This window comes from Flavobacterium sp. B330r (assembly GCF_056824325.1).
This window is the reverse complement of the sequence record NZ_CP124860.1, coordinates 2,941,243-3,171,928: the sequence shown is the minus strand read 5'-3', so window position 1 is coordinate 3,171,928 and position 230,686 is coordinate 2,941,243. Positions and strand designations below refer to the sequence as shown.

General features: G+C 34.5%; 159 protein-coding genes, 6 tRNA genes and 3 rRNA genes (2 of these 168 running past the window's edge). 74 read left to right on the top strand and 94 right to left on the bottom strand.

Translation table 11 applies throughout. The annotated features are described in order from the left end of the window. From QLQ95_RS14060 to QLQ95_RS14040, 5 genes are all read right to left on the bottom strand, one after another. On the bottom strand, nt 1-940 hold the 5' portion of the coding sequence (locus QLQ95_RS14060; protein ID WP_482500308.1) for a RagB/SusD family nutrient uptake outer membrane protein. It extends 596 nt beyond the left edge of the window; 940 of the gene's 1,536 nt are visible here — the first part of the coding sequence; its start codon is at nt 938-940; its stop codon lies off the left edge, out of view. A 19-nt stretch (nt 941-959) separates the two neighbouring features. Then, entirely contained in the window at nt 960-4,340 is a 3,381-nt protein-coding gene (locus tag QLQ95_RS14055) for a TonB-dependent receptor (protein ID WP_320495688.1), read from the bottom strand. 71 nt (nt 4,341-4,411) lie between these two features. Further along, nucleotides 4,412-5,332, bottom strand: a complete 921-nt coding sequence (locus QLQ95_RS14050; protein ID WP_320495690.1) for a FecR family protein — start codon at nt 5,330-5,332, stop codon at nt 4,412-4,414. Nucleotides 5,333-5,445: 113 nt separating this feature from the next. Next, entirely contained in the window at nt 5,446-6,003 is a 558-nt protein-coding gene (locus tag QLQ95_RS14045; protein ID WP_320495692.1) for an RNA polymerase sigma-70 factor, read from the bottom strand. A gap of 640 nt (nt 6,004-6,643) precedes the next feature. Next, on the bottom strand, nt 6,644-7,327 hold the full coding sequence (locus tag QLQ95_RS14040; protein ID WP_428238647.1) for a S24 family peptidase: 684 nt from the start codon (nt 7,325-7,327) through the stop codon (nt 6,644-6,646). Between the two features lie 309 nt (nt 7,328-7,636). Between QLQ95_RS14040 and QLQ95_RS14035 the strand changes: the two genes are divergently transcribed. The 26 genes from QLQ95_RS14035 (at nt 7,637) to QLQ95_RS13910 (ending at nt 49,283) form a co-directional block, all read left to right on the top strand. Continuing rightward, a complete protein-coding gene (locus QLQ95_RS14035) occupies nt 7,637-7,774 on the top strand; it encodes a hypothetical protein (protein ID WP_428238648.1) in 138 nt (45 codons plus the stop codon). Further along, nucleotides 7,767-8,045, top strand: a complete 279-nt coding sequence (locus QLQ95_RS14030) for a hypothetical protein (protein ID WP_428238649.1) — start codon at nt 7,767-7,769, stop codon at nt 8,043-8,045. The genes QLQ95_RS14035 and QLQ95_RS14030 overlap by 8 nt, the downstream gene beginning before the upstream one ends. Nucleotides 8,046-8,066: 21 nt before the next feature. Then, the gene (locus QLQ95_RS14025) at nt 8,067-8,747 is read left to right on the top strand and encodes a DUF3164 family protein (protein WP_482500307.1); all 681 of its coding nucleotides are present in this window, start codon (nt 8,067-8,069) and stop codon (nt 8,745-8,747) included. Between the two features lie 269 nt (nt 8,748-9,016). Further along, nucleotides 9,017-9,256, top strand: a complete 240-nt coding sequence (locus QLQ95_RS14020) for a hypothetical protein (protein ID WP_379797184.1) — start codon at nt 9,017-9,019, stop codon at nt 9,254-9,256. Between the two features lie 658 nt (nt 9,257-9,914). Continuing rightward, the gene (locus QLQ95_RS14015; RefSeq protein WP_428238651.1) at nt 9,915-10,187 is read left to right on the top strand and encodes a hypothetical protein; all 273 of its coding nucleotides are present in this window, start codon (nt 9,915-9,917) and stop codon (nt 10,185-10,187) included. A gap of 692 nt (nt 10,188-10,879) precedes the next feature. Further along, nucleotides 10,880-11,125 carry a hypothetical protein gene (locus QLQ95_RS14010; RefSeq protein ID WP_482500306.1) on the top strand — a complete coding sequence of 82 codons (246 nt, stop codon included), beginning with the start codon at nt 10,880-10,882 and terminating at the stop codon, nt 11,123-11,125. A 305-nt stretch (nt 11,126-11,430) separates the two neighbouring features. Next, the gene (locus QLQ95_RS14005) at nt 11,431-11,718 is read left to right on the top strand and encodes a methyl-accepting chemotaxis protein (protein WP_083219804.1); all 288 of its coding nucleotides are present in this window, start codon (nt 11,431-11,433) and stop codon (nt 11,716-11,718) included. After that, the gene (locus QLQ95_RS14000; RefSeq protein ID WP_428238652.1) at nt 11,715-12,167 is read left to right on the top strand and encodes a CHAP domain-containing protein; all 453 of its coding nucleotides are present in this window, start codon (nt 11,715-11,717) and stop codon (nt 12,165-12,167) included. Before QLQ95_RS14005 ends, QLQ95_RS14000 begins: the two co-directional genes overlap by 4 nt. A 58-nt stretch (nt 12,168-12,225) precedes the next feature. Further along, nucleotides 12,226-12,687, top strand: coding sequence for a hypothetical protein (locus QLQ95_RS13995; RefSeq protein WP_428238653.1), 462 nt, complete (start codon nt 12,226-12,228; stop codon nt 12,685-12,687). A gap of 72 nt (nt 12,688-12,759) precedes the next feature. After that, nucleotides 12,760-14,835: a hypothetical protein gene (locus tag QLQ95_RS13990; protein ID WP_428238654.1), complete on the top strand. Its 2,076-nt coding sequence runs from the start codon at nt 12,760-12,762 to the stop codon at nt 14,833-14,835. Between the two features lie 25 nt (nt 14,836-14,860). Beyond that, nucleotides 14,861-18,583: a hypothetical protein gene (locus tag QLQ95_RS13985; protein ID WP_482500305.1), complete on the top strand. Its 3,723-nt coding sequence runs from the start codon at nt 14,861-14,863 to the stop codon at nt 18,581-18,583. Between the two features lie 5 nt (nt 18,584-18,588). Continuing rightward, nucleotides 18,589-19,731 (top strand): hypothetical protein, encoded by a 1,143-nt coding sequence (locus tag QLQ95_RS13980; RefSeq protein ID WP_482500304.1) that lies wholly within the window; start codon nt 18,589-18,591, stop codon nt 19,729-19,731. 625 nt (nt 19,732-20,356) lie between these two features. Beyond that, nucleotides 20,357-27,355: a hypothetical protein gene (locus QLQ95_RS13975; RefSeq protein WP_482500303.1), complete on the top strand. Its 6,999-nt coding sequence runs from the start codon at nt 20,357-20,359 to the stop codon at nt 27,353-27,355. 12 nt (nt 27,356-27,367) lie between these two features. Further along, nucleotides 27,368-33,142 carry a VWA domain-containing protein gene (locus tag QLQ95_RS13970; RefSeq protein ID WP_482500302.1) on the top strand — a complete coding sequence of 1,925 codons (5,775 nt, stop codon included), beginning with the start codon at nt 27,368-27,370 and terminating at the stop codon, nt 33,140-33,142. Between the two features lie 95 nt (nt 33,143-33,237). Next, on the top strand, nt 33,238-35,286 hold the full coding sequence (locus QLQ95_RS13965; protein WP_482500301.1) for an autotransporter outer membrane beta-barrel domain-containing protein: 2,049 nt from the start codon (nt 33,238-33,240) through the stop codon (nt 35,284-35,286). A 55-nt stretch (nt 35,287-35,341) separates the two neighbouring features. Continuing rightward, complete coding sequence (locus tag QLQ95_RS13960) at nt 35,342-35,614, top strand: hypothetical protein (protein WP_482500300.1); 273 nt, start codon at nt 35,342-35,344, stop codon at nt 35,612-35,614. A gap of 304 nt (nt 35,615-35,918) precedes the next feature. Further along, nucleotides 35,919-36,716: a DUF5977 domain-containing protein gene (locus tag QLQ95_RS13955; RefSeq protein ID WP_482500299.1), complete on the top strand. Its 798-nt coding sequence runs from the start codon at nt 35,919-35,921 to the stop codon at nt 36,714-36,716. A gap of 12 nt (nt 36,717-36,728) precedes the next feature. After that, nucleotides 36,729-37,604, top strand: a complete 876-nt coding sequence (locus tag QLQ95_RS13950; RefSeq protein WP_482500298.1) for a DUF5977 domain-containing protein — start codon at nt 36,729-36,731, stop codon at nt 37,602-37,604. A gap of 201 nt (nt 37,605-37,805) precedes the next feature. Beyond that, nucleotides 37,806-40,907 carry a tail fiber domain-containing protein gene (locus QLQ95_RS13945; protein WP_482500297.1) on the top strand — a complete coding sequence of 1,034 codons (3,102 nt, stop codon included), beginning with the start codon at nt 37,806-37,808 and terminating at the stop codon, nt 40,905-40,907. A 148-nt stretch (nt 40,908-41,055) separates the two neighbouring features. Then, nucleotides 41,056-42,924: a hypothetical protein gene (locus QLQ95_RS13940; protein WP_482500296.1), complete on the top strand. Its 1,869-nt coding sequence runs from the start codon at nt 41,056-41,058 to the stop codon at nt 42,922-42,924. 138 nt (nt 42,925-43,062) lie between these two features. Next, a complete protein-coding gene (locus QLQ95_RS13935) occupies nt 43,063-43,392 on the top strand; it encodes a hypothetical protein (RefSeq protein ID WP_482500295.1) in 330 nt (109 codons plus the stop codon). Next, a complete protein-coding gene (locus QLQ95_RS13930) occupies nt 43,373-44,050 on the top strand; it encodes a hypothetical protein (protein ID WP_482500294.1) in 678 nt (225 codons plus the stop codon). Before QLQ95_RS13935 ends, QLQ95_RS13930 begins: the two co-directional genes overlap by 20 nt. Then, the gene (locus tag QLQ95_RS13925) at nt 44,010-44,675 is read left to right on the top strand and encodes a hypothetical protein (RefSeq protein ID WP_482500293.1); all 666 of its coding nucleotides are present in this window, start codon (nt 44,010-44,012) and stop codon (nt 44,673-44,675) included. Before QLQ95_RS13930 ends, QLQ95_RS13925 begins: the two co-directional genes overlap by 41 nt. Before the next feature lie 140 nt (nt 44,676-44,815). Beyond that, nucleotides 44,816-47,872, top strand: a complete 3,057-nt coding sequence (locus tag QLQ95_RS13920) for a tail fiber domain-containing protein (protein ID WP_482500292.1) — start codon at nt 44,816-44,818, stop codon at nt 47,870-47,872. A 29-nt stretch (nt 47,873-47,901) separates the two neighbouring features. Beyond that, on the top strand, nt 47,902-48,450 hold the full coding sequence (locus QLQ95_RS13915) for a hypothetical protein (protein WP_482500291.1): 549 nt from the start codon (nt 47,902-47,904) through the stop codon (nt 48,448-48,450). Beyond that, nucleotides 48,450-49,283, top strand: coding sequence for a DUF6734 family protein (locus tag QLQ95_RS13910; protein WP_482500290.1), 834 nt, complete (start codon nt 48,450-48,452; stop codon nt 49,281-49,283). Before QLQ95_RS13915 ends, QLQ95_RS13910 begins: the two co-directional genes overlap by 1 nt. 103 nt (nt 49,284-49,386) lie before the next feature. On the opposite strand, the gene QLQ95_RS13905 is transcribed toward QLQ95_RS13910, so the two are convergent. From QLQ95_RS13905 to QLQ95_RS13875, 7 genes are all read right to left on the bottom strand, one after another. Continuing rightward, nucleotides 49,387-51,396, bottom strand: a complete 2,010-nt coding sequence (locus tag QLQ95_RS13905; protein ID WP_482500289.1) for a protein-disulfide reductase DsbD family protein — start codon at nt 51,394-51,396, stop codon at nt 49,387-49,389. Nucleotides 51,397-51,647: 251 nt separating this feature from the next. Next, nucleotides 51,648-54,437 (bottom strand): M16 family metallopeptidase, encoded by a 2,790-nt coding sequence (locus tag QLQ95_RS13900; protein ID WP_482500288.1) that lies wholly within the window; start codon nt 54,435-54,437, stop codon nt 51,648-51,650. Between the two features lie 67 nt (nt 54,438-54,504). Beyond that, on the bottom strand, nt 54,505-55,638 hold the full coding sequence (locus QLQ95_RS13895) for a redoxin domain-containing protein (protein WP_482500287.1): 1,134 nt from the start codon (nt 55,636-55,638) through the stop codon (nt 54,505-54,507). A 117-nt stretch (nt 55,639-55,755) separates the two neighbouring features. Further along, on the bottom strand, nt 55,756-56,961 hold the full coding sequence (locus tag QLQ95_RS13890) for a redoxin domain-containing protein (RefSeq protein ID WP_482500286.1): 1,206 nt from the start codon (nt 56,959-56,961) through the stop codon (nt 55,756-55,758). Between the two features lie 66 nt (nt 56,962-57,027). Next, complete coding sequence (locus QLQ95_RS13885; RefSeq protein WP_482500285.1) at nt 57,028-58,431, bottom strand: RagB/SusD family nutrient uptake outer membrane protein; 1,404 nt, start codon at nt 58,429-58,431, stop codon at nt 57,028-57,030. Nucleotides 58,432-58,448: 17 nt separating this feature from the next. Further along, complete coding sequence (locus QLQ95_RS13880; protein ID WP_482500284.1) at nt 58,449-62,042, bottom strand: SusC/RagA family TonB-linked outer membrane protein; 3,594 nt, start codon at nt 62,040-62,042, stop codon at nt 58,449-58,451. A gap of 251 nt (nt 62,043-62,293) precedes the next feature. Continuing rightward, nucleotides 62,294-63,445, bottom strand: coding sequence for a FecR family protein (locus QLQ95_RS13875; RefSeq protein ID WP_320495621.1), 1,152 nt, complete (start codon nt 63,443-63,445; stop codon nt 62,294-62,296). A gap of 280 nt (nt 63,446-63,725) precedes the next feature. On the opposite strand from QLQ95_RS13875, the gene QLQ95_RS13870 reads away from it, so the two are divergent. Continuing rightward, nucleotides 63,726-64,337: an RNA polymerase sigma factor gene (locus tag QLQ95_RS13870; protein ID WP_320495622.1), complete on the top strand. Its 612-nt coding sequence runs from the start codon at nt 63,726-63,728 to the stop codon at nt 64,335-64,337. Nucleotides 64,338-64,346: 9 nt separating this feature from the next. Here the strand turns inward: QLQ95_RS13870 and QLQ95_RS13865 are convergent, their stop codons facing one another. Both QLQ95_RS13865 and QLQ95_RS13860 read right to left on the bottom strand, forming a co-directional pair. Beyond that, complete coding sequence (locus tag QLQ95_RS13865; RefSeq protein WP_482504061.1) at nt 64,347-64,664, bottom strand: gamma-glutamylcyclotransferase family protein; 318 nt, start codon at nt 64,662-64,664, stop codon at nt 64,347-64,349. A gap of 87 nt (nt 64,665-64,751) precedes the next feature. Continuing rightward, nucleotides 64,752-65,507, bottom strand: a complete 756-nt coding sequence (locus QLQ95_RS13860) for an MBL fold metallo-hydrolase (protein WP_428238730.1) — start codon at nt 65,505-65,507, stop codon at nt 64,752-64,754. A 104-nt stretch (nt 65,508-65,611) separates the two neighbouring features. On the opposite strand from QLQ95_RS13860, the gene QLQ95_RS13855 reads away from it, so the two are divergent. Next, nucleotides 65,612-66,487: a LysR substrate-binding domain-containing protein gene (locus QLQ95_RS13855; protein WP_428238731.1), complete on the top strand. Its 876-nt coding sequence runs from the start codon at nt 65,612-65,614 to the stop codon at nt 66,485-66,487. A 234-nt stretch (nt 66,488-66,721) separates the two neighbouring features. Here QLQ95_RS13855 and QLQ95_RS13850 read toward each other — a convergent pair whose 3' ends face one another. The 18 genes from QLQ95_RS13850 to QLQ95_RS13765 all read right to left on the bottom strand — a co-directional run bounded on the left by QLQ95_RS13850 (nt 66,722) and on the right by QLQ95_RS13765 (nt 95,048). Then, the gene (locus tag QLQ95_RS13850) at nt 66,722-68,629 is read right to left on the bottom strand and encodes a sialate O-acetylesterase (RefSeq protein ID WP_482500283.1); all 1,908 of its coding nucleotides are present in this window, start codon (nt 68,627-68,629) and stop codon (nt 66,722-66,724) included. Nucleotides 68,630-68,815: 186 nt separating this feature from the next. Then, the gene (locus tag QLQ95_RS13845; RefSeq protein ID WP_482500282.1) at nt 68,816-70,465 is read right to left on the bottom strand and encodes a GH35 family beta-galactosidase; all 1,650 of its coding nucleotides are present in this window, start codon (nt 70,463-70,465) and stop codon (nt 68,816-68,818) included. A 117-nt stretch (nt 70,466-70,582) separates the two neighbouring features. Then, nucleotides 70,583-72,790 (bottom strand): endo-1,4-beta-xylanase, encoded by a 2,208-nt coding sequence (locus tag QLQ95_RS13840; protein WP_482500281.1) that lies wholly within the window; start codon nt 72,788-72,790, stop codon nt 70,583-70,585. A gap of 15 nt (nt 72,791-72,805) precedes the next feature. Further along, nucleotides 72,806-74,170, bottom strand: coding sequence for a glycan-binding surface protein (locus QLQ95_RS13835; protein ID WP_482500280.1), 1,365 nt, complete (start codon nt 74,168-74,170; stop codon nt 72,806-72,808). A gap of 31 nt (nt 74,171-74,201) precedes the next feature. After that, nucleotides 74,202-75,833, bottom strand: coding sequence for a RagB/SusD family nutrient uptake outer membrane protein (locus QLQ95_RS13830; protein WP_428238736.1), 1,632 nt, complete (start codon nt 75,831-75,833; stop codon nt 74,202-74,204). 10 nt (nt 75,834-75,843) lie between these two features. Beyond that, nucleotides 75,844-79,011: a SusC/RagA family TonB-linked outer membrane protein gene (locus QLQ95_RS13825; RefSeq protein ID WP_482500279.1), complete on the bottom strand. Its 3,168-nt coding sequence runs from the start codon at nt 79,009-79,011 to the stop codon at nt 75,844-75,846. Nucleotides 79,012-79,589: 578 nt separating this feature from the next. After that, nucleotides 79,590-80,246, bottom strand: a complete 657-nt coding sequence (fsa, locus tag QLQ95_RS13820) for a fructose-6-phosphate aldolase (protein WP_095931313.1) — start codon at nt 80,244-80,246, stop codon at nt 79,590-79,592. A gap of 613 nt (nt 80,247-80,859) precedes the next feature. Continuing rightward, complete coding sequence (gene xylA / locus QLQ95_RS13815; RefSeq protein WP_095931314.1) at nt 80,860-82,185, bottom strand: xylose isomerase; 1,326 nt, start codon at nt 82,183-82,185, stop codon at nt 80,860-80,862. Between the two features lie 9 nt (nt 82,186-82,194). Continuing rightward, nucleotides 82,195-83,676: a xylulokinase gene (locus QLQ95_RS13810; protein WP_320495630.1), complete on the bottom strand. Its 1,482-nt coding sequence runs from the start codon at nt 83,674-83,676 to the stop codon at nt 82,195-82,197. A 2-nt stretch (nt 83,677-83,678) separates the two neighbouring features. After that, complete coding sequence (locus QLQ95_RS13805; protein ID WP_095931316.1) at nt 83,679-84,686, bottom strand: GntR family transcriptional regulator; 1,008 nt, start codon at nt 84,684-84,686, stop codon at nt 83,679-83,681. Between the two features lie 263 nt (nt 84,687-84,949). Continuing rightward, nucleotides 84,950-85,984: a glycoside hydrolase family 43 protein gene (locus tag QLQ95_RS13800; protein WP_095931317.1), complete on the bottom strand. Its 1,035-nt coding sequence runs from the start codon at nt 85,982-85,984 to the stop codon at nt 84,950-84,952. 21 nt (nt 85,985-86,005) lie between these two features. After that, nucleotides 86,006-87,439 carry an MFS transporter gene (locus QLQ95_RS13795; protein WP_320495642.1) on the bottom strand — a complete coding sequence of 478 codons (1,434 nt, stop codon included), beginning with the start codon at nt 87,437-87,439 and terminating at the stop codon, nt 86,006-86,008. Nucleotides 87,440-87,711: 272 nt separating this feature from the next. After that, complete coding sequence (locus QLQ95_RS13790; RefSeq protein WP_320495632.1) at nt 87,712-88,821, bottom strand: endo-1,4-beta-xylanase; 1,110 nt, start codon at nt 88,819-88,821, stop codon at nt 87,712-87,714. Between the two features lie 98 nt (nt 88,822-88,919). After that, nucleotides 88,920-90,083 carry a mannonate dehydratase gene (gene uxuA / locus QLQ95_RS13785; protein WP_428238743.1) on the bottom strand — a complete coding sequence of 388 codons (1,164 nt, stop codon included), beginning with the start codon at nt 90,081-90,083 and terminating at the stop codon, nt 88,920-88,922. A gap of 156 nt (nt 90,084-90,239) precedes the next feature. Further along, a complete protein-coding gene (locus tag QLQ95_RS13780) occupies nt 90,240-90,977 on the bottom strand; it encodes an SDR family NAD(P)-dependent oxidoreductase (RefSeq protein WP_320495633.1) in 738 nt (245 codons plus the stop codon). Nucleotides 90,978-90,995: 18 nt separating this feature from the next. After that, on the bottom strand, nt 90,996-93,149 hold the full coding sequence (locus QLQ95_RS13775; protein WP_320495634.1) for an alpha-glucuronidase family glycosyl hydrolase: 2,154 nt from the start codon (nt 93,147-93,149) through the stop codon (nt 90,996-90,998). Nucleotides 93,150-93,428: 279 nt separating this feature from the next. After that, a complete protein-coding gene (locus QLQ95_RS13770; RefSeq protein ID WP_320495636.1) occupies nt 93,429-94,460 on the bottom strand; it encodes a LacI family DNA-binding transcriptional regulator in 1,032 nt (343 codons plus the stop codon). A gap of 141 nt (nt 94,461-94,601) precedes the next feature. Further along, complete coding sequence (locus QLQ95_RS13765) at nt 94,602-95,048, bottom strand: PepSY-like domain-containing protein (protein WP_428238741.1); 447 nt, start codon at nt 95,046-95,048, stop codon at nt 94,602-94,604. Between the two features lie 299 nt (nt 95,049-95,347). Here QLQ95_RS13765 and QLQ95_RS13760 point away from each other — a divergent pair, with 299 nt between their 5' ends. Both QLQ95_RS13760 and QLQ95_RS13755 read left to right on the top strand, forming a co-directional pair. Next, on the top strand, nt 95,348-97,501 hold the full coding sequence (locus QLQ95_RS13760) for a tetratricopeptide repeat-containing sensor histidine kinase (RefSeq protein ID WP_482500278.1): 2,154 nt from the start codon (nt 95,348-95,350) through the stop codon (nt 97,499-97,501). A 48-nt stretch (nt 97,502-97,549) separates the two neighbouring features. Then, nucleotides 97,550-98,191: a response regulator transcription factor gene (locus QLQ95_RS13755; protein WP_095931324.1), complete on the top strand. Its 642-nt coding sequence runs from the start codon at nt 97,550-97,552 to the stop codon at nt 98,189-98,191. A gap of 324 nt (nt 98,192-98,515) precedes the next feature. Here QLQ95_RS13755 and rrf read toward each other — a convergent pair. From rrf to QLQ95_RS13725, 6 genes are all read right to left on the bottom strand, one after another. Beyond that, nucleotides 98,516-98,625: ribosomal RNA gene (gene rrf / locus QLQ95_RS13750) — 5S ribosomal RNA — on the bottom strand. Between the two features lie 152 nt (nt 98,626-98,777). Next, nucleotides 98,778-101,659 (bottom strand): 23S ribosomal RNA (locus QLQ95_RS13745). A 132-nt stretch (nt 101,660-101,791) separates the two neighbouring features. Then, nucleotides 101,792-101,865: transfer RNA gene (locus QLQ95_RS13740), tRNA-Ala, on the bottom strand. Between the two features lie 87 nt (nt 101,866-101,952). Beyond that, nucleotides 101,953-102,026, bottom strand: a tRNA-Ile gene (locus QLQ95_RS13735). A 126-nt stretch (nt 102,027-102,152) separates the two neighbouring features. After that, nucleotides 102,153-103,666, bottom strand: a 16S ribosomal RNA gene (locus QLQ95_RS13730). Together the 16S, 23S and 5S rRNA genes with 2 tRNA genes alongside form the textbook arrangement of a ribosomal RNA operon. 1,040 nt (nt 103,667-104,706) lie before the next feature. Continuing rightward, nucleotides 104,707-105,723, bottom strand: a complete 1,017-nt coding sequence (locus QLQ95_RS13725; protein WP_320492959.1) for an LLM class flavin-dependent oxidoreductase — start codon at nt 105,721-105,723, stop codon at nt 104,707-104,709. Between the two features lie 174 nt (nt 105,724-105,897). Between QLQ95_RS13725 and QLQ95_RS13720 the strand changes: the two genes are divergently transcribed. From QLQ95_RS13720 to QLQ95_RS13705, 4 genes are all read left to right on the top strand, one after another. Beyond that, complete coding sequence (locus QLQ95_RS13720) at nt 105,898-106,413, top strand: DUF2975 domain-containing protein (protein WP_320492958.1); 516 nt, start codon at nt 105,898-105,900, stop codon at nt 106,411-106,413. 2 nt (nt 106,414-106,415) lie between these two features. Continuing rightward, nucleotides 106,416-106,622, top strand: coding sequence for a helix-turn-helix domain-containing protein (locus QLQ95_RS13715; protein ID WP_012024053.1), 207 nt, complete (start codon nt 106,416-106,418; stop codon nt 106,620-106,622). 115 nt (nt 106,623-106,737) lie between these two features. Then, on the top strand, nt 106,738-107,622 hold the full coding sequence (locus QLQ95_RS13710; protein WP_095928800.1) for an ABC transporter ATP-binding protein: 885 nt from the start codon (nt 106,738-106,740) through the stop codon (nt 107,620-107,622). A gap of 4 nt (nt 107,623-107,626) precedes the next feature. Beyond that, the gene (locus QLQ95_RS13705; RefSeq protein ID WP_482500277.1) at nt 107,627-111,166 is read left to right on the top strand and encodes an ABC transporter permease/M1 family aminopeptidase; all 3,540 of its coding nucleotides are present in this window, start codon (nt 107,627-107,629) and stop codon (nt 111,164-111,166) included. Nucleotides 111,167-111,351: 185 nt separating this feature from the next. Here QLQ95_RS13705 and QLQ95_RS13700 read toward each other — a convergent pair whose 3' ends face one another. After that, entirely contained in the window at nt 111,352-112,563 is a 1,212-nt protein-coding gene (locus tag QLQ95_RS13700; protein ID WP_482500276.1) for a polysaccharide deacetylase family protein, read from the bottom strand. Nucleotides 112,564-112,731: 168 nt separating this feature from the next. Between QLQ95_RS13700 and QLQ95_RS13695 the strand changes: the two genes are divergently transcribed. The 11 genes from QLQ95_RS13695 (at nt 112,732) to QLQ95_RS13645 (ending at nt 125,804) form a co-directional block, all read left to right on the top strand. Next, nucleotides 112,732-114,075: a sigma-54-dependent transcriptional regulator gene (locus QLQ95_RS13695; protein ID WP_482500275.1), complete on the top strand. Its 1,344-nt coding sequence runs from the start codon at nt 112,732-112,734 to the stop codon at nt 114,073-114,075. A 241-nt stretch (nt 114,076-114,316) separates the two neighbouring features. Next, nucleotides 114,317-114,598, top strand: a complete 282-nt coding sequence (locus tag QLQ95_RS13690) for a DUF7674 family protein (protein ID WP_071636641.1) — start codon at nt 114,317-114,319, stop codon at nt 114,596-114,598. Between the two features lie 155 nt (nt 114,599-114,753). Next, nucleotides 114,754-114,831 (top strand): K(+)-transporting ATPase subunit F, encoded by a 78-nt coding sequence (gene kdpF / locus QLQ95_RS13685; protein WP_081909388.1) that lies wholly within the window; start codon nt 114,754-114,756, stop codon nt 114,829-114,831. Between the two features lie 107 nt (nt 114,832-114,938). Beyond that, entirely contained in the window at nt 114,939-116,660 is a 1,722-nt protein-coding gene (gene kdpA, locus QLQ95_RS13680; RefSeq protein WP_482500274.1) for a potassium-transporting ATPase subunit KdpA, read from the top strand. Between the two features lie 8 nt (nt 116,661-116,668). Continuing rightward, nucleotides 116,669-118,726, top strand: a complete 2,058-nt coding sequence (kdpB, locus tag QLQ95_RS13675) for a potassium-transporting ATPase subunit KdpB (protein WP_482500273.1) — start codon at nt 116,669-116,671, stop codon at nt 118,724-118,726. Nucleotides 118,727-118,886: 160 nt separating this feature from the next. Then, the gene (locus QLQ95_RS13670; RefSeq protein WP_482500272.1) at nt 118,887-119,438 is read left to right on the top strand and encodes a K(+)-transporting ATPase subunit C; all 552 of its coding nucleotides are present in this window, start codon (nt 118,887-118,889) and stop codon (nt 119,436-119,438) included. Between the two features lie 437 nt (nt 119,439-119,875). After that, nucleotides 119,876-120,955, top strand: coding sequence for a porin (locus tag QLQ95_RS13665; protein ID WP_320492953.1), 1,080 nt, complete (start codon nt 119,876-119,878; stop codon nt 120,953-120,955). Nucleotides 120,956-121,046: 91 nt separating this feature from the next. Then, nucleotides 121,047-122,171, top strand: coding sequence for a sensor protein KdpD (locus QLQ95_RS13660; protein ID WP_482500271.1), 1,125 nt, complete (start codon nt 121,047-121,049; stop codon nt 122,169-122,171). A 248-nt stretch (nt 122,172-122,419) separates the two neighbouring features. Then, nucleotides 122,420-124,135 (top strand): sensor histidine kinase, encoded by a 1,716-nt coding sequence (locus tag QLQ95_RS13655; RefSeq protein ID WP_482500270.1) that lies wholly within the window; start codon nt 122,420-122,422, stop codon nt 124,133-124,135. 309 nt (nt 124,136-124,444) lie between these two features. After that, nucleotides 124,445-125,206: a phosphatase PAP2 family protein gene (locus QLQ95_RS13650; RefSeq protein WP_095928788.1), complete on the top strand. Its 762-nt coding sequence runs from the start codon at nt 124,445-124,447 to the stop codon at nt 125,204-125,206. Between the two features lie 76 nt (nt 125,207-125,282). Then, nucleotides 125,283-125,804, top strand: coding sequence for an exonuclease (locus QLQ95_RS13645; protein ID WP_320492951.1), 522 nt, complete (start codon nt 125,283-125,285; stop codon nt 125,802-125,804). A 9-nt stretch (nt 125,805-125,813) separates the two neighbouring features. Here QLQ95_RS13645 and QLQ95_RS13640 read toward each other — a convergent pair whose 3' ends face one another. From QLQ95_RS13640 to QLQ95_RS13630, 3 genes are all read right to left on the bottom strand, one after another. Continuing rightward, nucleotides 125,814-126,263 (bottom strand): GNAT family N-acetyltransferase, encoded by a 450-nt coding sequence (locus QLQ95_RS13640; protein ID WP_095928786.1) that lies wholly within the window; start codon nt 126,261-126,263, stop codon nt 125,814-125,816. Between the two features lie 176 nt (nt 126,264-126,439). Then, entirely contained in the window at nt 126,440-126,802 is a 363-nt protein-coding gene (locus QLQ95_RS13635) for a hypothetical protein (RefSeq protein ID WP_482500269.1), read from the bottom strand. Between the two features lie 29 nt (nt 126,803-126,831). Then, complete coding sequence (locus QLQ95_RS13630; protein ID WP_095928784.1) at nt 126,832-127,605, bottom strand: XRE family transcriptional regulator; 774 nt, start codon at nt 127,603-127,605, stop codon at nt 126,832-126,834. A gap of 90 nt (nt 127,606-127,695) precedes the next feature. Between QLQ95_RS13630 and dinB the strand changes: the two genes are divergently transcribed. The 6 genes from dinB (at nt 127,696) to QLQ95_RS13600 (ending at nt 135,266) form a co-directional block, all read left to right on the top strand. Next, a complete protein-coding gene (gene dinB / locus QLQ95_RS13625) occupies nt 127,696-128,877 on the top strand; it encodes a DNA polymerase IV (RefSeq protein WP_320492948.1) in 1,182 nt (393 codons plus the stop codon). Beyond that, on the top strand, nt 128,877-131,930 hold the full coding sequence (locus QLQ95_RS13620; RefSeq protein WP_482500268.1) for a DNA polymerase III subunit alpha: 3,054 nt from the start codon (nt 128,877-128,879) through the stop codon (nt 131,928-131,930). Before dinB ends, QLQ95_RS13620 begins: the two co-directional genes overlap by 1 nt. 103 nt (nt 131,931-132,033) lie before the next feature. Then, the gene (locus QLQ95_RS13615; RefSeq protein ID WP_320492946.1) at nt 132,034-133,416 is read left to right on the top strand and encodes an exonuclease domain-containing protein; all 1,383 of its coding nucleotides are present in this window, start codon (nt 132,034-132,036) and stop codon (nt 133,414-133,416) included. A gap of 39 nt (nt 133,417-133,455) precedes the next feature. Then, on the top strand, nt 133,456-134,082 hold the full coding sequence (locus tag QLQ95_RS13610) for an alpha-ketoglutarate-dependent dioxygenase AlkB family protein (protein ID WP_095928781.1): 627 nt from the start codon (nt 133,456-133,458) through the stop codon (nt 134,080-134,082). Nucleotides 134,083-134,243: 161 nt separating this feature from the next. Beyond that, nucleotides 134,244-134,705 (top strand): DUF1810 domain-containing protein, encoded by a 462-nt coding sequence (locus QLQ95_RS13605; protein WP_427872439.1) that lies wholly within the window; start codon nt 134,244-134,246, stop codon nt 134,703-134,705. 159 nt (nt 134,706-134,864) lie between these two features. After that, nucleotides 134,865-135,266, top strand: a complete 402-nt coding sequence (locus QLQ95_RS13600; protein ID WP_095928779.1) for an MFS transporter — start codon at nt 134,865-134,867, stop codon at nt 135,264-135,266. A 91-nt stretch (nt 135,267-135,357) separates the two neighbouring features. Here QLQ95_RS13600 and QLQ95_RS13595 read toward each other — a convergent pair whose 3' ends face one another. Then, nucleotides 135,358-136,767 carry an APC family permease gene (locus tag QLQ95_RS13595; RefSeq protein ID WP_482500267.1) on the bottom strand — a complete coding sequence of 470 codons (1,410 nt, stop codon included), beginning with the start codon at nt 136,765-136,767 and terminating at the stop codon, nt 135,358-135,360. A gap of 274 nt (nt 136,768-137,041) precedes the next feature. Here QLQ95_RS13595 and QLQ95_RS13590 point away from each other — a divergent pair, with 274 nt between their 5' ends. The 5 genes from QLQ95_RS13590 to QLQ95_RS13570 all read left to right on the top strand — a co-directional run bounded on the left by QLQ95_RS13590 (nt 137,042) and on the right by QLQ95_RS13570 (nt 140,814). Continuing rightward, nucleotides 137,042-137,329 (top strand): hypothetical protein, encoded by a 288-nt coding sequence (locus QLQ95_RS13590; RefSeq protein WP_320492943.1) that lies wholly within the window; start codon nt 137,042-137,044, stop codon nt 137,327-137,329. A gap of 18 nt (nt 137,330-137,347) precedes the next feature. Further along, nucleotides 137,348-137,731: a DUF5958 family protein gene (locus tag QLQ95_RS13585; protein ID WP_482500266.1), complete on the top strand. Its 384-nt coding sequence runs from the start codon at nt 137,348-137,350 to the stop codon at nt 137,729-137,731. A 107-nt stretch (nt 137,732-137,838) separates the two neighbouring features. Beyond that, a complete protein-coding gene (locus QLQ95_RS13580) occupies nt 137,839-138,597 on the top strand; it encodes a methyltransferase domain-containing protein (RefSeq protein WP_095928775.1) in 759 nt (252 codons plus the stop codon). Nucleotides 138,598-139,013: 416 nt separating this feature from the next. Continuing rightward, nucleotides 139,014-140,435: a sensor histidine kinase gene (locus QLQ95_RS13575; RefSeq protein WP_482500265.1), complete on the top strand. Its 1,422-nt coding sequence runs from the start codon at nt 139,014-139,016 to the stop codon at nt 140,433-140,435. Next, entirely contained in the window at nt 140,425-140,814 is a 390-nt protein-coding gene (locus tag QLQ95_RS13570; protein WP_482500264.1) for a response regulator, read from the top strand. The genes QLQ95_RS13575 and QLQ95_RS13570 overlap by 11 nt, the downstream gene beginning before the upstream one ends. Here QLQ95_RS13570 and QLQ95_RS13565 read toward each other — a convergent pair. Further along, on the bottom strand, nt 140,811-141,971 hold the full coding sequence (locus QLQ95_RS13565) for a C40 family peptidase (RefSeq protein WP_482500263.1): 1,161 nt from the start codon (nt 141,969-141,971) through the stop codon (nt 140,811-140,813). The two genes, QLQ95_RS13570 and QLQ95_RS13565, sit on opposite strands and share 4 nt — an antisense overlap. Before the next feature lie 241 nt (nt 141,972-142,212). Here QLQ95_RS13565 and QLQ95_RS13560 point away from each other — a divergent pair, with 241 nt between their 5' ends. Together QLQ95_RS13560 and QLQ95_RS13555 are read left to right on the top strand one after the other, a co-directional pair. Then, complete coding sequence (locus QLQ95_RS13560; protein ID WP_428239069.1) at nt 142,213-143,592, top strand: Kelch repeat-containing protein; 1,380 nt, start codon at nt 142,213-142,215, stop codon at nt 143,590-143,592. Nucleotides 143,593-143,800: 208 nt separating this feature from the next. Then, a complete protein-coding gene (locus QLQ95_RS13555) occupies nt 143,801-145,204 on the top strand; it encodes a Kelch repeat-containing protein (RefSeq protein WP_428239068.1) in 1,404 nt (467 codons plus the stop codon). Between the two features lie 74 nt (nt 145,205-145,278). On the opposite strand, the gene QLQ95_RS13550 is transcribed toward QLQ95_RS13555, so the two are convergent. From QLQ95_RS13550 to QLQ95_RS13535, 4 genes are all read right to left on the bottom strand, one after another. Further along, nucleotides 145,279-147,543: an aconitate hydratase gene (locus QLQ95_RS13550; protein WP_428239067.1), complete on the bottom strand. Its 2,265-nt coding sequence runs from the start codon at nt 147,541-147,543 to the stop codon at nt 145,279-145,281. A 123-nt stretch (nt 147,544-147,666) separates the two neighbouring features. Beyond that, a complete protein-coding gene (locus QLQ95_RS13545) occupies nt 147,667-150,438 on the bottom strand; it encodes a bifunctional aconitate hydratase 2/2-methylisocitrate dehydratase (RefSeq protein ID WP_320492936.1) in 2,772 nt (923 codons plus the stop codon). A gap of 378 nt (nt 150,439-150,816) precedes the next feature. Further along, nucleotides 150,817-151,770, bottom strand: coding sequence for an AAA family ATPase (locus tag QLQ95_RS13540; protein ID WP_095928768.1), 954 nt, complete (start codon nt 151,768-151,770; stop codon nt 150,817-150,819). A 78-nt stretch (nt 151,771-151,848) separates the two neighbouring features. Next, complete coding sequence (locus QLQ95_RS13535) at nt 151,849-153,279, bottom strand: peptidylprolyl isomerase (protein WP_095928767.1); 1,431 nt, start codon at nt 153,277-153,279, stop codon at nt 151,849-151,851. A 488-nt stretch (nt 153,280-153,767) separates the two neighbouring features. Between QLQ95_RS13535 and QLQ95_RS13530 the strand changes: the two genes are divergently transcribed. Both QLQ95_RS13530 and QLQ95_RS13525 read left to right on the top strand, forming a co-directional pair. Continuing rightward, nucleotides 153,768-155,210: an alpha-amylase gene (locus QLQ95_RS13530; RefSeq protein WP_095928766.1), complete on the top strand. Its 1,443-nt coding sequence runs from the start codon at nt 153,768-153,770 to the stop codon at nt 155,208-155,210. Nucleotides 155,211-155,360: 150 nt separating this feature from the next. Continuing rightward, nucleotides 155,361-156,953, top strand: a complete 1,593-nt coding sequence (locus QLQ95_RS13525; RefSeq protein ID WP_320492934.1) for a peptide chain release factor 3 — start codon at nt 155,361-155,363, stop codon at nt 156,951-156,953. 285 nt (nt 156,954-157,238) lie between these two features. Here QLQ95_RS13525 and QLQ95_RS13520 read toward each other — a convergent pair whose 3' ends face one another. The 19 genes from QLQ95_RS13520 to QLQ95_RS13430 form a co-directional block, all read right to left on the bottom strand. Continuing rightward, complete coding sequence (locus tag QLQ95_RS13520) at nt 157,239-157,550, bottom strand: DUF3467 domain-containing protein (protein WP_055094614.1); 312 nt, start codon at nt 157,548-157,550, stop codon at nt 157,239-157,241. Nucleotides 157,551-157,560: 10 nt separating this feature from the next. Continuing rightward, a complete protein-coding gene (gene rpoC, locus QLQ95_RS13515; protein ID WP_095928763.1) occupies nt 157,561-161,868 on the bottom strand; it encodes a DNA-directed RNA polymerase subunit beta' in 4,308 nt (1,435 codons plus the stop codon). 281 nt (nt 161,869-162,149) lie between these two features. Next, nucleotides 162,150-165,962 carry a DNA-directed RNA polymerase subunit beta gene (rpoB, locus tag QLQ95_RS13510; protein WP_095928762.1) on the bottom strand — a complete coding sequence of 1,271 codons (3,813 nt, stop codon included), beginning with the start codon at nt 165,960-165,962 and terminating at the stop codon, nt 162,150-162,152. Between the two features lie 264 nt (nt 165,963-166,226). After that, nucleotides 166,227-166,598, bottom strand: a complete 372-nt coding sequence (gene rplL / locus QLQ95_RS13505; protein WP_025572412.1) for a 50S ribosomal protein L7/L12 — start codon at nt 166,596-166,598, stop codon at nt 166,227-166,229. Between the two features lie 92 nt (nt 166,599-166,690). Then, nucleotides 166,691-167,194, bottom strand: coding sequence for a 50S ribosomal protein L10 (gene rplJ, locus QLQ95_RS13500; protein ID WP_095928761.1), 504 nt, complete (start codon nt 167,192-167,194; stop codon nt 166,691-166,693). Between the two features lie 22 nt (nt 167,195-167,216). Then, complete coding sequence (gene rplA, locus QLQ95_RS13495; protein ID WP_017496725.1) at nt 167,217-167,906, bottom strand: 50S ribosomal protein L1; 690 nt, start codon at nt 167,904-167,906, stop codon at nt 167,217-167,219. Nucleotides 167,907-167,919: 13 nt separating this feature from the next. Beyond that, on the bottom strand, nt 167,920-168,357 hold the full coding sequence (rplK, locus tag QLQ95_RS13490) for a 50S ribosomal protein L11 (protein WP_008466923.1): 438 nt from the start codon (nt 168,355-168,357) through the stop codon (nt 167,920-167,922). Between the two features lie 67 nt (nt 168,358-168,424). Continuing rightward, on the bottom strand, nt 168,425-168,976 hold the full coding sequence (gene nusG / locus QLQ95_RS13485; RefSeq protein ID WP_008466925.1) for a transcription termination/antitermination protein NusG: 552 nt from the start codon (nt 168,974-168,976) through the stop codon (nt 168,425-168,427). 10 nt (nt 168,977-168,986) lie between these two features. After that, nucleotides 168,987-169,184 (bottom strand): preprotein translocase subunit SecE, encoded by a 198-nt coding sequence (gene secE / locus QLQ95_RS13480; protein ID WP_008466927.1) that lies wholly within the window; start codon nt 169,182-169,184, stop codon nt 168,987-168,989. An 18-nt stretch (nt 169,185-169,202) separates the two neighbouring features. Further along, nucleotides 169,203-169,273 (bottom strand) — tRNA-Trp (locus QLQ95_RS13475). Between the two features lie 55 nt (nt 169,274-169,328). Then, a complete protein-coding gene (tuf, locus tag QLQ95_RS13470) occupies nt 169,329-170,516 on the bottom strand; it encodes an elongation factor Tu (protein ID WP_095928760.1) in 1,188 nt (395 codons plus the stop codon). A gap of 55 nt (nt 170,517-170,571) precedes the next feature. Beyond that, nucleotides 170,572-170,643, bottom strand: a tRNA-Thr gene (locus QLQ95_RS13465). 87 nt (nt 170,644-170,730) lie between these two features. Further along, nucleotides 170,731-170,811: transfer RNA gene (locus QLQ95_RS13460), tRNA-Tyr, on the bottom strand. A 60-nt stretch (nt 170,812-170,871) separates the two neighbouring features. After that, nucleotides 170,872-170,945 (bottom strand) — tRNA-Thr (locus QLQ95_RS13455). Between the two features lie 90 nt (nt 170,946-171,035). Beyond that, nucleotides 171,036-171,338, bottom strand: coding sequence for a ribosome hibernation-promoting factor, HPF/YfiA family (gene hpf / locus QLQ95_RS13450; RefSeq protein ID WP_008466930.1), 303 nt, complete (start codon nt 171,336-171,338; stop codon nt 171,036-171,038). Nucleotides 171,339-171,370: 32 nt separating this feature from the next. Beyond that, nucleotides 171,371-172,264: a tyrosine-type recombinase/integrase gene (locus QLQ95_RS13445; protein ID WP_482500262.1), complete on the bottom strand. Its 894-nt coding sequence runs from the start codon at nt 172,262-172,264 to the stop codon at nt 171,371-171,373. Between the two features lie 88 nt (nt 172,265-172,352). Beyond that, a complete protein-coding gene (rpsU, locus tag QLQ95_RS13440; protein WP_026730435.1) occupies nt 172,353-172,547 on the bottom strand; it encodes a 30S ribosomal protein S21 in 195 nt (64 codons plus the stop codon). A 213-nt stretch (nt 172,548-172,760) separates the two neighbouring features. Then, nucleotides 172,761-173,903 (bottom strand): acyl-CoA dehydrogenase family protein, encoded by a 1,143-nt coding sequence (locus QLQ95_RS13435; RefSeq protein WP_482500261.1) that lies wholly within the window; start codon nt 173,901-173,903, stop codon nt 172,761-172,763. Between the two features lie 13 nt (nt 173,904-173,916). Next, nucleotides 173,917-174,804, bottom strand: coding sequence for a ComEA family DNA-binding protein (locus QLQ95_RS13430; RefSeq protein ID WP_482500260.1), 888 nt, complete (start codon nt 174,802-174,804; stop codon nt 173,917-173,919). Nucleotides 174,805-175,067: 263 nt separating this feature from the next. Between QLQ95_RS13430 and QLQ95_RS13425 the strand changes: the two genes are divergently transcribed. After that, entirely contained in the window at nt 175,068-176,534 is a 1,467-nt protein-coding gene (locus tag QLQ95_RS13425; RefSeq protein ID WP_095928756.1) for an APC family permease, read from the top strand. A gap of 51 nt (nt 176,535-176,585) precedes the next feature. On the opposite strand, the gene QLQ95_RS13420 is transcribed toward QLQ95_RS13425, so the two are convergent. From QLQ95_RS13420 to QLQ95_RS13390, 7 genes are all read right to left on the bottom strand, one after another. Then, a complete protein-coding gene (locus QLQ95_RS13420; RefSeq protein ID WP_008466940.1) occupies nt 176,586-176,813 on the bottom strand; it encodes a PspC family transcriptional regulator in 228 nt (75 codons plus the stop codon). Nucleotides 176,814-176,885: 72 nt separating this feature from the next. After that, a complete protein-coding gene (locus tag QLQ95_RS13415) occupies nt 176,886-178,157 on the bottom strand; it encodes a DUF2851 family protein (RefSeq protein WP_482500259.1) in 1,272 nt (423 codons plus the stop codon). Nucleotides 178,158-178,232: 75 nt separating this feature from the next. After that, a complete protein-coding gene (locus tag QLQ95_RS13410; protein WP_482500258.1) occupies nt 178,233-178,715 on the bottom strand; it encodes a 3'-5' exonuclease in 483 nt (160 codons plus the stop codon). 79 nt (nt 178,716-178,794) lie between these two features. Then, nucleotides 178,795-180,156, bottom strand: a complete 1,362-nt coding sequence (locus tag QLQ95_RS13405; protein WP_320492927.1) for a pyridoxal-phosphate dependent enzyme — start codon at nt 180,154-180,156, stop codon at nt 178,795-178,797. A gap of 46 nt (nt 180,157-180,202) precedes the next feature. Continuing rightward, on the bottom strand, nt 180,203-182,188 hold the full coding sequence (locus QLQ95_RS13400) for a putative porin (RefSeq protein ID WP_320492926.1): 1,986 nt from the start codon (nt 182,186-182,188) through the stop codon (nt 180,203-180,205). Nucleotides 182,189-182,418: 230 nt separating this feature from the next. Next, nucleotides 182,419-183,933 carry a SusD/RagB family nutrient-binding outer membrane lipoprotein gene (locus QLQ95_RS13395; RefSeq protein WP_320492925.1) on the bottom strand — a complete coding sequence of 505 codons (1,515 nt, stop codon included), beginning with the start codon at nt 183,931-183,933 and terminating at the stop codon, nt 182,419-182,421. A 3-nt stretch (nt 183,934-183,936) separates the two neighbouring features. After that, nucleotides 183,937-187,224, bottom strand: coding sequence for a SusC/RagA family TonB-linked outer membrane protein (locus QLQ95_RS13390; RefSeq protein WP_482500257.1), 3,288 nt, complete (start codon nt 187,222-187,224; stop codon nt 183,937-183,939). 661 nt (nt 187,225-187,885) lie between these two features. Here QLQ95_RS13390 and QLQ95_RS13385 point away from each other — a divergent pair. Further along, on the top strand, nt 187,886-188,551 hold the full coding sequence (locus tag QLQ95_RS13385) for a ribonuclease HII (protein WP_095928816.1): 666 nt from the start codon (nt 187,886-187,888) through the stop codon (nt 188,549-188,551). A 31-nt stretch (nt 188,552-188,582) separates the two neighbouring features. Here the strand turns inward: QLQ95_RS13385 and QLQ95_RS13380 are convergent, their stop codons facing one another. The 4 genes from QLQ95_RS13380 to QLQ95_RS13365 all read right to left on the bottom strand — a co-directional run bounded on the left by QLQ95_RS13380 (nt 188,583) and on the right by QLQ95_RS13365 (nt 192,029). Continuing rightward, nucleotides 188,583-189,434, bottom strand: a complete 852-nt coding sequence (locus tag QLQ95_RS13380) for a nuclear transport factor 2 family protein (RefSeq protein ID WP_428238602.1) — start codon at nt 189,432-189,434, stop codon at nt 188,583-188,585. Nucleotides 189,435-189,709: 275 nt separating this feature from the next. After that, nucleotides 189,710-190,408: a lipoyl(octanoyl) transferase LipB gene (gene lipB / locus QLQ95_RS13375; RefSeq protein WP_095928748.1), complete on the bottom strand. Its 699-nt coding sequence runs from the start codon at nt 190,406-190,408 to the stop codon at nt 189,710-189,712. A 5-nt stretch (nt 190,409-190,413) separates the two neighbouring features. Next, a complete protein-coding gene (locus QLQ95_RS13370) occupies nt 190,414-191,157 on the bottom strand; it encodes a hypothetical protein (RefSeq protein WP_482500256.1) in 744 nt (247 codons plus the stop codon). Nucleotides 191,158-191,225: 68 nt separating this feature from the next. Next, nucleotides 191,226-192,029 (bottom strand): hypothetical protein, encoded by an 804-nt coding sequence (locus tag QLQ95_RS13365; protein WP_428238599.1) that lies wholly within the window; start codon nt 192,027-192,029, stop codon nt 191,226-191,228. 293 nt (nt 192,030-192,322) lie between these two features. On the opposite strand from QLQ95_RS13365, the gene lysS reads away from it, so the two are divergent. The 3 genes from lysS (at nt 192,323) to QLQ95_RS13350 (ending at nt 198,444) form a co-directional block, all read left to right on the top strand. Next, nucleotides 192,323-194,023 carry a lysine--tRNA ligase gene (gene lysS / locus QLQ95_RS13360; RefSeq protein WP_095928745.1) on the top strand — a complete coding sequence of 567 codons (1,701 nt, stop codon included), beginning with the start codon at nt 192,323-192,325 and terminating at the stop codon, nt 194,021-194,023. Nucleotides 194,024-194,408: 385 nt separating this feature from the next. Next, nucleotides 194,409-195,554, top strand: a complete 1,146-nt coding sequence (locus QLQ95_RS13355) for a S1 family peptidase (RefSeq protein ID WP_482500255.1) — start codon at nt 194,409-194,411, stop codon at nt 195,552-195,554. An 82-nt stretch (nt 195,555-195,636) separates the two neighbouring features. Then, the gene (locus tag QLQ95_RS13350; protein WP_482500254.1) at nt 195,637-198,444 is read left to right on the top strand and encodes a VIT domain-containing protein; all 2,808 of its coding nucleotides are present in this window, start codon (nt 195,637-195,639) and stop codon (nt 198,442-198,444) included. A gap of 85 nt (nt 198,445-198,529) precedes the next feature. Here the strand turns inward: QLQ95_RS13350 and QLQ95_RS13345 are convergent, their stop codons facing one another. The 8 genes from QLQ95_RS13345 to QLQ95_RS13310 form a co-directional block, all read right to left on the bottom strand. After that, nucleotides 198,530-199,126, bottom strand: a complete 597-nt coding sequence (locus QLQ95_RS13345) for a hypothetical protein (RefSeq protein ID WP_320492914.1) — start codon at nt 199,124-199,126, stop codon at nt 198,530-198,532. A 27-nt stretch (nt 199,127-199,153) separates the two neighbouring features. Continuing rightward, nucleotides 199,154-200,173, bottom strand: a complete 1,020-nt coding sequence (locus QLQ95_RS13340; RefSeq protein WP_095928741.1) for a 2-hydroxyacid dehydrogenase — start codon at nt 200,171-200,173, stop codon at nt 199,154-199,156. A 13-nt stretch (nt 200,174-200,186) separates the two neighbouring features. Continuing rightward, the gene (locus tag QLQ95_RS13335) at nt 200,187-200,441 is read right to left on the bottom strand and encodes a DUF6755 family protein (RefSeq protein WP_095928740.1); all 255 of its coding nucleotides are present in this window, start codon (nt 200,439-200,441) and stop codon (nt 200,187-200,189) included. An 18-nt stretch (nt 200,442-200,459) separates the two neighbouring features. Further along, nucleotides 200,460-200,969, bottom strand: a complete 510-nt coding sequence (locus tag QLQ95_RS13330; protein ID WP_095928739.1) for a QcrA and Rieske domain-containing protein — start codon at nt 200,967-200,969, stop codon at nt 200,460-200,462. 11 nt (nt 200,970-200,980) lie between these two features. Further along, nucleotides 200,981-201,550: a 4Fe-4S dicluster domain-containing protein gene (locus tag QLQ95_RS13325; protein WP_482500253.1), complete on the bottom strand. Its 570-nt coding sequence runs from the start codon at nt 201,548-201,550 to the stop codon at nt 200,981-200,983. Nucleotides 201,551-201,569: 19 nt separating this feature from the next. Further along, on the bottom strand, nt 201,570-203,786 hold the full coding sequence (locus tag QLQ95_RS13320; RefSeq protein WP_482500252.1) for a molybdopterin oxidoreductase family protein: 2,217 nt from the start codon (nt 203,784-203,786) through the stop codon (nt 201,570-201,572). A gap of 85 nt (nt 203,787-203,871) precedes the next feature. After that, complete coding sequence (locus QLQ95_RS13315) at nt 203,872-204,921, bottom strand: MFS transporter (protein ID WP_482500251.1); 1,050 nt, start codon at nt 204,919-204,921, stop codon at nt 203,872-203,874. Between the two features lie 6 nt (nt 204,922-204,927). Further along, nucleotides 204,928-206,397, bottom strand: coding sequence for an MFS transporter (locus tag QLQ95_RS13310; protein ID WP_095928736.1), 1,470 nt, complete (start codon nt 206,395-206,397; stop codon nt 204,928-204,930). 284 nt (nt 206,398-206,681) lie between these two features. Here QLQ95_RS13310 and QLQ95_RS13305 point away from each other — a divergent pair, with 284 nt between their 5' ends. Continuing rightward, nucleotides 206,682-207,122 (top strand): hypothetical protein, encoded by a 441-nt coding sequence (locus QLQ95_RS13305; protein WP_320492910.1) that lies wholly within the window; start codon nt 206,682-206,684, stop codon nt 207,120-207,122. Between the two features lie 44 nt (nt 207,123-207,166). Here QLQ95_RS13305 and hemL read toward each other — a convergent pair whose 3' ends face one another. The 4 genes from hemL to QLQ95_RS13285 form a co-directional block, all read right to left on the bottom strand. Beyond that, nucleotides 207,167-208,453 carry a glutamate-1-semialdehyde 2,1-aminomutase gene (gene hemL / locus QLQ95_RS13300; RefSeq protein ID WP_482500250.1) on the bottom strand — a complete coding sequence of 429 codons (1,287 nt, stop codon included), beginning with the start codon at nt 208,451-208,453 and terminating at the stop codon, nt 207,167-207,169. A gap of 110 nt (nt 208,454-208,563) precedes the next feature. Beyond that, nucleotides 208,564-209,463 carry a glucosaminidase domain-containing protein gene (locus tag QLQ95_RS13295; RefSeq protein ID WP_095928733.1) on the bottom strand — a complete coding sequence of 300 codons (900 nt, stop codon included), beginning with the start codon at nt 209,461-209,463 and terminating at the stop codon, nt 208,564-208,566. Then, nucleotides 209,456-210,364 (bottom strand): 1-aminocyclopropane-1-carboxylate deaminase/D-cysteine desulfhydrase, encoded by a 909-nt coding sequence (locus QLQ95_RS13290; RefSeq protein WP_095928732.1) that lies wholly within the window; start codon nt 210,362-210,364, stop codon nt 209,456-209,458. Before QLQ95_RS13290 ends, QLQ95_RS13295 begins: the two co-directional genes overlap by 8 nt. Continuing rightward, nucleotides 210,361-210,696: a hypothetical protein gene (locus QLQ95_RS13285; protein WP_095928731.1), complete on the bottom strand. Its 336-nt coding sequence runs from the start codon at nt 210,694-210,696 to the stop codon at nt 210,361-210,363. The genes QLQ95_RS13290 and QLQ95_RS13285 overlap by 4 nt, the downstream gene beginning before the upstream one ends. Before the next feature lie 115 nt (nt 210,697-210,811). Here QLQ95_RS13285 and QLQ95_RS13280 point away from each other — a divergent pair, with 115 nt between their 5' ends. The 5 genes from QLQ95_RS13280 to ilvA all read left to right on the top strand — a co-directional run bounded on the left by QLQ95_RS13280 (nt 210,812) and on the right by ilvA (nt 216,625). Then, nucleotides 210,812-210,991 (top strand): C1orf53 family protein, encoded by a 180-nt coding sequence (locus tag QLQ95_RS13280; RefSeq protein ID WP_095928730.1) that lies wholly within the window; start codon nt 210,812-210,814, stop codon nt 210,989-210,991. Nucleotides 210,992-211,002: 11 nt separating this feature from the next. Continuing rightward, a complete protein-coding gene (locus tag QLQ95_RS13275) occupies nt 211,003-211,977 on the top strand; it encodes a 2-hydroxyacid dehydrogenase (RefSeq protein ID WP_095928729.1) in 975 nt (324 codons plus the stop codon). 456 nt (nt 211,978-212,433) lie between these two features. Next, complete coding sequence (locus QLQ95_RS13270; protein ID WP_428238593.1) at nt 212,434-214,410, top strand: urocanate hydratase; 1,977 nt, start codon at nt 212,434-212,436, stop codon at nt 214,408-214,410. A 104-nt stretch (nt 214,411-214,514) separates the two neighbouring features. Then, on the top strand, nt 214,515-215,054 hold the full coding sequence (locus QLQ95_RS13265; protein ID WP_095928727.1) for a DUF4136 domain-containing protein: 540 nt from the start codon (nt 214,515-214,517) through the stop codon (nt 215,052-215,054). Between the two features lie 326 nt (nt 215,055-215,380). After that, the gene (gene ilvA, locus QLQ95_RS13260) at nt 215,381-216,625 is read left to right on the top strand and encodes a threonine ammonia-lyase IlvA (RefSeq protein ID WP_095928815.1); all 1,245 of its coding nucleotides are present in this window, start codon (nt 215,381-215,383) and stop codon (nt 216,623-216,625) included. Nucleotides 216,626-216,705: 80 nt separating this feature from the next. On the opposite strand, the gene QLQ95_RS13255 is transcribed toward ilvA, so the two are convergent. Beyond that, on the bottom strand, nt 216,706-219,117 hold the full coding sequence (locus tag QLQ95_RS13255) for an RICIN domain-containing protein (RefSeq protein ID WP_482500249.1): 2,412 nt from the start codon (nt 219,115-219,117) through the stop codon (nt 216,706-216,708). Nucleotides 219,118-219,493: 376 nt separating this feature from the next. Here QLQ95_RS13255 and QLQ95_RS13250 point away from each other — a divergent pair, with 376 nt between their 5' ends. The 3 genes from QLQ95_RS13250 to QLQ95_RS13240 all read left to right on the top strand — a co-directional run bounded on the left by QLQ95_RS13250 (nt 219,494) and on the right by QLQ95_RS13240 (nt 222,316). Next, entirely contained in the window at nt 219,494-219,904 is a 411-nt protein-coding gene (locus QLQ95_RS13250) for a group III truncated hemoglobin (RefSeq protein WP_428238591.1), read from the top strand. A gap of 76 nt (nt 219,905-219,980) precedes the next feature. Then, nucleotides 219,981-220,421, top strand: coding sequence for a hypothetical protein (locus QLQ95_RS13245; RefSeq protein WP_095928724.1), 441 nt, complete (start codon nt 219,981-219,983; stop codon nt 220,419-220,421). 137 nt (nt 220,422-220,558) lie between these two features. Further along, complete coding sequence (locus tag QLQ95_RS13240) at nt 220,559-222,316, top strand: aromatic amino acid hydroxylase (RefSeq protein WP_095928723.1); 1,758 nt, start codon at nt 220,559-220,561, stop codon at nt 222,314-222,316. 279 nt (nt 222,317-222,595) lie between these two features. Here the strand turns inward: QLQ95_RS13240 and QLQ95_RS13235 are convergent, their stop codons facing one another. The 3 genes from QLQ95_RS13235 to QLQ95_RS13225 form a co-directional block, all read right to left on the bottom strand. Next, nucleotides 222,596-223,225 carry a DUF4230 domain-containing protein gene (locus QLQ95_RS13235; protein ID WP_320492904.1) on the bottom strand — a complete coding sequence of 210 codons (630 nt, stop codon included), beginning with the start codon at nt 223,223-223,225 and terminating at the stop codon, nt 222,596-222,598. 209 nt (nt 223,226-223,434) lie between these two features. Further along, the gene (tamL, locus tag QLQ95_RS13230; protein WP_482500248.1) at nt 223,435-225,747 is read right to left on the bottom strand and encodes a translocation and assembly module lipoprotein TamL; all 2,313 of its coding nucleotides are present in this window, start codon (nt 225,745-225,747) and stop codon (nt 223,435-223,437) included. Beyond that, nucleotides 225,731-230,686, bottom strand: partial view of a translocation/assembly module TamB domain-containing protein gene (locus QLQ95_RS13225; protein ID WP_482500247.1) — the 3' portion only. 156 nt of this gene lie beyond the right edge of the window; the window shows 4,956 of its 5,112 coding nt (coding positions 157-5,112); its start codon lies beyond the right edge, outside the window; the stop codon is at nt 225,731-225,733. The genes tamL and QLQ95_RS13225 overlap by 17 nt, the downstream gene beginning before the upstream one ends.

Below are 230,686 nucleotides of genomic sequence, written 5' to 3'. Positions count from 1 at the left end.
CATTAGCTACGTAAGTATCGAATAATTCTTTTGTTGGATAAAAATTTCCCCATCCGTTGTAAACTCCCCAACCTTTATCTTCTAAACAAACTCCAGGAAAAATAGAACCCAAAGATGTATTCTCTGCACTTGAAGTTACAGACCAAATATATTCTGAAGACCAGTTGTTACTGATTTTAAATACATCTTCAAAATTGTCTAATAATTTGTGTTTTCCGCTAGCCACGATCATGTTTGCATATTTGATGGCGTTGTCCCAATCTTTTGCATACAAATACGTACGAACCAAATAAGCCCAAGCTGCAGTTTTGTGCGCGCGTCCGTAATTGTCTGGCGTAAGCTGATCAAAATAAGGCAACAAATCTGCCGCTTTGATTAAATCTGCTTCAATATAAGCGTAATTTTCGGCTACATTTTTAGCACGAGGCACAAAAACATTTGTCGGATCTTCTCTATCTTGAATCGGAATTCCTGCACGATCGTCTCCATAGTGGTACGCTAATTCTAAATGCATTACAGCATGGTTAAAATAAGCTTCTCCCAACATTCCGTTTCTTGTACTTTCGTCCAATGCAATCTTTGGAATATTGCGAATCACGTCGTTGCAACGTTTCATAATTTCGTAGTGAATTCTCCAAATATCCTTAGTATCCGATTCTGATCCGTCTACAATAAAATTTTTGATTCTTTCTGCATTTTGTCTTGGTTTTGTTCCAATATCATCGCTGGCATTATTCAACCAGAAGAAACCACGACCGTACATATTATCATCAGAATATAAAGCATAAATTGCATTTACTCCCGCTTTTGCATCTGCTGGCGTTTTCCAGAAATTTCCGCTTGACGGAGCTCCTTGTGGCACAACATCAAGTTCGCTTTCGCAAGCCGAAGTGCTTACCAAAAGCACGAAACTCAATAATAAAAGACTTATTTTTTTCATTTTAATTGTTTTTTATTTTTTAAAAAGTTGCGTTAACACCTGTCATGTAAATACGAGAAAGCGGATAACGTCCTAAATCCATTCCGAAGTTTTTAAGACCAACTTCAGGATCCATTCCAGAATATTTCGTAATTGTAAATAAGTTTTGTCCAGAAATAAAGAATCTCAATTTTGCTTTTCCGTTCAGCCAGCTTTCTTTAATTGTATACCCAATCGAAACGTTTTTCAGTCTTAAGAAAGAAGCATCTTCAATGTATAAATCAGAAATACGTCCGAAGTTGTTATTGTTATCCGTTGAGGAAAGAACCGGAACATTGGTATTGGTGTTTGTTGGAGACCAAGCTTCTTTAGATTCAGACAATAAATTGTACCCTGGGAAAGAAGCATTTAAACCGGTATGTTTTACCGCATTGAAAACACTATTTCCTGCAGCTCCGCTGAAAAAGACATTCATATCGAATCCTTTGTATCTGAAATTGGCATTCAAACTATACGTTGTTTTTGGGAAAGGGCTTCCTAAAACTACTCTATCACTATTGTTGATTACACCATCTCCATTTTCATCTTTAAATTTAATATCTCCAGCAACGGCATTTGGCTGATACATTACGCCATCTTTATTTACAAAAGCTTTGACCTCATCATTGCTTTGGAATAATCCATCGGTAGCATATCCGTAGAAGGCTCCAACTGGGCTTCCAACTTGGTAAATATTGGCTAACGGCAAACTACGAACTCTGCTTAAACCAAGTGGTTCTAATGAATTTAAATCGTCTTTAATAGAAACAATTCTATTGCTTAAGAATCCAGCGTTTGCCGTAACATCAAATTTAAATTCTCCGCGAGTTTTTTGGTAGGTTAAACTCACCTCGATTCCTTTGTTTTCAACATCTCCCGAGTTAACGATTCTTCCTTGTGGCGTTCCCGAAACTCCTGGCAATTGGTCACGAACCAACATGTCTTTGTTTTTCTTTACATAAGCATCAACAGATCCTACTAAACTGTTATTTAGCATGGTAAAATCTAAACCAATATTAGTCTGCTCAGAGCTTTCCCATTTTAAATTCGGATTTGATAATTCGCTTTCAGCATAACCATAATTAATTGATGGTACAGCTCCAATTAAAGCCTGAGTTTGTACCAATGGCACGCTAAATTGGTATGGTCCAAGGTTTCCTAAGTTTCCAATTTGTCCCCAACTTGCACGAAGTTTTAAATTACTGATGATTGGCTCGATACCTTTCATGAAATTTTCTTCAGAAATTAACCAACCTGCAGAAACAGAAGGATATACTTTCCAACGGTTATTTTCTAATAATTTTGAAGTTCCGTCACGACGAACAATTCCAGAGATTAAATATTTCTGATTGAAATCGTAATTGATTCTTCCCACATAAGAAGAAATAATTTCATCTGATCTTCCTGCTGCCGTCTGCTGAATCAATTTTGCATTCAATAAATAACGCTGCGATGGATCTTCGTTATCAAAACCAGTTCCTTCAACAGTATAAAAATCTCTTTTCGTTTCTTGATACGTATATCCAGCCAAAGCTTTCAAATTGTGTTTTCCAAATGATTTCTCATAAGAAATAGTCTGCTCGCTCAATAAATCTGTAGTTGTTATATTTTTCAACGTCAATCTGTTGAAATCGAAGATTTTTCCAGGCTCCGTAACTTTTACTGTAAAGTCTGATGCATTATCTTGAATTCTAGTATAACCCCAGTTCGATTTTACTTTTAACCCTGGAACAATTTCCCATTCTGCATACGGATTGATCAAAATGGTAGAAATTGGATTTTTATTGTCTAATCTTTTCAAATACGCCACCGGATTGATAACATCTCCGTAAGAACCAATATATTTTTCTGGAACACCACCAAATTGCCCTGAACCATCTTCTCTGTAAATCGTTGCGTTTGGCGGATACAAAATCGCTGCTTGAATTGCTCCTGTATACGAACTTGACGTATTAGCAGTCTGACCATCAGTTAAGGAGTACGAAATATTTTCTCCAATTGTGAAATTATCAGCCAATTTAAAAGAAGAATTTGCTCTTACTGTATAACGTTCTCCATATGTATTCAACAAAATACCTTCGTTTTTTCTATAACTTCCAGAAAGAAAGAAATTAGATTTTTCTGTTTTTCCGTTTACCGAAAGAGATAGATCTTGAATTTCTCCCGTACGGAAAATTTCATCCATCCAGTTTGTTTTTGTTGTTCTTGCAGTTGGTTCAAATGCAGGATCGAAAGCAGGAATTCTAGGCAAACCTGCGTTATCTCTTGCAAGATTCATAGCATCAGCATATTCTGCAGCGTTTAAAACCTCTAGTTTTTTGGCTACATTCTGAAAACCTCCTTGGTAGTTTACATTTACATTAATTTTATCCGAAATTCCTTTTTTAGAAGTAATTAAAATTACCCCACCAGAAGCTCTCGCACCGTAAATTGCTGCAGAAGCCGCATCTTTTAAAACGTTTATCGATGCAATATCATTTGGATTTATGGTATTTAAAGAACCACTATAAATAATTCCGTCCAAAACAATTAAAGGCGTTTCAGCATTCAAAGATCCGATACCACGAATGTTAATTGTTGGCGACGCAGTAGGATCTCCACCATCATTGATTACGGTAACTCCGGCAACTGTTCCTTGCAATAATTCGGCAGCATTGTTGTACGTTCTGCTTGAAGTTTCCTTCATAGAAACACTACCAACAGCTCCTAAAACTTCATTTTTTTTCACGCTTCCATACCCCATTACCACAACTTCCTGAAGCTGTTTTACATCGGCAGCCAATTTTACATTAATGGTTTGCGTACCCGTAACTTTTACTTCTTGCGTTACATACCCAACGTAAGAAAAAATAAGCGTTGCTTCAGAAGCGTTTACTTCCAATTTAAAAGTTCCGTCAAAATCTGTTGCTGTTGCGGCATCCGAACCTTTGTCTTTAATCCCGACACCTGGCAAAGGCATATTATCGTCTCCTGCTATAACAGTTCCTGAAACAATAATTTTATTTTGGTCTGCAGAAGCAACTTTCTGATTTTTCTTAATCACGACATTGTTACTAACGATCTCATATCTAAGTACATTACCGCAGATTTTATCTAATGCTTGCTCTAGCGTTACATTATTCAGTTTTAAACTTAATTTCTGATTGGCATTTACTTGGCTGCTTTCGTACATAAAATGCACATCAACCTGATTTTCAATTTTTTGAAATATATTTTTTATACTTTCATTGTCAACTTTTAAAGTCACTCTTTTGTTAATGTCAACATTCCCGGCTTTTACTGTTAGTGCAGCAAAAAACAAAGTCATAAATAGGAATAATTTTGTTCCTATTGTCCTTATGCTCTGCCATTTTGCGGCATACCGCATTTGTTTTTCATTCATAGTTTTTAGATTTAGTGTAATTGTTTTGTTTATTAGTTTGCTACGTAGTTTTATTTTTATTGTTTAAAGAATTACTCGATTTTGTAAACCCCTGAGTCCATTTTGTATTGGGCATTGATGATATTGCACACCAACCCAATTACCTGATCGGCAGGCAGTTCTTTAAAATAGGCGCTAATCTTTAAATCGTTTAAATTCTTGTTTTTGACTTCAATTGAAACATTGTAATTGCGATTAATTGTGGCCACAACTTCTGGCAAAGGCGTTTCTTCAAAAACCATAATATTTTTTCGCCATAACGAAATGGCATTTACCGGAATATCTTTAAAAGCCTGAAGCTTATTGTTTTGAGATTTAAAAACCACTTTCTGTCCTGGAGTTACATACACATTTTCTTCTGTCACAGTCGATTTCACATTTACTCTTCCTGTAGCAACCGAAACTTCTTGTGTGGTCTGATCTGGATACGCTTGAACATTAAAACTGGTTCCGATAACTTTGGTATCCATTTTATTGGTATGAATGATAAACGGATGTTTTTTGTCTTTGGCTACATCAAAAAAAGCTTCGCCACTTAAATACACTTCTCTGGTATCTCCTTTAAATTCTTTTGGATATTTAAGTACACTTCCTGCATTTAACCAGATTTGTGTTCCGTCACTTAATTCTATTTTAGCATGCTCTCCTAGTTTTACGGCAAATTGTTTGCTTTCGACTGCATTTGATGTTTGATAAAAAAACACCGATAATCCGATTAAGAAAACCAAAGAAGCCGCAATAGCCCAGTTTTTGTATGAAAGAGAAATAACTTTATTAGTGTTCTTTATTTGTCTTAATTCTTTTTTAAGTTTAGAACGGTCTGATTGAACCATTTCCATATTATCAAAAAAATCATCTGTACGATCGTACCATTTATTCCACATTTCTTGTCCTTTCGGAGAATACTTTCCTTCTAAAAAATTTTTGATTTCGTTATTTGAATTTTCAGGCATTATAATTTCTTTATGTCTTTAATAGTATGTCTTGGGAATTGTAATTTTAGGTAGGCGCAAAAGGTTACGCTTCTGTTAAGAAAAAAGCTGAGTTCGTAATCTGAAGTTTACTTTTAATTGAATTCGCCCAAATAAGTGCGCATAAATTTCAGCGCATACGTAATATGGTATTTTACGGTTTCGATTGAAACATTCAATTCTTCGGCGATTTCTTTATTGGTGTAATGTTTTACGCGGCTAAGAATAAAAACCTCTTTTGATTTTTTAGGAAGTAACGATGCCGCTTCATCAACCGCTTTTTTCAACTCGTCATAATAAATAGAATCCTCGATCGCATTATAACTGGTTTGCGAAACGGTATTTTTATCTAAAACTTCCTGAATGTATTGATCGGTAACCTCATGCGATTTGATGTAATCTAAAGTCATGTAACGAACCGAAGTATAGATGTATGCCGCAAAACTTTTCTGGATCACAATTGTTTTGCGTCTTTCCCAAATAGTGGTAAAAACTTCCTGCACAATTTCTTCTGAAATGGCAATCGATTTCATTCGGAGATATACGAATCGAACTAACAGATCTCGATATCTAAAATAAAGTTCATCAAAAGCTTTATCCTTGCCCGATTTTAATAATTCGACAAGTTCTTCGTCTGTAAACTTCTTATACATGATTCATTATTTTATGATTAATCAAATGAAAAGCGTGAGCCAAAACACTTTTTCTGATTTTGTTTTGATAATGATCCTGCTGTTTAAAAATTGGCATATACAAAGTATTGGGTTCTTCTTATATGTCTCCAAAATTAAACCTAGGGGTAGGTTGATTAGGTTACGTTTACATTAATAAAACCCCTCTGAAACGAAACATATTATTAACATTTGAAGTCGAAAATTAGCCACGAAATAAAGCTTTACAGCATTTGGAGCAAAAACTCAGAAACTTTATCCGAGATAACAGTCTTTCTCTTATAAAAAGCAGAATTGGAGCGAAAAAGTGCTTAACAAATAATTAATAGGGATGCTATAAAAGCATATTTCAAACTCTAAAAAAATTTCATTTTGAAGCAATAAAAAGAAAAAATAAAGAATTCCAGAAATGAGAAAAAACACTTTTATAAGAAATATTATAATTTAAACCTTTCCATATAAAACTGAATTCTGCAAAAAAAAAGAACTATTTCCGATTTCAGCTTAAAATAGATTTGTTTGCAAAAAACGCGAAAAGGCTTTAGCCAAACTTTTAAGTTTTAGCTAAAGCCTTTTCGCGTTTTTTCTCTCCCGTTTAAATGAAAGAGAATTTCTAAAAAATTTACATCATCGTATTAATACGTATGCTTGCTTTTATTAATGCCAAAGCTGATATTTTTGAAATATGAATGTCTTTTGGCTGATGATGCGAATTCTGACTTACCAATTTTACATACTCCTGTCCTTGTTCAGACTTTTGAACATATTTTACGGTAATGTATTCTTCCCAATCATTTAGTTTTACACTTAAAAGGTACATTTCGCCAAAAAAGATATTTTCAAATTCTGTTTCCTTATACAATATAATATCTCCCGATTTCAATAAAGGATACATACTATCTCCTGTTACAGAAATTGCTCCATCACATTTTGGAAGATTCGGAATTTTTATTGTATCCAGAATTCTTTGCGGTTCTCCGCTGCTAAAAAGTTCTCTTAAACCTGCAACGGCCTCTAAATCATACAACGGTATCTCTTGATTTGCATGAAGCGTATCAACTGTTTTTCTATCACTATTCATAACCACAATGCTAGTATTTTCTTCTTTAATCATAGGCCCGTTTCCTGTCAAAAGCCACTCTGAATTGAGGTCTGGATAGTAGTGTAATATTTTACACGCCTTATCTGTTCCCATATTACTGCTATTATCTAAAAACTTATTAGAAAATCCTAAATCATTACAAAACTTATACTTAGTAATCCCTTTATAATCAAGATATTCCCGCACTCTTTCCGTTGACCCCATAAAAAGATGTATTATTTTACGTTAAAAATTTGTTTTAATGTATTATTTTACATTATATTTGCAAAGTAAAGAAAAATAAAATTGAAAAACAATAGGTTAAACCACATTTTATTGGTAAAACATAAATTACAACTATTCAAAACACACCACAAACAACTGATTTACAATGATAAAAATAATTTTATCCTAAAACAGAAAAATACTACCCTAAAACATAAAAAGAATGGAAAATACTACGAGTTCAAAAATAATTATTCATAAAAATTCTAAAAACAATAAATACCATCAAAACTTTAATCCGAATTAAAAATGGGAACAATTCAAATCAAAGAGAAAATTCAGGAACTGGAAAATTGGCTTATTGAAAATCCAAATAGCCCAGAAAGAAATTTAATCGAATCTGACATTAAAAAATTAAAAAATCAATTAAAAGAAAATCATGAGTAACACACAAATTCAACAACGCATTGCACTACTTTATTTAGCCCTACAGTTTTGTTCTGAAAAAATTAAAACTTTTACAGCTGGAGAAAGAATCTGCATTAACCAGGAACGTTTTCAGTGGATGCACATTTTAGAAAATGAAAACGCGACCCCAAGACCTGTTTCATCGGTTATCGAAAACAAAATTACAGAAATTTCGAAACTGGCTCTGAAATACAATTTTAAGCCTTATTATGAAGATCCGCTTAAAGAAGAGATTATTACCACATTCTAAAAACTTAAAAACCAATTAACTATGAACACTTCAATGATCAGCAACCAAACAATCGACTTGTCTCAATTTTCAGCTAAACAGCTAAAAGAAGCTTTAATTAGAGTCGAAAGCAAAAAAAACCAAGAAAGAGACACTTATAAAAAATTAGTCGCAGAAACGATTCCTAAAGCACTTTTAAAACTAAAAAAAACCTCAGAAATGATTCAGAATGTAAAGACAGAAACATTTCAGCTTTTTGAAACAATTTTAGATTTAAAAAACCAAGTTTATGGCTTTAAAGAAAAACAAATGTCTCATACATTTTCTAATGAAAAAGAAGAAATTACAATAGGATATCGAATTAATGAAGGCTGGGACGACACTGTAACGATCGGAATTGAAAAAGTGCAAAATTACATCGCATCACTTTCTACAAGTAAAGAGACTGCCTCGCTAGTGAAAATTGTTTTCAATCTTTTAAAAAAAGACGCTAAAGGAAACTTAAAAGGCTCAAGAGTTCTTGAATTACAAAAACTTACTAAAGAATTTAATGATGAAGAATTTACAGATGGCGTCGGAATTATTGCTTCAGCATTTAAGCCCATTCGTTCAAGCTGGTTTATTGAAGCAAGCACAATAAACGAAAACGGAACAAGAACAAATATTCCGCTATCTATGTCTTCAGTTGATTTTATTCACGGATATGTTTTCAATTTTTTTTAACCAACAAACCGAACACATAAATGCAGCCTAATAACGACATCTACGCATCAGTACTTTTAGCAATTTTATTAATTGCAACCAATCTGAAATCTATTCTTATGTTTCATGAATGGTTAAATTTTAAAATAAGCACGATGTACAAACAATATAAAAATGAACTCAAAAACAAAGTTAAAAACAGATCGCAAAATTCTTTTTTAAGCAATTAATTTCAACCAAACACCACAAATTACTACACTTCATTATTTCATCATTTTAATCATTTTAACATGTCAGTATCAAGTCAAAGAAGTCTCGGAATTCAAAAAAACAAATTACTTAGATATAAACTTATAAAAGATTTATATCAGAAACACAAAACGGAAGATATCCCAACTACAGTTGTTTGGCGTAAATATATCTATCCCGTTTATCCTATCTCAAGAACTACATTGTACGAAGTTCTGTGTACTCCTATTACAATCGAATTGAAAAAAATCGAAGAATTGAGCCAAAAAATGGCTTCCTAATTACATCTCATAAATTGGCTATTAAAATTGCTTTCTGTACAAGTCTGTAAAAACTTCGAACATTGGTGTTCACACACCTTGCATTGACTTTTTTTAAGCATATAAAGCTCGCATCTTTGCTCTCTCAACTAGATTCATTTATAAAAAATGGAATCAAAAAATCATCTAAATTGATTTAAAAATTATTGTATTAAAAATACGTTCTTTTGACATTTTAATCAAAGAAAAAGCCTGTAACAATTTATTTTTACAGGCTTTTTCTTCTAATCAAAACTCGATTTCGATCTTAAAACGTTTTTCTTAACGTACTGCTTCATTTTATCTTTATTTATAAAAAAAGCTTCTAATTAACTTCTTCCAACGTGAATCAAGAAAGTTTCATTTTTTCTGATTTCACGATTTGAAACGACCTTCTCCATCTGCAAAAATTTAAGACAATTCATTTACAAAAAACAACATTCAAATATCCTAAATCTTAAACTCATTTATGCAAAAAAGTCTCTCCATCTTAAATCCTAAATAAAAATGACTATTTCTCAAATTATAGAAAAAATACAGGAACTAGAATCTTGGCTGGTTAAAAATCCTAACAGCGCTGAAAGGTGCCTAATTGAATACGATCTAAAAAAATTACGAACTATTTTACAATTGCGAAAACATGAATAAACAACAAATTAAGGCACGTATTGCACGACTTTATGTTGCACTTCAGTTTTGCTCGGAGAAAATTAAAACGTTTAATGCTGGAGAACGAATCTGCATTAATCAAGAGCGTTTTCAATGGATGCACATTTTAGACAATCCAGAAGCAGAACCTCGCCCTATTTCATCAGATCTTGAAAATAAAGTAAAAAACGTTACAAATCTTGTAATGAAATTTCATTTCACGCCCTATTATGAAGATCCTTTTATGGAAGAAGAGAAATCATAACCAAAGAAAAAGACCAATTAAAAACTTCCCAAAAACAACCTAAAAAACACTATAAATCAATGCTACCAAACCATGAAATTTACGCTTCCCTGCTTTTAGGAGCCCTTTTAATTGCAACGAATTTAAAACCGATATTGGATTTTCGCGAATGGATCAATTTCAAAATAAATTCAACTTTTAAGCAATACAAAAATGAGCGTAAAAACAAGACCAATCACAGATCATAAAAGTTGTAAGATTGTGAATCAAACTTCCTAAAAAACATCAAACTTATAGATTTGACGTTACTCTTATTTCTCTAGAAAACCCGGCAGTTTTTTAAACTGCAGCCAATAAAAAAGGTTCCTGTTTTCTTAACTTATTTTAAGAAAATCAGGAACCGAAAAACGGGCGCTTTCTGCCCTAATCAAATAACTCAAAACCATTCTTTTTCCCAGGATGTTCCAAGTTTATAACGAAGGAACAAAATTGTCGTGCGGACTCTGCTGACTTAAATTATTAAGTGCTTATGCAAGAATGACTTCAGGACGAAGTTCCAGACGATTTTCGGCATTAGGAGAGAGTCGCCATTGATATATTAGGATCAAATGGTTTTGGTTATCTGTAATGCATTTATAATTATTCTTAAGCCTCAAATGGCTGTATTTCTTTAATCTAAAACAGTTCTTTCAAATCATTTTATTTCTTTCATTATGGCAATATCTACTAACAGAAGTCTGGGCATCCAAAAAAATAAACTTTTACGCTATAAGCTTATCAAAGAATTGTATAAAAAACACAAAACAGAAGATATTCCTACTACTGTCGTTTGGCGTAAATATATTTATCCAGTCTACCCTATTTCTCGTACCACTTTGTATGAGATTCTTTGCACTCCGATAACATCTGAACTCAAAAAAATAGAAGAACTGATCTCGAATCAGACAAAGAATTTATAAAGTAGCAAAACCAAATTGGCTACTGTTATTTTATCTGAATCGCTCTGCAAAGATGCGGTGTTTTCCTCAGTAAAAACACCTCTTGTTCGTTGACTAAACAACTCTGTAAAGCACCATAATACAAGTGTTTAAGTGCCTTTCATTCGTTTTTTTTACTGCTTTTTTAAGGCAATCTTTGTACCCACAAAAGGAAACAGCTACAGCAATTACTACAGAAAATTAAGGCCAGATTTCTTCCGCAAAACAATACTTCAAGCTGTTTCTCAAAACAAATTTTAATCCTAACACCTATTTTCAAAACACTAATGGAACAGTTTCTATACCCCACTCTTACCGCATTTTTTGCAGCATTTATTACTTGGTTTTTCTCGATGAGGAAATCATTAGCCGAAGACCGAGCTGCCGAACTTGACAATGCTGTGAGCGCCGTAAAATATTATCGTGACTTACTTGATGATCTTACCGCTCGATTGACCTCCGCAACCGAAACCATCAAAAAAATGGAAATACAACACAAAGAGCTCATGCTCATAAACCAGCAATTGGTAGATGAGCTTCAAAAATTTAAACAACTAAACGGAAAGCAACAATGACATTAGCCCAAAAAACCTTAGAAACTGCAATTGCTCAGGTTGGCGTTGAAGAAATGCCACGAAACAGCAATGCTGGCCCAGAAGTCGAAATTTACTTGAGAAGTGTCGGGCTCGGAAAAGGATATCCTTGGTGCATGGCTTTTGTTTATTGGTGTACTCAAAAAGCGGCATTGCAATTGGGAGTCAAAAATCCTTTAAAGAAAACTGGCGGCGTATTAGACCAATACAATTCAAGCAAAGCTCTAGCTAAAAAAGATCCTCAGCCTGGAGATGTTTTTATCATAGACTTTAAAAACGGAACAGGTCATGCCGGAATTGTCGATAAAGTTGCAGGAAGTCTTATCTACACCATTGAAGGCAATACAAACGACATGGGAGGTCGCGAAGGCTATAAAGTAGCCAGAAGAAAAAGAGAAATTAAAAGCATTAAAGGCTTTTTAAGACTCTAAAATATACTTAATAAACAAATTACAATTTATGCTAAATAATTTAAAACGTCTTGTTTTTTTGTTTTTTTCAGTCTTAGTTCTGGTTTCGTGCAAAAGTCCGAAGCCGGTTCTAAGCGAAGAAAAAACCAAAACGATCACAATCAAAGAAACGGTACATGATACTGTTTTTAAAATTCAGAAAGACAGTAGTTCTTTCAAAGCATTACTGGAATGCCAAAACGGAAAAGTAGTTGTTAAGAATGTTACTCAAGCCGAACCAGGGCGTACATTAAAAAGCCCAAAGGTTCGTCTTGATAACAATAAACTTAATGTAGACTGCGAACTCAAGGAGCAGGAACTCTATGCCCGATGGAAATCGCAACAGGTAAAAGAAACGGAAGTAAAAACCATCAACAGCATAAAATTTGTCAATTATTTGACTTTTTGGCAAAAAGTGCAGATTTGGTTGGGGAGGATTTTTCTGTTGGTGCTGATTTATTATGCAGTAAGGCCGATCGCACGATTCTACAGATTGTTTTAGAATCAAGTAAATAATTTAAAAAATAATTCATTCTAAAATTTCAATTGAATTTTAGATTAAAAAACTAAACGCATGTCGAAAATATATTTTTTTACAAAAGAAAGCTCAATAGAAACTGATCAATTAGCAGAATTAGCTTTTGGACAGCAGCCAGATGTAGGCAATGTTGAAAAATACAATTTGGATAATAATTTTTCTGTTTCTGAGGACGCTCCAGTTTATGCCATTACAAAATCATTAGTGTTTGCAATTCCAAGTAATACGAATTCGTCATTATTGAACATCGCATTGCTTCCTATGAATACTTATGTGAGTGGCTTCCCTGTAAAAATGTTTATTTACAGAGGAATTAAAAAATCCTCATTGGTTGATAATGTTGGAAATATCCTCGAATCAGATGGTTCATGGGCTTCCAGCAATATCCTTAAAGTCATAAAAGAGGTGCAAGATAAACTGAATTCAAAAAATGGCACCAATTTAATTGCTAAATCAGATTGTTTAGGTTTAAACTTTTCAGAACTTCCTGACACAACTTTTATCGAAAAAATATTCTTCGATGATACCGATACTTTCCACCCTTTAATTGTTGAAGGAGGATGCCAAATCGGAAAATTTGCCGGTGGATCTACCCTTGCAGGAGTTGAAGTTATCCTTGATATGATTGGCTACGAACCAACATTTAAACTCTTAAAGGCTTCAAACCATACTTTAGAAATCGATAAACTAGTTATTGACAGCAACGCAACTGAAGCTGATAAACTAAAATCAAAATTCAATAACAGATTTAAAAAAGAAGAAGTCTTAAGTTATCTGGATATTACAGCGTTTTATGGTGCTGCAAAAAATCAAGGATTAAGAATTAAAGGAGCCGATAACGGTGACAATTTCTTACAGAAGTTTCACAACAAAAATACTGTCTATATCGACATCAGAGACGATTGGGGCTTTTCATACAATCACTTCTTTAAATTCAAAGATGAGTTAAATGTTGGTTTTTATTCTGCAGATAGCGCTATTAAAGATCCCGTATATTCTGGCATGAATTATTATACTAATTGGCCGATTCTTAAAATTACCGATCAGGTTTATAACAATAGTAAGAAGTGGTTTTATATCACGATTCCCGTAAATATCGGGAGTCCTGAGAATGCAAATTTCTTATCATCTTATGTCGGTAAAATTTCAACAGTGGTAGATACGACTCAAAAAAAACACTTTATAATTGCTGATGGCAACGGCAGTAATTCGATTCAGCTTGAAGAATCTGAAGCTATTAAATTAAAGAACTGGAAATATGATGATCAAAAATTAGGTGCAAATTACTTCCTTCTGAAAAAATCGACTAAAGGCAACAGTAATAATAATGAGTATCAAAATTTATCATCCATATGGGATAATCTTTTCTCGTTAAAGATGAATAATATTTTTGGATTCAATGATTTAATTGATGGCGACTTTAGAGTATACACTTACTCCTCTATTAATTCTCCAATAGTTATCGATTCTAAAAGAGGAGAAGCTTATTTACCTACTTCGGGAATCGCTATCGACAAAAATCATGTAACATTTTTTTCTTATAAAGATGAAGTTGTATATAAAGAAACAACTAGTAAAGCAGATAATCCTGTTGCGTTGATTGGCAAAGGTAAATTTAATTTAAAATTTGAGACTGCCGATTATGATTATGAAAATACAACAAATCCACACATTGGCTTTTTGAATCAAATTGTAAAAACTTCTAAAATTGGAAACTTTGAGTTGAATAAATTCTCAGTTACTGATTCAGAAAGCAACAATACTATTAGATTTCTTTCATACTCAAGATCTGGAGATTACAGGGAGAATGATATCGTTTTTGAAACTTTTGAAACCATTACTTTCACACATGAAGAATACAATGCATTAAAAGAATATCAACAAAATCTAAACAATGAATATCCTAATCATCCTGCGTATATAAAATGCAAGGAGTATAACTTCACCGAACATTCAAAATTTATAGTAGAAGAATATACTCTAACATTAGGATTGCCATTACTAATTGAAAACGAAGACACTTCCCTACTTTATGTTGATATCAGTGATTCAATTGATGATATCACATATAATAATTTACCCATTAGCTTCACTAGTGTAGCTGTAGACTAAAATTAAATAATAAAGATTATTAATTATGCCAATATACACATCAAAAAACGCTATAAACAATGTTCCTCTAGCTGAACAAGAGCAAACTAACAATAATGACGGAGGTAAACTTCACTGTTTACTTTTTCGAGACAATTCCCGTTTAGTAGATATAGCTAGAAGCGGCGGTATAAAAACATCTCCATTAAAAATTGGAGATGAAAATGAAGCTGTTAGATTAATCAAGGTTGCATTAAATTTCATTAATGAAAGGAATGATCTATACCCTGAATATAATATTTCTCAACTAGATGAGAACTCATATAAATTTGATTCAAATCTAGAAAATGCAATTGCTCTCTTTCAAAAAAAATTCAATCTACCAATAACAAATGTGGTAGATTGCAAAACCATATTGGAAATTGATAGTAAATTTCTAGGAGATGAATTTTTTGATGCTGACAAGAAAAGATACATAGGAAAGTCTAGTAATAAGGAATTTAGTTTCGTACAACAATCTCTTGCAAACAATAAATATGAATATTCGATCTCATTCCGTGAAAATGATCGTCCTATCAAAATTGAATTAGATACAGTTCTTAAAGGTGCAATAGTTCGAAAAGATATCACTGTTAATGATAAAAATTTAAACATTGATCTTTCAAATAAGGCCAAAAGTGAAATTCTAAATAAACCCGAAGTTCAGCAAATATTTTCAAGGTACGGCATTGATGGTCAGAATTTCACTGCAATTCTTAATCCCGATGAAACTAAAGTTCAATACAGTACCGCAAAAATTTATACCGAAACTTATATTTTAGATTACAAAGAAGAAGAAGAAAATACCCCTCCATTATTATTTGACGATGAAGATGCGAAATTGCATAAAATAGAAGAAGGTGATTCTCCTGAAAAAATCATTCTTGACAATTATTATGGGGGCGGTGGCTTCCCGATTATGGATCCGTATAACAACACCGTAATCTTTAATCTTCCCGAAAGAAAACCATTTCCTGCCGCAAAAAGAAAATATGATTCTCGCTTTCAATTTTATCTTAATCTTTTATACTACTATAATTCAGAAGAAAAAGGTTCTAGCATAAAAGAATGGGGACTAGTAAAAGCTAATGGCTATCAACGATATCCAGTTAACCATCTTAATGATATAAATATTTTTGAAAATGAATTTTATCAAGATGAGCCAAAAACTGCTTTACCTAATTATTACCGTTTTTTAAAAGAAATGGAAAGGCTGAATCCTAATAGTAAAATTGAGTTCGATAGTGATGGAAATACAACTTCATTTTCAACGATTAAAGGGAAAAACATTAGAATTCCTTCCAGAAAATTTGCTGATTCGATGTATTATTTTCTAAACTTCAGGCCAAATGAAATGTTAACACCTGTAAGTGTTCCTCCTACTACTCCTAATAGTGAACCTACATCGGTCATGGACTATGTAATTGATGAAGTTTTAGATCTTTTTGTTAACAGAGCGGGTACAGCTCTTGAGAATCTTGTTGAGACTGGTCTAGATTATGTTGATGAAATGGTAGATGATGCAATTGCATTGTATCAGGAAGCTGCCGAGTTTTTTAAAAAAGCATATAATTTTGCTATTGACGTTTTAACTAAATATTGGCCAAGAGGTCTTGGTGGTACTATTGCAATTGGAGGAAGCATTACTTGGGGTATTCCAATTCAAACGAAAGGGAATGTAGAAAGAAGCCTTTCTAGAAAAATGTCCAAAGAAAAAGAATTAATAATTGTCTACAGTACTCAATCAACATTTGGAGTTGGTGCCGATGTCGCAGTTGGAACCAGTCTGGGGTTACACACAGGAGGGCATGGTACATCTCAGAAAAAATTCGGGTTAAATGTTGGTCTTGGCGCAGGTAAAACGTATGATATTAAGATTGCAAATGAATATGAATTTCCAGTCAGAAAAGAGGAAACAGCATTATTAACTATGATTATTAATGTTTTTGGAGGAGCAATGGTAAATGCTACTGCTGACGTTTTAGAATATTTTGATGTCATAAACTTAAATCCAAGACAATACTTAACAAAGTTTGAAGTTTCTTTCGAAGGAAGCCTTACTGGCTGGGCTGGCGCACAAATAGGGGTTGATACAGGAAATGGTATTAGTACACCAACTGAAAACCAAGACACTCCAGCCCAACAAGATAATAATAGGGGTTATGGTTTTGTAGATAATATTTTCAATAAATTAACCGGTATGGGCGCTACAGGGGAAGCAGCTTTTAAAAGTGGTATTGCTTTTAGTTATCAGGTAGACTATGGGGAAAACCCTCTAACTAAAAATCATTCAGGCAGAGTTTTTCAGTCTATCGAGATTGATACAAACTATTATTCCCAGAATACTTTAAATTTTGGACTATTAGGAGGTTTTTTAAAAAAAATATTTGTGAATTTACTTCCTGGAGCACAATTGGTAGGAGCGTTTTTTAATCAAATCTCATTTGATAAGGGAACCATGTTTGGCGTCAAATATAAATTAGATAGAATTGACTCTGCTGATTCTATCGGTCCTGGTGATTTCGATTTTACTGGTCAAAATGTTATTGTCGACACTCTTAGTGGTCATTCTATAAAATATTCTAGCCCAGAAAAAAAAGTAATACAACAAATTTCATTGTATTACAGTACTTTCACAGGAGATGTTAATTCTCTTTGTCAGCCCGGTACCGAAATAAAATACAACTTTAATGTTGGTACTCTTTATCAAATGATTAAAGATAGAGAAACCTACGATTATAACTTTGAAAACATTTTATCATTATTTAGAAGTATAGAATTTCACAAAAAAGTTGGTGCTTTAAATATTAACACGGGACAAACCAAACTTGTCCGAGTAAAAATGCCAGACAAAAGCCTTACTGGTTTAATCGTTGGAGCCCACAGAGGTAGTTCAAAACCTGAAGCCGAATTAATTTCTAAAATGTTAGAACAATCTTTAAAATTAAGCAAATCAAATACATTTTTTCAAGGAGGATTAGCAATTGATGTAAAAATGGAATTGGAAATAAAACTAGTAGCTAAAGCAATAGAATTTTATCTAAAAAAACTCAATTACAAGTATGCCACTTTAAACACTCCCGCTGAAAGAAAAACATTCGAAGGTAAATTAGAAGAAAAAAGACGTCAAATTCATAATATAATTAAAGAAAAAGAGAAAGTTAATCCAAATGCCACCGAAGATCAAACAGTAGCTGCATTAGGAGCTGATTATTATGAAAAACTTTTTGATGATAATAAATCAGGAATCTATCCAGGCACTAGTATTGTAGGTTTAAATGCTGAAATGGATAAATATATAAAATTGGCACCTCCAGTAAATTATGTTACTGGCTTACTAAGATTTTTAAAGGGCCTTAATCATTTTGATCTCTATCTTAATAATAAAAAACCATCACGTGGGACAGATCTTGATTATGGGATAACTAAAATTATAGATTATTTTAATTTTATTGCTACTTTAGCACAACTTGATGTAACATTAGAAGCAAAAGCTGGTGCCAGCTTTGGAGGAACCGTAAAAGCAGGGGAAGGAGCAACTATTGGTGCAACACTTGAAGCACTGGCTGAAATAAACTATCAAGCTCAATTATATAAGAATGGAAATTTAACATTTTTAGACCCGGAAGATCCTTTACGAATTACTTACGACAAAATACGTGGTTTGTTAGGTTATCAAAAAGAAAGCAAACGTATCGCAGCAAAAACAGTATTACAGACCTTAAAATAATAATTATGAAGAAAACATTTTATTTTACTTTCATTTATTTATCACTGTTCTCTACAACATTTTTAAACGGACAGAATTCAAATAGATATAATCTATTTTATTCTGAAAAAAATGAAATAAATTTAAAAGGCTCTGTAAAATCGTCTCATACATTCTACTCCAAAATCAATGAAAATCTTCCAAAGAATATTAAAAATGCTATCCAAGTAAATAATGGAGCTCCTTGGGTTTACCCATATTTAGAGCTTTATAAAAATGGTTCTCAAAAAATCGCTGTAAATGGGATTCCAAATTTTGGCTTAACAAATCTTTCTTTGAGGGAGGTTAATGTTAATTATTCTAATTATGATAGCAAAGACCTTGAAAAAAAAGAAAACAAAAAAACAGCTTATAAAAAGTATCCTCAAAATAGTGACTATTATTTACTACTAAAGCCAAATGTTGATAAGTATACCTTTTCCAAGTATTTAGATTCTAAAGGAACAAATGAAGTATATCAGAAAGATTTAATCCAAAGTCTATATGTTTATCAATATGATAATAAAGGAAGAATAAAAGAAGAATTGGAATATGTTTTAGACCCTGTAGATTCTGTACCCCTAAAAAAATATAATGCTCAATACTTTGATATTAAAATATTATTCTTTTACAACGAAAAAGACCAGGTTATAAGCCAAAAAATTGTTTCCGGCCCAGAGAATGAGGAACAAATAAAATCTTATTCTTTTAATGCATTAAATACCGAATATGAATTTTGTAATGATTTACAATTGAAGTATAAATATGACAATCAAGGGCGTATGACACAAGCTTTGCTTTATGGAGAGGGACAAAATATATCTAAAGAAGATTATATCTATCATCCTATAAAAGACTATGTAGAAAAAGTAAAATATTATGTCACTGGACCTGGAGAAATATCTAATCCCACCAAAAATTTTGTGAAGACTTATAATGAGCAAGGTGATATGATTGAAAAAGAATTTATCCTTGATTTTCCTGAACAAACTCTTGATGTTAAAAAACTCTACTACACCTACGAATACGACAGCCATAACAACTGGATAAAATGCAACATGTTTCTTGAAGGAACACCAGATGGAGAGCCGACTTTGGTTGCCGAAAGAAAAATCGAATACTACAATTAGTTTTTTACAAAACACTATCTCAATACTGCGCTTAAGTTTTAGGCGCAGTAAATGGTAGTTTTATGCTGCTTTTAAAGTAGACTTCTTCTCTACACACTTCATTTCATAGAAGTAATACATTAAAATTCTCTTTGCTTTTAACAGCAAACATTCATTTGATCTTCCAAAAAAAAACATATTTGTTCACCTTCTGAACAACTGTGTTAAGTCTTAAAATACAATTGTTCAGTGACCTTGCATCCGTTTTTTTAGGCCTGTTTTTTTTCAAATATTTGCAATGTGAAAAAGAAATAACTATCAAAATTAAAAGCAAAAACTCACATTTAAAACACAATTTTCTGATTTAGACAAAAAGACTTAACAACAATGTTTTTTAACTAACTATTGAAACAATCAAAATTCATGGTCATAACACCATTAAAAAAAACAACTACCTAAGGAACAGGTAAAACACAACACAAAAATACATTTCAAAATTATTTTGTCCTCTCTTGCACGATAGGAATACACTCTACCTATGCCTTGTTCTAACAGAAACATTTGGAGAGAATTACAGCAAGGTCTTAAACAAAAAAATTGAATGAGTTTGTGTAAACCACTAACAACAGAAAATAAATTTTAGAATATGTCAAATCAAATAATGCACCCCTCGTTAAGCCAATTATTACCATTAGACAAAATCCCTAATGAATTAGAGGCAATCAGAGATGCCCTCGCAAGTCTTTTTGATTCTGTTTTTGTCAAAGATTTAATTGCCAGCCAGAGTTATGATAACTCTTCTGGTTTTTACAGCATGACATTAACCACGTACAATTCACTTGGACTTGATATTCCGCTAGCACAAGATTTAAAGCTGGTTTTGAATCCAACTGTCGATGGTAACACTGAAATTCCAATCAGTTTTGATTACTCTTGGATTATTCTAAAGTACATCAATGATTTCAACTTTGAATCATTCGACAATACTATCGAATCCGTATTACGTATTCTTTTTGAATTAGCAGAAATCAACGAAAAAACATTTTTAAATGAACTTATTAATACTTTTTATCCTGGTGCAAATGCATTAGTAGATTTTGTTAATCAGTTTAATAGCGTACACACAGACGCTTTAGCAACTTTAAATGACCCGAATGCCTCTTTTGATAATCAGGTAGAGCATTTGTCACAACAGATAGGAAGTTTAGACATCGACTTGCTAAAATTTGCTTACGATACTCTTCTGAATGTTGGAAATGAAGGATTAGATCGTTTGAAGAAATTGTTTGCTCACTATTTCGATAATATCGAAAAAAACATCAAAGAAGCTTTAACACTTCAGTTTAGAATGGCTATTAATGAAATTAGCGTAGGGCTTCAATTTCCTCATAAATGGCTACAACCAGTTTATACTGGTAACGAAAATGTTACCGGAATAGCTTTGGATGATCCTTTGCCTGAAAATTATTTTAGCTACTTAAAATTTGATGTTGGAAGCTTGGAATATTCTTCTAATCGCGGATTCATCTTTAATAATATCTCTAGTTTTAGTTTAAACAGATCTATGATTGGGAACACTGGATTAATCGCAGAGTTTTCAGGATTAAAAGTAGATTTAAGTAGAGATAAAAATATTCCTGAAGCAGATGCAGACGGAAGAGGTGCGGCATTTAGAGGAGTTTACGCAGAAAAAGCGGCTATTAAATTACCCGAAAAATGGTTTAAAAAAGAAAACGATGCTACATTACAAATCACTGGAAAACAATTATTAATTGGTACTGAAGGTGGAATTTCTGGAACAATTGGATTAGAATCTCTAATTGTTGGAAATCCTGTCAGTGAGACTGATTACATGTGGTTTAATTTAGCTAAAAGCTTCAGGGTTGGTTTCAACAAATTTGATATTTCCTTCAAACAAAATAGAGTTATCTCTTCTAACATAAAAGGAGCTTTAGAAATTCCAAAATTTAAGAAAGGAAACACTCCATTTATTGTTGACATTGAAGGTCATTTATATGACGATGGAGACTTTAATCTTACCGCTTCTTTTGATAAAGAAAATGAACCCAAAGCCAATTTACTTGGTCAAGTAGATTTCGATTTTCACAGTTTTGAACTTGGAAAACAAGATGATGATTATTACGTAGGAACTTCTTGTTATGTGTCTTTCCCTCAAGGAACATTAATGAACAAATTGGCAAAAGGCCAAGGTTTTGATGTTGAAAAACTTCGCATTTACAGCGATGGAAACATTGAAGTCGAAGGAGGTTCTATTCCAATTCCGATTAATTTATCTGTGAACCTTGGACCAGTTCAGATGGCGGTGAGCAACATCAACTTTGGTTCAACGCAACTTAATGGACATAAATATAATTTCTGGGGATTTGATGGTGCTATCAGTGTCAATCCATTAGGATTAGATGCTCGTGGTGAGGGTATTAAATACTATTACAGCACAGAAGAAGGATTCAAAGATTCTTTCATCAGAATCCAGACTATTGAAGTCGATTTGATGATTCCTGGAACAGCTTCAGAAGAGTCTGCGATGGCTATTATTCATGGTATGATTTCGTTACCTCAGCCAGGAGAATCACAAGAATTCATGGGAGAGGTTTCCCTAAAACTACCTAAAGCTAAAATTACAGGAAGCGTAGGAATGCGTTTTGCACCTAAATACCCTGCGTTTTTAGTTGATGCAGGTATTGAATTGCCTACAGGTATTCCGCTTGGATTTCTTTCAATCACAGGCTTCAGAGGTTTATTAGGATTTAGATATGTGGCTACCAAAAAAGCAGCTGGATTAACAACCGAAAATTCTTGGTACGAATTCTATAAGCATCCAAAAGCCGGAATCAACATTAGAAAATTCAGTGGACCGCCAGATTCTATGCAATACAAATCACCTTTTTCTATTGGAGCTGGTGCAACATTTGAATCAACAGGCGGAACTATTTTAAATATGCGAGCCATGCTGTTGCTATCTCTGCCTACTCTATTCTATATTGAGGCAGGATTAAATATTCTTGGCGATAGATTAGGTCCTATTGAAAAAGATCAGAGCACTCCTCCATTCTTTGCAATGGTTGCCTTTGGAGATAATTCGTTGGAACTTGCTGCCGGAGCAGATTTTCAAATGCCAAAAGATGGCGGACAGATTATTCAATTGCACGCTTTACTAGAAGCTGGATTTTTCTTTAAAAACCAAAAGCCTTGGTACATCAATCTTGGTTCTAAAAAAGATCCGATTACGGCTAGAATCTTAACCTTATTTACCGCTAAAGCATTTCTTATGCTTTCGGCACAAGGAATTGAAGCTGGAGCAAGATTAGACTTTAAACTCGAGAAAAGCTTCGGTCCTGCAAAGGTCAAATTATGGGCTTATTTGGAAATGGGCGGAAAAATCTCATTCAAACGTCCTCAAATGGGTGGTTATATTGCCGCTGGTGGAGGAATTCAGATTAAAATCTGGATTATCAATGTTGAAATTGTCTTAGACACCATATTCTCTGTAGAATCTTTTAAACCGTTCTTGATTTATGCAAAATTAGAATTAAGTGTACGTGTTAAGCTTGGCTTCGTTAGAGTGCGTAAAAATTTCAAAATAGAACTGCAATGGGATATCAATAGAATTGTAGATAGAACACCATACAGTCCGCTTCCTAAGGGGACATATGGAGACGCTAATGACAATAGAACTGCCGATTCTGTAAAAGGAGTACATATGCTTACAAATGAAGCTTTCTTGCTTGATTATTTTAATCAGATGCCTAGTCCTAGTGCCATTTCTAAAGTGATTCCGTTAGATACTTTCATCGATATTAAAATGACGAAAGGAGTATTACCTAACACTAGTCTTTCTAAAATAATTGGTGGATACACTGCTGATGCGAAAAATTACACTGATTTAATGCCTCCTGAAGCAACATCAAAAGCAGGAAGAAAGCTTCGTCAGGTAAAACACCAATATTCAATTGAATCGATTGAATTACTTTCTGCAAATGGAAATTCTTGGGAGGCTTATCATCCTTTTAAAGCGGTTGTGGATTCAACATCCAGAGATCTTGTAAAAGATTTGCCTTGGGCGCAATGGCAAAAAGTAATCGATCAATACGATAGTATTCGTGTTTTGGCAACTAATCCATTTTCATACTTAAGTGCAGGAGAACCTGGCTGGCATGTTCCCGAACAATTCGGAATTACACCTTCTAAATTATTCTGTGTCTCTGATAGCATTGAAGCAGAATATGTCAACTTTAAAAATAAAAAAATAGGAAAACGTTATTATGTACCTACTCAATATGAAGCAGATAGAATCAATGGTCTGTTCTTTAAACTCGTTGGTGAAACTCCTGAAATTGTGGATGGCAAGCTTTCTGAAGGTGATTTTATGAACATTTCTGCAGAAAGCAATCCTTTTGGTTTTAGAAGATCGCTTTCATTCAAAAATTATAATAAACTGGAAATTATTTTCCCTGAATCTGCCATTGAACCAACTTTAAAACTTACAACTCAGGCAAAAACAGTTAATATTCGCGCTTATACTTCAGTTTTTGAAGAAGGAGATAAGTTGTCTAAATATAAAGAAGTTAAAATATGTAAGGCTAAAAATTCGCCAGCTTTATATGAGATTGCTTACACTAAAGCCGAACTGAGATCACCAATAACCTTATTTGATGAAAACGGCGATGTTTTATTGAAAAAGAAAATTGATAAAATTGTCATCAGTCCAGTAGCTGCAAATGCTGACGCTATTTTAGATGTTAGAAATAAAATTGCGGCGTTATTTAATGATACGTACGCTTCAGCTGATGGAGAATTTATTGTATCAGAACCAAGCGATATAACCGAATACAATCGTTTAATGACCTTATTGGCTCAATTAAAAGCTGAAGCAGGTAACGATAATCCAACTGGAACTTCTGAACCATTGACATTTACTCGTTTTTATGGATATAACGGAAGAGCTCTTTTTGCCTTTGATAAAGTTTTCAAATACAATGACACTTACTTAATTTCATTTCATCCAACACCAAAAACTACTGTTGTCGCACAAATTGATGCAAAAGGAAATCTGTTGAGAGAGCGTTTATTGAATGGTTTGGTAACATCAATGCAAGTTGTAAATAATAATTTATTAATTACTCAAGCTTTAGATGCAACTCAGTGCAAAGGAATTGGAGAAGCTATTGTTGATGACACTTTTATAGTAGGCTGCGTAGCTCCTGCTGCGACAACTGCCATTGTCGAACTTGATTCTGAATTAAACAGAAACTCTGGAATGCAGTATATGAATACGTATTCTGAAGGTTTCAACAAGCTTATTTCATTGCCAAATAATGAATTGCTTTGGATTAATACTTTAGAAGACGGAACTCAAATTAACTGGGTTAATGGTACAGATCGCTCTCTTTTACGTCGCGTAAAAGTAAACGAAGTTGCAATTAAAGTTCTTCAGCATAGTAGCACCGATTTTAGTTTGATTACTAAAAACAAAAAAGTCATTCGCTTCAGCATCAATGCAAGTACTAAGACAATTCTAGCTGGTGATTCAAAATTAGTTGCAGAATCCTCAATCTCTGAAATTATAGATGCAGTAATTGCCAATGATAAAGTCTTGCTTACGGTTAAATTGACAAACGGAAAATTCGGATTAGCTCAAATTAACGGAACTTCTATTACAGTTGTCAAAAACGATACAATTTTTGATTCTGCAATTTATTTGTCAAACAAGACTTTGGCAGACAATTCTCTTATCGCCTATAATGAAAAATACCTGTTTGTGTTTAATACTTCATTAAACCTTGTAAGATTAATCGAAAGAGGAAGTTCATCAGATAAAGCATCTATTATTAACATTCAAAATGAGCCTTCGACAAATGAAATTCTAATGCTTTCCACAAAGCAAAATGAAAAAGGAATTTATTTCTCTTTATTTAATGACCAATTTGACAACTGTTCTTTATATCCAAAAGAAACTGTTTCGGTTGTTACGTCTACATCTGCTTTAACAGATTCGAATGCAACTCATACAGACTTAGGCAGCACTGATAAAGCGGTTTATACGAGAGGAACAAAATCTTCCAGTTTATTGACAATTAACGCTCTTATTTGTTCTGCTGGAGGAGATTCTGATGATGATAATGAAGTAAACTACTCTACTTCTGTTCAAGAAATTGGATGGTTAACTAGGGAAAGTTCAGTGCACAATCTAACTATTCCAAGTTCAATCGCTGTTGCTGAAGATAATCAAGCAATGCAAGCTGCGATTCAGAATACAGTTCAACCAATTTGGAGACCGAATTCAACTTATTGCTTAAAATTTACTCTTGCAGATAGAGTGGATGATAAAGACACAACTAAATTCGATTACTATTATGGTTTCAAAACATTAGGTCCTGTAGGGCACTACCCTGTTCCAGATCCTGTGGTTCCTCCTGGACAAACACTTGTTAAAAATGAATTGACCGATTTATCAAAATCGCCATTAACGTCATTAAGACAGTATTTAGATTACAACCGTTCTTATCCAAATGCCGATGGAAGTTTATTATTATCTAAACCTTCATTCTACGGAAATGAGCAATGTAAGATAACAATGTTCTTCAAGAATCCTTATGTGTATCATATGCTTAAAGAATGGAATGCTTATGACAGCAGGGCAAAAATTGATGGCGCTTTAAATCTTATCATTAAAGATCCTTTGAATGATGTTCTTATTGAATATCCGTTACCAGTACAAACAGTAGAAAATCCTACAATGTATCCGCGTGCAGAAAAAGATAATACAAAATGGGTTAATGATAACGATCCTAGGATTCCTTTGAATATCCAGATGCTACAAAACATGATTAAAGGAAGTACTGGCAAAATAAAATGTGACATTACAATTGGAGATGCTTTAAAACCGAAATCGTATGGATATGAGGTCAAATTAACCGATTTAAAACCTTCGAAATTGTATACCGTATTAGCTAAAAACTATTTCAATAAAAATCAAAACAATCAAATCGAAGATTCAGAAAATGTATTGGTGCATCAATTTGGTTTCCAAACCTCTCGATACAGAGATTTTGCAGAACAAGTAAACAGTTATGAGCTTAACCAAGCCGAATCAAGGAAAGCTTTATTTGATGTTCCACTACGTTTAAGCGAAGATCAGATTACATCTTTAAACAATGTTGTTTTGGGACTTGATGATACTTTAAGCAATTCATTAGCATTAAAATATCAGCATTTATTTGATCGTGCTATTGAAGGAATTTTAAAAATGTCTCCTCTAGATCCTGCTCAATCTACAGAAGTTAATCGAATTATCAATACCAATACTGGTGAAGTGGTAGCACTTTTAGTTCGTAATCCGGAGCCATTCAATATTCCTAAAATTCCATTAGAAGAAATTCAAAATACAATTTCAGTAGTTGACGATGCTGGTGTAGCCAAAGCAAACTATAAAGCACTGCATTCTAAAGATTATGCTCAGGTATTAATTATGAATGACAGCAAAAAAATTACTGATCAAAATTTAAATATCAAGTTCGAATACAGAATGTGGAATAATAACGGGTCTGTTGCCCAGTATTCAACGCCATTAACAGTTCGTGCTGCTGATCCAGTAACTTTAACTATTGAAAATATAAATCTTTAAAAAACAATAAAAATGAGTTCTATAAATCTTCAAGAAAGCCAATCCTCAGGTTGCGAAACGTACATCGCTATCGTTGTCGATGAGTCGGGTTCGATAAATGGCAATGAAGCGCAGCAAATACGAGATGGGCTGACTTCATTTATCAATTCTCAAGCTCAAAGCAAAATTACACTTTCGTTAATCGGAATGTCTGGAAGCGACAGCAACTCAAGATCAGAACATGTTATTCAAAAAAGAATTTCGGGAAATACTTCGAGTTTTTTAAGCTGGATTAATGGTTTTGGTTCAAGATCGGCCAATCCTCAATCTGATCATTGGGCTTCTGGTTTAGAAGTTGTAAACAATTTGACTGTAATTCCAGACGTTGTCGTGGTTGTTACAGACGGTTTGCAGGTCAATGATACCGATTTGCTGAAAAATTTATATCAAAATCTAGATGATAAATCACATATTTTTGTTTACGGTGTCACAAGCACCGTAAACAATGCTACCGAGTTAGTTACGCCAATTACTAACTTCTTAGGAAAAACACCTGTACTAAAAAACAGCGGTCTTTCCATGCTAAATACAGACTATATCAGAGTTCCTGATTTTAGCACTTTAGGAGCAGAATTAAATCAGTTAAGCAGTGATCTGTCAGGTGCACAAATTGGGTGTTTGCCTAATGTGAATATAGTTCAAAATAAATTGGTTTATCCTGTTTTAAAGAAAGGTCTAGCTGTACACGAAAGCGCCGGAACTCTGGCTCTAAGAAATAAAAGCCGTGTTCCTCTTACTCTTCCTGCAGGAATACGAATCCACAATGCAAGTAATCTTGGCGGATTGGTTTTCAGACTTGAAGAAACTATTGTCATTCCTGGTTTGGCGAGTGTAGAAGCAAAAATCCGAATTGACGGAACGCCTTCTGCAATGGAAAGCCACAATGCCTTAATTGTTCTACCGGGCGTTTACAATCCAAGCAATTTTAAAATCAGTTTTACCGTAACCAAAGAGGTTTATATTGTTGATATTAATTCAGGCAAAACTGCTTTGCAATCTACAAGTTTGCAGATCGCAGCAGCAGGTTCTAAGGGACTTGATAGTACAAAAGGAATTCATCTTCGTTGGCTTTTGGCTGGAGAATTGGGAGCAAACCACCTTCCGAAAGGGAATTTATATATAGGCGGTACTACTAATTTTAATAAACCTGATGATTTCGTAAAATTATATCGAGCGCCTTATACTAAAGTTGCCCATAAGTTAGATTTAACAAAAAAACCTCAAACTGTTGATCGTAATAAAGCATTATGGGTTTATAAAACTCCTGCTCTGCAAAGATCAATCTATGTTTATTTCAAAAACAAAGCAAAGTATCTTTTAACATATGCTAGCATTAATCCAATGACAGACCCATCTGGTTTTATTGCAGCTTATGGAAATGAGATTATTGAGATTGAAAATAAAAGCGAATTATTTTTCGCTGCCGAACTTAAATTTAATGCCGTAGAAAGCGCTAGCATTGTTAAATTAGAAACATTATCTGTTGCTGAAAATAGTATTGCTGCATCAAAAAGAGTTACAAATCGTAAATCCTATTCTTCGGCACAAGTCAATCCAATTCGTGTTATAGCTGAAAATGGAAGGAGCATTCGTTTTAAAGCAAATAAATGTTTGTTAAGCGAAATCAATTTTGAATTTTATGGTGACTTTATCCAAAAAGCAAATACAAGCGGCAATTGGGATTTAAAAGGAAAATATGCTTTAACGACCACTGATTCTAAAGCTTTTGAACAATTAGAGCCAAAACTGAATGCTGTTCACGGAAAGTGGTTAAAATTTAATGATGGAGAATATGTAAACGTAAATAACTACAAGGATAAATGGAAACGTACAACAGATGACGATGATAAAAACATCAAAGAAGTTATTGAAAGTTACATCGAACTAAGTCGTGATGGTACAAATCCGACTGCAAAAGAAACGGTCAAATTTCAAGAGAATATTCCTGCCAACGAACCTGAGCCAGGAGAAGAAGCAAAATTTGAAGAAAATTCAACTGAAATTTCTAATCTTGACTTATTGAACATTGCTGCAAATGATTATCATATTGCGAGAATGTTAGGTTTAGGATGCATCGATATTGATGAAGCAGTTCTTTCAGGCGAATTTATTTATCTAACAGAGTACGTTACATTTAAGAATTTAGAAGGCGGTGCGACTCCAAAAGAAGTGCAGCATCTTTCTATGAGTATTCCAACTTCTGTAAACACAGAGCGTTTGCCTCTTCCTGTACAATTGAGTAAATTTTTACCAGGCCTTAATGCTGGTTCTGATGAAGACGATCAATCGGCAAAAATTACAGATCCAAATGGATATAGTTTTGATGGAAAGAAAAGATATGTGAGTTTGTTTATGAATGACATCGCAGATTATAGTGTAAACACTTCTTTTTTTGATTCTACAGACGAATTTGACGGAAGCACTTTTACATTCCCTATCTATGCCGGAGTTGATTATAAATTTAAAGGTGAATTAAGTTGGCAAAAACCAGAATTAGCTTCTGACACCGCTTATTCTAACGTTACCAAAGACTTAGCCACTGCTTCTTTCGAGCCTGCTCCGATCATTATTCCTGAGTCTGGAAAATCATTTCTGAATGTTCGTCAAGAAAAAACAGGTTTACAAACGTATGTATATCAAGGGTATGGGATTAATATTTTCTCGAGAGCAACATCTGGAAGACAATTAGAAATTACTTCTCACATTAAACCGAATAATACGTTAATGCCTCCTACTGGAATTAATTCTTTACTAATTACAGAAGAAAATCCGTTAATGTTTACGTCAATGAGTGAGCAAGTTAAAATGAAAGCTCTTTTAGACAATGAGTCAATAATTGATAAAACTTACATCCGACTTCTTTTTGAATATTATTCTGCTCAGGAATTATTAAGTTATAGCATTCCAGATGGAATGACTAAAGAAGATGCTTTACTTTCTGATAAAATTTATCCGGATAATGAAGAGCTCTTTGCCGATTATTTTAAACTTTATTTCAGAGATAGTCTTCCTCAAATTGAACATGGAAAAATTACAAACATTGCAGATAGTTTATCAAATGAACTTACCTCAATTATTACAATTAACGAATACAAAATTCTAAGCAGTGGCGAAGACATTAAAATTAACTTAACCGATGCCAATAAAAATAGATTTATCGGAGGTATTTTAACCGTTGGCGAAGAAAACTATATCATTCAGAATATTAATGTTGCTTTAAAAGATGGAAAATTTGACTCTGCTGATGTCGAAGTCCTTAAAAAAGAAGTAGGTCAAAGCCTTTCTGACGGCAATGCAACAATCGATTCTGAACAGATTAAGCCAATCAAAAAACCAGTTAACGACTTATGTTCTTTAGTTGAAAATATGCTAACGCCTGCAAACTGGAGACAGCCGAGTCCAATTGGTTTTCAGGTTCAAGTGCCGCAAGCTTTAAAATCTGTACATCGAGAAATTGTTTCACAAAAAGACAGTCAAGGAAATAACACTTTGCAGGTAGAAAAAACTCGAGGAATTTGGAATGATAAAGTAGAAATTAAAAAAGTTTTGGAGCAAGCTTTTCAGGTAGATCAAAAAGGAGAATATGTATTAGATAAAGATGAGAATCCAATTCCGCTTCCTGAAGAAGAGAAAAAGCATTTTGGTTTATATGAACTTACTTTCAAAGGATTAAAATTAGCTCAGCACCCACAATACAATGCAAACAATGGACATTCAGTTGAATGGACGAACGGAACTGTTCGTTTGTTTACTGCAAGCTGTTTTGAAGGCTCTAATCCTATTCCGGTAAAATCTAGAAAAGAATTTAAAGTTGTACGTGTAGACAATATTGGCACAGACAAAGATTTAGTATTAACTATTAATGATCCTAATTTTAAAATTAAAACAGACGGAACCCAAGAAATGGATCCGACTTATGATCATATTATTCTTGAAGAGGATGCGAACCACAACCCAAAAGAGCAAAAAGTAAATTATTATCCAAGTTACAAAGTATATCTTTTTGCTGATTCTTCAAACGGAATTACAAAAGAAAGCATTCAGCCAAGAGAAGGAGAAAATACGCATTATTCAATTTTCGGAATTAGCAGCCATTCGAATGGTTACAACTATGATTCTAAAATTAGTGCGCCAAATCCAATGTATGCCGTTAGAATTGAAAAACCTGTAAAACCTGAGGATGTAAAAGGAGCTTTATATGCCACAAGACCTGACTTTTTCAACAGATCAACATACACCTTTACAACCAGATATACGCACAAACCTTACGGAATGTTGCATTACAGGGCAAATGATCAAGCGTTATTAAGTGCTTTATATGAAACAGCAACAATTGTTAGAATTCGTGAAGAACTAAGTAAACTTGGTGGAAATAATGAAAAGTATTTCGCTAACAGATGGCAAAATTTCTTAGACTTTAACGGATTGCAGAATAAGGCTAATTATGAAACTTATCCTCCAGAAAGTGTTTCTGAAGAAAACTATCATTTCCCAGTTCCTGATAGTGAATTATTAAGAGACGAAATTAACGAATTCATCAAATGGCATAATACTTCCCAAAAACAAAATGTTCCTGAGATAGTTGCTTTAAGCGCTCTTAACCAAGTCATTATTCCTAAGACCGCAGGAATTGAAGCAGATTTATTAGCAATACATTTTATAGAACAAGTCATTCATGCCGCTTTTGTACCGCTTACTGAAGTTCCTGTTATTTACGAATATATTAAGGACAACGATTATGTGCCAGTTAATAAAAAGCAAACCATTAAAGATAAGAACGGAAATATTCTAAAATATCCACATCCTGATCTAGACATTGCACCAATGATGAAAATCACAGATGCAGCACTATTTAAAACACAGTTTACAGATTTTAATCTAGACGGTAATTCGCAAAACATCTATTTCTACGGTGTTCGTGAAATGGATATTAAAATGAATTTCAGTGAGTTTAGCACTTTCTTAGGACCTGTGAAACTAGTTCCTTCAAGTCCGCCGCAAACACCAGAGATTAAGCGAATTATGCCTGTTCTAGAAAATCAGGTTTTAGGAATTAAACCTTCTGTTCAGATAGAATTAAATGCTTACAAACCAGAGTACAACATTAGAAAAATTAATATCTATCGTGCAAAAAATATGTTGGATGCACAATCGATTAGAACGATGACTCCTGTCAAAGAAATTTTGATTAATGAGGACACTTTGTCTACTGATTTTAATAGTGTTTGGACGGTTTATGATGAATTTGAAGATTTAGAAAGTGTTCCTTTTGGTGACGGACTTTTTTATAGAATTACGGTTTCAAGAGAAATTGAATACGCTGATCCGAGTTCGACTGATCTTAATCCAATTATCAATATTGATTATACGCCTTCTCAGCCATCAAAAATTACAGCTACTGTGATTGCGGATACTGCTGCTCCAGAATCTCCAGAATTAACAGCTACTGGCGTTCCAACTGGACAAAATGAATCTGTATTAAAACCAGTTGTATTCAGTTGGGAGAAAACGGTTCATAATGGTAAATATCATTTGTATAAAATGAATACTCAAGGAAACTGGGATAAAATTCAAGAGAAAATTTCTAATGAAAACACCGTGACGTTGGCTTTACTGGATACCAAATTACAAACTGACGAATTAGCTATTAAAAATGCTGATGATGAAAGAATCTACCATCATTTCAAAGTGCTTGCTGAAAACTCTTCAGGCATGTTTAGTAGTGAAGAAAAAATTCTAACCCTATAAATTCTAAAATGAATCCCAACGACATTTTTTGTTGGGATTCAAAATCAAGCTAATCAAAAATAATATTTACAGAAAGAAAATAAATTTCAAACAACATGGCAACAGACAGAACTCAAATTGGCTACAAATTCGAAAACGGCGATATTCCGTCGCAGGGAGACTTTCAGGAAGTTTTTAACAGTTTTATCCATAAAGACGAAGACAAGGCCGACTTTCAGATGGTCGAAGAAGGAAGGGATAACCTGCATTATGTAACTCCTGCCCTTTTATATACAGGTTTAAAGAATATTGGCATCATTACTGGAAATAGCTACATGCCACGTAAAGAGCATTTTGACTCTTTTGTTGGCGATACCATTACTTTGCAATATGCACCAGTTAATTACAGCGTCAAAGTATTTAAAAACGGACAATTATTACTAGAGAAAGAAGGTCAAGGAAATGATGGAGATTACATCATCAATTATGAAATGGCCAAAATCACTTTTTCGGGAAATATTGACAATAGAAACATTGAAGTCGATTATTGGTATAAAAATTTAGCTCCAAATACAAATCCAGGAGGTGGATCTAGTGAACCAATCGACTTTACAAGTTTTTTACATACTTCAGGAAATGAAACCAAAAACGGAATCTTAACTTTCAACAACACTACTCCAACCTCAACTAGCGGAATTGTATTGACAAACAGCGGTGCAGATGCTGGTGCAAAAGTACTAGACGTAACAGTTACTGGTGCTGGAAGCGGTATTGCGGTTCAAAATACGGCAACAGGAACTGGTATTAAAGTATCTAACACTGGAGCTGGAGCGAGTTTACAAGTAAATTCTTCTTCAACAGCAACAGGAGATCCTTTGCAAGTATCGAAAGATAATGTTGTAATAGCTAAAATTGATGCTGAGGGAATTGTAACAGCTAAAAAATTTGTTAGCGAAGGCGGAACAGCTGAAAAATTTGTAAAAGGAGATGGTTCTCTTGATCCTAAAACATATGCTGAAGACAATAACGTAATTCATACCACAGGAAATGAATCTAAAGATGGAGCATTAAATTTAACGCACAATACCTCTGTAGATGATGTTTTAACCATTACTAAAAACAATAGTGCAAACTGTTTAAAATTAATTCAAAACTCTAGTTCCAGCGCTACTACTTCTACTTTTGACACTAATAATGATTATGTTAACAGAAAAGCTATCAGCGTTCAAAAAATACAGGTAGAAAAAGCCTTCATCACACATGATGGAAACGTATCGGGAACTTCATTTACAACCTTAAACGAAAAAGCAGATATTACAGATGGCTTTTTAACTTTAGCAGCTTCAACTTCTGCAACTGCAATGGCTGGTCACGCAAAATTATACGCCAAAACTGATGGCACTACTGATTTGTATGTAATGGGTAGTGATGGGGTTGAAAAGAAGATTGGTGATTCTGAACTTAGTAATTATGTTGATAAAACAACTAATCAAACTATAACAGGAATAAAGACTTTCAATAGTAGCAGTACAGATCTCGGCATGATATCTATGACCTCTACAAGAGGGTCTATACCTCTACTAAAACTTGCAAATTCTGGGCTTGGCAGCACATGTATTAATTCAATTCAAAATGATACTATAGGGCGAAACCTAGTATTAAATGCCGGTCCAGCCTCAACAGGATTTGCTATTGAATCAACAAATAATGGAACTTCAACATTTAAACTTAACAAGGAAGGGGATATCACTGCCAATTCCTACAAAAAAGCAGGTGGTAAAAGTTCAGAATATTTAATGGCAGATGGATCCGTGACTTCTGTAAGCCCCCAAGCATCTACTACCAAAGAATATGTTGCTAAAATTAGACCTGAAGATGATTCAGTAATAATTTATAAAGATGAGATAGGTTCATTAACTGTTACAAGAGTTTCATCATACGCATATCGTCTTCAATCACCAGACATAACAGGTTTAACAAAAGTTTTTCTTACTTGTGGAATAGATTCAAATAGTAATGTTACAGAAAATAGAAGAATCGATTATAAAACTCGTAATAGTCAAAATGGTGAAATTATCATATTAATGCTAAAAAATAATGTTTTAGCTCCTTTTGTCGCTAGTGACAACACATATATAGATGTAAAAATAACTATCTATAATTAAACGAAGACATCAACACATTATAAAAAACTAAGAATAAAAATAAAACAAATAAAAAATGGAAAATACAAAAATCAACAAAGAAGAAGTAAAAACAATCAACGCGGAACAATTAAAGAAATTACAAGATTTTAATGTCTTTATGGATAAGGCAAGATTATCGTTGGGAGAATTGTCTATTCAATACGAGTTTCAAAAAGCAGATATTTTAAGCCAGATTGCCATTCAACAGCAAAACTTTAATGAATTGGAAAAAGCGATTAAAGAAGAATACGGAGATATTCGTGTAAACATTGAAACTGGCGAAATTGTAAAGCAAGAGCAAGAATAATCCTTGATCATAATTTTTAAATAGTTATTTAGGAACCACAAATTTACCAGTCTCTGGCGTGGTTCCTATTGGCTTTAATACTCCTCTATAGCATTCTTCGTCTACTTACTTCTAGACAATCTGCTTTTAATCTATTGCTTTTTTACCAAACTCAATTTTACAGCGATAAAATAAATTAATAGCACTTCAAAAAAATGAAATCAAAAAGCGTGAAAATTAACTTTTTCACCTTATCAAACTTAGTTGTTGCTTGATGCAATTCTTCTCTAAGTTGAGACAAATCATAATCAATTATAAACAAAGTATGGAATATTACAATATAGCCAAGTCATTGACTGCGGCAAAAAATGATTGCGCTGCCGGAGTCATGGGAACTTCCGTTACTCTAACTGCAAATGCAAACCAATTCGTATCTACAGTAAGTATTGAAGATGCCAATGCAAAAGCTGATGCATGGTTGGCAGCAAATGTTCAGGCCTATGCCAATAATGTAGGTTCGTGCAGAGTTACGGCCTGGAGAGGTATAAATCCGTCTTGTGTTATTGAACCTGATGTAAACTTATCTCCTTTTAACTACATGGTTATTAGATATAAATGGGCATTAGGAGCAGGACAAGATTTCGACACTTATACCGGAATTATTAATTCAGGAACCTCCTTAGATAATAAATGGATGGGATGGGGTCACGGATTTAATAACGAAATTCCAGAAAATGCCGCAGCTGCCAATGCTTACATTATGTGGGCGGGAGATAACAGACAAAAAAATGGTGTTGAAGCCTGTCTTGTTAATTTCAATAAAATTACTTCTGATTATCCGAACCTTAGTACAGTACAGGTAAGAATGGCTGGCTCATGGTTTACTGCTGTTGGAACAGGAAATATAGATGTCGAAATTGTTACTTATCTAGGTGGTACAATGCAGAAATCAGGATACGACATAATCAACGTTGGCGGAACTCTGGTCGATCAAAAGAACTTTTCTAAAAAAGTACCCATTCAAGGAGATAATTTGCACAAAAACATTGAGGCTGTTACAAACCTCGGATACGTTACCTACATCAAAGACTCGTCTACAGGAAAAATCGTAATTAAATATTAAAAAAACAAACGTATGGGAAATACAGGATACAAATCTTTTGGGGCGCTCGAATTATATTATGTTGATGACGGAAGCCCAACAGGACAACCAACGAAACCAAATGTAGTTACAGATCCTGATTATATTGCACCCGTTTTAGACACTACAACTTGTGCTCCTAGCATCAGATATTATAGTGTAGAAAAAAGATTAAGCGCAAAAAAAAATAACTGCGGAACAGGATATAGCGGAAGCACCGTTACACTTACTGCTCTTCCAAATCAATTTGTTTCAACTTTAAGTCTTACAGATGCCAATGCACAAGCAGATGCGTGGTTAGCAGCAAACGTACAGAATCATGCAAATATCGCAGGAACATGTGAAGTCACTCCAACGCCTGGCGGAGGAGGTGGCAGTGGCGGATGTTTTGTCGAAGGCACACTAATCACATTACCTGACGGAACAAGAAAAGCAATTGAAAAACTTACTCTTGACAAATTTTTGCTTTCTGCTGAAATTGAAACCCTTAAGGATACCAATATCGCTAACGAATTGTATAAATGGTCGTGCAAGTCTTTATCTGAAAACAGAATTATATCGCCTATTACTAAAATTACAAAACAAGTTGCCGACAAAACCATTATCGTGAATGAAGGATTATTAGAGGCCACTCCTACCCATCTACAATTAATTCAGCGTAATGGCTTTTGGAAATTTATTCCTTTAGGAGATATCATAGTTGGAGATAATTTATACTCGATAGACAAAGAAATTATTCCTGTTACTACTGTAACTGTGAATTTAGAAAAACGAAACATCTATCCAATGACCTTAAATCCATTTCACACCTATTTTGCAAATGGAATTTTAACTCACAACTATAAAGAAGCAAATCATAATGATAATTAAAGCAGAACGTCATCTTAATCAATAAAAATAATTTCTTCTTTTAAAAACTCTACAAGTATTTAATCCAAATTCTACAGAAAATTCTTTTTGAAATTGACCTTGAAATAATCTTTAGTCAAAAAAAGAATGTAGAATTTGGATTTACGTGTATATCATTTCCAAAGAAAGGCTTTAAATACATGCAATTATCAATAAACAAAAATGGATACAAATCATAACAGAATAAAAGTCTCCGACTTAGAAAAAAATGAACAAAACAAAATTTTAAAGACCAATAGCAATGGTGAATTAGAATTTAGCGACATAGACGACATCAGTCACAACTCCCTTGATTATATTGTTTCGGGCAAGGCTTTGGATGCAAGACAAGGAAAAGTTTTAAAAGATTTAATTGATGAATTAAACGATTTACTTGCTTCTGATAATGTCGATTTAAATACACTTCAAAAATTAGGAGACGCGATTGAAGTGGTTCGTAATTCTTTAAGTACAATAGTAGTAAACGATTTAAGTTCTGGCGGTACAACAAAAGCTTTGTCGGCTGAAATGGGAAAAACTTTGCAAACCAACAAGGTTGATAAAGTTACAGGCAAAAGTCTTCTTGCCGATTCCGAAATTGCACGTCTTTCAACACTTTCAAATTATACTCATCCAACTACTCACGCTCCAAATATTATTGCACAAGATTCAGAAAATCGATTTGTTTCTGATGCTGAAAAAGCAAATTGGAATGCAAAGCAAACCTCTTTAGGATTTACTCCTGAAAATTCTTCAAATAAAAATACGGCTAATGGTTATGCTGGTTTAGGAGCAGATGGAAAATTAATCTCTTCTCAACTTCCTGCCATTACAGTAAATGATACTTTCGTTGTAGCTTCAGAAGCTGCAATGTTAGCATTAATTGCAGAAACAGGAGATATTGCAGTAAGAACCGATTTAAGTAAATCATTTATTTTAAAAGGTTCAAATTCAGCTATTTTAAATGATTGGCAGGAATTACTAACGCCAACAAGCGAAGTAACAAAAGTTTTTGGAAGGAATGGTGCGGTTACGGCTCAAGCTGGTGATTACAATGCAGACCAAATTACTGAAACAGCATCAAGAAAATTTCAGTCTGCAACTCAACAAGCATTTAATGATGCTACAAGCTCAATTCAGACACAACTAAATTCCAAAGCTTCTACAACCGGTTTAGGAGCTTCAGGCACTTGGAGTATTAATGTAACAGGAAATGCAAATACTGCAGGCGGATTAGCCGTTCATTCGTCAACAAACAATGAGCCGAATAAAATTGTGAGAACAGATGGCAATGGTTATATCCAGGCAGGATGGATTAATACTGTTTCAGGAGATAGCGGGGTTACTCCAATCAATAGAATTTATGCATCTGATGATCAATACTTGAGATATTATACACCTGCAAATTTCATAAATTCCTTAGGATTAGCTACTACTGCAACAAATAGATGGTATGATGGTTGGATTAATGCTCCTGGGTATGATGCTAACACTATTGGAGAGAATAAATCTGGATTCTCATATTCAAACAACTGTCCTTTAAGTGGCCAATTAATACACTTTGGTTCTGGTGGATATAGCTTACAGTTAAATTCAAACTACGGATCAGGAATAGCAGACGTTAGATTTAGAACACATAACGGAGATGCAAATACTTGGGGAGATTGGGGAAGATTTTTATCCGATGCCAATTATGCCACATATTCAGCATTTTCTGGTATAGTATCTTCTGGTCTTGGTTTTCAAACTGCCAGTTATGCAACCAATACCAGAAATAGAATTTGGTCTTTTGGCAATGCTGACGGATATGGTTTAAGTTACTTTCAGGGATCAGCTGGACAAAATGGAGCAGATTCAATTGGAATCCATTTTGGAAATGCAACAAATGCGGGTTCAAAATTTATTTTTGCCACTAATGGTGATCTCTTAACATCTGGTATAACTACAAGTTCTGCTTTAGGTGTAGCTCAAACAACAGGAAATGGACAAGGTCTTTCTTTATACGCTGGCGCTGTAAATGGAAAACCATCTTATGGTTTAATGTTTGCCACAACATCAAATTATGGTGGCCATGGATCTGTAAGCGGAGATTGGGCAACCTATTTTACCATGGAGGGTGCTTCAAATCGAGGATGGGTATTTCGTTTAGCAAATACAAATATTGCTAGTATTAGCGCAAATGGTGTCTTTACTGGATCAAACTTTGTAGGACCATTATCAGGAAATGCCAGTACTGCTACAATAGCCAACCAGATGAATTGGAATAATTATGGTGCAGGTCATACTATTTTTGACGCTTCAGCATCAGTATCTCCTTCAGGCACTTCTGTAAATAATGCCAATGCTCAAATTCCTTGGTCTTCTACTTACCCTTCTCTAATGGGATGGAATGGCGCTAATACTTATGGGCTTAGAGTTGACTCTGCAAGAATTTCAGATCGATCCTCTCGTTCAAATGGTAATTTTTACATTGATGATGATTATGGATGCGGGATTGTTGGACGCTATTCTGATGTTAGATATCAAGGTATTTTTTCGATGGGAGATGCTTACAAATTAGCATCAGATGGTACAACATCTGGTAACTGTTACGGATTAGCTTGGACACATTCTAATATTGGAGGTCAGTCAATAGCCGGGCTTAGCCATCAATTATTGGTAATGGAAGCAGGAACTACTAAAACAGCTATTGGTACCGGAATTTGGACTTCTGGAGCTGTTACCGCATCTAGATTTGCTGCCGGATATGACGCTGGAGTTGCAAATTCATTTTCTTGCGATGGATGGTTTAGATCTGGTGGACCATCAGGTTGGTACAATTCTACTTATGGCGGAGGAATTTGGATGCAAAACTCTACTAACGTAGAAATTTATGGCAGCAAACAACTTTTGGTTAATAATAATATTGTTGCAACTGGAGATATAACAGCCTACTATTCTGATGAAAGATTAAAAACAAAAAAAGGCAATATTACCAATGCTATTGATAAAATTAAAACCTTAAACGGATTTTATTATAAGAATAATAGTCTGGCAAAAAGTTTTGGTTATAAATCTACCGATTTGCAAATTGGTCTTTCTGCTCAAGAAGTAAAAGCCATTTTACCAGAAGTGGTAACTACTGCTCCATTTGATAGAGAAATTACAGAAGATGGAAATGAAATTTCTAAATCTGGTGAAAACTACTTAACTGTCAATTATGCTAAACTAGTACCTCTATTAGTTGAAGCAATAAAAGAACAGCAAATTCAGATCGATTATTTATTAGCTCAAATTAGCAAATAGAACTTAAAACCTCTACTTATTCTTAAATATTTGCTCCTATAATCTATAGAAAAAACTATCTAGCCTATTTATATCTCGATAAAAAAGCATCAACCTACTTTTACTTTTTCTAAAACCAGTAAAAATCAAATAATTAAATCAACTCACTATGGACACTAATCATAACAGAATAAAGGTTGCCGACTTAGAAAAAAATGAACGTAACAAAATTTTAACAACTGATAATAATGGTGAATTAAAATTTACTGACATAAACGATATCAAAATAGACAGTTATAACTCCCTTGATTACACTACTCCTGGTAAAGCTTTGGATGCAAGACAAGGAAAAGTCTTAAAAGATTTAATCGATAACGATAATGCAAACGTACTGCACAAAACAGGTGACGAAAGTTGGTCTGGTATTAAAAGTACTAGCAATTCGGGTGGTTTTACAAATGCCTTACAGCTTGAAAATAATAGCACATTTTCAACAGTTTTGGCAATTACCAATAATTCTACTGGTTTTGGAACTAGTATCACCAATTACAACACTGGTTATGGTGCCTATATCAATAATATTGGCGGTGGATTGGGATTGTATGTTAATAACGCAAATTCAACTACAGCTTATGGTGTTAGAATTGATAATCAAGGAACTGGTAGCGGTATTGGTCTTTTTAATTCATTTACAGGTAGAGCTATTGATATTTTAAATTCAAACACGGGAACAGCAATACGATTAGATTCTAGCTCATCTTCAACTGGAGATCTTTTAAGCATTACTAAAAACTCAGTACCAATTACTAGAATTGACAGCAACGGAATTATAACAACCTCAACACCAACAAGTACTGATAACAGTTCAAAAGTTGCTACAACTGCTTTTGTAAAAGCAATTACTTTACAAGGAAGTGGAAACGCAAATTTTTTACCAAAATGGACATCATCAAACGCATTTGCTAACTCAGTAGCACAAGAAATCAATGGTAATATTGCATTGCCTGCTGGTAGTGGGTTAGCTTATAGCTACGATACAAACAGAATGATTACACCTGAAGATGGCACATTTGGAGCATTGATAAAATCATCACCAGGAGGAGGCTTTAGAGTGTTTCAAGGAACAACCGAACGAATGCAAATTGATACTTCTGGCAGACTTGGTCTTGGAACTGCAGCCCCAAACGCAAAACTAACAGTTAGGGTTGCTACTTCATCGGGTTTCAATGCAACTGATGGTATTACAATAAATGATTTAGATACGAATCCAAACAGTTTGAATTTAGGTGTAAATACAGCTTCCAACTATGGTTGGATTCAATCAATACATCAAGGTTTTGGTTATGAAAAACTATTACTTAATCCAAATGGCGGAAATGTTGGCATTGGTACAACTCCATCAAATAAGTTAGATGTTAAAGGTGGTTTATTAACCGTAAACAATGAAAATACTTACGCAGCTAAGTTTTCGAACTACTCAACAAAAGGTGTCGTTATTGGATTTGACACAAATTCTAATATTGGTCATATTGGGGCAGTAGTACCATCGATTAACTGGGCGACTTTATGCTTAAACTATAACGGTGGTACTGTTTACATTGGTAACATTGCTTCGGATTCAGGGCAAAAATTACAAGTAAATGGAACTGTAAAAGCTAATCAAGCTGTAACCGATAATGATTTAACAACTTTAGGTCAAGTTAAAGCACTTGGTAGGCCTTATAAAATATATACAGTACAATTATTTCAAACAGGGACATTAGCTCCAAGAGAAACTTTTGTTTTCGAAAACACATTAGGGAGTAGTATTGCTTGGACCAGAACAGGCATAGGTACTTACAGAGGTGCATGTACAGGTAGATTTACACTTGCAAAAACCGTAATATTTGTAGGTAGTGACCTAATATCGGATGTAATTGTTAGAACATCTACTTCCCCAAGCGATTCAAATTATATTGATGTTTATACCAACAGAGGGATTACTCCAACTGATGGATTACTTATCAATACAACACTAGAGATAAGGGTTTACAATTAAAATAATTTTTAACAGAGGCAGGTGTTTACGTTTGCCTCTGTTAAAAACTATAATATACATAAACGAAAAATTAAAGGTTAATATGCTAAAACTAACAGCTTTTTATCATTTAAATAATCAAATTAAAAGCAATACAAAATGACAAAACTAATTAAACATAGTAAAGAAAATATAAATGTAAAACGCAATACTACTAATTATACTCCAACAAGTGATGATTTAAAAGGCCATCTTCAGGGTATTGATAATGCATTAGGAAATAACTCCGGAAATGGATCGGGAGATGGACAAAATAATTTCGCTAGGAACTTATACATAAATCTATTTGATTTATATGATTTTGGAGTCCAAGATGATATGCTCAATGCAATTAATAGCTATATAGCGACATTACCCGATTCTCAAAAAACAATATTGGATACTGATAGTAAGGTTAATATTGTCTTGTATGAAGGAAGATATAGCTAATAGCAAAGTACTCTATATCTGTTCGTTTTTTAATGGAAACCCAATTCGTAAAAGTTATTTTGAAAAAAACATATCCCTATATACCAAATTAGGATATCATATTGTGGTTTGTTGGATGAATAAAAAAGAAGATCAAATAAATCAAGAGAACATCACATATATAGATTCAAAAATAGTAAACGCCTCTACGGCGAGAAATAAGTTATTGCAAATGTTTTATAAATCAGAATATACGGAAGCATTATTTAGTGATGATGATACCATAATTCTTAATAAAACAATATTAGAAAAATCGATTGGCTCTTTCGACATCTTAAGCTACGTAATCAATTTGAACAATAGGCTACTTGACAAACCAATATTCTTATCTGGAATATTTAAAATAAAAAACTTACGTCTTATTAATAAGAAAATGATCCTCTTTGATGAAACATTAGAATCTAATCAAGATGTAGATTTTGGATATAATGCAAATCATAATGAAATAAGAATCAAAAATGTATTTACAAAAGACATTTTTAACGATCAGCAGAATTCTGTCATGTTTAGCAGTAAAGAAGATCGAGAGAGGAAAAAGGAACAAAGTATAAAAATTATAATCAAAAAATGGAATAATTATGGAAAACACCTATCCCCAATATCCAATAATGGAAATTAAATTTATTTATGAATTAACTGATATAGGTAAAGGAATAATACCACCCCTTGAAGCTCAAAACTTAACCCTAATCTATACTTACATCGAGATACCAGGAACACCTTCATGGCAGCAAACATTAGGTACAGATCCAAGACTCTATGGTTCTGTAGTAATAGAAAGTTCTCAAAGCAACTTCAAACATTATGCAACGGTAAATGAATCATACAATTCAAATTATAATCGAGGGTTTTATATGATTGATGGCTCGGATGAAACTGTTTTTAATAATAAGGATTTGGTTGGAATTGGCACAGAAACATACAATGAGGTTTTACATAAAGGAATATTTTTCTCTAAAGTAAAATCAAGAATTGTAGACAACTACACTCAGAAAGGTCTTGAAAATGAGGGTGATTATGAAGCCAACTTCACTTCAAGAAGTTTAGTTACAAAGCAATATGTTGATAATAGAACTATAAACAACACTACTGTGGCAGCGCTAAGTAAAAATCAACTAAATCTGCTTTATCCATTGGCAACTATAGGTTTCAAAGTTCAGTGTTTAAGTATCTCTAGTGGTGCTTTAATGTACGAAAAAACATATAATGGTTGGGCACAGTATGCTTTACAAATTGTTTTATAAATAAATTTTACCATCATCAAATTCTACTCTTTCTCTAAACTTCATTTTTTCAATCTAAAATTAGTAATGAAACTTCTAGGTAGAAAAAATCATAATATACAATTTCCAAAGAGTACAATTAGTAATTTCAATTAATTCAAATGAATACAAATCATAACAGAATAAAAGTATCCGACTTAGAAACAAACGGATCTAACAAAATCTTAATCACTAATGAAAATGGAGAATTAACCTTCAGTGATGCTAGTAATTTAGGATTAGGAGCAAGTAAATTTAGAAAAGAAAATTTCGAATTTACAGGTTCAAAATTATTTACTTTATCCGAGCCTTCATTAAACGTCTTAGCAGTAATTGTAGATGGCATCACTTTAAATGGCACTCCTGGCGCACCGTTGCAATATCGTATGAACACCCCTACTACATTAGAAATTCTTGACGAAATGATTGTCGGAGAAGACTTTTGGGTAAGCATTACTTATAATTATGAGGGATCTATAAATGGCGAAGAACCAGACTCCGGAAATTATACAGCCGATCAGATCGCAGAAACAGCAACAAGAAAATTCCAATCTGCCAATCAGCAAGCCTTCAATGATGCAACATCAAGTATTCAAACTCAATTAAATGGAAAAGAACAATCAATTCCATCAGGCACAAACTCTCAATACTTTAGAGGTGACAAAACATGGCAAACTCTAGATAAAGCCACTATCGGTTTAAGCAATGTCAATAATACATCTGATTCTGCTAAAAATGTTTTATCGGCAACTAAACTGACAACTCCTAGAACAATCAATGGCGTTTCTTTTGATGGTTCTGCAAATATCACAATTGCTGATGCCACAAAAGAAAATAATATTACTGCAGGTACACCTTCTCAATACTGGAGAGGAGATAAAACTTGGCAAGCTCTAACGACAGCGAATGTTCTAGAATCTGTAAACTTGTATTTTTCTAATGCACGAGCTATCGCCTCAACACTCACAGGCTACAGTTCTGCTGCCGGAACAATTTCAGCTTCTGATACAGTATTATCTGCTATAAATAAATTAAATGGTAATGTTGATTCAAAAGCTCCTTCTGCTTCACCTTCTTTCACAGGATCTGTAACTGCCCCAACATTTGTAGGCACATTAACCGGCAATTCTTCATCTGCAACAAAATTAGCAACTCCCAGAACTATTAATGGGGTTTCTTTTGACGGTTCAGCAAATATCACAATCAATGCCGTAGATTCGACCGCAAGAATCGCTTCCAGCGAGAAGGGTGTCGCTAATGGAGTCGCAACACTTGATGCCAGTGGAATTATCTTAACATCACAACTGCCAAGCTATGTAGATGACGTTTTGGAGTTTACAAATCTAGCAGGTTTTCCAACGACTGGAGAAACTGGGAAAATTTATATTGCTAAAGACACGAACAAAACCTATCGTTGGGGAGGATCAGCATATGTCTATATTACAAGTGGTGCAGTAGACAGTGTTGCAGGTAAAACTGGCGTTGTTACATTAGCCAAAACCGATGTGGGTCTCGGAAGTGTTGATAATACTTCTGATGCTGTTAAAAATGTTTTATCGGCTACTAAATTAACAACAGCTAGAACAATTAATGGGATTTCTTTTGATGGCTCTACAAATATTACGATTACTGATTCAACAAAAGAAAATAATATTACTGCAGGTACACCTTCTCAATACTGGAGAGGAGATAAAACTTGGCAACCTCTAACAACAGCGATTGTTCCTGAATCTGGCAACTTATATTTTTCAAATGCAAGATCAATTGCTTCAGTATTGACAGGATATACCTCAACAGCGGGTACTATTACTGCAACCGATTCAATTTTATCAGCTATTAATAAATTAAATGGAAATGATGCTTTAAAGGCTCCACTAGCCTCTCCTGCATTTACAGGAACAGTTACTGCACCCGCTTTTTCTGGAGCTTTAACAGGCAATGCTTCAACAGCAACTATTTTACAGACCGCTAGAACAATTAATGGAGTATCCTTTAATGGTTCTGCAAACATCACTATTGCGGATTCAACAAAATTGCCACTAGCTGGTGGAACAATGAGCGGAGATATTATATTTCCTGGAACTGACCGCTCTGAAGGTATTTTTGGAACTTACGATTCTACAAAAACACAATCAATTTGGTCTATTGGAACGGCTTATAGAAGCTCTGTCGATGGTTCAAATTTCGGTACGTTATATGGTCTTGCATATAAACACACCAATAATCCATCAGAAGGAAATATGGCTGGCGGACATCAAATGGTCTGGTGTAATAATGGAGTAGCTAAATCTGCAATTGGTGACGGAATCTGGACATCAGGAATAATTACCGGAAATGGTTCAGGTCTAACGGGTATCTCCCAAACATTCAGTATTGGAGGAAATGCTGCAACAGCTACTAGATTACAAACAGCGAGAACAATTAATGGCGTTTCTTTTGATGGTTCTGCAAATATTACTATCGTTGACTCTTCAAAAGCACCACTGATTTCTCCAATATTTACAGGAACTGTAACTGCTCCTACTTTTATTGGAAATTTAAATGGTAATTCTACTGGATTTCCATTCCAATCTGGCGTACAATTAGATAATTTATCTGGCAGTATTTCAACTATTGCAAGAGAAGAAGCTCCTTCTTCAGGTTATTACTATACTTCAACATTGCATATGGCTTCAGGTGATGGCAGACAGCAACTGACTATTGCAAGAGATGGTAGTGGCATGAAATTTAGAGGAAATAATACTGGAAGCGGAACTGCTGGCTGGACTTCTTGGAAAACCGTTTTAACAGATAGTAACTACTCTGCTTATTCAGCATTTTCAGGAGCAATCACTGGAGCTTCTTTAACTGTATCTGGAGATGTTACCGCTTTTTCTGATGCAAGAGTCAAAGAAAATATCAGACCAATTTCAAATGTAATTGAAAGAATTCAAGCTTCAAGAGGAGTTGTTTATGATCGAATTGATAACGATCAAAAGGACAATATCGGATTTATAGCTCAAGAACTTGAAGAAAATTTCCCTGAATTAGTACTTACACGAGAAGATGGGACAAAAGCTGTTAAATATCAAAATGCTGTTGCTGTATTATTTGAAGCTGTTAAAAAACAACAGACTCAGATTGAGGAACAGGATAAAAAATTAAAACTTATTCTTGAACATTTAAACTTAAATTTATAATGGCATTACCTACAAGTGGATCAATATCAATGGATCAGATAACCAATGAACTTGGAAAACCGAGAATAAATGGTGCATCAATTTCCTTATATAAAGCATCAATAGGTGAAATTAGTACGATTAACAACAATTCACCAAGCAAACCTAATGGTATAGCACCTCATTCAATGTCTGAATTCAGAGGTTACAATCATACAGCAGCTTCTTCGGGAGGAGGATCTAGTGGAGGAGGAACTGTCAATACTGGTTACATATTAAACAATACTGGCCGTACAATTGACGCAGCCTTCATGTCTATTAAAGCAAATGGTACAATAGTCGCATACAATGATTTCCCTTCATTAGCAAATGGGCAGATCTATCAATTCAGTACAACCTATACTAACTTATTATTCTCTAATGGATCATTTACTCTAGATCTAACAACACCAACAATAGGTTTAACTACGTCAAATTACATTTATATGACCGGCGGATCTAATAGTTCAAATGGTTACTTCTATAACAATGGAACCGTATTTTCTGCTTACGTTACTTCTCCAGGCCCACAATATGCAATCAATATAACAATTAAATAATGAAAATAGTTTATAGTTATTGGGATACAGGCAATGGATTAAAAAAACCTAGCAATTGGTTTAATGCTCAATTCATGTTGTCATCAATGGTGCTATCTGTGATTAATAGTTACAAACATTATGGCAGAGTAGAAATGGTAACTGATAGCGCAAGTAAGGTATGGATTGAGAAATTAGGTTTGCCCTTCGAATCGATTAAAACAGATCTTGACCAATTGGAAAAGTATGATAAAGGTTCATGGGCTTTGGGTAAAATAAAAGCTTATAGTATTCAAGAAGAGCCTTTTTTGCATGTTGATTTAGATGTAATTCTATTTGAGCCTCTTTCTCAAAAACTACTCAACAATGATTTATATGTCCAAAATTTTGAACCCTTCAACTTGGATGCTTATCATAAAACTTACATTCCATATATTGAAATGTTAGAAAATCATGGAACAGATTTACCAATTGGATTCTCTGACAAAAAGCATGCAGTAAATCTTGGAATTTACGGTTGCAACAATCTTGAATTTAACAAGTTATTCTGTGATTCTGTATTTGCTTTCATAGATAAAAACGAAAAAAAAATCAAATCTTTTGTTCCACTCCACAAATTATGCGTTGTTTGGGAGCAATATTTTTGGGCTGTTATTGCTGATAAACTAAAAATGTCTATCGGCACAGTTATAGATCCAAATTACAAACTAGCATCTGAAACAGGATATTTTCATTTGTTAATTGATAAATACAAAGAAGAAATAGCAATTAATTTTAATGAACATATAAAAACTATTTACCCCGATTATTACAAATCAATAGATGAATTACTGAATTTCGAAAATAAATCATAAGATTAATTCAAATCAGAAAACATAACTTATTTCCGTAATTTTTCTCTATAAAAAATTAAAACCTCAATAAAATATTATTGAGGTTTTTTTATATCAAAAAAACTTACTTCCTAAACTTCCCAACCCCACTCTGCAGCCAGCCATAATACTCCGCAATATTCGGATTATAAGCTGACGGCTCTGTCAAATTCGTGCTTTTATGATCCACAATTACATAAAATGGCTGTGCATTTGCTTTGTAAGTTTTAATCTGTAAATCGCTCCATTTATTGCCGATGGTTTTAATCTTTTTTCCTGTTGTTTCAGAAACATATTGTTCGTTTTCTGGAAGTTCTTTTTTATCGTCTACATAAAGCGAAATCAAAACCACATCATTGTTCAGAACTCCAAGAACTTTAGGATCTGACCAAACTAGTTCTTCCATTTTTCGGCAGTTTACGCAGGCATATCCTGTAAAGTCTAATAAAACTGGTTTTCCGACTTTTTTAGCATATTCCATTCCTTTATCATAATCATGAAAAGTGATGATATTTTGCGGACCATGCTCTGCTCCTTCTGGTAACGAACCTGTAATTTTTAATTCTGAATTACCCGAAACTCCAAGTCCGTTTGGAGATTCACTGTATTGCATTGGAGGCGGGAATCCGCTAATTAATTTCAAGGGCGCTCCCCAAAGTCCAGGAATGAGATAAATAGTGAAACTTAAAACGATTAATCCGAAACCTAATCTTCCAACAGAAATATGGTTCAAAGGAGAATCATGCGGCAAAGTAATTTTTCCAAACAAATAAAAAGCCAACATCCCGAAAACGGCAATCCAAATCGCTAGGAAAACTTCTCTTTCCAGCCAATGCAATTGCAGAACCAAATCGGCATTTGATAAAAATTTAAAAGCCAAAGCCAATTCCAGAAATCCTAAAACCACTTTTACCGTATTCAGCCATCCGCCCGATTTTGGCAATGCATTTAACCAGCCTGGAAAAGCAGCAAATAATGAAAACGGTAATGCGATTGCAATCGAAAATCCTAACATTCCAACAATTGGAGCGATGCCGCCTTTTGAAGCCGCTTCAACCAATAAAGTTCCTACGATTGGTCCCGTACACGAAAATGAAACAATGGCCAAAGCCAAAGCCATGAAGAAAATCCCAATCAGTCCTCCTCTGTCGGCTTGCGAATCTACTTTGTTGGCTAATGAGCTTGGTAATACAATTTCGAAAGCGCCTAAAAATGAACAGGCAAAAACGACCAATAAAATAAAAAATATCAAATTAAACCAAACGTTTGTCGAAAGTGCATTTAGCGAATCGGCACCAAAAACTGCGGTTACAATTGATCCCAATAAAACATAAATAATTACGATTGAAATTCCGTAAATCATGGCATTCCTAATTCCCGCAGCTTTAGTTTTACTTTGTTTCGTAAAATAACTCACTGTCATCGGAATCATTGGAAAAACACAAGGCGTCAATAAAGCTGCAAATCCAGATAAAAAAGCTAAAATAAAAATAGTCAGCAATCCTCTCGATTCCGTTTTCTTTGGTGAACCGGTAATTTCTTGTTTTAATTTTTTTTCTTCTGTCTGAGAAACCGATTTTTCTTCTTTAGTTACAGAATCATTTTTTACGATTGAAGTTTCTTCGGCTGAAGCCAATTTCTTTTCACTCGGAATTTTAAAAGTTAATTCTTCTGTAGACGGCGGCAAACAGTTACTGTCGTCACAAACCATAAAATCGACTTCGGCAGCGATATTCGAAACATCATCTGAAATGAATTTGATTTTTTGAGTAAAAAGCGCTTTATCTTCAAAATATTTAATTTTCATATCGAAGATTTTATCGACTGTTTCATGTCCTTTATCCTCAGTTGTTTTTCCGATTAATTCGATTTTTTTCGGCTGATTTTTAAAGGTAAAAGCCGTTGGCGAAGGTCCGCCTTCTTCAATATATTGTCCATATAAATGCCAGCCTGATTGTATTTTCGCCTGTGCTTTTAAAAGGAACTCTTTATCTGAAATTTTTTCTACAGTTGTCGTCCATTTTACCGGATTGTACATTTGTCCGAACATGGAAACTGAGAGCAATAACAGGAATGTAATTATGGTATTTCTCATTGTTTTTTGATTAGATTTTTGAAAAAAAAGAGCTGTTGGCAAACAGCTCTTTTGGTCTTTCACAGAAAATGGCTTACTAATTCAGATTCTAAAATGAAATAATGAAAGACGAACTATTAAAATTTTAGATTGCAGGTTTTAGATTTTAGATTTTGTCGCAGTATAACTTTGTCAAAGTTTAAAACTTTGACAAAGTTGAACTATCTACACCGTAAACTCAGACTGAATACTGAGACTGAATACTAAAAAAACTACTTCACCGGATTCCCATCTTTATCCAGAGAACCCGATTTAATGATAATCATTTTGTCTAACTGAACATATTTTTTAATCGCATCGTTTACTTGTTGTAAAGTTGCTTTATCAATATCTTTTGGATACTGATCGATGTAATTTGGCTCTAAACCTCTTTCGATGAAGCTTAAAATAGTTCTCGCCATTCCACTTGTGGTTGACATTCCTACTTTAAAACTTCCGATTAAGTTGGTTTTCTTGTTTTCTAATTCTTCTGCTGTGATTCCGTTTTTTACCCATTTATCAACCTGAACCATTGTCGCATCAAGACCTTTTTGGAATAAATTTGGATTGAAAGAAGCGTTTACAAACCAGTAACCTCCTGTTTCGATATTTCCGCCTAAACCAGAAGAAATGTTATAGGTTAAACCGTCATTATCACGAACAGTCTGCATTAAACGTCCAGCAAAACCAGCGCCTAAAGTATAATTTCCAATAAAAAACGGAATATAATCTGCGTCGGCTCTTTTTAAACCTGTAAACTGTCCGACGAATAATTCTGCACTTGGTTTTTCAGGAATTGTAACCACTTCTGTTTTTGATGGAGATTTTGCAGCTTCTTCAAATTTTAATTTTTCAGTAACTCCCCCATTCCAATTTTTAAATGATTTTTTTAGAGAAGCATTTAGATTCGCTCCATCGGTGTCACCCACAATTACCAAACGCATAGACGCCGTTCCAAAATATTTTTTGTGAAAAGCTTTCACTTCATCCAAAGTTGCATTTTTGATATTTGCAATATTGTCTTCTACGCTCAAACTGTAATTTGGATTTCCTTTTGGATAAATCGCCTGAGATAAAGCAATACTTCCTCTTTCGCCTGGATCATTCAAATCCTGTTGTGTATTTCCAATAAATTGCTGTTTTAAATTTTCAAATTCTTTTGCATCAAACAACGGATTTCTTAATTCTTCTGCCAATAAAGCAATTACCTGATCTAAGTCTTTTTTCAAACATTTAAATCCGATATTAATTTTGAAACTTGAAGCATTTACATTTAATGAAACTCCTAGTTTTTGAAGTTTTTCAGAAAACTTAAACTTGTCATTCAAAGTTGTTCCTTTTGATAACATTGATGCTGTTAAGGCTGGAATTACATCATTTTTAGTTTCACTCGCATAATTCCCTAACGAAATGCTAGCTGCAACCGTAACAAAACCTTTTGCTGATGTTTTTACCGAAACCACATCAATTCCAGATACTTTTTCTCTTTTAAAAGCTGAAGCCGATTTTTCGATTAAAGTTTCTGCAGAGATTAATTCTTCTGTTGTGTTTTTTGTTGAGGTTGGTACAGATGAAGCTTCTTCGTGAATATGTCCTTCTTCTGAATGTCTGTAATAAAACGGACCATTTTCTGCCATATAATTACTGGCTTTTGCCGTATCATTATTTTGATTACCAGCTTGTTTCGGAATAAAATATCCTGTTGTACTTTGGTCATCAACTAAATATTTTTGAGCCACACGCAAAACATCTGCTGGAGTTACTTTTTTCAATCGGTCAACTCCTGTAATATAATCTGTCCAGTCGCCAGAAGCGATTGCTTCGTTTAATGCTGATGCAATTACTCCAGAACCATCGCGTGCTAAAATAGTTTGTGCGCTGATTTTTGCTACAACTCTATTTACTTCGTCCTGAGTTACGCCTTCCTTCTGAATTTTAGCCACAACTTCACCGATTTTAGCATCGATATCTTCGTGTTTTGAAGTTGTCGGAAAACCAACGCCAATTGTAAAAAGTCCGACTTCTTTAAAGTTTGTTGCACTTGCGTAAGAATAAATTCCTAAACGAGTATCAACAAATGTTTTGTTTAAAATAGCAGTCGGCCCAACGCCAATAATCTGAGCTAAAATATTGAGGGCTGGAAGATCTTCGTGTAAAGCTCCCGGAATTTTATACGCTTTGTTCACAACGCCTAATTCTCCAGGTTTTTTAACTGTAATTTTGCGTGCCCCATATTGCTGAGGTTCTTGTGTATATGGCTGCGGCATTGCGTTTGGTGCTTTTGTAATTTTACCGAAATACTTTTCGATCAATTCAAAAACATTCTCTTTTTTGAAATCTCCTATAATAGTTAAAGTTGCATTATCTGGCCAATAATACGTATTATAGAAATTTCTCAATACTTCAATTGGAGCGTTTTCAATATCCGATTTCCATCCAATTGTCGAATGATGATACGGATGCGCAATATAAGCTGCGGCCCAAATTTCTTTATCTAATAAACTATTCGGATTGTTTTCTCCACGCTCAAATTCGTTGCGCACAACCGTCATTTCTGCTTCTTTATCTTCTTTCAACAATAAAGAATTACGCATTCTGTCGGCTTCGATTTGAAGCGCCAATTCGATTTTATCACTTGGCAGCGTTTCAAAATAATTCGTACGATCATACCAAGTTGTCGCATTTAACTGTGCTCCTGTATTTTGCAGAACATCAGTAATTGTGTTTCCGTTTTTCTTGTTGAAAGTTGGAGTTCCTTTAAACATTAAATGTTCTAAAAGGTGAGTCGATCCTGTGTTTCCTAAAACCTCATGTTTAGATCCTACTCGATATACAATTTGTACAGTTGCAACTGGAGAAGCATTGTCCTGCAAAAGCAAAACATTCATTCCGTTTGGCTGGTATAAATATTCTTCGATTCCACCTAATTCTTTTATTTTCTTGAAGTTAACCGATTTTCCCTGTGCTGACATAAGAGCACAGAAAGCTAATGAGCAATAGCCCAAAAAGATATATTTTTTCATTTTTTGTTGATATTTTTCTTAGTTTTCAGTTTTCACTGAGACTGTAAAATGCGACTGAAAACTAACTTTATGATTTACTGAAGATTTCTTTCAATTTAGATTGAAGTTCAGCTTCTCTAAGATTTTTAGCCACGATTTTTCCGTCAGGTCCAATTAAGTAGTTGGTTGGAACCATTTTTACTCCATACAAAACAGCAGCTTCATTTTGCCATCCTTTTAAATCAGAAACATGCGTCCAAGTTAGGCCGTCTTTCTCAATTGCTTTTTCCCAAAGTTTCTTTTTATCGTCCAGTGAAACTCCCAAAACATCAAATCCTTTATCGTGATACGTTTTGTAGGCCACAACTACGTTTGGATTTTCTTTTCGACATGGACCGCACCAGCTTGCCCAGAAATCTACTAAAACATATTTTCCTTTGTAATCTGATAATTTTACCATTTTTCCGTTGATATCGGTTTGAGAAAATTCTGGTGCCGCAACACCAATAGCTGTTTTTTCGTTAAGATCAATTGAAGCTTTTAATTTTTTTCCGTAGAATGATTTCTGAACTTCTGGAGATAAAACAGCATAATATTCTTTTACTTTTTCTGGAGTTCCATAAGACACAATTCGGTCTTCAATCACTAATGCTCCTCCTAAATTGTCTTTATTTTTTCTGATAAATTTATCTGTCAAATCATCCGCGAAAGCGCCAAGATCTTTCCATTTTTTATCCATCATGGTTTGCTGTTCTGGAGTCAATTTTACTTTTCCTCCTTGTGTTAGCGAATCAGATAATTTGTAAATAGGCCCTGCGATTGCTTGTATTTTTTTGAATTCGTTATCGTAGTACGATTTGTAGAATCCGTTTTGTGTAGCTCCAGTTACTTTAGCCTTAAAAACCGAATCTTTTTTTGCTTCAATCGTAATATCTTCATTATCTAAAAGAAAATACGCTCCGTACTCTTGCCCTTTAATTTTAATGGTATGAAACAACGGTTCTACCGTTTTTCCAGTAAAAGTAAATGCACCTTCTTTTACCTCAGCAGAATCAATTATTTTTTTATCTCCTTTTTCGTCTGCATATTCTAGATAAACCATTCCTTTATCTAATCCTGCAATTTTTCCGTTAATTTTATATTCTTCTTTCTTTTCGCAAGAAGTAAATGCAGTCGCAATTGCTAATGCAAATAGGCTAGATTTTAATACTGTACTTTTCATGTTATATTTTTTGTTTGTTAGATTGCGATGTTTTTTGAGTTTTCAGTCGCAGTCGCAGTTTACTGTTTTCGCTGAGACTGAATACTGAGACTGAGACTGAATACTGCGACTAAAAAATTAAGATTTCAAAAGCTCTTTTAATTTCGCTTCCAATTCTGCACCTCTTAAATTGTCACCGATAATTACACCTTTACTATCTACTAAATAAGTTGCCGGAATTGCTTTTACGTTAAATGCTTTACTCACTTTATCATCGTCTAGAAGATTGTGCCATTGCATGTTTTCTTGTCCTAGAGCTTTCTGCCAAGCTTTTTCATCTTTATCAATTGAAACACTTAAAATTTCAAATCCTTTAGGTCCATATTCAGCGTAAGCTGTTTTTAAATTCGGAATTTCTTTTCTGCACGGTCCACACCATGAAGCCCAAAAATCTACTAAAATGTATTTTTTGCCGGCTACAATGTCTTTTGCGCTATATGGTTTTCCATCTTTATCTTTTAAACTGAAATTTGCAATACTTGTTCCGATTAAAGATTTCGGATTCAAATCTTTATCCAAAACTTGTCCGTAGTAGCTTTTCTTTGCTGCTTCAGAAAACTGATCGTACAAAGGTTTTTGTTCTGGTGTGAAATAACTAAAGTTGGTCATCATGAAAAATGGTCCCCACCAAGTGTTTTTATGTTTTGAGATAACCTCTAATGTTGTTTTTTCTACTTTCGTAAAAAATGCTTTTTCATCAGCCTCAAATTTTTTCCAAACTGGAAGATTTTGAAGTGAGTCTGCGGCTTTTGCGTTTTTATCACGTCTTGCGGCACCGATTAATTTACTTAATTCGTCTGAATCTTTGGTATGATAAGCTGCATAGTCTTTTTCAAGTTCCTCTCTAAACGCAGTTTCTTTTTTATAATAATCATGTGATTTTGAACCTGTAACTATGACATCTTTAAAAGAAATTCTCTCTCCTTCTTTATCTGAAACCAAACCAGCTGCTGTAATTTTTATTTTTGAATTTTCGACCATTACAGAAATATTTCCTTTGCTTTTACCAAAGACAACATAGAAAAAACGAGGTTCATTTAATTTTCCTGCGAAAGTAAATTTTCCGTCTTTTAAAGTTGTTTCAGCAACTGGAAGTTCAGAAGAATGTGTAGCGCCGGGAATCAATTTTACCTCAGTTCCGTCTGCTAAACCTGTTATTGTTCCTTCAATTGTATAAGAAGAAACTGGTGTTGAGATTGCTTTTTTCTTTTGTGCCTGAATGTTGATGGAAACCATAAACAGGCACAGACAGAATCCTATTATTTTATTTTGAATTGCTTTCATTTTTGATTGATATTTTTATAAAAAGCTTCCCTTTCGGGGAAATCTAATCGGGAAGCTTTTAGATTATTATTTGTCTACATTTTGTGTAATGGTTCCGTTTCCTGGATTTTGCGTTGCTCCTTGTGGGAAAGGCGCTGTCCATAAATGAGAATCAGACGATAATGTGTACGTAATTCCATTTGCAACTTTGCTAAAACTAACTTTATAAAGACCTTCTGCATTTAAACGGCGTGCATCTGCGTAAGGAGTAAGCGTTTGCAGCAATTCATTACTTTTTGTTTTGTAAATAGCGTTCAAAGCAGTTGCTTTATCTGTAGTTGAAATATCCTGATAAGATGCTGGAAGAATACGAGTTTTACGAACTGCATTTAAAATAGCCAATGCTTCAGTAATTTTATTATCACGTGCTAAACACTCCGCTTTTATTAAATAAACCTCAACACTTGTAATTCCGCCAAAATTGTACATTCCTGATAATATCGAATAGTAATACGTATCTGCTCCAACGGTTCTTACTTTCCAACGAGATTTTAATCGTACATCTCCAGTTTCAAAACGCGCAGCTCTTTCTACTGGTATACTTGGCTCTCTCCCTAATGAACGGCTTGAACCGTGTCTAAAAACATAGTTTTCAACATTGTTATAGCCCATTGGCGAAACTGCTGTTGTATAAGAATTTGGTACATCTATAATGGCTTTATTTGCTTCATAAAAAGCTACCCAGTCAAAGAGTTTATTATTTTCTGCTAATGCCAAATCAGCATATTTTAAAGCCTCTGTATAATTATTCATCTGCAGATAAACTCTTGAATAAAAAGCGTAACCTGCTCCTAAATTAGGATGCAAAGCGGTTTGAGAAACCTTAGGCAAATAAGGCAATGCTTCTTTAATATCATTTAGAATAAAATCATACATTTCCTGAATGGTTACTTGTTTACTTGGCGCATTGATATTGGCACTTGTAATTAACGGAACTGACAATTTTGTTGCTGCCGTAGAAGCTACATAAGTATCTGCATAAAAATTAGTCACATAAAAAAAGTTCATCGCACGCATTATTTTTGCTTGTGCCCAAACCGCTCTCTGTTCTTGCTCAGTCGCTTTTGTTGTCGAAAGTGCATTTTCAATAATTAAATTAAAAGCCGAAATTCCGCTATAAGTGGTATAATATGTAGATTCGTCTGATACTTTCAATGCAATACGATCTGCATTTTCGTCCCACATATAATTGGCATTATACAACCTATTACTTGTAAGTGTAGCAGCTGTTACAAATTGATCATTTAGCAAATGTGTAGCTCCCAAGATATCTATTCTTGTATTGTATTCGTCACGCAAAAAAGCTTCATAATCTGCTAATGTTTCAGGCGATTTTGCTCCTTTTGGCACATCGCTCAAGTAATCATCGCAAGATGCCAAAGTCAATCCTAAAGCCAATAAGCACGCTACTTTTATATATATATTTTTCATCGTCTAGTCTTTATAAATTAGAAATTAACATTTACACCCATAACAAAGCTTGGAGATATAAAACCACCTAGCATGTATTTGGCATCTCTGCTTTTGGCAAAAGTGTATACGTTTTCTGCATTCAAATTGAATCGTACTCCGTCTAGTTTTACTCTTTTAATAAGGTCTTTTGGCATTTGATACGCTAACGAAATGTTGCTTAATCTTAAATTTGATGCATCCAAAATATTAATATCTGCATAAGAATAAATCGTACGAGATTCTGAATTAAAATCTGCTTCATATTCGTAAACCGCTCTCGGAACATTGGTAAAAGCCTCATCTCCTGGTTGCATCCAACGATTTGCAATATTGTTGTTTACCACTGTAATATCGGTTACATAACCTCCAAGTCCGCCATTGTAATTGTTAGCCAACATTGGCAGGAATGTGTTTTTTACTTTATGTCCTAACTCATAAATGAAAAGAGCCGAAAGTGAGAAGTTTTTATAATTTGCTGAGGTATGGAAAGAACCACTGTGCAAAGGAACTGTTGAACCATAATCTTTAATTGCGTCTAACTGACCTGGATTGTATTTCACCGCTGTACCTGAGGCATCATAAACCTGAGGCAGTCCGGTATTGCTTAGACCAGCCCATTGGTAACCATAAATGCTGTTAAAACTTGTTCCGATTCTAGGATAAGCCTGCGGATAATCTAATTGTAAATAGTAAACAGGAGCTTTTACATTTACATAATCTACAGTGTTTTTATTATAGGCATACAAAATAGCTGCATCCCAAGAGAAAGAAGGCGTTTTTACCATTGTTCCTCTTAAGGTAACTTCGATACCTTTGTTAGTCATTTCTCCATTATTAAGATAGTAGGTTGAATACCCAAATCCTTCTGTTGGAATTCCCTGACTACTTGCTAATAAGTCTTGTCCTTTTTTATTATAAAAATCTAAAGTTCCGTTTAATCTGCTTTTAAAGAATGAGAAATCTAAACCAATATTTGTTGTTGTAGTTTTTTCCCAAGATAATTCAGGATTTGGTCGTTTACCTACACTTCCGTAAGTTCCTCCAACATTTGAATTGGCATAGTAAAAGGCCGTTAAATAAGGTGCCGCATCTTTGGCAATATTTCCTGCAATACCATAAGAACCACGTAGTTTAAGAGCATCAACCCAAGCAACATCAAAAAATGATTCATTGTTAATATTCCAGCCCGCACCTACAGACCAGATTGGTTTGTTTTGGTATTTACTGTCTGTTCCCCAAAGATTAGAACGATCCCAACGAATACTACCAGAAAGAGAATATTTTTTATCGTACGTATAACCCCCTGTTGAGTAAACAGAAACGTAACGGTTTTGCAATTCTTTTTCTAATGCAAAGTCATTTATCGACATATAACCGCCAAAAACAGATCCGTATACTTTTAATAAATCGGCTTGATTTATTGCGGTAAAAGATAAAGCTTGCGAATCGTAACCATAGCGAGTGTTATCATTATATTCTTGTTTAGAATGACGGATTTCCATACCTGCAATCGCAGAGAAATCATGCTTTTCTGCAAAAGTCTGATTGAAATTTAACTGCTGACGGAAATTATAAGCATTAGAAAACTGATTCGTTTCTTTAACAATATCTCCGTAAGGCAAATTATAAACCGCCTTATTATTCACAACTGTTACCAAACTATTTACTTTATTTCGCACATAGTACGACTCTCTATCAAACAGTTGGCTTGCACGATCTGAAGCAAATTCATATTGGAACATGGCATTGTAAGTAAATGCTTTGCTGAATTTTACATTAAACTTAGCAAACGTTCTGTTTAAGAAATTTTTGTTCTCGATTAAGTTTCTTCCCAACTCGTCCATTGGTGTAATATCCATGTTATAAAGACCATAAGTCTGCATAGAATTAAGCGTGAAATTATTGTAACGAGAAGCAGCAGTAGAAACAAAATTAGTTCCGTCGTTATTTACCAATTGATTGTATGGCTGCCATTTATAACCCGGATTATCTGAAATAGAAACTGAATTGATTGGTTTATAATACTGTGTATCTCCTATTCCGTAATTTAAATATGTTCCTAAATCTAAAGATAGCCAGCTGTTAATTTGTGTTGAGTTTTTCAAATTAATTCCAACCGTTTGGTTTTCAGAATACATATCTTCTAACTGATTGTCTTTGTAAGTTATAGACGCATTAAAAGTATTGTTTTGGCTAGCTTTACCCAAACTAAGGTTGTGCTGCATAAAATATTGATCGCGTTTGGCATATTTTGCTACATCATCGTAGTATTTATAACCTTGAGAACCCAGCTGATTCAAACGATTATTCATATCTGTTTGAGAAATATTTCCTGCATACCCATTTAAGATAGTCTGCATTCCTAAACTCGTAAATACTGCATTATTCAATAATGATTGTGCATAAGTAGCTGAATTAGCGGTTTTCAAGTTAGGATTTCCTTCTGCCCATCCTCTTTCTAAACCAATAATATCAGCAGAACTAGTAAGATTGCCCGTATAATTTCGGTAAGGCGTAACAGTTAAATTACTAGAAAACGAAATATTTGTTTTTCCTTCTTTTGCTTTTTTCGTTGTAATAACGACAACTCCATTTGCAGCACGAGCACCATAAATAGAAGAAGCTGCAGCATCTTTTAAAACCGTAATTGTTTCAATATCTTCTAAGTTTAAATTTGGAAGATTCTCTTCTATAGTATTGTATGGCGTTAATCTAGTATTCTCAACAGGAAAACCATCAATAACATATAAAGGAGCCATAGCGTTAGTATTCATAGAAGTAGTTCCACGAATTTTTCCATCTTGATATCCAACAATACGCCCTTCTAAAATTTTATCTAAACTGTTTAAACGCTGTTCTTGAAAATCCTTTGCTTTTAAACTTGAGAAAGATCCCGTTGCTTTTTCTGCCGATATATCCTGATAACCAGTCTTTAAAACCAGCCCTTCAAGTTCAAGAACATCTTCTTTTAAAACAACATTGATCACACTTCTTCCCTCTACTTTTATTTCTTGTCTTACATACCCTAAATAAGAATAAGCCAAAGTAGTTTCGCTGCTTACCGCAATAATCTGATATTCTCCATTAAAATCGGTATTTACACCTCTTCCAGAACCATTATCAGCAACTGCTGCTCCTACCAAAGGCATTCCTTTTTCGTCTGTAACCCTACCTTTTACGATAAAATCTGCTACAGGTTTTTTCTCTTCCGGTTTTTCTGCAGAGACTTTTCTAGGCGTCAGAATAATGTGGTTTCCCGACACTTTAAAATCGGTACTCGTATTATTAAAGATTTTATTTAAAATAACTTCTATTGAAGCTTCATATGCATTTACATCTATTACTCTGTTCAAATCTACAGATCTTACATTATAAACAAATCTGTAATCTGTAGTGTATTCAAGTCTTTCAATCACTTTTGCAACAGTCATATTGCTGGCATTAAAAGAAATCTTGTTTTTTTGAGAATAAGTGGTTCCGGCGTGCATTACTGTTAAGGCAGTTAGCAGAAATAATGTGGTCAATTTCATTTTCAAATCAAATTTCAAAAAAGGCTTATCAAACCTGATTCTGTTCAAGAGTTTTTTCATACTTTTAAATGTTTTTTTTAATGTTGGTTGGTTAATTAACTGACCGCATATACTCTACCGGGAAATGTTGGCGCATTTTCCGGTTTTTTTATAACGATCCTTTTCTTTTTGGATTTCTGTTACATAGGCCTGGTGATTTTAGATTTTAGATTTCTGATTGTTGATTTTAGATTTCTCAATCTTATTTCTTCCTCTTTCTTCTTTCTTTCTTCTTTACTCTTTATTCTATATTCTATACTCTTTCTTCGTCTTTACTTAATCGTTATTCTATCTCTGTCAATATTGTAATCAATTGCATAACTATCGCTGAAATATTTCAAGACCACTTCAATGGGTTCATTATCAAAACGGGCGTTGAAAATTTCTTTTCCGAGTGTTTTATTTCTGTTAATGAAAGTTACATTGTATTGGCGTTCTAACTTTTTAATAATATCATCAAAAGAAGCATTTTTAAAAACCAGACTTCCTTTTACCCAATCGGTATAATAATCGGTATTGACCTGTTCGATTTTAATTTCGCTTTGTCCTTGTTGAGCCGAACCTTTAAAACCTGGTGTTAAATAAACTTGATTTTGGGTTGTTTTCTGATCTTTATAAAGCGAAACTTTACCTTCGACCAATACAACATCTGTACTGCTATTAGTACTATACGAATCGACATTGAACTTAGTTCCTAAAACCTCAACATTAACTTGCTGCGCATTTACCGTAAACGGATGGCTTTTATCTTTGGTAACTTCAAAATAAGCTTCACCTGTTAAATACACTTCTCTATTTTGTTTTTTGACAAACTGAACTGGATATTTAAATGACGTTCCAGAATTCAAATGCACTAAAGTTCCGTCTGATAGCTGCACCTCAAATTTTTTGCCGTACGGAATTTTCAATGTATTGTAAACCAATTCTCCTTCAGCAAAAGCTTTATTATAAACCAATCTGTTTTTCTCTTGTTTTCCAATAATATTTCCGTCTTTGTCCGTAACATTTTTTTCTCCAGAAATATCAATAGTTTCAGATGAACCGTTACCCAATTGTAAAACAATCTCGTCGACTCTCGGCACAATAACATTTTGTTTAACTTGTTCTGCACTAGAATTTTTATAGAAATAAAAACCTCCCAAAGCCACAATTAAAATCGCAGCATATTTATAATAAGATGAAAATCTTCGTTTATAAAAAACATTATTTTCCTTATTGATTCGTTCCGAAAGCTGTTTACTAACTTCGGTCGAATCAAAAGTGTTCAAAGCAGTATCAATTGCATAATTGGTTTGCACAAAATCCTTAAATACAATTTGATTCTCTTCTTCTCTTAACCACTCCGTAAGCTGCTCAATCTCTTCTTGAGAAGCCTGATTTGTGATAAATTTAACAATTAGTCTCTCTGACTTTTTTACTGTCATTTTAGTCGTTTTTAACATTATTACGAAGCCAAAAAACAAAACCCTAACAATTTGATAAAGTTTTTTTCATTTTACTGATTTTTTTATTTTTCGCAAGTGTTTTCTCTCAATAAAACCCGACTAATTTGGTAGATATTATAAACTAAAAGATTTATATTTGCATTTTTCCTCCTTTTTTATTTGTAATAATTTTCAAATAGAAAGCCGAAAAAAAGGTCGATTTGAGCAAATTCAGTTTACTTTTTAACCTCAAAACCTATTAATTTATATATTTGTTTTTATGAAGATTGATGATTACAGCGATAATACCATTCTAATTGAGTCTCTACAGAATGGAGATGAAAGTGCATACACGTACCTTATCGACACCTATCATCATAAACTTTGTGTGTATGCCAACAGCTTGGTAAAGAATGTTTATAGTGCCGAAGATATCGTGCAAAATGTTTTTATTAAAGTTTGGGAACAACGTACGAGACTAAAAGTAGATCATTCTCTAAAAAGCTTTCTTTACAAACTGGTTTACAATGAATTTATCGATTTGTATCGAAAAAACCAGTCTTTATTTTCTCTAGAAAAATCGTATTATGATGCCTTAAACGGAATTGTTCAAGAAGAAGATTCTGAATCTTTTCAGAGGGTTTTGAATGCGGTAAACAAAGAGATTCAGAATTTACCCCCAAAATGCAAAGAGGTTTTTATTTTAAGTAAAAAAGAAGGTTTAACCAATATTGAAATAGCAGAACATTTGGATGTTTCTATCAAAACCGTTGAAGCGCAGATTACCAAAGCGTTCTCGATTTTACGAACTTCTTTGGAAGAAAAAGTAAAGAGTGTTTTGTTTCTTTTGTTTTCTGCTAAAAAAAAATTCAAACTAAATAATTTAATCTGAATTTTCCTTTTATTGTTTCAAAGCATAAATATATCCGCTTCCTTTTTCTCCATTTTCCAGCTCATATTCGGTTTGAATTCGTGTATAGCCATCACCTTCAAATTCATCGAGATAATCCCAATGCGAAGCCAAATCTTCCGAGAATAAAACATGCGCCTTAATCGTTTCAGCTTCTTCATTATTAACGGGAATAAATCCATTATACCCTAAAGAAGAGCCCCAACCACCTTCTTCAAGTTTTCCTTTTATAATTGCTTTTTTCCATTCTCCCTTAATCGGATCCATAACCGAATGATTGGATTCTCCCGGAGCCAATGATCCGTAAATAATTAAAACCGGAATTGTTTCTATGTTTTTGATCTATAATCTCTATTCTTGCTTCTAACCTCTTTATTCTATATTCTTGTTTATTGTTTACACAGCATCTTTCATCTCACTTCTTTCTTCAGCAAAATCTAAAACAGGTGTCTTCATATCATGATACAAAAGCACTTTCCAGTTTTCATCTTTTGCCTGCTGTTCCCATTTTTTTCTTGATTCCATAGCACGTTTTCCGTCGAAGTCGGTTTTGTAGGCAACAGGAAATTTTAAATATCTTTTTTGAGGAAGATCATCGGCTCCGTAAAAAACAATTTCGTTATCGGCTTTAATCCAAAATACCTGTTGAAATTTGGTATGTCCTGCTGTAACTTCAAAATAAATTTCGTCTGAAATTTGTCCGCTGTCTTCATTTAATAATTCAACATTTGGCAATTCTTTCAGCTCATTTAATAGTTCAGGAACGTACGACGGATTTTGCAATTGTTCTAAAGCAAAATCTATTTCTCGTTCTTGAATGTAAATCGTCGCATTTGGAAAATTTTGAACAAACTGATTATTTTCAAAATAACCGATTCCTTCTATATGATCTTTATGTAGATGCGAAACCAGAATTTTAGTAATCTGTTGAGGTTCGATATCATTTTTTCTCAGCATTTCGTAAATAAACGGAACACCATTATTGACAAATCCTAAACCAAAATCTATTAAAATAACATCATGATCTGTAATAACAACAAAAGGCTGAATCGCCATTTTTAAACCAGAATCGATTGTATGCTCTGTTAAAAGCTGAAATTCTTTTTGAGAATTGACAATATAATTTCCTTCTTGTAATGCTATAATTTTCATGTTGCTTTTGTTTGTAATGGTATAACAAAGCAAAGTTCTTAAGAATTTCTATATTTGTAAAACCTTATTTTTCGATATGATCAATCGATAAAACCGATTTAGAAATGGAACTTCGTCAGCTCAAATATTTTCTCAAAGCAAAAGAATTACTGAATTTTACCGAAGCAGCTTTGGCGCTTTATATCAGTCAGAGTACTTTATCGCAACAAATTAAACAATTGGAAGACGAGCTTCAAGTTCCGCTTTTTAACCGAATTGGAAAACGAATTACATTGACAGAAGCTGGAGAATTATTTTCGGTTTACGCGCAGCAATCGGTCAACAAAGCTTCTGACGGATTGCAATTATTAAAAGATTTAAATAAACTCGAAACTGGAAAAATTGCCATTGGCGTTACCTACGCTTTACGACATGTAGTGACAAAAGCTTTGATTTTGTTTAGTTCCGAATATCCTAAAATTCAATTCGAAATTATCTTTGGAACTTCGCAGGAACTCATTCAAAAACTAAATCATTTTCAACTTGATGTTATTCTAACTTTTGAGGAAATTGCTTCTGAAGCGCATTTTAAATATTTAGAATTGTTTACTTCCCCAATGGCTTTGGTTACGTCTTCTGAAACTTCTTTAAAAAATAAAAAGACCATTTCTCTAGAAGAAATTAGTACGTTGCCTCTTGCCATGCCTGCTGGTGGTTTTAGCACCACTCAATTTATCAGCAAGGCCTTTGAAAAAAACAATTTACATCCGAATGTTACGATCGAAATAAATGATATTCCAACTTTGCTTGAATTAATTAAAACGGGAAAATGGCACACGATCTTAACGAAAACTACAATTGAAGACGAAAAAGATTTGTACGCCATACCAATAAAAGGAGAAAATATGACCCGAACTGCAATGCTGATTTCTTTGAAGGAAGTGTATGAGAAAAAGGCCGTTAAGGCGTTTTTGAAAATGCTCGTAGAAAATTTGAAATAGTTTTTAAATATCGGATTTTTAAAACAAGTCCCAGCGGGACGGCATATTTATAGAAACAATTATTCCCATTTCAAAAGAGCCTCAGCGGGGTGAAATATTAATTTTAGAATTATGTCGCTCCTCTGGAGCTTTTGCTAACCATGTATCAAATGATCTATAAATATTTCATTCCTCCGGAATTTTGTCTAAAAATTGTTTGTAGCAAACTTTGTCAAAGTTGTCATTATTAAAAATTTATTTCAACTCTGCTTCAAAAGGCGAAGCAGGCAAATTTTCTTTATTGTATAAATTGGCTTCAACTGGATTATCTGCCCAAGCATAACGCACTTTTACGGGATTTAAAACGGCATCATTCCAAACTATAATTTTATCGCCTTCTATAATTGCTTTTGCCCAAACAAATTTTCCATCGGTTCCTGCAATGGCAAATTCTTTTAACTCATTTCCGTTTTTGCTATGCAATCCTGTACCCATATCTGAAAAACTTAAAATCAGTTTATTGCCATTTTGTTTCATCGATTGAAAAATCGGACCAGAAGCCGTTAAATTTTTCTCTCCGTAAACCAATTTTCTTGCTTGTAGCGATAATCTTTTTCCAACATCATATTTGTTTAATGGGTGAATATCATTCCATTCGCCTAAATCTATTGTGATCGCCAAGCCTGTATTTGGAACTTTCAACGTATTTAATTGCTGCTGTCTTAAAGCCGCCCAATTGCTTTCTGTTGGTTCTGTTTTGGGTTCCATAAAATTAGGCAGCTGCACCAATAAAAATGGCAATTTTTCCTGTTTCCATTGCGCACGCCAATTAGAAATTAAAGCTTCCATTAAAGGTCCATATTCCAATGGCTTTCTAGTATTGGCTTCGCCCTGATACCATAAAACCCCTTTTATTGGATACTCTTTTAGTGGTGCAATCATGGCATTGTAAAGTCCGACAGGTTTCCAACGCACAAAAGTTTGCCCTGGTAACGGTTCCGTTTTTGAGCCTAATTTGTATTTCCAAGTTCCTTTTAAATCAATAGTTTTATCGCCTACAATTAACTCGTAAGGTTTATCGATTACAAAACCTCCTATACCTGAATTGTTGATAACGCGAACCGTGATTTCATTTTTTCCTTCTTTTAAAACATTAGCATTAAAAGAATAAATTCTTGGCGGATATTGGTACGAAGTTGTTCCAACGAAATGTCCATTTACAAAAACGGAGTCAGCATCAATAATTCGTCCTAAAATTAATTTTGCTTGATTTTCGTTTACTTTTTCCAGAACAAAATCCTTTTTAAACCAAACCGAACCATTTATTTTCCCGAGTTCACCATCGGCCCAATAACCTGGAATATTCATTTCCTTCCAATCTGAAGTTTCGATCGAATTTCTCCATTTATCTTTCAGTCCAAGATCGGTTTCATTGAGTAATTTATACCAATTTGAACTAACTTTTCGGTCATTTTCATCGATTTGTTTTTCGAGTTTTCCGTCTTTGAATTTTAGATATTCCTGCTCATATTCGGGGAATTTTTTAATGCTTTCTTCGCTAATCCATGATTCTGCAGGAGAACCGCCCAAAGCACTGTTGATTAATCCAATTGGAATTTTATACTTCTCGTATATTTCTAAAGCGAAGAAATATCCAACTCCTGTAAACTGCAAAACATTTAGAGGATTTGCTTCAACCCAAGAACCAGCTGAAAAATCGTTTCTTTCTTTCGCAAAATAATATTCATCGGGAACTAAAAATTGTCGAATATTCGGATTGGCAGATTTTGCAATTTCTTCTTTGTATTTGTCTTTCAGTCGATCCATTGGAAGTTCCATGTTGGATTGTCCTGAACACAACCACACATCTCCAAATAGAATGTTTTTTAATACAATTGTATTGGATGCTTTTAAAGTCATTTCATAAGGCCCGCCGGCTTTTTGAGACGGAAGCTGGATCGACCATTTTCCGTCTTGAGCTGTTATCGTTTTGTATGTTCTATGATTAAAATCGAGTTCGATTTTCTCGTTTGGCGATGCCCAACCCCAAATATTGACTTTTGTATCACGCTGTAAAATCATTCCGTTGCTTATAAGTCTTGGAAGTTTTATTTGCGAATTAATGCTAAAGGTTATTAGAAATGCAAGTATTATTTTTTTCATTATAATCTGTTTTATTTTTTTTTAGCCACGACCCGAGCGATAGCGAATAGGCGAAGCAATTCACGAATTAAACTAATTCCTTTTTTGTGTTTTAATTATCTTCAATTACACAAATTAATTTGTGTAATTGAATTACTCTACAGACAAAGATTTTAAAAAAAATTCGTGAATTCCTGGCTAAAAAACCTATTCATAAGTATATAATTTTATTTTTTGGATTTCGTAATCACCAACTGAAATTCTCAAATGCCTTCCTTGATGGGTTTGATCTCCGTTGAAATGTCTGATGGTATTCCATTTTTCATTTTCAAATCGGCCTTGATCGGTTTTTAGAATTCCTGCGTTTACATTTTCCTTTAATGGTTTAAAAGTAACCACAATTCCTGATCCAGAAATATAAAATTCGTCTTTGGCAATTTCAATAATAATGGCGCTTGACATTGGCCAAGTTTCTGCTTTTGCTCCGTCAGACCAATTTAAGGTATAATCGTGTTTGAAAGTGAATTCGTAATCGCCCATTTTTATGATTTGCGTATTATTTTCTTTGTCTAATAAAACACCGTCAATTTTTCCTTGCCCTTTATTGGCTTCAATTGTCGGTGTTAACTGTTGCACTAAATCATATATTTTCCCTAATGGTTCTTTTTTGCCATCGGCAACAGATTCTATAGAAAATGGTGAAAAACCAATTGCTTCGTAATGCCCTATAGCGTATAAACCTTTAAAAGGCGCCGTTTCATCAAAACGGTGTTCTGGAATAAATAGCGGATCGCCCTGACGGGTAAACAAATCGTTCCATTGTTTGAATGACGGATTGTAAAAATCGGGAGCTAAAAAGTCAATCGAATTTCCTGCGGCTTTCCAAACGTCCATAATATGAGGCAACGGTCCTGCACTTGGATATTGTCCTGGCTTTTTTTCTGGAGCATTCAACGCTGCATTTACAAACATCGGAATTGGATAAGCGTCTTTTCCTGCCTTAGCAACAATATTAGTGAATTTAGAAAAATACCAAGCCATAAAAATTTCGTCGGTATGTAATCCTTTTCCAAAAATTTCTTCCCAGTTTCCTTTTGTTTTGAATCCGTTTTTCTTCCAGATTTCTAAAAATTCAGGAACTAATTTTTGTTTGTTTCTTTCTAAATATTTGATCAATTCCTCTGGCACCGGCTTCTGAAATGCAGCATTCGCTAAAGCATGATAATCGCGAGCAGTTGGCAACATTCCGATTTCGTTTTCAACCTGAACCATAATTACGGTTTGGTCTTTTTGGTCGAAATCTTTGATATGTGTCATCAGTTTTTTGAAAGCATTCAGATCGGCCTGAAGATTGTTTTCGCTGAAAGGCGTTAAAATCTCATGACTTTTGTTTGTATCATCTTTAACTCTCGGGTATTTTTTCTGGTTGAGTTTTACCCATTCTGGCGCGTGGCTCGACATGCTGTTTTTCCATGATCCAAACCAAAGAAAAACCAGTTTTAAGTTTTCTTTTCGCGCACGAAGAATCAAATCATCTACTAACTGAAAATCAAATTTGCCTTCTTGCGGTTCTATCAATTCCCAATAAATCGGGGTTAAAACCGTGTTGAGGTTCATATCGGTCAATTTAGACCAGATAGGCTCCATACTTTCCATACTGGTTGCAGAGGAATTTCCTAATTCTCCGCCTCGTATTAAGAATGGTTTTTGGTTGACAATTAACTGTGTTTTGTTTCCTGTCTTCTGAAGATGAGGTATGTTTTGACTAAACCCAAATTGTATCGTCAAGAATGAAATGAGAAACAATTTGCCTTTTGTAAAAATGCTTATTTGGTTTGTTTTAAGATTCAAAGCCATTTGATTTGTTTTTTGCTCTGATAAAATCTTGAGCGATAAAAGTTAGGAAAAATAAACAATCCATAGTGCAGACTTTTTTACAGACTTGCACTATGGATATTATTACTAATTAAATACTTAAGGTTTCTGTAATTCTCCTGAGAAACCTAAACTCACATCTTTTCCTGCAAGACCATCTGCAGCACCTTTATAAGCGTGTTTACGAACGTAATTTGCATCCCAAAGATTTGGAGATTCATTTGGAAGCCAGTATTCATGTTCTTTAGAATTATCTGATACTCCCCAAATTGTAATTCCGTATTGCTGAGCCGCAGGAATATATTTTTTGTATGAATCAATAACAAATTGATACATTTCTGCCTGAGAAGCTTGCTGTGCAACTGTTGGTGTTGCGGTTCCTAATCTGATGTCTAATTCAGAAATTTTAATCAATTTTCCAGTGGCTGCCAGTTTTTGAAACATCTGAACAATTTTATCTTTCTCTGTAGTTAAACCAATGTGCATCTGTGTTCCGATTCCGTCAACTTTAGCACCTTTCTCTTCAATATATTTTACGTACTCGATTAATCCGTCACATTTATCCAGTCTCGATTCTAAGTTATAATCGTTGATGAAAAGTTTATCTGTTTCATTTCCGTATTGGCGTGCTAGTTTGAAAGCTGTTACAGCATAATCTTTTCCTAGATATTTTATCCATGAGAAATAATCTGAAGCCGTATCGCCTTCTGTCCCGTTTCTTAGAGTTCCATCTTCTTTCATTGGTTCGTTTACCACATCCCAAGAGAAAACGCTTGTTTTATAATGTGTCATCATTTTAGAAATCCAATCTGTCATAGCATCGCTAATAATTTTAGTTTTCTCTGCATCTGTTTTCTCAATTGTAACTGGAGCTGTCGCGCCTCCACCAGTTGCTGCACCATCGGTTACCAAAACATTATCAATATAATAGGTTCCTGCCGCTCCTCCTAAATCGAAACCAAAACCTGTTTCACCGCCTTTTGCTGCGATTTTCCACTCGATTTGCTTCCAAGTTGTAGTAGTGGCCTGATCGCCTTGGTAACTTGCTACACCCGATGGAGTTGTTGAACATCTTACAGATCCAGCAGCTTCAGAACGAATCATATACGAAATGGTATAGTTTTTTCCTGCTACTAATGGAGAAGTAAAAGTGGTTTGAATCTGAGTTTTCCATTGGTTTCCAGCGTCAGATGTAGCATTGACTACTTTCATAGCTCCACTTCCTTCATAAGAATTTGAAGCTCCTGCTGCGCTTAATGCATCAGCTGCTCCATTGGCTTTGCTCCATCCTGTTATTCCAGAATTAAATGTTCCGTTAGAAACTAAATTAACTGGCCCTGTCGCAGCATCCAAATCGACAACTGCTAGCGTATTAGCATCAATCAGATAAGTTACATTTGGAAGATATCCTAAATCTAAATTAAACTGAAAAGTTGTGCTTCCTGCTTTAAAATCGCCTGGCGCTAATTTAATTTTAACTTGTTCCCAAGAAGAAGTGGTTGCAAAAGCTTCTGTCCAAGTTCCGCCTGTGCTAAACCAGTCCTTGTATGGATATTGATTTGCTAATGAAGCATTGAATGAAATACGTCCTTTTCCTGTTACATCAGATTTGATATAAAATGAGATTTCGTAATTATGCCCGTCAACAATTGGAACATTCGGAGAGGTAAGCTGAAGATTATAAGCCGCCGAAGAACTTGCACTCGATGCTAATTGAATTGCCGCAGATGTACTTGTTAATCCCGCATTGGCAACTGTAGTTATACCTTTTCCTGGGTTATTTCTAGCCCATCCTGTAAAAGTTCCGTTTTTAATAGGAGTTAGATCCAAGACATTTGTTCCGCTTGAACCTGGAATTACTGTAGGGGCAATAATACTGTTTAGGTAACTTGCATTCTGGTTGGAATGCCAAATTAAAGTGTGTCCGAAAACTTTTAATCCTGCGCTTTTCGTTGCAGCAATAAAAGCATCTACATTGGCAAAATCAATTTCTCCTTTGGAGTTTACCATTGCCCCATGCTTCATTTCGTAACCTGGCGTAACTTCATCAAAATTTTCGTTTACGATTTTTCTATAATTAGCATCGCTCATGTACAAACTTATTCCTATTCCGTTTCCTAAAGGAAAATCAGAATAGTTTTTTAAGGGTTCGTAACGGCTTATTTTTTCTACTAAAGCCAACGGAAGTTCGGCTCCTGTTACTTCTCCGTGCTCTGGGTCTTTTCCCCACTCCATCAAATTATCATCGCATGATGACAAAATCATTAGTGATGAAGCAATTATTGGTATGATATATTTAGATTTCATTTTGTGGCTGTTGGGTTAGTTAAAATCATTGTATACTGGCGTATCTAATGGTACAATTCTCCAATTGTCTGTGTAGACTTTTACAGAAGTTGCTTTTGAAGGAAATTCTACTTCGCTTGCGCTTCCTGTTACATTAGATAGTTTTACATCAGAATTTTCGAAGTAAATTCCAAAGTTTTGATACGTTGCCGCTTCGCGAAAAGCTAGAACTGTTTCGAAAGTAAATGCTTCTTTAGACCAAGCGTAGAATTTGTTTAATGGAATGGTAACGGTAATCCATCCCGTTGTATTTACTCCAATTGATTTACCATCTTTAATCCAAGGAACATAGTTGTAGCAAGCTCCTGTCCATTCTCCACCATTAAAATTATTGATCATACAAATTTTTAAGAAACCAGAATCTCTCCAAACATCTGGCACATAGATATCAAATTGAAATCCGACTTTATCCAATGGCGTACTTGCTGGAATATACGGCGTTAATTGTGCTCTCCAATTGTCTACTCCATTTCCTGCTGTCCAAACTTCAGTACAACGGTTTTTTGCTGCATCAAAAGAAGCAATACGAGCTGGACGATGAGGTACATATTTTCCTTGAGATGTATTTCCGGTTCCTAAAACTGCCGACTCTAAATCTGCTGGCTGGATCATGCTTGTTGAACTTCCCCAATATCCGTGCGATCCTTGTCCGTCAAAATTAAGCAGTAAACCTTTTTTGAAATTGAAATACGCTGGAGAGTAAGCGCCTCCGTTTGATGTTTCGGCATAAATTGAACCTCCTAAATCTGAAATTCCGCTTGGAACTACAACTGTAAATGATTCGCCTTCTTCATCTGAAGTGATTCCTGTTGTAACTTCAACATTTCCTGGGAAAACTACTTTGCTCACTTCTGTCAAACCTGTTCCTGAAACAATAATTGTCTCTCCGGGATTTGGCATTGTATTCGACATGCTTAAAATAGCTGGTTTTCCTGAACGGATTTGAAAAGGAAATGTCACTTCGTTTGAATCATTTACAAAACGAATTGTATTTCTTACCGATGGATCTGCATCTGTAATGGGTGTATCTGCAGAAATGCTTACCAACATTGAATTGTTGGAAACAAAAACCACATTAAAGTAGGTCGAATATCCGTTAATATAAACTTTTTTTAGTCCTTCAAATCCAGAACCTTCGATACGCAATAGCTGTCCTAAACGGGCAAAACTAACTTCTCTATCTGGTACGGTCGAATTTACATCTTCTAAAAACACTTTTGTAATGGTCATTGCGCGTCCTTCAGAATCGTTGCTGTCGCAAGAAGTAAATAGCATACCGAAAACCATCATGCTTAATAGTGCAATAGGTGCCCAATACTTTTTATTTAAAATATATTTCATATTTATGTCTTTTAGTTTTTTGTTTCTGAAACTAGAATAAGTCTTTTATTTTCTCTTCTGTAAACTGATACGGAACAGGATTTTCTCTCAATAACGGATTCTGAACTAATTCAGATTCTGGATAAGGAAGTGTGAAAATTGTCGCATCAATTACCCCAATTGCTCTCGGACTTGTCGCTTTTGTAGCGTCAACCGTAACGGTATTGGTTGCTGAGTCGTACAAAATTGGAGTTATTGTCCCTCTATTCTGCGCAGTCACATAGTTAATTACTTCCTGCTGTTTGTAGTAAGCTCTTCGAACTAGATCGTACCAATATTGTCCTTCCATACATAATTCAACTCTTCTTTCGTGTGCAAGATCTGCATAAGTCAGAGTTGTTTTAGGGTCTAAACCTGCACGTGAGCGAAGTCTGTTTACAACCGAAATGGCAGTTGCATCTGCAGTTGTAGCATTGTTTCCTAAAGCTGCTTCTGCATAATTTAAATACACTTCTGCCAGACGTAACATGTATGTATTTAAAGCAGAATTCATACGTGTAATTTTAGAATTGTCTTTGGTAGAACCTACAACTCCTTTTTTAATGGTAAGGAAATCTGCTGTATGATCTACTGTATAACCTCCGTTTGCTTTATTGATTTCTGCATAATGATCACCATCTCCCATAAAAGTCGCTCTACGACGAAGATCTTTTGATTCATATTCTTGTAAAACATTATAAGAAGCTCTTGTCCAATATCCCCAAGCGGCATCGTCTCCTGTAATATCAGAGCCTAATGCAAAATAAGCCTGCTGTGTATTGTTTACTCCATAATCTCCGTTTGGAACCCATTGCAATGCAAACATAGATTCGGTATTGTTGTTATTGTCGATCATGAACAAATCTTCATAATTTGTCATTAAGCTGTAAGGCCCAGAACTCATTACTTTTTCTGCTGCTTTTTTGGCCAAATCAAGGTATTCTTGATTGCGTGTTCCGCTGTTTGGGTTGTCGCTAACTCCTGAAAATGATAAGTAAACACGAGACAGCATTCCGTATGCGCTGTATTTTGTTAAACGTCCAGCCTGCCCTGCAGTTTCCGGAAGGTATTTTGCAGCAAATTCTAAATCACGCATCGAGAATTCGTAAACATCTTTCATTGGATTTTTGTTTACGATTGGATTTTTTACCAATTCTCTCGGATCTGTAGAAATAATCACATCTCCCCATAATGAAGCTAAATACCAATAAGCTGTTCCTCTCATAAAACGAGCTTCAGCAATATATTTGTTTTTAATAGCCTCGCTCATTGAGCTTCCAGAAATTCCAATAATCACATTATTAGACTGCTGTATTACATTATACAAAGATGCCCAAGCCGAAACCAAAGGCCCTGTTAGTCCCGTTTCTGTTAAATCTGTAAACGGATAAACATAATCTGAGAAAGGCGCATACATGTTTGCGGCACGTCCATCTCCTAATCCGTAGTAGAATTTATCATTAAAATCAAACCATACTTTATTGTATAATGGTCCCGTTGCGGCCTGAAAATCAGATTCTGTTTTATAAAAGTTCTCTTTTGTAATTACATCATTCGGTTCAACGTCCAAAATGTCGCTGCAACTCGTCCAAACAAATGGCAATGCAATAATTAAAGCCGTGTAAAATATTTTCTTTGTTTTCATTGTGCGTTTTTTAGAAATTAACAGTTAATCCAAGCGTAGTTACCATAGGTGAAGGATAACGTCCGTTATCGATACCATTTAGAAGTTGGTTTTGGTACATTGCACCTACTTCAGGATCATATCCTTTATATTTGGTAAAGGTTAAAACATTCTGCATGTTTGAGTACACTTTGATGTTTGAAATTCCGTATTTCGAATACAAATCTTTAGGAAGATTATACCCAATCGAAATATTCTTAAGTCTTACATAAGACCCGTCTTCAACAAATCTGTTGCTTAAACGATAATTTGAAGCCGAAGCTGCAGATGACGCTGCAATTCTAGGCATGTAAGGATCTCCGCCCACAATCTGCACATTACGATAATCATTTGGCCCATTTGGGTCGATTAATTCTAATTGCGCGTATCCTAAAGCTGATTTCAATAAATTGGTATTCTCTCGTGGGTTTTCAAGCCATCTTCTTTGGTAATTTAAAACATCATTTCCGTAAGAACCTGTAAACAAAATGCTCACATCAAATCCTTTGAATGAAAAACTGTTATTGAAACCGAAAGTGAAATCGGGATTAGGATCTCCAATATAACCTGCATCTTTTTCGTTGATTACTCCATCTTTATTAACGTCTTCAAACATATAATCTCCAATCCAAACGCCATTTTCACCAATTACCATTCCTTCCGGCAATGCTGTTGGTTTTACTGTTCCTGTGGCATCTTTATAATAAAAATCTGTTGCTTTTTCAAAACGTCCGATTACTTTATAACCATAAAATTGTCCTAATGGCTGTCCAACTGCAGTACGAGTAACCACTGTTACGTCTGAACCTTGTTGTAAAGTCTGATCGTAAACTCCAGATTCTGAATTCAATTTCAATACTTTAAATCTGTTCATCGAGATATTGAAATTTGATTTCCAAAGAAAATCTTTTCTCTGCATGTTTATGGTGTTTATCGTAAACTCGAAACCTTTGTTTTCAAGAGATCCGATATTAGCAAAAGGCGGTGTTGTAGCTCCTTGACCCGTTGTTCCTACGTAAGCTGGAAGTGATAATCTTAGTAATAAATCATCTGTTTTTTTATAATAAACATCTGTTGTAATTTCAATTCTATTGTCTAGAAGTCCGATATCTAAACCAATATTAGTCTGGTTTGATTTTTCCCATTTAAGGTCTGGATTTGCAGTATTAGTTGCAATTTGCCCGCTTCCCCAATTGGTTGCCGAAGTGCCATAAACAGAAGTATAAGCATTATTTGGTACGCTTGAATTACCTGTAACTCCCCATCCTGCACGTAATTTTAAATTGCTAATGGTCTGATTTTCTTTTAAAAATGATTCGTTTGAAACTTTCCACGCTAATGAAGCAGATGGAAACCAATCCCATTTATTGCCTTCAGCAAATTGCGAAGATCCGTCTCTTCTGATTGTTCCTGTTAGAATATATCGATCATCAAATGTATACGTTGCTCTTGCAAAATAAGAACTAAGCGATTTTGTAGAACTTGCATTTGAGTTTCTAGCCGTTGTTGGGTCTCCAGCGTTTAAATCTGTTGCTCCATTGGTTAAATAACCTGAACGGTAGCCATACAGATTTTCCCAGTTTTGCTCTTGAAACTCTTGAGCTACCAATGCATTAATATTATGTTTTCCGAATGCTTTATTATAAGTCAAAGTATTAGTCCACATCCAGTTTTCGCTCGTAGATTTTGTTCTTGATCCTTCTCTAACTTCATTTGATAATGCTCCAAAAGTATAAGATGGATTAAAAGTATATCGGTTTCCAAAACCATAATCTATAGAATATTGGGTTCTCAATTTTAAATCTTTTGTAAAACCAATTTCGGCATACACATTTCCTCTAATTCCGTAGTCTTTTCCATGATTATCTTTCAGCATTGCAATTCCTAACGGATTAGTTTGAACGAATTCAGTAGTATCTGGTCCGTCAAAAGTACCGTCAGCATTTCTAGCGGCTACGTTTGGAGTTTGTTTTAAAGCGGTTAAGATTACCGAATCATCATTTACTGTAGTGACCTGATTGGTTTTGTAAGCATTTAAATTTACTCCAACTTTCATCCATTTCTTTACTTGCGAGTCCACAACTGCACGAATGGTCATACGATCAAAAGAAGAACCGATGATCGTTCCTTCCTGATCAAAATAAGACATTCCTAATGCATAAGTAGTAGTATCAGATCCGCCTGACGCAGATAAATTGTAGCTCTGAATTAAACCTGTTTGAAACAATTCATCTTGCCAGTTTGTTCCTTCTCCTAATAAATCAGGACGAATAAAATAAGGATCTCTTTGAACGATTCCTAAATCTGATCTCGTGTTTTTCAGCGTTCCATATTCTCTTAAATTAAGCACCTGCAATTCTTTAGGCATTTGCTGCCACCCTACATAACTGTCAAAATTTAAAGTCAAATCTCCTTTTCTACCTGTTTTAGTAGTCACCATAATTACCCCGTTTGCCGCTCTAGAACCGTAAATAGCAGTTGCAGAAGCATCTTTCAAAATATCTATAGAAGCAATATCATTAGGGTTAATTCCTGAAAGCGGATTTGTATTTAAAGAGCCTGAATTACCATCTATAATAACACCATCAATTACATAAATCGGTTCATTAGAACCTGTAATAGAGCTTATACCACGAATACGTACCGAAGAACTTCCTCCAGGCGTACCGCTATTTTGCTGTATCTGCACCCCAGCCGCTCGGCCTTGCAATACCTGATCGATAGTTGTAGAAACAGATTGTGTTACCGCCGAACTAGATATCGAAGAAATTGCTCCTGTTAAATCTGCTCTTTTTGCTGTTCCGTATCCAATAACAACAACTTCTTTTAAGTCGTTTAAATTCTCTTCTAGTACAGCATCAATTTTGGTTTTATTATTCACTGCAACTTCATACGGTTTGTATCCAATAAAGCTAAAGACCAAAATACTATTATTGGGAATAGTTTGAAGGGTGTAAGTCCCGTCAAAATTAGATACGGTACTTGTTTTGGCTCCTTTTACAATAATGTTGACACCTGGTATTGGTCCTACACCATCAGATACAGTACCTGTAACAGTAATTTGTGCATTTACTGCAGCAGAAAATACCAGCATCAGGATTAAGAACCCCCAATTCTTAAAGTATTTAGATCTGCTTTTAGTAATTAAAAAGTTAGTCATAAATAATTGGTTTAATGAGTTAATAGTATGGTTTAGTTAGTTTTCTTTTTAGGTGACTTTTTACTCGTTTTTATTTTAACATTTTAAACAAATAACTAGCTTATAGTCAAAACAAATATATGCAAAAAACAACAACACGCAATCGGTTGTGTTAATTTTTATTCCTAATTTCAAAAAAATAAAGCTAAAAAAAAGAATTATCTGTATTAATAATTGTAAAATATTAAACAATCATTAAAAACAGTATTTAATATCACGAAAACGTTAGAGATAATAAATCATTTGATTCAAAATCTTAAAAAAAATATAAAATGTTAAAAAATGAGATTTTTCCAAAAAAAACTAAAACGTTGTAGTAACTGTCTAAAAATTCATCATAAATTAAATCTTTCGCTATCCCTTATAAAAGCTGACTTAATAAAAGTTATAAACTGAAAACCAAGAGTATATCGTTAAAATATTATAATTCTTACAAAACATAAAAAAGAAACAATCGGTTGCTTTTATTTCATAAAAAAACTCCCTTCCAAATAACTGGAAGAGAGTTTTTAAAACTATAAAAACGGAAATGAAAAAGGTTATAAATTCATCTTTTTCGCGTCTTCTACAAATTGCTTTAATCCGATATCGGTTAAAGGATGTTTCAGAAGACCTTTTATAGCAGAAAGCGGTCCAGTCATTACATCTGATCCAATTTTGGCACAATTGATAATATGCATGGTATGTCGCACAGAAGCCGACAAAATTTGAGTTTGATAATTATAGTTATCATAGATTTCTCTGATTTCAGCAATTAAATGCATTCCATCTGTAGAAACATCATCTAATCTCCCTAAAAATGGAGAAACATAAGTCGCTCCTGCTTTAGCGGCAAGCAAAGCCTGACCCGCCGAAAATACTAAAGTTACATTGGTGCGAATTCCTTTTGAAGAAAAGTATTTACACGCTTTTATACCATCGCCAATCATAGGCAGTTTCACTACAATCTGAGGATGTAAAGCGGCTAATTCTTCTCCTTCTTTTACCATTCCTTCAAATTCAGTCGAGATTACCTCAGCCGAAACATCGCCATCAACGATATTACAAATATCAAGATAATGTTTCAGGATATTTTCTTTTCCTGTAATGCCTTCTTTTGCCATTAAAGACGGATTGGTGGTTACACCATCTAAAACGCCTAAAGCCTGCGCCTCTTCAATGTCTTGAAGATTGGCGGTGTCAATAAAAAATTTCATAAGTTTTTTGGTTTGTGGTTAATTGTAATCTAGTTTCAATAGTGTTTAACATGAAGTAAATCGCATAGTTGTCATTTCGACGAAGGAGACCCGAGCGATAGCGAACAGGCGAAGCAAATCTTCGCGAGAAACTCGATAAAGATTAGTTATTTACTTTGTGGAGCTACTTACGGAGATTTCTCCTTCGTCGAAATGACAAAACTGTACGTTTTTTTCTTTATGTAGATAAATTTAGTAGAGACGCACTGCAGTGTGTCCAAATTCTAGCGAGTGAAAAATGTGCATTTCGATAGATTTTGCTCTTCAAAAAACCTTCAATAAAAAATACTCACTACTATTTTATCAAACTGACCTTTTATTCGTTTCGATTTTCAAAAAATAGTAACTAAACCTTCAATCTATTTTTCTTAAATCTTATTGTAAAAAAAGCCATAATCTTAATGCACATTTTCGAAGTTTCGATCTAAAAAACATTTTTAAATATTTTTAACGCTTTATGGCTATCACATTTAAAAATTTAAATTTTCTTAGATTTTTGTCTCACTAAGTTTTATAAGAAACCTAACAGTCCCGATGCATCGGGGCTGTTAGGTTTGCTGTAGAAGTTTACCAATTAAATGTATTGGTTAATGATATTTTCAAACAATTCTTGTTTACCGCTTTGAAGATTTAATTCTCCATTTTCGTGAGCGATAGTATAAAGATCTTTAAGGTTTAATTTTCCGTCAGCAAAATCTTTTCCTTTTCCAGAATCGAAAGAGCTGTATCTTTCAGTTCTTAATTTTTCGTAAGGAGAAGACGTGATGATTTTATCTGCAGTCAATAAAGCTCTTGCAAAAGTATCAGCTCCACCAATGTGTGCTAAGAAAACATCTTCTAAGTCTGTAGAGTTTCTTCTAATTTTAGCATCAAAGTTAACTCCACCACCTTGTAATCCACCAGCTTTTAAGAAAACCAACATCGCTTCTGTTGTCTCTTGAATGTTGTTTGGGAACTGGTCTGTATCCCATCCGTTTTGGTAATCACCTCTGTTCGCATCAATGCTTCCTAACATTCCCGCTTTTGCCGCAACTTCCAATTCGTGTTGGAAAGTGTGCTGTGCCAAAGTAGCGTGGTTTACTTCGATATTGATTTTAAAATCTTTATCTAAACCATAATTTTTCAAGAATCCGATTGCTGTAGCCGAGTCAAAATCGTATTGGTGTTTAGATGGCTCCATTGGTTTTGGCTCGATGAAGAAAGTTCCTTTAAAACCTTGAGATCTTGCGTAGTCTCTAGACATTGCTAAGAATTGCGCCATGTGGTCTAATTCTCTTCCCATATCTGTATTTAGTAAAGACATATAACCTTCTCTACCACCCCAGAATACATAGTTTTCTCCTCCTAAAGCAATTGTTGCATCCAAAGCCAATTTTACTTGACCACCAGCTCTTGCCACAACATTAAAGTCAGGATTTGTAGCGGCTCCGTTCATGAATCTTGGGTTTGAGAAACAGTTTGAAGTTCCCCAAAGCAATTTAATTCCAGAGTCTGCTTTTTTCTGTTTTAAGTAATCTGTAATAAAAGCCAAACGTTTTTCTGATTCTGCGAAAGTTGCTCCTTCAGCAATCAAATCGTAATCGTGAAAACAGAAATAATCGAATCCCATTTTGCTGATGAATTCAAAAGCAGCATCTGCCTTATCTTTTGCAGCCTGATATGGATCTGATGAAGCATCCCAAGCAAATTGTTGTGTTCCTGGCCCGAATGGATCACTACCTTGTCCACAGAAAGTATGCCAGTAAGCGATAGCAAATTTAAAGTGCTCACGCATTGTTTTTCCAGCTACAACTTGGTCTGGATTGTAATATTTAAATGCCAACGGATTATCAGATTCTTTTCCTTCAAATTTAATTTGGCCAATACCTTTGTAGTATTCTTTATCTCCTAAAACTATCATTTGATTTTTTTATTTATTTGTTAATATTAATTCTAATTCTTGTTTCCATTTTTTATAAGCCGCTTCGTAAGGTGCTGCGTTATGAAGCGGTAAAAACGTCATTACGTGATCGTTGTCACTTACATTAGCTCCAAACTTGCTGTAATCACCATCTTTTAAGCCAACCGCTCTCGCCGCACCAACTGCTCCAGTTGTATTGTAAATTTCGATTTCGTGACCAATTAAAGTTGCCACGGTATTAGAGAAAATCTCCGAACGGAAAAGGTTATCATTTCCTGCTCTAATTACATTAATTGTCGCATTATCATCTTTTAAACATTCCATTCCGTACACAAACGAAAACGCAATTCCTTCAAGAGAAGCTCTAAACAAATGCGCACTATTATGAATATTTAAGTTGAGGTTTAAAAAGTGAGTTCCAATAGTTTTATTGTTGAACATACGCTCAGCGCCATTTCCAAACGGAATTACGACAACACCTTCAGATCCAACCTCAATATTAGAAGCTTTTTCATTCATTGCTTCATAACTTTCGTTGCCCATATTATTACGAAGCCATCTGTACTGAATTCCTGCTCCGTTAATATTCAACAATTTACCAACTCTCGGCGTTTCTAGTTCGTAGTTTACGTGAACGAAATTGTTTACTCTTGTGCTCTTTCCAGACGACATTTCGCTAACGGCATAAAAAACTCCTGAAGTTCCTCCCGTAGCCGCCACTTCTCCCGGATTTAAAACATTTAATGAAAGAGCATTATTAGGCTGATCTCCTGCTCTGTACACAATCGGAATTCCAGCTGGAAGACCTGATTCAGCAGAAGCTTTTTCAGTAACAATACCTTGATTCGTAAAGTTTTCTACGATTTTTGGAGTTAATGATTGGTCGATTCCGTAGTAATCCAAAAGCCAATCGGCTACTTTATTTTCTTTATAATCCCAAAGCATTCCTTCAGACAAACCGTTTTTAGTTGTTGTTACTTCGCCTGTCAGTTTCAAAGCGATGTAATCTCCCGGAAGCATGTACTTAGAGATTTTATTGTAAACTTCAGGTTCATTTTCTTTAACCCATTTCAGTTTTGAAGCCGTAAAATTTCCTGGCGAATTCAATAAATGCGACATGCATTTTTCTTCTCCAATTTCGGCGAAAGCCTTATTACCAATCTCAACCGCACGGCTGTCGCACCAAATAATTGAATTTCTAAGGGCATTTCCTTCCTTATCCACAATCACCAATCCGTGCATTTGGTACGAAATACCAATTCCCTGAATTTTAGATGCATCAATATTTGCCTCTTTAATAGCTCTTTTCGTTGCTGTACAAATGTGCTGCCACCAGATTTCAGGATCCTGCTCTGCCCAGTCTGGGTGAATCGAAAGGATTTCCATTTCGTTCTGTGGTTCATTCAGAACGATTACTTTTTTACCCGTTTCTGCTTCTACCAAGGCTGCCTTGACAGAAGAACTTCCAATATCATATCCGATATAATACATACTTACAATGATTCTCTTATTATTAATTTTGTCGGCACATAACACTGAGTATCTTCGTCATGCGTAATAAATGCCGCTGCTTTGGTTCCCATTTCTTTAAAATCAGTTGAGACAACCGAAATTCCTTTGTATATAAATTTTTTCATCGGGGTTTCGTTGTACGACAAAAATCCAACATCTTTCCCTGGCTCAAAATCCTTCTCTTTGCACTGCTCTAAAAAGTGTCCCAAAATCCTATCGCTTACACTGATATAAGCAATCCCTTTTTCGATGCTGAATTTCTTTGGATCTGTAATTACCTCATATTCAAAACCAAAATCGGCACAGAATTTCTTAAAAAACTCCACCGTTTCCCACGGATGATTGGTAAAATCTGGATACACAAATTGTATCTTTTTGTACTTTTTAAACAAATCACTTGCCTCTGTCAATGACTCATAAAATGCTTTTCCAAAATCCTGAAAAACATAATTACTCGTTTTATCAGCTCTGATGTTCCAGTCAATCAAAAGCAGTTTATCTTTTGAAATCGCTGATAATGCCGGAGCAATAGCCGCGTGATCAAAATTCATCACCACATATTTGTAATACTTCCCTATTCCGTTATTAATGATCGTTTTAAAAACATCAATATTATAATGATGAAACTGTACATCAATAATCACATTATCGGCCAGATTATTCACAACCGAATGATATAAAACCTCCTTATAAGCCTTAAACGTATCTAAAACCAAAAGCACTTTTCTCGTTTCGCCCGCTACGTAATAACCTTTATTAGGCACAGAATCAATCACTTTTTGGTCTTTCAAAATCGAATAAGCCTTAAAAACAGTATCCCTTGAAAGCTGATAGGTCTTGCAGATCACATTTACCGACGGAAGTAAATCTCCCTTCTGTAAAATATTCTCCGCAATAGCATTCGTAATTCCATCTACCAACTGCTGATACTTCGGAATATCACTTTCGTGATTCATTATAAACTCAAATTTTTCTTCTTCTTTTAGCATACCGTTCTGTTCCGTTCTGTTATGCTAAAGTAGCTAAAAAACTTTTATAAAAAATTATTTTTCGTATTAAATATGTTATTTTTTTTAAGCTCTTTTATTCTAAAAATTTGGGCGTCTTTACGCCGCGACTAACTGGTCTTTCCGTTTCATTTTCTACCCAATTTGCCATTTCTGCCTTCGTTGAAATGACAAATTGAATGAAAAGAAGTAAAATCACAACACAACCGATTGTATTTTTTGCTAAATTTTTTATACAAAAAATCTTAATCAATTAATCTTCTTATTCCATAAGGATCAATCGTAATAATCGAACCGTCTTCTAAATAATCGATTTTGGTTACTTTCATGCTTCGCAAATGCGTCACCCCTTTTGACAAACTCGAATCGTGATAAAACAAATACCACTCGTCTTCTACCTCGCAAATCGAATGATGCGATGTCCAACCCACAACAGGATTCAAAATTCTTCCCTGATACGTAAACGGCCCATAAGGATTATCGCCAATAGCATAACAGATAAAATGAGTATCGCCTGTAGAATACGAGAAATAATATTTTCCGTTGTATTTATGCACCCAAGAAGCTTCAAAAAAACGACGGTCATGATCGCCTGCCAAAATCTCATTGCCGTTTTCATCCAAAATTTTAATCTCTTTTGGTTCTTCAGCAAATTCAAGCATATCGTCTCGCAGCAGAGCTACTATTGGCCCAAGGGCTTTTTCACTTGACGAAGGTTCTTCGTGGTTTTCATCGTATTTATTGCTACGATATTTTTGAAGCTGTCCGCCCCAAATTCCTCCAAAATAGATATAATGTCTACCATCTTCATCTTCAAAAACGGCTGGATCAATACTGTAACTTCCTTTTATGGCATCTTTTTCGGGAACAAAAGGCCCAACTGGCGAATCTGAAATGGCAACACCAATCTGGAAAATTCCGTTGGCACGTTTGGCAGGGAAATACAAATAATACTTCCCGTTTTTATGCGCTGCGTCAGGTGCCCACATTTGCTTTTCGGCCCAAGCCACATCATCTACATGCAATGCAACACCATTATCAACTACTTCTGATGAAATGTCTTCCATAGAAAAAACATGATAATCCTCCATCCCGAAATGATCGCCGTTATCGTTAAACGGAATTCCAGCATCAATATCATGAGATGGGTAAATGTAAATTTTTCCGTTGAATACATGTGCCGAAGGATCGGCTGTGTACATATGGGATACTAAAGGCTTTGAAATCGCCAGGTCATTAATTTCTTCAAAATTAATGTGTTCAATGCTATCTTCAGGCATACTTCTATTTTGTTTAAATAATTAAGCTCTTCTTTCTTTTAATTCTGTTTCAATCTGCACTTCCATTTCTTTATTGATTTTATAGAAAAACAACAATCCAGCTCCAATTAAAAAAGGGATTGCAGGGAAAATACTCACTAGTAATTTTATTCCATTTATGGCTGTTTGAGACTGTTGTGGTGCATTGGGAACGTAGTGAAAATAACCTAAAAATAAAGTGGTTAAAGCACCTCCCACGCTCAGTCCTGTTTTTAGTCCAACCATCATTGCAGAGAATATAATCGCAGTTGCACGACGGTTATTTAACCATTCTGAATAATCGGCCACATCGGCAATCATTGCCCAAAGAATTGGGATCGTTATTCCATAGAAAAATCCGTGTAGAATCTGAGAGAAAAACATCAGACTAATTGATGTTGGAGGATAAAAATAGAATGCAATAATGAACAAAGTCGAGATGAATAAAAATGTACCAAAAACATTTCGTTTTCCGTATTTGTCTGCGAGATTTTTGGACAAAGTAATTCCAACAATCATAAAAATAATTCCACCCGCATTAAATAAACCGAAACCCGCTGAAACAGGATCATTTCCAAAATGATTCAATCCGATATTCGATAAAGTATCTAAAATAGGCTGAATGAAAATGGCTAATTGTTCTTTATCGACATAATTCTCAAAATAATACACATATGAACCGCCTTTCATTGCCAAAGTCACAAAAACCAAAGTCGTCAGCGAAAGCATAATAACCCAAGGCCTGTTTTTGATTAAATCGCTTAAATCTTCTTTTACGCTTGATTTTTGTTCTGGTTTCGGAATAATTCTTTCCTTGGTGGTTAAAAACGTAATTAAAAGCATAATCGTCCCAATAATCGCTAATGCGGTCATGACTTTTTCAATTCCGACTGCTTTATCGCCATTTCCAGCACTTTTTATAATGCCAAGCATGAAAACCTGAACAAAAAACTGAGCAAACATAACCGCCACAAAACGGTATGATGACATACTGTTTCGTTCTTTCATATCGCCCGTAATAACACCGCTTAAAGCAGAATAAGGCAAATTGTTTCCAGCATAAAAAAGCAATAATAAAGTATAGGTTATAACGGCATAAATTACTTTTCCTTTATAAGAGAAATCAGGAGTTGAAAAGGCTAATAGCGCTACTATTCCAAGGGGAATTGCTGTTATTAAAATCCAAGGTCTAAATTTTCCCCATTTGGTACTGGTTCTGTCCGCCAAAACCCCAATAATCGGATTAAAAATAAAGGCTGCAATTAATCCAACAATCAACATGATGATCGAAGAATCTGTTGGTGATAATCCGTAAATGTCGGTGTAGAAATACGCCAAATACGTCATCAAAGTTTGAAAAACGAGATTAGCAGCAAGATCTCCTAAGCTGTATCCAATTTTTTCTTTGATGGATAGTTTTTGTGAAATGTTAGTCATTCGTGGGTTTGTGGTCATTTTTGATTAGTTAGTTTTATTCCTGCAAGGTTTTTCAAACCTTTTAGGTTTCAATTGTTTTTTACAGCTCCTAAAATCAGCTACCTACAAGGTTTTGGAAACCTTGCAGGAAAACGAATTACAATTCAAACAATCGGTTGTGTAAAATTAGTTAAAAAAACATATTTTGCAAATTTAGTTTACTTTATTTAAGATATTTTTCAAACCACAACCGATTGTTGGTTATTTTCTCAAAACTTACGCTTTTTTAGTATTTATTCTTTAGTTTCTTTCAGCTTTAAAATACTATCGTAAGCTGGTTTATGTTGTAAGTTCTTGTCAAACGGTAACGGATAATTGGTTCTTCCTTTAATCGGCCAATCGTTTAGCCACGATTGCCCGTCATGAACGCCCCAAAATGTAACTCTGTTAATTTTATCTTTATGCTTTAAAAATAGTTTAAAAATCGATGCGTAACGCTCTGCTAATTGTGTTTGAACGGAATCTGGCAATGCTTTAGGATAGGGATTCATTTTGGCGCTTCCTTCGAAATTCTGATTTACATCAGCTCCTTTTAAATCCCACGGATTTGGTAAAACGGTAATATCCAATTCTGTAAAAGCAACTTTAATTCCTAAAGCCGAATACTCTAAAATACTTTTTTCAATTTCTTCAATGGATGGACTTTGCAATCTCCAGTGCCCTTGAATACCTACTCCATCAACTTTTCCGCCTTCCGCTTTTATTTTTTTGATTAAAGCGATTGCTCCAGCCCTTTTTGCGGGTTCTTCAATATTATAATCGTTGTAATACAACTCCGCTTTTGGATCTGCTTTTTCTGCGAGTTTGAAAGCATCTACTAAATATTTTTCGCCAAGCGTATTCAAAAAAACAGATTTTCGTAAAGTTCCGTCCTCGTTCAACGCTTCGTTTACAACGTCCCACGAATTGATTCTTCCCTTGTATTTTGAAACTATTGTCGTGATATGGTCTTTCATAAACGCTTTCATTTCTGTACTGTCGGCAATCTTTTCCATCCAAGGCGCCAATTGGCTGTGCCAAATCAAAGTATGACCATGAATAAACATTTTGTTTTTCTCGCCATATGCCACAAATTTATCAGACAAAGTAAAATCGTATTTATCTTTCTGCGGATGCGTAAACATAGATTTCATGATGTTTTCTGCCGTAATTGCATTAAATTCTTTTCGAATCAAAGAATCTTCCTTTTTGTCTTTTTCTTCGATTTGGTTAGCACTTAAAGCAGTTCCAATATAGAAATCATCTTTGTAAGCATCTTTTAATGAAGCTGTTTCTTTTTGCGATATACAGCTAACAGCCAGCAAAGCCGTGATGGCAAATAAATAAGGTTTAATAAATTTCATATCTTTTGGTTTCAATAGTTAATCGTTTTTTATTCGTTTAGTTTTGTCATTCCGAGGAACGAGGAATGACAAATTCCACGTATTATTTCAAAGAATAATTACAAATCCAATTTATAACCAATTCCCATTTCCAGACCTCTCAACTCAGCCAAACCTTTTAGTCTCCCTGTCAAGGAATAACCAGGATAAGTTTCTGTTGCTTCATCAACTTGATGAAGAAAACCATGATCTGGGCGCATTGGCAGACTCATTTTGGTTTTGTTCATTAATAAAAGTAATTTCTCAACAATCAGTTCCATTTTAACATCGCCGTCTAAATGTGCCGATTCCCTAAAAATAGTTTCGCTTTCGCGGATGGTATTTCGAAGATGTAAAAAGTAAATTCTATCCCCAAAATCGTCTATAATTTTCTCTAAATTATTTTTTGGATCAGCGCTTAATGATCCTGTGCAATAACATAATCCGTTTGCTATTGACGGAACGGCGCTGAAAATAGCTTTCAAATCGGCTTCTGTTGAGACAATTCTTGGAAGACCTAAAACCGAAAATGGCGGATCATCTGGATGAATCGCTAACTTTTGTTCATTTTTCTCTGCAATCGGAGTTACTTCTGATAGAAAATAAATCAGGTTTTCTCTTAATTTATGATTATCGATTTCAGCATAATTCTCTAAAAGGGACAAAATCTGCTCTGCCGTAAAATGGATTTTACTTCCTGGCAATCCTAATAAGACATTTTTAAACAACAGTGCTTTTTCATCTTCAGACAGTTGATTTCCGAACTGCAAAGCTTTTTCTTTTTCAGTCTCTGAATAATCGTTTTCTGAATTTGGTCTTTTCAAAAGAAACACATCAAAATAGGTAAATGCCTCCTGATTATACAGCAAAGCTCTGCTTCCGTCTTCGTTTATAAAATTATGATTGGTTCTTACCCAATCCAGAATCGGCATAAAATTGTACGTTATAATTTTGATACCACACTTCGCCAGATTTTGTAAACTGATTTTATAATTTTCAATGTATTGCAGATAATTTCCAGAAGCTCGTTTGATTTCTTCATGAACAGGAAGACTTTCAACCACAGTCCATTCCAACCCATAATTCCGAATAATTTCTTGTCTTTCTTTTATTGCTTCAGTCGTCCAGACATCGCCAACCGGAATTTGATGCAATGCGGTAACAATTCCCGTTGCGCCAGCTTGTCGGATGTCGATCAACTTGACATTGTCGTTTGGACCGAACCATCGCATAGTTTGCTGCATTTTTATCATACTTCTTTTTTTTATGCCACGAAGGCGCTAAGTCGCAAAGTTTTTGTTTCCCGCAGATTTTGCAGATTAAGCTGATTTTAATCTTTTTAATCCTTTAATCTGTGGCTTCAAAAAACCTTTGAGCCTCTGCCCTTCAAAAACTTTAAATTAAAACCCAATACTATTTCCTCCATCAACAGGCAATACTGTACCGGTAGTATATTTTGATTCGCTTAAAGCGAAATAATAAACCGCATCTGCAATGTCTGATGGTTCTCCTAAATATCCCATTGGTGTTCTTCCTAACACTTTATTTTTTCTTTCTGGATCATTATCAAGTGCTGTTGACGACATTTTGGTTTTAATAAATCCTGGAGCAATACAATTTACGCGAATTCCTGCAGGTGCCAATTCTGTTGCCATCGCACGTGTCATTGACTCAATTGCGCCTTTACTAGCCGAATATGCAATTACTTTTGGAATTCCGTACTGCGATGCCATAGAACTGATATTGATAATGCTTCCGCCTCCGTTTACTTTCATATTTTTTACGACCTCTCGGCTCACACTAAAAACGCTTAAAAGATTGGTATGGATAATCGATAGAAAGTCTTCGTCCGTCACATCAGCAATTTCTTTTTTCATATTAATCCCAGCGTTGTTAACTAAAATATCAACTGAGCTATTTCTTGTAATACTTTCAATCATCGCAGGAATACCTTTCAAATCGTTCAAATCGAAAATCACTGGAATAGCATTTTCTCCAATTTCTTTGCAGGCATCTTCTGTTTTTTCTTTTGATCTTCCAATGATGTAGGTTGTGATACCGTTATCACATAATTTCTTTGCTGTCGCAAATCCTAAACCTGAATTTCCTCCAGTTACAATTGCTGTTTTCTTAATCATAATTTTTATAAAATATATTTATCCATTTCCGGGTGCAAATGGGAATTTTAATGATTTAAAATAATCTAAGGTTTGTCTTGGTTTTTCAACTCCTTCAGGAAGTTCTTTTCCCGAAAACTGCTGAAAATATAGCAAACATGCATCATGCCACCATTGTGCTTCTTTATGCTGAATTTCTAATAACATTTTCACTTCGTTAAAACGTTCGTTGTCAACATACTTTTCTGCCTGATTCCAAACATTCTGCATTGTTGCCACCTGATTTACACCTTCCTGATATTTTAATGCCAAACCATTCCAAAGTGTTTGTCCATTTTTCAGTTTATAATCCCAAGAAACATGATGAAACCACAAAAGATCTTTTTCTGGACAAGTTTCTAAATTATCAAAAAGTTTTTCTATTTCTGGCGCATATTGTGAAGTGGCATTGGTTCCCGCCTTTGATCTATCGAAACCAATTCCGTTTTTGTCTGCTTTATGATAGTAAGTCGGATTCCATTCTGGTCTTGACAAATTCGAAACCCAAGGTCCTGGACCGTAATGATGTCCAGTATCCATAATATGATGCAAACCAAGCGGTGTCATATAACTGACAACAGCTTCACGCGATTCCATCATGATATTTTTTACAGGTTTAATGAAATTTTCATCGTTTGAAAAAGTACATCTTAACCATTCATCAGCAATGGTTTCAGAATCTAAATACGGATTCCAAGCCAGTCTTCCGAAACCATACCAATTTGCCTGTAAAAAAGGGTGTCCTGTCCAGTTTAAATCATTCCCAATATTAGCAACGCCTGCAATTCCGGTTAATTTGTTTTGATATAAATTGCCATCAATAACTTTAGCAACAGTTGAACCTTTTCCTTTTTGATAGGTATCTGACTCTAAAACTTCTTGAAATAATTTTGGCAAGAAAACCAAATGCGTGCTGAAGCCTAAATATTCCTGCGTGATTTGAAACTCTATCATTAAAGGAGTTTTCGGCATTGCTCCAAATAACGGATGAAAAGGTTCTCTGGGCTGAAAATCGATTGCTCCGTTTTTAACCTGAACAATTACATTCTCTTTGAATTTTCCATCATACGGCTGAAATTCGGCGTAAGCTTGTTTCGCACGATCATTTGCATCATGTTCTGAATATACAAAAGCTCTCCACATAATTACTCCGCCAAAAGGAGCAACAGCATCAGCCAGCATATTTGCACCATCAACATGGTTTCGTCCGTAATTTTGCGGCCCAGGCTGACCTTCTGAATTGGCTTTTACCAAAAATCCTCCAAAATCTGGAATTCGTTTATAGATTTCAGCTGACTTATTTTTCCACCAATTAATAACTTCAGGATCTTTTGGATCGGCAGTTTTTAAGTTTCCAATTTCGATTGGTGCTGAAAATCTTGCAGTTAAATAGACTTTTATTCCGTAAGGTCTAAAAACATTGGCTAAAGCTTCTACTTTTTCTAAATACTGCGGAGTTAAGATCAAAGCGTTTGCATTTACATTGGTCAAAACTGTTCCGTTAATTCCGATTGAGGCATTCGCTCTAGCGTAATCAATATAGCGCTGATCGATAAAATCTGGAAGTTTCTGCCAGTTCCAAAGCGAAAATCCAGCGTAACCTCTTTCAACTGTTCGGTCTAAATTATCCCAATGGTTTAGGATTCTGATATTGGTTTTAGGAGAATCAACAATATTTAAATTTTTAACCGATGTATTCGTTTGCAAAATTCTTAAGAAATTAAAAACTCCGTATAAAACCGCAACTTCATTTTTTCCTGTAATAATGATTTGCTTTTTGTTTTTTAAAGAAATGGATTTGATGATAAAACCTTCTTCATTTATTTTATCAAAATCAGATTTCAATTCATTTTTTAGTTCAATACTCAAATTCGATGCTGAACCAACGATAAGATTATTTTCTCCTTTTACATCTGATTTTATTTCGGGAATATTTCCTAGCATATCTGAAAATCCTGTTTTGATTTCTTTCTCAGCAATTTTAATAGTTTCGGAGTTTCCTAAAATAATAATTCCTTTAAGATTGTTTTTGTATTCTGAAGCTATTGTAGAATTAGCAACTGTATTGTACTGAAGCCACAATTTATAATCCTTTTGTGCTGAAGCTTGAAAGGAAATCAGAAGAAACAGGAAAAGAAATCGTAGTAAAGCCATGGTTTTAATTTATTCTTTATAATGTCATTTTTACAACATCAATATTTTACATCCAATTAAAAGTATTTGATAAAATTTTAATTTAAAAAATACATTATCTTAAACAAAACAATAAATGCAATCGGTTGCGTAAAAATATAGGATTGTTATTTAAGAAAAAAATTTTGAGTTGCTTTTTTTCAAAAAATATATTTCTACAACAAATAAAAGCAGGATAATTATAAAAACTATCCTGCTTTAACTGGTGGATTTACTATTTTAAATCCTTTATTTTTGATTCTATTTCTGCGAAGATTCTCTTGCCAGTACTTCCGTATTTAAGAATGTAATTTCTTTGGCATCATCATCATTTTTAGATGATTTCAAATTTTTTATAATAATATCAGCCGCTGCTTTTCCCATTTTTTCGGCAGGATGCGTAATAGTAGATAAATTCGGATCTATAATCTGCGAGATCGGGTCGTTGTTAAAACCAATTACTTTGAATTCTTCTGGAACTTTAATTCCGCGTTTTTTAGCAGTTTGAACAGCACTTACTGCTAAAATATCTCCAGGTGCAAATAAACCGTCTGGAATTGGGTTTAAATCGAATAAAGCGTTACTGGCTTTTACTCCATCTTCATAAGTAACAGAATTTAGATTGATAATCAATTCTTCTTCAACCTCGATATTATGGTCTTTTAAAGCTTCGATGTAGCCTCTTTTTCGTTCGTTATATAAGTTTCCTAATTCTGAACCAGCCGTTAAATGTGCAATACGAATACACCCTTGTTCAATAAGATGTTTGGTAGCTTTGTAACCTGCTGTATAATTGTCAATTACAACTCTAAAAGTATTATAATCTTTCGGAACCCTATCAACAAAAACTAACGGAATATTATTGTTTGAGAACTGATGAAAATGCGCTGTATCTCTGGTTTCCATTGCCAGCGAACAAATTACACCGCTCACACGATTGGAATACAAAGATTTAGCCATATTTACTTCTTCTTCATACGAGTCATGCGACTGCATAATGATTACAGTATAATCTGATTTCTGAGCTGTAATTTCGATTCCGCTGATTAGAGAAGACAGAAAGGGCTGTGTAACAGTGGGAATCAAAACACCAATTGTTCTGGTTTTATTTCCACGCAAACCTGCTGCTAAAGTATTGGGAACGAATCCCATTTCTTCAGCGGTTTTTTTCACTTTCTTTATCGTCTTGTCACTTATGGTATGATGATCTTTTAAAGCTCGTGAAATAGTAGATGTAGCCAGATTAAGTCTCTCGGCTATATCGTAGATCGTTACATGTTTATTTTCTTCCATGAAATAAAAAATAAAGATGTAAATATAAACTATTTTCGTTCAAGATGTTCTATTGTAAGATTTCGCACAAAATAAAAATTTCCTGACTATCTCCATTAAAATTGGAGACCGATCAGGAAAATTCATCCGTGTTATGATTTGTTATTTTTTAACATCGTTCTTTTTGTCTTTTAAAATTTTACCATCTTTGGTAAATTCTAGATCAATTTTGTTTGTTAAATCGACATCAAGATCTTTGTGCCCATAGTCGATGTGCGTTATTTTTTCATTCGGATGATTCTTAGCTACATAAGCTTTAATATTATCTGGAATAAAATCAGTAGGAATTGGGTTGTCTCCACCGTCAACTTCACGATACGAACCGTCTTTCCAAAACTCTACTTCTGTTCCATCTTTGAGTTTTACTTCATATCCTTTTTCTCCATGTTCAGGATCTTTCTGTGCTTTTTCTACCAAAGTATGACTAAAATGTTTCTTTAAAAATTCCTGCGCTGGTTTTGGTAATTCGGTTACTTCAATTTTCTTCTGTGCACTGGCCGAGATTGTTGCAATTAACAATGTTATAGCCAAAAATAGCTTCATTTTCATAATTCATTTATTTAAGTATAGTATTACTAATTTACAACTTCAAAAAACGCATTCAAATGATTTTAAGAAACTTTTAGTTTTTTAAACAATCATAACATATTCACTTACAATAACTTTTAATTGTAATTTTTAGAAAAAATATATCACAACTTTGCCTAAAAAATTTATTTTAAGAAATAGGTGTTTGATCCTTTTGTAGTATTTTTACCTTTCGGATCCCACAAAGTCCGATATAATTAACCTTAAGAATACAACACTTTAAAATTTATTCATACCAATTAGAGTTCAAACCAAAACGTATGGCAATCTGGTTAGAAAGGCTTTTTTTATTCCTCCTTGTCTTTTTATCTTTCAGTCTCCATGCACAGATTGAAAATAAAAAGCAGGTCTTTGCCTCCAAAAAAAACTCCTCACTTAAACCAGACCATAAAATATTGGCTCTTTATGACTTGTATAATAAAGGAAACGAGAAAAAAGCATACAAAAACGCACATTTGCTATTAAAATCAAAAGCAGACAACCGATCTCTTGCAAGCACAAATCTTCTTCTTTCGTATTATTTTAACAAGAGAGCCATAATTGATTCTTCGATTTACTACACAAATCAGGCTTTTAAATATAATACCACAACCAATGATTCTTTAAAAAACCGTCTTTTCGCTTTGGGTTATAATTTGCTAGCGATTAATTACAATAAGCGAGGTTTGTTTAATGAAAGTAAAAAATGGCATCTTAAAGGAATAGAAGCTTCTCAAAAATACGATGAAAAAAATCTTTTTTACACTCATATACACGGTCTAGCACAAACTTATACAGAACTAGGAAATTATCAAAATGCTTTAAAATTATTTAAAGAATGCTTGGAATATAAAGAAGATACCGAAATAATTCTGGGAAGCTACATCAATATTGCGGATATTTATTCGAGACTGAAAGATTATGATAATGCCAATATTTATTACAAAAAAGGAAAAGCGCTCTGTGATAAAAACAATAATTTTCAAGGAAAAGCTATCGTTTTACTTGGTTTAGGTGAAAATTATCAGCATGAAAACAAATATCAAGAAGCATTAAAAACGTTTCAAGAAGCACTTGTTATTGCTGACGAAAACGAACTAAACCAATTGTCTGTTATTTCAAGAAGTACCATTGGAAACTGTTATATCTCTCAGAAAAAATACATTGATGCAAAATTGTGTTTTACCGAGGCACTCCAAAAATCTATACATTTTGGACTGCTTCAAACTCAAATAGAGATCTATGATGAATTGAGAAAAATTTCCATCAAACAAGAAGATTTTAAAAATGCTTATTTGTTTTATGAAAAATCAATTCATCTAAAAGATTCTATATCAAAACTGGAAAGAATAAAGGAAATTAATGAACTTGAAATTAAATACCAAACTACCCAAAAACAAAAAGAAATTGAATCTTTGAGATTTGAAAATGAAGTTAAAAAACTAGCCTTGGCTAGTCAAGAAGATGCAATCAAAAATATAATTCTTAAAGAAGAAATCTTTAAGAAAAATAATGAAAATACGCTTCTTGCTTACCAAAATTCATCTAACAAAAAAAGAAACGAAATAGCGCTCCTAAAAAAAAATCAACAATTAAAAAACCTAGAAATCAATCAACAAAAGAATTTAAAACTACTTATAATTAGTGCTTTTCTTATTTTATTGATTCCGATTATTGCACTGCTATTTCAGTTTCACAAACGATTCAAAGTGCAACATTTACTAAATATTAAGCAATCAGAAATTAGTTCTCAGAAAATAAACAGCATTTTAAAAGAACAAGAATTGGATCTAATCAAAGCATCAATCAGGGGGCAGGATAAAGAAAGACAACGTATCTCTCAAGAACTTCATGATAGTATTGGAGGTAATTTAGCGGCAATTAAACTGCAAATAAACAATTTAAATTCTTCTAATTTTTCGAATATCCAACAAATAAGCCAACAATTGGACGACACTTATCAGCAGGTTCGAAATTTATCGCACACTTTACTGCCTAAGAAATTTAGTCAAAATAAATTTCTAGAAGTTTTAGAATCATATTTGAATAATATTGGTGAGGCAAGCAAAATCAAGATTTCTTTTATTTCATATCCGAAGGAAGAAATTAATAAATTGGATGAAAATATTCAAGTTGAAATTTTTAAAATCATACAGGAGCTCTTAACTAATACAATTAAACATGCCCAAGCTACTGAAATTGAAGTTCAACTGAATTGTGTCGAAGATATCTTCAATCTTTTATTTGAAGATAATGGAATAGGTTTTGAAACCAAAAATACTCCAAAAGGAATTGGCCTAATTAATCTTGAAAATCGAATTAATAAACTAAATAGTTCATTTATAATCGATTCAAAATTAAAACGAGGTACTATCATTAACATAGAAATCCCAATTTTCCGATCAAAACCAAAAGCTTTAATAAAAAAATATTGATTTGAAGAACCAATTTCACGAATTAAAAAGCAACTAATATATTATTATATGACTAAAATTAAGCTACTTATTGCTGATGATCACACCATGTTCTTGCAAGGAATTATATCCTTATTAGAACAGGAAACAAATATCAATATTGTTGATAAAGCCGTAAATGGGATTGAGGCTTTGGAGATCATTAAAAAAAGTGCAATTGATTTAATTATTCTCGATATAAGTATGCCTGAAATGGACGGAATCGAATTGAGTAAAATTCTTAAAAAACAGCATCCACAGATTAAAATTCTAATTTTAAGCACACACAGCAATGCAATGATTATCTCTAGATTAATTAGAATTGGTGTAAATGGTTATTTATTGAAAAATGCTGAAAAAGAAGAACTACTTAAAGCTATTAACACAATTGCTTCAGGCGAAAATTACTTTGCAGAAGAATTAGAGGAAAAACATTTTACCAATAGTTCAAGAATTGAAAAACAGTCTTCTCATATAACAGAATTAAGTTCTAGAGAAAAAGAAATTTTAGTCTTAATAGCTCAAGAATACAATACAGCCGAAATTGCAGAAAAAACTTTTATTAGTTTAAATACTGTAAATACGCATCGCCGTAATTTATTATCAAAATTAAATGCGAAAAACACAGCTGGTTTGGTAAAATATGCTGTAGAGAATGGTTTAGTAGATTAATTGTATTACAATTCGCAAATTATATTACTTAAGCCCGAATAATATAGTAAAGCTCCCCAATGCTATACTAGCTATTCGAGCAAGTAATAAAAATCTGATTTTAATCAAATTAAAATTGCATGCTTATATCAATTTAATTCTCCAAAAATAATTTGATATACCTCGTTTACATTGCAACTTTAACACAAATCTACTACTCAACTTCATTTTTTACATCATTATAAATAATGATTTTACATTCTTTTTTTTCATGTTCAAACATTCCAAAAACCAAAACATATAAAAAACAGAAAACCCCATCCAATTTGGATAGGGTTTTCAAAAGAAAGGCGACGACATACTCTCCCACAAAACTGCAGTACCATCTGCGCAGGCGGGCTTAACTTCTCTGTTCGGGATGGGAAGAGGTGAGCCCCGCCGCAATAACCACCTTAAGGCTATTCGCTGCAAGCAGCTTTTAATCATTAATTACCAATTATAAATTGTTAATTATCAATTAAACAATATTTTAACATACTGAGATAAAGAAACAAACAAGCATTATTTAGAAAGTTTCCTCCCCCCGATTGCTCGGGGGGAAAAGTTTGTGCATAAGCTTACGGATTATTAGTACTACTCGACTATGACATTACTGCCTTTACATCTGTAGCCTATCAACGTGGTCATCTTCCACGATCCTTAAAAGAAATCTCATCTTGTGGTGGGTTTCGCGCTTATATGCTTTCAGCGCTTATCCCTTCCAAACGTAGCTACTCTGCGGTGCCCCTGGCGGGACAACAGATACACTAGAGGTTTGTCCAATTCGGTCCTCTCGTACTAGAATCAGATCCACTCAAATTTCTAACGCCCGCAGTAGATAGAGACCGAACTGTCTCACGACGTTCTGAACCCAGCTCGCGTGCCACTTTAATGGGCGAACAGCCCAACCCTTGGGACCTTCTCCAGCCCCAGGATGTGACGAGCCGACATCGAGGTGCCAAACCCCCCCGTCGATATGAGCTCTTGGGGGAGATCAGCCTGTTATCCCCGGCGTACCTTTTATCCTTTGAGCGATGGCCCTTCCATGCGGAACCACCGGATCACTATGCTCTACTTTCGTACCTGATCGACCTGTATGTCTCTCAGTCAAGCTCCCTTATGCCATTGCACTCTACGCACGGTTACCAAGCGTACTGAGGGAACCTTTAGAAGCCTCCGTTACTCTTTTGGAGGCGACCACCCCAGTCAAACTACCCACCAAGCACTGTCCCCCACATTGCGGGGTTAGGCCTCAGATAAACAAAGGGTTGTATTTCAACAATGACTCCACAACGCCTGGCGACGCCGCTTCATAGTCTCCAACCTATCCTACACATCATTTATCCAAGGTCAATACTAAGCTATAGTAAAGGTGCACAGGGTCTTTTCGTCCCACTGCGGGTAAACGGCATCTTCACCGTTACTACAATTTCACCGAGCTCATGGCTGAGACAGTGTCCAGATCGTTACACCATTCGTGCAGGTCGGAACTTACCCGACAAGGAATTTCGCTACCTTAGGACCGTTATAGTTACGGCCGCCGTTTACTGGGGCTTCAATTCAATGCTTCTCCGAAGATAACATCTCCTCTTAACCTTCCAGCACCGGGCAGGTGTCAGGCCCTATACTTCATCTTACGATTTTGCAGAGCCCTGTGTTTTTGATAAACAGTCGCCTGGACCTCTTCACTGCGGCCAGCATTGCTGCTGGCGACCTTTCTCCCGAAGTTACAGGTCTATTTTGCCTAATTCCTTAGCCATGAATCTCTCGAGCACCTTAGGATTCTCTCCTCAACTACCTGTGTCGGTTTACGGTACTGGTTCTTACTGCCTGAAGTTTAGAGGTTTTTCTTGGAAGCCCTTAGGCGCACTATCTCTTTGTCCGAAGACTCCGAGTACTATCGCATTTCACCAAGATCTCCGGATTTGCCTAGAGACCCTATAGCTAGGTGCTTTAACGAACTATTCCGTCAGTTCGCGGCGCTTTCATCACTCCGTCACCCCATCACAGCAATAAGAAGTACGGGAATATTAACCCGTTGGCCATCGACTGTCCCTTTCGGGTTCGCCTTAGGTCCAGACTAACCCACAGCTGATTAGCATAGCTGTGGAAACCTTAGTTTTTCGGTGTGCGGGTTTCTCGCCCGCATTATCGTTACTTATGCCTACATTTTCTTTTCTGACCGGTCCAGCATACCTTACGATACACCTTCAGCCCTGTCAGAATGCTCCCCTACCACTTGCACATACATGCAAATCCATAGCTTCGGTAATATGCTTATGCCCGATTATTATCCATGCTCGTCCGCTCGACTAGTGAGCTGTTACGCACTCTTTAAATGAATGGCTGCTTCCAAGCCAACATCCTAGCTGTCTGGGCAGACAAACCTCGTTCTTTCAACTTAGCATATATTTGGGGACCTTAGCTGATGGTCTGGGTTCTTTCCCTCTCGGACTTGGACCTTAGCACCCAAGCCCTCACTGTTATCAATCATTATATAGCATTCGGAGTTTGTCAGGAATTGGTAGGCGGTGAAGCCCCCGCATCCAATCAGTAGCTCTACCTCTATATAACTAAAATAACGCTGCACCTAAATGCATTTCGGGGAGTACGAGCTATTTCCGAGTTTGATTGGCCTTTCACCCCTACCCACAGGTCATCCGAAGACTTTTCAACGTCAACCGGTTCGGTCCTCCACTGTGTGTTACCACAGCTTCAACCTGCCCATGGGTAGATCACACGGTTTCGCGTCTAACACTACTGACTAAAGCGCCCTATTCAGACTCGCTTTCGCTGCGGATCCATGGCTTAACCACTTATCCTTGCCAGCAGCGTTAACTCGTAGGCTCATTATGCAAAAGGCACGCCGTCACCCCACGAAAGGGCTCCGACCGCTTGTAAGCGCATGGTTTCAGGATCTATTTCACTCCGTTATTCACGGTTCTTTTCACCTTTCCCTCACGGTACTGGTTCACTATCGGTCTCTCAGGAGTATTTAGCCTTAGCGGATGGTCCCGCCAAATTCAGACAGGGTTTCACGTGCCCCGCCCTACTCAGGATACCGCTATCCATTACATTTGTTGCCCATACGGGGCTGTCACCCTCTGTGGCGCTCCTTTCCAGAAGCTTCCGGTTCCTCATGCATGAAATGTCGCGGTCCTACAACCCCAGCTATGCCGTAACATAACTGGTTTGGGCTAATCCGCGTTCGCTCGCCACTACTTACGGAATCACTTTTGTTTTCTTCTCCTCCGCCTACTTAGATGTTTCAGTTCAGCGGGTTTGCCCACCTATCGGTGTGCTATGTCTTCAACATAGCGGGTTGCCCCATTCGGATATCTGCGGATCAATCTGTGTGTGCCAGTCCCCGCAGCTTTTCGCAGCTTATCACGTCCTTCATCGCCTCTGAGAGCCTAGGCATTCCCCATGCGCCCTTATTTTGCTTATTGCACCAATCTTGTTAATTAAAACAAGACCGTTTTGTTTTGTCTTTTGCAATAAATTGCAAAAAACGCTTTCTACTTTCTTATTATTTTCTTATCTCAATATGTCAATGAACTTTTTCCCGATTTATCGGGACAGTGGAGAATAACGGAGTCGAACCGTTGACCTCCTGCGTGCAAGGCAGGCGCTCTAGCCAGCTGAGCTAATCCCCCAATCTAATTATGAATTGTGAATTATGAATTATGAATGATTATTCATAAGAACTCAACTCTAGAATTTCCTTTTTTTAAGTTAAATAGTAGTCCCGGGCAGACTCGAACTGCCGACCCCTACATTATCAGTGTAGTACTCTAACCAGCTGAGCTACGAGACTCTGTTTTACTTAATTTTATCATTTTTTTTAAATTAACAGCAAGAGCAATACAATCTCAGATTCCAAAACCATAGTCCGGCATCTTATTTCCCCAGCGTGCATTGCTGCTAACACATAGGGCTCTAGAAAGGAGGTGTTCCAGCCGCACCTTCCGGTACGGCTACCTTGTTACGACTTAGCCCTAGTTACCAGTTTTACCCTAGGCAGCTCCTTGCGGTCACCGACTTCAGGCACCCCCAGCTTCCATGGCTTGACGGGCGGTGTGTACAAGGCCCGGGAACGTATTCACCGGATCATGGCTGATATCCGATTACTAGCGATTCCAGCTTCACGGAGTCGAGTTGCAGACTCCGATCCGAACTGTGACCGGCTTTATAGATTCGCTCCTGGTCACCCAGTGGCTGCTCTCTGTACCGGCCATTGTAGCACGTGTGTAGCCCAAGGCGTAAGGGCCGTGATGATTTGACGTCATCCCCACCTTCCTCACAGTTTGCACTGGCAGTCTTGTTAGAGTTCCCGACTTGACTCGCTGGCAACTAACAACAGGGGTTGCGCTCGTTATAGGACTTAACCTGACACCTCACGGCACGAGCTGACGACAACCATGCAGCACCTTGTAAACTGTCTTGCGAAAGATCTGTTTCCAAATCGGTCAGTCTGCATTTAAGCCTTGGTAAGGTTCCTCGCGTATCATCGAATTAAACCACATGCTCCACCGCTTGTGCGGGCCCCCGTCAATTCCTTTGAGTTTCAAACTTGCGTTCGTACTCCCCAGGTGGGATACTTATCACTTTCGCTTAGCCACTGAGATTGCTCCCAACAGCTAGTATCCATCGTTTACGGCGTGGACTACCAGGGTATCTAATCCTGTTCGCTACCCACGCTTTCGTCCATCAGCGTCAATAAATTGGTAGTAACCTGCCTTCGCAATTGGTATTCCATGTAATCTCTAAGCATTTCACCGCTACACTACATATTCTAGTTACTTCCCAATAATTCAAGTCCTGCAGTATCAATGGCCGTTCCACCGTTGAGCGATGGGCTTTCACCACTGACTTACAAGACCGCCTACGGACCCTTTAAACCCAATGATTCCGGATAACGCTTGGATCCTCCGTATTACCGCGGCTGCTGGCACGGAGTTAGCCGATCCTTATTCTCACAGTACCGTCAAGCTCCGACACGTCGGAGTGTTTCTTCCTGTGCAAAAGCAGTTTACAATCCATAGGACCGTCATCCTGCACGCGGCATGGCTGGTTCAGACTTGCGTCCATTGACCAATATTCCTCACTGCTGCCTCCCGTAGGAGTCTGGTCCGTGTCTCAGTACCAGTGTGGGGGATCTCCCTCTCAGGACCCCTACCCATCGTCGCCTTGGTAAGCCGTTACCTTACCAACTAGCTAATGGGACGCATGCTCATCTTTCACCGTTGTGACTTTAATTGCAGGATGATGCCATCCTGTAATGCTATGAGGTATTAATCCAAATTTCTCTGGGCTATCCCTCTGTGAAAGGCAGATTGCATACGCGTTACGCACCCGTGCGCCGGTCTCAAGGCCCGAAAGCCTCTACCCCTCGACTTGCATGTGTTAAGCCTGCCGCTAGCGTTCATCCTGAGCCAGGATCAAACTCTTCATCGTATATTTTAATATTATATAATCGATGCTCTTTCTATCGGTTCTTTTCGAATCTTACGATTCTACTGCTCTTATTCTTTTTGTTCTAACATCTCTGTTAGAACGGCTGTCAATTCAATATGTCTACGAACGTAATTTTCTGTCTTTCGCTTATCTCTCAAAGCGGGTGCAAAACTAAAACTTCTTTTTGTTTCCTGCAAGAAAAATTTAAAGTTTTTTTAAGATTTTTTTCAATCCCGTTTTCTCTAATTTCCCTCCCAATCTCTCAATGAACTTTCCGTGTTTTGCGGGGTGCAAATGTAGAAAGCATTTTCAAATCTCGCAAGCTTTTTCGAATCTTTTTTTTTGAAAATTTCTTTCCGTCTGATTCTCCTTTCCTGCCAGTATTTCGATGAACGCCTTCGCTGTTGCGGGTGCAAAAGTAGAACCTTTTTCCAGTTAAACAAGGCTTTTTGCAAACTATTTTCAATATTTTTTATAAGTCACTGGTTATGCGTTTTTTACAAACCAAAGTTTTTTGGGCTGTTTTATAGATATGTCTGTTTTCGGGCGATTTTGTCCTACTCTGCTTTATTTTGCCGTAAAGGCACTAAGATATAAAGTTTGGTTTTCTGTGGGTATTTTTCGAATCTCGCCAAGGCGCAGAGGCACAAAGTTTCTTTTTGGCACTGGTTTTTCTTCGGGGACCATCCATCTTCTCTGTTTTTTTCTTCTGGAAACCGGTGCCCTAGCCCCGATAGAAGTGGAAATCCTTTTGTGCCGGGGTTCGGCACAAAAGATTGGAGCGGATAGCGGGATAAGCTCCTTAATAAATTCCAAAGTTCAATTTTTTAAAATCTCAAATTCCAAATACTGCCGCTAAAAGGGCTTCGACTTCGCTCAGCCTGACAATAGATCTTAAAAGCTGATTTTAGATTTACTCCGTTTTACTCTTATATATTATAGTAGAACTTTCTGCTTATATATATAACAAAAACAAACCCGACAGGTTTTAGAAACCTGTCGGGTTATGAGAATGAAATCTACTCTTATGTATAGTATACTTATATATGTATACTATCGTTTAGGCTGTCGATTGCTTCTTTGGTGATTTGAATGCTTTTTAATTTTGCCTGATGATCGAAGATTGGGCTGGTTACCATTAGTTCGTCTATTCTGGCGTAGTCAATGAACTTTTTCAAATCGGTTATTAATTGTTCTTTGTTTCCTGTGAAGGTTCCGGCTGTCATTTGATTGACATGGAAACGTTCCTGCTCGTTCATGATGTCGTCTAATGACGGAACTGGCGGTTGTAGGCCTTTGCGGTCGTTTCTAATTAGGTTCAGGAACATTTGATACAAACTTGTAGACAATAATTCTGCTTCTTCGTTTGTGTCTGCTGCAATGATATTCACACAAGCCATTGTTTTTGGTTTATCTAAATATTCTGAAGGCTGGAAATTTTCTCTATAAAATTCAAATGCCTGAATCATCAGTTTTGGCGCAAAGTGTCCAGCAAAAGCATAAGGCAATCCGTAAGCTGCTGCCAAAGCCGCGCTGTCCATGCTTGATCCTAAAATCCAGATTGGCACTTTTAGACCTTCGGCTGGAAATGCACGCACTTTTCCTGTTGCATTTTCACTTGAAAAGTACTCTTGAAGTTTGCTTACGTTTTGCGGAAAACGCTGTGCCTGCTCAAAAAAGTCTTTTCGAATTGCTTCGGCGGTTGGCTGATCTGTTCCCGGCGCTCTTCCTAAACCTAAATCGATTCGGTTTGGATAAAGAGTTTCTAGGGTTCCAAATTGTTCTGCAACTACCAAAGGAGAATGATTTGGAAGCATGATGCCGCCAGAACCTACTCGGATATTTTTGGTCTGACTTGCTACATACCCAATTAAAACCACTGTTGCCGTACTTGCAACGTGGGCCATATTGTGATGTTCTGCAAGCCAAAATCGCTTGTATCCTAAAGTATCTGCTAATTGCGCTATGTCTTTTGTTTTTTGAAATGTTTCTGTGGCATTACTATCCTGAGTGATGATAGCGAGCTCTAATAATGAGACTGAAATTGGGTTTTTCATATAAAAAAATGCTAATATGCAAAATTAAGCCTTTTATATGGATGCCTTTTGTTTTCTAATGTTAATAGATTTATAATATTTCTAAAAATACCTAAAAGTTTCTTTTCCAATAATTAATTATTGTTTTACGATAATTAATTATACATTTGCAATATCAATCTAACTTTTCATTATATGAAGACAACTCATATTGTATCTAGAATATTATTTTACTTTACCCGATTTTTGTCTGTGATTTATTTCTTTTTGGCCGGATATTCTGTTTTTACTTTGGTAACGGGATTGTTTTTGACTTTTAAGGACAACGGAAAGTATTTTCAGGTTTGTTATCCTTTTACTTCTCATCCTTTAATGTTAGGTGATTACAACTTGCCGTATATTCTTTTTGATTTTTTGGCTCCGCTGAGTTTATATGGACTTTTCTTTTTATTGAGCAGCAATGTTTTTAAAGTATTTTTTCAGCCTAAATTATTTACGCAAAACGGAATTTCTCATTTAAGGCGTTTCTATTTATCCAATTTATTAATTCCGGGTATTGTAATATTTGTAGCTTTCTTTTTTGTGCCACTGGATAATGAAGTTTCGCTTTTTATATTATTACACGGAATGCTGGGTGTTTTCGCTTACTTTTTAGCCGCCATTTTTAAACAAGGTTTAAACCTTCAGAACGAACAAGACTTATTTATATAACTATGCCAATAATTGTAAATGTTGATGTAATGCTTGCCAAACGCAAGATGCAGAGTAAAGAGTTGGCAGAAAAACTAGATATTACGCCTGCTAATTTATCGATTCTAAAAACTGGAAAAGCAAAAGGAATTCGGTTTGATACTCTCGAAGCTATTTGTAAAATATTGGATTGCCAGCCCGGAGATATTTTAGAATACGTGGCAGAATAGCTTTCTTTTAAATCTTATTTCACTCTTAATAAATCAGTTTTTAAAGCCGACAGGTATTCTATTGCCTAAATTTTTCAAATCATAGTTTAATTCAATCATCTAAATCAATCAAAAAATGAACAGTTTATCAATCCAAAATCTCAGCAAAACGTATGAGAACGGCACAAAAGCGATTGACCAATTATCGCTTGAAATTACAAACGGAATGTTTGGTTTGCTCGGGCCAAACGGCGCCGGAAAATCGACTTTAATGCGGACTATTACCGCTTTGCAGGAACCCACTTCGGGAAGTATTGAGTTTAACGGAATTAATATTCTGGAAAATCCAATGTTTATCAGGCAAAATCTGGGTTATCTGCCTCAGGAATTTGGCGTTTATCCTAAAATTTCTGCTTATCGCCTGCTCGATCATTTGGCGGTTTTAAAAGGAATCGTCGAAAAAAAAGAACGTCACGATCAAATTTTGTATTTATTACAGCAGACGAATTTATTACAACACAAAGACAAAGCGGTTCATTCTTTTTCTGGCGGAATGCGTCAGCGATTTGGAATTGCTCAGGCTTTATTAGGAAATCCGAAGATTATTATTGTAGATGAACCTACTGCGGGACTTGATCCGGAGGAAAGAAACCGATTTAATAATTTGCTAAGCGAAATTGGCGAAAACATTATTGTAGTTCTATCGACTCATATTGTGGAAGATGTTCGTGATTTATGTCCAAAAATGGCCATTATCTCTAACGGAAAATTGATTTTGGAAGGAAAACCAAACGAAGCAATCGATTCTTTAAAAGATAAAATCTGGATGAAAGCCATTCCGAAAACAGAACTTAAGGACTATCAATCTAATTTTAATATCATTTCGTCCAACTTAAATTCAGGGAAAATCAATATTCATGTTTTCTCCCATCAACGTCCAGATTCTGGGTTCGAATTGATATCGCCAGATTTAAGCGATGTTTATTTTAGTGTTTTAGCTCAAAATCAACTTAAAAATTAGTGTTATGCTTTCTAAATTAATTCAATTTGAATGGCATAACAACACCAGAAGCTGGACTTTTTATGCCACGTTTATTATTTATTTGGTTTTAGGATTTTTTGTGAGTGCTTTTGCGAACTTTTCTTTTTCGGGCGCTTACAAAAATAGTCCGTATGTATTGACTTATGCGATTGGTCTGATTTCGCTAATGACGATATTTTCGATTACACTTCAGGTCGCGCAGAGTTTTTTAAAAGAATATGAAACGAAATTCGATTCGATTATTTTCTCCTCTCCTATTTCTAAGTTTCATTATTTAGCTCCAAAATTTATTACAGCATTTATAATCGCCGTAGTTTCTTTTGGAATGTTTATCGTTGGAATAATCGTTGGACATCAAATGTCATGGCTTTCAAAAAACGAGATTGGTCCTTTTGAAATTATAAATTATCTCTGGCCGTATTTTGTAATTGTGATTCCGAATATTTTCCTGTGTCTTTCTATATTGACGGCTTTGGCCTGGCTTACGCGAAGTAAACTTTTCATTTATGTTGGGGGACTATTAATTTACATTTTATATATAGCGGGTTCTATTTTTTCTAATTCGCCCATCTTTGCAAATGCTTCTCCATCTTCGGCGAAAGCCATGTCTTTGGCAGCAAAAATAGATCCGTTTGGTTTGGCGGCTTTTTTAGAACAAACGAGATATTGGACTTCGATTGAAAAAAATACCGAACTGGTTTCGCTTTCGGGGAACTTTTTATTTAATCGATTGTTGTGGATTTCGGTTTCACTGCTTTTACTTTTTGTTTCGTATCGATTATTTTCCTTCCGAAAAACAAAAACTAAAAAGATAAAAACACCTAAAGTCATTTCAAAAGAAGAAAAAATCTTTTCTTCGAAAATTCCAAAAAACATCGAGTTCAAAACTTTCAGACATAATTTTGCTGTTTTTAAAAGCAATATCAAGCTTGATATCTTTTTAGTTTTAAAAGGAATTCCGTTTTTATTGATTGTTCTTTTATTTTCGGGATTGTTGGCAATCGAAATTTCGGATGAAATTGACGGGGGAATTCGATTAGCGGAAAAAATTACGGATACGGCTTTAATGATTTCCACCATAATGGATCGTCTGCCTTTTATTCTGATCTTGATTCTGCTTTTTTACAGCAGTGAATTATTAAACCGAAGTGAAAATTCGAGATTTGAAATGCTCGAAAATACCGCACCATATTCTCAGTTTGTGGTTTTATTGGCCAAACTGACGGCACTTTTTATCATTCCGTTACTCATTATCAGCATTAGTATTTTGATTGGATGCGCTTTTCAGATTGCGAATGCCAATGCTCCAATCGAAATGGGTCTTTATCTTTCCTTGTTTTATTATCTCGGATTTCCGTTGCTGCTGATTTCGATTTTGATAATCTCAATTCAGACTTTTATTAAAAATAAATACATCGGACTTTCGGTTGCTGCTTTTGTCTGCATTTTGTTTTGTACAGGAATTGGAGAACAATTGGGAATTTCGCATCCTTTACTGCGGTTTGGAAATGCTTTTAAAAGAGAATATTTTGATTTAAATGGTTTCGGAAAATACACTTTTCCGTTTCATATTTCGATGCTGTACAATTTCGGATTGGCTTTACTGCTTCTTACTTTGACTGGAATTTTATGGAAAAGAAATGCTTCAGTTGCAAAAACCTTTCGAAGAAATTCATTTAATGGCATTCAGAAAGTAACTTTCTCTTTAGGAATTATTCTTTTTATTGGTTTTGGGAGTTATCTTTTTTACAAAACCAATATCGAATATCCGTATTTGACCGAAGAAGATCAAAACAACTGGAGCGAAAAATATGAAACTCAATTTAAAAAATATACCAATCTTGCTCAGCCTACGATTGTTTCTGTAAAAAGTAAAGTTGATTTATTTCCTGAGGAAAATCGCTATGAAGTAGAAGGCACTTATGAATTGATCAATAATACTGAAAAACCTATTGATAGTTTACTCCTATATATAGATCGAAATTCAAAGTTGACTTCTGTTGAAATTCCGAATTCGAAAAACCTAAATGATATTTCGGCATTTCATCATTATTGGTATCGATTGGAAAAACCTTTGCAACCAAAGCAGAAAATGAAAATGAATTTTTCTTTTGAGTCTTCGTGGTCACCATTTAAAGGACATACTGCCTTTAATTCTATAATCGAAAATGGGTCATTTATGCGGATAAGCCGTTACTTTCCACTTTTCGGTTATCAGGAATCGAATGAAATCAGCAGTAAAAAAGAACGGGTAAAAAGACATTTGAAACCGCAGACGCCTCTTAAAAAGCTGGAAGACAAGTCGGAAATTAAATATGATTTTATTGATTATGATGCTGTAGTTTCAACTTCTAAAAATCAGACGGCGATTGGCGTTGGAGATTTAATTGGGAATTGGAGAAAAGACAACCGTAATTATTTTCATTATAAATCTAACGGTAAGATTCCGTTTCGATTTGCTTTTTCTTCTGCTGAATATGAAATTAAAAAAACGAATTATAAAGGCATTTCGATTGAAGTTTATTATGATAAAAGACATTCGAGAAATATCAAAAAACTAATTCAGGATGTAAAAAATACTTTAGATTACTGCCAGAATAATTTTGGTAAATATCCATACAAAACAATTCGTTATGCCGAAGTTTCAGCTTTCGCCGATGGATTTGCTGCGACTTCTTATCCGTCGACGGTTTTTATGAAAGAGAATTTCGGATTTTACAGTAACCTCAACAATAAGGATAAAGAAGATGTAATTAATCAATTAACGGCTCATGAATTATCGCATGAGTGGTGGGGAAATTCACAAATAAGCCCGGAACAAAAAGAAGGAAGCTGGATTTTGACTGAAACTCTGGCGCAATACACCGAACTCATGTTGTATGAAAAAGAACATGGCTTGGAAAAAGCGCTCGAAACTTTAAAAATTCATCTGGATTTATATTTGAGTAGTCGAAGTTATGATCCTGAAACGCCTTTGTATAAAACGAATTACGATACACCACATTTACCTTATGATAAAGGAATGTTGGTAATGCATCAGCTTCGGGTTTTAATTGGTGAAGAAAAAGTAAATCTGGCTTTGAAAAATTTCCTGAATCATTATAAATATCCAAATCCGTTTCCTGATTCTGAGGCTTTATTAAAAGAAATTTATGAGGTAACGAATCAAAAACTGCATCCTAAATTAGATGAAATGTTTAAGCAGATTATTACCTATTCGTCAAAAATAGAATCTGTTTCAAGTATTCAAAAAAATGGCTTTTATGAAGTTTCTTTTAAAGCTGATTCTGAAAAATTCAGAGAAAATGCAACCGGAGAACGAAAACAAATTCCAAACGATGCTTCAATAGATATTGGGATTTATGATGAAAACGGAAAATTATTTCTTTATCCTTTTGCCATCAAAAACAATAAAATTGAAGGGAAATTAAAACTCAAAACAAAACCTCAGCGAATTGTGATTGATCCGTATTTAATGAATATTGATACTTTTATAAAGGACAACGAGAAAGAGATTGATTAGAAGTTTTTCGTTGAGAATAATTTTTAAACACATAGAAACATAGTTTTTTTCTTTTACTCATAAAGAAAATCGAAAGAAACTAGTTTCTAACACATAGCTAGCTATGTGAATTTATGCAAGTGAAACGCCTTTTCTACATTCCAAAAAACTATGTTTCTATGTGTTTAAATTTTTATGAAACATTTTTATTTCAATTGAATGAAAATCTGTTTATGAGTTGATTTTCCGTCATCTTTAATTTTCAAATCTTTTTTGGATTCGATTTCAAATTTTGAAGAAGTATCTATTACTAAAGAAATATCACGATTCCTAAAAGTTCCTGGAATTTCCGGAAGTTTAATTGTAACTATTACTTCTTTATTTTTCTGCTGAAAATCGACTTTAATTCTGTCTCTTAACCAAATGTATTCGTAAACTTCCTGCCACGGCGCCATCCAGATTGAATCGTTTCCTTTTGTACCATATTTATTCGCAAGCGCTGTCATATAATATTTAAAATCGGGAAAACGCATGCTTAGGTTCCACAGATTTGTATTTCCTGTTCCGTGTGTGAAATCGTTAAACCAAACAGGTTCTGGATGTTTTACAATTGAATCTATGTTTTTTAAATAACGATTCATTGTTTTGAAACTAGTCGTGTCTTTTGAACTCAATACAAAAGTTCTTGCAGAAATCATTTTATCTAAATCAACTTTAGAATTTACTTTATAAACTGGACCTGTACCTTTATAAGAAGCAACAGAAAGAAATCCGTTTGCTAGTGCTTCTTTTTCGTATTCCAAATGATAATCGGGGTCACCTTCTCCGCCCGGAACCACAAAATGCGACATCGTAAAATCAAGATTTTGCTTTATTGAAGTGGTATTTTCGGTTACTTCTGTCAAATAATTTGTGCCGTGTTTTGTTGCGTGATGGAAACCGTGATTCAAAATATCCCAGCCTGCATTGTACATTTCTTTTATTTCAGACCAAGAAAGATGTCCGCGATTTTCAGGTAAATAACGAATTGAACCTCCATTGATCGCTAAAGCCAATTTAAACGGAATTTTATTTCCCATTCCGTCCGAATAGAAAAGCCCTTCCGAAGTTGTTCCGTCTCCACCTTGATCAATTTTCCATTCGTTAATTGATGAATTGCTGACTTTTCCTCCATTCAATAAAGGAAAAGCCGTTAAATAAGCCGATCTGTAACCATCGTCAAGCGTAAAACTATATGCGAAATGTTTGTTATATTTTAATGGAGAAACGGCAATTTTTATTTTATCTGTCGATTTTAATTTTATTTTGAATGAAATTGTTTTCGGTTTTGAAGAATCTTTTTCGATAATTCCTTTTGAAAAACTATTAAAGCTTCCGAAGATTACAATAACTATTATAATGAGAATTCGTTTTGACATAAATTTTAGGGATTCATTTTCGACTTAAAAGTACATTTCTTTTTCAAAAAAAATATTTTAAAACTGATTCTACTGCTTAAAATAATTTCTGTCGATTCAAAAAAGTGAACAGATTTTAAACCTAACTTTGTAGATCAAATATCAAAATTTGATTTAGCATCTCTGCAAATGACACACAAAATTTTAATTATAGACGACGAAGAAAAACTGAGAAGTCTGCTGGTTCGTATTATAAAATCGGAAGGATTTGAAGTTTTTGAAGCCAAAGATTTAAAATCAGGTTTTAAGAAACTAGAACAAACCGAAATTGATGTCGTTTTATGTGATGTAAAACTGCCTGACGGAAATGGCGTTGACTTTCTTCAAAACATAAAAGGAAGTTTTCCTTTAACAGAAGTTATTCTTTTAACTGCTTTTGGGAATATTCCAGATGGCGTTCAGGCAATGAAAAATGGTGCTTTTGATTATATCGTAAAAGGCGACGATAACGACAAAATTATTCCGCTTCTTTATAAAGCGGTTGAAAAGGTTCATTTGCAAAAAAAGGTTCAGCAACTCGAAAAACGCATCAATGATAAATATTCTTTTAATACCATTATTGGAAAATCAAAAGGAATTGAACAGGTTATTGATCTGGCTCAAAAAGTAGCCAAAACAGATTCAACTGTTTTACTTACCGGTGAAACCGGAACCGGAAAAGAAGTTTTTGCACAGGCCATTCACGAAAATAGTAATCGTGTTGGGAAATCTTTTGTGGCATTAAACTGCAGTACTTTCACCAAAGAAATTTTAGAAAGCGAACTTTTTGGTCATAAACAAGGCGCTTTTACGGGAGCTGTAAAAGATAAAAAAGGTTTTATTGAAGAAGCAAACGGCGGTACTTTATTTCTGGATGAAATTGGTGAAATGCCAATTGATCTTCAAGCCAAATTGTTGCGTGTTTTAGAAACTTCCGAATATATTCCAGTTGGCGATACCACTCCAAAAAAATCAAACTTTAGATTAATTGCAGCTACAAATAGAGATTTAAAAACAGAAAGTGATGAGCATCGCTTCCGTTCTGATTTGTATTTCCGTTTAAATATCTTCGAAATAAAACTACCTTCTTTACGAGAAAGAATTAAAGATATATCAGTATTGACTCATTATTTCGTTAAACAGTTTTCTGAAAAAACGAATAAAAAAACATTACAAGTTTCAGATGATTTTCTGCAGAAATTAGAAAACTATTCCTGGCCAGGAAATATCCGCGAACTTAAAAACATTATCGAAAGATCGGTTATTTTGAGTAATGGCGATACTTTAACTTCTGATGTTCTTCCATACGAGATGCAGCATCAAGCGGAGAAAAGCACAAAATCAATGTCGGCTTTCTCTATGCAGAGTGTTGAAAAACTGCATATCCAAAAGGTTTTAAATTATACTAAAGGGAATAAAGCAGAAACGGCTCGATTATTAGAAATTGGGATTGCGACTTTGTATAGAAAACTGGAAGAATATCAAATTCAATAACAATTGCAGAATTCAATTACAATATCAAATTCGGAGATTACATTTTCCAATTCACAATTCACAATTAATAATTAATTAAACCTTATCATTTCAATAAAAGCTTATCATTTTGATAGGCTTTTTTTATGCCTGATTTTTGGCATAAAACTACATTCCTTTTATTGACAGCACTTTAGCTGTACCTCAACTTTTTCGGAACATATTTTGGCATAAGGAGGGAGAACATTAAAATTCATTCCAAATGAAAACTCAAGTTACCTCAATCTACAAACAAGCTGAACGCTTTGCCGAAATCACCAAAAAATCGATTATTTCCGGCAATATCGTGAGAGCAAAGAAATGTCTGGCTCTTGCCGAACGTTTGTTTATAACCGGAAGCATCGAAACTAAAAATGCCATTTCTAATGTGTATGTTTTTTCGGTTTCTTCTTTTATGGAAGTGCGTCACTGCAATATTTCGCACCTGTTTCCGCAAACACTTAAAGCGGAATATATCAAGCAGGTTAATGCCTCTGGTGTTTAATCGTTTAAACGGTTAACTGTTTAATCTAAAGTCTACAATCTTAAATCTAAAATCCAAAATAATCTCCTATGATCACATTTCTTTTACTCGCATTGGCCGTGGTGCTATTTGCAATTTGTTTTATGTCAGTCGAATTTTTTGAAAAAATCTAAATCATGACCGCACTATTTATTATTTCAATCGCTGTTTTCGTGTATTTGGTATATGTATTAATCAAACCCGAAAAATTTTAAATCATGTAAAAAAGTGAAATCCTGAATGTGACATGTAAACGTAAATTTTATTCATCAACCCTTTTTACAAAATCATCTCTCATTTTTCACTAAAAAATATAAAAATTATGAACACAGAATTATTAGGCGTCATTGGTATTTTTCTCCTCACCATTGTTTTAGCTATTCCTTTAGGAAAATATATTGCTAAAGTTTATTTAGGAGATAAAACACTTCTTGATCCGATTTTCAATCCAATTGAAAAATTTATTTTTAAAATCAGCGGTATTAATTCGGCTGAAGAAATGAACTGGAAACAACACTTAAAAGCACTTTTAAGTATCAATATGGTTTGGTTCTTTCTTTGCTTTTTTATCTTATTATTTCAGGGTTCTTTGCCCCTTAATCCGGATAACAACCCTTCTATGACGCCTGATTTGGCATTTAACACTGCTATTTCATTTTTAGTCAATTGTAACTTACAGCATTATTCAGGCGAAAGCGGGGTTTCTTACCTTTCACAAATCGTCTTAATGTTTCTTCAATTTGTTTCTGCCGGTATCGGAATGGCTGCTGCCGCTATGATTTTTACAGCAATGAAAGAAAGAACGACAGAACAATTGGGTAATTTTTATAATTATTTCATTAAAAGCTGTACTCGTATTTTATTACCCCTTTCTGCAATTGTAGCTATCGCATTAGTTTTCAGCGGTACTCCTATGACATTTGAAGGTAAAGATGCTATTACAACGCTTCAAGGCGATCATGTAGAAGTTTCTCGCGGACCCGCTGCAGCTTTTATTGCTATTAAACATATTGGTACAAACGGTGGTGGTTTTTTTGGAGCCAATTCAGCTCATCCATTAGAAAATCCAACTTATTTTACTAACCAAGTTGAACTTTGGGCGCAGATGATTATTCCGTTTGCGATGATTTTTGCTCTTGGATTTTTCCTAAACAAAAGAAAATTAGCGAATATTATTTTTGGTGTAATGACGGTTGGTTTCTTACTCTTGGTTGTTCCAACAGTTATGAGTGAAATCAACGGAAATCCTGCTATCGAAAAAATGGGAATTGCACAGGCAACCGGAGCGATGGAAGGAAAAGAAGTTCGGTTTGGTCCGGCAATTTCAGGTTTCTGGAGTATTGCTACAACGGTAATTTCTACAGGTTCTGTAAACAGTATGCACGATAGTTCTATGCCTATTTCTGGTGCGATGCAACTATTATCTATGATGGTAAATGCTTTTTACGGCGGATGCGGTGTTGGTATTCTAAACTACTATGTTTTCATTATTCTGGCTGTATTTATCTCCGGATTAATGGTTGGCCGAACTCCCGAATTTTTAGGAAAGAAAATCGAAGCGCGGGAGGTTAAAATTGCTGCTTTTATCGCTATTCTTCACCCTTTATTAATATTAGCCGGAACTGCTTTAGCCTCTTATTTTGCTGCGCATGATACTGCAATGGGTTATTGGTTTAGCGGCAATGCAACAGGCTGGTTAAACAATTCTGGCAATCACGGATTCTCAGAAATGTTATACGAATATACTTCAAGTGCTGCCAATAATGGTTCTGGTTTTGAAGGATTGGGAGATAATAATCCGTTCTGGAATATCACTACAGGAATTGTATTACTGTTAAGCCGTTTTATTCCAATAATTGGTCCATTGGCAATTGCAGGTTTACTGGCAGGTAAAAAATACATTCCAGAGAGTGCAGGAACTTTAAAAACCGACACCTCAATTTTCGGAATCATGACTTTTGCCGTAATCGCAATTATCGCTGCTTTATCATTCTTCCCAGCATTGGCTTTAGGTCCATTGGCAGAATTCTTTACTTTAAAATAATATAAAAAATGACAACTAATAAATCCACATCATTGTTTGAAAGTAAACAGGTAAAAGAAGCCTTAGCGCAGTCTTTTGTGAAGCTTAATCCAAAAATGATGATCAAAAATCCGGTAATGTTTACCGTAGAAATTGGAACAGCCATTATGTTTGCTGTCTGCATTTCAATATTAATGGGTGCAAATGATCAGGGAAGTTTTACTTATAACCTAATTGTATTTTTAATTTTACTGGCAACGCTTTTATTTGCCAATTTCGCCGAGGCAATTGCCGAAGCAAGAGGAAAAGCACAAGCCGACAGTTTAAGAAAAACAAGAGAAGAAACTCCTGCAAAACAAATTTTACCTAACGGAGAAATTAGAAACATTAGTTCTTCGGCATTAAAAAAAGACGATATTTTCGTTTGTGAAGCTGGCGATTTAATTGCTGCCGATGGAGAAATTATCGAAGGTTTGGCTACAATCGACGAAAGTGCCATTACTGGAGAAAGTGCTCCTGTTATTCGGGAAGCTGGCGGAGATAAATCTTCGGTTACTGGAGGGACAAAAGTTTTATCTGATAAAATTAAAGTAAAAGTTACTTCTGAACCCGGCGAAAGCTTTTTAGATAAAATGATTGCTTTGGTTGAAGGTGCAAGCCGTCAGAAAACACCAAACGAAATCGCCTTAACCATTTTATTAGCCGCATTTACTTTAATCTTCGTGATTGTGTGCGTTACGCTAAAACCGTTTGCCGACTATGCCAACGCACCCATCACGATTGCGGCTTTCATTGCTTTGTTTGTTTGTTTAATTCCAACTACAATTGGAGGTTTACTTTCTGCGATTGGTATTGCGGGAATGGACAGAGCGTTGCGCGCTAACGTAATTACAAAATCTGGTAAAGCGGTTGAAACTGCGGGAGATATTGATGTATTGCTTTTGGATAAAACCGGAACCATTACCATTGGAAACAGAAAAGCAACCAATTTTTATCCCACAAAAGGAATTTCTTTTGATGATTTCGTTAAATCGGCGGTTTTGAGTTCGCTTGCAGATGATACTCCAGAAGGGAAAAGTATTCTCGAGCTCGGTAAAATGTTAGATGTGAATAGTAAAATGCAGTCAGACATTTCACTTCTTACAGAAAACATCTCACACAGTATAAAATTTACTGCTGAAACCAGAACTTCTGGAGTCGTATTAAAAGACGGGACTAATATTCGAAAAGGCGCACAAGACGCTGCAAAAAACATTGCGCAGCAAGCCGGAAATTCTTTTCCTGAAGATACTGCACAACAAGTTATCACGATTTCATCGAACGGAGGAACTCCATTAGTAGTAATCAAAAACAATGAAGTTCAAGGTGTAATCGAACTTCAGGATATTATCAAAACCGGAATGAAAGAACGTTTTGAGCGCTTACGCAGAATGGGAATCAAAACGGTTATGGTTACGGGTGATAATCCGCTTACGGCTAAATTTATTGCCGAAGCTGCTGGTGTTGATGATTTTATTGCCGAAGCTAAACCTGAGGATAAAATGAATTACATTAGAAAAGAACAAGCCGAAGGACGACTAGTAGCCATGATGGGGGACGGAACAAATGATGCTCCTGCCCTTGCTCAAGCCAATGTTGGTGTTGCTATGAACAGCGGAACTCAAGCTGCAAAAGAAGCCGGAAACATGGTCGATCTTGACAGTGACCCAACGAAACTAATTGAGATCGTTGAAATTGGAAAACAGCTTTTAATGACTCGAGGTACTTTAACTACTTTTTCTATTGCAAATGACGTTGCGAAATATTTTGCTATTGTTCCTGCTCTTTTTATTACTGCGATTCCTGCGTTACAAGGTTTAAATATCATGCATTTGCACAGTCCGGAAACCGCGATTTTATCGGCTGTAATTTTCAACGCGGTTATTATTCCAATTTTGATTCCGCTTGCGCTGAAAGGTGTTGATTATCGACCAATTGGAGCTAGTGCCATCTTAAAAAGAAACCTTTTGATTTATGGTCTTGGCGGATTGATTGTTCCTTTTATCGGAATTAAAGTTATTGATTTACTAGTAGCTCTATTCATGTAAGGTTCTAAGATGCTAAGATTCTAAGGGACTAAGGTTTTCTCTTAGAATTGCAAATACAGGAATCTTTAAAAACTTAAATTAAAAACATGACTTCGATTTGCTAAGCTTCTGAAAAAAAACTTAGAACCTTAGCAACTTAGTCCCTTAGAATCTCAAAAAAATGAAAAATCTATTTTCTATAATAAAACTTACCGTATTTACTTTGATTTTATTTGCGGTTATTTATCCTCTTGCGATTTACGGAATCGCACAAATTGCTCCAAATCAAGGAAAAGGAGAAACGATTTCGGTTAACGGAAAAGTGGTTGGTTACCAAAAAATTGGTCAGAAATTCGATAAGTCGAATTATTTCTGGGGAAGACCTTCGGCTGTTGATTATAATGCTGCCGGAAGTGCCGGAAGCAACAAAGGCCCAAGCAACGCTGAATATCTGGCTTTGGTTCAAAAAAGAATTGACACGCTTTTACTGGTTCATCCTTACTTGAAAAAGTCTGAAATTCCGGCTGATATGGTTACGGCTTCAGGAAGCGGTTTAGATCCAAATATTTCTCCACAAGGCGCTTTGATTCAGGTAAAACGAATTGCTAAAGAAAGAAAACTGGATGAAACTAAAGTGAAATCTGTGGTGGAATCTAAAATTAATTCAGCTGTTGTTGGTCCTGAAACGGTTAATGTTTTGGAATTGAATGTTGCGCTGGATCAGCTTCGCTAAAACAAGGTTCTGAGGTTCTGAGTCGCTAAGGTTCTAAGGTTTTTATCCTAACAGGTTTCCAAAACCTATTAGATATTATAAACAGAGTAACCACACAGTTTGTCATCCTGAGGAACGAAGGATCACACTCGAAACTCCGTCCCTATAATCGCCAATCTTTGTCGAGCTCCTTGTGTGATCCTTCGTTCCTCAGGATAACAAAAAATGGCGAGAATTGGAATCTAAAAAACTAAACTTACAATAATACCTAACAGGTTTTGGAAACCTGTTAGGATATGAAAATATTATAATACAAAAATGCCTTTTTTACCCCAAATGCCCTAGCCCCGATAGTAGTGGAAATCCTTTTTCTGGCTTCTTTAGCCAGGAAAAGATTGAAACGGATAGCGGGATTAGCTCCTAAAAAATCTACTAATAAATAATAGAATACCACAAAAATGAAAAAAATAATACTTACTGCTCTAATCGCTTTTGGTTATAGCAATTTACATGCACAAGAAGAATCAAAAAGTCCGCTGACGTTTTCGGGATATGTAGAAACCTATTACAGCTATGATTTTGGAAAACCTGAAAATCATACTCGGCCAAGCTTTTTTTATAACTTTAATAAAAGTAATGAAGTAAACATCAATTTAGGTCTTGCAAAAGTAAATTATACCAAAGAAAATGTTCGGGGAAATTTTGCCTTAATGGCGGGAACTTATGCCGAATATAATATGTCTGCTGAACAAGGTTTGTTGAAAAATGTTTACGAGGTAAATGTGGGTGTGAAAATTTCGAAAAGCCATAATTTATGGATTGATGCAGGGATTATGCCAGCTCACATTGGTTTTGAAAGTGCCATTGGAAAAGACTGTCAAACTTTATCAAGAAGTATTCTGGCTGAGAATTCGCCTTATTATGAAGCAGGAGTCAAAATTGGTTATACCTCTGAATCAGGAGAATGGTATTTGGCGGGTATGTACTTGAATGGCTGGCAAAGAATTGAAAAAGTAGAAGGCAATCAAACACCTGCTTTTGGAACTCAAATTACTTACAAACCATCTGATAAAGTTGTTTTAAACTGGAGTACTTATGTTGGAAATGAGCAACCAGATATTGATAAAAAATGGCGTTATTTCAACAACTTTTACGGACAATTTAAAGTAACGGAAAAGACAAATATTACAGCTGGTTTTGATATTGGATCACAGCAATCGGCTAAAAATAGTAACAAATATGATACTTGGTTTTCGCCCGTTTTGATTCTGCAATACAAACCAATTGATAAGATTCAGCTTGCCGTGCGAGGTGAATATTATAGTGATGAAAAAGGTGTAATTATCGCAACTGAAACACCAAACGGGTTTAAAACTTACGGATTTTCAGCTAACTTTGATTACTTAGTTACTGATAATGTTATGTTTAGAATTGAAGCCAGAAATCTTTCAAGTAAAGACGAAATCTTCACAAATAAAGACAATCTCTCAACGGATACGAATACGTTTGTAACGACTTCGCTGGCGATTTCATTTTAGTCTAGTGAAATGTTTTTTGTAAAATGTAAGATGTACTAAACATTACGCAGGACATTTTACATTTTACAGATAACATCTTATCTCATAAAATATGGAAAACGAAAATAATAACGCACAGCACTTTCTCGATTTAATTCAGAAATCACGAAAAGGAAAGTTTAAAATCTACATTGGAATGAGCGCCGGTGTGGGCAAAACTTTTCGTATGCTTCAGGAAGCGCATTCGTTATTGAAAAACGGAATCGATGTAAAAATTGGCTACATTGAAACACACATGCGGAAGGAAACGCATGAATTACTTGCCGGTCTTCCGATTATTCCGAGGCGGACTATTTTTTATAAAGGAAAAGAACTCGAAGAACTCGACGTTCAGGCTATCATCAACCTTAGACCAGAAGTAGTTATTGTTGATGAATTGGCACATACAAACGTTGAAGGAAGCAAAAACGAAAAACGCTGGCAGGATGTTTTAGAAATTCTGGAAGCTGGAATAAATGTAATTTCAGCTGTTAATATTCAGCATATTGAGAGTTTAAACGAAGACGTAAAACGAATTACGAATATTGATGTTCAGGAACGAATTCCTGATAATGTTTTGCGTCTGGCCGATGAGGTCGTGAATATCGATTTGACTTCGGAAGATTTGATTGCACGTTTAAAGGAAGGTAAAATTTATACGGCAGATAAAATTCCGACTGCTTTAGCGAACTTTTTTAAATCGGAACAAATTCTGCAATTACGCGAATTGGCATTGAAAGAAGTAGCAAGTCAAGTGGTTCGAAAAGTAGAAAGCGAAGTACCGAATCTGCATGCTTTACGACATGAAAAATTGTTGGCCTGCATTAGCAGTAATGATAAAACGGCTAAAATTGTGATCAGAAAAGCAGCTCGATTGGCAAGCTATTATAACGGAAGCTGGTATGTTTTGTATGTCGAAACTCCGCAGGAAAGCAGTACAAGAATTGCACTTGATAAACAAAGACATTTAATTAATAACTTTAAACTTGCCGTGCAACTAGGAGCCGAAGTTATTAAACTCGAAAATTCGAATATTGCCAATGCAATTTTGACAACCGTAGAAGAAAAACAAATTACAACTGTGTGCATCGGAAAACCGCATTTGAATTTATTTAAAGTAATTTTGTCTACAACAATTTTCAGACGTTTGCTAAACAAGCTGTCTTTATCAAATGTTGATCTTGTTATTCTGTCTTAAAAGTTTTTAAACCATATAAGTTATATAAGTTCATTTAAATTCGGGGCGTTGAAGTTTAACCGCAAAGTTCGCAAGGTTTTTACGCAAAGTTCGCTAGAATTATTTTGCTCGCAAAGACGCAAAGCTTTTAATCTAACCTTTGCGTGCTTTGCGAAACCTTAGCGCTCTTTGCGGTTAAATTTTAAGCACAGTTTTTAAATGAACTTATATAACTTATATGGTTCAAAAAAAATTAAATGTTTTATAAAATGAGAATTAAAACCAAATTGAATCTGGGTGTTGGATTGTTATTTTTAATGATTATCATTCTCTCGTTAGTGAGTGCTTATTCTGTTTTTTTGATTAAGCAAGACACCGAGAATATTCTGAAATCCAATTATAATACTTTGGAATATTCCCGAAATATGATTTTTGCCTTGGACGGAATAAAGTCGGATTCAAAAGAAACAATTCAGAGTTTTGAGGAAAATCTTGAAAAGCAGACTCAAAATATTACAGAACCAGGCGAAAAACAAGCTACTGAAAAGCTGAAAGCTAGTTTTGCCCTTTTAGACAAAAACAATGCAGATGAAGCTGTAAAAGTGCAGATCCGCCAAGACATTTTTACGATTATGAAACTGAATCTGGACGCCATAAAACAGAAAAGCGATATCGCCAAACACTCGGCTGAAACGGCTAATTTGTCGATTGCCATTGTGGGAACTTTATGCTTTCTGATTGCTTTTAATCTATTGGTTAATCTGCCTAATAATATTGCCAATCCGATTAGAGAATTAACGCAGAGTATTAAGGAAATTGCCAATAAAAACTATTCAGAACGTGTTCATTTTACAAGTCACAGCGAATTTGGAGATCTAGCCAAATCGTTTAATACGATGGCGCAAAAGCTGGAAGAATATCATGACAGCAATGTTTACAAACTTCTTTTTGAAAAGAAACGGCTGGAAACGCTTATCAATAATATGAATGATCCAATTATTGGTTTGGATAACGAAGGAATTGTTTTGTTTGTGAATGATGAAGCACTGAAAATTATTGGTCTAAAATCGGAAGATATAATTGGAAAACCCGCATCTGAATTAGCTGTTTCTAATGATTTAATTCGTTCTTTGATTCTAAAAGAAAGTGAAACTCCGAAAAAACAGCCTCTCAAAATTTTTGCTCACGGAAAAGAAAGTTATTTCGAAAAAGAAATTCACAATATAACAATAACGCCAACTGGCGAAGAAAAAGAAATTAATATTGGCGATGTCATTATTCTTCGAAATATTACGCTTTTTAAAGAATTGGATTTTGCTAAAACGAATTTTATTGCGACCGTTTCGCACGAATTAAAAACACCAATTGCTTCTATAAAATTAAGTCTTCAATTGCTTGAAAATGCTAAAACGGGCAATATGAACGACGACCAAAAACAATTGGTTGAAAGTATAAAAGATGATAGTCAGCGTTTATTGAAAATTACAGGGGAATTACTGAATTTATCGCAATTGGAAACTGGAAATATTCAGCTAAATATTGGAAAAAGCAATCCACAGGAAATTGTGAAATATGCCGTAGAAGCTGTAAAAGTTCAGGCAGATCAAAAACAGATTCTGTTAGTTGTTGATGCCAATGAAAATCTCAAAAACGTAAAAGCAGATGCTGAAAAAACAGGCTGGGTTTTAATTAATTATTTATCGAATGCCATTAGATATTCGTCTGAAAAAAGCACGATTCTTATTAAATTAAAAGAAGAAAATAATCAAATGTTTTTTCAGGTTATTGATACCGGAAAAGGAATTGATGCAAGATATAAAGACAAAGTTTTCGATAAATATTTTCAAGTTCCTGGAAGTCAAAAATCTGGAACAGGATTGGGTTTAGCGATAAGCAAAGAATTTATTGAAGCCCAAAACGGAAGTGTTGGGGTCGAGAGTAATTTAGGATTGGGAAGCACATTTTGGTTTTCGTTGAAAGTTTAGATTTTTTTGCCACAAAGACACTAAGTCGCAAAGTTTTTTTAAGCCACAAATTGCACAGATTAAAAGGATTTTTAATGGCTTTGTATCAATTTTATTACGTCTGTCAGTCTGAGCGAAGTCGAAGACCTTTTGTACTGTAAAGCCCTTCGACTTCGCTCAGGGTGACACTCAGAATAATAAAAAATAAGCCAATCTTAATTCAATTACCTCATTTAAAACCAACAAATTAAAGTTCGCTTAAGGTTCAATTAAGCCCAAAATACCTGCGTCGAACATTCGTTAATTTTGTACAATATAACGACTAAGAAAATGTTCCACAAAACGATTTCCCTACTATTTCTATTCGGATTATTTTCTGTAAATGCGCAGCAAAACGATTCGATTACAAAAATTGACAGTACTTCACATCAGCTAAAATTCAATTATAAACAATTGATTATTCCTAGTGTATTAATTGGGTATGGTGTTATTGGACTTGAAAGCGATCAGCTGTTAAGCTTCAATTCGCAAATAAAAAAAGAAGTTACTGAAGACATTGACGAGAAAGTTACAATTGATGATTTTTCTCAGTATGCGCCTGCTGCATCGGTGTATGCGTTGAATGCTTTTGGCGTAAAAGGCAAAAACAATATGCGTGACCGCTCTGTGATATTGGTGACTTCGTATGCAATTATGGCTACAACGGTTTTAGGTTTAAAATCAATTTCACATGTAGAAAGGCCCGACGGAAGTTCAAACAACTCCTTCCCTTCCGGACATACTGCAACTGCGTTTATGGGTGCCGAATTTTTATATCAAGAATACAAAGACAAATCAATTTGGTACGGAATTGCAGGTTACGCCGTTGCAACTGGAACTGGCCTTTTCAGAATTTACAACAACCGCCATTGGCTAACAGACGTGGCTGCTGGAGCTGGAATCGGGATTTTGAGTACCAAAATTGCCTATTGGATTAATCCGTATATCACTAAAAAATTGTTCAAATCATCAGCCGAAAATAAATCTACTTCTATGATATTGCCCTTTTATAATGGACAGCAATATGGTTTGGGATTTGCGAAGGTTTTTTAATTTATAATTTGTCATAAAATGCTATTATTCTTTATTTAATATTTTAAGTTTGTTAGAAAAACAAATCAAAAATTAAATGAGTTATATAGTTGTAGACATAGAATCAGACGGACCAATTCCTGGAGATTATTCCATGATATGCTTTGGTGCTGTGCTTGTAAATGAAAAGTTAGATAAAACTTTTTATGGAAAATTAAAACCTATTTCCGATAAGTTTGATCCGCAAGCTTTAGCAATTTCAGGTTTCAACAGAGAAACAACTTTAGAATTTGATGATCCAAAAGAGGTAATGCTAAATTTTGAAGAATGGATAAAAGAAAATTCAAAAGGAAGGCCAATATTTATTAGCGATAATAATGGTTTTGACTGGATGTTCATTTGCTGGTATTTTCATCATTTTTTGAATAGAAATCCTTTTGGATATTCATCAAGAAGAATAGGTGATTTATACTGTGGTTTAGTAAATGATACTTTCGCTCAATGGAAACATCTTCGAAAAACGGAACATACGCATAATCCCGTTGATGATGCCATGGGAAATGCTGAAGCATTATTGCATATGAAAAATGAAATGCAACTGAAAATTGATTTAAAATAAACTCCAGAATTAAAGATTCATTTCCATAATCGGCATGAATCTATTTTTTATGGAAGTTTCAAATTCACCGATTTTTGTAAATCCGATTTTCTGGTAAAATTGTTCGGCATTTGGTTCTGAATCTAAAATGATTTTTTGACATTTTTCATTTCGCATTCTTTCCAAAAAATCATTCATTAGAAAAGAACCAAATCCTTTTCCTATATATTCAGGTAAAATAAATAAGTTATCCAATTTTACCTGATTGTTTTCTAATCTTAAATAAGAATAATAACCAACAATCTGATTCTCATCAACCAAATTAAAAACAGGATTTGTTTTGATATAATCTATGGTGATGGTTAGATTATTACTCCATTTCTTCATTTGCTCATCCGAATATCCCCAATACGCCTTTGACTTTTTGGTGATTTCCGTTAAACAGATATGATCTTCGATTTTGGCTTTTTGGATATTCATAAAGTAGTCGGTTTAAAGTAATTTCCTATTTTCGGCAATTGCTTTTTCATATTCGATTGAATTCATTTTCTGCAAATTATCAATCAAATAATCTATTTGTGCTAAACCAATTTCTTTATATTTTTTGATATCCTCTTCGCTTAATTTAATTTCTCTTTGGACATCTGCTATTCCGCCTAAAAAGCACCAAAGAAAATATTCTTCATAAACACTCGAAATATAAAATTCCAATCTTCAAAATACAAAATCTGTCCTTCTATAGTTGTAAAATCTAAATAATTCTCAGCATATCGAAAGCCTTCAAAAACTTTGTTTGTAATTCTAATACTGACAAAACTCTTTTTACTGATTATTTCATTAATCTCTTCAACAGTCTTATCATCAACACGATATGAAAATCGAAGTTCGTCCAGAAATTCTTCATCACTAATAAAACCAATAACTCTTAGAAACTTGTGAAATCGTTTATCCCATTCTGCAAGTGTTAATTCTGTTCTTGTTATAAAACTCACTGTGCCTGTATAAACAATAAATATCATTACTCTTAATTTCTATAGTTAATGAACCTCTAGGTATTCGAAGTATTATTCTTAATCTCTCGAACTTCACGTTTCAATTCTAAAAGCAAATCTTTCATTGCTCCGGTTTCTGTCATTTCTTGTTTTTTATCCGAACGGCCAATATTACATTCATATTCCCAAATCTCCAAAATATCAGAAGCTTTCACTTCATAATTCGGATAAAAACTGTTATCGGATTCTAAAACCAAAGAGTTCTTTTTGTTTTTATTGAGACGTTTGTACACCATTCCTTCATTTTTAGTAATCAGAATATAGGTTTTACCGTCCATCACCTCTCCTAGTTTTTCTACATAACGACCAATAATGATAGAACCGTCTTCGTGTGGAGGCATTGAATCGCCTTCAACGGGAAATCCGCGATGTTTTCCAGGTCCTAAAAACGGAAGTGTAATTTGCTGTAAACTTTCAATATATTCAGGATCAGCATATCCGTTCAAATATCCTGCTTTTGCTTTTTGAGATACAATTTCAATAAAATTTTCTCCAAAACTATCCACTTGAATGGGCAAAATAAGTCGGTTACCTTCCAATTTTATCAAATTTTGCACATCAATTTTACGTATATCGACAGATAATATCAAGTCAATACTCATATGAAAATATAACGCAATCTTCTTTAGAATATCATACGGTGCTTCCGAAGTTCCGTCTTCGTATTTCACGTATCTTCCTCTTGTAATACTAAGGTTTTCAGCTAATTTCTCCTGTGATATTTTATGCTTAACCCTTAACGCTCTGATGTTGTCTGAAAATAAGGACATAATAAATTTGTTATAATTTGGAACAGCAAATATACAAAAAAATGTTACCACCTGTACTAATTTTGTTTCATACAAAAACAATAAGGAAAAATGGCACGGGCAATTGTACATATGGATTTGGATACCTTTTTTGTATCCTGCGAACGACTCACCAATTCTGAACTTAATGATATTCCGCTTATTATTGGCGGAGGCGATCGTGGCGTTGTAGCTTCTTGTTCGTATGAAGCCCGCAAATTTGGTGTGCGTTCTGCAATGCCTATCGCAATGGCAATGAAACTTTGCCCGCAGGCGAAAGTCATGAAAGGAGATATGGAATTGTATTCGCGACTATCTCACGATGTTACTGAGATTCTCCAAGAAAAAGCACCTGTTTTAGAAAAAGCAAGTGTCGACGAATTTTATCTGGATATTACAGGAATGGATAAATTTCATGGAAGTTATAAATGGACAGATGAATTGGCACAAAAAGTAATTAAAGAAACTGGACTTCCGATTAGTTTTTCGTTATCGATCAACAAAACCGTTTCTAAAATCGCTACAGGCGAAGGCAAACCAGTAGGAAATCTTGAAATTCCAGAACATAAGGTACAGACTTTTTTGAATCCGCTTTCGATTCAGAAAATACCAATGGTCGGAACCGTAACTTTTCAACTCTTGTCTCGAATTGGTGTTCGTAAAATTCAAACTTTAGCCGAAATGCCTGCTGAGGTTTTACAGCAAATGATTGGAAAAAACGGCCTTGATATTTGGAAAAAAGCGAACGGAATCGATCATACACCTGTAGAACCATATAGCGAAAGAAAATCTATTTCTACAGAACATACTTTTTCTCAAGATACCATTGATATTGCGAAACTCAAAAGAGTGCTTTTGGGAATGGTCGAAAAACTAGCTTTTCAATTGCGTTCAGAACAATGGCTGACTTCAACCGTTACGGTTAAAATTCGTTACGCCAATTTTGATACCGAAACCAAACAATGTCGAGTTGTTTATACTTCTGCCGATCATGTTTTGACTAAAAATGTAATGGAACTTTTTGAAAAAGTGTATCAGCGTCGTATGCGTCTGCGCTTGATTGGTGTTCGCTTTAGCGGATTGGTGCGCGGAACCTATCAAATTGATCTTTTTGAAGATACTCAGGAAATGCTTTCACTTTATGAAGCGATGGATAAAATGAAAAGCCGTTACGGTTTTGATGCCGTAATGCGCTGTGCCGGAGCTCATTTTAAACCGAATACTAAAGACGAAATTTTAAAACGCAAGAAATAATGTATCTTAATTGTCATTCCTATCATTCCTTACGTTACGGCACGATTCCGCTAAAAGATCTTGTTGGTCTGGCTGTTTCTTGTGGCGTAAAAGCAATGGCCTTGACAGATATTAATACTGTAACTGGAATTTATGATTTTATAAGAGATTGCGAGAAAAACGAAATCAAGCCTTTGGTTGGAATGGAATTTCGCTGTCATCATCAATTCCGATATATTGGTTTAGCTAAAAATGCCAAAGGATTAGCTGAAATGAATCGTTTTTTAACTGAGTATAATTTCAGCGGAGAAACTTTACCTTTACGAGCTCCTGAATTTAAGGAGGCTTTTGTAATTTATACTTTAGAAAATGCTCCCGAAACGCTTCATAAAAATGAATTTATTGGAGTGCGTACCGAAGAAGTTTCTGGTCTTTTAACCTCTAAACATAAAAATAAAATTGCCAAAATGGTGATTTTACAGCCCGTAACTTTTAGCAGTAAAAAAGAATATAATCTGCATAAAGTACTACGTGCAGTTGATACGAATATTATTCTGTCAAAACTTACTGAAGCGGATTATTGCAAAACTTCTGATTTTATAAAACCATTGGAAGCACTTTTGCCTTTCTATGAAAAATATCCTGAAATCATTTCAAACACACAACGCATCATTGACGAATGTAATTTTCAATATGAATTTGGTGTTTCACAAAACAAAAAATTCTTTACCAAAAGCCGTGAAGAAGATATAAAAATGCTTACTGGCTTGGCGTTGGAGGGTTTTGAACGTCGTTATGGAAAAGAAAATACAATAGCAAAAGCACGTGTCGAAAAAGAACTGAAAGTTATTGACGAATTAAAATTTAGTGCCTATTTCTTAATTACTTGGGATATAATTCAATACAGCAATAGTCAAGGATTTATGCATATTGGTCGCGGAAGCGGTGCCAACAGCATAATAGCTTATTGCCTCGGAATTACTGATATCTGTCCTATAGAACTCGATTTGTATTTTGAACGTTTTTTAAATCTTAACCGGAAAACTCCACCCGATTTTGACATTGACTGGAGCTGGCAGGAACGCAATGAAATTTTAGAATATATATTCGGAAAATACGGCCGAGATCATGTTGCTTTCTGCGGAACCAATGTGGAGTTTAAATACCGTTCTATCTTCAGAGAAGTTGGAAAAGTTTTTGGTCTTCCGAAAGAAGAATTAGATGTATTGGCAAAAAATCCAGAAGAACTTCATCCTACAAATAAGATTGTGAAATTGGTTCAAGAATATGGTTTTATGATGCAGAAATATCCCAACCAGCGCAGTATGCATGCCTGTGGAATTATTATTTCTGAAGAACCAATTACCAATTACACACCTTTGGAAATGCCTCCAAAAGGTTTTCCAATTGTGCTTTTTGATATGCATATTGCCGAAGAAATTGGTTTTGACAAATTCGATATTCTAAGCCAGCGTGGTATCGGACATATTGATGATAGTGTAAAATTGATTGAAAAAAATAGAGGTATAAAAGTAGACATTCGCAATACTTCTATTTCTAAAGATGAAGCGGTTTGCAATTCTTATTTAGCAAAAGGAGACACAATTGGCTGTTTTTATATCGAAAGTCCCGCGATGCGCGGGTTATTACGCCGATTGAATTGTGATAATTATAAAATTCTGGTGGCGGCTTCGTCTATTATTCGTCCTGGAGTTGCACAATCTGGAATGATGAAAGAGTATATTTTTCGTCATAATAATCCAAATCAGTTTGAATATTTTCATGAGGTTTTTAGAGAACATCTTGGCGAAACATATGGCATTATGGTGTATCAGGAAGATGTGATAAAAATTGCCCAACATTATGGCGGACTTCCCGCTCCTGATGGCGATATTCTTCGTCGTGCCATGTCAGGAAAAGGAAGATCGTTGGAAGCTTTACAAAAAGTAAAAGATAATTTCTTTGCAAGCTGCGCGCAAAAAGGGCATCCAGAAGCTTTGAGTCAGGAAATTTACCGCCAGATTGAATCTTTTGCGGGTTATTCTTTCTGCAAGGCGCACTCGGCTTCTTATGCCGTTGAGAGTTATCAGAGTTTGTATTTGAAAGTTAATTATCCTGTAGAATTTATGACAGCGGTAATTAATAACCAAGGCGGATTTTATAGAACCGAAGTTTATGTGCACGAAGCTAGAATGTCGGGAGGGACAGTTCATAATCCGTGTGTGAATAAAAGTGAATATCAAACGACTTTATACGGAACCGATATTTATCTAGGGTTCATGCATGTACAGAGTTTAGAATCTAAAATTGCAAATTTAATAGCATCAGAAAGAGATAAAAACGGCGATTATATTTCTCTGGAAAATTTCATCAATCGTATTCCAATTGGAATTGAAGGTGTTAAAGTTCTCATTTTTATTGGTGCTTTTCGCTTTACAGGAAAAACAAAAAATCAGCTTTTGATTAGTGCGAGTTTGCTTTTAAACAATTTTAAACCCGAAAATCGAAATTTGATGCTTTTGCAAGAACCGGTAAAAGAATTCAAATTACCTGTTTTGGAACGTTCTGTTTTTGAAGATGCTTTTGATGAAATCGAATTATTGAGTTTTCCTGTTTCTTGTACGGTTTTCGATCTTTTACAAACCAAACATAGAGGTGATATTATGGCAAAAGATTTAGTAAAACACCATAAAAGACAAGTTAGAATGCTGGCCTATCTCATTTCTAGAAAACACGTCCCGACCAAAAAGGGTTCGATGTATTTTGGAACTTGGATCGATCATGAAGGCACTTATTTTGATACGGCACATTTTCCAGATAGTCTTGCAAAACATCCTTTTCAGGGTGGAGGCTGTTATCTTTTGTTAGGGAATGTTGAGGTCGACTATCATTTTCCGACCATTACGATTCTCAAAATGGCCAAAATGCCTTTTATCCCAGATCCACGATATATGGATTCTAAAGATCAATACAGAACACAAAATCAGATAAAGGAAGATGTTAGTTTGACGCATCGAGCGCCTTATCCGCAAGGACATGAAATTAATCTTCCGAGACACCGAATGAAGTTTTAGTGTTCAGTGTTCAGTAGAAGTATTCAGAGTATTGACCATTGAGACTGAAAACTGAGACCGAAAACTCAAAAAATAACTAAAGAACAACTTACGTTATACACAAATGAAGAAGCAAGAATATGCCATAGTCGATATTGAAACCACAGGCGGAAATGCCAGTGGAAGCCGTATTACAGAAATTGCCATTATTATTCATGACGGTACAAATGTATTGGATCGTTATGAAACACTTGTAAATCCTGAACAGGACATACCTCCTTCTATTTTTGGATTGACAGGAATTAACAACGAAATGGTAGCCAATGCGCCCATTTTTGATGATATTTCAGAGAAAGTTTTGGAAATGCTTACCGATCGTATTTTTGTTGCCCACAACGTGAACTTTGATTATTCATTCGTTCATCATCAACTGGAGCAAGCGGGTTTTAAATGGTCGGCAAAAAAGCTTTGTACAGTTCGTGCAGCTCGAAAAATCAAACCTGGATTGGGTTCTTATAGTTTAGGAAATCTGTGCAATTCTTTAAATATATCTTTAGAAAATAGACACCGTGCCGGCGGAGATGCCGATGCTACTGCTCTTTTATTTTCGCTTTTATTGGAATGGGACGATGCTGGAGAAATAGATAAAATGATCAAGAAAACAGCGCAAGATCAGCGCTTGCCACCCAATTTACCACAAGAAGATTTTAATAATTTACCTGACAAACCAGGAGTCTATTATTTTTATAATCAGGCAAAAAAAGTGATTTATGTTGGAAAAGCAATCAACTTAAAAAAGCGTGTCACTTCTCATTTTACAGGAAACAATATCAAACCGCAAAGACAGCATTTTTTAAGAGATATTCATGGAATATCTTTTGAAGTCTGCGCGACCGAACTCATGGCGCTTCTTTTAGAATGTACGGAAATCAAAAAACTTTGGCCCACTTATAATAGAGCCTTAAAACGTTTTGAAGCCAAATTTGGCATTTATCAATACGAAGCTCGAAACGGCTATAAATATTTGGCAGTTGGTAAATTGAGTAAATTTCAGACTTGTATTCATGAGTTTAATAGCCAATACGATGGCATCAATTTATTGCGAACTCTAGCCGAGCATTTTGAAATCGATCATCGTTTTTGCAAATATACAAGACCCGAAGAAGGCGAATTTTTCCAAAATAATGATACAAGAGATTTGCCAGACGTTTCATTTCATAACGAACAAGTTGACAATGCTATTGAATTTTTATTGAATAACAGACCAAGTTTTGCCATTATAGACAAAGGACGTTCTAGAGACGAAAGAAGCTGTATTTGGATCGAAAATGGTCATTTTCATGGAATGGGATACATTCCGAGAGATGTTGCCATCAACGATTCTGATGAAGTAAAAAATTATGTTACGCCTTATAAAAGCAATCAATATATTGAACAGTTAATTTTTGCTTACGCAGAAAAACATCCGAGAAAAATATTCTTTAACAAACAACTTTTCATTTCCTAAACCAATAAAAAATAGAGCTGTAAAACTAAAATCTGAATTATGACACTATTTAGCGATACCGAATTATTTACCACAGGTTTGGAAGGAAAAAAAATATTTGACATTCCAGATTCTGAGTTAATTTTAATCGATAATTTTTTTACCAAAGAAGAATCTGATGCTTTTTACGAGAGAATACTTCGCAAAACCAAATGGAGAGAGTATGAAATGGAAATTTACGATAAAACTTATACCGTTCCGCGAATGATTTCTTGGTATGAAGATAAAGATAATCCTGGCGCAGATCCAAACGGACCAGATTGGACTTATGAATTGTTAAAAATTAGAGGCCGTGTAGAAAAAGAAACACAGCTTGATTTTAATACCGTATTATTGAATTTATACCGAGACGGAAATGATGGCGTAGGTTGGCATAGCGATAAAGAACATAATACAGGGCCAAATCCTATTATTGCTTCCGTCACTTTTGGAGAAACGAGAATGTTTAAACTTCGCCATAAATTCAGAAAAGAAATCCCGCCAATTGAGATTCCGCTACATCATGGGTCCTTTTTGTTGATGGCTGGAACTACTAATAGTTTTTGGCAACATCAAGTTCCAAAAACGGCTCGTGATGTTTTGCCAAGGATCAATCTTACCTTTAGAAGAACCAATCGAAATCTTTGATTTTTATAGCATTGAATCTTTAAAAAGAAGTAATTTTTACTTAAAACAACGTAAGATATTCCTTCTTTAAAAAGTTAAAACATGCACTATATGAACCTTTTACTAGGCAAAACCTATCTTTTTTACTATTTTTGCAACCTTTTTTAAAATACAATACCGTAATGGCTTATTCGAACAATGATTTAGCGCGTTTCTTAGACGCACAGAACAAACTTTATCTTACCGCTCTTTCTGAAATCAGTAAAGGGAAAAAAGAAACACACTGGATGTGGTTCATTTTCCCGCAAATAAAAGGCTTAGGAAAAAGCGATACTGCAAATCTTTATGCCATTAATGATTTAAAAGAAGCTACAGATTATTTGGAGCATCCAATTTTGGGAAAACATTTAATTGAAATTTCAGAGTTGTTTTTGACTTTTAAAATGAAATCGGCTGACGGAATTTTAGGAGATTTAGATGCTCGAAAACTACGTTCATGTATGACTTTGTTTTCTTTGGTTGAAAATGCAAATCCGATATTTCAGGAAATTTTGGACGCTTTCTTCTCTGGAGAAACCGATCCGCTTACTTTGTCTATTATTAATTCAACTATAAAATCTGTTGATGAACCAGTTACCATATAACTAGAGTTTTTCAACGATTATTTACATTTAAAAGACACTAATTACAGTGTCTTTTTTTTGTTTGCAAACTTCGCAGTTTAGTAAAACTCAAACATAAATAATTGATTTAAAAAGAATTAATCTTAAATTGCATGATCAACCTCAAATCTAAACCAAATTATGACCGAAAAAATCAAAGCTTTACAAATTATCCATCTTGGCATTTGCGCAGGAACCATTATCGCTTATTTTATTGTGGGCGATATTTCGCTAGAAACACTACAAGTTCCTAATGTTGATTCTGCTTCCATAATATATCTTGCAATTCCTGTTCTAGCCTTTGTTTTGAGTAGTATATTATTTAAAGCGCAATTAAAACAGATTGACCCAAAGCTAAAACTTGAAGATAAATTGCCTATCTACCAAACAGCTTCAATTATGCGATGGGCAGTTTTGGAAGGTGCTGCTTTTATTATTTTATTTCTTAAACCCGATTTTATACTATTCGGAATTCTTCTCATTATTTATCTTCTTTTTCTAAGACCAACAGAAGAAAAAATTAATAACGATTTATCCAATTAGTAAACCGCGCATACCTTAAATAAAAAAGCATCTTGAAATAGATCAAGATGCTTTTTTATTTAGATAGTTTTTCAACTTCAAATAGAAAATATTATTCGCTTGGCTTTGTTAAATAGTAAACTGGAATTCCGGTTAACATAATTAATACTCCCCAGCCACAGGTTGAAAATTTTGTAATTAATAACGAAACGCAAATTGCTGATGCTACAATAATATATACCATTGGCAAAAACGGATATCCAAAAGCTTTATAAGGTCTTTCTACATCTGGCATTTTTTTTCTTAGAATAAAAATTCCGTAAATAGTCAAAATGTAAAAAATCAGTACAATGATAATTACGAAATCTAATAAATCGCCATATTTCCCTGTTAGACATAAAGCCGAAGCCCAAACACATTGCGCCCAAAGTGCCCAAGCAGGAACACTCGAACTATTTAAAACAGCTGCTTTTTTGAAAAACAAACCATCTTTTGCCATTGTATAATATACTCTTGCGCCAGCCATAATTAATCCGTTGTTGCAGGCAAAAGTCGAAATCATGATCATAATTGCGATAATCAAAGCTCCGATATTTCCAAAAATATAGTCTGAAGCCACAACTGCAACACGATCAAACTTTGCTGTTGCAATTTCGTCAAACGGAATTACAGCCAAATACATCAGATTTGTCACAACATAAAGAGAAGTAACAATAAAAGTTCCTAGAAACAAGCTAAGCCCAACATTTCGTTTCGGATTTTTAATTTCACCAGCGATAAAAGTCACACCGTTCCACGCATCGCTAGAAAACAATGATCCAACCATTGCTGCAGATATTCCAGAAATTAAAGCCGTTCCGCTAATTGGAAGCCATGAACCGTTTTCTTTGTCAAATGTTCTTGTGCTCCATCCGTCTGCCCAATTTGCATCCCAAACAGAAGCTTTCGCAGCAAGCGTTAATCCAAAAATGACTAAACCAAGAAGCGATAAAATTTTAATTATGGTTAAAACGGTTTGTAGAATTTTTCCGTTTTTCACTCCACGACTATTAATAAAAGTCAGAATGATAATGGTTAAAATCGAAACTAGCTGCGCTGCATTTAGTTTAAAAGCGCCTAATTCGTAAAGAATATTTTCATCACTTAACGGCTCATACAAATAAGCTGCAAATTTTGAAAAAGCCACTCCTACTGCCGCGATAGTTCCAGTCTGAATAACCGCAAAAAAACTCCAGCCGTATAAAAAGGCAATCAGCTTGTTATAAGCTTCTTTTAGGTAAACATATTGTCCTCCTGCTTTTGGGAACATCGCACTCAATTCGCCGTAACTAACTGCTGCGACAACAGTAATAAATCCAGACAAAAGCCAGATCAATGTAAGCCATCCCGCCGAACCCACTTGTCGGGCTATATCGGCGCTTACAATAAATATCCCGGATCCGATCATAGAGCCAACCACAAGCATGGTTCCGTCTAAGAGGCCGAGTTCTCTTTTAAAATGTTCTTGGTCGTTTTCTTGCATTTTTATTGGTTTAGGTTGGCTAAAGATATACTTTTTTTGGAAATCATAATCTTTAATTTATAAAATCTATAAATTCTTAAAAAAGATCATATTTAGCAAGATTTACCCCTAATCTTTATCAAAAATAATTTGGACGTATCCCTTCGGGTCGGGCTATTCACTGTATCTTTTATGGTGAACCCCACCATAAAAGGATGCCGTTCCTATCCCTTACGCAAACAACGACTACAAGACAAAAATCTTTTTTTATATTTGGCAGTTAAAACCAATTAATATGAACCAAAAAATAGTTTTCAGATTATTAATTTTTATTACTCTTTTCTTCATCATTTATCTATTACAGAATAACTTCAAGCAACATAAAATTCAAAAAACTAACAAAGCTATTGAGGAATTTTATACTCAATTAGACGAACGTTATATTGGTGATTATATGCAAATCCAAAGAGATTTACAGCAAATATTTTTAAATAATGAATTAACTGAGAGCCAAAAGAAAAGACTCTTATTTACTCAAGACAGCTTGAGAATAGAATTTGGAAAGTCAATTCAAAAGAAATAAGAATTGAAAGATATAGAAATGCTTATTAACAAAATTGCTCAAGATAAAATAGATTTTCATCTTGGGTTGCGTATTTTGCTAGAAGAAGATTATAGTTTTAAAGAGCTTTTTAATACTCTACATAACTATATTATCAATTCCATTCCAAACAAAACAGATTATAATTCAGAAGCGTATCAAAGAGCAATAAATAGTATTCCACTAAAACCAACTTTCACGCCAATTATAATCTTAAAAAGTTTCTCCACTAAAATTGCTTTAAATAAATTGGCTTCACTGCCAGAAAATGAACATAAAAAAGTAATAACCTCTTTACTTTGGATTTTTAAAATTACAGATACAGAAAGAAGAAATACAGAATGCAAAAACGGCTGTGATCATTTTTGGCATGAATTAGAATAACTTTTAAATGAGTTTTTCAATTTTAAATTGAAAAACAAGAGAGCAATCTTTTTTCCTTGGTTTTGAAGCATTAGAAATTTTCATTAATTTTAAATAAAAACAGCATCATGACTTGGGATCCAAAAAAATACAACGAATTTAAAGAAGAACGTTCTAAACCTTTTCATGATCTTACAAGTCATATTATTGACAAACCCAATCTGAAAGTTATAGACCTCGGGTGCGGAACGGGTGAACTTACCCAAAAATTATATCAAAAACTTACCAATCCATTTGTTTTGGGTATTGATAATTCTGCTGAAATGTTGGCAAAAGCTCCAACACAAGAAAATCTTGAGTTTAAAGACAAAACCATTTTAGAACAGATTGCTGACGAAACCAAATGGGATTTGATTTTTTCAAACGCCGCATTACAATGGATTGATAATCATTACGAGCTTTTCCCAAAAATTATATCGCGCATTAATTCAGGCGGACAGCTGGCTGTTCAGATGCCGCAGCAAAATGAAAATATCCTCAATAAAATACTTTTTCAATTGGTGCAGGAAGAGCCCTTTGCATCGTATCTTAAAAATTGGACACGTCCTTCACCAGTATTGACTTTAGATGAATATGCTAAAATCGTTTTCGAAAATGGCGGTACCGATTTGGTTCTGTATGAGAAAGTTTATCCAATTATTTCTACTAAAAAAGATGACTTTTTTGAGTTCATTTCGGGTTCTGCCTTAACTGTATATCAAGAAAGATTGAATGATCAGGAATTTACTGCTTTAACAACAGAGTTTAAGAAAAGAATAGATGCTTATTTTCCTTCAGTTCCTTCAATCTATGCATTTAGACGATTGATTATTTACGCTAAATTTTAAAGAGACGATTCACTGAATCCAGCCTTTAATCTTTAAACAAAAACAATTCTTGTTTTTGTTTATTTTAATGCCTCATAAATTCCTTTTTCACTTCAAAATTGAAATCAAAAGTTGCTTTTTTTCAACAATATTCCAATAAAAAAGCCCTCAAAAAAGCACAACAAATTAACTACCAAATACTTAAACAAAATTATTTAGAATGGAAATATTTTTGCTCCGTATCTATTTTTTTTCTTAAAACCATAAGATAAATTTTACTATATTTGAGATAATCATTATAAAAGCATTTACAAAGAGCGAAATACCTTAACAAGTGTTTAATGTTTAATATAGATTAATTTCCCCAAATAATTATTTATTCATACTGACAAAAAACGCAAAAGGCACTTTTTCATTAACCTACTAATTTTAAAATTATGTCTAAACTGCAAGCTTTAAAAAACTTTCGTTTCCCAAATGTTTTCATCCTTATTTTAATCATTTTTATTTCGTGTGCATTGCTAATCTGCATCAATTTTTTTACAATTAAAATCTTATCTGCCAATAGAGCTTATGTAAACGGGGAATCTCATTATTCGAAAGGACAAAAAGATGCATCAAGACATTTAATTACCTATTTATTCACCAAAAACCATACACAATGGAAATTGTTTCTTGAAGAATTAAAGGTGCCACAAGGAGATGGTATTGCAAGAATCACACTTTTGAAAGCTGGAGACAATAAAGTTGCTAGAAAGGGATTTTTAATTGGTCGAAATCACGAAGATGATCTAGATGATCTTATCTGGCTATTCGAAAATTTTAAAAATGTCAGCTTTTTATCTAAAGCCATAAAAGAATGGGGAGAAGGAGATAAATTAATCTTTGATTTATTTGTTATTGGCCAGCAGATTAATGCAAAAATCGAACATAATATTTTAACCTCAACAGATCAGAAAAAACACTTAAAGCAAATTAGCTCAATAAGTGACCAATTAACCATTAACCAACGCAATTTTTCTAATACCCTTGGTGAAGGAACCCGAAAAATAAAGGACTTATTGATTATTACAAACATCTTTTTCATTCTGGTTATAATCTGCAGCGTTTGCCTTTATTACTCGATAATGGTCAAAAGACTACTGATTTCGAAGAAAGAAACGGAAGTGAAAAATGAAAATCTGATTATTGTAAATCGCGAATTGGACCGATTTGTTTACAGCGCCTCTCACGACTTGAGATCTCCAATTACTTCTTTAAAAGGTCTTATCGAAATAACAGCATTGGAGGACGATGCACAACAGGTTCGAAATTATTTAGAAATGATGCACCAAAGTCTTGAAAGGCAGGATCAATTTATTAGTGACATTATTGATTATTCTAAAAACAAAAGAAAAGAAATAATACTGGAACCAGTAAGCCTAAAAGAGTTGTGCAATGAAGCCATCCTTCAATTAATGCATATTGAAAATGCAAACAGAATTAAATTCACGCAAGAACTTTTAGTAGATCAGATTGAAAGTGACGGTCTTCGTTTAAAAATAATCATCAATAACCTACTCTCTAATGCTATAAAGTATGCAGATTGCAGCAAACAAGAAATGTTTATTACAATAAGAACCTATTTTAGCGAAGGCTTAAATAAAATTGAAGTAACAGATAACGGAATTGGAATTCATGACGATCATAAAGCCAATATTTTTGACATGTATTTTGGAACAAACAAAAATAAAGGTTCAGGATTAGGCCTCTATATTGTAAAAGAAGCTGTTGAAAATATTAAAGGAGATATTTCTGTATTTTCAGAAAGCAGTGTTGGAAGTAAATTTATAGTAACAATACCATCATATGCCGTATAGATCTCAATTTATAATTATAGAAGACAATTTGATTGATCAATTTGTCACTAAAAAATTACTTAAAAAAGGGCTCGACATTAATCCTATCTACATAGCTAATAACGGACGAGAAGGAATTAATTGGATACTAAAGCATCAGCCACAAAGCCCTTTGATTATTCTTTTAGACATTCAGATGCCTATTATGAATGGTTTTGAATTTTTGGAAGAATTTGACAGATTACCAGAAGATTTAAAAGAAAGAACTGAAATTTTCGTGCTTTCTTCGACTTTAGATATTGATGAAATTAAAAAAGTAAAAGAGAACAAATATGTGTCCGACTTTTGGACTAAACCTTTTAGATTAGAAATATTGAAAAATGCTTTTCTAGAAGTTTAATTCAGAACGCGATTTACTTGAGAGAAAGCTCTTGTGTAATATGGTTCTTTTGTAGAAGAAATCATAACACCGCCATGAGTTGATGAATGTACAAATTTAATCTCACCATCAACATTTTCAACAACCATACCTACATGATTTATATGACGTCTGCCATTGGTTCTAAAGAAAATTAAATCGCCTTTTTGAGCCTCCTCCGACGCTACTTTTGTTCCTATTCGAGATTGTTCTATTGAACTTCTCGGCAGTTTAATATCAAAATTGCCAAAAGTACAGAACATTAATCCTGAACAGTCGAAACCTGCTTTTGTTGTTCCACCCGATCTATATCTAGTACCTATATTCCCAGTTGCGCTTGCTATAAGCTGATCAACTAATGCAGAATAATCTCCTGTCCTTACAACAGTTGAATCCCTTTTTATTTCTGGAGCAGTTTCAGCTACTTGATTAGAAGGAGTATCTATTTGTGAATTATTGTCTTGCAACGCTTTTGCAGACTGAATAGCATCTGCTTTTTCTTTTGGAACGCGAATCTTCAATAGATACCCAACAGGAACTTTTCCTTTAATTGACGGATTCTGACGTTCTAATTCTGCAACTGTAATACCATATTCCTTAGAAATGCCGTATTTTGTTTCTTTAGCTTTAACTTCTCTTATAAGTTCCACATCTGTTGAAACCACTTCTGAAGTAATTGGAGTTTCACTTGGCGAACTAATATTCGACGCTACGTTATTTGAAGGAATATTTATTTGTTGTCCTATTTTTAAGCCTTCGGTTTCCAGAGATGGATTTGCTTTCTTAAGATCATCAACAGAAACATTATATTTTTTAGAAATTCCCCACAGTGTTTCTTTTGAGGCTACTTCGTGAGTTCCAGAAGTATTAAGAGGAGTATCGTTTACTGCAATTTCTTCATTTTTTGACTTTGTCTTTGCAGTACTTTTGTTTTTATTCGGAATTAAAAGTGTTGAGTTTAGTTTTAATACCTTGGGAGCATTCGGGTTTGCATCTGCAATATCTTTTACTTTTACTCCGTATTTTTTAGCAATAACAGAAAGATTTTCTCCTTTTGAGATCTTGTGCTTAATAAAATTATCCTGCGCAAAAGCTCCAACACTGAAAAAAAACAATACTATTATTAACCGATAAACCATACTCTTTTGATAAAGTTTTTACACTTTTTTAAATTACACATTATTTTCAACTCAAAAAAAGCAAATATATTGCCTAAAAAGCGAATTTAACTTTTTAAAGTAGAAAATTTGGTATTTTTAACAATTATTTTACCTCAAATTAACAGCCTCGGCATAAAAATTGAGCCAACTTTTTGAAACGCAGTTTTTTATAAAAAGTTGCATTTTAAAAAATTTTCGAACCAAACTAAAACCTAATATTGTGAAAAAACTACTCTACATTGTCATTTTACTGCCTTTTATTACAAATGCGCAAACAATAAGCGGAATTGTTAAATCTGAAACTACCAATTTACCAATTGAAGATGCAAACATATATGCACTACGAGCTCAAATAGGAACCATAACCAATAACATTGGAGAGTTTTCTTTAAGCAAAGCAAAAGCAAACGACACACTTCAGGTATCACATATTGGCTACATCTCGACAAAAATTGCAATTGCCGATTTTAAAAAGTCAAACTTTATCATTTCACTTAAAGAAGATATCGAAACTCTTAATAATGTAGAGATCACCAATCGTCAGGCGAAATTAAAATCTAAACTTGACTTTACTAAGCTTGAATCTTTAAATAATGTTCTGTATTCTTTTGGTTCGACAGTTGTAAATGGCAAGATTTATATTGTAGGCGGTGATATCAGCGAAGAAGAGAATGTACTAAAGATTTTAAAGGAAAGAAGCATAAGCTATGACAACGATCCTAACTTCCAAAAAAAATATCTACAATTACTTCAAATGCAAGTAGCCAAAAAATTTTACAGGGAAGACTTGCTTATTTACGATCCTAAAACAGATGTATGGGAGAAATCAAATACAAAATTCAAGAGAAGAGCTTATCATAACGTAAATTGCTACAACAATACACTTTATGTTTTAGGAGGTAAAAGAATGTCTACAAACCAAAGATTTGAATATTTAGAAAACGAAATTGAAGTTTTTGACATTAATAAAAACTCGATTACCATTGACAAAACCAATCCTCATATGGCTGCAGACTTTGCTTCTTTTGTCTATAAAGACAATATTATTGTTATGGGCGGCTCTACAAAAAAGACCGAAAAAGGAGAAAAAACTTTTACAGACAAAGTGCACATGTACAACATCACTTCTGGATTATGGTATGAGCTAGAAAAAATGCCGGTTGCCAAAGAAGTAAAAGGAGTTTTGATTGGAGATAAAATTTTTACCGTTGGAAATAATGACAACAAAAGCTTATCTGAGATTCAGAGTTTTGATTTAACAAATGAAACTTGGAAAAATGAAGCAACTTTAATTTCTCATTTAGAAAATCCAGCAATTGCTTACAATGTTGATGATATTTACCTTTTTGAAGATGGGAAGCTTTCAATCTACAATACAAAATCAAAACAGATTAAAGAATACTTTGTCGATCTTCAATTAAGAGATGCCACGATGCATTTTATAAATAACAAATTGTATATTCTTGGAGGCTATTCATTTGGTTCGTTCATGAAGATTCCTTCATCAAAAGTGTACAGTATTTCTATTGACGAATTTGACACTACCGCACCAAACCGCATTAGAATTTTGTCTCAAAATAATGTTGCTCAAAGAAACTAACTCATGATAAAAATGCTCTGCAAAAAACAGGGCATTTTTTTATGTCTTATTTTAAAAATAGAATAAACTTTGATTTTTAACTGAAAGTCTATTTTATTTCATTGGAACTCAAAAAAATTAATACTAAATTTACTTCAAATAAGCCACTATAATCCTCAGTTTTAAGAGACTTTTTAAAGAATTTAATCCAAGACAAAACTTATTTACCGTGAAAAAACTACTGTATATTATCGTTTTACTGCCTTTTATTACAAATGCGCAAACAGTAAGCGGAATTGTTAAATCTCAAGCGACAAACTTACCAGTAGAAGATACCAATATCTATTTATTGCGCACTCAAATTGGAACTTTAACCAATGGAAAAGGAGAATTTTCATTGAATAATAAAATAAATCCAAATGACACTCTTCAGGTTTCTCATATCGGATATATCACAACAAAAATTGCAATTAAAGATTTAAAAAAGTCAAATTATATTATCTCTCTTGAAGAAGATGTTGAAACTTTAAAAAATGTAACTGTAAATGATAATAGGTGGTCTAAATTAAAATCGAAACTTAACTTCACCAAACTGTCACCTTTAGAGTACGGCATTTATTCTTTTGGCTCTGTGGTAGCAAATGGCAAAATTTATGTTGTTGGAGGTGATAATAGTGAACAATGGAATGTTTTAACTACTATAAAATCAAAAGACATTGGCGGCGGTGATCCCACTAGATTTAACGATCCTCTTTTTTTGAACAAATACCTTCAAGAGATTGGAGGCGATCAAGGTAAAGTTTTTTACAAGGGAGATCTACTTACTTATGATCCAAAAACAGATGTATGGGAGAAATCAAATCAAAAATTAAAAAAACGAGCCTACCATAGTATAAATTTTTACAATAACACACTTTATGTTTTGGGAGGAAAAAGAGGACCTCTAGGCAATAAAAAACATGAATTTCTAGATAATGAAATTGAAGTTTTTGACCTTAACACAAATCAAATTGCAATTGACAAAACAAATCCACATAAAGCCGTAAACTTTGCTTCTTTTACCTACAAGGATAACATTATTGTTATGGGCGGATCAATAAAATCAACTGTAAGAGGTGCAAAAATTTTTACAGATAAAGTACATCTGTACAATTTAACTTCTGGCCTATGGTATGAATTAGCAAAAATGCCTGTAGCCCAAGAAGTAAGCGGAGTTTTAATTGAGGACAAAATTTTTACAATTGGCAATTCCGACAATAGAAGTTTTTCTGATATTCAGAGTTTCGATTTAACAAATGAAAGCTGGAAAAAGGAAGCAACTTTACTTTGCCGACTCGAAAATCCTGCAGTTACATACAATGAAGACACTATTTATATATTTGAAGACGGAAAACTGTTTGTTTACAATACAAAATCAAAACTAATTAAAGAATTTTATATTAATCTTGAGCTAAAATGTACTGCAATGCACTTTATTAATGATAAATTATATATCATTGGAGGATACGATTTTAGCAATTACTACACATCTCCTTCGTCTAAAACATATAGCATTTCTATAGACGAATTTGAGACCACAAGACCTTACCGAATTAGAGTTCTATCACAAGATAGTTTAGCAAACAAAAACTAATCACATCAACATATTGCTGATAAAAATAAAAGCCCTCTTTTCACAGGGCTTTTATTTTATATAAAATTTAAATATTAAGCTTTTCCGGCTGCAATTAAATTTAATGCAGAACCTGCAACAAACCATCCAATTTGACCTGCGTTGTAAGTATGGTTTGCCAAGATAATATCTTTTGTACCATCTGCATGAACAAATTCTAATGTTAATGGTTTGCCCGGAGCAAATTCTGTTAAATCTAAGAAGTTAATGGTGTCATCTTCTTGGATTTTATCGTAATCTGCTTCGTTTGCAAATGTCAATCCTAAAAGACCTTGTTTTTTAAGGTTTGTTTCGTGAATACGAGCGAAAGATTTCACCAACACCGCTTTAACTCCTAAGAAACGTGGTTCCATAGCCGCATGCTCACGAGAAGAACCTTCTCCGTAGTTATGATCTCCCACTACGATAGATGGAACTCCAGCCGCTTTGTATGAACGAGCTACAGCAGGAACAGCATCATATTCGCCAGTCAATTGGTTTTTAACCGAATTTGTTTTTTGATTGTAAGCATTTACCGCTCCAATCAACATATTGTTTGAAATATTATCTAAGTGTCCACGGAAACGCAACCAAGGTCCAGCCATAGAAATGTGGTCTGTAGTACATTTTCCGAATGCTTTAATTAACAATTTAGCACCAGTAATATTTTTACCATCCCAAGCATCAAATGGAGCTAATAATTGTAAACGCTCTGAAGCTGGATTAACCACTACTTGAACACTTGAACCATCTTCCGCTGGAGCTTGAAAACCTGGATCTTCAGCATAGAAGCCTTTAGCAGGAAGTTCGTCTCCTGTTGGCTCGTCAAGCATTACCTCTTCTCCATCTTCGTTGATTAATTTATCTGTCAATGGATTGAAACTTAAATCACCTGCAATAGCCAAAGCTGTTACCAATTCTGGCGATCCTACAAAGGCCAAAGTATTTGGGTTACCATCTGCACGTTTTGAAAAGTTACGATTGAAAGAGTGCACAATGGTGTTTCTTTCTTCTTTTTCTGCTCCTTCTCTATCCCACATACCAATACATGGTCCGCAGGCATTTGCAAAAACTGTTGCCCCTATTTTATGGAAAGTATCAATAAACCCATCTCTTTCGATTGTAGAACGAACTACTTCAGAACCTGGAGTGATTGTAAACTGTGATTTTGTTTTTAAATTTTTATCAGCAACCTGTCTCGCCAATGAAGCTGCACGAGAAATATCTTCGTAAGAAGAGTTTGTGCAAGAACCTATTAGACCAACTTGAATTTGTAATGGCCAATTATTTTTAACCGCTTCTTCTTTCATTTTAGAAATTGGAGTAGCTAAATCCGGAGTAAAAGGACCATTTAAATGCGGTTCTAATGTAGATAAGTTTATTTCGATAACTTGATCAAAATATTTTTCTGGATCTGCATATACCTCTGGATCTCCAGTTAAGTAAGAAGCAATTTTATCTGCAGCATCAGCCACTTCTGCTCTATTTGTCGAACGTAAGTAACGGCTCATTGAATCATCGTAACCAAAAGTTGAAGTTGTAGCTCCAATCTCAGCTCCCATATTACAAATTGTTCCTTTACCTGTACAAGACATAGCTGTTGCACCTTCACCAAAATACTCTACAATAGCTCCAGTACCACCTTTTACAGTAAGAATCCCTGCCACTTTAAGAATAACATCTTTTGGAGCCGTCCATCCCGATAATTTACCAGTTAATTTAACTCCGATTAATTTAGGAAATTTAAGTTCCCAAGCCATTCCAGACATAACATCTACAGCATCTGCTCCACCAACACCAATTGCGACCATTCCTAAACCACCTGCATTTACAGTATGAGAATCGGTACCAATCATCATTCCGCCTGGAAATGCATAATTTTCAAGTACAACTTGGTGAATAATTCCAGCTCCTGGCTTCCAGAAACCAATTCCGTATTTATTAGAAACAGAAGATAAGAAGTCGAAAACTTCATTACTCTGTGTTTTTGCTCTTGCCAAATCGGTTACAGCATCTACTTTTGCCTGAATTAAGTGATCACAATGAACCGTTGTTGGAACTGCCACTTTAGATTTACCAGCATGCATAAATTGTAATAATGCCATTTGTGCAGTTGCATCTTGACAAGCTACGCGATCGGGTGCAAAATCAACGTAATCAATTCCTCTTCCAAACGCCTTAGTAGGATTTCCATCCCAAAGGTGATTGTATAAAATTTTCTCTGTTAAAGTAAGCGGACGACCAACAATCTCGCGCGCTTTATCAACGCGACCTGGCATGTTTTCGTACACTTTTTTAATCATTTCGATATCAAAAGCCATAGATTTTTTGTTTTTATTATTCTTTTTTGAACATGACAAGTTACAAAAAATAGAACAATTATTACTAAAAAAGCCCGAGTTTTACGACTCGGGCTTTCAATATATTATTAAATAATCTTTCGATTACATAACTAATTGTTTGTTAGAAGGTGCGAACTTAGTTAAGTTAATACCATCTACCGCTGCAGTATATTCTTCCATTGTTGGAGTTCTACCTAAGATTGTAGAAAGAACCACAACTGGAGTAGAAGAAAGCAACGATTCTCCTTTTTTACCTTCTTTATCTTCTACAACTCTTCCTTGGAATAAACGAGTAGATGTCGCCATTACTGTATCTCCTTTAGCTGCTTTTTCTTGGTTACCCATACAAAGGTTACATCCTGGACGCTCTAAGTATAACATGTTTTCGTATTCTGTACGAGCTGCACCTTTAGGAGCGTTATCGTCAAATTCGAAACCAGAGTATTTTTGTAAAACTTCCCAGTCACCTTCAGCTTTTAACTCATCAACGATGTTGTAAGTAGGAGGAGCAACTACAAGAGGAGCGTTAAATTCAACTTTTCCTGTTTGTGCTTCAACGTTTTTCAACATCTGAGCAAGGATTTTCATATCTCCTTTGTGAACCATACAAGAACCAATAAATCCAAGATCTACTTTTTTCTCTCCACCATAGAAAGATAATGGTCTGATAGTATCGTGAGTATAACGTTTAGAAACGTCTTTATTATTAACATCTGGGTCAGCAATCATTGGCTCTGCAATTAGATCCAAATCAACTACAACTTCAGCATAATATTTAGCATTGGCATCTGGAGTTAAAGCTGGTTTTTCGCCAGATTTAATTTCAGTGATTCTCTTATCTGCTTTGTTGATTAAACCTTGAAGAACTTGTCTATCGTTATCCATTCCTTTATCAATCATGATCTGGATTCTGCCTTTAGCAATATCCAATGATTCGATCAAAGTATCGTCTTCTGAAATACAGATAGAAGCTTTTGCTTTCATCTCTGCAGTCCAGTCTGTAAATGTAAACGCTTGGTCGGCAGTAAGAGTTCCGATGTGAACCTCAATGATTCTTCCTTGGAATACGTTCTCACCGTTGAATTGCTTAAGCATTTGAGCTTGTGTAGCGTGAACCACATCACGGAAATCCATATAACCTTTCATGTCTCCTTTGAAAGTTACTTTTACAGATTCTGGAATTGGCATAGAAGCCTCTCCCGTAGCCAATGCAAGAGCAACAGTTCCTGAGTCAGCACCAAAAGCAACACCTTTAGACATTCTCGTGTGAGAGTCACCACCGATAATGATTGCCCATTCGTCGATAGTAATATCATTAAGCACTTTGTGGATTACGTCTGTCATTGAATGATAAACACCTTTTGGGTCACGAGCCGTGATCAAACCAAAATTGTTCATAAACTTCATTAATTTAGGAATGTTAGCCTGAGCTTTTTTATCCCAAACTGATGCAGTATGACAACCAGATTGGTAAGCACCGTCAACAATTGGAGAAATAACTGTAGCAGCCATAGACTCTAATTCTTGAGCCGTCATAAGACCTGTAGTATCTTGAGAACCTACGATGTTTACTTCTACACGAACATCAGATCCGGCGTGTAAAACTTTTCCTGGAGCAATACCTACAGCATTTTTGTTGAAGATTTTTTCAACTGCAGTTAAACCTTGTCCTTCGTTAGAAATTTCTTTAGATGGAGCAAATACTGCAGGAGCTTCGATATCCAATAATTTAGCAGCAAAAGTTTGAAGTTTTTTACCAAATACAATTGCGTACGATCCTCCAGCTCTAATGAACTCTTTTTTCTGAGGAGTAAATGATCTAGAAATATCAATTAATTCTTGATCTCCGTTGTATAATTTTTTAGTTTGAGTATTAATAGTAAGAACAGTTCCTGTAGCAACAGAATATGTTTGCTCAAGAATTGGTTCATTATTTTCGTTCAATACTGGTTTTCCGTCTGCATCTAATTTTTTAACCCAGTTTTTAAGGTCAATTCCAATACCACCAGTTACGTCAACTGTAGTAAGGAAAATTGGAGAAATACCGTTTGTACCCCCAACAATTGGAGCAATATTTACAAATGGAACATATTCACTTGCTTGTTTTCCTGTCCAAAGTGCCACGTTGTTTACACCTGACATTCTAGAAGAACCAACTCCCATTGTACCTTTTTCAGCAATTAGCATTACGCTTGCATCTGGGTGTTTTGCTTGTAATGCCTGAATTTCCTTTTGTGCTTCAGGCGTAATCATACATTTACCATGAAGTTCACGGTCTGAACGAGAGTGAGCTTGGTTTCCTGGAGAAAGTAAATCTGTAGAGATATCCCCTTCACCAGCAATATATGTAACAACTTTGATTTCTTCAGCTATTTCTGGAAGTTTAGTGAAGAATTCAGCTTTTGCATAACTTTCGATAATTTCTTTAGCGAATGCATTATCATTTTTGAACGCTTCTCTTAAACGGTCAGTATCTGCATCATAAAGGAAAACTTGAGTTTTAAGAACGTCTGCTGCTTGTTGAGCAATTGCAGTATCATTTCCTAAAGCTAGATCTAATAACACTTCAATTGAAGGTCCACCCTTCATGTGTGATAATAATTCAAAAGCAAAAGCAGGTGTAATCTCTTTTACTAAAGATTCACCTAAAATAATTTCTTTTAAAAACTTTGCTTTTTCACCTGCGGCACTTGTAGTACCAGGTAAAGTATTGTAAATAAAAAACTTAAGAGAGTCTTCGCGATTTGCGTTATCAACATCTTTAATTTGAGCAATGATTTCGCTTAATAAGTCAGCTCCATCGATTGGTTTAGGGTGTAACCCTTGATTTTTTCTTTCTTCAATTTCTTGAATGTAATCCTGATAAATATTCATAATAAAAGCGGATTTATTTTTTTGAGGCAAATTTAAGCATTAAAGACGATAATTAAAAAAAATTTAATAGAACAAGCCTTTTCAAAAATTATTATTGCTAAAAAACGATTTTCACTGCTTGTTTTTGACAAAAACTCAATTTTACATCAAAATAATGAATTATTAACATTTAAAGATCTTTTCTTTAACAAAGTCGAAATTTGATGTTAGAAAACAAGTAAGTTTTTACCCCTATTTTCAAGAAGAATCTTTCTAAATAAGCAATTATAACGTTATAGTTGAGATTTTAAACGTCTTTTGAGAAGAGTTTTTGACTTGCTAAAAACAAAAAATCCTGATAATAAATTATCAGGATTCTATTAATGTAAATTTTAAATTTTACATTAATTTTTTAATAATAACTTCTTCTGTTATACCTTCAGCATCAGCTTTATAGTTTTTAATAATTCTGTGTCTCAAGATACCGGTCGCAACAGCTTGAACATCCTCAATATCTGGTGAGAATTTCCCATTAAAAGCCGCATGGGCTTTTGCTGCTAGAATTAAGTTTTGCGAAGCTCTTGGCCCTGCTCCCCAATCTAAATAGTTTTTCACAAAATCGTTAGTTAAACTATTATCTGGACGAGTTTTGCTTACTAGAGTTACCGCATATTCTATAACATTATCTGCAACAGGAATTCTACGAATTAGGTGCTGAAAATCGATAATTTCCTGAGCTGTAAATAACGGATTAATTTCTGTTTTAACATCAGAAGTTGTTCTTTTTACAACTTGAACTTCTTCTTCAAAAGTTGGATATTCCAATTTAATAGCAAACATAAAACGGTCTAATTGCGCTTCTGGCAAAGGATAAGTTCCTTCTTGTTCAATAGGGTTTTGAGTCGCTAAAACAAAATATGGCAAATCTAATTTATGATGTTGTCCTGCAATTGTCACCGATCTTTCTTGCATTGCTTCCAGCAAAGCTGCTTGTGTTTTTGGCGGCGTTCTGTTTATCTCATCGGCCAAAATAATATTAGAAAAAATGGGCCCTTTAATGAATTTGAAATTCCTATTTTCATCTAAAATTTCGCTTCCTAAAATATCAGAAGGCATCAAATCTGGCGTAAACTGAATTCTTTTAAAATCCAGACCTAAAGCCTGAGACAAAGTATTAATCATTAAGGTTTTTGCTAAACCAGGAACTCCAATTAAAAGTGCGTGTCCTCCAGAAAATATACACAGTAAAATTTGATCTACAACGGCGTCTTGCCCTACAATGATTTTCGCTATTTCTTTTTTTAATTCATTTCTTTTTTGAACTAAATTGTGAATTGCTGTTACGTCAGACATTTATGAATGTATTTAAAATTAAAAAGAGTTAATTCTATGAATTCATAAAACTAACTCTTTTTATTTATTTATTAAAACTTATTTTTTCAACCAATTGTTTGCAAAAGAACAGTCTTTATACTCGCCGATAATTTTGATGTAAGTGTCTTTAATTTTAGCATCAAACCATTTTGCAATGGCATTAATCTGCTTTTCTTTTAATGCTAATTCTTTGATCTTAGTATAATCTTTAGCATAATCTGCAGTATGATCTTCAATTCTGTTGGTAACTGTAATTAACTTATATGTTTTTTTACCTTTATCATCAGTATTTAAAAGTGGTTGAGAAATTTCATCTCCTTTCAAATTTGAAACCTGACTGTATAAAGTCGGATCCATTTTTGTCAACTCAAATCGAGTATCTTGTGTGGTTGGATTTACCAATGTTCCTCCGTTTGCTCTAGTTTCCTTTTCATCAGATTCTGTTCTTGCCGCGTCAGCAAAAGTCAGCTCTTTATTGATGATTTTATTTCTAATATTTGTAATTCTTTCTTTTGCTTCTTTTAAAGCCGCTTCAGAAACAGTTGGAGCAATCAAAATATGGCGAAGCTCTACTTCTTGCCCTTTAATTTTTTCTACCATAATAATATGGTATCCAAAAGTAGTTTCAAATGGCTGAGAGATCTCACCTGCTTGTAAACTAAATGCAACATCTTTAAATTCTTTGACAAAAGGAGTTTTTCTTGTCATTTTATAATATCCACCGTTTGGTGCCGATCCTGGATCTTGAGAATATAAAACTGCTTTTGTTGCAAAACTAGAACCTTCTAGAACGTCTTGTCGAATTGCATTTAACCTATCGATAACTTTTTGCTTGTCTTCTTTAGAAATTTTAGGCTCCACAACAATCTGCGCTACTTCCATTTCAGCTCCAAAAGTTGGCAATTCATCTTTTGGGATTTTTTTAAAGAAATTACGAACTTCTTCTGGAGTGATTTCAACATCTTTAACGATTTTATCTCTCATTTCTGATGCTAATTTTTGCTCCTTTAAGATATCAGCAAAATATGTCTTAAACTCTTCTACCGAACTTTTTTTATAGTATTCAACAACTTTATTGATATCTCCTACCTGTTGCGTCATGTAATTAAGACGATCTTCCATCATTCCTCTTACCTCCGCATCACTTACGATAATACTATCCTGAATTGCTTGGTGAGCATACAATTTATCTTCTAAAAGTTTACCAAGCATCTGGCATCTTGTAATATCTTTTACAGATCCGCCTTGCGCAGTAATTTCTAAAAATCCTTTATCGATATCAGAATCTAAAACGATATAATCTCCTACTGTCGCAATAATTCCGTCGATTTTCAATTTCCCACCAGAAGGAACTTCAATTGGTTTTTGGGCCACAACATCAGGAATAATTTCTTGCGCTGAGATAATTGGAGTAAAAAAAAGAAAAAAACAAATTGTTAGTGCAAACTTGTAATCAATTGTTTTTAGCTGTAATTTTTTTAATAGCATTATTTTAATTTTTATTTGAATGTAAGCCTGTTTTAGATAATCCCTCTGAAACTATGTATGTTCATCAAACATAAATAATTAAAGTATAGTTCTTTCGTAACTTATAACGAACAAAAATAACAATTCAATTACATAATCCAACTATCCGATATAGTATTAACAAAAAATTATAGGATAGTTCTCTTTCAACGTACGAAATCATTTCTTCCAATTTTTCTAATTCAATGAAAGACAGTTTCTAATTGCTTCTTAAATTTAGTTTTAAACATCAAATAAATACCTAATTATAAGCACCATAAAAAAAAGTTCTCAACACTACAACGTTTTCGTTAACCTCTATTTTATTGCAAATTAAAATTAAATCAAAAAAACTTTACTTTAGATGCGTAATTAATAATTTACAAGGTAAAAAAATAGCAATATCTGCGTTTTTAAACCTTATAATTAAACAATTATAAAGCTCACTATTTAACTTAACCACATCTATTATGAAAAAACCTATTTTAAAATTATGCCTTATTACGGCATTTAGCGCACTTCTGTATTCGTGTTCTGAAAATGAAATCAACGCATCGGACGCAAAAGCTGAAAGTCAAAAATTTAAAATCATTGATGTTACGCATCACGATGGTAAACCTTTCAGCACAGGGGTTTCAAGCAATTCTACAACAGGAAAATATGTTGATAATCCTGGCGGAGGTGTTATGATGCAAGCTTTCTACTGGGATGTTCCCGCTGGAGGAAATTGGTGGAATACAGTAAGCAGTAAAGTAACGGCTTGGGGAAATGCTGGAATTGGCTCAATTTGGCTTCCGCCTGCTTCAAAAGCGCAAAATGGAGCTTTTTCTATGGGATATGACCCAACGGATTATTTTGATTTTGGAGATTATAACCAGAATGGAACAACGGAAACAAGATTCGGATCAAAAACCGAATTAGTCAATTTAATTACAGCAGCTCACACAGAAAACATCAAGGTTTATGCGGATATTGTAATTAACCATAACAGTGGCGGACAATCTGAAGCGAATCCTTTTACTGGAACAAATACTTGGACTAATTTTAATGGAATAGCGTCTGGAAAATTCAAACGTACTTATGCTAATTTCTACAAAAACAGCTATGGCAATAATGATGAAGGCTCGTTTGGAGGATTTCCTGACTTATGCCATGCCGATCCTTATGTAAAAGACTGGTTGTGGATTAGAGCTGATGGAGTTGGTAAATACTATAAAAATACCATGAAATTTGATGGCTGGAGATTCGACTACGTAAAAGGTTTTGGTGCTTGGGTTGTAAATGCTTGGAATGCCAATGTAGGCGGATTTTCTGTTGGAGAATTATGGGATTCAAATGTAAATGTTTTAAATGATTGGGCAAACGCAGCTAATAGTTCTGTTTTTGACTTTGCTTGCTATTACAAAATGAATGATGCTTTTGATGGAAATAATCTTGCATTGCTGAATGATGATATGATGTGGAAACGTAATCCATACAAAGCGGTAACTTTTGTAACTAATCATGATACTGATGAAATTTGGAGCAAAATGCTTGCGTACTCCTATATATTAACTCATGAAGGTTATCCAACTATTTTTTATAGAGATTATGAAGAATGGTTAGACAAAAATAAATTAAACAATCTAATCTGGATCCACAACAACAAAGCAACTGGAACAACTTCTATTTTATATTCTGATAATGACGAATATGTTGCACGAAGAAATGGATACAACGGAAATCCAGGATTGGTAGTTTACATTAATAACTCTGACGTTTGGCAAGAAAGATGGATTCAGACCAATTGGGCTAATACTCAAATTAAAGATTTTACAGGAAACTCAACTTGGTACCCAACTACTCAGGCAGACAAATGGGTAAAAATACAATGTCCTCCAAAAGGATATTCAATTTGGTCAATTAATCAGTAATTTTAAAAATGACTATTTAAGGCTGTTGCAAAACAGCCTTATTTTTTTGTTTAAAAATCCCGTTAGAAGTAAAGACTACCAAATTTAGGAACTGAATATTTTTAAAAAGCCGTAATTTAATAGTACTTTTGCAACCTATTTATACGAAATATGAGCTTTTTAAAAGAAATACAACGCAGAAGAACATTTGGAATTATATCGCATCCCGATGCCGGTAAAACGACATTAACAGAGAAATTACTTTTATTTGGAGGTGCAATTCAAGAAGCAGGAGCTGTAAAGAATAACAAAATTAAAAAAGGAGCAACGAGTGACTTTATGGAAATCGAACGCCAAAGAGGTATCTCGGTTTCGACTTCTGTGCTTGCTTTTAATTATAAAGATAAAAAAATCAATATCCTTGATACTCCTGGACACAAGGATTTTGCTGAAGATACATTTAGAACTTTAACTGCCGTAGACAGCGTAATTGTTGTAATTGACGTTGCTAAAGGGGTTGAGGAACAAACAGAAAAATTAGTGGCTGTTTGTAGAATGCGTAATATTCCTATGATTGTTTTCATCAACAAATTAGATCGTGAAGGTAAAGATGCTTTCGATTTGATGGATGAAGTAGAACAAAAATTAGGTTTAAAAGTTACACCGTTAAGTTTCCCAATCGGAATGGGTTACGATTTCCAAGGAATTTATAATTTATGGGAACAAAACATTAACCTTTTCAGCGGAGACAGTCGTAAAAATATCGAGGAAACAATCGCTTTTTCTGATGTACAGAATAATCCAGAATTAGATAAAATTGTAGGTGAAAAAGCAGCGAACAAACTTCGTGAAGAATTAGAGTTAATCGATGAGGTTTATCCTAAATTTGAGCGTCAAGATTATTTAGATGGAAAAATTCAGCCCGTATTCTTCGGTTCAGCCTTAAATAATTTTGGAGTTCGTGAATTATTAGATTGTTTCATTACAATTGCTCCATCTCCAAGACCAAAAGATTCTGAGACCCGTACAGTTGAGCCTACAGAGGAGAAAATGACAGGATTTGTTTTTAAAATCCACGCCAATATGGATCCAAAACACCGTGACCGTTTAGCCTTTATCAAAATTGTTTCTGGAACTTTCGAAAGAAATAAGCCTTATTACCACGTTCGTCAGAAGAAAAATTTAAAATTCTCAAGTCCAAATGCCTTTTTCGCCGAGAAAAAAGAAATTGTAGACATTTCTTATCCTGGTGATATTGTTGGTTTGCATGACACAGGAAACTTTAAAATTGGAGATACTTTAACAGAAGGTGAAATTATGAGCTTTAAAGGAATTCCAAGTTTCTCTCCAGAGCACTTTAGATATATCAACAACGCCGACCCGATGAAAGCTAAGCAATTAGAAAAAGGAGTTGATCAGTTAATGGATGAAGGTGTAGCGCAGTTGTTTACTTTAGAGATGAATAATCGTAAAGTTATCGGAACTGTTGGAGCGTTACAATATGAGGTAATTCAATATCGTTTAGAGCACGAATATGGTGCTAAATGTACTTACGAGAACTTCCCTGTTCATAAAGCGTGCTGGGTAAAACCTGATGATGCTAAAAACGAAGAATTCAAAGAATTTAAACGTATCAAACAAAAATTCCTTGCTCACGATAAATACGGGCAATTGGTATTTTTAGCCGATTCTGATTTTACAATTCAAATGACGCAGAGTAAATATCCTAGTGTAAAATTATTTTTCACATCGGAGTTTGATTAAATCTAAACTTTAAATAAATTATAAAAGGCTGTTTAAAATTTTAAACAGCCTTTTATAATTTGCATAAAAAAAGCGCTAATTCTAAAATCAGCGCTTTTTTTTAATTTGAATTAAATTAACCTTACTAAGTCATTATATTTCAAAATTCAATCTTTTTTAGGTTATACCAAATTAAGACATAACACGATTAAAAAGAAATTTAGTCGACTAAAGTAAATTAAATCAGACCAACTGCATCTTTGCTTTATTACAAAAAAAAGCCCCTTAAAAAAGGGGCTTTATAATTTATGCTTGTCCAGTTGGACCAAAATTAAGCGGAATTGGCGCTTGTTCCGTTTCTTTGATTTCGCCATGAGCTGCCTCAAATCTATGGATATTTTCACCTATTGCTTTTAATAATCTTTTAGCATGTTGTGGTGTCAAGACAATTCTTGATTTTACCTTGGCTTTAGGAATACCTGGCATAATACTCACAAAATCTAAAACAAACTCAGATGATGAGTGATTGATAATTGCAAGATTAGAATAAATTCCTTCTGCAATAGTTTCGTCCAACTCAATATTAATTTGCTCTTGTTGTTGTTTCGGATTACTCATAGTTTCCTAATTAATAAATGTATTCTTCTTTATTTGCCATCATTTCGTTGTAATCGTCTTTAGATCCTACGATAGTGTTATCGTACTCTCTCATACCAGTTCCCGCAGGAATTCTGTGTCCAACAATTACATTTTCTTTTAATCCTTCTAGATCATCTACTTTACCAGCTACTGCAGCTTCGTTAAGTACTTTCGTTGTCTCCTGGAATGAAGCCGCAGAAATGAATGATTTAGTTTGTAACGAAGCTCTTGTAATACCTTGAAGAACTGGCGTTGCAGTTGCAGTGATTACATCTCTTGCTACAACAAGATTTTTATCTGTACGTTTCAATAATGAATTTTCATCACGTAATTCACGAGGTGTAATGATCTGACCTGGTTTCAATACTGAAGAATCTCCAGCATCTTCAACCACTTTCATACCGTACAATTTATCGTTTTGAACGATGAAATCTTTAGTATGGATTAATTGGTCTTCTAAGAATAAAGTATCACCTGGATCCTGAACTCTTACTTTACGCATCATTTGACGAATAACTACCTCAAAGTGCTTATCATTAATTTTTACCCCTTGTAAACGGTAAACCTCTTGAATTTCATTTACCAAGTACTGTTGAACAGCAGCCGGACCTTGAATTCTTAAGATATCATCTGGTGTAATCGCACCATCAGACAATGGAACTCCCGCTCTTACGAAGTCATTCTCTTGTACTAAGATTTGGCTTGAAAGTTTAACTAAATACTTTTTAATCTCACCAAATTTAGATTCGATAACGATCTCACGGTTACCTCTTTTGATTTTTCCAAAAGAAACAACACCATCAATTTCAGATACAACTGCTGGGTTAGAAGGGTTACGAGCCTCAAGAAGCTCAGTAATTCTTGGTAAACCTCCCGTGATATCGCCCGCTTTAGAAGAACGACGTGGGATTTTTACTAATACTTTACCTGCTTTAATTTTCTCACCGTTTTCAACCATTAAGTGTGCACCTACTGGTAAGTTGTAAGAACGAATCAATTCACCTTCTTTACCATAAACTAATAAAGTTGGGATTAATTTTTTGTTTCTAGCTTCAGAAATTACTTTTTCTTGGAAACCAGTCTGCTCATCGATCTCAACCATGAACGATTGTCCTTGCTCTAAATCTTCGTAAGCAATCTTACCAGTAAACTCAGAAACAATTACACCGTTATATGGATCCCATTTACAGATTACAGTTCCTTTAGCTACAGTTTCTCCATCTCCAACAAAGATACTAGAACCGTAAGGAATGTTATGTGTATTTAAAACAATTCCAGTTTTCTCGTCAACTAATTTTAATTCAGTTGAACGTGAAACTACGATATCAACAGAGTTACCTTCTCCGTCTTCTCCTTTAACTGTTTTTAAATCTTCAATTTCAAGTCTACCTGCGAATCTTGTAACAATACTAGACTCTTCAGAGATACCTCCAGCAACCCCTCCAACGTGGAACGTACGAAGTGTCAACTGTGTACCTGGCTCTCCAATAGACTGAGCTGCAATAACTCCGACAGCTTCACCTCTTTGTGTCATTTTACCAGTAGCTAAGTTTCTACCGTAACATTTAGCACAAATACCTTTTAAAGCTTCACAAGTTAATGGAGATCTAACCTCTACTTTTTCAATTGGAGAAGCTTCGATAGTTCTCATAATTGCTTCAGTAATTTGCTCTCCAGATTTAACCATTACTTCATTAGTAAGAGGATTAATAACGTCTTGCAATGCAACACGTCCTAAAATTCTCTCTCCTAAAGATTCAACGATTTCCTCATTTTTCTTCAATGCAGCAACTTCAACACCTCTTAAAGTTCCACAATCTTCGATGTTTACAATAACATCTTGAGAAACGTCATGAAGCCTTCTTGTTAAGTAACCAGCATCGGCCGTTTTAAGAGCCGTATCCGCAAGACCTTTACGAGCACCGTGAGTAGAAATAAAGTACTCAAGGATCGAAAGACCTTCCTTAAAGTTAGAAAGAATCGGGTTTTCAATAATCTCACCACCACCAGCAGTAGATTTTTTAGGCTTAGCCATCAAACCACGCATACCAGTTAACTGACGAATCTGCTCCTTAGAACCCCTCGCTCCAGAGTCAAGCATCATATATACAGAGTTGAAACCTTGTTGGTCTTCTCTAATATTTTTCATTGCTAACTCTGTTAACTGAGCATTTGCTGAAGTCCATACGTCAATAACTTGGTTGTAACGCTCGTTATTTGTAATAAGCCCCATGTTATAGTTAGTTGAGATACCTTCAACTTGCTCTCTAGCATCTGCAATTAACTTCGTTTTTTGTTCTGGAATTCTAATATCACCTAAAGAGAATGATAAACCTCCTCTAAATGCGAATTTATAACCCATATCTTTCATATTATCCAAGAAAGCTGCCGTTGTAGGTACATCAGTCACACTTAAAATGTGTCCGATAATATCTCTAAGGTTTTTCTTAGTCAATACGTCGTTGATATATCCAGCTGCTTCAGGTACTACTTCGTTAAATAATACACGTCCTGCAGTTGTTTGAATAATTTGATACACTAATTCTCCAGCATCATTAAAATCTTTTGCTCTAATTTTCACACGAGCATTCAATTCTAATCTTCCTTCGTTTAATGCAATGTTTACTTCTTCAGCAGAATAGAAAGTTAAATCCTGACCAATAATTTTGTGGTCTTCTGTAGAAATACGCTCTTTGGTCATATAGTATAGACCCAAGACCATGTCCTGAGAAGGTACAGTAATTGGAGCACCATTTGCAGGGTTCAAGATATTGTGAGAAGCCAACATTAATAATTGTGCCTCTAAAATAGCTTCTGGTCCTAATGGTAAGTGAACCGCCATCTGATCACCATCGAAATCGGCGTTGAATGCCGTACATACTAATGGGTGTAATTGAATCGCTTTTCCTTCAATTAATTTTGGCTGGAAAGCTTGAATACCAAGTCTGTGCAAAGTAGGAGCACGGTTAAGTAATACTGGGTGTCCTTTAATTACGTTTTCAAGGATATCCCAAACTACAGGCTCTTTCTTATCAATGATTTTCTTAGCAGATTTTACTGTTTTTACAATACCTCTTTCGATCAATTTACGGATAACGAATGGTTTGTATAATTCAGAAGCCATATCTTTTGGCAATCCACACTCATATAATTTTAACTCTGGACCAACGACAATTACCGAACGAGCAGAATAATCCACACGTTTTCCTAAAAGGTTTTGACGGAAACGTCCTTGCTTACCTTTTAATGAGTCAGATAATGATTTTAATGGTCTGTTAGATTCTGTTTTAACAGCAGAAGCTTTACGTGTGTTATCGAATAATGAATCTACAGATTCTTGCAACATACGTTTTTCGTTTCTTAAGATAACTTCTGGAGCTTTAATCTCCATTAATCTTTTCAAACGATTGTTACGGATGATTACACGACGATATAAATCGTTCAAATCTGAAGTTGCAAAACGACCTCCATCAAGTGGCACAAGCGGACGTAATTCTGGCGGGATAACTGGAACCACTTTCATAATCATCCATTCTGGACGGTTTTCGCGGTTTTCGTTAGACTCACGGAAAGATTCAACAACTTGTAATCTTTTTAAAGCTTCAGTTTTTCTTTGTTTAGATGTTTCGTTGTTAGCGCTGTGTCTTAATTCATAAGATAAAGCATCTAAGTCAATACGAGCTAATAAATCCATAATACACTCTGCTCCCATTTTGGCAACAAATTTATTAGGATCTAAATCATCTAAATATTGATTTTCTTGTGGAAGAGTATCTAAAATATTTAAATATTCTTCTTCAGTTAAGAAATCTAATCTTTGTAAAGATTCTCCATCTGCATTTTTAGCAATACCAGCTTGGATTACTACGTATCTTTCGTAGTAGATGATCATATCTAATTTCTTAGATGGAAGACCAAGGATATAACCAATTTTGTTTGGAAGAGAACGGAAGTACCAGATGTGAGCAATTGGCACAACAAGGTTGATGTGTCCTACTCTATCACGACGTACTTTTTTCTCAGTAACTTCAACACCACAACGGTCACAGATGATACCTTTGTAACGAATTCTTTTATACTTACCACAAGCACATTCAAAATCTTTTACTGGTCCGAAGATTCTTTCGCAGAAAAGTCCGTCACGCTCTGGTTTGTGAGTTCTATAGTTAATTGTTTCTGGCTTTAAAACCTCTCCTCTTGATTCTTTCAAGATAGATTCTGGTGAAGCCAATCCAATAGAAATTTTGTTAAATCTTTTTACTGGATTTTTTTCTTTATTGTTTCTGTTATTCATCATAGTTTTTACTATTGATTTATTTTGCAATTAAAAAATTGAATTTAGATTTATAATTTACTCTTAATAAATAAGAGTTAATCATTCAGCTACTACCTCGGGTTACTTCTCTAAACCTCAAATTCTTATTTGAAGCGCTAGTTATAAAATGCCTTGCATTGTTATAAAAAATCGGAACGGTTTACGGGTATAAATCTTTAAAAACTTCTAACATTTAGTAAACAGTCTCAGTCCCAGTTTTCAGTGCTAAACTGAATACTGAGACTGTGACTAGAAACTTTTATTTATTCTTCCAAACGAAGATCTAATCCTAGACCTTTCAATTCGTGCATTAATACATTGAATGATTCTGGTAAACCTGGTTCTGGCATAGTTTCACCCTTAACGATAGCTTCGTAAGTTTTAGCTCTACCAATAACGTCATCAGACTTAACAGTTAAGATTTCACGTAAAGTACTAGAAGCTCCATAAGCCTCAAGTGCCCAAACCTCCATCTCTCCAAAACGCTGACCTCCAAATTGAGCCTTACCTCCAAGTGGCTGTTGCGTAATCAATGAGTATGGTCCGATAGAACGTGCGTGCATCTTATCATCAACCATGTGTCCTAATTTAAGCATGTAAATTACACCCACAGTTGCTTTTTGTGCAAAACGCTCTCCAGTTCCACCATCATAAAGATATGTATGTCCAAAACGTGGTACGTTAGCCTCATCAGTCAAAGCATTGATTTCGTCAAGAGAAGCACCGTCAAAAATTGGAGTAGCAAATTTTCTACCCAAGTTCATACCAGCCCATCCAAGAACAGTCTCATAAATCTGACCAATGTTCATACGTGAAGGTACCCCAAGTGGATTCAATACGATATCTACTGGTGTTCCGTCTTCTAAGAAAGGCATATCTTCATGACGAACGATTCTAGCAACAATACCTTTGTTACCGTGACGTCCTGCCATTTTATCACCAACTTTTAACTTACGTTTTTTAGCGATATAGATTTTAGCCAATTTCAAGATTCCAGATGGTAATTCATCTCCAACTGTAATAGTGAATTTCTCTCTTCTTAAAGCTCCTTGTAAGTCGTTCAGCTTAATTTTATAGTTATGAATTAAATCATTAACCATTTTATTTGTAGCGTCATCAGCAACCCACTGACCTTTGCTTAAGTGAGCAAAATCTTCTACTGCGTAAAGCATTTTTTGAGTATATTTTTTACCTTTTGGTAAAACTTCTTCACCCAAATCATTCATTACACCTTGAGATGTTTTTCCGTTAACGATCAAGAATAATTTCTCAACTAATCTGTCTTTTAATTCAACAAATTTAGTTTCGAATTCCATTTCTAAAGCGCCTAAAGCATCTTTATCTTGAGTACGTTTACGTTTATCTTTTACGGCTCTTGCAAATAATTTTTTGTCAAGAACTACACCATGTAAAGATGGAGAAGCTTTTAATGAAGCATCTTTCACATCACCTGCTTTATCTCCGAAGATCGCACGAAGCAATTTCTCCTCTGGAGTAGGATCTGATTCTCCTTTTGGTGTAATTTTACCAATCAAAATGTCGCCAGGCTTAACCTCTGCTCCAATTCTGATCATACCGTTTTCATCTAAATCTTTAGTAGCTTCTTCAGAAACGTTAGGAATATCGTTTGTTAACTCTTCATTTCCTAACTTAGTATCTCTAACCTCTAATGAATAATCATCAACGTGGATAGATGTAAAAATATCATCACGAACTACTTTCTCAGAAATTACAATCGCATCCTCGAAGTTGTACCCTTTCCATGGCATGAACGCAACTTTTAAGTTTCTACCTAAAGCTAATTCTCCATTTTGAGTAGCATAACCTTCAGACAATACTTGTCCAGGAACAACTCTATCACCTCTTCTTACGATAGGCTTCAAGTTGATACTTGTACCTTGATTGGTTTTTCTAAATTTAATTAAGTTGTACGTTTTCTCATCAGCATCAAAACTTACCATTCTCTCGTCTTCTGTACGATCGTATTTAATAGTAATGATGTTAGCATCTACGTATTCAACAGTACCATGCCCTTCAGCATTGATTAATACTCTTGAATCTGAAGCTACCTGACGCTCTAAACCTGTACCAACAATCGGTGCTTCAGGACGGATCAAAGGAACAGCCTGACGCATCATGTTTGATCCCATCAACGCACGGTTCGCATCATCATGCTCCAAGAAAGGAATCAAAGATGCAGAAATCGAAGCGATCTGGTTAGGAGCAACGTCTGTATAATGTACTACAGATGGTTCAACAACTGGGAAGTCACCTTCCTCACGAGCAATAACATTGCTAGCTGTAATTTTACCTGTAGCGTCCATTTCAATGTTCGCCTGAGCAATCATTTTACCTTCTTCTTCTTCAGCACTTAAGTAAACTGGAGTACTTTCTAAATCAACTACACCATTAGTTACTTTACGGTATGGAGTTTCGATGAATCCCATTCCGTTTACTTTTGCATAAACACCAAGAGATGAAATCAAACCAATGTTTGGTCCCTCAGGAGTTTCAATCGGACATAAACGACCATAGTGAGTATAGTGAACGTCACGAACCTCGAAACCAGCTCTCTCTCTCGAAAGTCCACCTGGTCCAAGTGCAGAAAGTCTTCTTTTGTGTGTAATCTCAGCTAACGGATTCGTTTGGTCCATAAATTGAGATAACTGGTTAGTACCAAAGAAAGAGTTGATAACTGATGATAATGTTTTAGCATTAATCAAATCAATTGGTGTAAACACCTCGTTATCTCTAACGTTCATTCTCTCACGAATAGTTCTAGCCATACGTGCTAAACCAACACCGAATTGTTGAGACAATTGTTCTCCAACTGTTCTAACACGACGGTTTGATAAGTGATCAATATCATCAATCTCCGCTTTAGAGTTGATCAATTCAATCAAATATTTTACAATGGTAATGATATCTTCTTTGGTAAGCACTTGCTTATCCATAGGGATATCTAAAGCCAATTTTTTGTTCATTCTATAACGACCAACTTCACCTAAGTTGTAACGTTGATCAGAGAAGAATAATTTATCTATAATACCACGAGCAGTTTCCTCATCAGGCGGTTCAGCGTTACGCAACTGACGGTAAATGTGCTCTACAGCTTCTTTTTCAGAGTTTGTTGGATCTTTTTGTAACGTGTTGTGGATAATAGCATAATCTGCTTGGTTGTTATCCTCTTTGTGCAACAAAATAGATTTTACGTTAGAATCGATGATCTCTTCAACATTATCTTTGTCGATAATAGTATCACGATCAAGGATGATTTCGTTACGCTCGATAGAAACTACCTCTCCGGTATCCTCATCTACGAAATCCTCGTGCCATGTGTTCAAAACACGCGCAGCAAGTCTTCTTCCAATATATTTCTTAATTCCTGTTTTAGAAACTTTAATTTCTTCTGCTAAGTCGAAAATTTCAAGGATATCCTTATCCCTTTCGAAACCGATAGCACGGAATAAAGTTGTTACAGGTAATTTTTTCTTTCTATCGATATACGCGTACATTACGCTGTTAATATCAGTAGAGAATTCTATCCAAGAACCTTTAAAAGGAATTACTCTTGCAGAATAAAGTTTAGTTCCATTTGCGTGGAATGACTGTCCAAAGAAAACCCCTGGAGAACGGTGTAATTGAGATACTACAACACGCTCGGCACCATTAATAACAAAAGTACCACTAGGAGTCATGTAAGGAATTGTTCCAAGATAAACATCTTGTACAATAGTTTCAAAATCTTCGTGTTCTGGATCTGTACAATATAGTTTTAACCTAGCTTTTAAAGGCACACTATACGTAAGACCTCTCTCTATACATTCTTGAATTGTATAACGTGGAGGATCAACAAAATAATCTAGGAATTCCAATACAAAGTTATTTCTTGTATCTGTAATTGGGAAGTTTTCCATGAAGGTATTGTATAACCCTTCGTTGCCTCTTTCGTCAGATTTCGTTTCTAATTGAAAGAAATCTTTAAAAGATTTAACCTGAACATCTAGAAAATCTGGATAGTCAGGGATATTTTTTGTAGAGGCAAAATTCAATCTTTCAGTCTGATTTGTTATCATCAATGGACAAAATTTTGATTAAAAAAAAGTAATTTTTTTTGTGTAAGACACACTGTTTAATCTATACTTTCTTATTATAATCAATACATCTTTAAAAATAAACCGTAAAGGAAGTTCAATTTTTTTTCTTCGTATTGATCAAAAACTTTTTCGTATTTTAAACTATTTGATAATAAAACTTGATATATTTTATTATACGAAAAATGGTTTAGACCCTTGGATGGTTACATCCAAGGTCTAAACCTAGTTCTAAACTGTGTTTTGTTATTTTAACTCAACAACAGCTCCAGCTTCTTCTAATGATTTTTTAAGACCTTCAGCCTCTTCTTTAGAAACACCTTCTTTAACAGTACTTGGAGCACCATCAACTACATCTTTAGCTTCTTTAAGACCTAAACCTGTAAGTTCTTTAACTAATTTTACAACTGCTAATTTAGAAGCACCAGCTTCTTTTAATACAACTGTAAATTCAGTTTGTGCTTCTTCAGCAGCACCTTCTCCACCACCAGCAGCAACTACTACAGCTGCAGCAGCAGGCTCGATACCATACTCGTCTTTTAATATTGTTGCTAATTCGTTAACTTCTTTAACTGTTAAGTTAACTAATTGTTCTGCGAATTGTTTCAAATCTGCCATTTTTTCTATCGTTTAAAATGATTTGTAAAAATATAATTTAATTATTGTGCGCTAATTAAGCAACAAGGAAGCAAGCTTCCCTGCTTTGATTATTATGCTTCAGTTTCTTCTTCGCTACCTGCGAATTTGTTTTGTAAAGCAGAAATAATTCTTTGAGCTGGAGATTGTAATAATCCAATAAGTTCTCCAAGTAACTCTTCTTTAGATTTAATAGTTGCTAATGCATCTAATTGGTTGTCTCCAATATATACTTCAGAATTGATGTAAGCTCCTTTTAAAACTGGTTTATCAGATTTCTTACGGAAATCTTTGATAATTTTCCCAGGTGCGTTAGCAACATCAGAAATAAAGATAGCACTGTTACCTGACAAAACTGTAGGTAAATCACCATAATCATTAGCAGAAGCTTCCATTGCTTTTGCAAGCAAAGTGTTCTTTACAACTTCTAATTTAATACCTGCTTTAAAACAAGCTCTACGTAAGTTTGAAGTTGTCTCTGCGTTTAAACCAGAAATATCAGATATGTAAATGATATTTGTACCAGCTAACTGCGCAGTTAAATTTTCAATCGCGATTGATTTTTCTTCTCTAGTCATACTAAAAATTTTTAACTACCAATTATACTGCCTTTGGGTCTAATGCGATAGCAGGACTCATAGTGCTTGTAAGGTGAATACCTTTAATGTATGTACCTTTAGCAGCAGTTGGTTTAAGTTTTATTAATGTTTGAATAATTTCGTGTGCGTTGTCAACAATCTGCTCAGCTCCAAAAGAAACTTTACCGATTCCTGCGTGTACGATACCAGTTTTATCAACTTTAAAGTCAATTTTACCAGCTTTAACCTCTGCAACAGCTTTTGCAACATCCATAGTTACAGTACCTGTTTTAGGGTTTGGCATTAAACCTCTAGGTCCTAAAATACGACCTAATGGACCTAATTTACCCATAACAGCTGGCATAGTGATGATAACATCAACATCTGTCCAACCGTCTTTAATTTTTTGTAAATAGTCGTCAAGACCTACATAGTCTGCACCAGCTTCTTTAGCTTCCGCTTCTTTATCTGGAGTAACTAATGCTAATACTTTAACATCTTTACCAGTTCCATGAGGTAATGTAACTACACCTCTTACCATTTGATTCGCTTTTCTTGGATCAACACCCAAACGAACTGCGATATCAACAGACTCATCAAATTTTGCAGAAGCAACAACTTTCAATAATGCCGCAGCATCTTTTAGAGAGTATAATTTGTTCTTTTCAATTTTTGAAGCAGCCTCTTTTTGCTTTTTTGTTAATTTTGCCATTTCTTTTTCTTAATTAAAAAGGAGCATCTCCTGATACAGTTATACCCATAGATCTAGCTGTTCCAGCAACCATACTCATAGCTTTCTCAATTGTGAAAGCGTTTAAGTCTGGCATTTTGTCTTCAGCAATAGTTCTAATTTGTTCCCAAGTAACGCTAGCTACTTTTTTACGATTAGGCTCACCAGAACCAGATTTTAGCTTTGCAGCTTCCATTAACTGAACTGCTGCTGGAGGAGTCTTAACAACAAAATCGAATGATTTGTCTTTGTACACAGTGATTTGCACTGGACAAATTTTGCCAGGTTTATCCTGAGTTCTAGCATTAAATTGCTTACAAAACTCCATGATATTAACCCCAGCAGCTCCTAAAGCAGGTCCAACCGGTGGCGACGGGTTCGCAGCACCTCCCTTAACTTGTAGTTTAACTACCTTACTAATTTCTTTAGCCATTTTTAAAAAATTTATCACTGTAATCAATGGAAGCGATTACAATGGTTTATTATAGTGTAACAAAAAATTATACTTTTTCAACTTGCATAAAGCTCAATTCCAATGGAGTCTTTCTTCCGAAAATCTTAACCATTACCTCAAGTTTACGCTTTTCTTCATTGATTTTCTCAACAGATCCATTAAATCCATTGAAAGGTCCATCAATAACCTTAACTGTTTCACCAACACTAAATGGAATAGAACGAGTATCTGTATTTACAGCCAACTCATCTACTTTACCTAACATACGGTTCACTTCAGAAAGTCTTAAAGGAACAGGTTCTCCACCTTTAGTTTCTCCTAAAAACCCAATAACACTAGTAATTGACTTAATAATATGAGGGATTTCACCAACTAAGTTAGCTTCAATCATAACATATCCAGGAAAGTAAACTTTATCCTTAGATGATTTTTTCCCATCTTTTACAGTAACTACTTTTTCAGTAGGAACCAAAACCTGAGAAACATAATCCTCCATACCTAATCTCGCAATCTCAGTCTCGATATAAGCTTTCACTTTATTCTCTTGACCACTAACTGCTCTAACTACGTACCATTTTTTCACATTATTATCTGCCATCACAAAAAAATTATCCTTTTAACCAGTTAAAAAATCCAGCCAAAGCTTTTGCAAAAAATTCGTCTACTCCCCAAGTTGCCAAAGCGAATAAGATCGAAAATACAGCCACAACAATTGTCAATTTCTGTACTTCAGCCCAAGCTGGCCAAGTAACATTTGACTTTAACTCTTCGAAAGCCTCTGATAAATAATTAGTAACTTTTGTCATTTGATATATTTTTTATTGCACGGGCGGAGGGATTCGAACCCCCATCAACGGTTTTGGAGACCGCTATTCTACCCTTGAACTACGTCCGTAATTAAAGCCAGTGATTAAAAAATAATCACTGGCTTTTTTATTTATTTTATAGAATTACTCTACAATTTCAGTAACCTGACCAGCTCCAACTGTTCTACCACCTTCACGGATAGCAAAACGCAAACCTACGTTCATAGCGATTGGGCTTAATAAAGCAACATTGATTGTTAAGTTATCTCCTGGCATTACCATCTCTACTCCTTCTGGTAAAGTAATAACTCCTGTTACGTCAGTTGTACGTACGTAGAACTGTGGACGGTAGTTATTGTGGAATGGAGTATGACGTCCACCTTCTTCTTTTTTCAAGATATAAACCTCAGCTTTGAATTTAGCGTGTGGTTTTACTGAACCTGGCTTAATAATAACCATACCTCTTTTGATATCAGCTTTATCAATACCTCTTAACAATAAACCTACGTTATCTCCAGCTTCACCTCTGTCAAGGATTTTACGGAACATCTCAACTCCTGTAATAGTAGAAGTTAATTTTTCAGCTCCCATACCAATGATTTCAACAGGATCTCCAGTGTTAGCAACTCCAGTTTCGATACGACCTGTAGCAACAGTTCCACGACCTGTAATTGTAAATACGTCCTCAACTGGCATCAAGAATGGTTTAGCAACGTCACGTACTGGCTCTTCGATCCAAGCATCAACAGCTTCCATTAATTCGATAATTTTAGGAACCCAGTTAGGATCATTGTTCAATCCACCTAAAGCAGAACCTTGAACAACAGGACCATTATCTCCATCATATTCGTAGAAAGATAATAAATCTCTAATTTCCATTTCAACAAGCTCTAATAACTCAGCATCATCAACCATATCCACTTTGTTCATGAAAACAACGATTCTTGGAATACCAACCTGACGACCTAAAAGGATGTGCTCACGAGTTTGTGGCATTGGACCATCTGTAGCAGCAACTACTAAGATAGCTCCGTCCATTTGAGCAGCACCAGTAACCATGTTCTTTACGTAATCCGCGTGACCTGGACAGTCAACGTGAGCGTAGTGACGGTTAGCAGTTTCGTACTCTACGTGTGATGTATTAATAGTAATACCTCTTTCTTTCTCCTCTGGAGCGTTATCGATTTGATCAAACGATTTTGCTTGACAGTAACCAGCATCTGACAATACTTTTGTAATTGCAGCAGTTAATGTAGTTTTTCCGTGATCTACGTGTCCAATTGTACCTATGTTTAAGTGCGGTTTGGAACGATTAAAATTCTCCTTTGCCATTTTACTTAATTTTTAATCTTAGTTATATATTAATTTTCAATTTCCTACTTACTTGAGCCAATGTCGGGATTTGAACCCGAGACCTCTTCCTTACCAAGGAAGCACTCTACCCCTGAGCTACACCGGCAGAGAGTTCTGAGTTTAGAATTCAAATTTTAAATTTCAGACTTTATTAATCTAAAACTTACAATATAAAACTCCAACTTCTTTTTAGTGGGGAGAGCAGGATTCGAACCTGCGAAGTTCACACAGCAGATTTACAGTCTGCCCTCGTTGGCCGCTTGAGTATCTCCCCATAGTTTTAAAATTCCATCATTTTAAAGAACCAATTTCAAATCGCATTTGAAATTTATTGAGCCGATAGAGGGACTCGAACCCACGACCTGCTGATTACAAATCAGCTGCTCTAGCCAGCTGAGCTACATCGGCGAATACATTAAAAAAGTCCGCTATTTCTAACGGACTGCAAATGTAGGTATTTTATCTTTTAATCAAAACATTTTTTGAAAAAAATTTCAATTAAATGTGTGCTCTAATTTTTTCCTTCCTTTTTACAAGTAAACGTTCTAGCGATTCTGCCGAAAGCTCAACAGCTTCTTCAAATGTTTTACACTGTTTTTTCACCAAAAAATCATCACCAGGAACATTAATCTTTATTTCCACCACTTTATTCTCTTTATCACTCGTTCTTTCAACTTTTAAAAAAACATCTGATGAAACCACTCGATCGTAGTATTTCTCTAGCTTACCCATTCTTTCTTGGATAAAATCGACTAATTTTCTGTCGACAGTAAAATTAACTGCATGAACATCTACCTTCATAATAAAAATTTTAGGGTTAACATTTAGAACCACTATTTATTTCTAGGATGCGCATCTTTATACACTTTTTTAAGTTCCGCCAAACTATTATGAGTATAAATCTGTGTAGACGCCAAACTAGAATGCCCTAGCAATTCTTTAACTGAATTCAAATCTGCCCCATTGTTCAATAAGTGAGTTGCAAAAGTATGACGAAGCACATGCGGACTTTTTTTCACCTTTTCTGAGACCCTACTAAAGTATGAATTTATTAAACGATAAACAAAAGATTCGCTCAATTTTAACCCTTTTTTTGAAACGAAAAAATAGTCACAATCCATCAAACTTTCCAAACTATCTCTTTCCTTCACATACGAATCGATTTGATCCGCAATAATCGGCAAAATTGGAATAATGCGCTCTTTATTTCTTTTCCCTAAAACCTTAATCGTGTTATTTGAGCGATCGACATTTTTAATCATCAAATGAATTAACTCCGCCCGACGCATTCCTGTCACATAAAACATTTCCACAATAAGCTTATCCCGAATTCCTTCAAAATCAACCGGAACCTCTATTGTAGCAAGTAAATCTTTCAACTCTTTTTCCGAAAAAGGAACCTGAACCACTTTCGGAGTCTTTAAAGACTTATGCTTCAGCATCGGATTAACTTCGATCTGCTTTGTCTTTAAAAGAAATCTATAAAAAGCTTTTAAAGAAGCCATCTTTCTATTAACCGAAACATTAGAAATATTATGATCAACCAGAAAGACAATCCAACTTCTGACCTGACTATAATTTACCAAATCAATACTTTCTTGATCAAAAGATTCTTTTACAAAAACTTCAAAAGAAACCACATCATTCAAGTAAGCCTCAACTGTATGTGGAGAGTATTTTTTCTCCAGCAAAAGATAATCCGCAAAAGCCTCTTTATTCGTTTTCATAAATCTAAAAATTAAGCATAAAAAAACCGTTAGCATCAAAATTAAAACATTTTGACCACTAACGGTAATTATTTTCTAAAAGCTGATATTAACTTTCTAAACTATCTTTCAAGCCTTGAATGTAAGCCGCTTTTTGGATTTGAGCTCTTTTGATAACAGAAGGCTTAATAAAAGCAGTACGTGCTCTTAATTGACGAACAGTTCCTGTTTTATCAAATTTTCTTTTATAGCGCTTTAATGCTCTATCGATATTTTCTCCGTCTTTAATTGGTATAATTAACATAATATAGACACCTCCTCTCGTTAAGGCTGCAAATGTATATATTAATTATGAATTATGAATTATAAATTGTGAATTATTTTTAAAAAAGAGAAAAGAGTATAGAGAAAAGAATATAGAGAAGAGAGATATATAGATATAATTCTTAATTCTTAATTCTTAATTCTTAATTCTTAATTCTTAATTCTTAATTCTTAATTCTATACTCTTTATTCTTTATTCTCTTAACAAATTCCTCGAAATAACAACCTTTTGAATCTCGGTTGTTCCCTCTCCTATAGTACACAATTTAGAGTCTCTGTAAAATTTTTCTACTGGAAAGTCTTTAGTGTAGCCATAACCGCCATGAATTTGAACTGCATCATTTGCGATTTTAACACACGCCTCTGAAGCATACATCTTTGCCATAGCTCCTGATGTTGTTACTGGTTTATGCTTTTGTTTCAAGAAAGCAGCTTTATGCAATAGTAATTCTGAAGCTTCAATTTCTGTTGCCATATCTGCCAATTTAAAAGAGATTCCTTGAAAACTACTGATTGGTTGCCCAAACTGATGTCTTTCTTTCGAATATTTCAATGCAGCTTCGTAAGCTCCTTTTGCAATTCCTAGAGACAAAGCTCCGATAGAGATTCTCCCGCCATCCAGAATTTTCATTGCCTGAACAAAACCTTCTCCAATTTCTCCTAATCTATTTTCATCTGGAACGCGACAATTATCAAAAACCAGCTCAGCGGTCTCACTGGCTCTCATTCCTAATTTATTTTCTTTTTTACCTGATGAAAAACCTTTCATTCCTTTTTCAAAAACAAAAGCTGTCATTCCTTTAGAATCTCCTTTTTCACCAGTTCGCACTACCACTACTGCAACATCTCCTGAAATAGCATGTGTAATAAAGTTTTTTGCACCGTTTACGATCCAATGATTTCCATCTTTAACAGCCGTCGTATTCATTCCTCCAGCATCAGAGCCTGTGTTATGCTCTGTTAGACCCCAGGCGCCTATAAATTCGGCCGTAGCCAATTTTGGAAGCCATTTTTTCTTTTGTTCTTCGTTTCCAAAAGTCAAAATATGATTAGTGCATAAAGAATTGTGTGCCGCGACAGATAATCCGATTGAAGGATCTATTTTTGAAATCTCTTCTATTACGGTAATATACTCGTGATAACCTAAACCAGAACCTCCATATTCTTCTGGAACCAAAACGCCCATGAAGCCCATTTCGCCAAGTTGCTTAAACAACGGAATTGGAAAAATTTGCGCTTCATCCCATTCCATTATATAAGGTCTAATATTTTTTTCTGCAAAGTCTTTTATAGACTGTGCGATCATTAGTTGTGTTTCGTTGTAATCAAAGTTCATGAGTTAGTTTCTTTTAGAACTCCAAATATAAACTAATTATTTTTGCTTTTTCAACAGGAAAATCTTTAATTTTTGCCAAATCCTCAATATTATTAAAATTTCCATTCATACTTCTATAAGTTACAATTTGTTTTGCTAGTCCATATTTGAAGTATGAAAATTGAGCCAATTCTTTTAATGAAGCGTCATTTACATTTATTTTCTTCAAGCTTGAGGGAATTACAACTTTAAAATGAGCATTTAGTTCATTTATAACTTCAGGCGAAAGTCCCCAAATCTCTTTCATCTGCTCCATCGATACAAATGATCCAACGATTTCTTTCTGCTTCAAGATTCTCGAGGACAACCCTTCTCCTATCCCGTAGATTTTCATCAAATCTTCTTGCGTTGCCTCATTTATATTTATTATTTCTAACTTTTCTTTTTTCGGAAAGTTTTTTACAATGAATTCTTTTTTCTCGACACTATAGTTCTTTTTATTCTGTTTCCAATCTGGAAATTTAAACAAAGGAGAAATTTCCTTTAATAGAGAATCCGAGACTCCAGTGACAGCCTGAAACTCTTCTGCCGAGTTTACATATTTATTCTCTTTGCGAAATGCCATTAAACGATCAATCTCTTCGACAGACATTCCGAGTTTGTATCCTTTATAATCTGAAATAAAATTAGGATTAAAAAGATAGACAGTTGGTTTTACATCTTTTTCAGTTAATTTCTGTTGATCAATTTCTGACTGAAGCGCAAGCCACTCCTCTCTTTCAGAGTTTTTCGCCTCTGAAATATTGAAATCAGATAAAAAATAAAATAATTGCAGTCCTATCATAATAAGAAAAAGAATGAAAACACCTATCCGCTGCTGTTTTGTAAAATGAAAATATTGGTTTAACGACTTAAAATTCATGATTAAAATTACTTTTGAAGAACAACTTAAGAAAAATCCTTCAAATTTATCAAGAAAATTAGTAAGAAAAGTAACTTTTAAAAAATTATCGAATCTCTTATAAAAGTCCAATTAATTTAATGAATATCAATACTTACAGAATCTTTCTTACGAGTACCGTAAAAAAAACAAAGATTTTATAACTTAAAACATGATAATTGTTTTTATTTTTTCCAAAAAACAATACATTTGGCACTTAATAACAAATAAACCAATAAAATAATATGTCAATTTGGAGAGTTAAACCTATATCTGCCTTTGAGGCCGATATGAAAAAAAGTGATTTAAAGAGAGTCCTAGGAAAATGGAGCCTTACCGCCATTGGCGTTGGTGCCATTATCGGTGGGGGAATTTTTGTACTTACAGGTACTGGGGCTTATTATCATGCAGGACCAGCATTAGCTATTTCGTTTATAATCGCAGGTATTGCTTGTGTTTTTGCAGCACTTTGCTATTCTGAATTTGCTTCCATTTTACCTGTTGAGGGATCTGCTTATGCCTATGCCTACGGTACAATTGGAGAAGTTTTTGCTTGGATAATTGGATGGGGACTAATTCTCGAGTATGCAATGGGATCAATGACTGTAGCGGTTTCCTGGTCCGGATACTTTAATAAATTGCTCAAAATATTTCACATTCACCTTCCTGATTGGTTAACTACAGATCCTGCAAGCTACACAGGAGAAGGTTTTTCTATGAATCTTCCAGCTTTCTTGATCGTTCTTTTAGTTATTTCATTGCTTATTAAAGGAACAAAAAGCGCTGCTAAAGCAAATAACGCAATTGTTATTCTTAAAGTATCTGCTGTAATCTTTGTAATTATTGCTGGTCTTTTCTTTATTAATACAGCAAACTGGAGCCCGTTTATTCCTGAAGCAACTCAGATTATTGAAAAAGAAACTACGCACAATGCTTACGGAATTGGAGGTATTATCTCTGGAGCTGCAGCTATTTTCTTTGCTTATGTTGGTTTCGATGCTGTTTCTACACAAGCTGGAGAAGCTATTAATCCTAAAAAAGATGTTCCTTTTGCAATTATTGCTTCTTTATTAATTTGTACTACTTTATATATTCTTGTTTCTTTAGTATTAACAGGAATGATGAATTACCAAGACTTTAATCCACTAGGAAAATATCCTGAAGCTATCAAAGCTCCTGTTGCTTATGCATTTGATATTGCAGGACAAGGCTGGGCTGGTTCTATTATTACTGTTGCCGCAACTATTGGTTTGGTTTCAGTATTAATGGTAATGATCATGGGACAATCTAGAATTTTCCTTGGAATGTCTAAAGACGGTTTAATTCCATCTGTATTCTCTAAAGTAAACCCTATTTCTGGAACTCCAAAAACAAACTTAATGATTCTTGGAATTATTATCGCAACAGTTGCTGCCTTTACACCGATCAACAAATTGGCTGACATGACCAGTTTTGGTACTTTGTTTGCCTTTACAATGGTTTGTATTGCTGTTTGGATTTTAAGAGTAAAACAACCAGGATTAACTAGAACATTTAAAGTTCCCGCTTTACCAATTATTGCGGTATTAGGAATTGCAATCAATTCTTATTTAATTTTTAATTTAAGTAAAGATGCACAGTTATTATCTTTTGGATGGCTTATTATTGGTATAATTGTATACTTTGGATATAGCAAGAAAAGATCTAAACTTAACAATCCTACTGAAGAATAATAAATACAACTTCATAAAAAAAGCTCCAAATCTAAATTTGGAGCTTTTTTTTTATAAATCAAATACCGATGTTCTTTTTGATCGAATTAAATCTTTTAGGCGAATCCAGAAAGCGAGAGTCAAGTAGACTCCAAACCCTAAACCCGCTGTAACAAAAGAAATGTAGATAAAAAACAATCGCACGCTTGTTACACGCATTCCGAGTTTATCTGCTAGTCTTGAAGAAACATGGAAACCATATTTTTCAAAAAAGAATTTAAGTTTTAAAATTGCTGACATTTCTATATTTTAGATTTAATACTTTAGATTTTTAGATTCCTGACTGCTCAGGATTACAAAAGTACAAATTATCTAATTATTTTTAAGCAACTCTAATCCGATAGCACATTTTAGACAAGCTTTGCGCTCGCAATATTCATTTTTAAGTTCTAATAGCGTCTGACTTTCAAATGCAGTTTTTGATTGTATACCAAAAGAATTAAACTTGTCCATAATGACGTTTTTCTCTGAAGTAACTTCATTCATAAAGTCAATTAAATCTTCTGAAATGGATTCACCCATAATATTCGAATAAGTAAACTGAAGCGGAATAATGGTATTCATAATAAGGAGATCTATAAATGACTTAGAAAGCGTTTTAGACTTCTTCGGACTCTCTTTGTCAAATTGGTAATGATTTTGCCAATACGAGCTTGCAGACACGCTTAGTAAACGATATACAGCATCTACTGATTTTAATTCGATAATCTTAGAAAACAAATTTTGATGTTTATGGTATAAAGCCGCCAATTGAGAAAGTCTAATTGTTGGAAAATTATCCGGACGGAGTTTAAAAAACTGGAGCGGTTCTGTATATGTCTTTTCTATTTGATATTTATGCAACAAATAAAAATAGCGAAACTTTAAATCTTTATAATACACATCTTCTTTCTCAACCTCAAATAAACCAGCAGTTCCAAAAAGGAGCGCTTCTAAATTTTCAATTTCAAAACTTTCTTTTCTGATTACCGAAAACGGGATTGCCATCGAGATTTGCAGAAACGAATTTCCGTTCGTATTTAGCCCGAAATTCTTCGCTAGAAGGCAAAATAAGACCGCTTCCCAATCTTGATTGGTTTCTTCCAATAAATGAGCAATAAATTTAGATTTACGCTCTAAACGCTCAAAAAACAATCTTTCCTGCCAGTTTTTAAAAACAAATCTGTCTAGGTCTTTTAATTGCCTTTCGCAGTAAATCCAAGTCTTTGGAGAAACCAATGCCTTATAATTTTCGATTATTTCTTTTGAAACATAATCTTTAAGGACTAAAACAGGAATTTCGGTATTGTTTTCTCTAAAAATAGCCGTGTCGTTTTCCCAAACAACATGGAGAATAACATTTTTATAAGCAGGATCTTTCTCGTGATTATGCAAATACCAATCTGAAGATTTCAAATGAATCTCTACATTGCCTGCCCATTTTTGGTTTCCTATTTCTATGTGAGCATTAAAAAAATCTGGCCCAGCAAGTTCTAGATAATCGCCAGTTTTAAGAATTGTTATCAATTCGCCTTGAACCGATTTTAAATTCAAAGAATCAAACTTCTTGAATTTCCAGATATAATGAAGAAAGTCTTCTTTCATTTTTAGATTTTATAGTAGAATTACAAAATCTAAAAGTAATTAATTTTTAATATTATTCTTACAAAAATATTTTTTTTAACGAAGCATATACAATTTAGCACAAGCTCTAGCATCTGACAAAGCTTCATGGTGATTCAACTGGATATTCATTTCTCGACAGCAATCACTTAATTTTGTTGGTTTTATGCCTTTTGCTTTGTAGATTTTAACCGTGCATTCCCACTTTGTGGCAATATTTAAATCGTCATAATTTAAGCCATGCAGAAGCATTGTTTTCATTAAGACATTTCGATCAAAACTTTCGTTATGTGCTACTACAACTTTATTTTTTAGCCTCATTTCAATCTCTGGATAGATCTGAAAGAACGATTTTGCATTTATAGTATCTTTAGGATAAATTCCATGAACACGAATCGTAAAAGGATTATATTCGTTATTTGGTGGTTTAATTAAAGTCACATATTCGTCCACAATAATTCCGTTTTCGACGGTCACAATACCTACAGAGCACGGATGATATCCCGTCGCAGTTTCAAAATCTATAGCTGTAAAATTCATTTTCTAATTTTAAAAGACAAATCCATAAATCTAATTGTTTAACAACAAGATTTATGGATTATTTATATTTATAAGAGACTTATTTTATTGCGCCAATAATATCATATTTAGTTATAATGTGATGGTGTCCGTTTCCTAAGTCTACCAAAACAGCATCATTTTCTTTGCTAAAAAGCTTTGAAACCTCTTCAATCGGTGTTCCTAGTTTCACAATTGGAAAAGGCTTGCCCATTACTTCTTTAATTGGTTTTTCGGCAACGTTTTTATCTGCAACATAGCTTCTAAATAAATCTGTTTCGTCAACAGAACCCACAAATCCATTGATATCAACAACCGGAATTTGTGAAATTTTATATTTACGCATACGCTCGATTGCATGCGAAACTAATTCTTCAGTACGAACAACGATTAATTCTTTATCAATATGATCTTTAATAACGTCTTCTGCCTTAGTTACGTTTTCTTCTAAGAATCCGCGCTCGCGCATCCAGTCATCGTTAAACATTTTACCTACATAACGGCTTCCAGAATCGTGAAATAACACCACAACAACATCTTCTGGTTTAAAATGTTCTTTTAGCTGCAACAGACCTTTTATACAAGCTCCTGCAGAATTTCCAACAAAAATCCCCTCTTCAAGCGCAATCTTTCTAGTGTAGACTGCAGCATCTTTATCGGTTACTTTTGTAAAACCATCAATTAGAGAAAAGTCAACATTCTTAGGCAAAATATCTTCTCCAATACCTTCTGTTATATACGAGTAGATTTCGTTCTCGTCGAAAATTCCAGTTTCGTGGTATTTCTTGAACACAGAACCATAGGTGTCAATTCCCCAGATTTTAATATTTGGATTTTGTTCTTTCAAATATTTTCCAACTCCAGAAATAGTTCCTCCTGTTCCAACTCCCACAACAAAATGTGTAATTTTTCCTTCCGTCTGTTTCCAAATTTCAGGTCCAGTTTGCTCATAATGCGCCAACGAATTTGACATGTTATCGTACTGATTGACATACCAAGAATTTGGTGTTTCTTCTGCTAAACGCTTTGAAACCGAATAATAGGAACGTGGATCTGTAGGCTCAACATCTGTAGGACAAACAACAACTTTTGCTCCAACAGCACGAAGAATATCCATTTTTTCTTTAGACTGTTTGTCTGAGATCACACAAATTAGTTTGTAGCCTTTTACAATTGCCACAAGTGCAAGTCCCATTCCCGTATTTCCTGAAGTTCCTTCAATAATAGTTCCTCCAGGTTTAAGTCGGCCATCTGCCTCTGCATCTCCAATCATTTTTACAGCCATTCTGTCTTTTACAGAATTACCCGGATTAAAGGTTTCGACTTTTGCCAATACTAACGCATCAATTTCAGCAACAATTTTGTTGAGTTTTACCAATGGTGTATTACCAATTGTTTCTAAAATATTATTTGAAAAGTCCATTTTTATTTAAGTTTATTTAGTGGTTCGAAATAAAAAAAGCCAGTTTTTATTGGAAGAAATTCCAAACCAGACCAAAACGCAGTACAAAATCACGATACGGATTATGAGGCGCTGAATAATAATTACTTTGCGAAAACAAAGCATTAAAATGTTCCGCTTTTAAATAAAAACGTGTCTGGCGTATTCTGGCATTCACAAAGAAATCGAATGTTGCAAAACCACCGATTTTCTTGTCTTGCTGTACAAAAAATTCTGCAATAACAGGATTATAATCATCTCCATAATATTTCGTTAGATAATTAAAGACAAGACCTGTTTGCATGAATAATGCTTTTTTAAAGAAATGATTCGAATAATAGAATGTATTTCTAGTTACAAAATCTGGTACATTTAAAACTAAATCTGACTGATCTACTTTTTGATACAAAAGTGTATTATCTAATGCAAAAGGTCCAAATTTGAATTCTCTACTAGCCTTTATCTCTAAATAATTAATCACATTTCCGTACTGCATTGGATTAACGATCTGTATATTAGCCGCTTTTTGTGCATCGGTCGCTACATCTGTAAAGTACAAATGATCTTTTAATACCGTATATTGAACTTGTCCTGTTAGCCACGGAGTTGTAATTTCTGCACTTAACGAATTAATTTTTTCGTTTTTAAAATCATTTGACCAATTGTACGAAATCCAACTACTTTGGTATAAGTTATAATTGTTATTAGGCAGTTTATTGATGTTGCGATATCTAAAATCAAACTTAATTTCATCGCTCATATCATAACGTAATTTAGCATCTAAATCGGAAAGCGATTCATTAGTGATTGATCTTGAATATAAAAATCGACCATTCCATTTGTTTTTCTGATATTCGTACTGAGCACCAAAATTGTTAAACTGTAAATACAAATTGTCTGGAACGGCGTTTCCAGCTGCATCAACAATAATTCTGTTATACCTATAATTAGATCTATAATCGTCAACAAAAAATATAAATTTACCTAACAGCGAATTTTCGTAAGCTGCTCCAACTTTATTATAAAGTCTTTCATATTTAGTTTGATCGTTAATATTGCTTGCCGCATACGACTCACCAAATCTTTGCACTCGACTAGTTGTTCCATCATTTGCAGTTACTGTAGAAATTACAGTTGGCTGCTTGTATTCGTAATCTTTATACTCATAATTAAATTGATGTGTAAGGTATAAATTATTACTTCCATCAGTTGGATTCACTCTAAAAGCATGATCAAAAAACAATCTTCTTCCTTTTAAGAACGATTCTGCATCGGTTAAATAAACCTGTAATCTTTGCCTGTTTTTATAGTCATCATTATCGCTTTCAAAATCAGCATCGTTTGTTATACCGCCATTTTCCTCATTCAAAATATCCTGATTTGTAAAATGTGCATTTATCGCATATCGTTTGCTAGTTGTGGCATAACTGGTTGTAATTCTTAAATTACCGGCACTAACCAATTGATTATTATAATCTCCTTCAGATCTTAAACCTTTATATGCAATCGAGAAATTAAGATTTTTAGAGACATTTAATGTGATAAAAGAATCTACATTCTGTCCTTTTTTTATTGTAGTATTAAAAAACAATTCTGTAAAAGGCGTTGCAACAGAATAATATCTAATTTGATCTGCTTGCATATAGTTAGAATGCTTTCCGCTAAAACCAATTTCAGGATACGGAGAAAAACTTGTCAAACTGTATTGAAGTGTATTTAAAGGCTGTCCGATATTAGAAAACTCCATAAGACCAAAAAGATCTTTTCTTAAATGATTTTGTCTATAAGCACTTTTAAGAGTTAGCGACGTATCTGCATAAATAGTATCATGTTCTAAAGTGACAATTTTATACTGATCTATGGTTGCAATCTTTTGTTTTTTCTTTTTTACGGTATCAGTGACACTTGAATATTCTGTATTCATATCTAAATTATTTTTAGAAGCAGTTTTTTTTTCTTGCGAAAACAATAAAGTTGGAACAACTAATAGATATAAAAAAATGAATATTCTCATTTGATGGCTTTGTATAAATTTATTTTGACAAAATTTGCTAAGCAAAGGTAATATAAAAAGGTATAAACGAAAAAACATAATATATAATATGAAGCTAGGATCGTTTTGGAATTTTGAAAACGAAAACCCCGTATACAAAAGTATACGGGGCTCTCAAAAAAAATCAAAATATTTATTATTCTTATTCCCAAACTGGGTATAATTTATTGATATAGATTATATTCTAAAGATTAGAATTTATCCCAGAACAATTTAGTATTTAATAAATCTCCTCCAATATCAGCAGATGCTTTAATATAATTTGTTTTATTAATACTTGCTTCTACACCTGGATAAGTATATCTAACAGGAACAGTAAAAATAAGTTTGTTAATAGCTGCTTGAGGCGCTTTTAACACAGGGAAATCCAATCTTCTGTACGATGTCCATGCTTCGTATCCTCTGTTATAAAGAGCAAACCATGCTTGAGTACCAATTTTTTCTTTATATGTTGCTCCACTCAAAGCATTGTTGTAATCTACTTTTGGGCTTGCAATATAAGCGTCAATAGCTGTAGCACTAGTTACTCCCCAGTCTGCCATAGAAGCTTTAATACCTGCATCATAGTATACTTTTGCCTGAGCAGAACCACCTGGAATTAAGCTTTTCTCAGCAGCTTCTGCTAATAAGAAATTCAACTCAGCAAAATCAAAGATAGTTCCTGGAAAAACTGGATTGTTTAATGTAGACGTAATTTGCGAATAAGCTGTGTAAACATTTGCCGAACCATAAGTACCACCAGTAAATGTTCTTCCTGCAGGAATAACTGGAGCTGGAGCAGTTAAATTAGTAAAATATTTAGGCATCCTTGGGTCACCACCAGGAACAATAGCATCCATAGCAGAAACAAAAGGCTCAGCAGGAATAAAATCAAATCTCTGACTAGTTACCAAATCAGCATACAATGGATTTTGATTTCCTGATGTAGTTAAATAAGTCAATTTTGTATTATCAGCATTACTAGCTAAAGCACCAGAAGCAAGAGCTGCCTGAACTTGAGTAGTTGCATAAGCTGGATCAATATCAGACATATTAACTGCCATTCTAATGATTAATGAGTTAGCAAATTTTGCCCATTTTGCATTACTTGCCGCATTACCAGAATAGATAATATCTGCAGCACCAAAGTTAGCCACTGTACTATTTGCTTTTAAAACTGCAGCAGATGCACTTAATCTTTTAATAAGATCTTGGTAAATCGTTTTTGCGTCATCATAAGCCGGTAAAGGATATTTTTGAATATCAATTGCTTGTGAATAAGGAACGTTTCCAAAAGTATCTACCAATACACTATAAGCGTAAGCTTCTAAAATATCGATAAGCGCTAATTTATTTTGCTTAATCGCTTCATCAGCAGGAGTTGCAGGAGTTGTTGCTGCAATCATAACTCTTGAATCATGAAAATCGGCTAAAACATCTCTATACAAAACCAAAAAGTGCGTATCTGGAATTTTTCTGTTTGTAATGTTATACTGGCTCTCATCTGGATAAGTAGTCTCTGTCCATTGCTGTGCAAATAATCTAAAAACGTTATTATTCACACTAGTACTAACCATTTGATCGACTAATTTCTTCTCAGCATTGGTAAACAAAAATTCCGCTTTGGTTGTTGTTGGTCTTTTCGGATCAACATTCATATCTGTAATGTCCTGGCTGCACGAAACCATCATACCTACCACAGACATTAATAAAAGTACTTTTTTCATGATTTAAAATTTTAATGTTAGGTTACAACCAATATTTCTTGTTGTCGGAAGTGAACCTCCTGAATAACCTGATGATAAGTTACCTGAACTTATACCACTTTCTGGATCTGCATCTGGAAGATTTTTACTGATGATCCATAAGTTAGAACCTACTAAAGAAAGACGTAAATCATTCAAACCTGCTTTAGCTATAAATTGTTTAGGGAAACTATAAGTAATGCTTACCTCTCTTAATTTCACATAACTTGCATCGTAAACAAATGCTTTTTGTGGATTATTATTGTAACCATAGATACTTCCAGCTACTTCAGGACTTGGTGTTCTTGTAGCATTAGGAGTTCCATCTTCATTTACTCCAGGCAAGATAACACCTCCACCATTAGCAAGTGTATTTCTTACAGGGTTTCCAAGTTCGTTGTTTCCTGCTGTAGAAGTAAATAAACCAGAGCTTTGTCCATAATATTGATCAAGAGAGAAAATATCTCCACCTTTTTGAACATCAATTAAGAAACCTAAAGAGATTTGTTTGTAAGTAAATTTGTTACGAACACCGCCAATCCAATCTGGAGTAACGTTACCAATTACATTATTAGTAGTTGCTGTTTGTAAATACACTCCGTTTTTAGTTACTTTTTGTCCGTCTGCACTGTAGATGAAATCTTTTCCAAGAATATCTCCGTAAGCATGTCCTTTAGTACCAACGATACTAACTCCTCCTTGTAATGTACCAATTGTTAAAACATCAACACCTGGTGTTAAATCTACAACTGTATTCTCATTTTTAGACCAGTTTACGTTAATATCCCATTGGAAATCATTTGTTTTTACAGGAGTTACATTGAAGATTACCTCAACACCTTTATTTTCTACAGATCCCGCGTTTACGTATCTAGAAGAGTTACCAGTTGCAGTAGAATAATCTACTGGAAAGATTTGGTCTTCACTTAAACTTTTGTAAACACTCACGTCAAAACCTACTCTTCTGTCAAGGAATTGCATCTCTAAACCAAGTTCTTGAGATTTAGTTTTAACAGGGTGCAATTCTGGATTATTAGCAATGTTTGGTCTTGAATAAAGTTGGTTTGATCCAAATGGGTTGAATTTAGTAAATACATCTTGCAATGCATAAGAATCGATACTTCCTTGTGGGTTTTCAGCATAACTCGCTCTTAATTTACCGAAACTTAACCATGGAGCATTAATATGTTTTGTGAAAACATAACTTCCAGAAACAGAGAATGTATTAACATCATTGTCGTCTTGTGGCAACTGAGAGAATGCATCATTACGTACAGTTCCTTCTAAGTAAAGGAAATCTCTAAATCCTACCGAAGCAGATGCGTAAACACTATTTACAGCTGTATTGTCTTCAACCTCGATTGGGAATGGAGAAGCATTTACTGAATTTGATAATGCATAGATTCCAGGGATAATAAGTCCTCCATCTGTAGAAGCTAATGTAGATGTACGTCTAGTTCTTAAAGCATTATAACCAACTAAACCTGTTAATGAAAAATCATCATTAAGTTTTTTATTGAAGTTTAATGTAAACTGATAGTTTTGCTCAGAGAACATACCTGTATATTTTTGGTATCCTGAACCAACAGCCAAACGGTTAATTCCAAATGTTCCAGCCAAAGATCCTACAGCTTTTCTCTCTTCACGTAATTCTGAATAAGAATCTGTACTAATTTTTCCTGTAGCATTTAACCAATCTGTAAATTTATAATCTAACTGACCATAACCGATGAAACGATTTCTTTCATCTGTTTGGTAGTTTTTATATCTTGTAAAATATGGGTTATCCCAATATTTAGGGCTTGTATTTCCATTAGCAGGATCTGCCATGTTCCAAGAAATATTTTGTCCTCCTGAATTTTGGAAAACTTCTTTTTGAGATTGAATATCTACGTTAGTTCCCCACCATTGACGGAATAAACCAGCAACGTTATCACCACCATAACCAGTAGTATTTCTACCTTGCGTAGTTTGTGCTAAATAATTAGCAAAAACACTTGCAGATAATTTATCTGTTAATTTGTGGTTGAATTTAATACTTGCGTTATTTTTTCTCAATTCACTATTTGGCAAAATACCATTCTCTTTATAGTTGTTGTAGTTGATAACAAAATTGCTTTTATCTGAACCACCTTCAAAAGAGATTGAGTTATTGAATGTTTGAGCTGTTTGAAAAAATGTAATAGGACCATTTTTAGCAGCAACCCATGGAGATTTTTGTCCGTATTTTGAAGAATATGGAGTATAAGATTCCCAAGTAAGAACAGAAAGATTTGGATCAAACGCAACACCGTAAGAAGCATCATCTGTAGTACTTACTACTTGGTTGCCATTTTTATCCATAACAAAAAACGCTCCTGTTGGTCCAACTGGAATTCCATTAGGAGTTCCATCAGTCTTATAAGTTGGCCCATAACCTTGTCCATATTTGTTTTGGTAAACAGGGAAAGTATTTTTATCAACTGAACCAACACCAAACTCACTTGATATAGTAACTCCCATACCTTTTTGAGCTTTTCCTTTTTTAGTAGTAATCATGATTACACCATTACCAGCTTGAAACCCGTATAAAGCAGATGCTGCAGCACCTTTAAGAATATTTAATGTTTCAATATCATCTGGATTAATATCCATACCAGCATTACCGTAATCATAAGTATTACGTGCTCCAGCTGTTTGTGATCCATTGCTTGAATTTACATTCGAGTTATTAATAGGCATACCATCAATAACAATAAGCATTTGGTTATTTCCAGTAAGGTTTTTAACACCTCTTGAAACTACGTTTGTAGATCCTCCAAAGTTTGTATTTTTTCTAATATATACCCCAGCAGATTTACCAGAAAGATCGTTAAGGAAGTTTGCGCCAGTAGTACCACCAACTAAATCTTCTCCTTTTAATTCCTGAGTCGAATATCCAAGAGCTTTTTTCTCTCTCTTAATACCTAATGCAGTAACAACAACACTTTCTAATTCTGTAGTATTGCTAGTTAATTTTACACTTAATGTTGTAGAACTAGCTGCAACTTCTTGCGTTTTCATTCCGATGTACGTAAAAACCAAGACTTCGCTTGATGTTGCTTTGATAGAGAATTTTCCATCAAAATCTGTTTGCGTTCCGCTTTTAGTTCCCTTAACTAATACACTCACACCTGGAAGAGGCATTCCTGCATTATCGGAAACTATACCCGAAACAGTTCTTTCTTGCGCAAAGGTTAGTTGCGTAATCAGCGCCACCAAAAGCACTAAGAATCCATTTAACTTTAGTTTCATTTTTAAAAATTTTGAATTAGTATGTCGCAAACATCTTAATATTTTCTTAAAAGAACAATGCAACTCACGGTCTTTCTCTAACATTTTTTTAATATTTCTTTAACATATACTTGTTAATGAATAGTTAATTAACGCAAAAACAACTCAATACATAATTTTAAGCATAAAATACTGCAATTTTTTCAATCAATAAATTAACATTTATTTAACATTTAAGATGGCGCTTTTCTTAAAAAAACAGACGAAAAAACAAAATAAAACAAAGTATAATCTTACAAGAAAGTCGATTAAATAAAACATTCTTGACTGAAAATGTTGTATTTGACAAATTTTTAATTTGCTTTTCGTTCCCAAATCGTAATAAATTGTAAATCAATTCTTCCAAGTTGCAAAAAACCGTGATTTTATCTTTTTCGAAGCCATTTTTAGAAAATCACCAATTATCCATTTCATAAAAAAAATCATAAAAATCAAGTGTTTTCACGGGTTTTTAACCAATATCGCAGACTTATAGTCAATTTGAAAAATAGCGTAATTTCTAACCGTATTACTCCTTGATAGGATCACTCTAAAAAAGCAACTATAGATTGTATTCCTTTGGATCTATTTAATGCTTTTTAGAAAAAAAAGTACAATATTTGCCTTTTTAAAACCTAAAAAAATGCTCGAAAAAAATTTCTCAGGATTTGTTTTAGAAACTGGAACTGATGAAGCCGGAAGAGGATGTCTAGCTGGCCCAGTTACTGCCGCTGCCATAATTTTACCCGAAAATTTTGAAAATAAAATTCTGAATGACAGTAAGCAGCTTTCTGAAAAAACAAGAGCGCTTTTAAGACCTATTATAGAAAAAGAAGCCCTATGTTTTGCCGTTACGCATTTGTTTCCAGACGAAATTGATGAAATAAACATTTTAAATGCTTCGATGAAGGGAATGCAGGAATGTATTTTAAAACTAAAACACGTTCCCGAATTTATTATTGTTGACGGAAACCGTTCTTTGAATGCTAAACTCGGTCTTAAAAATAATTTTGGAAAACAGTTTTCTAACGATGAAATTGCTCTTTTAAAATCGATTCCGAATCAAAGCATTATAAAAGGTGATGGGAAATACTTAAGCATTGCCGCTGCGTCTGTTTTGGCAAAAACGTATCGTGACGAATACATGGATCAAATTCACGAAGAATTTCCAATGTACAACTGGAAACAGAACAAAGGATATCCAACCAAAGAACATCGTGAAGCCATCAAAGAATTTGGAACCACAAAATATCACAGAATGAGTTTTAGGCTTTTACCCGAGCAATTAGAACTCGATTTATTTCCATAAAAAAACGACCTATTAAATAGGTCGTTTTCTTTTATTTTTTACTTTTTAAGAATTCTGCAAATGTTTTTGTATCGTAATAAAAAGGCCTAACGGCAGTAATTTTACCATCCTTCAGGTCAAAATGTTCTGAAATCGGAACCGACATTGTTTTGCCTGATTTCTTAGATCTACAGTTTATCGTAAAATAAATGATTACTTCATTTTTAGAAGCGTCACTAAAATAAACGGGTTCTTTTTCTATTTGCAAATCAAAAAACTCAGTCGATTTTGTAAACATTTTAGTCCATTCACTAAAACCAATATACGTTCCTCCATAAGGCAAACCTACAGCTTGATTATAAACGGCTCCGTCTGCAATTAAAGTTCCTAGTGCATCAAAGTCTCTTGTTTTAAAAAGACTTTCGTAATATTTTGCTATTACTTTCAAATTATCAGCTTCCAGATTTTTCAAAACATCCGCTTCAGACGGAGCTGCTCCTTTATCCCAAAAACCAATAATTTTACTTACTTGACCTTTTCCATTCAAACGCGCAAAGTCGCGGCCAGCCATGATAAGGTTATTTTTAGAATCGAAAATTTTCCATTCCCAGGTTACATAATTATCTTTTACAATTTTGGCTCCCGAAGTTAAAACGGCATCTGGGTTTTTCTTGTAAAATTCGTTGATAACATTATTAAACGCTACAGTTCCTTTTATAGAAGCCGAAGGGTCTTCAAATGTACTATCTTCCAACCAGATTGATTTAATCATCTTTAATCTGGTATCGCTGTTTTTTTCCTGCCACACTTTTTCATAAACTGCGACTGGATATAATTTATCTTTCTTTTGGGCAAAAAGACCATTAAGCACAAAAAGGAAACAGAATAAGTAGATTTTTCTCATAAGCAATCAGTTAGAATGAAATTTAAATTTAATAGTACAAAACCAAATTTAGCATAAATAGCTAAGAGAACTACAAGAAGTATAGAATTTGCCATCCCTTCAAAATCTTAACTTTTGCGAAATGGTTTTTCCGTTTTTTGAATATAAATTTAAGAAAAAAACTGCTTTCTATTAAAAAAACAAGCCTGATTTACTATTCAATTCATCACTCAAAATAAAAAACCCGTTTCAAAATCGACGTTTGAAACGGGTTCCTTTTTATTAGCAATTCTTTTTTAAACAAATTCGGCTTCGAACAGCTCAGTTAAATGTTTGATGATTTTAGCTTTTACTTCTTCTTCATCTACTTTTTCTACGCCAAGTTCAACGTTTAAAGAAGTAACGCCTTTTCCTCGAATTCCACACGGAATAATATTGTCAAAATATCCTAAGTCGACATTTGCATTTAAGGCAAATCCATGCATGGTTACCCAGCGTGAAGCGCGAACGCCCATTGCACAAATCTTACGCGCAAACGGAGTTCCTGCACCAAGCCAGACTCCTGTTTCGCCTTCACTCCTGCCCGATTCTAATCCGTATTCTGCCAGAGTCAGAATTATGGATTCTTCTAATAAGCGTAAGTATTTATGAATATCGGTAAAGAAGTTTTCTAAATCTAAAATCGGATAACCTACAATTTGTCCAGGTCCGTGATAGGTAATATCTCCACCTCGGTTGATTTTATAAAAAGTCGCCCCTTTGGCTTCGAGCTGTTTTTCGTTTAATAGTAAATTTTCAAGATCACCGCTTTTTCCTAAAGTATAAACATGCGGATGCTCAACAAAAAGTAAATAATTTGGCGTTGGCAAATCTAGTTCTTCTCTTCTGTTCTTGATTTTTAAATCTACTATATCCTTAAAGATTTCTTCTTGATATTCCCAAGTCGATTTATAATCTTTATTGCCCAGATCCTGAAGTTGGATTTTTTTGTTCATTTTAATTATTTTTCAAACTCAACATCAAAGTTCAGTTTGTCGGGATTCTCCATATAATCCGTAAAAGAGTATTGAATTGTAATCGATTTTCGATCGTCGCTAAACAAAGCTGTTGGGTTAGAGACTTTCTTAATTTTTTTTGGAAAGTGATACTTTACAATATAGCTAGACGAAGCAAACATCATTTTAGACATATCTCCCGCCGAATCTTTTGCCTTTGCTGCTTTTTTCTGCTCATCGACTACTGCTTTTCTTGTAAATTTCTTTCCGTCATAAGCATAACTTAATTTACTGCCATTATCTCCGAAACCGCTTCCCATAGGATTTGCGCCTCCTTCTAATTTTTGCAGTGTCCCTAATGTTTGCAAAATATCCTGAAGTTCGTTTACATTTTTAAAATCAGTCGACATGTTCATTAAAAACTGTTTTTTCTCCGAACTTATTTTCGTTGATACAATATAACTCTCCAGTTTTTTAAGTTCTTTTTGTGTTTCTGGCGACAACTTGGCAATACTGTCTTTTTTCTCTTCAAACACTTTTTTGAAAGTAAAAGTAGTATCAATATCTTTTTTGTTATCTCCCATTTGCCCAGCAATCTGATCACCAGCCATTTCCATTAAAGCAGAACCATCCATATCTACAGAGAATTTCCCAGTTCCGTTATCGTTTATGTAAATATTCTCAGTGAAAGTACAGCTAGTTAAAGTCGCTAGTAAAAAAGAAAAACTAAGTAGTTTATATAGTTTCATTAATGTTCTATTTTTTATCAAAGATACAAAGACTATTTTTAAAAATACATTTTATCGAAAACCTCGAATTATTGCTCAAATTCTACTTTAAAACCAAAATCCACACTACTCTCCTGCATATTATCCAGAGGAACTTCTACAGTAAAACCTTTTCTGTCTTTTGTTAGTACTGCATTTTTAAGCGAAACTGTTTTAATCTTTTTCGGAAATTGATACTCAGCGGTATATTTACATTCTTTCATCATTTCTTCCATTTTTTTAGAGAACGGATCGTCGCTTTTATCTTTCTTGTTTTCTTTTTTCTTTTTAACTTTTTTATCGTCTTTAGAAGGAGTAACCGTTTTAATGAAAACCTTACCGTCATAAAAAATGGTGGTATTAGACTTTTCTTCTGGCTTTGGCGCGGCACTTAAAGCTCCTAATCGTTTTTTGTCTGTCGCAGCCAGCGCTTCTAAACTTTCGGCAGGTGTTGCAATAGTTTTAAAATCTGTTCCACTAGGAAAATCAATTGACATTGTATATTCAAATTGCTTTTTCTCTTCGTTTACTTTCATGCTAACTTTAAAATTCTCCAAAATTTTAAGTTTCTCTTTTTCTTTCTCCAGCATCTCGATTTTCTCTTTATCTGCATCTGGTAATTTAGAAATACTGTCGCTTAACTTGTTAAGCATATCTTTGAAGGTAAAAGTAGTGTCAACGACTTTATTGACTTTAGTCGAATCACTTTTTTTTACTCCCATTTTATACATCGGAGACATATCAAAACCATAAGAAAAAGTTCCAGAACCATCTTCGTTCATAGTCATCTTTTCTTTAAGGATACAGCTAGTAAAACAAAATGCAATAAAAAAGCAAAGTAGAATTTTTTTCATAATTGAGGTTTAAGTTATGCAAGCGAAGATACTTTCTTTTAAGAATTATTTTAGTTTCATTTTAAAACAACTTCAAATTTGTCATTTAAGGCTTTATCCAAACCCTGTAAATGAATAACTTGGTATTAGAGCATATTTTACATTTGTTAGAAACTAGTCTATTCCAACAGCTATCGGTGCCGACTAAAGATGATTGAAACCCAATAATTTGATGCTGCAAAAAATCTAAAAACTGCATTAAAAAATCTACATTCTTTTCTTTATCTTTGCACACTTAAAAAAATAAAGCAAAAATGGCATTATCAGAACAAGAAATCATCAGAAGAGAAAAACTTCAAAACTTACGCAACTTAGGAATCAATCCTTATCCGGCTAATCTTTTTCCTGTAAATCATACATCTAAGCAGATAAAGGAGTCATTTGAAGAGGGTAAGAAGGTTATCGTTGCGGGTCGTTTGATGAGTGTTCGTGATCAAGGTAAAGCTTGTTTTGCTGAGTTGCAAGATAGCGAAGGACGTATTCAATTGTACGTAAATCGTGATGTTTTGTGTGAAGGTGACGATAAAACTTTATACAACCAAGTATTCAAAAAATTAACCGATTTAGGTGATTTTATTGGTATTGAAGGTGAATTGTTTACTACACAAGTTGGTGCAAAATGTATTCGTGTTTCTGGTTTTACTTTCTTGAGTAAAACTTTGCGCCCGCTTCCGTTACCAAAAGTTGACGAAGAAGGAAATGTTCACGACGCGTTTAATGATGCTGAGTTACGTTACAGAATGCGTTATGTAGATTTAACAGTAAACCCACAAGTTAAAGAAACGTTCATCAAACGTACTAAATTATTCAGTGCGATGCGTGGTTATTTTAACGATGCAGGATATTTGGAAGTTGACACTCCTGTTTTACAATCAATTCCTGGTGGTGCTTCGGCGAGACCATTTATTACGCACCATAACTCGCTTGATATTCCGCTTTACATGCGTATCGCGAATGAGTTATACTTAAAAAGATTAATTGTTGGTGGATTTGAAGGTGTTTATGAGTTCTCTAGAAACTTCCGTAACGAAGGTATGGACAGAACGCATAACCCTGAGTTTACTGCAATGGAAATATATGTAGCTTACAAAGACTACAACTGGATGATGGAGTTTGCTGAAGGTTTATTAGAGCATTGTGCGATTGCTGTAAATGGCACAAGTGAAGTTACTTTTGGCGAGCATAAAATCAACTTTAAAGCGCCTTATGCACGTGTTACCATGACAGATTCTATCAAACATTTTACAGGTTTTGATATCTCTGGAAAAACAGAACAGGAATTGTTTGAAGCAGCACGTGGAATGGGAATCGAGGTTGACGAAACAATGGGTAAAGGAAAATTAATTGATGAGATTTTTGGAGCTAAATGTGAAGGAAATTATATTCAGCCAACCTTCATTACTGATTATCCAAAAGAAATGTCTCCGCTTTGTAAAGAGCACCGCGATAATCCAGATTTGACGGAGCGTTTTGAATTAATGGTTTGCGGAAAAGAAATCGCAAATGCGTATTCTGAATTAAATGACCCAATTGATCAAAGAGAGCGTTTTGAAGATCAAATGCGTTTGGCAGCAAAAGGTGATGATGAAGCAAACGGAATTATCGACGAAGATTTCTTAAGAGCTCTTGAGTACGGTATGCCTCCTACTTCTGGAATGGGAATTGGAATGGATCGTTTGATTATGTATTTAACAAATAATGCTTCTATTCAGGAAGTTTTATTATTCCCTCAAATGCGTCCTGAGAAAAAACAACTAATTGAACTTTCTGATGAAGAAAAATTCATTGTAGATTTATTGAAAGGAAATGATAATAAAATGGATCTTCAGCAATTAAAAATTACTGCAAATTTAAGTGGTAAAAAATGGGATGCATCTATGAAAAACTTATCTAAACACGGTTTGACTAAAGTTGCTGTTGAAGGTGAATTTAAATTTGTGGAACTGGTTGGATAAATTCCAAAATTAAAATTCCAAATTCCAAGTTGGATTTTATAATATTCAAACCCGACAGGTTTTTAAAACCTGTCGGGTTTCTTTTTTAAAACGAATACTTCTTCCTATCACCATTTAAAACAAAAATCAAAACTTATTTTTAAAAAACTGAAAAACAACACTTTACTTTTTCTAAATTGTTTTACAAGAAAATACTTTCACAAGCCTAGATATAACATTAAAAAACAAAACAAAATTTGGCTGGCATTGAATGCGCAATTGATTTTGTTTTTGCTTTTTTTTAGCAAACAAATTACTACATTTGAAGAAAAAATAGACTTTATGTAAAGTCTATTTTTTTTTAACCCAAACCCATTCAATTAACATTTTTCAACCAATCCTTTAAATGAAAATTAGAAAAATCGCCCCAAACGAAGACTTAGAAACAACAGTCAACAAAAAAAGAAATCGTTACAAAATTGCTATCATCGCTGTTATCTTTATTTCGGCTGCTGGCTTTTTAGGATTTAAATATTTTACTCCTAAAAAAGAAGCTGTTTGTTTAGGCACAGATACCAAAATCTATGATACCTACAAAAACGCCGTTGTACTTGTAAAGCATAAATATGGCTATTTTGCTAAAATTAATGGAAAAGAAATTCCGCTTAATGTTGAGGATGCTAAGGAAGAAACCATTTACGGAACAGGATTTTTTGTAGATACAGAAGGAGACATGATTACCAATAGACATGTTTTACAGCCTTGGAATTCAACTGAAGAAGAAAGCGAAAAAGTAAATACTACTATTCGAAATCTGCGAATGAAGATTGCTTCTATCCTTACTACCGATATTTCTGAAGAGGATTATGAAAGTTTTATTAGCAACAATTGGTCACATGCTTCTGTCTCGTATGATGAAGGTGAAGGAGAGGGAGAATATGAAGAATCGAGCGAAGAAACTAGTGAGTCAGCGGGTGAAGAATTTGTTAGTTCTAATGAAACAGAAACAGATACATCGCAAGTATCAACTGATATCGCAGCATCTATTCCAGTAAAAGAATATGTTTCTGCAGAAAATATTGAAGTATATGTAAAAACGGTAGACATTCAAGTTGCACTTCATAATTCTGATAGCGAATGGATTAATTGCGAAATGAAAAAAGTTTCAGATGACAGCAATATTGATTTAGGCATTTTGCAAGTAGCTGATCATAAAACTCCTAAAACCGTTACCAATATTATAAGTCTTGATAATATTGTTGACAATGATACTTCTCTAGCTCCAGGGCAAAAAGCGATAATGGTGGGCTATCCGATGGGAATAGATTTGGCACAAACCAATTCTGGTATAAAAGTACAGCTTTACAATGGCCAAATAAGTAAAGAATCTGATGGCAACAAAATTCAATACAGTATCACTTCCACACATGGTGCTAGTGGTTCACCTGTTTTTAATGAATGTGGCCAACTGATTGCAGTTAATTTCAGTGGATTCGATCAGGTTCAGGGTTTCAACTTTGGAATTGTTGCTAAGCATATTCAAGCACTCTAATTTGAAAAAATCAAAAAAAAGACGCTTAAATCTAATCGGGTTTTCACATTTCCAATCAAATAAAAAATCGACTTAATCAATTATGAATAAATTTTTTAGTATCTGTGCACTACTGTTCTGTGGTGCCGCTTTTTCACAGATTCCAACTCTGGATGTCGAAAATCAGAAAAAAAATTCGGTAATCTTACAGGAGGTAAAAATTGAAACCAAAATTCTAGGAAATCTTGCCTCAACTACAGCTACTTATACATTTTACAATCCTGGCGACAGAATTTTAGAAGGAAATTTTACCCTTCCGTTACCAGAAGGAGTAAGCGTAAGTGGTTATGCTTTGGACATTAATGGAAGTTTAAGAGATGCCGTACCTGTTCCAAAAGAACGAGCTAAAGAAGTGTTTGAAAGTATTGAAAAAAGAAATGTAGATCCAGGTATTATTGAAAAAGTAGCTGGAAACAATTTTAGAACTAGAATCTATCCCATTACAGCTAGAGGCAGCAGATTTATTAGAATTACGTACAATCAGGAATTGAAAAATTCGGCTACTGATTATCAGTATTTTTTAAGTTTTGCCAATGCAGTAAATATCCCAAAATTTAATCTGAAAGTATTAGTTAATGAAAGTCTAACCACTCCTAAAATTACGGAAAATCCAGATGGAAGTTTTACTTTTCAGAAAAAAGGAAATCAATGGATTGCTGAAATTAATAAAGTGAATTTTACGCCAAATGAAAGCCTTAAAATAGCTATTCCTAAAGTAAACGAGTCGTCTAATGTGATGCTTCAAAAAGCTTCTGACGACAAATCTTATTTTGCGGCAAGTGTTGCGATGAATTTCCCTGTAAAGGAAAAAGCAAAATCTCAAAAAATTGCGATTATTTGGGATAATTCATTTAGCGGATCAAAGAGAGATCGTCAAAAAGAACTGGACTTTCTTAATGCGTATTTTTCAGACAACAAGAATGTTGCAGTCTCTTTTGTCCTTTTAAATAATATCCTTGAAAAAACAGAAGAATTTACTGTTTCTGGAGGAAACTGGAATGCCTTAAAAGACAGAATTCTTAATCTGAAATATGATGGCGGAACCGACTTTAGTGCTTTAAAAGAAATTTCGCCAATAGACGAATATCTTTTATTTTCTGACGGAATTTCAAATTTTGGAGATTTAACTTTAAAATTCAAAAAACCGGTCAACACTGTAACGAGCACACCAACTTCTGATTTTAATTTGCTGAAACTTTTAGCATCACAATCTGGAGGAAATTTTATCAATCTTAACGAATTAGATACGCAATCTGCTCTAAAAACATATAAAAGGCTTCCTATTGTATTTTTAGGCTTTAAAGAAACAAATACACTTCAGGAATTGTTTCCAAATGTTGGAACCGCAGTAAACGAACCAGTGAATATATTTGGAATTTCATCTTCCAACTTGAGTAAACTTACTGCTGTTTTTTCAGTAGGAGATAAAAAATTTGAAGTGCCTGTAGATTTTAATAACGCTGTACAAGTAGATAATTGGCCTCTTGCACAATTTTGGTCGCAACGAAAAATTAATGATCTTGAACTTAATTCAACTCAAAACAGCGATGAAATTAGAAATCTGAGCGAACAGTTTGGGGTTGTAAGCAAGAACACTAGTCTTATCGTATTGGAAGATGTTAATGATTATGTGCGTTTTGGCATCACACCTCCACAGGAATTATTGCCAGAATACAACAAAATCGTTTCGCAAAACAAAAAACAAATATTAGAAAAAAGAAGAAATCTTCTATCTAAAGCTTTTGATAAAACACGAGAATTGACAACTTGGTGGAATAGCGAATTTAAACCTACAGAAAAAAAACAGTATCCTACCATTTCTAAGCAGTCACAAAAATTGTCGTCGGCAGAAGAAAGTGTTGTTAGCGATAATGCTGTATATTCTGCAGAAAGTAGAGCAGGCGATAAAAAAACTTCTACAGGTAAAATAACTTTGGTAGATGTAGAAAGTACTCAAGAGTATATGAAAGATTTTCAGTCTTTACAATCACCTGAATTGATCTATCAGAAATATCTTGAAAATCGTCCGAAATACGAGAAACAGGTAACGTATTATTTTGATGTATCTAAATTGCTTTTCAAAAAAGGAGACAAAGCTCTTTCTTTAAAAGTTTTAAGCACACTGGCAGAACTTGATTTGGAAAATGAAGAATTGTACAAAACGATTTCATACTTATTGAAACAAAGAGGCAATTATGAAAAAGAATTGTGGATTACCCAAAAGATTCTAGAATGGAGACCATTTGATCCTCAAAGTCATAGAGATTATGCATTGGCTTTGGTAGACAATAAAAAACCTCAAGAAGCTCTTAATATCTATAAAGGTATGCTGTATCAAGAATATACTGATGAGATCTCTGTGAGGGATAATGGTATTGAAGAAATCTTGATTATGGAAATCAATAATATTTTGAGCCAAAACAAAAATGTTGATGCAAGCAAATTAGATGATCGTCTAAAAGCAAATCTTCCAGTCGACATTCGTATTGTTATTAACTGGAATAAAGACAATACAGACATAGATCTTTGGGTAACAGACCCAAGAGGAGAAGATTGTTCGTACTCGCATAGATCTACAGAAATTGGAGGAAGATTAAGCAACGATTTCACTCAAGGTTTTGGTCCTGAACAGTTTTTACTTAAAAAAGCAATTAAAGGGAAATATAAAATCAAAACGAATTTCTTCGGTGAGAGACAGAATATTCTTTCTGGACCAACCACTGTAATGGCAGAAGTTTATCTTTACTATTCTGATGGCAGACAGGAACGAAAAATTGCTGTTTTCCAGAGTCAAAAAGAAAACAAACGTGAAAGTGATAGTAAAATTTTAATTGGAGAATTTGAGTTTTAGAAAAATATAAAAATTCCAAACTCCAAAATTAGGATTTATAATATTTCAAACCCGACAGATTTTGAAATCTGTCGGGTTTTTTATTTTAAAATGAATACTTCTCCAATTTTTTCCCTTGAATATCCAAAACCTTTGTGCTTTCTTTTGGAACATCCCCTTTTATAACTTCTTGAACTGAAGGATTAGATGGATATTTTCCACCTTTCATTTTTAAAAGATGAAATTTTCCTCCGCTTTCAAATATCAAATCATAAAATTTTTCTGTTGCTGAAGTGGTTACATAAATTGGAAAATCGGTTACAGAGAAACGATTAATCACAGTTCCGTCATTCTTTAAAATATATCCTGAACAGCCTCCGCTTCCGCAGAAATAAGAATTAGAGAAACCAACAAAATATTCCTCTTTCTTATCGTTATTTAAATCGAAAGCTTCATAATAGAAAGATCTGTCTTCTTTTGTCATTGCGGGTAAATCTTTCTCCAATAAAATCAGCAATTGTTTTCGAATTAATTCTACTTCTTTATTATTTTTTTCGGAAACTTCACTTAAATCGGCCGTTCCGCCAAGAGTTTTAGACAAGGTATCTTGAACAATTGTTTTTACAATATTTTTTGAATTGTCTTTGTTTTGGCAAGATGATAATGCCAAAATTATAATTAAAATCAGAAATCTATTTTTCATAATCTGATGTTTTAAATTCGCGATCGATTACACTAATAATGCTGCTTTATTTTCAATATCATTCTGCGTCAATAATGATTTTATATTATTGAAAGTCACCAATGCAATTTGAGTTAAAGCTTCGTTGGTAAAAAATGCTTGATGCGCTGTTACCAATACATTCGGAAAACTCATTAAACGCTGAATCGCGTCGTCTTGAATAATGTCTGCCGATAAATCTCTAAAGAACAATTTTTCTTCTTGTTCGTAAACGTCAATTCCTAAATAACCTATTTTCCCTTCTTTTAAGCCTTCAATAACCGACGATGTTTCTATTAATCCGCCGCGGCTCGTATTGATAATCATAACACTGTCTTTCATGAAAGTCAGCGAAGTTTTATTGATTACATGTTTCGTCTGATCGTTTAAAGGGCAATGCAAAGAAATAATATCACTCGCCTTGAAGATCTCTTCTAAACCAACAAAAGAAACGCCGTCTTTTTTCATTTCATCACTTTCAACAATATCATACGCCAAAACTTTACAGCCAAAACCTAACGCTATTTTAGAAAATGCTTTTCCGATATTTCCTGTTCCTATAATTCCAATTGTTTTTCCGAATAAATCGAAACCTAATAATCCGTTTAAAGAGAAATTTTGTTCGCGAACTCTATTATAAGCTTTATGTGTTTTTCTGTTTAAAGTTAAAATCATCGCCATGGCATGTTCGGCGACCGCTTGAGGAGAATATGCAGGAACACGGCAAACTTTTATGTGGTGTTTTTTAGCCGCTTCTAAATCGACATTATTAAAACCAGCGCAGCGTAAAGCAATTATTTTTACTTTTTTTTCTGCTAATTGTTTAATGACAGTTTCGTTTACAATATCATTTACAAAAACACAAACAATCTCGCACTCTTCTATTAAAGCTACCGTCTGAGGATTTAACTGTGTTTCAAAAAAGTCCAGCTGAAAACCAAAATCTTCATTGTATTTATTGAAAAACGTTTTGTCGTAAGGCTGGGTCGAGAAAAAAGCGATTTTTTTTGCGCCAAGATTTGAGCTCATAATAGTGAATTATTTATGTTTTATTATTTCTAAAATTCCCTTTTGGCAGATAATACAGCCATCCAAAACCAATTAAAAATAAAATAAGCGAACCTATAAATGCTGGAATCAAAATCTCTTTATTATTATCTAATGCATTGTTTAAAGCGGCATACAACAACCAAATTTGGATGCTTACATTTAAGATTAAAACAAATATTAAAGTAGAAAGAATAACATTCAACTTATTTGGATTTGCCTGATTTTGGCTTTTTCTAAATGTACTCATAATATATTTCTTAAACAATTAACTCGCTTTATTTTCAAAAGCTTTTACAAAAATCTTTTCTCCTTTTAAAACCACTTCCAACTGAGGCAAAGCTCTTGGCGGAGGCCCAGCAATAACATCACCAGTCAAAGCATCAAAAGAACCTTCATGACAAGGACAATGAATAATTCCTGTTCCCGGTTTGTAATAAACGGCACACGAAAGATGTGTACATTTTTGCTCAAAAGCTCTAAACATGCCACTTTCTAAATGCACTAAAATATACGGAATGGTACTTCCTTCAATCACAAAACCTCTCGTTCCGCCCAACGGAATATCTTTTACATCGCATACAAAATGTTCGCCCACCACTTCATCAGCTGGCAGTAAATAGGCTTTTGCCGCTACCAATCCGCTGCCCACCATTAAACCACCAGAAACCAGCGTAAGGAATTTAGCAAAATCACGTCGGCTTACCTGTGTCGATTCCTGCTTTTTATAAGGAAAATCTTTTTTCCAATTTTCTTTTAAATTATCTTCTTTAGACATGGATTTTAGATTTAGAATATTCGTAATTCGTTGCTTCCCTTAGGCATCATGATATTTACTTTTGTATTTACGCGCTCTTTTCCAAAAATAAATGAATTTACTGGAGTGCTATTTGGACGCATTTCTTCGATTTGTTCGCGAGTTCCATAAAACAAGGCGCCACTCGGACAAACCGTTGCGCACATTGGTTTTTTGCCAACGCTGGTTCTATCGTAACACATGTTGCATTTCATCATTAAATCGTATTCTTCCATTTTCTTTGGAACTCCAAACGGACAAGCCATTACACAATTGGAACAGCCAATACAGCGTTCTGTATTTGCAGTATGAACTACTCCGAATTCATCTTGCGAAATCGCATCAGCTGGACAAACATTGGCACAAACTGGATCTTCACAATGCATACAAACCTGAACTGTGGTCTGAATGGTAACGGCACGCTCTACATAATTAACATGAATCATCGATTCCTGTCCATTAGTTTCGCATTCAGAACAGGCCATTTCGCAAGCTTTACAGCCAATGCATCTTTGTAAGTCTACAAAAAACTCTTCGTTTTTATTATAATTGGTTAAATTCATAATTGTTGCTTTTTATAGATTAAACACTCGCATAAGCATTTGATTTGTCTGATGAATTTTCGATTTCTCCCAAAGGTTCCAGCTTACAAGCACAAACTTTAAATTCTGGAATTTTTGAAATAGGATCTAAAGTTCCGGGCGTTAACTGATTGGCAGATTTTTTTCCTGGCCAATGATACGGTACAAAAACAGTATCTTTTCGAATGGTTTCTACAATATTGGCAGGAAAAATTCCTTCTCCTCTTCGAGTTGAAACTTTTACTAATTCTCTCTGCTGAATATTATATTTCTGGGCCATTTCTGGATGAATTTCCAACAACGGTTCCGGAAACTGATCTACTAATTTCCCAATTCTTCTTGTTTGTGTTCCGCTTAAATACTGAGATACAACTCGTCCCGTAGTTAATATTATCGGATATTCCTCATCTGTAATTTCGCCTGGCAATTTATACGGAGCAGGATTAAAATGTGCTTTTCCGTCTGGAGTTGCAAACTTTTTATCTTCCCATAATCTTGGCGTTCCAGGATGATCTTCGGTTGGACATGGCCAGAAAATGCCCATATTATCTTCTACTTTTTTATAGGTAATTCCGTTGTAATCGGCAGTTCCTCCTTTTGAAGCGACACGCAATTCATTAAAAATGGCTTCGCTGTCTGCGTAGGTAAACTTATCTTCTTCTCCTAACCTTTTTGCCAATTCTAATAATATTGAAGTATCTGTTCTGGCATCTCCCGGAGGCGTTACGGCTTGACGAATTCGGATAACGCGCCCTTCAGCTGAAGTTGTTGTTCCCTCCTCTTCTTCCTGCAATGAACCTGCTAAAACAATATCCGCATGACGGGCCGTTTCATTTAAAAAGAAATCTATCGCAACATAAAACTCTAATTTTTCAAGAGCAGAACGCACATAATTATTGTTTGGAAGAGATACTAACGGATTAAAACAGATCGAAATCAATCCTTTTATTTCACCACTATGAATTGCTTCAATAATTTCATAAGCTGTAATGCCTTTATGCGGCATATCTTCTTCTTTTATTTTCCAAACATCGGCAATGTATTTTCGATGATCCATATTCTCTATATCACGGTTTCCAGGCAGCTGATCACATTTATGACCGTGCTCTCTTCCGCCCTGACCATTTCCTTGTCCGGTAATCGTTCCGTAACCGCAATAGGGTCTTCCAATTCTTCCAGTTGCCAAAACCAGATTAATGCATCCCAAAACATTATCTACTCCTTTTGAGTGATGTTCAATTCCTCTTGCGTGCAGTAAAAAGCTCGTTTTTGCTTTTCCCCATAATTCGGCCGCTTCTTTAATTTTTTCTTTCGAAATTCCAGTAACTTCTTCTGCCCATTCTAATGTATACTCTTTTACAGCATCAATCGTTTCCTGAAATCCTGAAGTATGATTATCAATAAAATCATGATCTAACATATCGTGATCTACGAGATATTTCAGCATTGCACCATACAAAGCAGAATCAGTTCCTGGCCTTACATCCAAATGAATATCGGCTGTTCTTGCTAACGGAATAACACGCGGATCGACAACAATCAGTTTTGCACCTCGATCTCTGGCTTTCCAAATCCAATGGGTTAAAGTGGGAAACGTTTCGCTGATATTGGCTCCAGCAACTATAATAACCTCAGCATATTCTAAGTCAGAATAATTGTTTGAAGCGCGATCTAAACCAAATGCTTTTTTATTTCCTGCGCCAGCACTTACCATGCAAAGGCGTCCGTTGTAATCTAAATTTCTTGTTTTTAAAGCTACTCTAGCAAACTTCCCAACCAAATAACTTTTTTCATTAGTTAACGAAACTCCAGATAACATCGAAAACGCATGTTTCCCATATTTTTCCTGAATTCTTTTAATTTCAGAAACGGTTTTATCCATTGCTTCATCCCAAGTGGTTTGTTCAAATCCTTTGCCTTCTACTCTTTTTATTGGATGTAATAATCGATCTGGATGATTATTTTGCATATAACGCTGAACACCTTTTGGACACAAACGCCCCTCGTTGAACGGAAATTCCATCCAAGGCTCAAAACCAACCACTTTATTGTCTTTTACAGATAATTGAATACCACATTGCATTCCGCAGAAACAACAATGTGTTTTAACCGTTTTATCTGGTTCATCACGTCCTGAATATCCTTCTTTTGGCGTATAATTCAGATGCGGACCAAATGCTTCAATTATTTTTTCAGTTGATACAGGTAGTTTTGCCATGATTTTTTTTGTTGTTTTTTGGTTTCATGTTTCAAGTTTCACGTTCTGCTACGAAACTTGAAACCTTAAACTTGAAACTATATTTTTATCCAAATAAATTTCCGCCTTCAATTCTTGCTTTTAAATGTGCTTTCGCTAAACGATCTCGTTTTCCTTCGGGACTTAAATCTAAGTGTGAATTTCCTTCATCATCACTAAAGTCAAAACCTAATTGTTTCGTTACAATTTTCAAATCATCAATGTGAAGCTGAGTTGTAAAAGGTTTTCCGGTTTCTTTACAGATAGCCATTCCTTTTTTCATTCCTTCCTTTTTGTAAATATGCGCACCAATTTGAGCCGGTCGCTGAATAATATGGAAGAACTTTCCAAAGGGAATCCATATCAAAAACATAATAACCGTTACGGCATGAACTACAGCCAGAAAATCATACGCAAATCCTTTCATAAACTGATATGAATACGTCAGACATAAACCTGTAACCGAAATGGCAATTAATAAAAGAAGTGGCAGTAAATCGCCTTCAAAAGTCTGTGTGGCAATTAACCCTGGATTGGTTAAACGTCTTCTTAAATAATAAAGAGAACCGAAAATAACCAGATAAGAAGACCAGTTTAAGGCATGGAAAGTCAGAAATGCCATAATAGAATCCAATCTGAAATCCATTACTTTAAAACCAAAAAAATGGGCTTCGTAAACAGAAATAGAATTGGGTGCCAAGGTAAAATGAATCCATCCAAATGTGAGCGGGAAAGTAATAGCAAAAGCCGAAAAACAGCCAATTGCAATGCAAAAATGAGCCAGCCATCTGTATTTTCCTCTTGGATAAATAAATTTCTGAAAAGCAATATTTTCAACCGATTCTTTCCCTAAAAACCATAAATGCGAAAAGACTTTTCCTGTAAAGAGAAATTGAATGCCGCGTTTGAAATACATCCAAGTTGGAGGTCGCTGCAGCCAAACCGTGTATCGATACACCACTCCGAAAAATGCAAACAGAGTTCCGAACAGATAGGTAACCAAAGCCGCATCAAAATTTTGCAGTTTTCTTGATCCATAGAAAACCAATACGACCATAAAAACCGAAGCGGCCGTTGCAATTAATAAAGCTTTTGTATTAAATGTTTTTTCTTTCATGACAGATTATTTTCGCTCAATATCTTTAGCCATTTCAGGCAGTTTTTCTTTTGTCATTTTCACAATTACACGATGCATCCAGATTAAACAAGTCAGAGATAACGCCAAAATAAAAAGCCATGAGCTCGTCCAGAATCCTGTAAATGACAATAAATACCCGAAAATAATAGGCCCGAAGAATCCGCCTAAACCACCTAAGAGTCCAACCATTCCGCCAATTACTCCCACTTCATTAGGGAAATAATCTGGTATGTGTTTGTAAACAGCGGCAGAACCAATTCCCCACGAAATTCCTATTAGAATAACCAAAACTAAATACACCCACATATTGGCTTCAAAATGAATTTGTGTAATTCCTTCTGCCAATAAATCTTTCTTTTGCACTTTTTGGTTTTGCTCTACAACCACTTCCTGCCATGTTTTTTTGGATGGGAAAAATTTAGAATGTGGCTGACTTTCATCTTTTTGAGCGATGTTATATTCTTTATCATCTATTACTATTTTATCTGGTGCTACAGACGTAACTGTTCCTGCTTTGCTAGATAACAACCCGCTTCCTGATGTTGTAATATCCATTTTCGGAAACAATAGTAAAAAGCTTAAAACGACTGAAGAACTCAAAACCCAATACATCACTTTTCTAGCCCCGAATTTATCCGATAAAAAACCTCCAAAAGCGCGTACGACACCTGCAGGTAAACTAAAACAAGAAGTAAAGATTCCGCCCAAAACTAAAGTGGTGTGATAGACATTCATAAAATTTGGCAGAAGCCATTGTGAGAAAGTAACAAACGAGCCAAATACTAAGAAATAATAAGTTCCGAAACGCCAAACACGCACGCTCTTTAAAGGCTGTAATAATTGTTTTACCGTTTTGGACTGTGCTTCGCTTTTTTTGTTTTTGGCAAAAATCAGAAATACAATTCCCATCAATAATAAAGCAGAACCGTATAGAATAGGAAGCCATTTCCAACCATTTTCAGGATCGCTTTCTGAGAATGTACTTAATAAAGAAGGTGCAAGAAATGGTGTAATTGAGGCTCCTGCAGTTCCCATTCCGAAAATTCCTAAAGCTCTTCCTTGCCATTCTTTTGGATACCACACAGAAGTTGAAGCTACGCCTACAGCAAAACTAGTTCCGACCATTCCGAATAAGAAACTTAGAATAGCAAAAACAGTAAAAGAAGTCGCAAAAGGTAAAAGAAACAATGGAATTGATGCCAAAATCAATAAAGCAGAATGCACAATTCTGCCTCCAAACTTATCGGTTAAAATTCCCATTGGCAATCTCATAATCGATCCTGTAAGAACAGGAATCCCTAAAAGCCATCCGATCTGTACGACACTCCAGTTAAAAATTTCTTTATCAACTAAAAAAGTAACCAGTACTCCGTTGAGTGTCCAGCATGCAAAACAGATTGCAAATGCCAAAGTGTTTAAAAAAAGGATGCGGTGGGCTTGGGAAAGATCTGCCATAGAATAAAGTATTAAATTGTGTTTTTGAAAATCTATTACTGAAATATGGGAATCATGGAAATTGCTTTTCCTAAACAACAGAAAAGCAATAGTTTACTAAAGTTAAAAAAAAAATCCAAAGCAATACACTTACTGTCAAATATTTAGCGTTATAATAATCTTATTTAAATTCATTCTTTCAAAAACTGGTAATCAATCTGTTAAATAAAACACAATTTCAAAAGAGTGATTAAACCTGTTTTAATTAATAAAGTCTAATCTGTAAACAATTAAAAAACTTGAATATGAAAAAATTATTTATCGCAGCTATGTTATTTGTTGGAATAGCAAGTTTTGCACAAGAAACGGATCAAAAACCGGCGCGTGAGCAAAGAGAGAGAATGACTCCAGAACAGCGTAATGAGAAACAGCTTCAAAAACTAACTACAGAATTAAGTCTAGATGCTAGTCAGCAAGCGCAGGTAAAGCAGCTTTTAGCAGATAGAAGTGCAAAAGCCGAAAAATTTAGAGAAGCTAGAAAAGAAAAAAAAGATAGCAACACAAAACCAACTGCTGAAGAAAAAGCGGCTTTCAAAAAACAAATGGAAGACGAAATCGCAGCAAATGATGCTAAAATGAAATCGATCTTAAAAGCTGATCAATACACAAAATGGAAAGCCCTGCAAGAAGAGAAAAAAGACAAAATGAGGGATAAAATGAAAGAGCACAAAAAAGATAAAATCTAATTTGATGCAAAAAAAAGAGGCTTTGAAAGCCTCTTTTTTATTATTTAAAATGTTTTCGATACTTTATCAATCGCATTGATTGTAAAATCTAAATCTTCGTAAGTTAATGCATCTGTAATAAACCACGTTTCGTATGCAGATGGTGCGATGTAAACACCTTCTTGCAATAATCCGTGAAAGAATTTCTTGAATGTTTCGTTATCTCCTTTTGCAGCAGTTTGGAAATCAGTAACTGGATTGGCATCAAAGTGAACCGAGATCATAGAACCAACTCTATTGATCGTAAACTCAACATTATTTGATTTTAAAACTCTGTCAATTCCTGCTTCTAAATAAGCCGTTTTTTCTTCTAAACGAGTAAAAACTTCTCTGTCAGAATCAAGTGCTTTTAGCATCGTCAAACCCGCTGCCATTGCTAACGGATTCCCAGATAATGTTCCCGCTTGGTAAACTGGTCCAAGAGGAGCTAAATAATTCATAATTTCTTCTCGTGCCGCAAAAGCTCCAACTGGCAATCCACCACCGATAACTTTTCCAAAAGTCACGATATCAGCATCGATACCATATAATTCCTGTACACCACCGCGAGCTAAACGGAAACCTGTCATTACTTCATCAAAAATCAATAAAATTCCGTTTGCAGCACACAAATCTCTTAAACCTTGCAAAAATCCTTCTTGAGGCGGAATACATCCCATATTTCCTGCAACTGCTTCAATGATAATCGCAGCGATTTCTCCTTTATTAGCTTCGATTAAAGTTTTTACATTCTCTAAATCATTGTATTTGGCTAACAAAGTATCTTTTGCAGTTCCTTCTGTAACTCCAGGGCTATTTGGCGAACCAAAAGTTACAGCTCCACTTCCTGCTTGAATCAAAAATGAATCTGAATGTCCGTGGTAACAACCTGCAAATTTTACAATTTTATCTCTTTTTGTAAATCCACGAGCTAAACGAATTGCACTCATACAAGCTTCTGTACCTGAATTTACAAAACGAATTTTGTCAATATTTGGAACCATAGAAACAGCCAAAGCCGCAATTTCAGTTTCCAATTCAGTCGGCATACCAAATGAAGTTCCTAGTTTTGCTTTTTCAATAACAGCATCAACAACTGGCTGATAAGCGTGACCTAAAACCATTGGTCCCCAAGAGTTAATATAATCTATTAATTTGTTTCCGTCTTCATCATATAAATAAGCACCTTTGGCACTTTTTACAAAAATCGGAGTTCCGCCAACGGCTTTAAATGCTCTTACTGGTGAATTTACTCCTCCCGGAATTACTTTTACTGCTTCAGCAAAAAGCTGACTACTTCTTTTATATAACATTCTTATTTTTGATTTTAGAATTCAGATTTTAGATTAAAACTGAAAACCTATTTTAATTTCTAGATTAATTTCAACAGAACTGGAAACTGCCACTGAGACTGAACACTTAATTACTTAACCTTAAGTCTCTGTCCAATTGAAATAGCATTATCCGTTAGATTATTTTTTCTTTTTAAATCCTCAACCAATAAATTGAATTTCTTTGATATGGAATACAATGTATCTCCTTTTTGAACTTCGTATGAATTTGGATCATATTGGCTCATATTGATCTTTGGATCAGAAGCGACATCATAAGATGATTTTTTGGGTGGAGCCGAAGTATTAATTGGCACATAGTTTCTTCCTGTCACCTGGCAATCGTATTGATGCAGATTATAACGTTCGATATAACTAATTAACTTATCTGGATATTTCGGATCTGTTGCATAACCTGCCGCTCTCAAGCCTTTTGCCCAAGATTTATAATCGTCTTTTTCGTAAGTAAATAAAGTTGCATATCGCTTTTTTCCAACCAAAAATAAAGCATGATCTCTATAGGATTCTGATGCCTGAGGATATTTTCTAAAACATTCCTGAGCCGAATCATCATCATGACGAACACTTTCTCCTAACCAATCATTATGACATTTTATACCAAAATGATTATTAGCATCTACAGCCAAATCTCCTCTACCTGCACCCGATTCCAAAATTCCTTGCGCCAGAATAATACTCGCTGGAATTCCATACGTTTTCATGTTTCCCATTGCAATATCTTTGTAAAGCAAGACATAATTATTAATCAAATCGCTGGTAACAACTGTTTTGGAAGTAGATTGAATAACCTCAGTTGTATTATTTGTAGAAGGGTAGTTTTTACCGATTGGCTTAACAGGAGTACTTCTTTTTGTCGCTGCCGTTCGAGTTTGAACTGCTGCCGCTTTTTTAGTCGTCGCGATAGCAGCCTTACTAGAAGAGCAGCTTGCTAAAGCTAATATTACGAGAAGTAATACAATTTTTTTAATCATTGGTTTTTAGTATTGGTAATTTCTTCTGCTTCAACTTTATATTCATTCCATCAATTCCCTGCAATCCGCCTGTGTGAATGAGTAAAATTTTTGAATGTGCAGGAAAATAATTTTTGCTGATTAAATCTATAACGCCAAAAACCATCTTTCCTGTATAAATTGGATCTAAGGGTACTTTATTTTCTTCAAAAAAAGCATTAATAAATTCGATTAATTCTAAATTTATCTTTCCATAACCTCCAAAATGATAGTCAGAAATTAAATTCCAGTTATCTTTTTTTGCAAAAATACGAATTTCATCGGTTAAAAAGTCACCTTTTAACGCTGGAAAGCCCAAAATTTTCTGATTTTGCAACGAACTATTAATTAATCCCGAAATCGTACCACCTGTTCCAACTGCGCAACATACGTAATTAAAAACCGAATCTTCTTCGGTTAAAATCTCTTCGCAGCCTTTTACTGCCAATTCGTTTGTACCTCCTTCTGGAACCAAATAAAAATCGCCAAATTTATCTTTCAACTTTTCTATAAAAGATTTTTCACCTTTCAAACGATACTCTTCTCTTGAAACAAATTCAAATTGCATCCCATTTTCTTGGGCAAATTTCAAGGTTGGATTCTCTTCTATTTTATCTAAAAGTTCATCGCCTCGAATTATTCCGATGGTTTTGAAGCCTTGTTCTTTTCCTGCATAAGCAACTGCTGCAATATGATTGGAAAATGCTCCGCCAAAAGTCAGTAAAGTGGTTTTATTTTCGGCTTTCGCCTGAAGTAAATTGTATTTCAGTTTTCTAAATTTATTCCCCGAAACAAAAGGATGAATGAGATCTTCACGCTTTATAGTCAACGAAATATCATTCGGAAATTGAATATTGATGGATTGATTGAAAACTGGATTCATTTTAATTTAATGTAATGTAGAAACTGGAAAAAAGATCTGTTTTTCAGATAATTTAAATCGGTTTCTTTTGTGTAAGCTTCTCTTTCAAAACTAATATTTCGATACGCTAGATCTTTGTTTTTGTATTGAATTAAACGAATTAAAAATTCCAAAACATACCAAATAAAGAATGGCAGAACTAGCATTTCTAGCTGTTGCCTCAAATGTATTTTTTCATGATTTACAAAAGTCCCGTTTGCTTTATCAAAATCATATTTAACTAAAACGAAAGGAAATAAAGTCATTCCTCGATACCCTTTCGGAATTAAATATTTAGCAACAATCAGAAACATTGGCTGTAAAATTTATAAATTTGTAGCTATAAAATTGTTCGATTTCAATAAAATCATAATCAAATATTTATATTTTTGATTTTAGTTTATCCGAAAAAGAACCCGAAGCAGATTTATGAAAGAGCAAAGTAATGAAAATAAATTAATCGAAGGCGAAGATTTTTACTATACGCCCGAAGGTTACAAATGCTTTACTGAAAAACATCATTTAAAACGTGGTTATTGTTGCAAAAGCGGTTGTCGCCACTGTCCGTACGGATATGATAAAAAAACAGGAAGAATAAATAAAAATTAGAATACCACAGGATGAAGGTTTTTATCAATAAAAATATACCAGAAGATGGCATTAAATTGCTTCAAGACAAAGGCATTACCTTTACAATAAATCCCACAGAAAATGCATTGTCAAGAGAAGAGTTTATAAAAATCTGTCAAGAACATGATGCGTTGCTGAATGTTGGCACAAACAAGTTTGATGAAGATTTTTTTCAGCAATGTCCCAATTTAAAAGGAATTGCTTTGTTTTCTGTCGGATTTGATTCTGTCAATATTCCATCGGCAAACAGCAGAAAAATTCCTGTTGGAAATACGCCCGATGTTTTAAGCAGAGCGACATCGGATGTTGCTTTTTTATTGATGCAAAGTGTTGCGAGAAAGTCATTTTTCAATCATAAAAGAATTTTAAATAATGATTGGGGAAGTTTTGACCCTTTGGCCAATTTAGGACAGGAACTTTACGGTAAAACGCTGGGAATTTTCGGTTTGGGAAGAATTGGTTTTGAAATGGCTAAAAAATGTAAGGCCGCATTCGGAATGAACATAATTTACCACAATCGTTCTCATAATGAAATTGCCGAAAAAGAATTGGATGCGAAATATGTAGATTTTGAAACGTTACTTGCAGAAAGTGATGTTTTGAGTGTTCATTCGAATTATACAGAAGAAAATAACGAAATTTTCAATAAAAATGCTTTTGCTAAAATGAAATCTAATTCGATTTTCATCAACACGGCAAGAGGAAAATTTCATAATGAAAATGATTTATTTGAGGCGCTAACGAATAGTATAATCTGGGGCGCAGGATTGGATGTTACCAATCCTGAACCAATGAAATCAGATAATCCGTTATTATCACTTCCTAATTGTTGCATTTTACCACATATTGGCTCTGCAACTTATGAAGCTAGAAATGCAATGGCGATTTGCGCAGCTCAAAATATTATTGCGCTTTTTGAAAATAAAAAAATGCCGTTTTGTGTTAATGAGGAAGTTTATATTTAAAATTCCAATTTTTTAAATTCCAAATTCCAATTTAAAATCAACAATCTAAAATCTAAAATTATAAATGGATATTCGTTCAAGAAAGTTTAAGATTACGATTTACAAATCGTATCATAGGTCGGATATCCGTTATCCCTAGCTCTTTTTAATTAGAAAATGTGACAATTTGCCAATGAGGCAATTTGAAAATGAGGTAATTAAAATAAATTTTAAATTCCAATTTCATCGGCTAATATTTTGCTTCTCTGGAGCTTTTATATTGGGGTTACTGTTTTTCTATAAATATTTCGCATTTGCAAGTCTTTATTTTATCAGCTCCAGAAGAGCTAAATATTTATAGAACAAATTAACCGTCAGTCACATTTAAGCTCCAGCGGGGCGGCATAATTAAAAAAACAAAAATTAATCTGTTGTTAATCTAACCGCAATATCTTAGCAACTTAGCATCTCTAAAAAATGACTTTCAAAGAACAAATACAACAAGGAATACCTTCTATACTACCATCAAAACAGGCTTACGATCCAGCAATTAATCATGCTCCGAAACGAAAAGAAATTCTTTCGGCAGAAGAAAAAAAGTTGGCGCTGAAAAATGCTTTACGTTATTTCGATCCAAAACATCACGCCGAATTACTTCCTGAATTCTCAGAAGAATTAGAAAAATACGGCCGTATTTATATGTATCGTCTTCGTCCAGATTACAAAATGTATGCAAGACCAATTGACGAATATCCAGGAAAATCATTGCAAGCGAAAGCGATTATGCATATGATTCAGAACAACTTGGATTATGCAGTGGCACAACACCCGCATGAATTGATTACGTATGGAGGAAATGGAGCCGTTTTCCAAAACTGGGCTCAGTATTTATTGACGATGCAATATTTGTCTGAAATGACAGATGAACAAACTTTAACCATGTATTCTGGGCATCCGATGGGATTGTTTCCTTCGCATAAAGAAGCGCCAAGAGTTGTGGTTACCAACGGAATGGTGATTCCGAATTACTCGAAACCTGACGATTGGGAAAAAATGAATGCATTAGGAGTTTCTCAATACGGACAAATGACGGCTGGAAGTTATATGTACATTGGCCCTCAAGGAATTGTACACGGAACGACAATTACGGTTTTAAATGGTTTTAGAAAAATAAAACAAAATCCTGAAGGAAGTTTATTTGTAACTTCTGGTCTTGGTGGAATGTCGGGGGCACAGCCAAAAGCAGGAAATATTGCAGGTTGCATTACGGTTTGTGCTGAGGTAAATCCGAAAATTACTAAAATCCGTCACGAACAAGGATGGATTAATGAAGTGGTAACTTCTACAGACGAATTGGTTGCCAGAGTAACTTTAGCGAAAGCGAATAAAGAAACCGTTTCGATTGCCTATTTAGGAAATGTGGTTGATGTTTGGGAACGTTTCGATGAGGAAAATATCAAGATCGATTTAGGTTCAGACCAGACTTCGCTTCATAATCCGTGGGCTGGTGGCTATTATCCGGTTGGAATTTCTTTTGAAGAAGCCAATGATTTGATGGCCAATAATCCAGAATTATTTAAAGAAAAAGTTCAGGAAACCTTACGCCGTCACGCAGATGCTATTAACAAACACACCGCAAAAGGAACTTACTTTTTTGATTACGGAAATGCCTTTTTATTAGAAGCTTCTCGTGCAGGAGCCGATGTAATGGCCGAAAATAATATCGATTTTAAATATCCAAGTTACGTTCAGGATATTATGGGCCCAATGTGTTTTGATTATGGATTTGGTCCTTTCCGTTGGGTTTGTACTTCAGGTAAACCTGAAGATTTATTAAAAACAGATGCGATTGCTTGCGAAGTTTTGGAAAAAATGGCTGAAACTGCTCCAAATGAAATTCAGCAACAAATGCAGGATAATATTAAATGGATTAAAGGCGCACAGGAAAATAAATTGGTTGTAGGTTCACAGGCTCGAATCTTGTATGCTGACGCTGAAGGCAGAATTAAAATTGCTGAAGCTTTTAATCAGGCAATTGCAAAAGGTGAAATTGGCGCGGTTGTTTTAGGACGCGATCATCACGATGTTTCAGGAACTGATTCTCCTTATAGAGAGACTTCCAACATCTACGACGGATCTCGCTTTACAGCCGATATGGCAATTCATAACGTAATTGGAGACAGCTTTAGAGGAGCAACTTGGGTCTCTATTCATAATGGAGGCGGAGTTGGCTGGGGCGAGGTTATAAACGGCGGATTTGGTATGGTTCTTGATGGTTCTACAGAGGCTTCAAAACGTTTAGCATCAATGCTTTTCTGGGATGTTAACAACGGAATTTCAAGAAGAAGCTGGGCTCGAAATGAAGGTGCTGTTTTTGCCATAAAAAGAGCCATGGAAGTTGAACCTTTATTAAAAGTGACTTTACCTAATTTAGTTGACGAAAGTTTGCTTTAAAATAACATAATGTCATACTGAGCGAAATCGAGGGCTTACAGAAATGAAAGGACTTTCACTCGCTCAGTTTGACAAACTTAAAAAGAACATTAATTCTTAGATATATGAAAACACTTAAGTTAATTCCGTTTTTGTTACTGCTGATACTTACTTCTTGCAGTACTGTGACTGTTTATTCTGATTATGACAAAACTGTCGATTTTGCGCCGTATAAAACATACGCTTACTTTAAGCCCGGAATTGACAAGGTTGAAATATCAGACTTAGACAAAAGAAGAATTTTACGCGCTATTGATGATCAAATGCAAGCTAAAGGATTTACAAAAAGTGACAATCCTGATTTACTGATCAATATTTTTACAAAATCCAGAGAGCAAGTAGATGTAAACCAATTTAGTGCTGGCTGGGGTTACGGCTGGGGCTGGGGTTGGAATCCTTATATGATGTATGGTGGTAACCAGACTACCGTGTCTACTTCTACTGAAGGGACTTTATACATTGATTTGATCGATGCTAAAAAGAAAGAAATGATCTGGCAAGGTGAAGGTGTTGGAACTTTGACAAGAAACATCGATAAAAAAGATGAGAAAATTGCTGAGTTTGTAGGCAAAATTTTAGCTCAATATCCGCCAGTTAAAAAATAGTTTTCAGTCTCAATTGGTAGTTCTCAGCTTTTATAAAACTTTAAATAGTTGTGAACTTTCCAGAAATAATTAATACATTTGTTACTCAATCAGCTAAAAAAATGAAAAACTTTAACAACATTATTATCGCTATTATTAGCATTATTGCAATTCAGCAGTAATGGCGAGGTGTTATATAAGTTTGTAAAATATAATTTATAGAAACCTCCCAATTGGGAGGTTTTTTTATTTTAAAAATAATTTTAAACAGCCACGAATTCACGAATTTATATGTTCAAAGATTATCAAAAATAATTCGTGAATTCGTGGCAAAAAAACAAATTCTCATGAGTTTATTTAACGAAGTACTTAATGCCCAAAAGCAGCTTGAAAATGTAGTTGCCGCAACGCCTCTAACCCAAAATTTGAATCTTTCAGACGAATTTGAATCTACTATTTTATTAAAAAGAGAAGATTTGCAAATTGTTCGTTCGTATAAAATTCGGGGTGCTTACAATAAGATTTCTTCGTTAAATGAAAAAGAAAAAGCAAACGGAATTGTTTGTGCCAGCGCAGGAAATCATGCTCAAGGTGTTGCCTATTCTTGCAATCTTTTAAAGATTCAAGGCAAAATTTATATGCCCAAAACAACTCCGAAACAAAAAGTAAAACAAGTTCAGTTATTCGGAAAATCGTTTGTAGAAATTGTTTTAACTGGAGATACTTTTGATGACGCTTATGCTTCTGCAACTGCTGATGCTATCAAAAATCATAAAACATTTATCCACCCTTTTGATGATGAAAAAGTAATTGCTGGACAAGGAACTGTTGGGTTAGAAATCTTAGAAAGTTGTAAAGAACCTATCGATTATGTTTTTGTTCCAATCGGAGGCGGCGGATTGGCTTCGGGCTTGTCTGAGGTTTTTAAGCATTTAAGTCCGCATACCAAAATAATTGGAGTTGAACCAAAAGGCGCTCCTTCGATGAAAACTTCGATTGAAGAAAACAAAAATACGGCACTAAAAACAATTGACAAATTTGTAGATGGAGCTGCTGTAAAACAAGTTGGAGATAAAACTTTTGAAATCTGCCGTTATAATCTGGAAGATATAATTTTGGTTCCCGAAGGAAAAGTCTGCACTACAATTTTAAGATTGTATAATGAAGAAGCAATGGTTGTTGAACCAGCAGGAGCATTAACAATTGCAGCTTTAGATTTTTATGCAGCTAAAATTAAAGGAAAAAATGTAGTTTGTATTGTAAGCGGAAGCAATAATGACATTGAAAGAACTGCCGAAATAAAAGAGCGCTCTCTACTTTATGAAGGTTTGATGCATTATTTTATGATTCAGTTTCCACAGCGTCCGGGAGCTTTAAAAGAATTTGTCAATAATATTTTAGGGCCTGATGACGACATCACGTATTTTCAGTTTGCTAAGAAAAACAGTCGAGAAGTTGGTTCTGTTGTCGTTGGTTTAGAATTGAAAAACAAAAATGACATTATGCCTATTAAAATAAAAATGACCGAAAATGGTTTTGAGTTTCAATACCTGAATGATAATCAAGATCTGTTTACACAGTTGATCGGATAAATAAAAAACAAAGGCTGTCAGATGGGATGACAGCCTTTTCACATTCAATACAAATTACTAATTGAATTGTGGATTGTAAATTATTGCTTCAAGATTTTTTTCGAATAAGAGCCTTTATTGTCGCTCACTTTTACCACGTAAACTCCTTTTGGTAATCGAGAAATTTCAATTTCAGCTTGATTTCCTTTTATAAATTTTACATTTTTCTTTAAAACAGGTTGCCCAGTGATATTGAAAATCTGTACATCTGCATCTCCCTCATGATTCGTATCGATTTTTAAAGAATCATCTGTTTCATCGACAAAAATCATCATATCATTTGAACTTGTATTTTCAACAGCTGGTTGAGCTAAAGCGCTTTTTGCCGTAGAAGATTCAACCTGCACCAACTGCCACTGCTGATTTAGACCTCCGGTATAAGCCCAAACTTGAATATTAGCGCCATTTGCTGTCGAAACATTTTCTACATCAAGCGATTTACCGCTGTTTACGTTTATAATTTTGTAATATCCTGTTCCAAGATTGGTTACCGTCCATTTGAATTCATTTGAAGATGAAAAAGTTTTCTGCTGTACTTTTAATCCATCTCCGGTTCCGTTATTTTCAACCGCCAAATACATTCCGGTCGATTTTACGATGATGTAATAATTACCGCTTCCGTCAGAAACAAACTTCCAGCGTTGGTTACTCCCTCCTCCATTTGTAATATCATATTGTTGAATTCTGCTTCCGCTTGTTGTAGCATTATCTGCAACATCTAAACCTTTATTACTGTTTCTTGAAATAATGTTATAATATCCCGGAAAACCTGTTGAACCAGCTGTTACAGTAATTGCACTAGTTGCGGTTTTTGCTCCGTCAACCGTAGTCGCTGTAATAGTGGCATTTCCTGCAGCGATGGCAGCAACCAATCCGTTTGAGTTTACTGTTGCAACAGATGTATTGCTAGAGCTCCAATTAACTGCTGTATTGGTAGCATTGCTTGGAGAAACTGTCGCTGTCAATTGCTGTGACTGACCCGCTGTAAGTGTTGCGGAAGTCGGACTTACACCAACTCCTGTAACCGCAACTGGATTTGATGCTCCCCAAGTAAAAGTAACTGCAGAAGAAGCGGGAACTGCATAATTAAATGCTGACGATCCTGAAACTACTTTTATCGTATTTGATGATCCTCCTGAATTATAAATTACTAGTGCGGTTGAACCATCAGGATTTTTAAATGCAACTGAAGAAATAGTGCCACTTGTGCTTGAAGAACCAATTCGCACAGCACCTGGTTTAACATATTTAGAAATTTGACCAATAATATAATAGGCTACATTTTTAGTGTAGCTTGTACTATTATTAACTGTAATCGCACCTAAACAAGTGGTACACCCACCTGGAGTACGCGGACCATAGCTTGGATTATTGGCAGCATTCCATTCTAAAACTGTTTTCGACCAGTTTGTTGTACTTCCAATTACAACATTTTGCATATGCCAGCCAAAATCACCGCTAAAACTTCCGCCTGCACCAGTGTATTGTTCTGTAAAATAAACATTTTTGTTGGTTTGATTTTTTACAGTCGACATTGCTGCAATATTTCCTAAATACAAGTGAAATGCTGCTCCGTCAACATAAGAACTATTATTTAAAACATCAATCGGGTAAGCTGTATTATCGCAATTGTGGTCAAAAGCAATAATTTTGATGTTGCCATAACCTGCTGCTGCCATTTGAGGCCCAAGCTGTTGATTGATAAAATTCTTTTGTTCTGTAGAATTCATCAGCATGCTTGGTTCGTTGTTTGGATTTTCCGGTTCATTTTGCGGTGTAATTCCCCAAATATTAATACCTTGTGCTTTCATAGCATCAAAATATTTTACGAAGTATTTCGCATACGCCGCATAATATTGTGTTTGCAACGAACCTCCAACCCAAGAACCATTGGTTTTCATCCATCGTGGTGCCGACCAAGGGGTTGCTAAGATTTTGATGTTAGGATTAATCAGTAAGATTTTTTTAATGATCGGAACTAAATAAGTTAAATCTGGTCCGTTCAAACTGAAATTGTTCATATTTGTATCGCCTGAAGTTTCGTTGTAACTGTAAGAAGAACTGCTTAAATCTGAAGCGGCAATACTGATACGCACTACACTTGCATTTAATCCTGTTGTTGGATTATACAAATCATTCAGTAATTGGTTTTGCTGAGTGGCAGCCATTCCAGAAATAACTTCGCAGCTTCCTTCGGTAAGGGTATAACCAAACCCATCCATAGTTTGATACGTTGTTCCTGCATTTACAGTTACCGTAGAAGGATTGGTTCCTGAATTGGTTCCAAAATTTACTGTTGCCTGCTGTTGCAATAGTTTCGTTTGATCTCCTGTGGTCATCCACGGAGTTACCGTCTGAGCATTTAAGCTGTTCATCAATAAAAGCGTACCGCAACATAATAGTTTCAACGCTTTACTTACCCGAATTGTAGGTGTTTGAGTAGTTTTGTGCATTCTTTTGTGGTTTTGGTTTGATAATTAGTTTTTTCTTATTTATTCAGTTTTATTTTACTAAAACAGCACAATATTATGAGTATTTTTGCAATATTGTTATTTTTAACACTTTACAAATACACATCAAATTAAAAAAACTAATATAACAAAAACGCATCTAATCGTTTTTCAAAACACTGAAAAACAATATTTTAAAAAATTAAAAATCATAAAAAACTTACCTATTAAAATCGAAATAACTCATCATAAAATAAAAAATCTATACAATTCCTTACAAAATGTGATTTTGCCTAGCAATTAAAGGGCATATGACAATTATCAGGGACATAAAAGAAAGATATATTGTATTTTTGTAGCTTACTTAAAATAGAATAAAATGACAGCTTTAAAAGATATTTCGACAATAGAAGACATTCAGCAAATGGTAAATAGCTTTTATGCAAATGTTAGAAAGGACGATTTAATCGGGCCGATATTTAATGATAAACTACAAGATCGCTGGGAACCTCATTTGCAAAAAATGTACAATTTTTGGCAAACTATTTTATTTGATGTTCGTGCTTATTCTGGAACTCCATTTCCTCCTCATAAACAATTACCAGTAGACAAAACGCACTTTGACCGCTGGATCGCTATTTTTAATTCAACAATCGATTCGCAATTTGCAGGACCAATAACCGAAGAAGCCAAAATGCGCGCTACGAATATGGCTTTTATGTTTAGCCATAAAATTGAGTATTTTAGAAATGTAGAAAATGAAATGAGAAATGCAATAAAAAAATCTTAAAAAATTTCCTTCAATTAAAAAGCAGAACTTTATATTTGATAAAATGAATTAAACCCAAATCTATATTCTTTTATTTATGAAAAAAGTTATTTTCTTTATTGCAATCTGTTTCTCATTTTTAAACCAATTATCAGCACAAACACCAGCTTCTAATTTATACAAAGGAACTGTCGACGGAAAAACCCCGATTACACTTTACATTCAGACATCAGAAAATCAATGTAATGCCGATTTAAGCTATGCGGCAATGTATCGCTACAATAAATCAAAAAATTGGATTCAAATTTATCCTACTCAAAACAAAAAGAAAGAAAATGAGTTTGTTATGGTTGAACACAATTTCAGTGGTGTTTTAATTTTACAGAAAAGTGGAAATACATTCACTGGTTTATGGATTAGCCCTGATGCTAAAAAACAATTGAAAGTAGAGGTAAAAGAAACTCCAATGACCAAAAAAGAGATTGAAAACTATCAACAAACGATGGAAAGAGTAAGTTTTGATAATAACGACTGCTAAAATCGCATTTATTCCAGCTCTTTAAAAATCTACAAAAATGCAATAAAAGTCAATTTCGAATAAAAATTTTGCGATGGATGATAAAAAATCGAGTCTTAAATTCGTAATTTTACATTTTAATCTACAACGTTTTCGAAATGAATCCAAATATTGAAACCAATCCGTTATTAGAGAGATTGCCGAAGCATTTACAGCAATTTATCAAACCTCAAGATTATAGTGACTACACTCCTATCAATCAAGCGGTTTGGCGATATGTTATGCGCAAAAATGTAGATTATCTTTCTAAAGTGGCGCATCATTCTTATCTAGAAGGTTTACGTAAAACAGGAATCGAAATTGATTCTATTCCGAGCATGTACGGCATGAACCGAATTCTAAGTGAAATTGGGTGGGCTGCGGTTGCAGTTGATGGCTTTATTCCGCCAAATGCTTTTATGGAATTTCAAGCCTATAACGTTTTGGTTATTGCTTCAGACATTAGACAATTAGAACATATTGAATATACTCCTGCTCCAGACATCATTCACGAAGGTGCTGGTCACGCTCCTATTATTGCCAATCCAGAATATGCGGAATATTTGAGACGTTTTGGCGAAATTGGCTGTAAAGCGATTTCTTCTCATAAAGATTATCAAATGTATGAAGCGATTCGTCTGCTTTCTATTTTAAAAGAAGCAGAAGATACGCCACAAGAAAAAATCGATGAAGCCGAAAAAGCGGTTGCCGATTTGCAAAACAACATGGGCGAATTATCTGAAATGGCTCAAATTCGAAACCTACACTGGTGGACCGTTGAATACGGTTTGATTGGAACGGTTGAAAATCCAAAAATTTATGGCGCAGGATTACTTTCTTCTATTGGAGAAAGCGCTTGGTGTATGACAGATAATGTGAAGAAAATCCCTTATGATATTTCTGCTGCCAATCAGAATTTTGATATTACACAATTGCAACCTCAGCTATATGTAACTCCAAATTTTTCTTATTTGAGTTTGATTTTGGAAGAATTTGCTAATAAAATGGCTTTACGAACTGGAGGTTTATCTGGTATTCAGAAACTGATTCAATCGAATGCTTTAGGAACAATCGAATTAAGTACAGGTTTACAAATTTCTGGAGTTTTTACCAATGTAATTGAAGAAGAAGGAAAACCTGTATACATCCAAACAACTGGAAAAACAGCTCTTTCTTACCGCGAAAAAGAATTAGTTGGTCATGGAACTTTAACGCATCCTCATGGATTTGGAAGTCCGATCGGGAAACTGAAAGGCTTTAATCTGGCGATTGAAGATATGAGTCCGAAGGATTTACAGGCTTACAGTATTGTAGAAAACGAAACTGTAAAACTGGAATTTGAAGGCAATATTATTGTGGAGGGCGAAATTATTACGGGTTCTAGAAACTTACATGGAGAAATCATTCTGATCAGTTTTAAAAATTGTACCGTTACTCACGGAGAAACTATTTTGTTTCAACCTGAATGGGGCAATTACGATATGGCAATTGGTAAAAAAGTGATTTCTGCATTCTCTGGCCCAGCCGATGTGAATAGTTTTGATTTAATTAATATTGTTCCTTCAACAAAAACGATTAAAGCGAAACATACTGACGAGCGTGATGAATTGGAAGTTTTATATGCTACAGTTAGAAACATAAGAAATAATAAAGACTCTAAATCGGAATTGAAATCGGTCTTTGAAAAAGTCAAAAGCAATCATTCAAATGACTGGCTGTTAAATATTGAAATTGCCGAGCTTTTGAAAGATTCAGATGAGAAACAGCTTTTGCAAGAAGTTTTGGTATATCTGGATCAATTGAAAGAAAGACGTCCCGAAATTGCGCATTTAATTTCTGGTGGATTGGATTTGATTTTTGATCGTTCTATTGCTTGATTTGCTAGAAAGGCACTAAGGCGCGAAGGTTTTTATTAAGTAAATAACATAATATTTGTCATTTCGACGAAGGAGAAATCTCCGCAAGTAACTCAGCAACGAAAAACCAATCTTTGTCGAGCTTCTCGTGGAGATTTCTCCTTCGTCGAAATGGCAAGATTCCTGAAAGTCTGTGTATGAAAACTATCCAAGAATTTGGTATTAAATCATTTTAATCCTTTAATCTGTGGCAAAAATTCTTTGCGACTCTGCGTCTTTGCGAGATTCTTTTTTACAACTTTACAACTTCAAATCCTGAGTCAGCTCCGTTTCAGACTCGATAGTTTTTCCGTTGTATTCTAGTTTCCAGCCCATTGAATTGGTCATGATTAAAATCTTAGACAATTCGCTTATTAATCGGTTTTGGGCGTTGGTTTTTAGGGTAGATTTTTCGATTTTCTTAGCCAGATTGGCTTTTACCGATTTGTTGATTTTATTGTAATCGTCGCCCGTAAACGGATTCAGTTTACTTTGTTCAACATCATAAAACTGAATATCTGGGTTTATGGTAATTTCTTCTTTTGGAATATTTAAAATCGTAATGGTTTTATTTTTTTCGTCAATATCATATTTCATCTGATGCAGATCGTAAGCAACCGTCACATTTGCATTGACTACAATAAGCGCTTTTTTCTCAAAAGAAATCATGTCCATCAAATATTTCTGCTGATTTTTATAGGTAATGACTTCTGAAAAATGCCCTTCGGTTACCACCAATTTCCCAACGTTAAGAATCTGCTGCTGAATTAGATTGGTATTGTACTGAATATCTGAATCGTCTTCTTTTTTGAACTGGCAATATTTAAACCCCAGAACAATTATTAAAACAATAACACCAACACCTATAATTCTTTTAATCAAGTTTTGCATTCTTCTAAAATATTTTAGACCAATTTACTCCTTTTTTTAGTTTTTTTTGCCACGAATTCACGAATTTTCGCTAATCTATGTGGATACTAATAATTGAATTTCACAAATTAAAATTTGTGAAATTGAAAAATTTTATAGACAAAGAAATTAGCGAAAATTCGTGAATTGCTTCGCCTGTTCGGCTATCGCTCGAGTCGTGGCTAATAAACCTAGAAAGGATATCCGATAGCGATATTCAAAATGAGATTATCTTTTCTCCACGAGCTGCTTCCAAAATTAATATCGTCAATTACCCATCTTTGTCCGTCTGGCAAGGCAGGATTTCGAAGCGGAATGGCCAAATCTGTTCTTAAAACTAAAAACGATAAATCGAAACGTAAACCTGCTCCTGCTCCAATTGCAATTTCTTTCATAAAATCTTTTGAGATTTCGGCACCAGCTTTGTTCGGATCAGCATGCAGCAACCAAATGTTTCCAGCATCTAAAAACACCGCACCTCTAACAATACTAAATAGCTTTGCACGATATTCGGTATTAAATTCCAACTTCAAATCGGCTGATTGATCTGGTGTATAATTATCAGTTGTTTCTGGTGGAATAACGTAACTTCCCGGCCCTAAAGTTCGTGCTCTAAACGCTCGAATACTATTTGTTCCTCCTACAACAAACTGTTTGGATGCTGGAAGCGTATTCGAATTCCCGTAAGCAAATCCAGCTCCAACAATCAATCTGCTGGCTAATTCGCTTTCTTTTCCGAGTTTTAAATAATGTCTAAAATCGGATCTGATTTTTACATATTGGCTAAACGGGACATCAAATATAGTTTTAACCTTATTTGGATAATCTGCCCCTGTAATCAATCCGGTAAGATTTCCCGCCAAATCCAATTCGCCATTAAAATAGATTGTGTTTTTTCGGCGCTTTTGCATCGTATTGGTATACGTATAATTGTACGTTGGCCCAAAAATCAGCTGTTTTTCGATTACTTTTCCTAATGCCGGATCTTTATCGATATCAGCTAGATATTCTGGCGTAACATGATTCGGACTCACATAAGTCACATCTATAATATTTAACTGATGTTCTTTACGAATGTTTTCTTTCCACAAATATCCAAACGAAGTATTAAAAGAATTCAAGGCATACAACTGCGTTCGTTTTTGATATTCGTAACGAATAGTTGCTTTAGTCCTCGGTACATATTCGCTATTGCCTTCAATATTAAAAGGAGTAATAAATCTAGGCCAGGTCAAGCTGACTTCGCCTCCAAGCTTATAAATATTTTTCCCTTTATTTACACCTCCAAGCTGAAAATCGGCACCACCAAAAATTGAAGCGGTAAACAATTCTGCACCACGCAAAAAGTTTCTGTTGTTCCAGTTTAAATTTAATTCGGTACCGGTATAACTTGCTGAATTGGTTTTCCCGATAACTTCAACACGAATAAACTTTTTAGGCAAAAGTGTTAGGTAATAATACGAATCTAAAGCATTGTCTATACTGTCTGAAGGCTTAAATTCATTTTTGACAAAACTGAAAGTTCCTAAATTCACAAAACGATTCAAAGTCAAATTATGATCGGTTCGGTTGTATAAATCCCCTTTTTTGAAATAGATTGTTCTGTCGTAAACTCTTGGCTTAAACGTTTCTGCCGTATCAATAATGGTAAAATCTTTGTACTGCGTAATATTCTTTTTTCTGTAAACCATGCTGTCGTTTCCCAGAGAATAATTGGGATAAACAAAAATGTTATTTATGGTATAAGCTCTTAATGCTTTTACAGGAGTTTCATCTTTAATAACCAATCTAATTTTTACTTCATGATCGCCTTTACTGCTGTCTACTTTCGCCAGAAGATAATCTGGATTAAAATAGTAATACCCTTTTTCTTTCAGTCTGGCATCAATACGTTCCCGTTCTGCTTTTATAACATCCAAATCATACGGCTTGCCCACTTTGAGCAAACTGCGTCTACTTGATCTTGCAATTATTTTTGACATCTTTAAAGAGTCATCTGGAAATGTGACGCTTTTAATAATATATTGCTTTTTTGGAACCACAGTATATTCTGCCGTTACTCTCTTGTTACTTACAGTAGAATCGGCGCTGACACGAGTTTTAAAATAACCTCTATTTTCAGTAAAATTTCGCAGCACTGAAGCATTATAATCTAAATCGACTTTACTAAAAAGCACTGGCTCTTCTCCAACTTTGTTGCGAAGCCAATATCTAAATCCTTTATCTTTTTTGGGTTCCTCAGCAATATTATAAAACCATAATTTTGGACGTAACCCTAAAAACGTTTTATTTGGTTTTGGACGAAGAAGACCTTCCAACTCGGTTTGTAGCGCTTTTCTATCTTTCTTTTTCATGATAGAATCTTTCACTTTCACCGAACCGCCTGTATAAAGCAAGTCCCCTTCTGGAAGATATTTTGTATTACTGCATCCTAAAGCAAAAAATAAGGAAAGCAGCGCGATATACTTTAAATATATATTTCTATGATTAAGTCTTTTGCTCATTTCCTTCAATTGTTTTTTCGTCTTCGTTCTCTTGCAATTTTTCCTTTTCCTTCTGCTCTTTCTTTTTTTGTTTCTCTTTTTCCTTGCGGATTTTTTCTTCTCGAATTAATTCTTTTTCTTTTTCAGTACGATGGAAAAGTTCTCTAAATTTATTGTAACTCATCGTGATAATAAAAGCAACACCTGTTTCTACAACCTGCCCTTCGACTGCCACTTGATATTGATTTTTTCTGTAGGCACGAACCATATAACGGCCGTCTTTTGTCAATTGATAATCTAAAGCGACATCACCAGCAATATTGGTGCTTTCTTCATTGGCGCGCTCTGCACCCTCTACTCCAAAACTGCTTCCAACCGTTACTTTTAATCTGTCATCCAACAGTTTTTTAGAAACCTCCACATTCAAATCGGTTCTATTTTGCATCGTCCCAGACGTATAATCTTCAGACGATTCTAAATCGAAATTGACTTCAACTCCTGTAATTAATTCTCCTGCTAGATTATTCAATTGTTGCGAAAGTATTTTACTTACACTTTGTCTCGCCATGGTTTCAGCACTTATACCCCCACTTTGACTCGCAAACGGATTTTCGCCTACAAAACGGTTTAATAATAAAAGGGCAAAAACCTGTTTATTCAATTCTGCGGGATCTTGTTCTAACTGTTTCAACTTGGTTTGCGTCATTGTAACTACATCTGTAGAAACATTATAATTTCCATCCGGCAATACAATTCCAAAAGAAATTTCAGGTTTCATCAATTCGCCGTTCATTTTCAATAAAGTCTGAAACGGAAGTTTTTGTTTGTAAGTGTTTTGTACCGCCTGAGTCTCACTTTGTAATTGTTTTCCAAGTAAATCAATCGGTGCCGCATCAACTTTATAAATAGCCGTAATATTGACGTTTGCCATTGTGGGTTCGCCATTCCAGGTAATGTAACTTCCTTTCTGAATATCAAATTTCCTTTTAATTCCATTAAAATTCATTTCATAAGCCCCATCCGAAAACTCGTATTTCCCTGTTAGAGTTGTTTTTCCAGATTGATCAATTCCTCCAACTAATTCCGCTTCTCCTTTCAAGTTCAGATAATCTCCGTTTGCTTTATCAATCAGCAGCGTCAATTCGGCCTCTTTATCAATTGTAATGGCAACATTTACATCCATTCCTTTCAGTTCCGATTGATCTAATTTATTTTGAAGATCAACTGTTTGTTTGAGGTACATATTGTCTTCATCAACAAACTCTACAATTCCCTCACGATCTGCAATAGAGGGATCTGATTGTGGCATTACCACCGTGAATTTGGTTTCTTTATTGATTTTTAGCGTTCCGTCAACAACCGGACTATCCAAGTTTCCTTTTATATTCAATTTGGTATCTAAGAATAAATCTCCATAGAACAAATCGTTGTCTTTTGCTTTTGAATGAATGGCTCTAAAATCGTCTGCTTCAACTAGCAAATTGAAATTGTATTTCACAAAATCTGGAGACTGAATAGTTCCGTTTACATACAATTCGTTGTCATTTTCATCAAAAAGAGAAAACTTGTCAAATGAAATCGTTTCATTGCTGAAAGTGATTTTCTCATTTTTAGTTTTAAAGTACGAATTGAGCTGTGTTACTCTAAAACCGGCATCGTTAAAAATCAATTCGCCATTAATTTTAGGAGCAGAAGTGTTGCCTGTAAGCTTAAAATTTCCTGATAAAAAGCCTTGCCCTTCGGTAATATTCCCCATGCTGAAACCTTGGATACTTTTGATGTTTAACTTATTAATAGCCACATCAAAATCAAAATTTCCAGTATCCATCAAATAATCGCCTGTCAGTTTCAAATCATTTCCTTCGTCACTTAAAGCTACATTTGCAGCAAGTGTATTGGCCGTTTTGTTGTCCACTTTTATTTCTAAATCGCCAACTTTTGAACCTTTAAAAGTAAAATCATCAATTTTTAAGTCAGAAGTAAAAGTCGGGTTTGTCATCACATTTTCAACCAATGCATTTCCGTTTATCAACCCTTGCATAAGCAATTCGTCTTTTTTGACCATATTCATAATGGTTTCGATTTTGAAATTCACAAAATCGACTTGCAAAGGCGCATTGTCCTGTGTTCCTTGCGATTGAATTTTTAACTCATTTCCGTTATTATTCAAATTGAATTTATCGACATAAAGTCTTTTTTCGCCAAACTCAATCCTGTTTTCTGGATCTACATTCCATTTATCATAATTTAAAATGAAGTTTTCAGCATCCAGTTTTACAATGTTTTTTGAATCTTCTGCCTTAAATTCACCTGCAATAAAATATTGCTGTTTGTCTTTGGCATCTTTTACCTCAAGAGCATAAGTCAAAATATTATTCTGCACATTTCCTGATAAACTTGTAAACGGAATTTTAAGCGAACCACTTTCAATTGTCGCCAAAGAAATTGAGTATTCCAAAGCATTTTCTTTGGCTTCGATATTTATTTTTCCGTCCGAAATGGTATTTCCTCCATAAACAATTCTCGGAATCGTTCCTTTTACAGTCAGAGAATCTGTCTGATTATTATAATTTCCTGTTATGCTAAAAGGTTCTAAGCCCGTTAATTTTGGCAATAATTTTAAAAGCACAGGATCATTGTCTACTTTCAAAGTAAAGGCTAATCTCTGTTCATCTGATTCTGAATTAACCTTTGGGTTTTTAAGATCAATATATTTTGATAATGATTTTTGAATCGAATTTGCCAATGTCGTGAGTTTGTATTTTCCCGTTACTTCGGCTTTTAAAAATTGAGACGAAATTTTAATCGAATTGCTGTCTTTGTCTGCAAAAGCCAAAAGACGAATTGAATCTAAAACAATCGGTTCGGCATCTTGCAAAATCTGAATGTTCGAAAGAAATACTTTTCCGTTCAGAAAATCTGGATTGCTATTGGTTATATCGGCATCGACATTTCCGCGAAGTTTCATTGGTCCTGCATGCAGATTTAGTTTTTCTAAATCGGCAATATCCAAATTTAGTTTCAGTTTTACGGTTGGATATTTCTCTTTTGTATCGCCTGAAGCTGTTAAATTGAAATTCAAATTAGGATCTTCCATTCCTGATTTTACCGAAAAAGAACCGTTTTCGATATTTCCTTTCAGCGTTAAATCTTTATAGGTATATTTATTAAAAACCGCTTTCTGAACAATTCCATCAACAAAAGCATTTGCCGTTTTCGGATCTAAACCATTTCCTTTTACTTTCGCTTTAAGCGTAATTTTTCCGATGGAGTCGTTTTTAATTAATCGCCCCAAATCGAATTCCTGCAGAGAAACGTTTGCATCATATTTTTCTCTTTTCTTAATGCGCTGATCGAATAACGCATCAACTTTTGCATTTCCGAAACTGCTGTTTAAAGCCAGATTCGTTTTAAAATTTTGAACTGAACCTTTAAATTTTCCTTGCAAACTTAACTGTGACGGAAGTTGAATATTTTTCGGAATTGTTCCCGCAGGCACAAACAGGTTAATGTCTTTTGAAGTACTCGAAATCTTCTTGATATTTAAATCATAATACGCTTTTTGAGCATCCGGAAGCCCAGCGATTTTCCCAGAAAGCGAAACTTTTGTTGTTCCTATTCCGCTCATTTCAAATTTCGAAATAGTCAAATCTTTTACTTTTCCACTCACGCGACTGTCTACATACAAAATCGCATTTGGATTGCTTTTAAACGGATTGGTTTTCTGCAAATCTGGGACAAACAACAAAATGTCTTTAAAACCAATTTTTGATTGTTTTAAATTAGCATCAATTGCCAGATTTCCTAAATCTTTCTGAAGCGATTCAAGTGATTTATATTGCGCCTTAACTTTATCTTGAACAAGAGTTTGTGGCGTTTTTAAATATAAATTCTCTAAAGAAGCATTTTTTGGACCGTAAAAGAAATCGGTTTTGAAAGCCTGAATCTGCAAACCGCTTTTTTCGTTAACAGTCAATGTTTTAATATTTCCAGAAATGGTATCATTTCCATAATATAATTTCTCGGCTTTAAAATTAAATCTACTCAAATCAAGATGCGCATAATCCAATCCTTTTGTTTTCGGTTTGGACTGCATATCATCAAATTTAAAAGCAATGTTTTCTAGATTGGTTTCGTTCAATTTTACTTTCCAGCCTACTTGCTTTATGGCTGTGGTATCTAAGTTGGGTGCGTCAATTTGCTTGTCTTTTGCTCCCAATCGCAGATTTCCGCTTAGATTTTTTACTTCGAAAGTATCAAAATCCAAAAACTGTTTGTTTAGATTGATTTCGTTTACAGCTAAATTTAAGTTTCCTAAACGAATGCCAGAATTTAGTTTTGAATCTTTGTTATCGTATAAAATATCGATTTTAGACAACGTTATTTTATCTAAAGCCAATTTAAAGTCTGGACGTTTCGAAATTGTATCAACCGTTTTTACTGAAACTTCAGCAATTTTTTCGACTACATCCTGATCTAAAACCACCTTCAATCCGTTTAAATTGATTGTCGGAATATTAAAATCCATCTGATCCAGATCAAATTTTTTGAATTTGGTATCAAAATGAGTCAGGTTTACACTAATGTCATTTTTAGTGAAATCATCCTTAAAGTTAAATTTAACCTGATCAAGGTTTACTTTTACAACCGAAATTTTAAAGGGCTTTGCATTAGGATCTTCAACTTTTGGTTCTTTTGATTCGAATGCTTTGATGATATAATCGAAATTGAAAACGCCTTGTTTGTTTCTGGAAATATTGGCTTTTACATTTTCAAGCGAAACCGAATTGATTTCGAGTTCACTGCTAACGAGTTTAAAAAGATCAACATCAACTTCTAATCGCTTACCCGCCAGCAAAGTATCTTTTTTTTGATCTTCAAAGTAAAAACCTTCCAGAACTACATCTTTGGGGAATTTTATAGAAATATGGTCTAAGGAAACTTTTGTTTTTATCTTGCC

What these genes read in the sequence shown, in the direction of transcription:
- QLQ95_RS14055 (WP_320495688.1), bottom strand. Translation starts at nt 4,340, where the DNA reads ATGAATGAAAAACAAATGCGGTATGCCGCAAAATGGCAGAGCATAAGG.
- QLQ95_RS14050 (WP_320495690.1), bottom strand. Translation starts at nt 5,332, where the DNA reads ATGCCTGAAAATTCAAATAACGAAATCAAAAATTTTTTAGAAGGAAAG.
- QLQ95_RS14045 (WP_320495692.1), bottom strand. Translation starts at nt 6,003, where the DNA reads ATGTATAAGAAGTTTACAGACGAAGAACTTGTCGAATTATTAAAATCG.
- QLQ95_RS14040 (WP_428238647.1), bottom strand. Translation starts at nt 7,327, where the DNA reads ATGGGGTCAACGGAAAGAGTGCGGGAATATCTTGATTATAAAGGGATT.
- QLQ95_RS14035 (WP_428238648.1), top strand. Translation starts at nt 7,637, where the DNA reads ATGGGAACAATTCAAATCAAAGAGAAAATTCAGGAACTGGAAAATTGG.
- QLQ95_RS14030 (WP_428238649.1), top strand. Translation starts at nt 7,767, where the DNA reads ATGAGTAACACACAAATTCAACAACGCATTGCACTACTTTATTTAGCC.
- QLQ95_RS14025 (WP_482500307.1), top strand. Translation starts at nt 8,067, where the DNA reads ATGAACACTTCAATGATCAGCAACCAAACAATCGACTTGTCTCAATTT.
- QLQ95_RS14020 (WP_379797184.1), top strand. Translation starts at nt 9,017, where the DNA reads ATGTCAGTATCAAGTCAAAGAAGTCTCGGAATTCAAAAAAACAAATTA.
- QLQ95_RS14015 (WP_428238651.1), top strand. Translation starts at nt 9,915, where the DNA reads ATGAATAAACAACAAATTAAGGCACGTATTGCACGACTTTATGTTGCA.
- QLQ95_RS14010 (WP_482500306.1), top strand. Translation starts at nt 10,880, where the DNA reads ATGGCAATATCTACTAACAGAAGTCTGGGCATCCAAAAAAATAAACTT.
- QLQ95_RS14005 (WP_083219804.1), top strand. Translation starts at nt 11,431, where the DNA reads ATGGAACAGTTTCTATACCCCACTCTTACCGCATTTTTTGCAGCATTT.
- QLQ95_RS14000 (WP_428238652.1), top strand. Translation starts at nt 11,715, where the DNA reads ATGACATTAGCCCAAAAAACCTTAGAAACTGCAATTGCTCAGGTTGGC.
- QLQ95_RS13990 (WP_428238654.1), top strand. Translation starts at nt 12,760, where the DNA reads ATGTCGAAAATATATTTTTTTACAAAAGAAAGCTCAATAGAAACTGAT.
- QLQ95_RS13985 (WP_482500305.1), top strand. Translation starts at nt 14,861, where the DNA reads ATGCCAATATACACATCAAAAAACGCTATAAACAATGTTCCTCTAGCT.
- QLQ95_RS13980 (WP_482500304.1), top strand. Translation starts at nt 18,589, where the DNA reads ATGAAGAAAACATTTTATTTTACTTTCATTTATTTATCACTGTTCTCT.
- QLQ95_RS13975 (WP_482500303.1), top strand. Translation starts at nt 20,357, where the DNA reads ATGTCAAATCAAATAATGCACCCCTCGTTAAGCCAATTATTACCATTA.
- QLQ95_RS13970 (WP_482500302.1), top strand. Translation starts at nt 27,368, where the DNA reads ATGAGTTCTATAAATCTTCAAGAAAGCCAATCCTCAGGTTGCGAAACG.
- QLQ95_RS13965 (WP_482500301.1), top strand. Translation starts at nt 33,238, where the DNA reads ATGGCAACAGACAGAACTCAAATTGGCTACAAATTCGAAAACGGCGAT.
- QLQ95_RS13960 (WP_482500300.1), top strand. Translation starts at nt 35,342, where the DNA reads ATGGAAAATACAAAAATCAACAAAGAAGAAGTAAAAACAATCAACGCG.
- QLQ95_RS13955 (WP_482500299.1), top strand. Translation starts at nt 35,919, where the DNA reads ATGGAATATTACAATATAGCCAAGTCATTGACTGCGGCAAAAAATGAT.
- QLQ95_RS13950 (WP_482500298.1), top strand. Translation starts at nt 36,729, where the DNA reads ATGGGAAATACAGGATACAAATCTTTTGGGGCGCTCGAATTATATTAT.
- QLQ95_RS13945 (WP_482500297.1), top strand. Translation starts at nt 37,806, where the DNA reads ATGGATACAAATCATAACAGAATAAAAGTCTCCGACTTAGAAAAAAAT.
- QLQ95_RS13940 (WP_482500296.1), top strand. Translation starts at nt 41,056, where the DNA reads ATGGACACTAATCATAACAGAATAAAGGTTGCCGACTTAGAAAAAAAT.
- QLQ95_RS13935 (WP_482500295.1), top strand. Translation starts at nt 43,063, where the DNA reads ATGACAAAACTAATTAAACATAGTAAAGAAAATATAAATGTAAAACGC.
- QLQ95_RS13930 (WP_482500294.1), top strand. Translation starts at nt 43,373, where the DNA reads ATGAAGGAAGATATAGCTAATAGCAAAGTACTCTATATCTGTTCGTTT.
- QLQ95_RS13925 (WP_482500293.1), top strand. Translation starts at nt 44,010, where the DNA reads ATGGAAAACACCTATCCCCAATATCCAATAATGGAAATTAAATTTATT.
- QLQ95_RS13920 (WP_482500292.1), top strand. Translation starts at nt 44,816, where the DNA reads ATGAATACAAATCATAACAGAATAAAAGTATCCGACTTAGAAACAAAC.
- QLQ95_RS13915 (WP_482500291.1), top strand. Translation starts at nt 47,902, where the DNA reads ATGGATCAGATAACCAATGAACTTGGAAAACCGAGAATAAATGGTGCA.
- QLQ95_RS13910 (WP_482500290.1), top strand. Translation starts at nt 48,450, where the DNA reads ATGAAAATAGTTTATAGTTATTGGGATACAGGCAATGGATTAAAAAAA.
- QLQ95_RS13905 (WP_482500289.1), bottom strand. Translation starts at nt 51,396, where the DNA reads ATGAGAAATACCATAATTACATTCCTGTTATTGCTCTCAGTTTCCATG.
- QLQ95_RS13900 (WP_482500288.1), bottom strand. Translation starts at nt 54,437, where the DNA reads ATGAAAAAATATATCTTTTTGGGCTATTGCTCATTAGCTTTCTGTGCT.
- QLQ95_RS13895 (WP_482500287.1), bottom strand. Translation starts at nt 55,638, where the DNA reads ATGAAAAGTACAGTATTAAAATCTAGCCTATTTGCATTAGCAATTGCG.
- QLQ95_RS13890 (WP_482500286.1), bottom strand. Translation starts at nt 56,961, where the DNA reads ATGAAAGCAATTCAAAATAAAATAATAGGATTCTGTCTGTGCCTGTTT.
- QLQ95_RS13885 (WP_482500285.1), bottom strand. Translation starts at nt 58,431, where the DNA reads ATGAAAAATATATATATAAAAGTAGCGTGCTTATTGGCTTTAGGATTG.
- QLQ95_RS13880 (WP_482500284.1), bottom strand. Translation starts at nt 62,042, where the DNA reads ATGAAAAAACTCTTGAACAGAATCAGGTTTGATAAGCCTTTTTTGAAA.
- QLQ95_RS13875 (WP_320495621.1), bottom strand. Translation starts at nt 63,445, where the DNA reads ATGACAGTAAAAAAGTCAGAGAGACTAATTGTTAAATTTATCACAAAT.
- QLQ95_RS13870 (WP_320495622.1), top strand. Translation starts at nt 63,726, where the DNA reads ATGAAGATTGATGATTACAGCGATAATACCATTCTAATTGAGTCTCTA.
- QLQ95_RS13860 (WP_428238730.1), bottom strand. Translation starts at nt 65,507, where the DNA reads ATGAAAATTATAGCATTACAAGAAGGAAATTATATTGTCAATTCTCAA.
- QLQ95_RS13855 (WP_428238731.1), top strand. Translation starts at nt 65,612, where the DNA reads ATGGAACTTCGTCAGCTCAAATATTTTCTCAAAGCAAAAGAATTACTG.
- QLQ95_RS13850 (WP_482500283.1), bottom strand. Translation starts at nt 68,629, where the DNA reads ATGAAAAAAATAATACTTGCATTTCTAATAACCTTTAGCATTAATTCG.
- QLQ95_RS13845 (WP_482500282.1), bottom strand. Translation starts at nt 70,465, where the DNA reads ATGGCTTTGAATCTTAAAACAAACCAAATAAGCATTTTTACAAAAGGC.
- QLQ95_RS13840 (WP_482500281.1), bottom strand. Translation starts at nt 72,790, where the DNA reads ATGAAATCTAAATATATCATACCAATAATTGCTTCATCACTAATGATT.
- QLQ95_RS13835 (WP_482500280.1), bottom strand. Translation starts at nt 74,170, where the DNA reads ATGAAATATATTTTAAATAAAAAGTATTGGGCACCTATTGCACTATTA.
- QLQ95_RS13830 (WP_428238736.1), bottom strand. Translation starts at nt 75,833, where the DNA reads ATGAAAACAAAGAAAATATTTTACACGGCTTTAATTATTGCATTGCCA.
- QLQ95_RS13825 (WP_482500279.1), bottom strand. Translation starts at nt 79,011, where the DNA reads ATGACTAACTTTTTAATTACTAAAAGCAGATCTAAATACTTTAAGAAT.
- fsa (WP_095931313.1), bottom strand. Translation starts at nt 80,246, where the DNA reads ATGAAATTTTTTATTGACACCGCCAATCTTCAAGACATTGAAGAGGCG.
- xylA (WP_095931314.1), bottom strand. Translation starts at nt 82,185, where the DNA reads ATGATAGTTTTAGGAGATAAAGAATACTACAAAGGTATTGGCCAAATT.
- QLQ95_RS13810 (WP_320495630.1), bottom strand. Translation starts at nt 83,676, where the DNA reads ATGTATTATATCGGATATGATATTGGAAGTTCTTCTGTCAAGGCAGCC.
- QLQ95_RS13805 (WP_095931316.1), bottom strand. Translation starts at nt 84,686, where the DNA reads ATGCTAAAAGAAGAAGAAAAATTTGAGTTTATAATGAATCACGAAAGT.
- QLQ95_RS13800 (WP_095931317.1), bottom strand. Translation starts at nt 85,984, where the DNA reads ATGCCTGAAGATAGCATTGAACACATTAATTTTGAAGAAATTAATGAC.
- QLQ95_RS13795 (WP_320495642.1), bottom strand. Translation starts at nt 87,439, where the DNA reads ATGACTAACATTTCACAAAAACTATCCATCAAAGAAAAAATTGGATAC.
- QLQ95_RS13790 (WP_320495632.1), bottom strand. Translation starts at nt 88,821, where the DNA reads ATGAAATTTATTAAACCTTATTTATTTGCCATCACGGCTTTGCTGGCT.
- uxuA (WP_428238743.1), bottom strand. Translation starts at nt 90,083, where the DNA reads ATGCAGCAAACTATGCGATGGTTCGGTCCAAACGACAATGTCAAGTTG.
- QLQ95_RS13780 (WP_320495633.1), bottom strand. Translation starts at nt 90,977, where the DNA reads ATGATTAAGAAAACAGCAATTGTAACTGGAGGAAATTCAGGTTTAGGA.
- QLQ95_RS13775 (WP_320495634.1), bottom strand. Translation starts at nt 93,149, where the DNA reads ATGGCTTTACTACGATTTCTTTTCCTGTTTCTTCTGATTTCCTTTCAA.
- QLQ95_RS13770 (WP_320495636.1), bottom strand. Translation starts at nt 94,460, where the DNA reads ATGGAAGAAAATAAACATGTAACGATCTACGATATAGCCGAGAGACTT.
- QLQ95_RS13765 (WP_428238741.1), bottom strand. Translation starts at nt 95,048, where the DNA reads ATGAAAATGAAGCTATTTTTGGCTATAACATTGTTAATTGCAACAATC.
- QLQ95_RS13760 (WP_482500278.1), top strand. Translation starts at nt 95,348, where the DNA reads ATGGCAATCTGGTTAGAAAGGCTTTTTTTATTCCTCCTTGTCTTTTTA.
- QLQ95_RS13755 (WP_095931324.1), top strand. Translation starts at nt 97,550, where the DNA reads ATGACTAAAATTAAGCTACTTATTGCTGATGATCACACCATGTTCTTG.
- QLQ95_RS13725 (WP_320492959.1), bottom strand. Translation starts at nt 105,723, where the DNA reads ATGAAAAACCCAATTTCAGTCTCATTATTAGAGCTCGCTATCATCACT.
- QLQ95_RS13720 (WP_320492958.1), top strand. Translation starts at nt 105,898, where the DNA reads ATGAAGACAACTCATATTGTATCTAGAATATTATTTTACTTTACCCGA.
- QLQ95_RS13715 (WP_012024053.1), top strand. Translation starts at nt 106,416, where the DNA reads ATGCCAATAATTGTAAATGTTGATGTAATGCTTGCCAAACGCAAGATG.
- QLQ95_RS13710 (WP_095928800.1), top strand. Translation starts at nt 106,738, where the DNA reads ATGAACAGTTTATCAATCCAAAATCTCAGCAAAACGTATGAGAACGGC.
- QLQ95_RS13705 (WP_482500277.1), top strand. Translation starts at nt 107,627, where the DNA reads ATGCTTTCTAAATTAATTCAATTTGAATGGCATAACAACACCAGAAGC.
- QLQ95_RS13700 (WP_482500276.1), bottom strand. Translation starts at nt 112,563, where the DNA reads ATGTCAAAACGAATTCTCATTATAATAGTTATTGTAATCTTCGGAAGC.
- QLQ95_RS13695 (WP_482500275.1), top strand. Translation starts at nt 112,732, where the DNA reads ATGACACACAAAATTTTAATTATAGACGACGAAGAAAAACTGAGAAGT.
- QLQ95_RS13690 (WP_071636641.1), top strand. Translation starts at nt 114,317, where the DNA reads ATGAAAACTCAAGTTACCTCAATCTACAAACAAGCTGAACGCTTTGCC.
- kdpF (WP_081909388.1), top strand. Translation starts at nt 114,754, where the DNA reads ATGACCGCACTATTTATTATTTCAATCGCTGTTTTCGTGTATTTGGTA.
- kdpA (WP_482500274.1), top strand. Translation starts at nt 114,939, where the DNA reads ATGAACACAGAATTATTAGGCGTCATTGGTATTTTTCTCCTCACCATT.
- kdpB (WP_482500273.1), top strand. Translation starts at nt 116,669, where the DNA reads ATGACAACTAATAAATCCACATCATTGTTTGAAAGTAAACAGGTAAAA.
- QLQ95_RS13670 (WP_482500272.1), top strand. Translation starts at nt 118,887, where the DNA reads ATGAAAAATCTATTTTCTATAATAAAACTTACCGTATTTACTTTGATT.
- QLQ95_RS13665 (WP_320492953.1), top strand. Translation starts at nt 119,876, where the DNA reads ATGAAAAAAATAATACTTACTGCTCTAATCGCTTTTGGTTATAGCAAT.
- QLQ95_RS13660 (WP_482500271.1), top strand. Translation starts at nt 121,047, where the DNA reads ATGGAAAACGAAAATAATAACGCACAGCACTTTCTCGATTTAATTCAG.
- QLQ95_RS13655 (WP_482500270.1), top strand. Translation starts at nt 122,420, where the DNA reads ATGAGAATTAAAACCAAATTGAATCTGGGTGTTGGATTGTTATTTTTA.
- QLQ95_RS13650 (WP_095928788.1), top strand. Translation starts at nt 124,445, where the DNA reads ATGTTCCACAAAACGATTTCCCTACTATTTCTATTCGGATTATTTTCT.
- QLQ95_RS13645 (WP_320492951.1), top strand. Translation starts at nt 125,283, where the DNA reads ATGAGTTATATAGTTGTAGACATAGAATCAGACGGACCAATTCCTGGA.
- QLQ95_RS13640 (WP_095928786.1), bottom strand. Translation starts at nt 126,263, where the DNA reads ATGAATATCCAAAAAGCCAAAATCGAAGATCATATCTGTTTAACGGAA.
- QLQ95_RS13635 (WP_482500269.1), bottom strand. Translation starts at nt 126,802, where the DNA reads ATGATATTTATTGTTTATACAGGCACAGTGAGTTTTATAACAAGAACA.
- QLQ95_RS13630 (WP_095928784.1), bottom strand. Translation starts at nt 127,605, where the DNA reads ATGTCCTTATTTTCAGACAACATCAGAGCGTTAAGGGTTAAGCATAAA.
- dinB (WP_320492948.1), top strand. Translation starts at nt 127,696, where the DNA reads ATGGCACGGGCAATTGTACATATGGATTTGGATACCTTTTTTGTATCC.
- QLQ95_RS13620 (WP_482500268.1), top strand. Translation starts at nt 128,877, where the DNA reads ATGTATCTTAATTGTCATTCCTATCATTCCTTACGTTACGGCACGATT.
- QLQ95_RS13615 (WP_320492946.1), top strand. Translation starts at nt 132,034, where the DNA reads ATGAAGAAGCAAGAATATGCCATAGTCGATATTGAAACCACAGGCGGA.
- QLQ95_RS13610 (WP_095928781.1), top strand. Translation starts at nt 133,456, where the DNA reads ATGACACTATTTAGCGATACCGAATTATTTACCACAGGTTTGGAAGGA.
- QLQ95_RS13605 (WP_427872439.1), top strand. Translation starts at nt 134,244, where the DNA reads ATGGCTTATTCGAACAATGATTTAGCGCGTTTCTTAGACGCACAGAAC.
- QLQ95_RS13600 (WP_095928779.1), top strand. Translation starts at nt 134,865, where the DNA reads ATGACCGAAAAAATCAAAGCTTTACAAATTATCCATCTTGGCATTTGC.
- QLQ95_RS13595 (WP_482500267.1), bottom strand. Translation starts at nt 136,767, where the DNA reads ATGCAAGAAAACGACCAAGAACATTTTAAAAGAGAACTCGGCCTCTTA.
- QLQ95_RS13590 (WP_320492943.1), top strand. Translation starts at nt 137,042, where the DNA reads ATGAACCAAAAAATAGTTTTCAGATTATTAATTTTTATTACTCTTTTC.
- QLQ95_RS13585 (WP_482500266.1), top strand. Translation starts at nt 137,348, where the DNA reads ATGCTTATTAACAAAATTGCTCAAGATAAAATAGATTTTCATCTTGGG.
- QLQ95_RS13580 (WP_095928775.1), top strand. Translation starts at nt 137,839, where the DNA reads ATGACTTGGGATCCAAAAAAATACAACGAATTTAAAGAAGAACGTTCT.
- QLQ95_RS13575 (WP_482500265.1), top strand. Translation starts at nt 139,014, where the DNA reads ATGTCTAAACTGCAAGCTTTAAAAAACTTTCGTTTCCCAAATGTTTTC.
- QLQ95_RS13570 (WP_482500264.1), top strand. Translation starts at nt 140,425, where the DNA reads ATGCCGTATAGATCTCAATTTATAATTATAGAAGACAATTTGATTGAT.
- QLQ95_RS13565 (WP_482500263.1), bottom strand. Translation starts at nt 141,971, where the DNA reads ATGGTTTATCGGTTAATAATAGTATTGTTTTTTTTCAGTGTTGGAGCT.
- QLQ95_RS13550 (WP_428239067.1), bottom strand. Translation starts at nt 147,543, where the DNA reads ATGGCTTTTGATATCGAAATGATTAAAAAAGTGTACGAAAACATGCCA.
- QLQ95_RS13545 (WP_320492936.1), bottom strand. Translation starts at nt 150,438, where the DNA reads ATGAATATTTATCAGGATTACATTCAAGAAATTGAAGAAAGAAAAAAT.
- QLQ95_RS13540 (WP_095928768.1), bottom strand. Translation starts at nt 151,770, where the DNA reads ATGTCTGACGTAACAGCAATTCACAATTTAGTTCAAAAAAGAAATGAA.
- QLQ95_RS13535 (WP_095928767.1), bottom strand. Translation starts at nt 153,279, where the DNA reads ATGCTATTAAAAAAATTACAGCTAAAAACAATTGATTACAAGTTTGCA.
- QLQ95_RS13530 (WP_095928766.1), top strand. Translation starts at nt 153,768, where the DNA reads ATGAAAAAACCTATTTTAAAATTATGCCTTATTACGGCATTTAGCGCA.
- QLQ95_RS13525 (WP_320492934.1), top strand. Translation starts at nt 155,361, where the DNA reads ATGAGCTTTTTAAAAGAAATACAACGCAGAAGAACATTTGGAATTATA.
- QLQ95_RS13520 (WP_055094614.1), bottom strand. Translation starts at nt 157,550, where the DNA reads ATGAGTAATCCGAAACAACAACAAGAGCAAATTAATATTGAGTTGGAC.
- rpoC (WP_095928763.1), bottom strand. Translation starts at nt 161,868, where the DNA reads ATGATGAATAACAGAAACAATAAAGAAAAAAATCCAGTAAAAAGATTT.
- rpoB (WP_095928762.1), bottom strand. Translation starts at nt 165,962, where the DNA reads ATGATAACAAATCAGACTGAAAGATTGAATTTTGCCTCTACAAAAAAT.
- rplL (WP_025572412.1), bottom strand. Translation starts at nt 166,598, where the DNA reads ATGGCAGATTTGAAACAATTCGCAGAACAATTAGTTAACTTAACAGTT.
- rplJ (WP_095928761.1), bottom strand. Translation starts at nt 167,194, where the DNA reads ATGACTAGAGAAGAAAAATCAATCGCGATTGAAAATTTAACTGCGCAG.
- rplA (WP_017496725.1), bottom strand. Translation starts at nt 167,906, where the DNA reads ATGGCAAAATTAACAAAAAAGCAAAAAGAGGCTGCTTCAAAAATTGAA.
- rplK (WP_008466923.1), bottom strand. Translation starts at nt 168,357, where the DNA reads ATGGCTAAAGAAATTAGTAAGGTAGTTAAACTACAAGTTAAGGGAGGT.
- nusG (WP_008466925.1), bottom strand. Translation starts at nt 168,976, where the DNA reads ATGGCAGATAATAATGTGAAAAAATGGTACGTAGTTAGAGCAGTTAGT.
- secE (WP_008466927.1), bottom strand. Translation starts at nt 169,184, where the DNA reads ATGACAAAAGTTACTAATTATTTATCAGAGGCTTTCGAAGAGTTAAAG.
- tuf (WP_095928760.1), bottom strand. Translation starts at nt 170,516, where the DNA reads ATGGCAAAGGAGAATTTTAATCGTTCCAAACCGCACTTAAACATAGGT.
- hpf (WP_008466930.1), bottom strand. Translation starts at nt 171,338, where the DNA reads ATGAAGGTAGATGTTCATGCAGTTAATTTTACTGTCGACAGAAAATTA.
- QLQ95_RS13445 (WP_482500262.1), bottom strand. Translation starts at nt 172,264, where the DNA reads ATGAAAACGAATAAAGAGGCTTTTGCGGATTATCTTTTGCTGGAGAAA.
- rpsU (WP_026730435.1), bottom strand. Translation starts at nt 172,547, where the DNA reads ATGTTAATTATACCAATTAAAGACGGAGAAAATATCGATAGAGCATTA.
- QLQ95_RS13435 (WP_482500261.1), bottom strand. Translation starts at nt 173,903, where the DNA reads ATGAACTTTGATTACAACGAAACACAACTAATGATCGCACAGTCTATA.
- QLQ95_RS13430 (WP_482500260.1), bottom strand. Translation starts at nt 174,804, where the DNA reads ATGAATTTTAAGTCGTTAAACCAATATTTTCATTTTACAAAACAGCAG.
- QLQ95_RS13425 (WP_095928756.1), top strand. Translation starts at nt 175,068, where the DNA reads ATGTCAATTTGGAGAGTTAAACCTATATCTGCCTTTGAGGCCGATATG.
- QLQ95_RS13420 (WP_008466940.1), bottom strand. Translation starts at nt 176,813, where the DNA reads ATGTCAGCAATTTTAAAACTTAAATTCTTTTTTGAAAAATATGGTTTC.
- QLQ95_RS13415 (WP_482500259.1), bottom strand. Translation starts at nt 178,157, where the DNA reads ATGAAAGAAGACTTTCTTCATTATATCTGGAAATTCAAGAAGTTTGAT.
- QLQ95_RS13410 (WP_482500258.1), bottom strand. Translation starts at nt 178,715, where the DNA reads ATGAATTTTACAGCTATAGATTTTGAAACTGCGACGGGATATCATCCG.
- QLQ95_RS13405 (WP_320492927.1), bottom strand. Translation starts at nt 180,156, where the DNA reads ATGGACTTTTCAAATAATATTTTAGAAACAATTGGTAATACACCATTG.
- QLQ95_RS13400 (WP_320492926.1), bottom strand. Translation starts at nt 182,188, where the DNA reads ATGAGAATATTCATTTTTTTATATCTATTAGTTGTTCCAACTTTATTG.
- QLQ95_RS13395 (WP_320492925.1), bottom strand. Translation starts at nt 183,933, where the DNA reads ATGAAAAAAGTACTTTTATTAATGTCTGTGGTAGGTATGATGGTTTCG.
- QLQ95_RS13390 (WP_482500257.1), bottom strand. Translation starts at nt 187,224, where the DNA reads ATGAAACTAAAGTTAAATGGATTCTTAGTGCTTTTGGTGGCGCTGATT.
- QLQ95_RS13385 (WP_095928816.1), top strand. Translation starts at nt 187,886, where the DNA reads ATGCTCGAAAAAAATTTCTCAGGATTTGTTTTAGAAACTGGAACTGAT.
- QLQ95_RS13380 (WP_428238602.1), bottom strand. Translation starts at nt 189,434, where the DNA reads ATGAGAAAAATCTACTTATTCTGTTTCCTTTTTGTGCTTAATGGTCTT.
- lipB (WP_095928748.1), bottom strand. Translation starts at nt 190,408, where the DNA reads ATGAACAAAAAAATCCAACTTCAGGATCTGGGCAATAAAGATTATAAA.
- QLQ95_RS13370 (WP_482500256.1), bottom strand. Translation starts at nt 191,157, where the DNA reads ATGAAACTATATAAACTACTTAGTTTTTCTTTTTTACTAGCGACTTTA.
- QLQ95_RS13365 (WP_428238599.1), bottom strand. Translation starts at nt 192,029, where the DNA reads ATGAAAAAAATTCTACTTTGCTTTTTTATTGCATTTTGTTTTACTAGC.
- lysS (WP_095928745.1), top strand. Translation starts at nt 192,323, where the DNA reads ATGGCATTATCAGAACAAGAAATCATCAGAAGAGAAAAACTTCAAAAC.
- QLQ95_RS13355 (WP_482500255.1), top strand. Translation starts at nt 194,409, where the DNA reads ATGAAAATTAGAAAAATCGCCCCAAACGAAGACTTAGAAACAACAGTC.
- QLQ95_RS13350 (WP_482500254.1), top strand. Translation starts at nt 195,637, where the DNA reads ATGAATAAATTTTTTAGTATCTGTGCACTACTGTTCTGTGGTGCCGCT.
- QLQ95_RS13345 (WP_320492914.1), bottom strand. Translation starts at nt 199,126, where the DNA reads ATGAAAAATAGATTTCTGATTTTAATTATAATTTTGGCATTATCATCT.
- QLQ95_RS13340 (WP_095928741.1), bottom strand. Translation starts at nt 200,173, where the DNA reads ATGAGCTCAAATCTTGGCGCAAAAAAAATCGCTTTTTTCTCGACCCAG.
- QLQ95_RS13335 (WP_095928740.1), bottom strand. Translation starts at nt 200,441, where the DNA reads ATGAGTACATTTAGAAAAAGCCAAAATCAGGCAAATCCAAATAAGTTG.
- QLQ95_RS13330 (WP_095928739.1), bottom strand. Translation starts at nt 200,969, where the DNA reads ATGTCTAAAGAAGATAATTTAAAAGAAAATTGGAAAAAAGATTTTCCT.
- QLQ95_RS13325 (WP_482500253.1), bottom strand. Translation starts at nt 201,550, where the DNA reads ATGAATTTAACCAATTATAATAAAAACGAAGAGTTTTTTGTAGACTTA.
- QLQ95_RS13320 (WP_482500252.1), bottom strand. Translation starts at nt 203,786, where the DNA reads ATGGCAAAACTACCTGTATCAACTGAAAAAATAATTGAAGCATTTGGT.
- QLQ95_RS13315 (WP_482500251.1), bottom strand. Translation starts at nt 204,921, where the DNA reads ATGAAAGAAAAAACATTTAATACAAAAGCTTTATTAATTGCAACGGCC.
- QLQ95_RS13310 (WP_095928736.1), bottom strand. Translation starts at nt 206,397, where the DNA reads ATGGCAGATCTTTCCCAAGCCCACCGCATCCTTTTTTTAAACACTTTG.
- QLQ95_RS13305 (WP_320492910.1), top strand. Translation starts at nt 206,682, where the DNA reads ATGAAAAAATTATTTATCGCAGCTATGTTATTTGTTGGAATAGCAAGT.
- hemL (WP_482500250.1), bottom strand. Translation starts at nt 208,453, where the DNA reads ATGTTATATAAAAGAAGTAGTCAGCTTTTTGCTGAAGCAGTAAAAGTA.
- QLQ95_RS13295 (WP_095928733.1), bottom strand. Translation starts at nt 209,463, where the DNA reads ATGATTAAAAAAATTGTATTACTTCTCGTAATATTAGCTTTAGCAAGC.
- QLQ95_RS13290 (WP_095928732.1), bottom strand. Translation starts at nt 210,364, where the DNA reads ATGAATCCAGTTTTCAATCAATCCATCAATATTCAATTTCCGAATGAT.
- QLQ95_RS13285 (WP_095928731.1), bottom strand. Translation starts at nt 210,696, where the DNA reads ATGTTTCTGATTGTTGCTAAATATTTAATTCCGAAAGGGTATCGAGGA.
- QLQ95_RS13280 (WP_095928730.1), top strand. Translation starts at nt 210,812, where the DNA reads ATGAAAGAGCAAAGTAATGAAAATAAATTAATCGAAGGCGAAGATTTT.
- QLQ95_RS13275 (WP_095928729.1), top strand. Translation starts at nt 211,003, where the DNA reads ATGAAGGTTTTTATCAATAAAAATATACCAGAAGATGGCATTAAATTG.
- QLQ95_RS13270 (WP_428238593.1), top strand. Translation starts at nt 212,434, where the DNA reads ATGACTTTCAAAGAACAAATACAACAAGGAATACCTTCTATACTACCA.
- QLQ95_RS13265 (WP_095928727.1), top strand. Translation starts at nt 214,515, where the DNA reads ATGAAAACACTTAAGTTAATTCCGTTTTTGTTACTGCTGATACTTACT.
- ilvA (WP_095928815.1), top strand. Translation starts at nt 215,381, where the DNA reads ATGAGTTTATTTAACGAAGTACTTAATGCCCAAAAGCAGCTTGAAAAT.
- QLQ95_RS13255 (WP_482500249.1), bottom strand. Translation starts at nt 219,117, where the DNA reads ATGCACAAAACTACTCAAACACCTACAATTCGGGTAAGTAAAGCGTTG.
- QLQ95_RS13250 (WP_428238591.1), top strand. Translation starts at nt 219,494, where the DNA reads ATGACAGCTTTAAAAGATATTTCGACAATAGAAGACATTCAGCAAATG.
- QLQ95_RS13245 (WP_095928724.1), top strand. Translation starts at nt 219,981, where the DNA reads ATGAAAAAAGTTATTTTCTTTATTGCAATCTGTTTCTCATTTTTAAAC.
- QLQ95_RS13240 (WP_095928723.1), top strand. Translation starts at nt 220,559, where the DNA reads ATGAATCCAAATATTGAAACCAATCCGTTATTAGAGAGATTGCCGAAG.
- QLQ95_RS13235 (WP_320492904.1), bottom strand. Translation starts at nt 223,225, where the DNA reads ATGCAAAACTTGATTAAAAGAATTATAGGTGTTGGTGTTATTGTTTTA.
- tamL (WP_482500248.1), bottom strand. Translation starts at nt 225,747, where the DNA reads ATGAGCAAAAGACTTAATCATAGAAATATATATTTAAAGTATATCGCG.